At 56.9% G+C, this 230686-nt stretch carries 216 protein-coding genes, 8 tRNA genes and 3 pseudogenes (2 of these 227 only partly in view); 106 read left to right on the forward strand and 121 right to left on the reverse strand.

Annotated features, from left to right (window positions below):
* The 8 genes in view from sucD to MPAL_RS09725 are tightly spaced (at most 47 nt apart) and all read right to left on the reverse strand, a layout consistent with a single transcriptional unit that may run on beyond the window.
* Positions 1-132, reverse strand: the 5' portion of a protein-coding gene (sucD, locus tag MPAL_RS09690) for a succinate--CoA ligase subunit alpha (protein WP_012618568.1). It extends 735 nt beyond the left edge of the window; only the first 132 of its 867 coding nucleotides appear in the window; the start codon lies at positions 130-132; the stop codon falls past the left edge of the window.
* Positions 129-1211 carry a succinate--CoA ligase subunit beta gene (locus MPAL_RS09695; RefSeq protein ID WP_012618569.1) on the reverse strand — a complete coding sequence of 361 codons (1083 nt, stop codon included), beginning with the start codon at positions 1209-1211 and terminating at the stop codon, positions 129-131. Before MPAL_RS09695 ends, sucD begins: the two co-directional genes overlap by 4 nt.
* Positions 1208-1756, reverse strand: coding sequence for a 2-oxoacid:acceptor oxidoreductase family protein (locus MPAL_RS09700; protein ID WP_012618570.1), 549 nt, complete (start codon positions 1754-1756; stop codon positions 1208-1210). The genes MPAL_RS09695 and MPAL_RS09700 overlap by 4 nt, the downstream gene beginning before the upstream one ends.
* A complete protein-coding gene (locus MPAL_RS09705) occupies positions 1756-2541 on the reverse strand; it encodes a thiamine pyrophosphate-dependent enzyme (RefSeq protein WP_012618571.1) in 786 nt (261 codons plus the stop codon). Before MPAL_RS09705 ends, MPAL_RS09700 begins: the two co-directional genes overlap by 1 nt.
* Positions 2538-3647, reverse strand: a complete 1110-nt coding sequence (locus MPAL_RS09710; protein WP_012618572.1) for a 2-oxoacid:acceptor oxidoreductase subunit alpha — start codon at positions 3645-3647, stop codon at positions 2538-2540. The genes MPAL_RS09705 and MPAL_RS09710 overlap by 4 nt, the downstream gene beginning before the upstream one ends.
* Positions 3644-3916: a 4Fe-4S dicluster domain-containing protein gene (locus tag MPAL_RS09715; protein ID WP_012618573.1), complete on the reverse strand. Its 273-nt coding sequence runs from the start codon at positions 3914-3916 to the stop codon at positions 3644-3646. Before MPAL_RS09715 ends, MPAL_RS09710 begins: the two co-directional genes overlap by 4 nt.
* A gap of 47 nt (positions 3917-3963) precedes the next feature.
* Positions 3964-4536, reverse strand: coding sequence for a fumarate hydratase C-terminal domain-containing protein (locus MPAL_RS09720; protein ID WP_012618574.1), 573 nt, complete (start codon positions 4534-4536; stop codon positions 3964-3966).
* Entirely contained in the window at positions 4536-5384 is an 849-nt protein-coding gene (locus MPAL_RS09725; RefSeq protein WP_012618575.1) for a fumarate hydratase, read from the reverse strand. Before MPAL_RS09725 ends, MPAL_RS09720 begins: the two co-directional genes overlap by 1 nt.
* Positions 5385-5484: 100 nt before the next feature.
* On the opposite strand from MPAL_RS09725, the gene MPAL_RS09730 reads away from it, so the two are divergent.
* Positions 5485-5832, forward strand: coding sequence for a hypothetical protein (locus MPAL_RS09730; protein WP_012618576.1), 348 nt, complete (start codon positions 5485-5487; stop codon positions 5830-5832).
* On the opposite strand, the gene MPAL_RS09735 is transcribed toward MPAL_RS09730, so the two are convergent.
* The 12 genes and pseudogenes from MPAL_RS09735 to MPAL_RS16470 all read right to left on the reverse strand — a co-directional run bounded on the left by MPAL_RS09735 (position 5802) and on the right by MPAL_RS16470 (position 22876).
* The gene (locus tag MPAL_RS09735; RefSeq protein WP_012618577.1) at positions 5802-6788 is read right to left on the reverse strand and encodes a cation diffusion facilitator family transporter; all 987 of its coding nucleotides are present in this window, start codon (positions 6786-6788) and stop codon (positions 5802-5804) included. The genes MPAL_RS09730 and MPAL_RS09735 overlap by 31 nt on opposite strands.
* 45 nt (positions 6789-6833) lie before the next feature.
* Complete coding sequence (locus MPAL_RS09740; RefSeq protein ID WP_012618578.1) at positions 6834-8405, reverse strand: Ppx/GppA phosphatase family protein; 1572 nt, start codon at positions 8403-8405, stop codon at positions 6834-6836.
* Positions 8405-9001: an HD domain-containing protein gene (locus MPAL_RS09745; protein WP_052292244.1), complete on the reverse strand. Its 597-nt coding sequence runs from the start codon at positions 8999-9001 to the stop codon at positions 8405-8407. Before MPAL_RS09745 ends, MPAL_RS09740 begins: the two co-directional genes overlap by 1 nt.
* On the reverse strand, positions 8998-11043 hold the full coding sequence (locus MPAL_RS09750) for a YfcE family phosphodiesterase (RefSeq protein WP_012618579.1): 2046 nt from the start codon (positions 11041-11043) through the stop codon (positions 8998-9000). The genes MPAL_RS09745 and MPAL_RS09750 overlap by 4 nt, the downstream gene beginning before the upstream one ends.
* A complete protein-coding gene (ppk1, locus tag MPAL_RS09755) occupies positions 11033-13186 on the reverse strand; it encodes a polyphosphate kinase 1 (protein WP_012618580.1) in 2154 nt (717 codons plus the stop codon). Before ppk1 (MPAL_RS09755) ends, MPAL_RS09750 begins: the two co-directional genes overlap by 11 nt.
* Entirely contained in the window at positions 13183-15414 is a 2232-nt protein-coding gene (ppk1, locus tag MPAL_RS09760) for a polyphosphate kinase 1 (protein ID WP_012618581.1), read from the reverse strand. Before ppk1 (MPAL_RS09760) ends, ppk1 (MPAL_RS09755) begins: the two co-directional genes overlap by 4 nt.
* 134 nt (positions 15415-15548) lie before the next feature.
* Entirely contained in the window at positions 15549-17645 is a 2097-nt protein-coding gene (locus tag MPAL_RS14635) for a PKD domain-containing protein (protein WP_394295848.1), read from the reverse strand.
* Between the two features lie 21 nt (positions 17646-17666).
* Positions 17667-17909 (reverse strand): annotated as a pseudogene (locus tag MPAL_RS17600) (hypothetical protein); the annotation flags it as partial.
* Positions 17910-18249: 340 nt separating this feature from the next.
* Entirely contained in the window at positions 18250-20772 is a 2523-nt protein-coding gene (locus MPAL_RS14640) for a PKD domain-containing protein (protein WP_012618583.1), read from the reverse strand.
* A 396-nt stretch (positions 20773-21168) separates the two neighbouring features.
* The gene (locus MPAL_RS09775) at positions 21169-21717 is read right to left on the reverse strand and encodes a Mut7-C RNAse domain-containing protein (RefSeq protein ID WP_236610369.1); all 549 of its coding nucleotides are present in this window, start codon (positions 21715-21717) and stop codon (positions 21169-21171) included.
* Positions 21674-22693, reverse strand: coding sequence for an AmmeMemoRadiSam system radical SAM enzyme (gene amrS, locus MPAL_RS09780; RefSeq protein WP_048145322.1), 1020 nt, complete (start codon positions 22691-22693; stop codon positions 21674-21676). The genes MPAL_RS09775 and amrS overlap by 44 nt, the downstream gene beginning before the upstream one ends.
* A gap of 39 nt (positions 22694-22732) precedes the next feature.
* A complete protein-coding gene (locus MPAL_RS16470) occupies positions 22733-22876 on the reverse strand; it encodes a hypothetical protein (RefSeq protein WP_167998859.1) in 144 nt (47 codons plus the stop codon).
* A gap of 37 nt (positions 22877-22913) precedes the next feature.
* On the opposite strand from MPAL_RS16470, the gene pyrH reads away from it, so the two are divergent.
* From pyrH to nth, 3 genes are all read left to right on the forward strand, one after another.
* Complete coding sequence (gene pyrH / locus MPAL_RS09785; RefSeq protein ID WP_048145323.1) at positions 22914-23618, forward strand: UMP kinase; 705 nt, start codon at positions 22914-22916, stop codon at positions 23616-23618.
* Between the two features lie 126 nt (positions 23619-23744).
* A tRNA-Pro gene (locus MPAL_RS09790) sits at positions 23745-23819 on the forward strand.
* A 41-nt stretch (positions 23820-23860) separates the two neighbouring features.
* Positions 23861-24499, forward strand: coding sequence for an endonuclease III (gene nth / locus MPAL_RS09795; protein WP_012618587.1), 639 nt, complete (start codon positions 23861-23863; stop codon positions 24497-24499).
* 44 nt (positions 24500-24543) lie between these two features.
* On the opposite strand, the gene MPAL_RS09800 is transcribed toward nth, so the two are convergent.
* The 3 genes from MPAL_RS09800 to MPAL_RS09810 all read right to left on the reverse strand — a co-directional run bounded on the left by MPAL_RS09800 (position 24544) and on the right by MPAL_RS09810 (position 26487).
* Positions 24544-25719: an inorganic phosphate transporter gene (locus MPAL_RS09800; RefSeq protein WP_012618588.1), complete on the reverse strand. Its 1176-nt coding sequence runs from the start codon at positions 25717-25719 to the stop codon at positions 24544-24546.
* Positions 25720-25723: 4 nt separating this feature from the next.
* Positions 25724-26353 (reverse strand): DUF47 domain-containing protein, encoded by a 630-nt coding sequence (locus tag MPAL_RS09805; protein ID WP_012618589.1) that lies wholly within the window; start codon positions 26351-26353, stop codon positions 25724-25726.
* A 62-nt stretch (positions 26354-26415) separates the two neighbouring features.
* A tRNA-Ala gene (locus MPAL_RS09810) sits at positions 26416-26487 on the reverse strand.
* A gap of 164 nt (positions 26488-26651) precedes the next feature.
* Here MPAL_RS09810 and MPAL_RS09815 point away from each other — a divergent pair.
* The 3 genes from MPAL_RS09815 to MPAL_RS09825 all read left to right on the forward strand — a co-directional run bounded on the left by MPAL_RS09815 (position 26652) and on the right by MPAL_RS09825 (position 35746).
* Complete coding sequence (locus MPAL_RS09815) at positions 26652-27512, forward strand: deoxyribonuclease IV (protein WP_012618590.1); 861 nt, start codon at positions 26652-26654, stop codon at positions 27510-27512.
* Positions 27513-27668: 156 nt separating this feature from the next.
* Positions 27669-29711 (forward strand): acetate--CoA ligase family protein, encoded by a 2043-nt coding sequence (locus MPAL_RS09820; protein ID WP_012618591.1) that lies wholly within the window; start codon positions 27669-27671, stop codon positions 29709-29711.
* A gap of 239 nt (positions 29712-29950) precedes the next feature.
* Positions 29951-35746 carry a NosD domain-containing protein gene (locus tag MPAL_RS09825; protein WP_012618592.1) on the forward strand — a complete coding sequence of 1932 codons (5796 nt, stop codon included), beginning with the start codon at positions 29951-29953 and terminating at the stop codon, positions 35744-35746.
* Positions 35747-35780: 34 nt separating this feature from the next.
* Here the strand turns inward: MPAL_RS09825 and MPAL_RS17340 are convergent, their stop codons facing one another.
* Positions 35781-36164, reverse strand: coding sequence for a rubredoxin (locus tag MPAL_RS17340; RefSeq protein WP_012618593.1), 384 nt, complete (start codon positions 36162-36164; stop codon positions 35781-35783).
* Between the two features lie 105 nt (positions 36165-36269).
* Between MPAL_RS17340 and MPAL_RS09835 the strand changes: the two genes are divergently transcribed.
* The gene (locus tag MPAL_RS09835) at positions 36270-38135 is read left to right on the forward strand and encodes a YgiQ family radical SAM protein (protein WP_012618594.1); all 1866 of its coding nucleotides are present in this window, start codon (positions 36270-36272) and stop codon (positions 38133-38135) included.
* Here MPAL_RS09835 and rnz read toward each other — a convergent pair.
* From rnz to MPAL_RS09855, 4 genes are read right to left on the reverse strand one after another with little or no spacing between them, the layout of a single operon-like run.
* Positions 38122-39063, reverse strand: coding sequence for a ribonuclease Z (gene rnz, locus MPAL_RS09840; RefSeq protein ID WP_012618595.1), 942 nt, complete (start codon positions 39061-39063; stop codon positions 38122-38124). The two genes, MPAL_RS09835 and rnz, sit on opposite strands and share 14 nt — an antisense overlap.
* Positions 39060-39830, reverse strand: coding sequence for a sugar phosphate isomerase/epimerase family protein (locus MPAL_RS09845; protein WP_012618596.1), 771 nt, complete (start codon positions 39828-39830; stop codon positions 39060-39062). Before MPAL_RS09845 ends, rnz begins: the two co-directional genes overlap by 4 nt.
* Complete coding sequence (locus tag MPAL_RS09850) at positions 39830-40378, reverse strand: dephospho-CoA kinase (RefSeq protein ID WP_012618597.1); 549 nt, start codon at positions 40376-40378, stop codon at positions 39830-39832. Before MPAL_RS09850 ends, MPAL_RS09845 begins: the two co-directional genes overlap by 1 nt.
* On the reverse strand, positions 40338-41075 hold the full coding sequence (locus tag MPAL_RS09855; protein ID WP_012618598.1) for an anaerobic ribonucleoside-triphosphate reductase activating protein: 738 nt from the start codon (positions 41073-41075) through the stop codon (positions 40338-40340). Before MPAL_RS09855 ends, MPAL_RS09850 begins: the two co-directional genes overlap by 41 nt.
* A gap of 157 nt (positions 41076-41232) precedes the next feature.
* Here MPAL_RS09855 and thiC point away from each other — a divergent pair, with 157 nt between their 5' ends.
* Positions 41233-42507 (forward strand): phosphomethylpyrimidine synthase ThiC, encoded by a 1275-nt coding sequence (gene thiC, locus MPAL_RS09860; protein ID WP_012618599.1) that lies wholly within the window; start codon positions 41233-41235, stop codon positions 42505-42507.
* Positions 42508-42886: 379 nt separating this feature from the next.
* Here thiC and MPAL_RS17345 read toward each other — a convergent pair whose 3' ends face one another.
* From MPAL_RS17345 to MPAL_RS09890, 5 genes are all read right to left on the reverse strand, one after another.
* Positions 42887-45346: a PKD domain-containing protein gene (locus tag MPAL_RS17345; RefSeq protein WP_330217427.1), complete on the reverse strand. Its 2460-nt coding sequence runs from the start codon at positions 45344-45346 to the stop codon at positions 42887-42889.
* Between the two features lie 357 nt (positions 45347-45703).
* Positions 45704-46345, reverse strand: a complete 642-nt coding sequence (locus MPAL_RS09875) for a hypothetical protein (RefSeq protein ID WP_012618601.1) — start codon at positions 46343-46345, stop codon at positions 45704-45706.
* 342 nt (positions 46346-46687) lie between these two features.
* Entirely contained in the window at positions 46688-47356 is a 669-nt protein-coding gene (locus tag MPAL_RS09880; protein WP_012618602.1) for a hypothetical protein, read from the reverse strand.
* 262 nt (positions 47357-47618) lie between these two features.
* A complete protein-coding gene (locus MPAL_RS09885; RefSeq protein ID WP_012618603.1) occupies positions 47619-48287 on the reverse strand; it encodes a peptidylprolyl isomerase in 669 nt (222 codons plus the stop codon).
* Positions 48288-48375: 88 nt separating this feature from the next.
* Positions 48376-48843, reverse strand: a complete 468-nt coding sequence (locus tag MPAL_RS09890) for a peptidylprolyl isomerase (RefSeq protein WP_012618604.1) — start codon at positions 48841-48843, stop codon at positions 48376-48378.
* A gap of 212 nt (positions 48844-49055) precedes the next feature.
* Between MPAL_RS09890 and MPAL_RS09895 the strand changes: the two genes are divergently transcribed.
* The gene (locus tag MPAL_RS09895) at positions 49056-49484 is read left to right on the forward strand and encodes a tetratricopeptide repeat protein (RefSeq protein ID WP_012618605.1); all 429 of its coding nucleotides are present in this window, start codon (positions 49056-49058) and stop codon (positions 49482-49484) included.
* Between the two features lie 83 nt (positions 49485-49567).
* Here MPAL_RS09895 and MPAL_RS09900 read toward each other — a convergent pair whose 3' ends face one another.
* The 4 genes from MPAL_RS09900 to MPAL_RS09915 form a co-directional block, all read right to left on the reverse strand.
* Entirely contained in the window at positions 49568-49774 is a 207-nt protein-coding gene (locus tag MPAL_RS09900) for a hypothetical protein (protein WP_012618606.1), read from the reverse strand.
* Positions 49775-49779: 5 nt separating this feature from the next.
* Positions 49780-50208 carry a hypothetical protein gene (locus MPAL_RS09905; RefSeq protein WP_012618607.1) on the reverse strand — a complete coding sequence of 143 codons (429 nt, stop codon included), beginning with the start codon at positions 50206-50208 and terminating at the stop codon, positions 49780-49782.
* Positions 50205-50513 (reverse strand): ArsR/SmtB family transcription factor, encoded by a 309-nt coding sequence (locus MPAL_RS09910; RefSeq protein WP_012618608.1) that lies wholly within the window; start codon positions 50511-50513, stop codon positions 50205-50207. The genes MPAL_RS09905 and MPAL_RS09910 overlap by 4 nt, the downstream gene beginning before the upstream one ends.
* A 144-nt stretch (positions 50514-50657) precedes the next feature.
* Positions 50658-51254: a zinc metalloprotease gene (locus MPAL_RS09915; RefSeq protein ID WP_012618609.1), complete on the reverse strand. Its 597-nt coding sequence runs from the start codon at positions 51252-51254 to the stop codon at positions 50658-50660.
* Between the two features lie 175 nt (positions 51255-51429).
* On the opposite strand from MPAL_RS09915, the gene MPAL_RS09920 reads away from it, so the two are divergent.
* On the forward strand, positions 51430-51714 hold the full coding sequence (locus tag MPAL_RS09920; RefSeq protein ID WP_012618610.1) for a chorismate mutase: 285 nt from the start codon (positions 51430-51432) through the stop codon (positions 51712-51714).
* Here the strand turns inward: MPAL_RS09920 and pap are convergent, their stop codons facing one another.
* On the reverse strand, positions 51715-53190 hold the full coding sequence (gene pap / locus MPAL_RS09925; RefSeq protein ID WP_236610370.1) for a polyphosphate:AMP phosphotransferase: 1476 nt from the start codon (positions 53188-53190) through the stop codon (positions 51715-51717).
* 206 nt (positions 53191-53396) lie between these two features.
* Positions 53397-53702 carry a stress response translation initiation inhibitor YciH gene (gene yciH / locus MPAL_RS09930; protein WP_012618612.1) on the reverse strand — a complete coding sequence of 102 codons (306 nt, stop codon included), beginning with the start codon at positions 53700-53702 and terminating at the stop codon, positions 53397-53399.
* Between the two features lie 349 nt (positions 53703-54051).
* On the opposite strand from yciH, the gene MPAL_RS09935 reads away from it, so the two are divergent.
* The 4 genes from MPAL_RS09935 to MPAL_RS09950 are packed head-to-tail and all read left to right on the forward strand — an operon-like array spanning position 54052 to position 58136.
* The gene (locus MPAL_RS09935; RefSeq protein ID WP_012618613.1) at positions 54052-55515 is read left to right on the forward strand and encodes a cobyric acid synthase; all 1464 of its coding nucleotides are present in this window, start codon (positions 54052-54054) and stop codon (positions 55513-55515) included.
* A gap of 44 nt (positions 55516-55559) precedes the next feature.
* Complete coding sequence (locus MPAL_RS09940; protein ID WP_012618614.1) at positions 55560-56063, forward strand: amino acid-binding protein; 504 nt, start codon at positions 55560-55562, stop codon at positions 56061-56063.
* Complete coding sequence (locus MPAL_RS09945) at positions 56060-57046, forward strand: homoserine dehydrogenase (protein ID WP_012618615.1); 987 nt, start codon at positions 56060-56062, stop codon at positions 57044-57046. Before MPAL_RS09940 ends, MPAL_RS09945 begins: the two co-directional genes overlap by 4 nt.
* Positions 57030-58136 (forward strand): hypothetical protein, encoded by a 1107-nt coding sequence (locus MPAL_RS09950; RefSeq protein WP_012618616.1) that lies wholly within the window; start codon positions 57030-57032, stop codon positions 58134-58136. Before MPAL_RS09945 ends, MPAL_RS09950 begins: the two co-directional genes overlap by 17 nt.
* Positions 58137-58240: 104 nt before the next feature.
* Here the strand turns inward: MPAL_RS09950 and MPAL_RS09955 are convergent, their stop codons facing one another.
* The 4 genes from MPAL_RS09955 to MPAL_RS09970 form a co-directional block, all read right to left on the reverse strand.
* On the reverse strand, positions 58241-60466 hold the full coding sequence (locus tag MPAL_RS09955) for a DUF2206 domain-containing protein (protein ID WP_012618617.1): 2226 nt from the start codon (positions 60464-60466) through the stop codon (positions 58241-58243).
* Entirely contained in the window at positions 60457-61542 is a 1086-nt protein-coding gene (locus MPAL_RS09960; RefSeq protein WP_158303666.1) for a glycosyltransferase family 4 protein, read from the reverse strand. Before MPAL_RS09960 ends, MPAL_RS09955 begins: the two co-directional genes overlap by 10 nt.
* 15 nt (positions 61543-61557) lie before the next feature.
* Positions 61558-62664 carry a glycosyltransferase family 4 protein gene (locus MPAL_RS09965; protein ID WP_158303667.1) on the reverse strand — a complete coding sequence of 369 codons (1107 nt, stop codon included), beginning with the start codon at positions 62662-62664 and terminating at the stop codon, positions 61558-61560.
* A gap of 120 nt (positions 62665-62784) precedes the next feature.
* Positions 62785-63924: a glycosyltransferase family 4 protein gene (locus MPAL_RS09970; protein WP_012618620.1), complete on the reverse strand. Its 1140-nt coding sequence runs from the start codon at positions 63922-63924 to the stop codon at positions 62785-62787.
* A 375-nt stretch (positions 63925-64299) separates the two neighbouring features.
* Between MPAL_RS09970 and asd the strand changes: the two genes are divergently transcribed.
* The 3 genes from asd to MPAL_RS14650 all read left to right on the forward strand — a co-directional run bounded on the left by asd (position 64300) and on the right by MPAL_RS14650 (position 68790).
* Positions 64300-65316 (forward strand): aspartate-semialdehyde dehydrogenase, encoded by a 1017-nt coding sequence (asd, locus tag MPAL_RS09975; RefSeq protein WP_012618621.1) that lies wholly within the window; start codon positions 64300-64302, stop codon positions 65314-65316.
* Positions 65317-65326: 10 nt separating this feature from the next.
* Entirely contained in the window at positions 65327-65605 is a 279-nt protein-coding gene (gene albA, locus MPAL_RS09980; RefSeq protein WP_012618622.1) for a DNA-binding protein Alba, read from the forward strand.
* 1052 nt (positions 65606-66657) lie between these two features.
* Complete coding sequence (locus MPAL_RS14650; protein ID WP_052292248.1) at positions 66658-68790, forward strand: sensor histidine kinase; 2133 nt, start codon at positions 66658-66660, stop codon at positions 68788-68790.
* Between the two features lie 21 nt (positions 68791-68811).
* Here the strand turns inward: MPAL_RS14650 and MPAL_RS09995 are convergent, their stop codons facing one another.
* Positions 68812-69042 carry a hypothetical protein gene (locus MPAL_RS09995; RefSeq protein ID WP_012618625.1) on the reverse strand — a complete coding sequence of 77 codons (231 nt, stop codon included), beginning with the start codon at positions 69040-69042 and terminating at the stop codon, positions 68812-68814.
* Between the two features lie 206 nt (positions 69043-69248).
* On the opposite strand from MPAL_RS09995, the pseudogene albA (MPAL_RS10000) reads away from it, so the two are divergent.
* A pseudogene (gene albA / locus MPAL_RS10000) lies at positions 69249-69526 on the forward strand (DNA-binding protein Alba).
* 140 nt (positions 69527-69666) lie between these two features.
* Here albA (MPAL_RS10000) and MPAL_RS10005 read toward each other — a convergent pair.
* Both MPAL_RS10005 and MPAL_RS10010 read right to left on the reverse strand, forming a co-directional pair.
* Positions 69667-70221, reverse strand: coding sequence for a TATA-box-binding protein (locus tag MPAL_RS10005; protein ID WP_012618626.1), 555 nt, complete (start codon positions 70219-70221; stop codon positions 69667-69669).
* Between the two features lie 301 nt (positions 70222-70522).
* A tRNA-Leu gene (locus MPAL_RS10010) sits at positions 70523-70607 on the reverse strand.
* 153 nt (positions 70608-70760) lie between these two features.
* Between MPAL_RS10010 and MPAL_RS10015 the strand changes: the two genes are divergently transcribed.
* Positions 70761-71261, forward strand: coding sequence for a hypothetical protein (locus MPAL_RS10015; RefSeq protein WP_012618627.1), 501 nt, complete (start codon positions 70761-70763; stop codon positions 71259-71261).
* On the opposite strand, the gene MPAL_RS10020 is transcribed toward MPAL_RS10015, so the two are convergent.
* The 10 genes from MPAL_RS10020 to MPAL_RS10065 all read right to left on the reverse strand — a co-directional run bounded on the left by MPAL_RS10020 (position 71254) and on the right by MPAL_RS10065 (position 78007).
* Complete coding sequence (locus MPAL_RS10020; RefSeq protein WP_012618628.1) at positions 71254-71748, reverse strand: HDIG domain-containing metalloprotein; 495 nt, start codon at positions 71746-71748, stop codon at positions 71254-71256. The two genes, MPAL_RS10015 and MPAL_RS10020, sit on opposite strands and share 8 nt — an antisense overlap.
* On the reverse strand, positions 71741-72262 hold the full coding sequence (locus MPAL_RS10025; protein ID WP_012618629.1) for a transcription factor: 522 nt from the start codon (positions 72260-72262) through the stop codon (positions 71741-71743). Before MPAL_RS10025 ends, MPAL_RS10020 begins: the two co-directional genes overlap by 8 nt.
* Entirely contained in the window at positions 72256-73338 is a 1083-nt protein-coding gene (locus tag MPAL_RS10030; RefSeq protein WP_012618630.1) for an ATP-grasp domain-containing protein, read from the reverse strand. The genes MPAL_RS10025 and MPAL_RS10030 overlap by 7 nt, the downstream gene beginning before the upstream one ends.
* The gene (locus MPAL_RS10035) at positions 73335-73862 is read right to left on the reverse strand and encodes a tRNA (cytidine(56)-2'-O)-methyltransferase (protein WP_012618631.1); all 528 of its coding nucleotides are present in this window, start codon (positions 73860-73862) and stop codon (positions 73335-73337) included. The genes MPAL_RS10030 and MPAL_RS10035 overlap by 4 nt, the downstream gene beginning before the upstream one ends.
* Positions 73863-73866: 4 nt before the next feature.
* Positions 73867-74145 carry a hypothetical protein gene (locus MPAL_RS10040; protein WP_012618632.1) on the reverse strand — a complete coding sequence of 93 codons (279 nt, stop codon included), beginning with the start codon at positions 74143-74145 and terminating at the stop codon, positions 73867-73869.
* Between the two features lie 100 nt (positions 74146-74245).
* Positions 74246-75139: a thiamine pyrophosphate-dependent enzyme gene (locus MPAL_RS10045; RefSeq protein ID WP_012618633.1), complete on the reverse strand. Its 894-nt coding sequence runs from the start codon at positions 75137-75139 to the stop codon at positions 74246-74248.
* 1 nt (position 75140) lies between these two features.
* Positions 75141-76295: a pyruvate synthase subunit PorA gene (gene porA / locus MPAL_RS10050; RefSeq protein WP_012618634.1), complete on the reverse strand. Its 1155-nt coding sequence runs from the start codon at positions 76293-76295 to the stop codon at positions 75141-75143.
* Positions 76296-76553 (reverse strand): 4Fe-4S binding protein, encoded by a 258-nt coding sequence (locus MPAL_RS10055; RefSeq protein WP_012618635.1) that lies wholly within the window; start codon positions 76551-76553, stop codon positions 76296-76298.
* Positions 76553-77095 (reverse strand): pyruvate ferredoxin oxidoreductase subunit gamma, encoded by a 543-nt coding sequence (locus tag MPAL_RS10060; protein WP_012618636.1) that lies wholly within the window; start codon positions 77093-77095, stop codon positions 76553-76555. Before MPAL_RS10060 ends, MPAL_RS10055 begins: the two co-directional genes overlap by 1 nt.
* A 39-nt stretch (positions 77096-77134) precedes the next feature.
* A complete protein-coding gene (locus tag MPAL_RS10065; RefSeq protein ID WP_012618637.1) occupies positions 77135-78007 on the reverse strand; it encodes a methanogenesis marker 12 protein in 873 nt (290 codons plus the stop codon).
* Between the two features lie 36 nt (positions 78008-78043).
* Between MPAL_RS10065 and MPAL_RS10070 the strand changes: the two genes are divergently transcribed.
* From MPAL_RS10070 to mch, 5 genes are all read left to right on the forward strand, one after another.
* On the forward strand, positions 78044-78985 hold the full coding sequence (locus MPAL_RS10070) for an NAD-dependent epimerase/dehydratase family protein (RefSeq protein ID WP_012618638.1): 942 nt from the start codon (positions 78044-78046) through the stop codon (positions 78983-78985).
* The gene (locus MPAL_RS10075; protein WP_012618639.1) at positions 78982-80133 is read left to right on the forward strand and encodes a cofactor-independent phosphoglycerate mutase; all 1152 of its coding nucleotides are present in this window, start codon (positions 78982-78984) and stop codon (positions 80131-80133) included. The genes MPAL_RS10070 and MPAL_RS10075 overlap by 4 nt, the downstream gene beginning before the upstream one ends.
* Positions 80134-80270: 137 nt before the next feature.
* The gene (locus MPAL_RS10080) at positions 80271-80954 is read left to right on the forward strand and encodes a hypothetical protein (protein WP_012618640.1); all 684 of its coding nucleotides are present in this window, start codon (positions 80271-80273) and stop codon (positions 80952-80954) included.
* 31 nt (positions 80955-80985) lie between these two features.
* The gene (locus MPAL_RS10085) at positions 80986-82110 is read left to right on the forward strand and encodes an ORC1-type DNA replication protein (RefSeq protein WP_012618641.1); all 1125 of its coding nucleotides are present in this window, start codon (positions 80986-80988) and stop codon (positions 82108-82110) included.
* A 73-nt stretch (positions 82111-82183) separates the two neighbouring features.
* Positions 82184-83131, forward strand: coding sequence for a methenyltetrahydromethanopterin cyclohydrolase (gene mch / locus MPAL_RS10090; protein WP_012618642.1), 948 nt, complete (start codon positions 82184-82186; stop codon positions 83129-83131).
* Positions 83132-83205: 74 nt separating this feature from the next.
* Here the strand turns inward: mch and MPAL_RS14655 are convergent, their stop codons facing one another.
* Entirely contained in the window at positions 83206-83532 is a 327-nt protein-coding gene (locus tag MPAL_RS14655; RefSeq protein WP_052292249.1) for an ATP-binding cassette domain-containing protein, read from the reverse strand.
* Between the two features lie 8 nt (positions 83533-83540).
* Between MPAL_RS14655 and MPAL_RS17685 the strand changes: the two genes are divergently transcribed.
* The 6 genes from MPAL_RS17685 (at position 83541) to MPAL_RS10120 (ending at position 86907) form a co-directional block, all read left to right on the forward strand.
* Positions 83541-83957, forward strand: coding sequence for a hypothetical protein (locus MPAL_RS17685; protein WP_052292250.1), 417 nt, complete (start codon positions 83541-83543; stop codon positions 83955-83957).
* Positions 83958-84142: 185 nt separating this feature from the next.
* Positions 84143-84481, forward strand: a complete 339-nt coding sequence (locus MPAL_RS10105; protein ID WP_236610373.1) for a NifB/NifX family molybdenum-iron cluster-binding protein — start codon at positions 84143-84145, stop codon at positions 84479-84481.
* A 36-nt stretch (positions 84482-84517) separates the two neighbouring features.
* Complete coding sequence (locus MPAL_RS17020; protein ID WP_012618644.1) at positions 84518-84754, forward strand: hypothetical protein; 237 nt, start codon at positions 84518-84520, stop codon at positions 84752-84754.
* Between the two features lie 176 nt (positions 84755-84930).
* Positions 84931-85287, forward strand: coding sequence for a NifB/NifX family molybdenum-iron cluster-binding protein (locus tag MPAL_RS10110; RefSeq protein WP_012618645.1), 357 nt, complete (start codon positions 84931-84933; stop codon positions 85285-85287).
* A gap of 132 nt (positions 85288-85419) precedes the next feature.
* Complete coding sequence (locus MPAL_RS10115; RefSeq protein ID WP_148208214.1) at positions 85420-86262, forward strand: Mrp/NBP35 family ATP-binding protein; 843 nt, start codon at positions 85420-85422, stop codon at positions 86260-86262.
* Between the two features lie 234 nt (positions 86263-86496).
* Complete coding sequence (locus MPAL_RS10120) at positions 86497-86907, forward strand: hypothetical protein (protein WP_148208215.1); 411 nt, start codon at positions 86497-86499, stop codon at positions 86905-86907.
* A gap of 402 nt (positions 86908-87309) precedes the next feature.
* Here the strand turns inward: MPAL_RS10120 and MPAL_RS10125 are convergent, their stop codons facing one another.
* Both MPAL_RS10125 and MPAL_RS16315 read right to left on the reverse strand, forming a co-directional pair.
* Positions 87310-87813: a hypothetical protein gene (locus tag MPAL_RS10125; protein ID WP_012618647.1), complete on the reverse strand. Its 504-nt coding sequence runs from the start codon at positions 87811-87813 to the stop codon at positions 87310-87312.
* Positions 87814-88295: 482 nt separating this feature from the next.
* Positions 88296-88472, reverse strand: coding sequence for a hypothetical protein (locus tag MPAL_RS16315; protein ID WP_158303668.1), 177 nt, complete (start codon positions 88470-88472; stop codon positions 88296-88298).
* Here MPAL_RS16315 and MPAL_RS10135 point away from each other — a divergent pair.
* Positions 88455-88781 (forward strand): ATP-binding protein, encoded by a 327-nt coding sequence (locus tag MPAL_RS10135; RefSeq protein WP_048145329.1) that lies wholly within the window; start codon positions 88455-88457, stop codon positions 88779-88781. The genes MPAL_RS16315 and MPAL_RS10135 overlap by 18 nt on opposite strands.
* A gap of 906 nt (positions 88782-89687) precedes the next feature.
* On the opposite strand, the gene MPAL_RS15915 is transcribed toward MPAL_RS10135, so the two are convergent.
* Together MPAL_RS15915 and MPAL_RS16320 are read right to left on the reverse strand one after the other, a co-directional pair.
* A complete protein-coding gene (locus MPAL_RS15915; protein ID WP_148208216.1) occupies positions 89688-90107 on the reverse strand; it encodes a hypothetical protein in 420 nt (139 codons plus the stop codon).
* Between the two features lie 48 nt (positions 90108-90155).
* The gene (locus MPAL_RS16320) at positions 90156-90311 is read right to left on the reverse strand and encodes a hypothetical protein (protein WP_158303646.1); all 156 of its coding nucleotides are present in this window, start codon (positions 90309-90311) and stop codon (positions 90156-90158) included.
* Between MPAL_RS16320 and MPAL_RS10140 the strand changes: the two genes are divergently transcribed.
* From MPAL_RS10140 to MPAL_RS17615, 6 genes are all read left to right on the forward strand, one after another.
* Positions 90310-91296, forward strand: coding sequence for an alpha/beta hydrolase family protein (locus tag MPAL_RS10140; RefSeq protein ID WP_012618648.1), 987 nt, complete (start codon positions 90310-90312; stop codon positions 91294-91296). The genes MPAL_RS16320 and MPAL_RS10140 overlap by 2 nt on opposite strands.
* Positions 91297-91850: 554 nt before the next feature.
* Positions 91851-92078: a hypothetical protein gene (locus MPAL_RS10145; protein WP_148208217.1), complete on the forward strand. Its 228-nt coding sequence runs from the start codon at positions 91851-91853 to the stop codon at positions 92076-92078.
* 9 nt (positions 92079-92087) lie between these two features.
* The gene (locus MPAL_RS10150; protein WP_012618650.1) at positions 92088-92477 is read left to right on the forward strand and encodes a hypothetical protein; all 390 of its coding nucleotides are present in this window, start codon (positions 92088-92090) and stop codon (positions 92475-92477) included.
* The gene (locus MPAL_RS10155) at positions 92461-95562 is read left to right on the forward strand and encodes a sigma-70 RNA polymerase sigma factor region 4 domain-containing protein (RefSeq protein ID WP_012618651.1); all 3102 of its coding nucleotides are present in this window, start codon (positions 92461-92463) and stop codon (positions 95560-95562) included. The genes MPAL_RS10150 and MPAL_RS10155 overlap by 17 nt, the downstream gene beginning before the upstream one ends.
* Positions 95563-95701: 139 nt before the next feature.
* Complete coding sequence (locus tag MPAL_RS10160) at positions 95702-96049, forward strand: hypothetical protein (protein ID WP_012618652.1); 348 nt, start codon at positions 95702-95704, stop codon at positions 96047-96049.
* Entirely contained in the window at positions 96033-96527 is a 495-nt protein-coding gene (locus tag MPAL_RS17615) for a hypothetical protein (protein ID WP_048145330.1), read from the forward strand. The genes MPAL_RS10160 and MPAL_RS17615 overlap by 17 nt, the downstream gene beginning before the upstream one ends.
* Positions 96528-96992: 465 nt before the next feature.
* Here the strand turns inward: MPAL_RS17615 and MPAL_RS10170 are convergent, their stop codons facing one another.
* Entirely contained in the window at positions 96993-97232 is a 240-nt protein-coding gene (locus MPAL_RS10170) for a hypothetical protein (RefSeq protein ID WP_012618654.1), read from the reverse strand.
* A gap of 295 nt (positions 97233-97527) precedes the next feature.
* On the opposite strand from MPAL_RS10170, the gene MPAL_RS14665 reads away from it, so the two are divergent.
* The 8 genes from MPAL_RS14665 to MPAL_RS10210 all read left to right on the forward strand — a co-directional run bounded on the left by MPAL_RS14665 (position 97528) and on the right by MPAL_RS10210 (position 103045).
* Positions 97528-98103 (forward strand): PadR family transcriptional regulator, encoded by a 576-nt coding sequence (locus MPAL_RS14665; RefSeq protein ID WP_012618655.1) that lies wholly within the window; start codon positions 97528-97530, stop codon positions 98101-98103.
* A 133-nt stretch (positions 98104-98236) separates the two neighbouring features.
* Positions 98237-98836 (forward strand): class I SAM-dependent methyltransferase, encoded by a 600-nt coding sequence (locus tag MPAL_RS10180; RefSeq protein ID WP_201763843.1) that lies wholly within the window; start codon positions 98237-98239, stop codon positions 98834-98836.
* Positions 98837-99247: 411 nt separating this feature from the next.
* Entirely contained in the window at positions 99248-99466 is a 219-nt protein-coding gene (locus MPAL_RS10185; protein WP_012618657.1) for a hypothetical protein, read from the forward strand.
* 137 nt (positions 99467-99603) lie between these two features.
* Entirely contained in the window at positions 99604-99846 is a 243-nt protein-coding gene (locus MPAL_RS16605; RefSeq protein ID WP_012618658.1) for an EVE domain-containing protein, read from the forward strand.
* Between the two features lies 1 nt (position 99847).
* Complete coding sequence (locus MPAL_RS10195) at positions 99848-100912, forward strand: virulence RhuM family protein (RefSeq protein ID WP_201763844.1); 1065 nt, start codon at positions 99848-99850, stop codon at positions 100910-100912.
* Positions 100902-101129, forward strand: coding sequence for a hypothetical protein (locus MPAL_RS10200; RefSeq protein ID WP_012618660.1), 228 nt, complete (start codon positions 100902-100904; stop codon positions 101127-101129). Before MPAL_RS10195 ends, MPAL_RS10200 begins: the two co-directional genes overlap by 11 nt.
* Before the next feature lie 44 nt (positions 101130-101173).
* Positions 101174-102529, forward strand: a complete 1356-nt coding sequence (locus MPAL_RS10205; RefSeq protein ID WP_012618661.1) for a hypothetical protein — start codon at positions 101174-101176, stop codon at positions 102527-102529.
* On the forward strand, positions 102530-103045 hold the full coding sequence (locus tag MPAL_RS10210; RefSeq protein ID WP_012618662.1) for a DUF1016 N-terminal domain-containing protein: 516 nt from the start codon (positions 102530-102532) through the stop codon (positions 103043-103045).
* 59 nt (positions 103046-103104) lie between these two features.
* On the opposite strand, the gene MPAL_RS16330 is transcribed toward MPAL_RS10210, so the two are convergent.
* Positions 103105-103281, reverse strand: a complete 177-nt coding sequence (locus tag MPAL_RS16330; protein ID WP_012618663.1) for a hypothetical protein — start codon at positions 103279-103281, stop codon at positions 103105-103107.
* Here MPAL_RS16330 and MPAL_RS10215 point away from each other — a divergent pair.
* The 12 genes from MPAL_RS10215 to MPAL_RS10270 all read left to right on the forward strand — a co-directional run bounded on the left by MPAL_RS10215 (position 103276) and on the right by MPAL_RS10270 (position 111656).
* A complete protein-coding gene (locus MPAL_RS10215) occupies positions 103276-103590 on the forward strand; it encodes a hypothetical protein (RefSeq protein ID WP_148208218.1) in 315 nt (104 codons plus the stop codon). The genes MPAL_RS16330 and MPAL_RS10215 overlap by 6 nt on opposite strands.
* A gap of 135 nt (positions 103591-103725) precedes the next feature.
* Positions 103726-104052, forward strand: coding sequence for a transcriptional regulator (locus MPAL_RS10220; RefSeq protein WP_012618665.1), 327 nt, complete (start codon positions 103726-103728; stop codon positions 104050-104052).
* Positions 104053-104054: 2 nt separating this feature from the next.
* Positions 104055-104585, forward strand: coding sequence for a hypothetical protein (locus MPAL_RS10225; RefSeq protein ID WP_012618666.1), 531 nt, complete (start codon positions 104055-104057; stop codon positions 104583-104585).
* A 3-nt stretch (positions 104586-104588) separates the two neighbouring features.
* Entirely contained in the window at positions 104589-104915 is a 327-nt protein-coding gene (locus MPAL_RS10230) for a type II toxin-antitoxin system PemK/MazF family toxin (protein WP_012618667.1), read from the forward strand.
* 480 nt (positions 104916-105395) lie between these two features.
* On the forward strand, positions 105396-105839 hold the full coding sequence (locus MPAL_RS10235) for an EVE domain-containing protein (RefSeq protein WP_012618668.1): 444 nt from the start codon (positions 105396-105398) through the stop codon (positions 105837-105839).
* 136 nt (positions 105840-105975) lie between these two features.
* The gene (locus MPAL_RS10240) at positions 105976-106713 is read left to right on the forward strand and encodes a TIGR04255 family protein (RefSeq protein WP_048145332.1); all 738 of its coding nucleotides are present in this window, start codon (positions 105976-105978) and stop codon (positions 106711-106713) included.
* Positions 106714-107020: 307 nt separating this feature from the next.
* Complete coding sequence (locus MPAL_RS15925; RefSeq protein ID WP_148208220.1) at positions 107021-107260, forward strand: hypothetical protein; 240 nt, start codon at positions 107021-107023, stop codon at positions 107258-107260.
* Complete coding sequence (locus tag MPAL_RS10250; RefSeq protein ID WP_012618671.1) at positions 107260-107646, forward strand: hypothetical protein; 387 nt, start codon at positions 107260-107262, stop codon at positions 107644-107646. The genes MPAL_RS15925 and MPAL_RS10250 overlap by 1 nt, the downstream gene beginning before the upstream one ends.
* A gap of 146 nt (positions 107647-107792) precedes the next feature.
* Positions 107793-108719, forward strand: a complete 927-nt coding sequence (locus MPAL_RS10255; RefSeq protein WP_012618672.1) for a DUF6414 family protein — start codon at positions 107793-107795, stop codon at positions 108717-108719.
* Between the two features lie 668 nt (positions 108720-109387).
* Positions 109388-110344 (forward strand): daunorubicin resistance protein DrrA family ABC transporter ATP-binding protein, encoded by a 957-nt coding sequence (locus MPAL_RS10260; RefSeq protein WP_012618673.1) that lies wholly within the window; start codon positions 109388-109390, stop codon positions 110342-110344.
* A complete protein-coding gene (locus tag MPAL_RS10265) occupies positions 110341-111066 on the forward strand; it encodes an ABC transporter permease (RefSeq protein ID WP_012618674.1) in 726 nt (241 codons plus the stop codon). Before MPAL_RS10260 ends, MPAL_RS10265 begins: the two co-directional genes overlap by 4 nt.
* A gap of 233 nt (positions 111067-111299) precedes the next feature.
* Positions 111300-111656, forward strand: a complete 357-nt coding sequence (locus MPAL_RS10270) for a tetratricopeptide repeat protein (protein ID WP_158303670.1) — start codon at positions 111300-111302, stop codon at positions 111654-111656.
* Positions 111657-111890: 234 nt separating this feature from the next.
* Here MPAL_RS10270 and MPAL_RS10275 read toward each other — a convergent pair whose 3' ends face one another.
* From MPAL_RS10275 to MPAL_RS10290, 4 genes are read right to left on the reverse strand one after another with little or no spacing between them, the layout of a single operon-like run.
* Positions 111891-112298, reverse strand: coding sequence for a hypothetical protein (locus tag MPAL_RS10275; protein ID WP_012618676.1), 408 nt, complete (start codon positions 112296-112298; stop codon positions 111891-111893).
* Entirely contained in the window at positions 112288-112908 is a 621-nt protein-coding gene (locus tag MPAL_RS10280; protein ID WP_012618677.1) for an ArsR/SmtB family transcription factor, read from the reverse strand. Before MPAL_RS10280 ends, MPAL_RS10275 begins: the two co-directional genes overlap by 11 nt.
* 47 nt (positions 112909-112955) lie before the next feature.
* A complete protein-coding gene (gene guaB / locus MPAL_RS10285) occupies positions 112956-114428 on the reverse strand; it encodes an IMP dehydrogenase (RefSeq protein ID WP_012618678.1) in 1473 nt (490 codons plus the stop codon).
* Positions 114428-115114 (reverse strand): (5-formylfuran-3-yl)methyl phosphate synthase, encoded by a 687-nt coding sequence (locus MPAL_RS10290; RefSeq protein ID WP_012618679.1) that lies wholly within the window; start codon positions 115112-115114, stop codon positions 114428-114430. Before MPAL_RS10290 ends, guaB begins: the two co-directional genes overlap by 1 nt.
* 81 nt (positions 115115-115195) lie before the next feature.
* On the opposite strand from MPAL_RS10290, the gene MPAL_RS10295 reads away from it, so the two are divergent.
* Together MPAL_RS10295 and tmk are read left to right on the forward strand one after the other, a co-directional pair.
* Complete coding sequence (locus MPAL_RS10295; protein WP_012618680.1) at positions 115196-115867, forward strand: HisA/HisF-related TIM barrel protein; 672 nt, start codon at positions 115196-115198, stop codon at positions 115865-115867.
* Complete coding sequence (gene tmk / locus MPAL_RS10300) at positions 115858-116487, forward strand: dTMP kinase (RefSeq protein WP_012618681.1); 630 nt, start codon at positions 115858-115860, stop codon at positions 116485-116487. Before MPAL_RS10295 ends, tmk begins: the two co-directional genes overlap by 10 nt.
* Here the strand turns inward: tmk and MPAL_RS10305 are convergent.
* Positions 116450-119041, reverse strand: coding sequence for a valine--tRNA ligase (locus tag MPAL_RS10305; RefSeq protein WP_012618682.1), 2592 nt, complete (start codon positions 119039-119041; stop codon positions 116450-116452). The genes tmk and MPAL_RS10305 overlap by 38 nt on opposite strands.
* Before the next feature lie 137 nt (positions 119042-119178).
* On the opposite strand from MPAL_RS10305, the gene MPAL_RS10310 reads away from it, so the two are divergent.
* On the forward strand, positions 119179-120444 hold the full coding sequence (locus tag MPAL_RS10310) for a TIGR00297 family protein (protein WP_012618683.1): 1266 nt from the start codon (positions 119179-119181) through the stop codon (positions 120442-120444).
* Between the two features lie 190 nt (positions 120445-120634).
* Here the strand turns inward: MPAL_RS10310 and MPAL_RS17365 are convergent, their stop codons facing one another.
* The 6 genes from MPAL_RS17365 to MPAL_RS16475 all read right to left on the reverse strand — a co-directional run bounded on the left by MPAL_RS17365 (position 120635) and on the right by MPAL_RS16475 (position 137789).
* Positions 120635-123247, reverse strand: a complete 2613-nt coding sequence (locus tag MPAL_RS17365; protein ID WP_012618684.1) for a PKD domain-containing protein — start codon at positions 123245-123247, stop codon at positions 120635-120637.
* Between the two features lie 286 nt (positions 123248-123533).
* Entirely contained in the window at positions 123534-125888 is a 2355-nt protein-coding gene (locus MPAL_RS14675; protein ID WP_052292252.1) for a PKD domain-containing protein, read from the reverse strand.
* A gap of 287 nt (positions 125889-126175) precedes the next feature.
* Positions 126176-130153: a PKD domain-containing protein gene (locus tag MPAL_RS14680; RefSeq protein WP_052292253.1), complete on the reverse strand. Its 3978-nt coding sequence runs from the start codon at positions 130151-130153 to the stop codon at positions 126176-126178.
* A gap of 273 nt (positions 130154-130426) precedes the next feature.
* A complete protein-coding gene (locus MPAL_RS14685) occupies positions 130427-132835 on the reverse strand; it encodes a PKD domain-containing protein (RefSeq protein WP_012618688.1) in 2409 nt (802 codons plus the stop codon).
* 392 nt (positions 132836-133227) lie between these two features.
* Entirely contained in the window at positions 133228-137370 is a 4143-nt protein-coding gene (locus tag MPAL_RS10340; protein WP_012618689.1) for a PKD domain-containing protein, read from the reverse strand.
* Between the two features lie 236 nt (positions 137371-137606).
* Complete coding sequence (locus MPAL_RS16475; protein WP_048145337.1) at positions 137607-137789, reverse strand: hypothetical protein; 183 nt, start codon at positions 137787-137789, stop codon at positions 137607-137609.
* On the opposite strand from MPAL_RS16475, the gene MPAL_RS17620 reads away from it, so the two are divergent.
* Positions 137718-137996 carry a transposase gene (locus MPAL_RS17620; RefSeq protein ID WP_158303671.1) on the forward strand — a complete coding sequence of 93 codons (279 nt, stop codon included), beginning with the start codon at positions 137718-137720 and terminating at the stop codon, positions 137994-137996. The two genes, MPAL_RS16475 and MPAL_RS17620, sit on opposite strands and share 72 nt — an antisense overlap.
* Before the next feature lie 154 nt (positions 137997-138150).
* On the opposite strand, the gene MPAL_RS10350 is transcribed toward MPAL_RS17620, so the two are convergent.
* The 5 genes from MPAL_RS10350 to MPAL_RS10370 form a co-directional block, all read right to left on the reverse strand.
* Positions 138151-138363, reverse strand: coding sequence for a hypothetical protein (locus tag MPAL_RS10350; RefSeq protein WP_148208222.1), 213 nt, complete (start codon positions 138361-138363; stop codon positions 138151-138153).
* Positions 138360-139928, reverse strand: coding sequence for a dockerin type I domain-containing protein (locus MPAL_RS10355; protein WP_012618691.1), 1569 nt, complete (start codon positions 139926-139928; stop codon positions 138360-138362). The genes MPAL_RS10350 and MPAL_RS10355 overlap by 4 nt, the downstream gene beginning before the upstream one ends.
* Positions 139929-140036: 108 nt before the next feature.
* Entirely contained in the window at positions 140037-140861 is an 825-nt protein-coding gene (locus tag MPAL_RS10360) for a DUF7847 domain-containing protein (RefSeq protein WP_012618692.1), read from the reverse strand.
* 4 nt (positions 140862-140865) lie between these two features.
* Positions 140866-141456 (reverse strand): pyruvate kinase alpha/beta domain-containing protein, encoded by a 591-nt coding sequence (locus tag MPAL_RS10365; RefSeq protein ID WP_012618693.1) that lies wholly within the window; start codon positions 141454-141456, stop codon positions 140866-140868.
* Between the two features lie 96 nt (positions 141457-141552).
* Positions 141553-142659, reverse strand: coding sequence for a DUF362 domain-containing protein (locus MPAL_RS10370; protein WP_012618694.1), 1107 nt, complete (start codon positions 142657-142659; stop codon positions 141553-141555).
* Between the two features lie 111 nt (positions 142660-142770).
* Between MPAL_RS10370 and MPAL_RS10375 the strand changes: the two genes are divergently transcribed.
* The 7 genes from MPAL_RS10375 to MPAL_RS10405 all read left to right on the forward strand — a co-directional run bounded on the left by MPAL_RS10375 (position 142771) and on the right by MPAL_RS10405 (position 150313).
* Positions 142771-143460: a TIGR00266 family protein gene (locus tag MPAL_RS10375; RefSeq protein WP_012618695.1), complete on the forward strand. Its 690-nt coding sequence runs from the start codon at positions 142771-142773 to the stop codon at positions 143458-143460.
* A 206-nt stretch (positions 143461-143666) separates the two neighbouring features.
* Positions 143667-145952, forward strand: coding sequence for a phosphoenolpyruvate synthase (ppsA, locus tag MPAL_RS10380; RefSeq protein WP_012618696.1), 2286 nt, complete (start codon positions 143667-143669; stop codon positions 145950-145952).
* Positions 145942-147033 carry a tyrosine decarboxylase MfnA gene (gene mfnA, locus MPAL_RS10385; protein ID WP_012618697.1) on the forward strand — a complete coding sequence of 364 codons (1092 nt, stop codon included), beginning with the start codon at positions 145942-145944 and terminating at the stop codon, positions 147031-147033. Before ppsA ends, mfnA begins: the two co-directional genes overlap by 11 nt.
* 11 nt (positions 147034-147044) lie before the next feature.
* The gene (gene hpt / locus MPAL_RS10390) at positions 147045-147593 is read left to right on the forward strand and encodes a hypoxanthine/guanine phosphoribosyltransferase (protein ID WP_012618698.1); all 549 of its coding nucleotides are present in this window, start codon (positions 147045-147047) and stop codon (positions 147591-147593) included.
* A complete protein-coding gene (dph2, locus tag MPAL_RS10395) occupies positions 147571-148518 on the forward strand; it encodes a diphthamide biosynthesis enzyme Dph2 (RefSeq protein WP_012618699.1) in 948 nt (315 codons plus the stop codon). Before hpt ends, dph2 begins: the two co-directional genes overlap by 23 nt.
* Entirely contained in the window at positions 148515-149129 is a 615-nt protein-coding gene (locus MPAL_RS10400) for an METTL5 family protein (protein WP_012618700.1), read from the forward strand. The genes dph2 and MPAL_RS10400 overlap by 4 nt, the downstream gene beginning before the upstream one ends.
* Complete coding sequence (locus tag MPAL_RS10405; RefSeq protein WP_012618701.1) at positions 149126-150313, forward strand: MFS transporter; 1188 nt, start codon at positions 149126-149128, stop codon at positions 150311-150313. The genes MPAL_RS10400 and MPAL_RS10405 overlap by 4 nt, the downstream gene beginning before the upstream one ends.
* Here the strand turns inward: MPAL_RS10405 and corA are convergent.
* Positions 150310-151371 (reverse strand): magnesium/cobalt transporter CorA, encoded by a 1062-nt coding sequence (gene corA, locus MPAL_RS10410; RefSeq protein WP_012618702.1) that lies wholly within the window; start codon positions 151369-151371, stop codon positions 150310-150312. The two genes, MPAL_RS10405 and corA, sit on opposite strands and share 4 nt — an antisense overlap.
* A 191-nt stretch (positions 151372-151562) precedes the next feature.
* Between corA and MPAL_RS10415 the strand changes: the two genes are divergently transcribed.
* Both MPAL_RS10415 and MPAL_RS10420 read left to right on the forward strand, forming a co-directional pair.
* Positions 151563-152039, forward strand: coding sequence for a pyridoxamine 5'-phosphate oxidase family protein (locus tag MPAL_RS10415; protein WP_012618703.1), 477 nt, complete (start codon positions 151563-151565; stop codon positions 152037-152039).
* A 436-nt stretch (positions 152040-152475) separates the two neighbouring features.
* Positions 152476-153030 (forward strand): annotated as a pseudogene (locus tag MPAL_RS10420) (DUF1616 domain-containing protein); the annotation flags it as partial.
* A 316-nt stretch (positions 153031-153346) separates the two neighbouring features.
* Here MPAL_RS10420 and hisH read toward each other — a convergent pair.
* From hisH to MPAL_RS10440, 4 genes are all read right to left on the reverse strand, one after another.
* The gene (gene hisH, locus MPAL_RS10425; RefSeq protein ID WP_012618705.1) at positions 153347-153961 is read right to left on the reverse strand and encodes an imidazole glycerol phosphate synthase subunit HisH; all 615 of its coding nucleotides are present in this window, start codon (positions 153959-153961) and stop codon (positions 153347-153349) included.
* On the reverse strand, positions 153930-155339 hold the full coding sequence (locus MPAL_RS10430) for a phosphoadenosine phosphosulfate reductase domain-containing protein (protein ID WP_012618706.1): 1410 nt from the start codon (positions 155337-155339) through the stop codon (positions 153930-153932). Before MPAL_RS10430 ends, hisH begins: the two co-directional genes overlap by 32 nt.
* An 83-nt stretch (positions 155340-155422) precedes the next feature.
* Positions 155423-156586 carry a TIGR04083 family peptide-modifying radical SAM enzyme gene (locus MPAL_RS10435; RefSeq protein WP_012618707.1) on the reverse strand — a complete coding sequence of 388 codons (1164 nt, stop codon included), beginning with the start codon at positions 156584-156586 and terminating at the stop codon, positions 155423-155425.
* A gap of 89 nt (positions 156587-156675) precedes the next feature.
* Positions 156676-156987 (reverse strand): transcription factor S, encoded by a 312-nt coding sequence (locus MPAL_RS10440; RefSeq protein WP_012618708.1) that lies wholly within the window; start codon positions 156985-156987, stop codon positions 156676-156678.
* A 114-nt stretch (positions 156988-157101) separates the two neighbouring features.
* On the opposite strand from MPAL_RS10440, the gene artA reads away from it, so the two are divergent.
* Positions 157102-157935, forward strand: coding sequence for an archaeosortase A (gene artA / locus MPAL_RS10445; RefSeq protein WP_012618709.1), 834 nt, complete (start codon positions 157102-157104; stop codon positions 157933-157935).
* Here the strand turns inward: artA and MPAL_RS10450 are convergent.
* Entirely contained in the window at positions 157883-158521 is a 639-nt protein-coding gene (locus MPAL_RS10450; protein ID WP_012618710.1) for a CDP-alcohol phosphatidyltransferase family protein, read from the reverse strand. The genes artA and MPAL_RS10450 overlap by 53 nt on opposite strands.
* A 107-nt stretch (positions 158522-158628) precedes the next feature.
* On the opposite strand from MPAL_RS10450, the gene MPAL_RS10455 reads away from it, so the two are divergent.
* Together MPAL_RS10455 and sppA are read left to right on the forward strand one after the other, a co-directional pair.
* The gene (locus tag MPAL_RS10455; RefSeq protein WP_012618711.1) at positions 158629-159333 is read left to right on the forward strand and encodes a dihydrofolate reductase family protein; all 705 of its coding nucleotides are present in this window, start codon (positions 158629-158631) and stop codon (positions 159331-159333) included.
* Positions 159317-160114 carry a signal peptide peptidase SppA gene (sppA, locus tag MPAL_RS10460; RefSeq protein ID WP_012618712.1) on the forward strand — a complete coding sequence of 266 codons (798 nt, stop codon included), beginning with the start codon at positions 159317-159319 and terminating at the stop codon, positions 160112-160114. Before MPAL_RS10455 ends, sppA begins: the two co-directional genes overlap by 17 nt.
* Before the next feature lie 13 nt (positions 160115-160127).
* Here the strand turns inward: sppA and truD are convergent, their stop codons facing one another.
* The 4 genes from truD to MPAL_RS10480 all read right to left on the reverse strand — a co-directional run bounded on the left by truD (position 160128) and on the right by MPAL_RS10480 (position 162991).
* Entirely contained in the window at positions 160128-161396 is a 1269-nt protein-coding gene (gene truD / locus MPAL_RS10465; RefSeq protein WP_012618713.1) for a tRNA pseudouridine(13) synthase TruD, read from the reverse strand.
* Positions 161393-161755: a peptidyl-tRNA hydrolase Pth2 gene (pth2, locus tag MPAL_RS10470; RefSeq protein WP_012618714.1), complete on the reverse strand. Its 363-nt coding sequence runs from the start codon at positions 161753-161755 to the stop codon at positions 161393-161395. Before pth2 ends, truD begins: the two co-directional genes overlap by 4 nt.
* Positions 161756-162124: 369 nt before the next feature.
* Positions 162125-162838: a YkgJ family cysteine cluster protein gene (locus MPAL_RS10475; RefSeq protein WP_012618715.1), complete on the reverse strand. Its 714-nt coding sequence runs from the start codon at positions 162836-162838 to the stop codon at positions 162125-162127.
* A gap of 68 nt (positions 162839-162906) precedes the next feature.
* Positions 162907-162991, reverse strand: a tRNA-Leu gene (locus MPAL_RS10480).
* A 228-nt stretch (positions 162992-163219) separates the two neighbouring features.
* Here MPAL_RS10480 and MPAL_RS10485 point away from each other — a divergent pair.
* Complete coding sequence (locus MPAL_RS10485) at positions 163220-163774, forward strand: TATA-box-binding protein (protein WP_012618716.1); 555 nt, start codon at positions 163220-163222, stop codon at positions 163772-163774.
* On the opposite strand, the gene MPAL_RS10490 is transcribed toward MPAL_RS10485, so the two are convergent.
* The 3 genes from MPAL_RS10490 to MPAL_RS10500 are packed head-to-tail and all read right to left on the reverse strand — an operon-like array spanning position 163775 to position 167940.
* Positions 163775-166468, reverse strand: a complete 2694-nt coding sequence (locus MPAL_RS10490; protein WP_012618717.1) for a DEAD/DEAH box helicase — start codon at positions 166466-166468, stop codon at positions 163775-163777.
* Complete coding sequence (locus tag MPAL_RS10495; protein ID WP_012618718.1) at positions 166455-167225, reverse strand: metallophosphoesterase; 771 nt, start codon at positions 167223-167225, stop codon at positions 166455-166457. The genes MPAL_RS10490 and MPAL_RS10495 overlap by 14 nt, the downstream gene beginning before the upstream one ends.
* A gap of 1 nt (position 167226) precedes the next feature.
* Positions 167227-167940, reverse strand: coding sequence for a nucleic acid-binding protein (locus tag MPAL_RS10500; protein ID WP_012618719.1), 714 nt, complete (start codon positions 167938-167940; stop codon positions 167227-167229).
* A 202-nt stretch (positions 167941-168142) separates the two neighbouring features.
* Here MPAL_RS10500 and MPAL_RS10505 point away from each other — a divergent pair, with 202 nt between their 5' ends.
* Together MPAL_RS10505 and MPAL_RS10510 are read left to right on the forward strand one after the other, a co-directional pair.
* Positions 168143-169123, forward strand: a complete 981-nt coding sequence (locus tag MPAL_RS10505) for a replication factor C small subunit (protein ID WP_012618720.1) — start codon at positions 168143-168145, stop codon at positions 169121-169123.
* On the forward strand, positions 169123-172317 hold the full coding sequence (locus MPAL_RS10510; RefSeq protein WP_012618721.1) for an LAGLIDADG family homing endonuclease: 3195 nt from the start codon (positions 169123-169125) through the stop codon (positions 172315-172317). The genes MPAL_RS10505 and MPAL_RS10510 overlap by 1 nt, the downstream gene beginning before the upstream one ends.
* A 31-nt stretch (positions 172318-172348) precedes the next feature.
* Here the strand turns inward: MPAL_RS10510 and MPAL_RS10515 are convergent, their stop codons facing one another.
* Positions 172349-173272: an AEC family transporter gene (locus MPAL_RS10515; protein WP_012618722.1), complete on the reverse strand. Its 924-nt coding sequence runs from the start codon at positions 173270-173272 to the stop codon at positions 172349-172351.
* Positions 173273-173368: 96 nt separating this feature from the next.
* On the opposite strand from MPAL_RS10515, the gene MPAL_RS10520 reads away from it, so the two are divergent.
* Positions 173369-173650 (forward strand): peptidylprolyl isomerase, encoded by a 282-nt coding sequence (locus MPAL_RS10520; RefSeq protein ID WP_012618723.1) that lies wholly within the window; start codon positions 173369-173371, stop codon positions 173648-173650.
* A 57-nt stretch (positions 173651-173707) separates the two neighbouring features.
* Here the strand turns inward: MPAL_RS10520 and MPAL_RS10525 are convergent, their stop codons facing one another.
* Positions 173708-175570 carry a methyl-accepting chemotaxis protein gene (locus tag MPAL_RS10525; protein ID WP_012618724.1) on the reverse strand — a complete coding sequence of 621 codons (1863 nt, stop codon included), beginning with the start codon at positions 175568-175570 and terminating at the stop codon, positions 173708-173710.
* 198 nt (positions 175571-175768) lie between these two features.
* Between MPAL_RS10525 and MPAL_RS10530 the strand changes: the two genes are divergently transcribed.
* The 3 genes from MPAL_RS10530 to MPAL_RS10540 all read left to right on the forward strand — a co-directional run bounded on the left by MPAL_RS10530 (position 175769) and on the right by MPAL_RS10540 (position 177630).
* The gene (locus MPAL_RS10530; RefSeq protein WP_236610375.1) at positions 175769-176242 is read left to right on the forward strand and encodes a GNAT family N-acetyltransferase; all 474 of its coding nucleotides are present in this window, start codon (positions 175769-175771) and stop codon (positions 176240-176242) included.
* Complete coding sequence (locus tag MPAL_RS10535) at positions 176235-177131, forward strand: DUF2156 domain-containing protein (RefSeq protein ID WP_012618726.1); 897 nt, start codon at positions 176235-176237, stop codon at positions 177129-177131. The genes MPAL_RS10530 and MPAL_RS10535 overlap by 8 nt, the downstream gene beginning before the upstream one ends.
* Positions 177132-177264: 133 nt before the next feature.
* A complete protein-coding gene (locus tag MPAL_RS10540) occupies positions 177265-177630 on the forward strand; it encodes a prefoldin subunit beta (protein ID WP_012618727.1) in 366 nt (121 codons plus the stop codon).
* Between the two features lie 43 nt (positions 177631-177673).
* Here MPAL_RS10540 and MPAL_RS10545 read toward each other — a convergent pair whose 3' ends face one another.
* Positions 177674-179149, reverse strand: coding sequence for a 2-isopropylmalate synthase (locus MPAL_RS10545; protein WP_012618728.1), 1476 nt, complete (start codon positions 179147-179149; stop codon positions 177674-177676).
* A 175-nt stretch (positions 179150-179324) separates the two neighbouring features.
* Here MPAL_RS10545 and MPAL_RS10550 point away from each other — a divergent pair.
* Together MPAL_RS10550 and MPAL_RS10555 are read left to right on the forward strand one after the other, a co-directional pair.
* A tRNA-Tyr gene (locus MPAL_RS10550) sits at positions 179325-179429 on the forward strand.
* Positions 179430-179454: 25 nt separating this feature from the next.
* Positions 179455-179527: transfer RNA gene (locus MPAL_RS10555), tRNA-Asp, on the forward strand.
* Positions 179528-179811: 284 nt separating this feature from the next.
* On the opposite strand, the gene MPAL_RS10560 is transcribed toward MPAL_RS10555, so the two are convergent.
* Together MPAL_RS10560 and MPAL_RS10565 are read right to left on the reverse strand one after the other, a co-directional pair.
* On the reverse strand, positions 179812-181149 hold the full coding sequence (locus MPAL_RS10560; protein WP_012618729.1) for an erythromycin esterase family protein: 1338 nt from the start codon (positions 181147-181149) through the stop codon (positions 179812-179814).
* A gap of 167 nt (positions 181150-181316) precedes the next feature.
* Positions 181317-183611, reverse strand: a complete 2295-nt coding sequence (locus tag MPAL_RS10565) for a cation:dicarboxylate symporter family transporter (protein WP_012618730.1) — start codon at positions 183609-183611, stop codon at positions 181317-181319.
* Positions 183612-184007: 396 nt separating this feature from the next.
* Here MPAL_RS10565 and MPAL_RS10570 point away from each other — a divergent pair, with 396 nt between their 5' ends.
* Together MPAL_RS10570 and MPAL_RS10575 are read left to right on the forward strand one after the other, a co-directional pair.
* Positions 184008-184478, forward strand: a complete 471-nt coding sequence (locus MPAL_RS10570; RefSeq protein WP_236610376.1) for a ferritin-like domain-containing protein — start codon at positions 184008-184010, stop codon at positions 184476-184478.
* Positions 184479-184662: 184 nt separating this feature from the next.
* Positions 184663-185610, forward strand: a complete 948-nt coding sequence (locus MPAL_RS10575) for an SGNH/GDSL hydrolase family protein (protein ID WP_052292256.1) — start codon at positions 184663-184665, stop codon at positions 185608-185610.
* A gap of 237 nt (positions 185611-185847) precedes the next feature.
* Here the strand turns inward: MPAL_RS10575 and lysS are convergent, their stop codons facing one another.
* Complete coding sequence (gene lysS / locus MPAL_RS10580) at positions 185848-187383, reverse strand: lysine--tRNA ligase (RefSeq protein WP_012618733.1); 1536 nt, start codon at positions 187381-187383, stop codon at positions 185848-185850.
* 201 nt (positions 187384-187584) lie between these two features.
* Here lysS and MPAL_RS10585 point away from each other — a divergent pair, with 201 nt between their 5' ends.
* Entirely contained in the window at positions 187585-187935 is a 351-nt protein-coding gene (locus tag MPAL_RS10585) for a rhodanese-like domain-containing protein (protein WP_012618734.1), read from the forward strand.
* On the opposite strand, the gene MPAL_RS10590 is transcribed toward MPAL_RS10585, so the two are convergent.
* Both MPAL_RS10590 and MPAL_RS10595 read right to left on the reverse strand, forming a co-directional pair.
* Positions 187930-189141, reverse strand: coding sequence for a WD40 repeat domain-containing protein (locus MPAL_RS10590; protein WP_048145341.1), 1212 nt, complete (start codon positions 189139-189141; stop codon positions 187930-187932). The genes MPAL_RS10585 and MPAL_RS10590 overlap by 6 nt on opposite strands.
* A 250-nt stretch (positions 189142-189391) precedes the next feature.
* Positions 189392-190318, reverse strand: a complete 927-nt coding sequence (locus MPAL_RS10595) for a DUF475 domain-containing protein (protein ID WP_012618737.1) — start codon at positions 190316-190318, stop codon at positions 189392-189394.
* 107 nt (positions 190319-190425) lie between these two features.
* On the opposite strand from MPAL_RS10595, the gene MPAL_RS10600 reads away from it, so the two are divergent.
* Positions 190426-191712 carry a bifunctional hexulose-6-phosphate synthase/ribonuclease regulator gene (locus MPAL_RS10600; RefSeq protein WP_012618738.1) on the forward strand — a complete coding sequence of 429 codons (1287 nt, stop codon included), beginning with the start codon at positions 190426-190428 and terminating at the stop codon, positions 191710-191712.
* A 2-nt stretch (positions 191713-191714) separates the two neighbouring features.
* Here the strand turns inward: MPAL_RS10600 and MPAL_RS10605 are convergent, their stop codons facing one another.
* The 4 genes from MPAL_RS10605 to MPAL_RS10620 form a co-directional block, all read right to left on the reverse strand.
* Positions 191715-192149, reverse strand: a complete 435-nt coding sequence (locus MPAL_RS10605) for an ACT domain-containing protein (protein WP_012618739.1) — start codon at positions 192147-192149, stop codon at positions 191715-191717.
* Complete coding sequence (locus MPAL_RS10610) at positions 192150-193451, reverse strand: phenylacetate--CoA ligase family protein (RefSeq protein WP_012618740.1); 1302 nt, start codon at positions 193449-193451, stop codon at positions 192150-192152.
* Entirely contained in the window at positions 193448-194740 is a 1293-nt protein-coding gene (locus MPAL_RS10615; protein ID WP_012618741.1) for a phenylacetate--CoA ligase family protein, read from the reverse strand. Before MPAL_RS10615 ends, MPAL_RS10610 begins: the two co-directional genes overlap by 4 nt.
* A gap of 118 nt (positions 194741-194858) precedes the next feature.
* Positions 194859-196388 (reverse strand): AMP phosphorylase, encoded by a 1530-nt coding sequence (locus MPAL_RS10620; RefSeq protein ID WP_012618742.1) that lies wholly within the window; start codon positions 196386-196388, stop codon positions 194859-194861.
* A 155-nt stretch (positions 196389-196543) separates the two neighbouring features.
* On the opposite strand from MPAL_RS10620, the gene MPAL_RS10625 reads away from it, so the two are divergent.
* Positions 196544-197041 carry a hypothetical protein gene (locus tag MPAL_RS10625; RefSeq protein WP_012618743.1) on the forward strand — a complete coding sequence of 166 codons (498 nt, stop codon included), beginning with the start codon at positions 196544-196546 and terminating at the stop codon, positions 197039-197041.
* On the opposite strand, the gene MPAL_RS10630 is transcribed toward MPAL_RS10625, so the two are convergent.
* The 11 genes from MPAL_RS10630 to MPAL_RS10680 form a co-directional block, all read right to left on the reverse strand.
* On the reverse strand, positions 197038-197982 hold the full coding sequence (locus MPAL_RS10630; protein ID WP_012618744.1) for a GDP-L-fucose synthase family protein: 945 nt from the start codon (positions 197980-197982) through the stop codon (positions 197038-197040). The genes MPAL_RS10625 and MPAL_RS10630 overlap by 4 nt on opposite strands.
* Positions 197979-199070: a glycosyltransferase gene (locus MPAL_RS10635; RefSeq protein WP_012618745.1), complete on the reverse strand. Its 1092-nt coding sequence runs from the start codon at positions 199068-199070 to the stop codon at positions 197979-197981. Before MPAL_RS10635 ends, MPAL_RS10630 begins: the two co-directional genes overlap by 4 nt.
* A complete protein-coding gene (gene gmd / locus MPAL_RS10640; protein WP_012618746.1) occupies positions 199067-200110 on the reverse strand; it encodes a GDP-mannose 4,6-dehydratase in 1044 nt (347 codons plus the stop codon). The genes MPAL_RS10635 and gmd overlap by 4 nt, the downstream gene beginning before the upstream one ends.
* Before the next feature lie 132 nt (positions 200111-200242).
* Positions 200243-200869: a DapH/DapD/GlmU-related protein gene (locus MPAL_RS10645; protein ID WP_012618747.1), complete on the reverse strand. Its 627-nt coding sequence runs from the start codon at positions 200867-200869 to the stop codon at positions 200243-200245.
* A 106-nt stretch (positions 200870-200975) separates the two neighbouring features.
* Positions 200976-202229 (reverse strand): nucleotide sugar dehydrogenase, encoded by a 1254-nt coding sequence (locus MPAL_RS10650; protein WP_012618748.1) that lies wholly within the window; start codon positions 202227-202229, stop codon positions 200976-200978.
* The gene (locus MPAL_RS10655; RefSeq protein ID WP_012618749.1) at positions 202211-203125 is read right to left on the reverse strand and encodes an SDR family oxidoreductase; all 915 of its coding nucleotides are present in this window, start codon (positions 203123-203125) and stop codon (positions 202211-202213) included. The genes MPAL_RS10650 and MPAL_RS10655 overlap by 19 nt, the downstream gene beginning before the upstream one ends.
* 112 nt (positions 203126-203237) lie before the next feature.
* Positions 203238-203690 (reverse strand): DUF5814 domain-containing protein, encoded by a 453-nt coding sequence (locus MPAL_RS10660; protein ID WP_012618750.1) that lies wholly within the window; start codon positions 203688-203690, stop codon positions 203238-203240.
* Complete coding sequence (locus MPAL_RS10665; protein ID WP_012618751.1) at positions 203687-204325, reverse strand: DUF2150 family protein; 639 nt, start codon at positions 204323-204325, stop codon at positions 203687-203689. Before MPAL_RS10665 ends, MPAL_RS10660 begins: the two co-directional genes overlap by 4 nt.
* 157 nt (positions 204326-204482) lie before the next feature.
* Positions 204483-205028, reverse strand: coding sequence for a single stranded DNA-binding domain-containing protein (locus MPAL_RS10670; protein ID WP_012618752.1), 546 nt, complete (start codon positions 205026-205028; stop codon positions 204483-204485).
* 11 nt (positions 205029-205039) lie between these two features.
* Entirely contained in the window at positions 205040-205927 is an 888-nt protein-coding gene (locus MPAL_RS10675; protein WP_012618753.1) for a formate/nitrite transporter family protein, read from the reverse strand.
* 470 nt (positions 205928-206397) lie between these two features.
* Positions 206398-210186, reverse strand: a complete 3789-nt coding sequence (locus tag MPAL_RS10680; RefSeq protein WP_012618754.1) for a carbohydrate-binding protein — start codon at positions 210184-210186, stop codon at positions 206398-206400.
* A gap of 453 nt (positions 210187-210639) precedes the next feature.
* Between MPAL_RS10680 and MPAL_RS10685 the strand changes: the two genes are divergently transcribed.
* The 9 genes from MPAL_RS10685 to MPAL_RS10725 are packed head-to-tail and all read left to right on the forward strand — an operon-like array spanning position 210640 to position 219152.
* Positions 210640-211596 carry a hypothetical protein gene (locus tag MPAL_RS10685; RefSeq protein WP_012618755.1) on the forward strand — a complete coding sequence of 319 codons (957 nt, stop codon included), beginning with the start codon at positions 210640-210642 and terminating at the stop codon, positions 211594-211596.
* Complete coding sequence (gene mmp11 / locus MPAL_RS10690) at positions 211580-212473, forward strand: methanogenesis marker protein 11 (RefSeq protein ID WP_012618756.1); 894 nt, start codon at positions 211580-211582, stop codon at positions 212471-212473. The genes MPAL_RS10685 and mmp11 overlap by 17 nt, the downstream gene beginning before the upstream one ends.
* Positions 212455-213426 carry a radical SAM protein gene (locus MPAL_RS10695; protein WP_012618757.1) on the forward strand — a complete coding sequence of 324 codons (972 nt, stop codon included), beginning with the start codon at positions 212455-212457 and terminating at the stop codon, positions 213424-213426. The genes mmp11 and MPAL_RS10695 overlap by 19 nt, the downstream gene beginning before the upstream one ends.
* A complete protein-coding gene (locus MPAL_RS10700) occupies positions 213423-214592 on the forward strand; it encodes a thiamine pyrophosphate-dependent enzyme (RefSeq protein ID WP_012618758.1) in 1170 nt (389 codons plus the stop codon). The genes MPAL_RS10695 and MPAL_RS10700 overlap by 4 nt, the downstream gene beginning before the upstream one ends.
* A complete protein-coding gene (locus MPAL_RS10705; protein ID WP_012618759.1) occupies positions 214567-215700 on the forward strand; it encodes a homocitrate synthase family protein in 1134 nt (377 codons plus the stop codon). The genes MPAL_RS10700 and MPAL_RS10705 overlap by 26 nt, the downstream gene beginning before the upstream one ends.
* Positions 215700-216920, forward strand: a complete 1221-nt coding sequence (locus tag MPAL_RS10710; RefSeq protein WP_012618760.1) for an aconitase/3-isopropylmalate dehydratase large subunit family protein — start codon at positions 215700-215702, stop codon at positions 216918-216920. The genes MPAL_RS10705 and MPAL_RS10710 overlap by 1 nt, the downstream gene beginning before the upstream one ends.
* The gene (locus tag MPAL_RS10715) at positions 216920-217390 is read left to right on the forward strand and encodes a LeuD/DmdB family oxidoreductase small subunit (protein ID WP_012618761.1); all 471 of its coding nucleotides are present in this window, start codon (positions 216920-216922) and stop codon (positions 217388-217390) included. Before MPAL_RS10710 ends, MPAL_RS10715 begins: the two co-directional genes overlap by 1 nt.
* Positions 217387-218190: a DUF7714 family protein gene (locus MPAL_RS10720; RefSeq protein WP_012618762.1), complete on the forward strand. Its 804-nt coding sequence runs from the start codon at positions 217387-217389 to the stop codon at positions 218188-218190. Before MPAL_RS10715 ends, MPAL_RS10720 begins: the two co-directional genes overlap by 4 nt.
* The gene (locus MPAL_RS10725; RefSeq protein WP_012618763.1) at positions 218187-219152 is read left to right on the forward strand and encodes an isocitrate/isopropylmalate dehydrogenase family protein; all 966 of its coding nucleotides are present in this window, start codon (positions 218187-218189) and stop codon (positions 219150-219152) included. Before MPAL_RS10720 ends, MPAL_RS10725 begins: the two co-directional genes overlap by 4 nt.
* A 36-nt stretch (positions 219153-219188) precedes the next feature.
* Here MPAL_RS10725 and MPAL_RS10730 read toward each other — a convergent pair whose 3' ends face one another.
* Complete coding sequence (locus tag MPAL_RS10730) at positions 219189-220004, reverse strand: hypothetical protein (RefSeq protein WP_012618764.1); 816 nt, start codon at positions 220002-220004, stop codon at positions 219189-219191.
* Positions 220005-220025: 21 nt separating this feature from the next.
* Between MPAL_RS10730 and MPAL_RS10735 the strand changes: the two genes are divergently transcribed.
* Positions 220026-221012 (forward strand): archaeosine biosynthesis radical SAM protein RaSEA, encoded by a 987-nt coding sequence (locus MPAL_RS10735; protein ID WP_012618765.1) that lies wholly within the window; start codon positions 220026-220028, stop codon positions 221010-221012.
* 8 nt (positions 221013-221020) lie between these two features.
* On the opposite strand, the gene MPAL_RS10740 is transcribed toward MPAL_RS10735, so the two are convergent.
* Genes MPAL_RS10740 through MPAL_RS10750 form a run of 3 tightly spaced genes read right to left on the reverse strand, consistent with a single transcriptional unit; the run spans position 221021 to position 223961 of the window.
* Positions 221021-222295, reverse strand: a complete 1275-nt coding sequence (locus MPAL_RS10740) for an ornithine cyclodeaminase (protein ID WP_048145342.1) — start codon at positions 222293-222295, stop codon at positions 221021-221023.
* A 44-nt stretch (positions 222296-222339) separates the two neighbouring features.
* Positions 222340-222969 (reverse strand): NTP transferase domain-containing protein, encoded by a 630-nt coding sequence (locus MPAL_RS10745; protein ID WP_012618767.1) that lies wholly within the window; start codon positions 222967-222969, stop codon positions 222340-222342.
* The gene (locus MPAL_RS10750) at positions 222957-223961 is read right to left on the reverse strand and encodes a pyridoxal phosphate-dependent aminotransferase (RefSeq protein ID WP_048145992.1); all 1005 of its coding nucleotides are present in this window, start codon (positions 223959-223961) and stop codon (positions 222957-222959) included. The genes MPAL_RS10745 and MPAL_RS10750 overlap by 13 nt, the downstream gene beginning before the upstream one ends.
* A gap of 348 nt (positions 223962-224309) precedes the next feature.
* Here MPAL_RS10750 and MPAL_RS10755 point away from each other — a divergent pair, with 348 nt between their 5' ends.
* Together MPAL_RS10755 and ftsZ are read left to right on the forward strand one after the other, a co-directional pair.
* Positions 224310-224489 carry a ribbon-helix-helix domain-containing protein gene (locus tag MPAL_RS10755; RefSeq protein WP_012618769.1) on the forward strand — a complete coding sequence of 60 codons (180 nt, stop codon included), beginning with the start codon at positions 224310-224312 and terminating at the stop codon, positions 224487-224489.
* A 12-nt stretch (positions 224490-224501) separates the two neighbouring features.
* Positions 224502-225659 carry a cell division protein FtsZ gene (gene ftsZ, locus MPAL_RS10760; RefSeq protein ID WP_012618770.1) on the forward strand — a complete coding sequence of 386 codons (1158 nt, stop codon included), beginning with the start codon at positions 224502-224504 and terminating at the stop codon, positions 225657-225659.
* Between the two features lie 59 nt (positions 225660-225718).
* Here the strand turns inward: ftsZ and MPAL_RS10765 are convergent, their stop codons facing one another.
* A complete protein-coding gene (locus MPAL_RS10765; RefSeq protein WP_012618771.1) occupies positions 225719-226570 on the reverse strand; it encodes a damage-control phosphatase ARMT1 family protein in 852 nt (283 codons plus the stop codon).
* A 50-nt stretch (positions 226571-226620) separates the two neighbouring features.
* Positions 226621-226694 (reverse strand) — tRNA-Pro (locus tag MPAL_RS10770).
* A gap of 295 nt (positions 226695-226989) precedes the next feature.
* Here MPAL_RS10770 and MPAL_RS10775 point away from each other — a divergent pair.
* The 6 genes from MPAL_RS10775 to MPAL_RS10800 all read left to right on the forward strand — a co-directional run.
* Entirely contained in the window at positions 226990-227349 is a 360-nt protein-coding gene (locus MPAL_RS10775) for a roadblock/LC7 domain-containing protein (protein WP_048145994.1), read from the forward strand.
* A complete protein-coding gene (locus MPAL_RS10780) occupies positions 227349-227987 on the forward strand; it encodes a response regulator (RefSeq protein ID WP_012618773.1) in 639 nt (212 codons plus the stop codon). Before MPAL_RS10775 ends, MPAL_RS10780 begins: the two co-directional genes overlap by 1 nt.
* Positions 227988-228137: 150 nt before the next feature.
* Complete coding sequence (locus MPAL_RS10785; protein ID WP_012618774.1) at positions 228138-228560, forward strand: response regulator; 423 nt, start codon at positions 228138-228140, stop codon at positions 228558-228560.
* Between the two features lie 184 nt (positions 228561-228744).
* A tRNA-Lys gene (locus MPAL_RS10790) sits at positions 228745-228818 on the forward strand.
* Between the two features lie 76 nt (positions 228819-228894).
* Positions 228895-229146 carry a DNA-directed RNA polymerase subunit H gene (locus MPAL_RS10795; RefSeq protein WP_012618775.1) on the forward strand — a complete coding sequence of 84 codons (252 nt, stop codon included), beginning with the start codon at positions 228895-228897 and terminating at the stop codon, positions 229144-229146.
* A gap of 16 nt (positions 229147-229162) precedes the next feature.
* Positions 229163-230686: the 5' portion of a DNA-directed RNA polymerase subunit B'' gene (locus MPAL_RS10800; RefSeq protein WP_048145343.1), read on the forward strand. Its footprint extends 36 nt past the window's final position; the window shows 1524 of its 1560 coding nt (coding positions 1-1524); the start codon lies at positions 229163-229165; its stop codon lies off the right edge, out of view.

The raw sequence follows: 230686 nt of genomic DNA on the forward strand, positions 1-230686 counted from the left end.
CGTGACCCCGGCCACAACCCCCCGGCCCCCGACCGAACGAGCGTACTCGTTCATCAGGTTGATGTGAAACGCCCCCTGTTTGCCGGTCGCACCCTGCACGATCACGCCGAGGGATTTATCGCCATAGATCATCGTGTCGCCTCCACGGCGGCGGCGACCGCTTCGTCCATACTTTCATACATCTGGTATCCATGTGCTGCAAGCAATGCCTTCCCCTCAGCTTCGTTGGTCCCCGCCATTCTGACGATCACCCGCTGGGAGACCCCAGCACTGATGATCCCCCTGGCCACCTCATCACACCGGGTGATTCCCCCGAGCAGGTTCACGATGATCACCTGCACCTGGGGTGCGCCGGCGAGGAGCTGGACCGCAAACCGGACCCGTTCCTGGTCTGCACCCCCGCCGACATCGAGGAAGTTCGCGGCCTTCCCCTCATAATACTCGATCAAATCCAGCGTAGCCATCGTCAGCCCGGCGCCGTTCCCGACCACCCCGATGGAGCCGTCGAGCTCGACATAGGAGAAACCATGCTGCTCTGCTTCACGCTCCCGGGGCGTCAGGTCGCGGTTCTGGGTGATCCCCTGCCGCCAGAGGGCGTTGTCGTCGATGATCAGTTTGGCATCGGCCGCATAGACCCCCCGTGTGGTCGTGACCAGGGGATTGATCTCTGCGAGCAGGGCGTCCTTGTTGTTGAAGACATGCCAGAGGGTGTTGATGACCGTGCCCAGTTCCTTCGGAGCATCACCGAGCAGGTCGCGGATCACGAACGCCGGCAGATCGGTCATCAACCGGGGTACATTGACCCGCCGGATCGCATCTGAGGAGGCCGCTGCGGTCGCCTCGATATCAACCCCGCCGGCATCGGCAAAGAGAAGGATCGGCTGTTTTGTCGACCGGTCGATGGCGATCGAGAGGAAGTATTCATGGGTGATCGGGAGCTGCTCCTCGACCAGCACCTGGTCCACCGGCAATCCTTTGATCGTCCGTCCAAAGAGGTCGGTCGCCGTTGCAGTTGCTTCTGCTGCCGGACAGAGCAATATCCCGCCGGCCTTTCCACGGCCGCCGACATCCACCTGCGCCTTCAACACCACCTTGTCGGCGGGCATCGCAACACTCGTTATCTCTTCAGGGGACGTGATCACAACCCCACGCGGGACCTGGATCCCTGCCGCACCAAATATCCTCTTTGCTTCGTATTCACGCAGTTTCATGCATGTTCCTCTGATCGTTCCCCTGATCCATAGTCAAATCCCAGCCTCAAAGCCCGAAGGTTCGATTCCTCGGTTCCTTTCGGGACACTGTCCAGGACGGCACGTTCAATCGCGTCCCTGCTGACCACGCCGGTGGCAGCCACCAGCGCGCCGAGCATCACGATGTTGGCGAAGATCGTCTTCCCGAGGATCGTCCGTGCGGACTCTGTCGCCGGCACCTCGATGTACCGGCAGGCAGGCCGGCTGTGGACGAGCCCTGCATCCAGCAGCATTGTCGCCCCCTCGGGGGCAGTAGCACCATACTTCTCGAACCCTTCCTGTGACATGATCACAAAGAGGTCCGGGTTCGCGACCTTGGGGTACAGGATCTGCTGATCGTCGATGACGACCGCACTCATCGAGGCCCCGCCCCGTGCCTCCGGGCCATAAACCTGGGTCTGAACGGCAAAGGTGTGATCGTACATCACCGCAGCCCGTCCGACGATCACCGCTGAGAGGATGATCCCCTGGCCCCCGAAACCCGAGAACCTCACTTCGTGGCGCATCAGTGCACCCCGGTGACGGTCCGCTGCCGATGAACGATCTCGCCGACCACGAAACTGTCCGGCGGGATCGGGATTCCCTCGGCGACCATCCGGTCGTACTTCTGTTTCAGCAGGGCCTGGGACTTCATCTGATCGATCATCGCAGCCACATCCCGCAGTTTGTTCTTCCGGCCGAAGTTGGTCGGACACTGGGCACGCACCTCGATGAATGAGAAGCCCGGGGTCTCGAGCCCGACCCTGATGGCACGAGTCAGCTCCTTGACATGGTAGGTGGTCCAGCGGGCCACGTAGTTCGCCCCGGCTGCCACGGCCAGTTCGGTCAGGTCGAAGGCCGGCTCGCAGGCGCCGTACGGCGTCGTTGAAGTGAGCGCCCCGCAGGGTGTCGTCGGCGAGCCCTGCCCCCCAGTCATCCCGTAGATCTGGTTGTTCATGCAGACCACCGTCATGTCGACGTTCCGCCGGCAGGCATGGATGAAGTGGTTCCCGCCGATGGCGGCCAGATCGCCGTCGCCGGTGAAGACGATCACATGCAGCCGTGGAGCGGCCAGTTTCACCCCGGTGGCGAACGCGAGCGCCCGACCGTGGGTGGTGTGGAGCGAGTCGGTCTGGATGTACCCCGGCGCCCGGGACGAGCAGCCGATCCCGGAGACGAAGACCGTATCCTCCTTCTTCCAGCCCATCTCCTCGACGGCCCCGAGGGTGCAGTTGATGATCGTGCCGTTGCCGCAGCCGGCACAGTAGATGTGCGGAAGCCGGTCCTGCCGGTACCAGTCCATAAAGGTCATAATTCCTCCTTTGCTGCCAGGAAGGCCGCTTCCAGTTCTGCAGGCGTATGCAGTTCCCCGCCGATCTTGCCGATTGCCCTGACCGGCTGACAGACATGCCGCTCGACCTCGCGGGCGATCTGACCGAGGTTCAGTTCTGGGACCAGGAAGATCCTGGCCTCTTTGAACTCGGCGAAGGCCTCTTCCGGGAACGGCCAGACCATCTTCAACCGGAGAACACCGATCATCTCCTCAGGGTGATCCTGCACCAACTGTTGCACAGTCCGTGCCGGGGAGCCGTAACAGATGAAGACCACCTCGGCGTCGGGGTTGATCACCTCGTACTCGGCGATCCGGTGACGCTGCGACTCCACCTTCTGGCAGAGCCGGGTGACCAGCGCCGCATGGATGGCTGGGTTTGTGGTCGCCGGATATCCACGCTCATCATGGGTGAGGCCGGTCACATGGGCCCCGTGCCCTTCCCCAAACGTGGGGAAGCCGGGGACCATCTTCTCGCCGGCATGGAAGGGGAGGGCATCCGCCGCAAGTTGTGTTCTCGTCACGGTCGTGACCGAATCCGGGATCTCAATCCGCTCCCGCATATGCCCGATCACCTCGTCGGCCATCAGAAAGACCGGAACCCGGAACTCCTCGGAGAGGTTGAAGGCCAGGACGGTCAGGTCGTACATCTCCTGCACGCTCGCCGGGGAGAGGGCGATGATGCTGTAGTCCCCGTGCGAGCCGAACCTGACCTGCATCATATCCCCCTGCCCGGTCATCGTCGGCTGGCCGGTGGAGGGGCCGCCTCGCTGGATATTCACGACCACGCACGGGGTCTCGGTCATCACGGCGTAGCCGATGTTCTCCATCATCAGCGAGAAGCCCGGACCGCTCGTCGCGGTCATCGCCTTCGCCCCGGTCCAGGAAGCCCCGATGATCGAGGCCATCGAGCCGAGCTCGTCCTCCATCTGGATGAAGACCCCTCCGGTCTTCGGAAGCTTCCGGGCCATATGCTCGGCGATCTCGGTGGACGGCGTGATCGGGTAACCACCAAAGAAGCGGCACCCGGCCGCCAGCGCCCCCTCTGCACAGGCGATGTTTCCCTGCATAAACTCAATCTTCGTCAAAACTCGACCTCCACCTTATGCGGTTCGCTCGGCTTCTCGTCGACCCATGAGATCGCCTGGTCAGGGCAGGTCATCTGGCACATGCCGCAGAGTGTCCGTCCGTACATCTTCTGCAGCCGGCAGTTGGTGCACCGCTCCGGCCGATCGAGATCAGGCACCAGAACCCCCCGCCAGTTAGCCTTCTTTCCAGACGTAAAGATCCGATATGGACAGACCATCGTACAGAGATTGCATCCCTTGCAGCGGTTTTGATCGATCACCAGTTTCATGGATCAGGTCCCTTGCTCATTATTGCATCGCAGATATGAAAAAAGGTTCAGATACTTCCATCGCTCTTGCTTCCGCATCGACCCCCGATCAGCGCGGCTGCCCGCCTGGCTGCCCCTGCGGCCACCGCGGCGAAGAGGTCTCCGCCGGCAGCGTCGATCCCGACGACCAGCGGGAGGTGATCGAGTTCGATCGCCCAGACCGCCTCGGCCATCCCAAGATCTGGATAGAAGACCCCTGTGAGGTGCATATGAGTGGCGGCAAGGGCGGCACAGCCCCCGGTGAAGGCGAGGTATACTCCCCGGCCCCGCAACTGTTCGACCACCTGCGACCCCATACCTCCCTTCCCGATCAGGACCCGGACCCCTTTATCGAGGAGAAAACCGGAGAGGTCGTTCATCCGTGCCGAGGTGGTCGGCCCTGCGGCGATCACCCGGTCATGACTGATCACTGGTCCGCAGTGGTAGATCGCAGCCCCGACCGGGTCGAACGGGATCCCCTCATCCATCATCCGGAGGTGTGCCTCGTCGCGGGCTGTATAGACCATGCCCGAGAGCGTGACCCGGTCGCCGGCTACGAGGGAGAGGAACTCGTCCCCGAGCGGCGTTCTGAGATCGACCATCAGTCGACCTCCACCACGATGGTCGCCCGCCGGTTCGCCCAGCACTGGACGTTCACCGCCACCGGCAGCGAGGCCGTGTGGCAGGCACCCTTCTTCATTTTTACAGCAAGGACGGATGTTTTCCCCCCGAGCCCCATCGGCCCGATACCAAGCGTGTTCAGTGTATCGCAAAGTCCCTGCTCAAACAGGTCCATTCGGTCGATCGGCTGCAGCAACGCCTCCTTCGCGAGGGCGGCAACCTCATCAAAGGTCCCGCCGATCCCGATGCCGATCACCAGCGGCGGGCAGGGGCGGCTCCCGGCCTCCAGCACCGTCTTCACGACGAACTCCTCGATCCGGTCCTTCTGCGAGGGGAGGAGCATCGCGATCTGCGAGGTATTCTCTGCGCCGGCCCCCTTCGGAAGGACGGTGATCGAGAGGGTAGCCCCTGGTCTGACATGGATCGCCGGCATCCCCTCACCAGTGTTATCCCCGGAGTTCACCCGGGTGATTGGGTCGACCACATTCGGTCGGAGGGGAACCTCAGCAGTTGCCCTCCGGACTCCTGCCCGAACGGCATCATAGAGTTCCTCGGTCAGCGGGACGGTCGGGGGGATCGTCATATAGACCACCAGCACCCCGGTGTCCTGGCAGAGCGGCACCTGATACTTCTCCGCACAGGCGAGGTTATCAAGGATGTTCTCCAGTTCACCCAGCGCTACAGGGTCGAGTTCATTTTTTTTACGGGCCTTTTTAAGCACATGCTTCACATCCTCCGGCAGGTAAATCACGGCCTTCCGGCAGGCACTCACGGTCGCCTCGGTGACCTTGGTATACAGGGCCTGAGAGGCTGCTTTTGTACGCTGCATCTGGTACTGAAATAGGAGGCGATCGTTAATAAGGCACCGGGAAACAATGCCGACATGTACTTATCTGGGACTGGCAGAGTAGTACCCCAGGGAATAGATTATGCCACGGGAAATGAACAGTCGGGACTGGGAGATCTTAAAAGTGCTGGCACCAGAGTACGAATCACCAACCTGTGCCGGCTCTGGTCATGCCTTCCAGTCGATCCTGCCCCCGCTTTCGAACCACTTCGCAGCCGATGAACGAGACTTCGAAGAGCGGCTCAGACGATTGAACACCGAGGACCTGCAATACCTCGTCGACCATATCCTCGACGGATCTGAAAGCCTCGGGTGCGTCCAGGATGAGGACATCGAGACCCTGATCACCCTGGTAGGCGAGCGGATCTCCCACGAGGCCGCTCAGAGCGTCTTCTCCTATTACTCCTCTTCCGGGGCCTGCGAACGGTAGTCTGTCGTCCGATCATTGCAGAGGGAGTCACAGTTTCTGCACTCGCCGTCGCAGGGCTCGACATGGATCGTCACCGTCGACCGGGGCAGGGCGTTACGGAGATCCTTCTCCAGGTGATCGGCCAGGGCATGCCCTTTCTCGACGGTCTGATTCTTCGAGACACTGAGATGGAGCTCGATGAACCGGTCCGGGCCTGACCTCCTGGTTCGCAGGGCATGGAAATCTGCGTACTGGGTGCAGTGGCCGGCGATGATCCCCCGGATCTGCTCCTCTTCTCCATCGGAGAGCCGGTGATCGACGAGGTCGGAGAGCGACCGGGTGGTCAGGTCATAGGCGGCTTTTATGATGAAGCAGGCCACCACGATCGCGACCACCGAATCGAGGATCAGGATCCCGGTCAGTTTGATCAGGATCAGCCCGACAAAGACACCGAGCGATGTGTAGACGTCGGTCCGCAGGTGCATCGCATCGCTGGCCAGAGCGATGGACTCAGTCCTCTTCGCCACCTTCATCAGCCGGTTCGAGACATACAGGTTAGCGATCCCGGAGATCAACATCACCAGCATGCCGGCGCCAATCCCCTCGACCAGCAGCGTCTCCCCGCCACCCATCAGTTTGATGACGGCCTCGCGGATGATCATCGCGGCTGCGACGAAGATCAGGATCGCCTCGATGAACCCGGAGAGATCCTCGATCTTACCATGGCCGAACTGGTGGAGACTGTCAGGGGGTTCGCTCGATTTTCTGACCGCAAAGAAGGCGATCACCGCGGCCACCAGATCGATCCCCGAGTGGATCGCTTCTGATATGATACTGACCGAACCGATGGCAGTGCCGACGACGATCTTCATCAACACCAGAAAGGAGTTCGAGATGACTGAGAGCCATGCAATCCTCTGTTTCTCTCTGTCAGAGGATATCCGCTCCGGGGAGAGACCCTCTGTAACGATCGCCATAACTATAGAAGAATGGGTTCCGGGAAGAAAGGTCTTGTGGAGGCTTCAGTTATGGAAACCATCCATCTCCCTGACCACCTCGATCCGCAGCCGTTCTCCAAGCACCTTCTGAACCGTCCGCTTCTCGCGCTCCACCCCCCAGATTTCGAGATGACAGTCACCCTTGCAGGTGATCCGGAGAGTCAACCTCTTTTCGCCGGTCCTCAGAAACCTGACAGTCCTGACCAGTCCGATATGGGTTCGGTCCAGGCTCTCGGCCAGCCGAAGGAGAGCACCGAGCACCTGCACCGTCCGGAGATACTGTGGTTCGAGCCCTGAAGAAACCCGTCCCCTGGTGACCAGCACCTTCTTACGGTGAAGGCCGGCGATGGAGGCGATGATCAGAATCTCCTGCTGATCGAAGCCGAGCAGATCAGCATTGGCGATCAGATACTGGGAATGTGCCTGGTGATTCGTGAACGACACGAACGAACCGATGTCATGCAGATAAGCAGCATACCCAAGCAGTTCCTCCTCAAAGGATCCGAAGGAGTGCACCCCTACCTTCCGAGACGAAAGGAAGAGAGCGGAAGCGAGATCCCGGATATGGATGGCATGGACCTGGTTGATCCTGCAGGCATCACCTAAGGAGATGATGCTCTGCTGCCGCACCGAGTGATCGCCCGGGGTCTGCCGCTTTTCCATATAATCGACCAGCAGCCCGTCTCGCAGTCCCCGGCTCGTGATGATGATCTCCGGAAGTTCAAGCACCTGCATCAGGGTCTCAATGATCGCAGCTCCGGGAACGATGATATCGGACCGTTCAGGGTTGATCCCGGGGATCTTTCGCCGTTCCTCGACAGAGAGACCGCAGAGCCGGGTGGCCACCTTTACAAGATCCGGGCATAGAAGCACCTGGGATGCGTTCTGCTCCTGCGGATGGAACATCCGGGCGGCGATCTCGGCCAGGTTCTGAAGAGTGCCGGAACTTCCAAAGGTCCGGTTGATCGGGTAATCCTTCAACTCCAGGACCACCCGCCCCCCTTCTTCGAGGATATGCTCCCGGATCTTTCCATACTCCTTCTGCGTAATTATTCCGTGTTTATCCTTTGGGGGAAAGAGGGAGGAGAGACGGATCGAGCCGAGGTTGAGGGAGTACAGGGCCTTATATCCGGATCCGGTCCCGACCGAGAGTTCGGTCGAACCGCCCCCGATATCGATGAAGAGTGCCGTCTGATCACCAAGATCAATCCCGGATCGTATCCCCAGGTAGATCAGACGGGCCTCCTCGCGCCCGGCAATCACCCTGACGGGAAGATCGGCCTCAGTGGCGAGCCGGTTCAGAAAGACCTGCTGATTACGTGCCTCCCGGGTGGCCGAGGTGGCGACCGCCTCGAACTCGGTCGCCCGAAACGAACGGGCGAGATCGACGAAGGTGCGGCAGACCAGCACCGCACGGTCCATAGCGGCCTCGCTGAGTTGATCGCCGGGGAACTCCCCCTCCCCGAGCCTGACCACCTCCTTCTGTTCACTCAACACCGAATACCCGCCGCCGGCACCCAGCCGGACCACCAGCAGACGGATCGAGTTGGTCCCGATATCGATGAACGCGACGACCTGTTCTGAATCGTGGATCATCACCGCACCTTCCAGGTGACGCTGCACGTCTTTTCGGTGACCCGGGTCAGCAGGTCGAGTTTATGCATCCGGGAGGCCATCACCCGTTGATCGGGCACCGGGCCGGAGCACTGGATCACGATCTGGTCCCGCTCGATTCTGCATCGGACTTCTCTGACCAGCGATGCATGGGCGGTGTCCAGTTCATCGGCGACCCTGATCAGGGCGGCAAGCCAGCACACCTTCTTCTGATCCCCCCCGGAGAGTCCCCCATAGAGCGGGTGCTTCTCCGGGTCGGGCAGGGCACGCCGGTGGTATCGGGCGATCAGCGCGACCAGCAGGCGCTGGTTCTCATCGAACGAGAGCGTCCGGTCACGGAGGATCAGATCACAGCTCAGTTTATGATGCCCCTTCCTCCCTGCAGACCAGCCGATGTCATGGAGGATGCAGGCAGCCCAGAGCAGGTCCCATTCTGGCTCTGCATAGTGATGCAGCATCTGTAGTTCGTCGAAGAGGGAGGTGGCGACCGCTGCCACCTGGATGTCATGGGCACTACCCCGGTGATGGGATGCAGCAAAGGAGAGGATGCCGGCAGAAGAACCGGGCTGTTCACTCATGAGTCTGGCTCCTCATGAGAGCGATTCCCAGGGTCTGCAGGGATTACCGTATCCAGAGCTGGCTGAACAAGGAGGTGCTGGTTGGGCGCTGATCCCGGCAGACCACGTTCAATGCTGGCCCTGATTACAGGCTCGCGGTCATAAGCGATCTGGAAGTGGCAGAGGTCGTAGGGTTCGAGTTGCAGGAGGGCATAACTGGCCCGATTGTCATTTCCGGTCGGTGTCCCGACACTCCCGGGATTGATAAATCGGACCCCATCGACGATCGTCGAGAACTGCTGGTGGGAGTGGCCGACGATCACGATATCCGCCCCGGCTGCCCGGCCGAGCTCACTGAATCGGACAGCAGACGTCGATACAGTCAGCAGTTCCCTGGGGTCGAGCGGGGAGGCATGGGTCACGAGCAGACGAGTGGACCTGACCATGAACCGCAGTTCTTCAGGGAGATCGGCGAGATAGGTCCGGTTCTCCGCAGAGAGTGCCTCCCAGGTCCAGATGGCCAGATTCCGGCCCTTTCCCTTCGGGTGCTTACCAGTCTGGACCGAGAGCACCTTCCGCTCGGCATTTCCCTTGATATCGATCGATTCGGCCCTTCGGAGCCTGCTGACCACCTCGTCAGGGAATGGACCGCCACCGACCATATCGCCGGCATTGATCACCACCGAAGCCCCCCGCTGGACTGCATCGGAGAGGACCACCTCCAGCGCCGGAAGGTTGGCATGGACATCAGCGATCAACGCGATCCTGACCGGCCCCTTCCGCTCTGCTGCACGGGCCAGGGGAGCGGGCGGGGACTGGACACTCTCAAGCGCAGTACCCAGGGTATCCCGGAGTTTATCCCAGAAGAGTTCCTTCTTCAGTTCGTCCCAGTAGGTCACGAAATCGGTGTACACCAGATTCCGTCTCCCCTGTCGCTCCTCACGGAGACGGGTGATGCCAGGCTCGATGAGCGAGAAGAACTCCGCATGTCCGAAGTAAGTCTCGGTCCGCTGCCTCTCCTCGACGAGGAAGCGTGGTAAGGATTCGATCCAGACATCGCAGTCATGCATGTCGCCGAGCAGTTCCTGTAACTGCTTGACTGCTTTCAACTCCCCTTTCAGGCCTCCGGGATAGAGCAGGGCGAAGGTCTCCATCGTGTACCGCAGGTGTTTGGCAGCCTTTCGCATCTCATGATGTTCGGTGATAAGATCTGGACGAGGCACGGAGGATTCATGATCGAAGATCTCCAGGACCCGAAGCTGGATCGCGTTGTATGCCCGTTGATAGACATCGGCGGTGTGGATATCCACCTGATCCCGCTTTCCGGTGACGGCGATCATCCTGACCCGCCGCTGCATCTCCCTCACCACCCCGCGCTCTTCAAGCAGGTCGAGCGCCTCGATCACCTGCGGCTGCAGGGCCTCCCGCCGCTGCTGAAGACGAAGCAACAGGCACTCGATCCCCTGTTGACCAGCAGAAAATGATCGTTCCTCCTCTGGTGGAGGGAGGGGAGGGGCTTTCTCCACAGCAGGCTCCCCGGTGACGGTGATCGCTGTCGAAACCCGACGGAGCATCTGCCAGAGAGCACCGAGCAGCCCGGGTTGAGGAAGTGGAACCGACGGAGGAAGGGCTATCGGTTCGGGTTCTTCCGGCTTATCCGGCGGCCGCTGTTGATTGAGGGGTCGGATCATGCTGGCTGATGAACCGGAAGCCGACCCACGGATCCCCTGCAGGTACTGATCGAGGAACGCGATCTGGACGTCGGCATCCCGTGCCTCACCGAGTGCCTGGGTGATCGCCTTGATGGACGAGAGCCACCGACGGTATTCGGTCTTTGTATAACAGTCCACAAAGAGGGGGAGGGCCGCTCGAAGACGACGAGTGGCCACCCGCATTCGGTGGATGTACTCGATATCCACACCCGCTCTGACCCCACCGGCCTCTGCGGCGAAGGCCACGATCAGGTCGGCCAGGTAGGTGGCCCCAAAGACACAGTACCCTGCGTCTGCTCTGGGGATCTCGACATGCCGGCTCCTCCGGGGCTGGCGGCGTTTAGGTGGCATGGTGCCAGGCCCCCCGGTGTGCGATCAGCCACTCCTGTGAATCGATCCGTTCATCTCCGGGTTTCGGAACGACCCGCCGGTACCTGCCATCGGGCTGCAATTCCCTGGCCTTGACATTGTCCTTCAGGTGGATCGGCAGGATCAGATCGATGATCACCCGTTTTATTTCAGGATCCTCAACCGGGAAAAGCGTCTCCACACGCCGGTTCAGGTTCCTCGGCATCATATCTGCCGACCCCAGGTAGACCTCGGGATCATCACCGTTTTTAAAGTAGTAAATGCGGGCGTGCTCAAGAAACCGACTGATGATCGAGGTGACGCGGATCGTCTCGCTGACCCCAATAATCCCAGGACGGAGTGAGCAGAGTCCGCGGATATTCAGATCTATCGTCACACCGACCTGCGAGGCACGGTAGAGCGCCTGAACCACTTCCTCATCCAGCAGGCCATTCAGCTTGAACGCAATATAGCCGTCGCCATGTTGAAGGTGCCGCTCCCGTTCCCGTTCGATTCTGGCTATGATCTCCCGACGAAGCCCACACGGGGCGACCAGCAGTTTCTGGAAGTGATCCATGTCGGCGTACCCGGTCAACGCATTGAAGAGAGCAGCCATATCGGCGGCGATGATCCGGTCGCAGGTGAAGTACCCGAGGTCCCCGTAGATCCTGGTCGTAACGGCGTTGTAGTTGCCGGAACTCAGATGACAGTAGGTGACGATACCATCCCGTTCACGCTTCACGATCATGCAGAGTTTTGAATGCACTTTCAACCCAACCAGCCCATAGACCACATGCACCCCCTCCTGTTCGAGCTTGCGAGCCCAAATTATATTGTTCTTCTCATCGAACTTGGCCTTCAGTTCGACCAGCACCGCCACCTGTTTCCCGTTCTGTCGTGCCTCAAGCAGGGCGTCGATAATAGGAGAGCCCTGATCGATCCGGTAGAGGGTCATCTTGATGGCGATCACATCCGGGGATCGGGCCGCCTGGAAGAGCAGATCGATCACCGGAGCGAAACTGTCGTAGGGGTGGTAGAGGAGCACGTTCTGATGCTGTAATGATGAGAGGAGGTCCTTATCTCCGGCAAGGGAGAGCGGGATCTCTGGCAGAAACGGGCGGTCGTGCAGGTCAGGACGTGGCAGACCGGCCAGTTGCCAGAGGTCGACCAGTGCGAGCGGTCCGTCCCACCCATAGATGTGATGCGGAGTGAGATTGAGCTGCTGGGCCAGCATCTCCCTGACACTGTCAGGCATCGACGAATCCACCTCGAGGATCACCGGCGAGCCGGCACGCCTGGTCTCGACACTCTCCTCGACAGCCGTCAGCAGGTCCGGGGCCTCGTCCATCACGATCTGCACCTCTGCATCGCGGGTCACCCGGAAGAGATATGACGCCGTCACCGTGTACCCAGGGAAGAGCAGGTCCAGATTGGCGGCGACCAGGTCCTCCAACATCACCAGGTCGGTGGTCTTATGGAGAGCGATCTGCTGCAGGGTGCGTCCCTGCTCGGGCACCTCCACAAAGCGGTGGATGCCGGCACCCGGGATTTTGACCCGTGCACAGTGATGGAATCCAGCGCTGTCCCGCACCACCACGGCCAGGTTCAGACAGATATTGGAGATGAACGGGAACGGATGGCAGACGTCCACGGCGAGCGGGGTCAGCACCGGGGCGATCATCTCGCGGAAATATTTCCTGAGAACATCCTGATCTGCTTTGTTCATGTCAGCGACCCGATGTATCCGGATCCCGACCTGATGCAGGGCAGGGAGAAGTTCCTGCCAGCACCGGGAGTACGCCTCGAACAGGTGTTGAATCTCGACCCGGATCGCATCGATCTGCTCTCCAGGGCTCATCCGATCTGGCGGGGCGGCAAGTGCACCCCGATCGAGCTGACGCTCCAGACCGGAGACCCTGACCATGCAGAACTCGTCAAGGTTGGATCCACAGATCGCCAGGAACTTCACCCGTTCGAGCAGCGGCTGGGAAGGATCTTCTGCCTCTTCGAGGATCCGCCAGTTCAGGGCGAGCCAGCTCATCTCCCGGTTGATGTACAGGGAGGGGTCGTCGAGTTCGGGGGGGTGATTGATCTCCGGGACAGCATCATTCTTAACAGATGCATGTTCCCCATCACCATCCATCATCGCTTTCCCTTCCCCTTTATCCGGACAGAACCCGTCCCCGTCAGGGGCGGCACAGAGAGCGGCGAGAAGGTCTGCAGTACCTCATCCTTCTCGATCAGCGGGTACCACTGCCCGCGATGATCGATCATCCACTGCTGCGTATCAAACGGCGTATCCCCATCCTCCGGAAGCACCCGGCAGTAGGTGCCGTCCGGGAGGAGTTTCCGCGCCTTGGCGGTGTCCCTGAGGTGGACCATCAGGATATCCTCGACGATCACAGCCAGGAGGCGTTTATCCTGGATCGGAAAGAGGATCTCGACCCTCCGATCGAGGTTTCTGGGCATCAGGTCTGCAGACCCGACCAGCACCTCTTCATCACCGCCATTCCGGAAGTAATACATCCGAGCATGCTCGAGGAATCTGCCGACGATCGAGGTGACCGTGATCGTCTCGCTGATTCCAGGCAGACCCGGCCGCAGACAACAGATGCCACGGACCTGCAGGTCGATCCTGACCCCAGCCTGCGAAGCACGATAGAGCGCAAGGATGCAGGCCCGGTCGACCAGTGCGTTCATCTTGAATGCAATATATCCGTCACCATGCTCCTGATGGCGGACGATCTCCCGCTCGATCCGCTGCAGGATACCATCCCGGATCGTGACCGGCGCGACCAGTAGTTTTCGGTACGAGGTGATCCGGGCGTACCCGGTCAGGAAGTTGAAGAGATCGGAGATATCGGCACCAATCTCCGTGCTGGCGGTCATGAGACCGATATCGGTGTACACCCTGCTGGTCCCGGCATTGTAGTTGCCTGTTCCAAGGTGGATATACCGTACAATCCCCTGCTTCTCACGGCGGACCACCAGGCAGACCTTGGCATGGACCTTGATCCCGACCAGTCCGTAGACCACGTGTACCCCGGCACGTTCAAGGGCTCGTGCCCAGCCGATGTTGTTCTCTTCATCGAACCGGGCTTTCAGTTCGATCAGGGCAGTCACCTGTTTCCCGTTCTCACGGGCCTCCATCAGGGCGTCGACGATCGGGGAGTTGGAACCGACCCGGTACAGGGTCATCTTGATGGCCAGCACGTCCGGATCGGTAGCCGCCTGCTGGAGGAACGTGATCACCGGACCGAAACTGTCGTACGGGTGATAGAGCAGGAGATCCCCGCGCTGAATCACGGGAAAGATCGGCTGATCATGGGAGAGAGAAGGAGGAATTGATGGATGGAACGGCGGATCCTGCAGGTCCGGGCGGTTCAGGCCTGCCAGCATCATCATATCTGCCATCCCGATCGGTTCGTCGAGGCGGTAGATCATGTCCGGGCTGATCCCGAGATGACGGACGACCATCGAACAGATCGCTTCCGGCGTCCTCCGATCCATCTCGATCCTGACCGGGGAACCGACCCTCCGCATCTCCATGCTCTCCTCGATGGCGGTCATCAGGTCGGAGGCCTCGTCCTCCTCAATCTCAAGGTCTGCATTCCGGGTCACCCGGAACGGGTAGGCGGCGACGACCCGGAGGCCCGGGAAGAGCAGGTCCAGGTTGGCAGCGATCAGGTCCTCGAGCAGCACATAATGATGCTCACCGCCCCCCAGGCTCTGGGTGACGTTCTTCTCTGCACGGAACTCGATCAGTCGCGGGAAGAGACCGACCGGAATCTTCAACCGGGCAAAGCAGTCCCCCTCCTCTGGATCCTCCACCAGGATCGCCAGGTTCAGCGAGAGGTTGGAGATGAATGGAAACGGGTGCGAGGTATCGAAGGCGAGTGGGGTCAACACCGGGAAGATCTCCCGCTCAAACATGGCCCGTAAGGACTCCTTCCGGTCAGATGAGAGGGAACTATAGGAATGGATATGGATCCCGGATGCAGCCAGCTGCGGCTTCACCTGCTGATGCCAGCAGTCCATCTGCTCCATGAGCTGCGGCAGGAGCAACGCCCGGATCTCGTTGAGCTGGGAAAAGGCGGTCATCCCGTCGGGAGGGCGTTCGACGACCCGTTCATGAAGCAGTCGCTGCAGGCCGGCGACCCGTATCATGAAGAACTCGTCGAGGTTGGTTGCGAAGATGGCCAGGAACTTCACCCGTTCGAGGAGCGGGTGGGTCTGGTCGAGGGCTTCCTCAAGTACCCGCCGGTTGAAGGCGATCCAGCTCAGTTCCCTGTTAAAGAAGAGGGCACGTTCCTCATCACTCCCTTCAGATATGAACTCTGAACCTGTTGACTGCTGTTGAGATGGTGTGATCATAATATCGTCCACTGCCGGCATCCTATCGTTGGTTGCTGATCTATAGAGACATTGTTGGTTATATAGGATTCGGATTTCAGGATGGGCAATTCCTTTGAACGATGAAGCCAGGCGGCTAGATAAAAATAAGGGAGTTATTCGACTCCTCGTGAGGTGAAGGTGATCCAGTTGATGTTGACGTTGTCGGTCGGGAATTTCAACACCAGCCGGTGCTGGCCGGCCGGCAGGGGTATGGATACCAAAATGGTCTTAAAGATCTGCCAGTCACCGGTGTTCGGGACAGAAACATTCGCTACAGGGGTCGTACCGTTGTCGACATATACCAGAATTGACGACCCGAAGTGGGACGAGGCGACCCTGAACCTGGCATCGTAGGTACTGGTCGAATAGGTGCCGACCGTGCTGACGTTCACCGTATATCCTAGCCATTCGCCGGAACGGATCCAGCCGACATTCGGCGAGCCGTCGGTGTCGAGCTGTTCGATATCGACATCGTCATGCCGGTAGACGCCACCCTCGTTGCCGGCGGTGGTGTCGTGGTAGGCGACGCCCTCACCACCGAGGTCGTAGTCCTCGGCCTGTAAGGTCCCGGGGATGTTATGCGGGCCGTTGTACGGGCTACCGGTCACCGTCGGTACGATCGTTGTGACTGTCGGAACCAGTGTGGTGTTCGTCGGCACAGGAGTCAGGGTCATGGTCGGCACCTGCGTTGTCGGCACTGGTGTGGTGTTCACCGGCGCCGGGGTTGTGGGGGTTGGGGTGATCGGTGAGATGACATTGATGTAGTCCTCGACCGTCTTCTCCTGTGTTCCGTTCGAGCCGATCGCGTAGAGCGAAACGGTGTACCTGCCGGCTACGTTATAGACATGGATCGGTTCCCGGTCGAACGAAGTCGCACCGTCACCGAACTGCCAGTAATAATACTGGACCGAGCCAGTGATCGACTCGTTGAACTGCACGGCGAGCGGGAAGAGGCCGGCCGTCACATTCGCAGAGAACCCGACCGTCGGCGGATCGGTCACCGTGATGTACCCGGACTTCTCCGTGAAGACGCTCCCATAATCTCCACTGGTGATGGTGAGCGTTACAGAGTAGGTACCCGGGTGCGAATAGGTATGGACCGGGTTTTTGTCGGCCGAGGTCGTACCGTCGCCGAACTGCCACTGGTACCCACTCGCATCAGAGGACTGGTCGGTGAACTGCACCGTGAACGGCGTCTGACCGGCCGTCGCATTGGATGTGAAGTTAGCCACCGGCACGGTGTTGACGATGATGCACCGATATTGAATCGCGGTGTCGCTTGCCAGATCGTTCGAAGCGGTCAGCGCCACATTGTAGGCACCCGTGTTGTTGTAGATATGGGTCGGGCTCTGCTCGGTCGAGGTTGAACCATCACCGAAGTCCCAGTGCCAGGCGGTCGGCGAACCGACGGACTGATCCAGAAACCGAACAGGGTACGGGGCCTGGCCGATATGGCCGATGGCATAAAAGCCCGCGGATATGGTTGGTGTCGGCGCCCTGACCACCCCGAACCTCTGGATTCTGTTGTTACCGGTATCGGCCGCGAATACAGTGCCTGTGGAGTCCACGGCAACATCAGAAGGGCGATTGAATGCTCCCGATCCCTGGCCTGAATGGGGAGCCGTGTTCCCCAGACTCCCAAGGGGAAGACCGGCCGCGTTGAAGATCTGGATCCGGTTGTTGTCCGTATCGGCGACGTAGACGTTATCATCGCCATCCACACCGATATCAGTGGGGGCCCAAAACTCTGTTGCATTCGAACCATGAACTCCATCAGCCCTGCCCCAGGTGGCAAGCCACGTACCGTTTGAGGTAAACTTTCTGATCTGGTTAGAGTTGAAGTATGAGATATAGACATTATTATTGCTGTCTACAGCGACCCCCAGCGGGTTTTTCTTTCCACCAGGACTCCAATTGTTGATGAGATCCCCAGATGGGGCGAATTCCTGCACCTGGCCCAATCCACCTTCATAATTATAGACTTCGGCCACGAAGACATGGCCACTACGGTCCACAGCAACACCATAGGGATCCCCACCAGAGGTGTTCCATTCATCAACGAAGTCACCGTTCGACGTGAATTTCAGAATCCGGTTGCTTTCTAAATCAGACACATAGACGTTGGCACCTGTCGGGTCCACTGCAATTCCAACCGGATACCAGAAATCCCCAGTATTCCCAACAGGGTTGCTCCAATTCTTGACGAATATTCCATCAGATGTGAACTTCTGAACCTGATGGTTCGCGGAGTCGGAGACGTAAACAGAACCGGCGTCATCCACTGCAACAGAACCTGGCGCATGTAACCCACCGCCTAGACTTCCGATTTCAGTCCCGTTCCACTGCAGGGAATAAGGAAGTGGGTTTAATGCCCCGACAACTCCGACTCCTGATAACAGAAGCAGCAGGACACATATTACAAAAAATATTCGCATTCTATTGAATAATCTCATCCGAACTGCTTGAAACCTCATAATTCTAACCTCAGTGTTACCGTGGGTAAGCGTGGCATTGAATTAGAATCGGAGATGAGGTACCTTAAATTCTTCGATTTGATTCGTATGATTTGTTATTTTTGATTGTCCCCCATTCAAATCAACAATTTCCTGATCCTTACACGAAAAACGGTATAATGAGATGAGAAGTCGGACACCCAAGGAATTCATTTTTTTTAGAGAGCAAAACCAAAATATCCCTGATTCTGGAATAGTTTCCCTGCCAGAACAGCCGGCTACAGGGCCGGTGAGAGGTAACACCCGGTCAAGAGTTACCGGCAACGGCTGAGCCGGACTGGATACAGAAAAACGAGAGGAATTATACCCCGCCATTCTGGGCGAAGGTGATCCAGTTGATGTTGGCAAAGTCAGTCGGGAACTTCAACACCAGCCGGTGCTGCCCGGCCGGCAGGGTCACCGGCACCTGGACGGTCTGGAAGGTCAGCCAGTCGCCGGTGTTCGGGACGTTTACCGTCGCGACGGGGGTACTCCCACCATCGACATACACCTGGACCGTTGAGCCGCTGTGGGAGGACGCGACCCGGAACCCGGCATCATAGGTGCCGGTAGCATTTACGTTCACGGTGTACGCGAGCCATTCACCGGCACGGATCCACCCGACGTTCGGACTTCTGTCAGTGTCGAGCACCTCGATGTCGACATCGTCATGCCGGTAGACCCCACCCTCGTTGCCGGCGGTGGTGTCATGGTAGGCGATACTCTCCCCGCCGAGGTCGTAATCCTCGGCCTGCAGGGTGCCCGGAATGGTGTGCGGGCCGTTGTAGGCCGAACCGGTAACGGTTACCGTCGGTGAGACGGTCACAGTCGGGGAGACAGTCGGTGTCGTGACCGGGACCGCCGGCACGGTTACAGTGAGGATCTTTGTCGAGTATCCTGCCCCATTGGTCGCAGTCTGTTTGATCGTATAGGTGCCGGCCTGCCAGTAGGTGTATTGGAAGTTCGGATACGCGGTGGTCGTGCCGTCACCGAGGTCGAACTGCACCGAGGTTGCATTCACTGCGGTGCTGGTCACCTGAATAGCGAGCGAACCCGGGCCTCCCTGTGAGGTTATGGTGAAGTTCGCCACTGGCAGGTCCCGCTCAGTCGGGGTTGGTGTCACGGTCGTCGTGACGGTCGGTGTAGGAATCACCGGCGAGGTGACGTTGATATAATTTTCTACCGTCTTCACCTCCGTCCCGTTCGAACCGACCGCATAGAGGGAGACGGTGTACTGACCGGCCTCGCTATAGATGTGAACCGGGTTCGGCTCGTTCGAGGTTGCATGGTCGCCGAACTGCCAGAAGAAGTACCGGGCCGAGCCGTTCGTCGACTCGGTGAACTGCACGGCAAGTGGGGAGGGTCCCCTGGTCACATTCGATGAAAACCCGATCGTTGATGGGTTGCTCACCGAAATGTATCCTGGCTTCTCCACGAAGACACTGCCATACTCTCCCCGGGAGACGACCTGAGTCACGGTGTAGGTGCCCGGCTGTGTATAGGTGTGGACCGGGTTCTGTTCGGTCGACGTTGTGCCGTCACCAAACTGCCACTCGAAGGACTCCGCACCGGTTGACAGGTCCGTGAACTGCACGGTGAAGGGTGTCGACCCCGAGGTCGCATTAGCCGTGAAGTTCGCCACCGGCACGGTGTTCACAACGATGCATCGGGACTTAGTGCAGATGTCGGTCGCCCAATCGTTTGCCGTGATCAGGAAGACAGTGTACACACCGGTCCTGGTGTAGACATGGGTCGGGTTCTGCTCGGTGGAGGTGGTGCCGTCCCCGAAGTCCCATCTCCAGATAGTTGGAGAACCGGTCGACTGGTCCAGGAACCGGACCGAGAACGGGGCCTGACCGACATGGCCGGAGGCCAGGAAGTCCGCAGTGAAGATCGGGGTGAGCTCGATATTATAGAGGTAATCTTCACCCAAACTAATCAGAGATAACCCGGTAGAGTAGGGTTCATATCCATCTTTCTCTGCAGTCAGGTACAGACCGGGAATTTGAGATTCGACACCGGCGTCACGCAGTTTTTTATCTGAACCGGAGTTCGCATCTGTAATTTGAAGAACGTAATATCCCTGACTGTTCGATACCCCTGAGGCAAGGACCGGTTCCGATGAACTTATGATGAGGGAGACGTGCGCATCCGGGAGAGGTTTGCCCGTAATTTTGTCGGTTACGAAACCGGCAAAGATGGGGTAGAGTTCGATCGTTCCGATATCCTTCGACCCGCGCTGCAGATCCCCTTCCGTGACAGAGACGTCGGTGTAATTATCCCGATAGATCCCTGCCGCCCAGACGTCCAGATTCGCTTTCCCTTCGATAACCCAGGCGTCAGGGAGGGTGAAGCTCCCATCTGCCTGGGAGACAGTCGAGGGGCCGTAATCAAAATTATAGATCACCACATTCGACAGGGGAAGGCCGGTGAAGTGATCGACGACTTTACCGGTCAGATTCACCGTCGGCATCGGATCGATCGTGAACGTGCCGTTCCATTTGACCCCGGGATCGGTTCCGTTCGCAGCCCATACCTCCCAGCTGCCTGGGACTTTATTCAGAAGGTCGAAGTATCCGGTGATGGTGGTTCCATCCAGTTCTTCACTGGAGGCGGAGATGTTCGTCTGGCCGGCCATCGCAAGCCAGACCGTGGGTGTCCCGGAGAATCCGGTGCAGTTGAGGGTGAAGGAAACCCAGGTATTGTTGGCCATAGCATGGTCTGGGGTGCAGTCGATGATGGACGGGGTCACGGGATCCGCCGTCGCCGATGCGATCATCAGCAGGCATGAGACGATGACCAGCATAATCAGCGGCCAGGTCATTCTTTTGAGTAGATCTGTCATGGTTCATTCCTCGTTGTATCTATCTATGGTGAAAACAGGGTTGGACCTGATACCTGGATCAATGACAAACAACCATATATGGACATCGAAATGATTATCAATAAAATGCAGCATATGAACAGTCTTTTTTTAATTGAACCCACCCAGATCCACGATTCTGTGATATTTGAGTGAAAATCGTCTCAAAGAACACAAATACCAAAAATTAAAAATTTTAAAGAACTCGAACAGATAATCCCTCATTCGAGAACTATCCCTCTGCCAGCCGAAGGAGCCGGCCCCGGGACTCACGCATTGTCAGAAGTCACCGGGATGATCAGTCGTTCCAATTCCCTATGAGTTCCTGCAATGCAGGTATTATTACAATTGAACAGACGACGTCACCACCTCGAATCATCAATCAGAATTGCAGAACCGCACGGAGCAGATCGTGGAGAGTCGCTGCTGCAGGTCGTCGCCGTGCGACCCCTGCCAGTACAGCCGACCGCAGTGGTGACACCAGAAGAACAGGATCCCCACCTGGTCGGCGGGGGCATACGTGGCGGCGGAGGCGACCTGCTCGACGGTGGCCGGGGAGAGGAGACCATTGCAGAGCGGACAGCGGGAAGTAACGACCTGCGGGGTCACCAGCCCAAGTGCGGTCAGCTGCCTGACCTGATCGAGCACATCGTCCGAGCGGATCAGCACGGCCCTGTTCTTTCCCCGCCGGGCCAGTTCATGGTCGCGGGTCAGTAGCACCCGCCCCTCTTCTCCTGCGAGCGAGAGAAGGAATGTGTCCTCCTTCGGATCCCCGACAGGGAACGAGTTCGCACTGAGGGTATCATAGCCCATGCACCGGAGGTACCGGGTCAGCGTGCCGAGCATCCGGTCGACCAGGAACCGCGACCTCCCCGTCTCTGAATCACGGATGCCGGATCTCGCTGACGTATTCGATCGCCTCGCCACAGGCGGCACATCGGTGCCCGTCGAGTCCCCGGACCCGGACCGTATACCCGTTTCGCTCGATCAACAGGGCATGACAGGCCGGGCAGTAGGTGTTCTGGTACTGATGATCCCCCACGTTTCCCAAATACGGGTACCGCAGACCGAGCGCCCGTGCCCGCTCATAGATTCGCTCCAGCGTCTCCACCGGCGTCGGCCCACGGTCCCGCATCCGGTAGTCAGGGTGAAACCGGGTGAAGTGCATCGGGGTGTCGGCCCCCAGGTGCTCGATCACCCAGGTAATCAACCCATCCATCTCCTCGACGCTGTCATTCTCGCCTGGGATCACCAGCGTGACCGTCTCGACATGGAGGCCAAGCTCCCTGGCGAGGGCGGCGGCGTCCAGAACCGGTTGCAGTTTTGCTCCGCAGACGGTCCGGTAGAACTGGTCGGAGAACGCCTTGATGTCGACCCGGAACGCATCGAGGGACGGTGCCAGTTCTCGGAGCGCCTCCTCGGTGATGTAGCCATTGGTCACGTACACCGTCCCCAGCCCCCGGGCATGGGCGAGCTTTCCCATGTCGAGGGTGTATTCATACCACATCGTCGGCTCGTTGTAGGTCCATGACACCGAACTGCAGGCCGCCCCCAGCGCCCGTTCGACCCCCACCTCGGGGGCGAGATCCCGGAGGAGAGGACTCTTCAGCGAGGCCCGTGAGATCGCCCAGTTCTGGCAGTTCTGGCAGTGAAAATTGCACCCGATCGAACCGAGCGAGTACGACAGCGTCCCGGGAAGAAAATGGAAGAGTGGTTTCTTCTCGATCGGATCGATCGCTTCGGAGCTGACCCTGCCGTAACTGGCCGCATACAGGACCCCCCCTGCATTGACCCTGACCCCGCAGATCCCCTGCCTGGCCAGGCCGATATGACAGCGATGGCTGCAGAGCGAGCAGTCGACGGTCCGCTCCACACCCCTGGAGTACATCAGAGCCTGATGCATGGTATCAAGCACCTGATTGGTGAGTCGGGTATTTATACTTCAGTCCTGTTCTTCCTCATCAACCTCGATGATCAGCGATCCCCGGTACTTGCATTTCTTGCAGACATAGACCTGCCCGATATACCCGCCTGCGACCTGATAGATATCCGGAGAGCCACAGACCGGGCACTGAAAGCGCTTCAACAGATATATCTGGATACCTCACCACTAATAAACTGGCATGAAGAAGCTCGTGATGGCCCTCGGGGGGTCGGTGCTGGTCCCCTCCCTTGAGTCCAACAATATCGCTGCATACGTATCGATTTTAAAGAAGATCGGATCCGAGCACCAGGTCTTTGTCGTGGTCGGAGGTGGAGGAGAGGCCCGCCGGTATATCGGTGTAGCCCGTGATCTCGGCATCGACGAGGCCACCTCTGATGAACTCGGAATCCTGGTGACCCGCCTGAACGCGACACTGCTGATCGCCGCGCTCGGTGACGCGGCCTATCCAAGGGTCGCAGAGAGTCATACCGAGGCGAAAGCCTTTGCAGAGTCGAAGAAGATCGTCGTGATGGGCGGGATCACCCCCGGGCAGACCACCGACGCGGTATCGGCGGTGCTCGCCGAACGGGTGCAGGCGGACCTGCTCGTGAACGTCACCTCGGTGCCGGGAATCTACTCGGCAGACCCGAAAAAAGACGCTGCAGCCGTCAGATACAATGAACTGACCCCACAGCAACTCCTCGGGATCATTCAGAACGATCGGCTCGACGCCGGCTCGAACTCGATCATCGACATCGTGGCCGCCAAGGTGATCGAGCGATGCAGCATCCCTATGCTGGTGATCGACGGGAAATGTCCGGAGAACCTGCTCCATGCGCTCTTTGAAGGGACCTTCACCGGGACCATTGTCAGCGAAACTGCATGCAGGCCGCTCCCGCTCTGAATATCACTTAAAAAGTCATTTTTTCTTCCATCTTCCCAGATATTCAGAACGACAGGTGCAACCATTCCGGCGCCAGAGAAAGCGGCAGGTTTTTGTACTGAGCAGATGACATATATGAGAACAGGCGGGATAGTAGGGTAGCCTGGTCCATCCTAGAGCGTTTGGGACGCTTTGACGGCAGTTCGAATCTGCCCTATCCCATCGAGATCTTCTTTTGTGTTGAAATTCAAAACCGATACTGTATGGACCGCGTCACCGCAGCTTGGATCTATGATACACTCGCCGAACATTACCCTGACGCGTGTACACCGCTCCCGTTCTTTCACAGCCCGTTCCAGGTTTTGATCCTGACGATCCTCTCGGCCCAGACCACCGACCAGGCCGTGGATAAGATCCGGCCGGCCCTCTTCGCCCGCTATCCGACCCCGGCGGATCTGGCCGCCGCTGACGTACACGAGGTCGAGAAGATCATCCACAGTACCGGGTTCTATCGGGTCAAGGCCCGGCACATCATCAGCACCGCAGCCATGCTGGTCAACCGGTTCGGAGGGACCATACCCTCAACGATGGAGGAACTGCTCCTCCTTCCCGGGGTCGGCAGAAAGACCGCGAACATTCTCCTCTTCCACGCCCTCGGCATCAACGCAGGGATCGCTGTCGACACCCATGTCAAACGACTGGCAGGCCGGCTCGGTCTCACCACCCGAATCGAGCAGGATCTGATCGAGCAGGATCTGATGAATCTGTACCCACAGGAACGATGGGGAGACCTGACTGACATCATGATCGCCCACGGGCGTCGGTGCTGCACGGCTATAAATCCTCATTGTGGAGTATGCCCGGTCAGCAACGTCTGTCCGTTCTATCAGCAGACCCGGTGAACAGTACCGGAAAAGATTTTATTATTTTTAAGGATCGCTGACAATCAGCCGAAGACGATCATCAACAGGTGATAGAAGCAGAACGCAACGGTCGCTGAAGCCGGGATCGTGATGATCCAGGTTGCGACGATCTCTCTGACCACCCCCCACTTCACGGCAGAGTAGCCACGGGTGGCCCCGATCCCCATGATCGAGCCGGTGATCGAATGGGTCGACGAGACCGGGATCCCGAACAGCGTTACAAAGAAGAGGACGAAACCTCCGCCGGTTTCGGCACAGAACCCCTGGTACGGGAGCAGTTTGGTGATCTTATGCCCCATTGTCTCGATCACCCGTCGCCCCCCAAGGAAGGTGCCGAGCGAGATTGCAGCAGATGAGATGAGGATCACCCAGATCGGCACCGCAAACTCGGTGAGGATCCCATTGGCAACCAGCAGGGCTGTGATCACGCCCATCGCATGTTGAGCGTCATTGGATCCATGGTTCACCGAGTAGAAGGCGGAAGAGACGACCTGCAACTTCTTGAATATTTTATTCATCCTGGCCGCATTCTTCTTCCGGCAGAGCCGGATCAACACGGCACCAAAGCAGAACGTGACCAGGAACCCAAGCGACGGGGCGATGACCATAAAGACCAGGATCGCAAGGAGCCCGGAGAGCTTCAACACCCCGGCTGCCACCAGCAGCGGGATGGCGACCACGAACCCGAAGAACCCGCCGATCTTCAGGTACTGGTAGATGCTGTTTCCGAGCAGCTTTCCGATAATTCCAAAGATGATCGCTCCAAGGACAGCTCCCACCGCAATGGAGATGAAAAGAGACTGAAGCGTTATAATACTCGGCCAGATCACCGAACCAAGACCCTCCTTGGCCAGGGCGGCACCGATCAGGCCGCCGACCATCGCATGGGTGCTTGAGATCGGTATCCCAAAGTGAGTGGTGAAGAAGACCCAGGAGACAGCACTGATCATTGCAGCGAGGATCAGCATCGTTGAGATCAGACCCGGCTCGATCAGTCCGCTGCCGACCGTCTTCGCAACCGCCGTGGTGAATAAGAGGGGACCGACAAGGTTGAAGAACGCGGCCATCGTAACGGCCTGCAATGGGGTGAGGACCCTCGTCGCAATCACCGTGGAGATCGCATTGGCCGCATCGTTCATCCCGTTGACAAAGTTCAGAAGTAGGGCAAAGAAGATACCTGCAATGAGAAAGGAGTCCATGCCATCACGAATGCCTGATTACAATATCAGAGAGCACATTGGCCACATCCTCACAACGATCCGTGGCCTGTTCGAGATTCTCATAGACATCCTTCAATTTAATGATGGTGAGCGGGTCGCTACCCCGGAAGAGTTCGGTCAGCGCATGCCCGAGCACCTCGTCGGCGACGTTCTCAAGCCGGTTCAATTCGATACACCGGGCTTCGATCGACTGCACGTCCTTCATCGATCGTATACCCTTCACAGCAGTCTGCATCTCGGTCGCGCTGAGCTGGATCAACTTTGAGAACTGACGCATCGGAGAGTCAGTTGCCGGAATCCCATAGTTGTGGAGTTGTTGCACGGTCCCTTCGATACAGTCGATGACATCATCCATCGCCGTCGCCAGGCGGGAGATCTCCTCGGGTTCAAGCGGAGTGATAAAAGTCCGGTTCAGCCCCTCATAGATCGCATGGGTGATCCGGTCGCCCTCATGCTCGAGTTCCTTCATATGCTGACTCTTTGCACCAAGGTCAGTATAATCGTTCATCAGTTCGACCAGGGCATTGGCCGCTTCAACAACCGTCCCTACCATCTCCTCGAACAGGTCAAAGAACTCTTTATCCTGCGGAATTAACCATTGTCTGAGATCCACGGTACACCACGAAGAACCTTATTATGAGAAAAATATGAAAGCCGGCAATGCCGGCTTTATGATGGACCGAGCGGGAATTGAACCCGCGGCCTCTACCATGCCAAGGTAGCGATCTACCCCTGATCTATCGGCCCAGGAGATACACTATTAGATAACATTCCATCAGTTATAAGAATTGGCGTCCATCGCTCTCCGGAGGTGGACAGCAGAGATGACATCAGCAAGGTTCATGTGCATCAGAGACAGAGATCTCTCTGATGAGAGCGGAAGCACGATCTGCCTGGAGAAGGGTGGAATAATGGTGAAAATCGGTGTACACGTTTCGATTGCTGGATCGATCGCACGGGCGGTCGAACGGGCGATGGCGATCGACTGCGACACCTTCCAGATCTTCTCGCGCAACCCCCGCGGATGGACCTTCAAGCCGCTGGCAGAGGAGGATGCGGCCCTTTTTCAGGGGGCGCTCGGTACTTCCGGGATCGGGCCGGCGGTGGTGCATATGCCTTACCTTCCAAACCTCGCCTCCCCAAAAGAGGAGATCTGGAGAAAATCCGTTGAGGCCCTGACAGAGGAACTGCATCGATGCAGTATGCTGGACGTCCCATACCTGGTCACCCACCTCGGCCACCACATGGGTGAGGGAATCGGGGCCGGAGAAGGGCGGGTGCAACAGGCCATCGACGCCGCATTCAGCCAGAGTGATCCGGGCAGCAGCAGGGTGATGCTCCTGCTTGAGAACACGGCAGGTGAGAAGAACAGTGTCGGATCCCGGTTTGAAGAGATAGGCAGAATCAGGGAGTCCTGCAGCGACCCGGACCGCATCGGCGTCTGCATGGACACCTGCCACGCCTTTGCAGCAGGGTACGATCTCCGGAACGAGGTGGGACTCAGCCGTACTCTCGAAGCGTTCGAAGACGGGATCGGCATCGAACACCTCCACGTCATCCACCTCAACGATGCAAAAGCAGATATCGGCTCTCACCTGGACCGGCACACGCACATCGGGCTCGGGATGATCGGAGAAGAGGGGTGTTCCGGGATCCTCACTCACCCCACGCTCGCATCCCTCCCATTCATCTGCGAGACCCCGGAAGACGCCGTGCGTGACAATGCTGCCAATATCAGGGCCGTCCGAAGGCTGGCAGTACCACGAGCGTAACTTTTTAAAATATTATCCAGTACCATTATCAAAAGAGATGGCACTTGGACTCTTTCAGAGGGGAATCACTCCTCGCCATCAAAGAGATTATTAGTGTATCGACGTAACAATAAACTATAATCGACGAAATTGATCATGATTAAAGATGAGGATATCATGTCGAGAACCATGTTAAGCGAGGCCGAGGGATACGCCCTCCTCAGACAGTACGATGTGCCGGTCCCCGGTTTTCAGATCGTCACCAGTGCAAAGGATGCAGGCAAGGCAGCAACAGAGATCGGATTCCCTGTTGTGATGAAGGTGATCTCCCCAGAGATCATCCATAAGAGCGATGCCGGCGGCGTCATCACCGGGATCGGATCCAAAGAGCAGGCAGAAGCAGCTTTTGCTCAGATCCATGCCGGGGCAAAGGCCTACAACCCCGACGCGACGGTCACCGGCATCATCGTCGAAGAGCAGGCAGCCCCGGGACTGGAATTGATCATCGGTGGCAAGACAGATGCAGCGTTCGGCAAGGTGCTGACCTTCGGGATGGGCGGAACACTTGTCGAACTGATGAAAGACGTGACCCTCAGGATCCTCCCGATCAGCGAGGATGAGATCAGGTGCATGATCCGTGAGATCGAGGCCTACCCACTGATCAGCGGCTACCGCGGATCACACCCCCGTGACGAACAGGCCCTCGTGAAAGTGATCACAGACGTCGCACGGTTCTTTGGCGAGAACCTGAATGTTGTAGAGTTCGATATCAACCCGTTCAGACTCTACGAGACAGGAGGATGTGCAGTCGACGCCAGGATCATCACCGATGACACAGTGGTTGAAGAGAAGATCGAGGAACGGATACAGGTCCCGCTCGAATACTTTGCCCCGCGATCAGTGGCCGTGATCGGAGCATCGCAGGACACCTCCAAGATGGGGTACGCGGTGATGCACAACCTGCTCCACTTCCCAGGACAGCTCTATCCAGTCAACAACAAGCGGAGTGAGATCCAGGGATTGAAGGCTTACCCGACCATCACAGCCATCCCAAACCCTGTCGACATGGCCGTGATCACGGTGCCGGCCAACCATGTGCCGCAGGTGATCGAGGAGTGCGGACAGAAGGGCGTCCCGATGGCCGTGATCATCACCGCCGGTTTCAAGGAGATGGGCGACATGGGCAAGGCCCTCGAGGACCGGGTCGTTGAGATCGCCAGACGATATGGGATCCGGATCATCGGCCCGAACTGTCTCGGCCTGATCGTCCCGCCCCGCGGTCTCGACACCACCTACGTGCACGAGTCCCCGAACCCGGGGACGGTCGCGTTCATCTCTCAGAGCGGTGCCATCATCAACACGGTCGTGGACTGGTCACTCTCCCATGATATCGGCTTCTCTGCCGTCATATCAGTCGGGAACCAGGCAGACCTGAACTTCCTCGACTATCTGAAGTTCGTCCAGCACGACCCCAAGACCAAGGCTGTAATCCTGTACATCGAGGAGATCACCGATGGCAAGGCCTTCATGAAGGTGGTCAGCGAGGTTACCAAGTACAAACCGGTGGTCGCGATAAAGTCCGGATCCTCGCAGCGGGGGCAGAAGGCAGCCTCCTCTCACACCGGCTCGCTCTCAGGTTCCTACGAGGTCTACATGGAGGCATTCAGGCAGGCCGGTGTGATCCCGGTTCACACCCTGACCGGAGCCTTTCAGGTAGCTGAGATGCTCGCCTCACCCAAGGGCTATCCCCAGGGCAAGCGTGCGGTCGTGATCACCAATGCAGGAGGGTTCGCCGTTCTCTCCTCAGACTATGCTGAGCGTTACGGCATCGACCTGATTGACCTGCCGACCGAGATGGTCGACGAAATGAACGAATTTCTCCCAGAGTTCTGGAACAAGGGCAACCCAATCGATCTCCTCGGAGATGCCACCGACAAGCGGTTCGGACGGGTCTTCGACATGCTCGTCAAGTACCAGCATATCTGGGACATCGCCTTTGTGGTCGGGTTCCCGAACCTGGTGCTCTCATCCGATCAGTTGGCCAACGAGATGGTAAAGTTCTCAGGCAAGACCGACAAGATCATCATTGGGACTCTGCTCGGTGGCGATTCGATGATACGCGGCAGGGATATCCTGCGCGAACACCAGATCCCTTCGTTCGAGGAGCTGGACTTCACGTTCAGGGTCATGGGCCGGGTCATCTGGCAGCGGTGCAGGTAAGCCGGGCAGGACAGCACCGGCTCAAGGTGCAGATCCCTGGAGATATCCCTTTATTTTTGGTTTTACTGATTTTCCAGGAGAAATACAAAAGAATAAACATCATATACACGAACTGCTCAAATAATAAATGAAGAGCCGGGCAGTTCAGAGTGCCCGGTCATCATGCCGGGGCTTTGGGCACAGTGTTTCCTGATCATGCTGCAGACCTGCGACAGACGGACTGCATAGGCGAGCATCGTATGACGAAAGGAGCCGTGCTTTTCTTCCTACTTGTGCTGGTCAGCATCATCGTCACCCCGGTATCGGGTGTGGATGTGACCGGTCCGATGACCATCTCATCGCCGGGCACTTACCAGTTGACCACCGACCTGACCTCAGGAGACGCCTCGATCTCCATCACCTCCTCTGACGTGGTGCTGGAGGGGAACGGTCATTCCATCGAGGGAGCAGGCTCTGATGCAGGTACTGCCGGGGTCTATGTCTACAGTGCCGGAGGACTCCTCTCGAACGTGGTCGTCAGGAACCTGAAGGTCAGCAACCACCAGTACGGGATCTATTTTGTCGGCGCCCAGAACGGAAAGATCGAGGGGTGCACGGTCGATGGAAACGCCTTCGGGATCGGCTGCAACCAGGATGCGAACGGGAATACCATCACCAGCAACACCATCACCGGCAACACCTACGGGCTGGCGATTACCTCTTCGAGCGCCAACAGCGTCAGCGATAATACGGTGACCGGGAACAGCGCGACCGGGGTATATCTCTACTCGACCAGTGGAAACACGATCACCAACAACAACTTCAACAATATAAAGAATGTCGATTTCAAGGGGTCGGTGCTGAGCAACACCTGGAGCACTGCGATCACTGCCGGGAGTAACATCATCGGCGGACAGAACCGGGGGGGAAACTTCTGGGGGAGCCCTGATGGGAACGGGTTCTCACAGAAGACGGCGGACGCCAACAGTGACGGGATCGCAGATCAGGCCCTGACACTTGCCTCCAACAACATCGACCAGTACCCCCTCGCCTCCTCGACAGCCCCGACATCGACAACCACCGGTACAACCACTTCCACCATCTCCCCCACAATCACACCAACGGTGACGGCCACCACCGCAACCATGACGACAGTGACGCTGACACCGACCGCTACAGTGACAGGGAACGAGATCCCGGTCACCGGGCCGATGGTGATCTCGTCCCCGGGGGTCTACGGACTGACGCAGGATATCGCCACGTCCGTCTCCGGCAATGCTGCGATCACGATCACCTCCAGCGATGTGATCCTGCATGGAAACGGCCATACGATGAGTAATGGGGTCGGAGGAGATACCTGGGGTCTGATCGTCATGAACGACAATCAGACGCTCTCCAATGTGACCGTTACCGACCTGACCGTCACGGCGTACAAGTACGGGGTCAGCCTGTATATCGTCCAGGCGAGCAGGATCACCGGCTGTCATATCACCGGCAGCACGGGAGTCGGTCTCGGCATCGCCGCATCGCAGTCCAACCAGTTCGTCAACAATTACTTCAACAACACCATCAACATCGTGAACTATGACCCGGAACCGAAGACCAACACCTGGAACACCCCGATCACAGCAGGTATCAACATCATCGGTGGGCCGAACCTGGGCGGCAACTTCTGGGGGGACCCGGACGGTAAAGGTTTCTCAGACCTGAACTCAGACACCAACGGAAACGGGATCTGCAGCGCCTCCTACAAGATAGATTCCCAGAACGAAGACCAGTTCCCGCTGACAAAGAATGTCGGAAGCGGTCAGCCCACCCCGACCCCGGTGACGACAGTGACGACGGGGACCACCACGATCACACCGACCTCCACAGTGCCGGTGCCGACCCATACCTCCGAGACGACAGTCACCACACTCTCAACAGTACCGACCGGGGTTCCCGGGACAACTATAACCACCACACCCACGACTGGCCCCACCATCATCACCACTACTACTACCACCACACCCCTGAACAGTACGATTGTCATCAGCGACCTCAACCTCGTTGGCGAATGGGTCAATATCACCAACAAAGGGTCGATTCCAGTCTCGCTTGAGAACTGGAAGATCCAGGATACTACAAAACAGAACCTGAAACTCCACACCTTCACCTTTGGGATCTTCACCCTTGCACCCGGTGCAACGGTCACCGTGCATACATTCAATGGAACAAATTCATCCACTGATCTCTATTGGGGTCTCAATGAAGAGGTCTGGAACAATGATGGCGACACAGCCTCTCTGTATGACAGTGCAGGTAATCTGATCAGTACATTCCCCCCAGCCACTCCCAGTGGAAACGTCACGCCAACCGTCACCCCGCTGTTGCCGGAGACGATCGTCCCGACGATCACTGCAGTACCGCCGCCGCCGGCTGACGCGATCCCGGTGACCGGACCGATCGTCATCACCAAGCCCGGCTACTACCTGCTGATGAACGACATCCAGCACACCGACGAGGTGGTCTGTATCGATATCCGGTGCTCGGATGTGACCTTCAACGGAAACGGCCACACGATCAGCGGCAGGAATGTCTTCAACACCTACGGTGTCTCGGTGTACCAGCCGTCGACCCGGTTGGAACGGGTGGTCATCACCAACCTGGCGACCGCCGACTGGTTCTACGGGGTCTCGTTCTGGGACACCCACGACGGGCGGATCAACACGGTCACGACCACCCGGGACCAGTACGGCATCATCCTCCAGTCCTCAACCGGAGACCTGATCGACAGCAACACCGCCCAGAGGAACACCCAGGGAGGGATCCTGCTCCTCGCCGGCAGTGACGAAAACATGATCTTCAAAAACGTCGCAGACGCCGACACCTGGGGGTTCTACCTCTCATCTGCAAAGAAGAACACCGTCCTCTCCAACTACGCCACCGCCAACAAACAGAACGGGATCGGCCTGTACAGCGCCGGCAACAACACGATCGTCAACAACTTCCTCAACAACACCCAGAACGTCGAGTTCCAGAGCACAACCCTGTCGAACAACTGGTCGGTCAACCTCTCGCTCGGCACCAATATCATCGGTGGCGTCCTCTTCGGCGGCAACTACTGGGCGGCGCCGACCGGGACCGGGTACTCGGAGACTGCAGTCGATGCGGACGTGAACGGTATCTGTGACCAGCCCTATACCATCGGTACCGGCAATGTGGATCAGAATCCACTGCACGCCACCGGCAGAAACCCGTTCGCCGCGATCCCGGTCAACAACTCGACCGTGATCACGGAACCAGGGACCTATGTCCTTCAGAACGATATCACCGGAAGCGAGGTCCCGGTCTGCATCGACATCAGGTGCTCTGATGTGATCTTCGACGGAATGGGCCATACGATCAGCGGCCTTGGTACCTTCAACACCTACGGTGTCTCGGTGTACAACGCATCCAAACAGCTCGAACGGGTGACCGTGAAGAACCTGACCGCCACCCAGTGGGGGTACGGGATCTCATACATGAACACCCAGCAGGGGACGATCGATCACTGCACCCTGACCGACAACCATTACGGGGTCGTCCTCACCACCTCGAGCACCACGATGCTCCGGGACCTGACGGCCATATCCAACCTTCAGGGCGGTATCCTCTTCCTTGCGGACAGTAAAGCCAACACCCTCTACAACTGCACCGCCGAGAGCAACCAGTGGGGGGTCTTCCTCTCCTCTGCCAGCGACAGCCTGCTCTTCAACAACCATATCATCAACAATAACCTGTCAGGACTGAGCCTGATCGCCGCCAACGACAACACGATCGTCAACAACTACTTCAGCAACGTCAACAACACCGACTTTGAAGACAAGATGGGCGCAAACGTCTGGAACATGTCGCTGACACCAGGGAACAACATCGCCGGCGGCCCCCTCTATGGCGGCAACTACTGGGGCGGCCCCAACCAGACCGGCTTCTCAGATCTCACCCCTGACGACAACAACGACGGGATCTGCGACCAGCCGTACCACCTGACCGCGACGAACGTCGACCTGTACCCCCTGCGGAATGTCTCCCCTCTCGGTCTCTACTACCCGATCACCGGACCGACCGTCATCACACGACCAGGACGATACCTGGTGATGCAGGACTTTTCGGCATCGGACGCTCAGGTCGGTATCGATATCAGGTCCTCTGATGTGATCGTCGATGGCATGGGTCACACCATCACCGGCGCCAAGAAGTTCAACTCCAATGGTCTCTCGGTCTACAACGACTCGGTCCAGCTCTCGAACATCACCATCTCCAACCTCTCCATGGGAAGCTGGTTCATCGGTGCGAACTATCTGAACACCCGGGACTGCAGGACCGATAATGTGACCACCGTCGGGAACGACTACGGGATCGTGCTCTCCATCGGAGAACGAATGCTCGTGAACCATACCGACGTATCCGCCAACACCTATGACGGCCTCTCGCTCTCCTCTGTGGTGAATTCACAGCTCATCGATATCACCGCAGACAGTAGTGGGTATGGCATCTGGTCGTCGGGGTCATCAGGGAACACCTATGTGAACTGTTCGGCCAGTAATAACCAGCAGGGGATACAGATCCAGAACTCAAAGAGCAACCTCTTCCAGAACACCACGGCAGAGAGCAACACGGTCGGCCTGAGTCTGCTCGATCAGAGTTCGTTCAACCAGGTCGAGGCCGGTTCGTTCAGCAAAAATGGCAGGGGGATTGTCATCAACAGTTCAGGAAACGCCACCATCTCCAACGTGACGGCCTCGAACTGTACAGCAGGGAGTGGGATTACCATCACCGACTCAGCCGGTTCGGTGTTGACCAGTAACCTGGCAGACCATAATACCAACGGTATCTCGCTGCAGAACTCCGACAACGGCGTGATTCACGCCAACCAGGTGACCAACAACACCAACAACGGAATATTGCTGAACGATGCGGCAGCGACGTTCATCTCCGAGAACAGTGCCACACTGAACGGAGACTCGGGACTCCTGCTGACCGGTTCCAGCAAAAACAGGATCGGGCAGAACACCCTCACCAGCAATGCTGTCGGGTTCCGGGCAGAGGGCTCATCAGATAACTCTCTGGTCGAGAACCTGATCACCACGAACGGTTACGCCGGGGTGAGTCTCGCCCAGTCCAGCAACAGGAATACAATCTTCCACAACACCGTCAGGGAGAATGACAAGGGTATCGTTATCGCAGACTCTGAGATGAACGTGATCACCGACAATATCTTCTCAAACCAGGTAAATGCGCTTCTCGCCGGAAACCCCGGAATGAACGCCTGGAATATCTCGGAGGAGACCGGCCCCAACATTGCAGGCGGGCCATACCAGGGCGGGAACTTCTGGACAAGCCCCGGTAAAAAGGGCTTCTCTGATGTGGCCGTCGACAATGACCATGATGGCTTCTCCGACCAGCCACTGACGATCGGAGCGAATAATGTCGACCAGCTCCCGCTCCTGATCTATGCCCAGGTCCAGACCCCGGTGCTCCCGACGACCTCGTTCACCGTCGACAAAACCAGCGGGGCCGCCCCGATGCAGATCCAGTTCACCGACACCTCGATCGGGAACCCGAGCCAGTGGCTCTGGGACTTCGGGGACGGCACCACCTCTTCAGAGCAGAACCCGTCACACATGTACTCCTGGGCAGGGATCTTCACGGTCAAACTGACCACCACCACCGCCGCCGGCTCGACCAGTACGATCCAGCGGAAGATGATCACGATCACCACCGACCAGGCGATGAGACCGGTCGCGAACTTCATCGCATCGTCGACGGACGGGACCTCCCCGATGAATGTCCAGTTCACCGACACCTCGATCGGACATCCGGATCACTGGATCTGGACCTTCGGCGACGGTTCCACCGATACCGTGCAGAACCCGTCGCACACCTACAAAACAGATGGCACCTACGCGGTGACCATGCAGGTCTCCAACCAGTACGGCACCGATACCGAGACAAAGGACGGGTTCATCACCGTCAGACAGTATGTCCGCACCGAACGAAACGGGGCACTGGTGCAGCCGGTTGTGCAGCCGTAAAAGAGGTTGAGAGAGGGACCCTGCCCTCCCTGTTTCAATCGATATCGAGCGGCTTGAACCCCTCTTTTCTGATCTTGCCATAATCCTTTCGGATCTTATCGTCCAGCTGGCAGACCGGACAGATGTAGTCGTCAGGGAGATCCTCGAACCGGGTCCCGGCCGGGATACCGCGATGGGGCTCTCCGCGCTTCTCATCATAGATATACCCACAGATCGGGCAGATGTATTTGGTTGGGTTCCACGGTTCAAAACCCCAGGTCCCGATCGTTCCCTTCCCCTGCAGCCCGCAGAGCGGACAGGCATAGTCATCAGGAAGGTCCTCAAAGGCGGTGCCTTCCGGGATTCCATGCGCGGGTTCGCCCCGTAACGGCGAGTAGATATACCCGCAGACCTTGCACTTATACCGTTTGACGGTCATCTCAGTTCCTCCCCCCGTCGATGATTCCGGGGGTTTGATGAGCATACTGCAACGTTGGTAATATACCTTGGGATTATGCAGTCAGACCGCCCACAGGTACCTGCTATGGACCAGGTCATGAAGAGAGACGAGCGGTGCAGAGGTGCCGGCAGACCGCAACCCGAGTTTCTGCCGATGTCAATGAGGGAGGCCAGAAAACTGGGGATCTCACAGTTCGATGTGATCCTGATCAGCGGGGACGCCTACGTGGACCATCCCTCCTTCGGGACGGCCCTGATCGGGCGGGTGCTCTGGGAGGCCGGGTACACCGTCGGGGTGATCGCCCAGCCGGACTGGCACGGTCCGGACGACCTGACCGCCCTCGGGAGGCCGCGGCTCTTCTTCTCAGTCTCCTCCGGGAGCGTCGACTCGATGGTGAACCATTACACCCCGAACAAAAAGAGGCGCTCGGAGGATGTGTACTCCCCGGGCGGGAGACCCAACCGGCCCGACCGGGCGACGATCGTCTACGCCCAGCAGGTACACGCCCTCTTCCCGGAGACGCCCCTGCTGCTCGGGGGGATCGAGGCGAGCCTGCGGCGGTTCGCCCACTACGACTACTGGTCCGACTCAATCAGACAGTCGATCCTCGCCGACGCCCCGGCAGACCTGGTCGTCTACGGGATGGGCGAGCAGCAGATCGTCGCGATCGCAGACCGGCTGAACACCGGTGAATCGATCGGGGAGATCATGGATATCGCCGGGACGACTGTGAAGATGGCGCCGAAGACCTGGCGGGCCACCGACCCGGGGGATGCGGTGGTGATCCCGTCGTACACCGAGGTCGCCGGGGATAAACGAGTGTATGCCGAAGCGTTTCGACTCCATGCGCTCGAACAGAACCCGATCACCGGCAGACGCGTCGTCCAGCCGCACTCAAAGACGGTGATCATCCAGAACCCGCCGGCCCTGCCTCTCTCAACCGAAGCACTCGATCGAATCTATGCCCTCCCCTTCACAAGGAAGGCCCACCCCTCGTACACCACGAAGGTTCCGGCCCTCGAACCGGTCAGGTTCTCGGTCACCAGTCACCGGGGGTGCTTCGGGTCCTGCTCGTTCTGTGCCCTGACCCACCACCAGGGCCGGATCATCCAGAGCAGGTCGGTCAGCTCGATCGTCGACGAGGTGACGAGGATGACCCGGATGAAGGGCTGGAAGGGGATCGTGCAGGACGTCGGCGGGCCGAGCGCCAACATGTACGGACTCTCCTGTCCCCGGTGGTGGACCCTCGGCCCCTGTGCCGACAGAGCCTGTTCCCCGGACTGTCTCTCCCTCACCGTCAGCCACCAGCAGCAGGTCGAGATGCTCAGCGCTCTTCGGGCGGTGCCGGGGGTTAGGAAGGTCTTCATCAGTTCCGGAGTCCGGTACGACCTGGTCCTCGCAGACCATTCGACCTATCTCCAGGACCTGGTCAGACACCATGTCTCAGGCCACCTGAAGATCGCACCCGAGCACTTCGTCGACAGCGTCACCGCCCGGATGCATAAACCGGGGAGGGCAATCTTCGAGACGTTCCAGCGTGCCTACGATAAAACGGTCAGAGAGACCGGTCTCCGGCAGTACCTGCTCCCCTACCTGATGTCAGGCCATCCAGGGTGCACGGTCGGAGACATGATCGAGATGGCCCGATATATCGAGGATCACCACCTCTACACCGAACAGGTACAGGACTTCACCCCAACCCCGATGTCGGTCTCGACCTGCATGTATGCGACCGGGCTGGATCCGTTCACGATGAAGCCGGTGCATGTCCCGACGGGGCGTGAAAAGCAGATCCAGCGGGCTTTCCTTCGGTACCGGGACCCCGCGAACGAGACGATGGTCAGGGAAGGGCTTGCCCAGACAAAAAGAGAGGACCTGATCGGATCAGGACCGAAATGCCTGCTCCCGGATCATCGTGCCGGAAAGATGATCGGATTCAGGCGTCCCTGAACGGGATCTCGATCATCGTCAGGTCGACCGGGGCGATCACCTCGCCATCGAACCGTTGTTTGGCATCGGCGAGGTGATCGGTCGAGGCGGTATACCGGGATGAGATATGGATCAGGGCGAGGGTCCGGGCCCGGATCGCCCTGGCCACATCGGCTGCCTCACCAGCGGTGGCATGGAAGACCTCTTTGGCCCTGGCCAGATCCGTATCATTATAGGTCGCATCATGGACGAGCAGGTCCGCGTCCATCCCGATCTCGCTCACCGCAGGGATCACCGGTCGGGTATCCCCGGTATAGATCACCTTTCTGCCGGGGCGCTCCACACCGACCACCTGTTCTGGCCGGACGATCCGTTCCTGACCGTCGACCGTCACCAGCACCTCTTCACCACGCTGCAGCCGGCCGAAGAGGGGGCCGGGTTTGACCCCGAGCCGGATCGCCTCCTCGCGATCGAACCGTCCCGGGCGAGGATCCTCCTCGAGCACGTACCCGACCGAGGTGATCCCATGCCTGGTCTTGAAGGCGCGGACCGTATACCCGTCGAACGGGACCACCATGCCGGGCAGCACCTCCTCCGACTTCAGTACGAACCGCATCTGGGTCTTGCCCATGTGCCGGACGTCCTCTGCGAACTCATGCACCCACTCTGGGCCGTATATCGTCAACGGCTCGGCCCTCCCCATGAACGAGAGGGTCTGGACCAGACCGAAGACCCCAAGGAAATGATCTGCATGCCAGTGGGTGATGAAGATCGCGTCAACCGTAAACCCGGTCCGGGCCCGCATCATCTGCTGTTGAGCGCCCTCCCCGCAGTCGAAGAGGAGGGTATCGGCCCCCCGTCTGACCATCAGGCATGCCGGGTTCTTCAGCGGGGAAGGCAGAGCCCCGGCCGTCCCGAGGAAGTAGACCTGCATCGTCTCCCCGCTCATACAAACCACCGCCGGAATGCAGCGGCAGACCGCCGTGCCTCCTCCAGGGACCGTCCCTCGACGACGGCGATTCCGCTGTACCGGCGTTTGACCTGCGGACCAATGGCAGCCCAGTCGATCGAACCGTCCCCGAGGGCGAGGTGTTCGTCGGAGAGGCCGTGGTTGTCGTGCAGGTGCATATGGTTGAACAGCTCGAGGTGTTCGAGGAACGGACCCACCTGCCCGGCCGTGTTGGCATGGCCGAGGTCGCAGGTGATCCCCACCCCTTCGATCCCCTCAGTCATGCCGATGATCTCCAGCGGAAACCGGCAGAGGAACTCTGCAACCCCGATCATGTTCTCCAGGCAGGCCAGCACCCCATGCTCCACCGCCACCTTCCCGATCTCCACCAGCGCCTCCTTCTGCAGGGCCCAGGTCCGGTGCGGGTCAAGCGCTCCGATCGTCGAGATATACCCCGGGTGGATCGTGACCCGATCGGTCAGATCGGCTGCATGGGCGATGCAGGCCGAGATCTGTCGAATCGACTCCTTCCAGATCGGATAGTTCAACGAGGCCAGGTTCAGGTCGTTATAGGGGGCATGGACCGAGGCTGCGAGGCCGGTCGTCTCCAGCACAGATTTCACCTGTGCGAAAGCCTTCGGGTCATCGAGACGGTACGGCCCGTCGGCCATGATCTCCCAGCCGTCGTACCCGGCCTCCTCCAGCGAGTAGACCCATTCAGGGGTATCCATCACCTTCGACGAGGAGGCGAAGAAGAGTTTCTGCATCAGACCGCCCCCTTCAGTGCTGCGAGCAGGGCGTGCACCTCAGCCGAGTACTCTGCGATGGTGCTGTCGTTGATCAGCGTCCGATCGGCCTCTGCAAGGGCACGGTCGAGACCCCACCGGATCTCGCGTTCATCACGCCGGTGCAGTTCCCCGGCAGAGAGCACATCATCGGTCCGTCCGCGCTGGCTGAGCCGGGCAAGGCGGACAGAGAAGTCAGACCTGATCCCGATCAGGTGAAAGTCCGGGAACTCCTGGCGGAAGATCGCCACCTCGGCATCACCCCGGATCCCGTCGACCAGCACCACCGACGCTCCGGTCGCCCGGATGAACGGGATCGAACTGACCGCAATCGCTCCCATCCCGTGGAGGTCGCGCAACCGCTGCGCAACCAAGCCAAAACTCTGGTCGGTCTCCGGCATCCCTGCCTCCTTCACCGCCGCACGGATCACGTCCCCCATCACCACAACCGGGATCCCCATCGCTTCTGCTATCCGCGAGAACTCCCCTTTACCGCTCGCCGGCAAACCAACGATCCCTATTACCTTCATACCAGTATTCTCCCCCGGTTCGTGTCCGGATTCTGACCCTGCGTCCGATCTGATCGGCCACCCGCTGCAGTTCACGATCGGTGAGCGGGGCAAGTCTCCCCTGCACCCCCTGCTGCAGCACCAGGTCCACTCCACCGACGGTTGAAGCGATGTACTGTACATCACCCTCATAGCCAGGGAAGAGGGTGATCACCACCTCGAACTCTTCCAGCCTCCCCTCCAGGTGTGCGGATCTGCAGAGTTCAAGCGACTGCTGCACTTCGGCGACGAGGTCGACACCGAAGAGGTTCGGGTACCGCTCCCACCGGGCCTTGATATCCAGTGCCACCCGGTCGACCAGTTCGTTCTCGATCAGATAGGCCAGAGCGGCCGGATAGACACCATTGGTCTGCACACCGGTGGCAAGCCCGAGATCATGCGCTGCCGCTGCCAGAGCAGCCAGCGGCTCTACCTGCGCCGTCGCTTCCCCGCCTGAGAAGACCACCCCGCTGATCAGAAACCCGGAGGAACTGATCATGGATCTGACCTCGCTCACCTCACGGAGGTCGGTACCTCCGAGGATCGCACGGTTCTGGCAGTAGGGGCACCTGACCGGACAGCCACGAAAGAAGACCGTACAGACGGCCCGCCCGGGCCAGTCGACGGTGCTGAGTGGGACGAACCCACCAAAGTTGACCTTCAGTGCATCACCGTTCATCACCTATAGGAAAGCAGTTTTATTGAATCTATTGACCCGGTCAGATAAAGTAGACCTGCGTTAACGTAAACAAATTTACTTGTTATGAAAACAAGCAGAACTTAGTCCAGAAATCGGAAAAGAAGCCTTTATCTGCTTGTTCTTCACATGATCTGGTATGAGTCTGATCAAGGATGCACAGCGCGGCCTCGTCACCGAGGAGATGAAGCTGGTCGCTGCACAGGAGGGCGTAACCGAGGAGTTCGTCAGAAAAGGGGTCGCTGGAGGGCATATCGTTATTCCGGTCTCCCCCTACCGAAAGGTTAAGATCTGCGGGATCGGCGAGGGGCTCCGCACCAAGGTGAACGCCTCGATCGGAACATCCTCCGATATCAGCGACGTTTCGGTGGAGATCGAGAAGGTCAGGCAGGCAGAACTGGCAGGTGCCGATACGCTGATGGAACTCTCCACCGGCGGGGACCTGGCCGACATCAGGCGCCAGGTCATCGCAGCCACCTCCCTCTCGGTCGGTTCCGTGCCCCTGTACCAGGCTTTCATCGAGGCTGCCCATAAGAAAGGCGCAGTTGTCGATATGGAGGCGGACGACCTCTTCCGGATCACTGCCGAACAGGCAAAGGCAGGCACCAACTTCATGGCGATCCACACGGGGATCAATTACGAGACGATGAAGCGGCTGCAGAACCAGGGCAGGCACGCCGGGCTCGTCTCCCGCGGCGGTGCGTTCATGACTGCATGGATGCTCCACAACGAGAAGGAGAACCCACTCTACGCTGAGTTCGACTACCTCCTCGAGATCATGAAGGAGCATGAAGTGACCCTCTCGATGGGGAACGGCATGCGAGCCGGCGCCGTCCATGACTCTACGGACCGTGCAGCCATCCAGGAATTGCTGATCAACGCAGAACTGGCAGACAAAGCCTTCAACGAAGGGGTTCAGACGATCGTCGAGGGACCCGGGCATGTCCCGATCGATGAGATCCAGGCCAATGTGATCCTGCAGAAGCGGGTCACGAACCGCAAGCCCTTCTACATGCTCGGCCCACTGGTCACCGACATCGCACCAGGCTACGATGACCGGGTCGCCATGGTCGGTGCAGCTCTCTCCTCGTCGTACGGTGCAGACTTCATCTGCTATGTGACGCCGGCGGAGCATCTGGCCCTTCCGACACCTGAAGAGGTCTTCGAGGGAGTCATCTCCTCCCGTATCGCAGCTCACATCGGGGACATGGTCAAGCTGAACAAGCGCGACGATGATCTGGAGATGGGACATGCGAGAAAAGCCCTCGACTGGGACCGGCAGTACGCAGTTGCAATCAACCCGAAGAGGGCGAAGGAGATTCGGGACAGCCGGATGCCGGCCGATACCGACGGGTGCACGATGTGCGGCGACTACTGTGCCATCAAGATCGTCGCCAAGCACTTCAACTTCTAATCCTTTTTTTGACTGACGTTGAGCGGTCCAATCGTTTGAATCGATCAAGTCTGGATGATACTTCGGCGACAGATCAGTTCCTAGACTGCGGATTTGGGAAATAACCTGCCGATCATCAATCAGAGGTGAGGTGAACACCACACCTACCGATCTGATCATTTCTGCGCCTCTCCTGATGGTCGGGAATGCTTCAGAGCATCGATCATACTCATTCCATGAACGAATAGAGATCGATCTGGAGAAAAGAGATATTCAATCAGTTGTTCTGTTGATGTTCCGCTGTTGCCCTCATCGGCTGCACGAGCATTGGATGCATCATCGGCAGCGCTGAGATCGCCTATCAGGACAAATCCGGGAGTCGGAAAAAAAAGGGTTCGACTCAGCCCCTCAGGGCGAAGGTGATCCAGTTGATGTTGACATAGTCGGTCGGGAATACAAGTCTCAGCCGGTGCTGGCCGGCCGGCAGCGTCACTTGTGCCGAGACCGTCTGGAAGACAGGCCAGTCACCGGTATTCGGGACAGTCACGGTTGCCACAGGTGTGGTCCCTCCATCGACATACACCTGGACTGTTGAACCTGCATGGGAGGAGGCAACCCTGAACCCAGCATCATACGTGCCGGCAGTGCTGACGTTCACCGTGTACGCAAGCCATTCGCCGGCACGGATCCAGCCCACGTTCGGCGACCCGTCGGTGTCGAGCTGTTCGATATCGACGTCGTCATGCCGGTAGACCCCACCCTCGTTCCCAGGGGTTGTGTCATGGTAGGCGACACCCTCACCGCCGAGGTCGTAGTCCTCGGCCTGCAGGGTGCCGGGGAGGTTGTGCGGGCCGTTGTATGCCTGACCGGTCGGGGTCAGGTTCACGGTTATATCCACGTTCTGGTCTTTACCAGGATGGTCGGTGATGGTTCCGGAGACGGTGGTGTATCCATCTTTCTGGACCGTGTAGGTTCTGTAGGGAGTTCCGGTGGTATAGACCTGTATCTTCAGAATCCCCTGTGCGATCGTCCCCTTGGTGGTCTGATCGAAGAGGACTGTGGCTCCATCCACATTACAGTGGATCGTATACCATCCCTGATCCCCACCCTCCGAGGTCGGGGTGGTTGTGACCGGCACCGTCGGTACTGTCACCGATATGGTCTTATTTGAAGATCCAGCGGCATTGGTCGCGGTCTGTTTGATCGTATACGTGCCAGCCTGCCAGTAGGTGAACTGGAAGTTCCGATAGGCGGTGGTCGTGCCATCACCGAGGTCGTACCGAACCGAGGTCGCGTTCACGGAGGTGTCGGTCACCAGGATGCCCATTGAGCCGGCTCCACCCTGGGGGGTGACCGTGAAGTTGGCCACTGGCGGGTATCCGGTTGCGGTCGGTGCAGGTGTTACCGTTGAAGTCACGGTCACCGTCGGGGTTGGCGTCACCGGGGCGGTGACGTTGATGTAGTCATCGACCGTCTTCACCTGGGTTCCGTTCGAACCAATTGCGTAGAGGGAGACAGTGTACCTGCCGGCCGTATCATAGCGATGAACGGGGTTCTGATCGAACGAGGTTCCCCCGTCGCCGAACTGCCAGTAATAATACTGGACCGAGCCGTTGATCGATTCATTGAACTGCACGCCGAGCGGAGCAAGGCCGGCCGTTACATTTGCCGTGAACCCGACCATCGGCGGGTCGCTCACCGTGATGTACCCGGTCTTCTGCGTGTAGACACTGCCGTAGTCTGCACTGGAGATGACCAGGGTCACCGTGTAGGAACCCGGCTGTGTATAGGTATGGACCGGGTTCTGATCGGTCGAGGTCGCACCGTCACCGAACTGCCACTGGTATCCGCTCGCAGTAGAGGATTCGTCAGTGAACTGCGCGGTGAGTGGCGTCGGGCCGGAGGTCACGTTGGCCGTGAAATTCGCTGTCGGCACGGTGTTGACGATGACGCACCGGTACTGGGTGCAGGTGTCGCTCGTCTCGTCATTCGAAGCAGTCAGGACCACGTTGTAGGCGCCGGTCTGGTTGTAGATATGGGTCGGGTTCTGCTCGGTGGAGGTGGTGCCGTCACCAAAGTCCCATTTCCAGGCGGTCGGCGAGCCAACGGTCTGGTCCAGGAACCTGACCGAGTACGGGGCCTGGCCGACATGCCCGAAGGCGTAGAAGCCGGCGGTGAATATCGGGACGAGCTGGATGTTATGAGGAACTCCATCATCTGAACCTTTATAAGTTATCCTGATTTCTGAATTGGAGTATGACTGATATCCATTCTTGACTGCAGTCAGGGTATAATTAGGGGGAATATAGCCATAGGAGATAGTACTTCCATTAAAGTGATTGAGACCCTGCTCGTTCAGATTAAGGGGAAATATATAGTATCCCGTATTTTTCGATGTCGTCGAGCTGATGAGAAAATCTCCCGACGAAGGATCGGTTAGGGTGAGTTGGACGTCCGACACCGGCTGATGGGTGACTGAATTGTATACGTAACCCGCCACCCCGGGGGTGAGTTTGATGGTCCCCAGGTCTTTAGAATGATACACTTCAGCCTCGGTGACGTTGACGGTGGTGCGGTATTCATCATAACAGTTTTCATCCTGGAAATCCAGTTTCACAAAATACTGACCATCATCAAATCCAACGATGGTGTTCGGGAGGCTGAAACTCCCATCAGCCAGGGAATAGGCAGTACCTTCCTTAGTATCGATCTCAACACCGGGTATGGGAAGACCAGTGAATTGATCGACAACGGTACCTGTCAGGTTTGTCGTGGCGGCCGGACCAGCCGACACCGGCGCGATCAGCAACAGACAGGAGATGAGAGTCAGCACGATCAGCAGCCAGGTCATTCTTTTCATAAGAGTCATCATAGTACTAACCAGCCGATAACCGGTTTATACTTTTCTATTTTTTGCGTACAAATCGCTTTTTTTTGAAAATTCGGGTACAGATCCCATAGAAACAGAGCCTGAAATATTAAAAAATTGAGATCATATGGCCCTGTTGAAACCCTTCTGATCATCCTCAAATATTCCCCATCGATCCATCAACCGGGCTACACTTTTTCCATTTTTTTAAGATTTTTCAACAGAGCCGATCATACGGAAATCAGCAGGATCACGAAGTCAGACGAAAACTTCAACACCAGCCAGAGGGTGCCTGCCGACAGGGTCATCGACCCAAGGAACAGGATCAGAAAAAATAGAATGTTCTGATCATTTCAAAGCCGCAAGGCTGGCGAAGTCGATCGCATTGACGATGGAATCATAGTCCGCCTTCGTCCCGTGGTCGACCGAGACATAGATCATGAACCGGTCGTTCACCGAGATCCATGCCCCATAGGTATCCGGCTTCGTATAGACCTCCCAGGCCGGGTTCCCCTTCACCTGAGTGCTTCTGAAATACCCGTCAGTGCTCTCCATCGACTGGAACCCACTCCAACTGCTCTTGAATCCGACATCTTGATTGGCAGTGTCCTGATAGGTGATACTGGCCGTGGTATCCTTGTTCGTAGCGCTCTTATAACTCCCCGTCGCCATCGTCCAGGGGCGGCCGTTCGTGTCCGTCATCGTCAATCCGTTCGGCTTTTCATCGATTACCCAGCCTGCAGGTGCCGCCGGAATCAGGGCCACCATCTTGTCGTAGTCCACAGCCTGGACAACCGTGCCGGTGCCGGTCGTCGATGATCCGCTTGTCCCGGCTGTCGAGGTCGACTGCAATGGTGCCGTGGTCGCAACCGTGTTCGTCGTACTCTGCTGTCCAGACGTCGACGAGGTACACCCGGAGACCAGGACCAGACCGAGGATCAGCAGGACCAGGAGAGGAACGGATGCATGTTCCTTGTGAATGATCTTCATACAAACCTCCAATGGTTATAGACCCTCCATAGACATACCAAGTTAAAAATATACCGAAAAAAATCGTCATCTGACTTCAAGGTTTGCGAAATTCGTTTATAGAATGATGAAGACAGACCGTGAACTTCATAAGTAGTTCAATCTGGATTTATACGCCAGATCATCATCAGAAACGCGGATCATACCTCATCACAGAGTTCTCAGGTCAGTCCGTGTTCTTCCTCCCCCGGACAACGGGTGAGAGAACCGGGAATCACCGATACAGAGAAAATGGTACAGATCTTCATCGGGTGAACGTTTCTGAGACTCACGACAGGTGTTTGAAAAAAGGGAGAGAGCTAATCATTTCAGAGCCGCAATGCCGGCGAAATCGATCGCATTGATGATGGAGTCATAATCAGCCTTCGTCCCGTGATCGACCGAGACATAGATCATGAACCGGTCATTCACCGAGACCCATGCACCATAGGAATCGGGCTTGGTGAAGACCTCCCAGGCAGGATTCCCCTTCACCTGGGTGCTCTTGAAGGAGCCGTCCGAGTTCTCCACCGCATGGAAATTCTTCCAGTTGCTCCTGAACCCGACATCCTGATTGGCAGTGTCCTGATAGGTGATACTGGCCGTGGTATTCTTGTTCGTAGTGCTCGTATAACTCCCTTTTACCATTGTCCAGGGATGACCTTCCGTCTCTGTCATGGTAAATCCGGTCGGCTTATCAGTCATCACCCAGCCGGCAGGGGCCGCGGGAAGCAGGGCTATCATCCTGGTGGAATCCACGGACTGGTTGCCCGTGCCTGAACTGGCGCCGGAAACCGAGGTGGAACCGATCGCCTGGGCCGTCGTTCCGGCCGCCGAGGTCGACTGCGATGATGCCATGGTCGTGACCGCAGTGGTTGTCTTCTGTTGATCTGATGGTGACGAGGTGCACCCCGAGACCAGCACCAGGCCGATGATCAGCAGAACCAGCATGAGAGCCGGACGTGATACCTGATTCTTTTGAACGATTGTCATTCGAACCTCCACATACTAGCGTCAATTCGTCGATAGTTCATGATAAAAATTTACCGAAATGAAAAATCGTCATCGACCATAAAATGATGCGAAATAGGTATATACGAACGTAATTATTTGATACGAATCACCACGTGAGATCCAATCCAGGATCTTCAGACCAAACACCTGTTCCCTTTCACCCAGGACAGAAGAGGGATACGCCCGGATATGGGATCACTAAAAAAAGGGAATTAAAGGTTCTTGTACCCGACGATTCGGTTCAGACGATCTCAGCTGAGGTGATCGTCACCGGCTGCACCGGGCGATCGTTCGTGTCGGTCTTGACCTTCGCAATCGCGTCGACGACATCCATCCCACTGACAACCGTGCCGAACGCAGGGTGCTTCGTATCCAGGTAGTTGTTGTTCACCAGATTGATGAAGAACTGGCTGCCACCGGTGTTGGGACCGGCGTTGGCCATCGCGATGGTCCCGCGATCGTTCTTGTTGTGATCGGTGAACTCGTCAGGGATCGTATACCCCGGACCGCCGGTGCCGTCACCCTTCGGGTCGCCGCCCTGGATCATGAACCCGGCGATCACCCGGTGGAAGGTCAGGTTGTTGTAGAACCCTTTCTGGACAAGTTTTTCGAAGTTCCCGGTCGTGACCGGCATATCCCCGTACAGCTGGATCGTGATATCACCCATCGAGGTGTGCAGGATGGCCTTCTTCCCGGTCAGGTTGGCCGCAGAACTCGTTCCATTGGTTGTATTCTTTGCAGAGGTGGTCGCTGCGGCTGCAGTGGTGACTGCAGTGGCGACGGTGGTGGTCGCCTGACCAGAGACCGAAGAGGTCTGTTGCTGGCTCTGGGGGGTACTCGTGCATCCGGCGATGAAGAGGGATGCTGCGAGGATCAGCCCGACACAGAGCAGAATATGTGCTCGTCTCATCCATACAAGCTCACCGCCATCCCTATATGAGGATTGCGGCAACGAAATAATTCCAAAAAAAAGAAGGCTTCCCCTCGGATTGATGCGATCAGATGATCTCTGCCGTGACGATCGTCACCGGGGTCTGCGGGCGGTCGCTCCGGTCGGTCCGGACCTTTGCGATCGCGTCGATGACCTCCATCCCGCTGACGACCTTTCCAAAGACCGGGTGCTTCTGGTCCAGGAAGTTGTTGTTCACCAGGTTGATGAAGAACTGGCTGCCACCGGTGTTGGGGCCGGCATTGGCCATCGAGATGGTCCCACGGTCGTTCTTATTGTGGGCCGTGAACTCATCAGGGATCACATACCCGGGCCCGCCGGTGCCGTCACCCTTCGGGTCGCCGCCCTGGATCATGAACCCGTCGATCACCCGGTGAAAGGTCACGTTGTTATAGTAGCCTTTCTGCACGAGAGACTCGAAATTTCCTGCGGTCACCGGCATATCCGCATCCAGCTGGATGGTCACATCGCCCATCGAGGTATGCAGAACAGCCTTCTTGCCTGTCTCATTTGCCATTGGTATCAAACTCCATGAATACTTACTGTGGTGTGAGTTCCGTTCGACGCAAGGCCTCTGGGTCTGCGCTCGTCTCAGCCTTACAAACTCATCATCATCCCTATATGAGAGTTGTGGCGGTACGTGACCAGAGAAAAAAGACCCGGACAGAGAGGCGATCAGAGGAGGAAGATTGAGAAGGAACCAGAACCCACCAATCATAAGGGAGAGAGATGAGGCCTGCCAGGATAGAGATACTGCTGATCGTGATGCTCATCGGGGGCGTTGCGCTTGCCGGGTGCACTGCACAGAAGAGTTCAGACACTACCAGTGGTGCCGGTGGGGATGCGGCAACCATCTTCGCCCAGGCCGACACCCTCGGCGAACAGGGGAACTACCAGCAGGCCCTGACCGCATACGACCAGGGACTGCAGATCGATCCAAACAACATCGAAGCGTTGAACGGAAAAGGGGCGACCCTCCGGGCACTCGGACGCGATGACGAGGCGCTGGCTGCATTCACCCGGGCGACCGAGGTCGATCCATCCTCTGCGCCGTCCTGGATGAACAGGGGCGATGTACTCGAACGGCTCGGCAGAACCACCGAGGCGGATGCGGCCTACAAAAAGGCAACAGACCTGGGCGGCACCGCCCAGCAATGACTGGAGACTGATCTCCCTCATTTCATCCTGGAACGCAGCGCTGCATTTCGATCTGGTTCATGGATGAACCGATCGGTGCCAGGTCAATCCGTTACCTGTTCGAGGATGCGTTCAATGTTGTCAATTTTTTTGTGCATGATCTCAACGGTCTGTCTGAGTAAGGCGATCTCCGTTTTAATATCAGCCAGTTCTGTTCTCCGATCTGATTGAGATCCAAACTGTTTCTCAATCCATTCCTTGAGATCCCGGGTATCTCCCGGATTTATGATACCGGTCAGTTGTGTATCCATGCATCTCACTCCCCCACATTCACAAGAATACGTTCAATATGTTCGAGTTTTTTCTCCATCCCATCCACCTTTTCATTCATAGCAGCAAGTGTCGCCCCTACCTTTTCCGATTCAGGTTTTTGCGCAACCAGCAGGTCCAGTTTTGCAAGCATCGCGTCCAGGTACGTCTCGATCCACATCTTAATTCTGGTCACCACCATGTGAATCGCCATAAAAATGAGAATTAACAGGAATACCTGCATGAGAATCGACGCAAGGGTCATCACCATTGAAAGGAGTCCCTGGCTGGCATTAAATGCAGTCTGATCTTGCTGGTTTGACATCCAGTAAGAACTTGCGATTCCTCCGGCAATGAGCAACCCGAGCAGCAAGGCCGTTAACGCAATCACCATCTTCGTTATCCAGTGAAAATCCCGGATCGTTTTGAAATTCATCTTCCTCCCCCTTCCAGTTTCTCTATGAGATCCAGATTTAGTACCAGTTCGAAGGGCACTGCCCTGTAATATCGTTTGAGGTACGGTGGTTCCTGTGCAACGCGATTGGTACCAACAACAAGGCCGGCCTTTTCAAACTGTTTTAAATATATGTTCACAAGAGGCCGGGAGACCCCGATCTCTTCGGATATCTCCCTCGCAAACTTTTCTTCGTGGGAGATCGCTTTGAGAATGTTGAGTCGCTGTTCATTTCCCAAAAAACCCAGAAGTTTTGCCAGTTCGGGAATGGAATTTGGTTCAAACATCCAATGTGTTTGATTATTTTTACACATGATAAATTTTTTGTATGTACGATCTGCTCTGATGGTGATCGAAGAAGGAAGACGGGGAGAGAGGGGGTACCAGGGAGAGGTTATGCAACATTCAGTGTTACAAAAAAGGGATCGTATTCAGATCAGGTAGGTCAGGTACAGCAGCCCGAATGCCCCGGCGATCAGCACCGCAAAGATCGCCGGGTTCCAGGCCAGCACCTTCCTTCCGTCCAACACCGAGACCGGGAGCATATTGAAGGCCGCGAGCATGGCGTTCACTTTCAGCCCGAAAAGACCGATCACACCGACCAGGAACCACTGCCCGCCAAACAACGCCAGCAGGGCGAACGGTATGCAGAGGAGCAGACTCATCACCGGACCGGCGGCCGAGATGATCCCGTTCTCTCGCTTACTGACCGAGGTGCCGTAGACCACCGTGGCCCCGGGCGCCGCAAAGACCACGCCGGCCAGGGCCGCGAGGACCACGGCCACCAGCAGCATCTGGTCGTCCCGCTGGAACTCCGCCCAGTAGCCGAAGTGCATGGCCGCGAACTTGTGCGCCATCTCGTGGAGCACGAAGCCGACGCCGACCGTCAGCAGAGAGATCAGAAAATAGATCAGTGCAATCGATAGATCTACTCTGGATCGGACGAAGATCAGCGTGAATGCAGCCGATATCGCAAGCCATGCGATCAGCAGGTCGCGCCGCTCGCGGGGGGGAATCCGTTCAAACATGGTATCTCATCAGTACAGGAGGGCTCTACACCTAAATCTTTAGTGTTGAACGCACCATTCCGACAGATCATAGACGTAAAAATGGCGAAGACGAGGCAGTCTGGAATCCCCAGACCTGTTCTCCCTCGCCGGTGAACCAGACATTTTTATGTCCATCACAACACCGATATAGGATATGGATATTACTGTTCTTCGCGAGGAGATCACCAGTGTCGACGATCAGATCATCCGCCTGATCGGAACCAGGCAGCAGATCGCCGGCAGGATCGCACGAGTCAAGTACTCCAAGGAGGCTCCGATCAGGGACGAGGGACGGCGGCAGGAAGTGCTCGAGCATGCCTTCAACCGAGCCGTCGAGGAGAAGATCGATCCCAGAAGCGTCCGGCAGATCTTTGAAATCCTGATCGAGATGAGCGAGGAGCGTCAGCACGAATGCATCGGGGAGGGGGACCTCCCCTGATCAGAGCAGGGTGTCGATATAGGAGACGACCGTATTGAGTGCTTTGATCCGTGCATAGTACTTGTCATCGGACTCGATGATCGTCCAGGGCGCCTGCTTAGTGCTGGTCTTAGCCAGCATCTCGTCGACGGCCAGCGTATACTGGTCCCATTTTTCACGGTTACGCCAGTCATCGGGGGTGATCTTCCACTGCTTGGCAGGGTCGTTCTGGCGCTGCTCGAAACGACGAAGCTGTTCGTCCTTGTCGATCTCGAGCCAGAACTTGACAAGCCCGCCGCCGCTGGCGAGGAACGCCTCCTCCATCTGGTTGATCTCGTTATACGCCCGCCCCCACTCCTCGTCAGTGCAGAACCCCTCGACTCGTTCGACCAGCACCCTGCCGTACCAGGAACGGTCAAAGATCCGGATCGAGCCGGCCGACGGGGCGTGGGTGTAAAACCGCCAGAGGTAATGGTGTGCCTTTTCAATATCGTTCGGCACCGCTACCGGCACCACCGAATACCCGCGGGGATTCAGATTCTGCGTCAGTCGGAGGATGTTTCCCCCCTTACCGGCGGCATCCCAGCCTTCGTACACGATCATCAGCGGTATCCCACGTTTGAAGATCTGATACTGGCGTTCGCGGACCCGCCCCTGAACGATCGTCAACTGCTCAAGATACTCCGGCTTGGAGAGGGAGAGGGAATGGTCGACCGGAGAGAGGATCGAGCCGGACCGTTTCTGGTCGTCTTTCTTGTGATCGCTCTGCTTCTCTTCCTTCTTCGCGGTAGAGAGCCGCGCCTCGAGTGTCTTGATCAGGACCGTGTAGACCCTGATGGCTGCAAACCGGGGATCCGTCGCCTCAACGATCGTCCAGGGGGCGTCCTTGCTATCGGTATCCTTGATGACATCCTCGATCAGAGGCAGATACAGGTCATACTGGTTGTGAAAATCCCAGTCCCCACGGGTGATCATCCAGGAGGTCAGGTGATCCCTTTCACGTTCCTCAAGCCTTCGCTTCTGCTCCTCCTTGCTGATGTGCAGGAAGAACTTCAGCACAATCGTCCCGTCGTCAGCCTGTTGCTGCTCAAAGGCCCGAATTGTCCGAAGGGACTGCTTCTCATTCTCTTTCCAGCTGATCCCGCCCATCCGCTCGGCGAGCAGCCGGCTGTACCAACTCCGGGCGAAGATCGCGATCCTCCCTTTCGCCGGGGTCTTCACCCAGAACCGCCAGAGAAAGGTATGCGCCTTCTCCTCGTCATTCGGACTCCCGGTTGCATAAAAGGTGAATCCACGTGGGTCCAGGGCATGGATCAACTCGCTGACCGCATCCGAGATCCCCGAAGCATTCCACCCCTCGACGACCAGGATCAACGGGATCCCCGCCGTTCTCAGTTCCCGCTGCAGTTCACCGAACCTCACCTGCAGTGCCGGGACTGTCTTGTCGTACTCTTTCTGATCCGCCTTCTTAGAGAGATCGTATCGGTCGAACATCATACCTCTTCAAGTCTTTCTTTTGCAGATCTGCATCTGCAGAAGAGACTGTTAACAGTTCCGCTCTATCCGGCCCGACAGGGAATTCTATCAGGTATCAGATCGATCCGTATACCGACCAGACGTCGACATGAAGAACAATCATGAATAAAGGATGCAGCATGCACCACAAAAAAATAGAACAGCCATCAGTTCGGGCTGCACTCGACTCAATTGATATTATCCAAACTATACCCTTTCTTCGTGAGCAATTCCTTGACCCGGTCACGGTGATCGCCCTGAAGTTCTATTGAACTTCCTTTCACCGTACCACCACAGGCAAGTTTGCCCTTCAGAAACTTGGTGAGTTCCTGGAGATCAATATCCGAAGGATCAAGACCATCGATGACCGTGACCTCTTTTCCATATCTTCGTCTATTAACGTTGACATTGATCCGCTGCTGTTCCTTTGCAACCTCCTCACAGATGCACAGTTCTTTAGGTAGCCCACAGGTTGAGCATATCCCACCATTCATTACATCTTACTTCAAGTTCTGCTTATATATTTGTTGGCATAACAGGTCATAGATAATCCAGACCTTTGTTCTGATCCAGAGGTCACGATGGAAGGGGGGTGAAACATGGTCTGAGGGAATCCTCTGCCCTGGGCCGACATGATTAATACCAAAAAATTGAGAATACTCATCCAAATCCAGAATTAAGATGAGAATTATAGAATATTTGTTCGAAATTTTGGGACTTGATCAGGAGATCTCAAAAATAAAGGATAGAACAGGGCGCATTCCGGCTCAGATATGAGACATCATTGCACCCCCCTGCCCGATGCGGTGATTTATCTGCGGTGACCTCGAACCATAGGGTAATATGTCACTGATGATCCTCGGTACCTCATCACATGTCGGCAAGAGTGTGACGGTGGCTGCGATCTGCCGGATCATGATCAGACAGGGGATCAGTGTCGCCCCGTTCAAATCCCAGAATATGAGTTTGAATTCATATGTGACCAGGGACGGAGCAGAGATCGGGATAGCCCAGGCGATGCAGGCCTTCGCCGCCAGGGTGCTTCCCTCGGCACTGATGAACCCGGTGCTCCTCAAACCCAAAGGGGACAGCACCTCGCAGGTGGTGCTGCTCGGCCACCCGTACAAGGACGTTCAGATAAGAGACTATTACCAGGAGACCGATCACCTCCTTGAGATCGCCGTCGACGCCTACCACCAACTGGTCGAGGAGTATGGAGCAGTGATCGTCGAAGGGGCCGGCGGTGCTGCAGAGGTGAACCTCTACGACCGGGACATCGCCAACATCAGGCTGGCTGAACATCTCCGGCTCCCCATCGTCCTCGTGGCGGACATCGAACGAGGCGGCGTCTTTGCCCAGGTCTACGGCACGATCGCCCTGCTGCCCGAGCAGATTCGTCCCCTGGTGAAGGGGATCATCATCAACAAGTTTCGGGGAGACCCGACCCTCTTCGAGAGCGGGGTGAAGACCCTCGAGGATCTGACCGGCGTGCCAGTGCTCGGGGTCATCCCCTACACCCGGCTCGATCTACCGAGCGAGGACTCCCTCTCCCTGCAGGACAAGGAACGGCAGACCGGCCTGGTTCGGATCGCCGTGATCCGACTTCCGCAGATCGCAAACTTCACCGACTTTGAACTGCTCGAACGGCATGCGGCCGTCGACTATCTGCTGCCCGGAGAATCGCTGGACGGATACGACTGCATCATCATCCCCGGAACCAAGAACACGGTGAACGATCTGCTGGCACTCCAGGCGAGCGGTACGGCAGCGGCCATCAGAGATGCCCGCGGACAGGGAGTGCCGGTGATCGGGATCTGCGGTGGATACCAGATGCTGGGAAAGACTGTGATCGACGATGGGTCTGAAGCCCGCAAGGGAACCTATGAAGGGCTTGGACTGCTCGATCTGGTCACCACCTTCGAAGGATATGATAAGACGACCGTCCAGGTGCAGAGGACCGCAGCCCCGGTGCCGCCGATCCTGGATGCGATGGGGACGGTGTCCGGCTATGAGATCCACATGGGCACGACCGTACTGAAGAGCGGAAGAACGGCCTTCGCCGGGGAGGGGGCGGTGTCGGACGATGGTCTGGTCTTCGGCACCTACCTCCACGGCCTCTTTATGGTCCCGGCAGCGGCAGAGGCGCTCCTCTCCTACCTGTACTCCCAAAGAGGGCTCACCTTCACAGGGATTGAAGAGCAGAACGAGGACCCGTACGACCTGCTCGCAGACCACTTCGAGGCACACCTGCAGATGGAGAGACTGCTCACCCTCTGCAGCGATCACACCCCGGAGACCCCGGTGTAGAAGGCTTATCATTTGTCGGGTGCAAAGTACTGGATACGGTGGTAATGGTGCAGATTGCAATGAAACTGGAGATGACCGATCGGCCAGGACAGCTGGTCGCTGCACTGCAGCCGATCTCGGTGGTCGGAGGAAATATCATCGCCGTGATCCATCAGCGGGAGACCTCTGAGACCGGAACCCTGAGCGTTCAGATTGTGCTGGAGGTGCCGGAGGGTCGGGTCGACGATCTGGTCAGGGCGATCCGCGACCAGGGTGTGAACATCCTGATGCTCGATGAGGAGCGGCTGCAGTACCGGCAGTCGGTGATCATCATCGGTCACCTGCTCCACACCGACCTCGGGGATACCGTCGACCGGATCGACAGCACAGGTTTTGCCGAGGTGGCAGAATTGAACGTGATCATGCCTGCGATCACCGAACGGTCGACCGCCCTGATCACCCTGAAGTCAGGGAACCGGGAGGACATGGTACGGGCCCTCTCGATCCTGCGCGACGTCGGAAGAGAGAAGCACCTGCAGATCATTGAACCACTGGAAGAGGCAGCATGAGAATCGCACTGCTTGGCTGCGGATCGGTCGGACGGGGCGTCGCGACGGTGATCCTGGAGAAGGGACTCGACATTACGATCACCGGGATGGCAGACTCGAAGAGCGCGGTGATGGATCCGGACGGGATCGATATCCGCGCGATGCTGGCAAAGAAGCGCGATACCGGCCTCTGTGGAGACCGTGGGCTGACCGCCGCCGACGTGGTGAACCAGGGGGGGTATGACGTGCTCGTCGAGGTGACACCGACCAACGCCCTGACCGGCGAGCCGGCACTTGAGCATATCCGGGCCGCACTGAAACGGGGACGACATGTGGTCACCTCCAACAAAGGGCCGGTCGCCCTGGCATTTAGTGAACTCAGAGATATGGCACAGGCAGCCGGCGTTGAATTCCGGTACGAGGCTACCGTCGGGGGTGCGATCCCGATCCTCCACACTCTTGAGCACGGACTTGGCGGCAATACCGTAAAAGGGCTGTACGGTGTCCTGAACGGGACCTGCAACTATATCCTGACCCGGATGTCCGAGGAGGGGCTCACCTACGATCAGGCCCTCTCCGAGGCCCGGGAACTCGGATATGCCGAGGCCGATCCAACCTATGACGTGAAAGGGATCGATGCGGCGATCAAACTGGTGATCCTGGCTGATACGATCTGGGGCATGCAGGCGACCCTCGACGATGTCGAGGTGACCGGGATCGACATGCTGACCGCCGATGCACTCCGCCTGGCAGCGACGCAGGACTGTACGATACGCCTGATCGGCGAGGTGGTGCCAGAGCCGAAGATTCTCCGGGTGGCCCCGCGGATGATCCCGACAAACCATCCTCTGGTGATCGAAGGGACCCTGAACGCCGTGACCCTCAAGACCGACATGGCCGGTGAGATCACCCTGATCGGCAAAGGAGCCGGCTCGATCGAGACGGCGAGTGCCATCATCGGGGATCTGACCTATATTGCGGAGCGCTATGTCAAGGGTACTTGAACGGCGACGACAGTTCCTGAGTTTGATGCGTCAGTTCACGCTTGATCGAGGTTTTTTTCAGATCACCGATGTCGCTGAGGCCCTGCAGGTGCCCCGCTCGACAGCTCAGGACTGGGTCAAGCGGCTGATCGAGGAGGGGTGTCTGATCGTCAGAGAGAGTCCTCACGGGCGTCATGGGGGCCACTATGCAGCGGTCAGCGCGGTCCCTGCCAGCACCTGCAGGCGAATTTTCACCACTACCGATGGCGACGAGGTGGAGATCTTTCATGAATGTATCTCCGGCGCCTGCGCCGCCTTCTGCGGATTTCACCATACAAAGTCTGGTGGTGTGATCACTGCCATCGAACGGGACGGGCCCCTGCTTCGGGAGCATGGCCGGATCGGGGAGGCACACCTCAAGATCGGGCTTTACCCGGCCCCTGCGGTCGGAGTGGGTGCGATCCGGCGGGAAGGAGTGAACATCCTTCAGGAGATCACCTCGATCGGAGGGCCGGCATACTCGCTGACCGAGATGATCGGTCATGCTGAAGGGGTCTGTGAGGTCAGGATCCGGCGGGAAGGATCGCTCGTCACGGGAGAGGTGATCACACAGGACCTCACCCATCTGATCATCGGGATCGACGATACCGACGGCCCGGATGGGGGGGCTACCTTCGCGCTGGCAGTGGCCCTCCTCCAGCACCTGGGACGGATCAAAGGCGTGATCCCGATCGGCCACCGGGTCGCTATGCTGAACCCCAGTATTGAACAGAAGACCGTGGGGAATGCATGCAGTTATCTGGAACTGGCCGTCGATCCGGAACTGGTGACAGAGGTGACAGCACGATGCAAAAAATTCGTCGGTGACGAGAGTCGATCGCCGGAATGGGGGATCGCCGTGAAGGAGGGATTCCAAATAGGTCCGGCCCTTCGAGCATACGGGGAATGTGCCCGGATCGGCTACCTTTCGCGAGATATTGCGGAAGAGACGGCCGCAGCCCATGCGATCAGTCTTTATGGCGGAGATGGGGTGATCGGGGCGCTGGCAGCCGTTGCCCTGGCCGGGGTTCCGACCGAAACGCTGCTGGATCTGCGAATCCCGATCTGCTGAACAGAATCTACCTTTTTTGATCGATCAATTCAAAACCCGGCATGGACGTATCAATCTGATAAGTAAATGGATTCAAGACCGTCCATCTCAAAAAATAAGATAGATCAGGTGTAGATCCGGGTCTTGCCATTATCATAGATGATCCCTCGACTTGCGATATAGGGCAGGGCGGAGGTGCTCGTTGTATCCTTGGAGACATCAGTCACCGTCATCATGGTGAGGACATTGGTCTGAACATTGGTCTCTCCAAGGAAGATATACGAACTCTTTCTGAGCTGACTTGTTTCACTGGGAATCTTATGCGAGAGGGTCCCGGAGAAACTTTCGAGCATCGTAGCCATTGGAACATCCGAATATATCGTCCGGTTACCAACCTGATGAAGCCAGGTGGCACCTGCAACCTCCAGGGGGGTGAACCGCGGGTAGTCGACATTATCAGTCAGGGCGATTGAGGTCGGGGAGTCCTGTGCTATCGTATAGATGACACCGGTATTGAAGAGCAGGAAGATACAGAGGAAGGCCCCAAGTGCCTTGATCGCATTCTCATTGTTGAATTTGTACCAGGAGATCCGGACAAATCGATCGAAGACGCCGAACATCTCAATGACCCCTATGGCAAAAAACGGAGCCAGGTAGATCAGGGTGATCTGGTACAGTCGGGTGGTGTTCAGGGCACTTGAGAAGTACGGGAGCACAACGCCAGCCAGGGCGAGAACCAAATTCACCAGGGCAAACGAGAAGTATTCCCGGTCGACAGCGACGTACTCCCCTCCAAGCTCCATCTTCTGCGGTCGGAAGAGCAGCGAGAAGATCCCGAACATGATGAAGAACTGGGCGACAAACTGGATGTACTTCCCGATCGAATGGAGCGGAGTCGCAGCCTGGGTCACGATGACGTTCAGCCCCTGCGTGGTCTCAGGGTTCATGAATCCGACCACGATGTTGTTTGAGAACTGGATGAAGAGATCGGTGATGGAGTTGAGGGCCGAGGAACTGGAGATGAACAGGTACCACCCGAGCGCGAAGATGGTGAAGACCATCACATAATCGATCGTAACGGTCCGTTCGCCGGCATGCCGCGGCGCAAAGTTCATGGTATAACCCCGTTTCTCCCAGTCGAACTGCTTCCTGATCGTATGCCGCAGGTTTCCAAGGCTTCCGATCTCAGATATGATCAGAATCAGCAGCGCAAAGAAGAGCGTCAGCATGAACAGGTACGAGAGACCGTAATGAGAGGTGGCCAGCGCGAAGCTGAAGACGATCAGCAGCAGGTACTTCTTGATCTTGAAGAGATCCTTGTTGATGATCAGAAGAATGATCAGCACCAGGAAGAACTCTGCAATCTCCTGTCTGGAGACCTGCAGCATCTCGGTATAATAGACTAATAGGGAGATGAAGAAGAACGACGCATAGAATGCAATCTTGTTATAGGACTGCTTCTTTGCAATCGCATAGATCCCGAGTCCGACCAGCGAGAAGATCAGCGGAAAGACGATCTTAAAGATCCATACAGATCCTATCTTGGCTATGATCGAGAAGATCGGTACCAGCATCACGATCGAGAGCATCGCATTGATGTTCGAGTAGATCGAGAAGTCCCAGGCTGAGTTCTGGATGACCAGGTTGGAGATGTACAGTTCCTGGTTGATATCCCATCCCCAAATATACGCCGAGATCAGCGAGGTGTGAAGCAGCAGTGTAAGGGCCACCATGAAGATTGCATAGGGGTAATGGGTCTCGGGGATGAATGATTTGAACCCGACGATCACCGGGATCAGAGCGAGGATCAGCAGCAGCACGACCAGCAGGAGATTGATATGATAATTGTTCATCAGGAAAGTTCCGAAGATCGAGATGAACGGGAGCAGGGAGAGGAGGACGGTAGGGAGGCTGAAGATCTCATCGGTATCCAGGGTCGAGGAATCCGCAAAATCGCGGTCCTGCAGGTAGGCCAGCACCGATGCTATCAGCACAAAGACGGTCAGCGAGATCATCAGCGGCATCTCTGCGATCGGATTCAGCACATCGAGCACAGGATAGATCGTGTTCATCACAAACCCAAGGAACATCGAAGTCGCCATACTCAGACCGACCGTGAAGAGCAGGGTTTCAATACCCCCGAGCCGGTGCATCTTCAGCACCCGCATCAGCAGCAGCCCGGGCACGAAGAGCAGGTAAACAACCCCGACGATCTGCCGAAGCAGCGGGATCGTAGAACCATTCGCATCGAGTATCACCATCAGCCATAACAGGCACTGCACACCGAGTACCGTCCCCAGGAACTGGTAGATCGGCCAGTCGTTGATCGTAAAGATATTCTTTATCTGCATTGTCTGTCCTCAATCACCGATTTATATGCGATCACGGTCTTCCCCCGGACCGTCTCCCAGGAGAGATCCCGCTTCATCTTTCGAAGAGCAGCATCACCCATCGCTCTCCTCAGTGGTTCATTCCGTAATAACTTTAATATTCCGTCAGCAAGGGCGGCACTGTCATGGGATGGCACGATCAGCCCGGTCTTCCCCTGCTCGACCACCTCAGGGATGGAACCAATATCGGTCACGATCACCGGTTTGTGAAAGGCATAGGCAATTGGGACGACTCCAGTCTGGGTTCCTTCAATATAGGGCAGCACCACCATCGAGGCCTTCATGAAGAGGGATGGGATCTCACAGTCCTCGATGAACCGATTGATCAGGGTACAGTGGGATTCGTCAGGGAGGAGGAGCATGTACCGGCCCATGTCCCCGTTGCCGGCGATGACCAGCCGCGCATCAGGGTAACCGCTGACCACCTCCGGCATCGCCGCCAGCAGGTACTGAAGTCCTTTATAGTCCTCGATCCTCCCGAAGAAGAGGATCGTCCCCACCTCTTCAGCGACCTCCTCCCCCTCACAGGTCGAAAAGAACGAGTAATCGCCATGGGGAATCACATAGATAGGAGTGCTGACCGAGAGCTGCTTCTTTGCCCATTCACCATGGACGATCAGGGCATCCGAGTACCAGAAGAAGAGCCGCCTCGCGATCGTCTGGTCGAACTGACGTGAACCAGTATGTGGGTTTACATCGTGGATCGTCGTGATGATCGGGTATCGATGCAGGAACGGAAGGAGGAGCGAGAACCAGAGGGAGTAGCCGTTCACATGGATGATATCGGGATCCTCCTCTCGGACGGTCCGGAGGAAGCGGATGACTCGCGTGAAGATCAGCGTATTCTTGATGAAGTTCTTCACGATATTCCCAAGATCGAGCTCAAGCAGGCGGACATTCGGCTGAAAGGTCTCGCGTTTCACCCCCCTCGGCGCGATCACCACCACTTCATGCTCCTCGGCCAGCGTGTTCGCCAGCTGGGAGGTGTAATGGATCATACCTCCAGCGATGTTATGGGTCAGGATCAGGATCTTCATCGTCACCATCACCGCTCAGGCCAGCCGCTCGAACTGTTCGAGGTACTGAGCGGTGATCACATGCCAGTCCAGATGATCAGCGGCATAGGTCCGGGCCTTCTCTGCCTGAACACTGTTCTCCTGGCGGAGGTAGCCGATGATGGTAGCGGCAGCCTTCTGTTCATCATTAAAGTCGACAACAATCCCGCAATCCTCCTCTCCGATGAAGAGGAGCGGGGGGAGATTCGAGACGATCGAGGGGAGGCCCGAGGACATCGCTTCGAGCAGGGTCAGAGGCGACCCTTCACTCCTTGAGGTCATCAGGTAGTAATCTGCACATTTGTACAACTCCGGCACCACAGTATCGTAGTCGACGGGACCGAGGAAGATGACCGTATCGAGATGCTTCTCTGCAGCCAGCGCCTTCGTCTCCTCAAGCATTTCCCCGCCGCCGGCCACGATCAGGGTCAGGTCCGGGATCGCCGCCCGGACCTGGTCGAAGACCTCGAGCATCGTCTGGGGACGTTTGGCATCCGAGACCCGTCCAAGGCTGAGCAGTACCCGGTGCGTGGGGGGGATGGCATACTTCTTTCGAATGGTCTGCTTCTCATCGTCGTTGCTGGGTGGGACAAAAGCCACGGTGTTCACTCCGTTTGGAATAAAAATAATTTTCTCCCGATCAATCCCGATCGTTTCAAGATCGTTACAGAGCATCGGGCTGACCCCGGTAAAGACGGCCCGCTCTGCGGTCTTCTTCAGGCAGTACTTCTCAAGCGCAGCAGTGAGAGCATAGTACGGAACCGGGGCGATCCGCTGCTGATACTTGTCATAGTAGGTCGAATGGACCGTGGCGATCGAGTGCCGGAACGGGTTCGCACGAATGAACATCGGGTTGTGAAGCCAGACCACGTCATAATCGTCCCCGTTCAGACAGGTCGCCACGAGATCCCAGAACTGGAGCAGACCCCCGATCGCCCAGCGGTCGATCAGCGGTCCACTCCCGAGTTTGATGTCAGGGCCGGTCGGGGAACAGACAACACACTCATGGCCCATCCGTTTCAGGTCCTCAACGATGTTGTAGGCAACATTGGCTATCCCGGTCCCAAATGGATAGTATTCAGAGACACATACAAGGATCTTCATATTCTCACTGAATGGATAGAACAACGGGACCTGGATTGAACCCATACCCGGAATCAGACTGTAATATCATCGACTGTACTCCAACTATTACGGGAATAGATCTGAATGGATCGCCCAAGATCAGTGACGCTTCACCGGCGACTGATCTTGAGAGAGCAGTTCCTGGTACAGGGTGATCGTCCGAAGAACCGTGTTCTTCCACGAGTTCTGCGCCAATATCCGCTCTCTTCCACAGACGCCCATCCGATGAACACGCTCACGGTCCTGTTCGAGCAGCAGGATCTTTTCTGCAAGGGCCGCCACGTCTCCTTTGGGAAACATCAGCGCAGCCCCCTCGGCGAGATCCTTCAGATGATCGAACTCTGAAATAATCACCGGCTTTCCGGATGCCATCGCTTCCAGCATCGTCCGGGGTACCCCCTCCTGCAGACTCGGCAGCACCAGCACGTCAGAGCGCTGGTACAGCAGAGGGATGGCATCGTAACTCATGAACGGCAGGATCGTCACGATATTGGTCATATGATACTCATTGACCAGTTTCCAGATCTCATCCCGTTCAGGTCCCTCCCCGATCACCAGGATCCGCAGATTCGGAATCTTCTCAAGCACCCGGTGTGCGGCGTGGATCAGAAACTCAACCCCCTTGCCCTTGACGATCCTGCCCACCCAGAGCAGCGTGAAGTAGCGCTCGTCCACCTTGCTATCGTCCGGGTGAAAGACCTCGGTGTTCACCCCGTTCGGGATCACGACCACTTCTGGCTTATTGATTCCAAACTCCTCGATCAACCGTCTCCGCTCGATGTCAGTGTAACAGATAACACGGTCGGCAGAGTTCAGCGTCCACTTCCCGATCGTCGACATGTACGAGATGTTCAACCACTGCGGAGCACTGGCCGACATGATCCCATGATTGGTGATCACCAGCGGCGAGGAACCGTACCGTTTCACCAGGGCACAGACGTTGGTCGGAAAGAAGAGGTGCGAATGGGCGTGGATGATATCATAGTCGTTCCTCATCTCGAGGAGCCGAAACATCATCGTCGGGCTGATCGTGTTCCCAACCATCTTGATCGCATGGTTGAACCTGAGCACCCGATACCCATCGACGTACTCCTCCTCCGGTAGGCCATTGGGATTGGAGGTGACGACCGTTACATCATGGCCGAGTGTTGCCTGCATCTTTGACATCTCGTGCACATGGATCCCGTACCCACCCACCGTGGTAGGGTAGAGATCACTGGCAACACGCAAAATTTTCATATCCGCTCCGATCCGAGTCCACGACATCCTACAGGTATGCAATCACATCCATGGCTTTATCCAATCTGCAGCGGGCAGCACGAGGAACTGACGATCGCTGCTGAAAATGGTGGAGCAGATGACCGGCGTTCACTGACGAACCCGCACTGTCAGACCAGATACAATGCAGCAGATCTCATTCTCATAAAGAATGATCTTACTATATCTGTTTTAGATCACGCATTAATATCCTTTCTGCAGAGATCTCTGGACAGGGGTCGGGAAACCACAAATTTTTGTTTGATTTGAATTTCAAATCTTGATGACGCCGGATTATGGACAGATAAAAGGGAATCAAACCATTTAATACTAAAAGAGCCATTATTACATTTATCTATGATCAATGTCGGAGTGCTCGGAGCAACAGGCGCTGTAGGACAGCGTTTTGTGCAGCTCCTGGCGAACCATCCCTGGTTCAACCTGACCACACTGATGGCATCAGAACGGAGTGCTGGAAGGTCATATGCCGATGTGGTGAACTGGCGGCTTGATGTACCATTCCCGGAATCTGTCGGAGATATCGAGGTGTCAGCGGCCACCCCGGCCAGCTGTCGCGACCTGGACCTGGTCTTCTCTGCGATCCCTGCGGACCTTGCAACAGACCTTGAATCAGCCATCGCACAGTCTGGAGTCGGTGTCTGCACCAATGCGAGTTCCCACCGGATGGACAGCGATGTCCCGCTGGTGATCCCCGAGGTGAATCCCGATCACCTCGCGATGATCGACCTTCAGCATGATCACGGGACCGACGGGTTCATCGTCACGAACCCGAACTGCTCGACGATCATGTTCACGATGGCCCTTGCACCGCTCCGCTCGTTCACATTCAGCGATCTTCGCGTCGCCACAATGCAGGCCATATCAGGCGGGGGTTTCCAGGGCGTGGCTGCGATGTCGATCTATGACAACGTGGTCCCGTACATAGGATCTGAGGAGGAGAAGATGGAGTCAGAGACGTTGAAGATCATGGGGACCTTTGACGGGGCGGAGGTGGTCCCGGCACCATTCAAGGTCAGTGCCAGTTGTCACCGTGTCCCGGTGATCGACGGACATACCATGGCGGTCTGGGCCGATATCGATGCGCCGGTGGAGGCGGTCAAGCAGGCGTACAGGGACTATATCCCCCCAATCAGTGGCCTCCCGACCCAGCCCGAAAAGTCCGTGCTGCTCCATGAGCAGCAGGATCGACCCCAGCCCCGGCTCGACCGGAACAGGGGCAACGGCATGACCGTCTCGGTCGGCCGGATCCGGGAGGGGCTCCGCTTCATTGCACTCGGACATAACACGATACGCGGGGCAGCCGGCGCTTCAGTGCTGAACGCCGAACTGATCGCGACGAAGAAGTATCTCTAAAAGGTGAGTTATGAACAAGGACAACACAGTTTTCGTAGGAAACAAGCCAGTGATGAACTATGTACTCGCAGTGGTGACACAGTTCAGCAATGGAGCCACCGAAGTCATCATCAAAGCCAGGGGAAAAGCGATATCACGGGCCGTCGACACAGGGGAGATCGCCCTGAACAGGTTCCTTGAAGGAGTCAGAAAGAAGGAGATCATCACCTCGACCGAGGAGATCGAAACCGACAGCGGCAAGACCAATGTCTCCAGCATTGAGATCGTCCTGACCAACGTTCCACTCTAATTTTTTTTTATTGTGTTGAACGCAACATCCTTGACCAAGCGTAGACTTAAAAAGATGGAGATTGGTTTATTTTTGGATTAGAGGTGTTTTCCTGCTTCTTCCCTACGGAGGAACCGGATCGCAGAATCCTTCGGACCCTTCTTCCATCTGCTTCCCCCTACGGAGGAACCGGATCGCAGAATCCTTCGGATCCTTCTTCCATCTGCTTCCCCCTACGGAGGAACCAGATATTCAAAAAATCCTGAGTATTCGCCTCAATTAAAGTTTCCCCTTACGTGTGAACCAGAATTTGAGACAACCCGACAGTTATAAACTGTCAGATTTTCAACGATAATTCATTAATGGCCGAATCACGTTTAATACAATCGTCAGGTGAAGCAACGGTTTTCCGCGTAGAATAATTCTTCGAACCGCGATTTTATCCCGTTCATAAGTTGTTTCATCGCATGACAGTGTTTCCCGACTGAGAGGATGAATGGGATCTGAACGGTAGTCAGGAAGTCAATAACCTTTCGTGAATAGAACTCCCAATCCAGACAGAGCGCCGAGATCATCAAGCCCGCTGTCGTGATCGCATCCAGATGGCGAGCGACATGCGCGACCCAGGAGATGCCCCGGGCGATAGAACGAAGAAGAGACCGTGTTTCAGAATCGCTGTATTCACGGCTTCAAGTTCATCCCTATGGAACTTGGCAAGATGGCACCGGAGTGAGGTTTCACACGGACTCTTCTCCAGCAGTATGCTGATATCTAATGGACGGATTGTCGTATTACGGTCAATCCAATGAGCGTACTGAAGACCGCAATTTGAGTCTGGGATTTCTAAATTGGGGTACTGATGTGATGAAGGTTTAGAGCGACAGCGGCCAGGTCACAACATTCTTTCGGATGAACGTAGGATGTTTGAGTACAGATTTAATCCCTGTTTGCAGGACCATGATGGGGGTAGCCTGCAAGTATCGTATAGATCTCCCCATTCTGCTCTGATAAAAATAATCAAAAGCATATCTGGGCGTTTTACCGTATTAGTTAACTACTGGGATGAAAACAAGATGGATAAGCCATTTCGCAATACTCAGGAATATTTTCAGGCATTTATCAGGACTGCACAGTACATCCCGAACCTGACCACACGGCAGGATATCCTGAGCGAAACCGGCAGGGTACTGATCAGGTTCTTTGGTGCTGACCTTGTCGGATTCTTTGAACCAGGGAATAACGGCGGGATAGAAGGCCACCACTGGATTTTACCAGATGGTGTGCCGGGTACTGCAATACAGACGAGAGAAACAGAAATGATCATTACCGAGGTCCTGGAAACAGGGTTTCTTGCTGCCCAGCATATCGATATCCCAAAACCGTTTGCAACGGTTTTTTTACCGATCACATGGGAGAATCAGACGGCAGCGGTAATGCTGATCGGCCACAGGACATCCGATCCCATCCCAAAAGAATTACTCAATATCTATCTCGCAGTTGCCGGCCTCGTTACCAACGCAATTACCGGCGCGGACGAGGAATTCAAAAATATCGCAGCGAGAAAACATGCGGAGGAAGCGTTAAAAGAGGCTCAGGCCCAGCTCGCATTCTTAGTATCCAGTACCCCAGTTGTACTCTACCGGTGCAGCGCATCCGGTGACTTCAATGTGACCTTTATTTCTGATAATGTCCAGCTGCAACTGGGCTATGAGGCACACGAGTTCATGGATGATCCGGCGTTCTGGCCAGATCATATCCACCCGGATGACCGAGAACACGTCTTTGAGAGATTACATCGGCTGATCAAAGATGGCACCGCCACCGCTGAATACCGTCTCCTTGGAAAGGACGGGACATACCGCTGGACACATGATGAAGCAAGAGTGGGCCGTGATGCAAATGATCAGCCGGTGGAATTCCTCGGGTACTGGATCGACATCACCAAGCGGAAGCATGCAGAACTGGCTCTGATTCATTCAAACGAGGAACTCAACGGACTCAACGAGGAACTCAACGCGCTCAACGAAGAACTCACCGCCGCCCAGGAGGAGATGGAAATGAACAACGAGGAACTCATGACCACCGAAAAGATGCTCCGCGAGAGCGAGGCGCGCCTCGCCCTCGCTCTCGACATCTCCGGGATGGGGACGTTGGACTGCGACATGGTCAACCACACCTCATGGCGGTCCCTCCGACACGACCAGATCTTCGGGTACGAAACGCCACCATCCACCTGGAACCTGAAGATCTTCTTCGACCACGTTCTTCCTGAAGACCGGGAGATGGTCAGGAAGGTTTTTTGCGATGCCTTCGCAAGCCAGAGCAACTGGAGCTTCGAATGTCGGATACGACGGGCTGACGGCGAGATCCGATGGATAGAAAAGACTGGTCTGGGACAGTACGACAATGCCGGGCGGCCGCTTCGGGTACTCGGACTTCTCCTGGACATCACCGAGCGAAAACAGTTTGAGGCCACCCAGGAAGAATATGCCGAAAAACTGATGGCAAGCAACGAGGAACTGCAACGGTATGCCTATGTGGCGAGCCACGATCTCCAGGAGCCACTGCGCTCGATCGTCAGTTTCAGCGAGCTCCTCAATCGCCGATATAGGGGGAAGCTCGATAAGGACGCCGATGAGTACATCCGATTCATCGTCGATGGCGGCGTGCGGATGCAGAATCTGATCAAAGATCTGCTCCAGGTCTCCCGGATCGAGACACAGGCACAACCGTTCGCCCCGACTGATGCTCGCACGGTGGTCGCCGATTCCATTCGCTCGCTCGAAACCCCAATCCATGAGATCAGTGCCGTGGTGACCGTCGACCCGTTGCCGATCGTCATGGCTGATCCGTCGCAGCTCGAACAGGTCTTCACGAACCTGATCGGGAATGCGATCAAGTACCGGCGGCCGGAGGTGCCACCAGTGATCACTATCTCAGCCGAACGATACGGCGACTGGTGGGAGTTCTCAGTCAGGGACAATGGGATCGGGATCGAATCTGAGTTCTTCGACCGGATCTTCGAGATGTTCCGCCGGCTCCATACGATCGACGAGTACGAAGGGACCGGGATCGGGCTTGCAATCGTCAAGAGAATCGTCGAACGACACGGCGGCCGGATCCGGGTTGAGTCAAAGCCTGGTGAGGGGAGTACATTCTTCTTCACCCTTCCCAACGAAAATTTCAAATCAAGGGTGGATAAATGACGTCCGCACCCTGCGACGGGGCTATCCCTTCCTTCTCTTGATTGACAGACGATTCATTGTTTCTGGGAACCCGACCGTCGCCTGAAATGGCCCGTGTTCCGGATCGTCTCTGACTGACCAGACCCTGAATCTGATTCTGTCAAACATGAGATCTCCCCACCTCATGATCCCAATCTCACCAATAGAGAACCTGCCTTCATAGAGCATCATGACAAGAGCCAGGTCAATGGCCCAGTTGATTACCTTCATCATCGCGGGGACTCAGTTGGGATCAGCAGGTCTACGGCCACCCCAAACCACAGCTTGACCGAATCAGAGGTGGCATGACTGTCTCTGTCGACAGGATCAGAGAGAGGCTCCGCTTCATTGCACTCGGACATAACACGATACGCGGCGCAGCCGGCGCTTCAGTGCTGAACGCCAGATCGCGACGAAGAAGTATCTCTAAAAGGTGAGTTATGAACAAGGACAACACCGTTTTCGCAGGAAACAAGCCAGTGATGAACTATTTTCTTGCAGGGTGACGCAGTTCAGCAATGGAGCCACCGAAGTCATCATCACAGCCAGGGGAAAAGCGATATCGCGGGCCGTCGACACCGGGGAGATCGCCCGGGATAGGTTCCTTGAAGGAGTCAGAAAGAAGGAGATCATCACCTCGACCGAGGAGATCGAGACCGACAGCGGCAAGACCAATATCTCCAGCATCGAGATCGTCCTGACCAGCGTTCCACTCTAATTCTTTTTTGGTCCATCAGAGGTCGACCAGTCTGGACAGGTTCCAAAGACTGGTTAAAACGATCACCTGATACGATCTCACCATCGCGTGTGCTCATCTATGGCAGAGTGGACCATGCTCTGACTCACCAATTCTGGCGATTATATAATCGATTCGAGTTTCTGCTCCAAAAAGTCGACTCCGCGCTTGATGTCCGTGAGATTCGTGCCGCCAGTCAGGATGATCTTCCCTGAACTGAAGAGCAGGGCCACGATCTTTGGATCCTTGATCCGATAGACCAGACCAGGGAACTGTTCAGGCTCGTACTCGATGTTCTCAAGGTTTAAGGTGATCACGACCCGGTTCAGGTTGATATACTTACCGAGATTATAGGAACAGACAACATTGGTGACTGCAACAAGCGGCACATCGAAGGTGTTCACCCCCGCCTCTTTGAGTGCGGCCACAATGATATCCAGACCATCGACCAGAGCCTGATTGTTCCGACCCCCGGTCAGCACAATCTTACCCGAAGAAAAGATCAGAGAGGCGATCTTTGGTTTCTCAATCCTGAACACCGCTCCCGGGAAACGCTTGGTATTGAGTTCACAACCCGGTATCTTCTTTGATACCTCGACGAGATCTATTGAATCAGCGATCGCTCCTGATGCGACGATATTCTCGATCTTGAGTGAGTCATAGCTCTTCTCTTCCATCCATGTATATTGCTTTTATAAAGTATATCAGGTATAAGGTAGATGTGAGGTGTCGCATGATCTCGTATGACATCCATTCCGATCTATCCGGGCCTTCCCGTTCGCCATCATTGCCAGGAGGGGAGTGTACCTCAAAAATTCATCGGTACTTCTCGGAATATACTTTCTATTGATGATGAGCTGGCCGATTCCCCTTTTCTTCAAGCAGGATGCGTGACAAAGGCGCCGCAATTTCAATTCTTTGAGATACGAGCAGATGCAAGTTTCACTACAGATTTAGCGATGAATGAAAAACGAGCAATGCGAGGGAGGCGATTCGAACGCCCGAACACCTGCGTGACAAGGCCCTCAACCTTGCGCCTTTGACCTAGCTCGGCAACCCTCGCGCCTTTGTGCTATAACAAAAAGGATGTACTTGCTAAAATAGGTTATCCACAATTTTCCGATCTATTGCACCTTTCCATGGATCTTTTGGAGAGATCCAGCAGAAAGCGCCGGGGGTATGGTGTTTTTATAGCGGCCCTGAGTACTTTGTACGCATGTGGGCAGAGATCATGGAAGAATTCTCGGACTCACCATCCCAGGCCAGAATTATAAAATTCATGCTTGAGAACGGGTTTGGGGTCAACGAATCGGGGAAGGTGGTCTGCAATGGGATCCCAATCCCGGCCACGCAGATTGCAGCAGCCACCTCATCAGACCGGCGTGTCGTCGACGCCACGGTCCACCGGATCCTTGAACACTCAACCCTGGGGCAGATCTTCCTTTCCATGCAGGCCACACCAGACCTCTCCAAGGTAGCCGGATGTCTCGGTCTGACCGTGATCACGGTGATCCCGGTCGATGCGAGCAGAAAGGGGATTGTGGGCGCAGCCGTGAAGGTGCTGACCGACCACGACCTGACAATCCGGCAGATCTTTGTGACCGATCCCTACTTCGTCGAAGCCCCCCGGCTCGTGATCATCATCGAAGGAACATTACCGCCCGGTACGATCGAAGAGCTGCGGGCTCTACCCGAGACCAAACACCTGATCATATGAGCATCTGCAGGTACTGGTGCTGCCGGTACATCCGCATCCGAACCTTCCGACTCAGCGCGTACGCCATATCTAACCGCTCTTCGATGGTGATCACCTGTTCACCCCTGACCAGGTTGTCAGCACAGGCCACCAGCGCGCCCTCGGGGGTCGAGGGCATACAGTCGATCGGGAGGAGCCCGAGCTGGATGCACTCGTCCGCCGTCAGACCTGCACCGGTATGACATTCGACAATCCGCGCGAGGTCCTCACCGAGCCCGAGGGACCGGCAGAGGTCTGCGCCGGCCTGTGCATGCCCAATGCTGTGGGTGACCGAACGACCGATGTCATGAAGGAACGCCCCGGCTTCCACCAGATCGTGATCAAAAAAAGGGGACTCTGCTGAAAGGGCAGCTGCAGTGGCTGCGACGACCGAGCAGTGCCGGATCACCGAGCGGCTGCATCCAGCCGCCCGGAGGAGTTCGATATATCGTTCGTTCTTCTCACTCATGCCCAAGGGACTCTCCAATCGCAACTCTGCGCCGCTTCAACGCTGCGAGCAGGACCTCGTTGTCAAAGTGGCCCATTGTCCCCCCGCACTCTGAGCAGGTGAAGTCATGGTCCATCGCAAGGTTGAAGGTCAGCAAAAGGCCGCAATCGTTGCACCGGAAGAAATCGTTCTCCTCTTCATAACGCTCTTTTTTACGGAGTTTCTCCTGGATCAACTCCATATCCTCGGATATCGAGGTATAGATCATATCGAGGCGGAGCTGCCAGAGGTAGGTCAGCCAGCCGGTCTCATTGTTCTTGATCCGTCGGTACTCGGCGAGCCGCTTCTCATAGAGGGTATAGAGGGTATGCCTGACCGTATTCAGGTTGATATGGGTGACCTCGGCGAGTTCCTCGTCGCTGTGCTCACCTTCGTCGGGAAATCTCTCAATGAGCGCAATCCCCTCGTCTTTGATCAGGCGGAGCAGATATGACCTGATCGCAGGATCGTTCAGCAATTCAGCGGTGGCTACCATTGGCTCATATATGTACGCACAGTGATAATATTGTTATCCAGCGAGGCGCGTGCCTGGGCCTCAGTCGGCCCCTGCCCGTACACGCTGACGATCGCTCCGCCCTCCTCGATCACCGTCCCCGGCCAGGGGATATCCGCGACGATCGGGGCCAGACCGGTGAGGTCTCCCGTGACGACCAGTTCCTCTTCTGCAAAGAGGATCGACCGAACCGCGTACCGCCCCGCCACCCGTGGCGGGAGAACGGGCAGACGCCCTTCGCATCCAGCGACATGGAGATCGAAGAGGTTGCATCCGGTGGCCATCTCGACGGTGTCGACGGTCCCCTGGAACCGCGGATTGATCTCGATCAGGTGAAGATCATCCCCAACAATGAAGTCGACCCCGACCGACCCGACGCACCCGCTGGCTGCGACCACCTGTTCGGCAACCCTGACCATCTCTGCAGCCATCGGCGTGTCGAACGGGGTCATCGATCCCGAGAACCCGAACGCCGCCTCGTCCCCGCCGCGCATCACCTGCCGGTTCACCGCCACAGCCACCGCCCTCGACCCGTCGCCAATACAGGAGACACTCGCCGGCACCCCGTCGACGATCTCCTGGGCCAGGTATGGGGCTCCGGGGAAGAGCGCCTCCCAGGCCCGTTCCTCGTCAATGCTGTGTACGATCGCATTCCGCCAGCCGCCAGCCCCGGTCAGCGGCTTGAGAAAGACCGGGTAGGTGCCCGGTGCTGCCCTTGGTGGGATCGGCATCTCCAGTCCTTCAAAGAACTCCTGCATCATCCCCTTGTCGAGGAACGGTTCGACCTGCACTGCCGGCGTTCCCATCAGCGGGACCGGGCAGTCGACGGTCTCCGCCCCCGAGGTGACGACCATGAAGTCGAACTGGTGCCGCTGGCAGATCCCCTCGATCGCATCAGGGAGATCGTCGAGATCATCGAACCGGATCTGTTCGTCCGTATACCAGCTCAGGTCCTGATCGCAGAAGTGGTCGACGGCGGTGACCCGGTACCCGGCAGCGGCCGCAGAGCGTGCGACATGGCGTGTCGTAAACCCTGCGACAAGGACGTTTCCCTTCACCGCTCCTCAGTCCTCTTTCCAAGTGGGCAGGGATGGACGATGATGTGGGCGTCCTTGAACTCGAGGTTCAACTCCCGCCCCTCTGCAAACTGATCGAGGAAGATGGCCAGGCTTGAGATCTCGGAATGGGGCTGGTTGGTCACGGCCACATTGAAGTCCGCAAGCCCGTAGATCTCGCCGGGAACCTTCTCGGCACCGACGATCACCAGCAGATCGCCATCCACCTCCCGAATCCCTCCGATCGCATCGGGGAGGTTGATGCCGTACATGGTCAGATGGACGACCTTCCCCCCGGCCGCCTTCCAGTCGGCGATACACCGCTTCCAGGAGACCTTATCCTCGATGAAGAAGGTCCCCCCCCACCGGCTCACCACGTCGGTGATCGACTCGACAACCCCCTTATCGTCGGCAGCCAAGTACATCCCCTGTGCACCGAGCGCCCGCGCCGTCAGCCCCACATGGGTGGTCACGCGCTGGTCGCGTTCAGGCCGGTGCCCGATCCGAAGGATAACGATCCGTCCCATCATCTCACCGCCGCTCGTCCTTCACCCGAATCACGCCGTTCTCAATCGTGACCGGGAAGTCGTTGCTGTATCTGCAGATGTTCTCGAGCCGCATCTGCCCGACTGGAATCAGGTGTACGACCCCATCCACGTGCTCGATCATATGGAGGTTTATCAGTCGTTCTATCGATGGAATGACCTGTTCTGCTGCAAGGCCACTCCTGTCGATCAGCGTGGCGACCGGCAGATCGCCGGCCTGTTCAAGCAGCGCAAACAGACACCAGTCCAGATCCTCGTCTCTCACCTGTACAGATTCAGGTCGGAAGAATATAGGTATAGCAGATCAGAAGTGGATCTGGACCACGAAAAAGAGAGGATGAGAAGCCGGCCGCCCTCGGGGCGTCCTACTTCTTGAGTTTGATATCGATCCCGAACTTCGCCGCGTTCGCATCGGCGATCGCCTGGATCTTGGCGATCTCCTCTTCCTGACGAACCGGCTTGAAGAGGTGGCGGAACCGCTTCTGTTCTTTCAAGTACTCCTCGACCGGCTTCCTGACCACCTTCTTCACCCTGGTCACCTCGCCGTCGATCATCTCATAGTTCACCCAAAGACCAGTCTCGATGGCGAGCTTGCCGATGGCGAGGGTCTTTGAACCATCAAAGCCCCAGCCGGTGCAGCAGGGCGCGTGCACCTGGATATAGGTCGGCCCCTTCGTTGCGATGGCCTTCTCGACCTTCTGCATAAAGTCTGCCGGGTAGGCGATCGAAGCGGTGGCCACGTAGGGAGAACCGTGGGCCGCAAGGATTCGCGGGAAGTCCTTCTTCGGGTGCTGGTTCCCGAACGAACACTTGCCGGCCGGAGAGGTCGTGGTCGACGCATCGAACGGAGTCGCCCCCGACCGCTGGATCCCGGTGTTCATGTATGCCTCGTTGTCGTAGCAGATGTAGGTGAAATCGTGACCGCGCTCAAAGGCGCCGCTGATGCAGAGCACTCCGATATCAAGGGTCGCCCCGTCACCGGCAACGACCACAACCTTCTCGGTCCGTCCCTGCCGCTTCAGCGAGGCTTCGATCCCGGATGCGACCGCCGATGCATTCTCAAAGAGCGAATGGATCCACGGAACCTTCCAGGCCGTCTCGGGATACGGAGTCGAGAAGACCTCCATACACCCGGTCGACGCGACGACGATCGTATTCTCTCCAGCCCCTTTCATCAGCAGGCGTCCTGCAAGCGCAGCCCCACATCCACCGCAGGCCCGATGGCCGCAGTCAAAGAGTTCACAGGTCTTGTCCACCATGTTAGAGCACCTCCGTGCGGAGACCATAGAACAGGTCCCCTTTTCCGGACTCGGCAAGTTCAACGATTGCAGCGATGTCCCGCTTGCGGACATCCCGTCCACCAAGCCCGAGGATATAGTCGAAGACCCGGACCCCCGAGTTGTAGAGCGCGTCCTTCACCTCAAGGGCGACCGCGCCCTTGGCTCCGAGCGAGATGTTCTTGTCGAGGACCGCGACGGTCTGGACATGCTTGAGCGCTGCCGCAACCTCCTCGGTCGGGAACGGCCGGAACGTCCGGATCTTCAACAGCCCGACCTTCTTGCCGGCCGCCCGCATCTCGTCGATCGCATCCTTGGTGGTGCCGCAGAGCGAACCCATCGCGACCAGCGCCACCTCAGCGTCCTCAAGCCGGTACCCCTCGACCAGGGCACTGTAGTCCCTGCCGAAGAGTTCACCAAACTCGCGCCCGACCTCTGCAATGATCTTCTTGGCCCGGTGCTGGGCCTGGTCGTGCTCGTACCTGAACTCGAGATAATATTCAGGCGTCGCATACATCCCCATACTGACCGGGGCGGCAGCGTCGAGCCGGTACAGCGGATCGAACGGCTTCATGAACCGGTCGGCGTCCTCCTGGGAGAGCATATCGACCGGCTCGTAGGTGTGGGAGAGGATGAACCCGTCAAAGCAGACGAACGCCGGGAGGAGCACATCGTGGTGCTCGGCGACGCGGTATGCGATATAATGGAGATCTGTCGCCTCCTGGTTATCCTCTGCATAGAACTGAAGCCAGCCAGAATCACGCAGAGAGATCGAGTCCTGCTGATCGTTCCAGATCGAGAGCGGGGCGCCGAGCGCACGGTTCGCGATCGTCATCACGATCGGGAGCCGGAGACCGGCCACGTTGAAGCAGACCTCGAACATCAGGGCCAGCCCCTGGGAGGTGGTCGCAGAGTAGGTCCGGGAGCCGGCAGCGCTCGCACCGAGACAGGCCGAGAGCGCTGAGAACTCGCTCTCAACAGTGATGTATTCGCAGTCGAGTTCTCCGTTCGCGACGATATCTGCCAGCGCCTCGACGATATGCGTCTGCGGCGTGATCGGATAGGCGGCGATCACCTGCGGTCTGCACTGCTTGACCGCCTCTGCAACGGCAATCGATCCTTCCAGAATTTTTAACATCTACTTCTCCTCCTGCACCATCTCGATATCTTTGACCGGGCACTCCTCTGCACAGAGCCCGCAGCCCTTGCAGAACTCGTAGTCAGGAACAAACATGTCCCCTTCCTGCTTGACGCACCCCTCCGGGCAGATCAACTGGCAGAGCCCGCATTTCGTGCACTTCTCATGCTTGAACCGTGGTGAGAAGACCCGCCATGAACCGGTCTTGTTATCCCTCGCAGCCCCGGGGGGCGCTACACAACCGACATTGAGCCCCATCACTGCTCACCCTTGACCTGCAGGTATGCGCGGCGTGCTGTTTCGATGTTCTTCTCTGCAAGCGGTCCCTTGAAGCGGCCGTTCAGAGCCTTGGTCAGGGTCTCGAACCCGATGATCCCGGTGGCCGCGGCGAACGCTCCCATCAGTGCAGTGTTGGTGATCGGCAACCCGAGCACCTCCAGCGCGATCGAGGTGGCATCGATCGTGATCAGTCTGACCCCTTCGGGGACAGCGGACTGCAACGCCTTCTCGGTGTTGATGATCGCAATGCCACCCTTCTTGAGTCCTTTAAAGACATCGACGTCCTTGATCAGCGTGCTGTCCTGGACGATCACGAAGTCAGGCTCGTAGACCTGGCTTCGCAGTCGAATTGTACTGTCACTGAAACGGACAAAGGCCTGGACCGGTGCACCGCGCCGTTCAACCCCGAACGCAGGAAATGCCTGGGCAAACATTCCCCCCTCAAATGCGGCGACCGCAATGAGTTCAGCAGCAGTGACCGAGCCCTGCCCGCCTCTCCCATGAATACGAAGCTCTTGCATAGATCCTCCCATAATCTTACATGATAAATCAATATAAATCTACAGCTTGACGACCAGCCCGAGTATCTCCTTCCTCCCATGAAAGACATCCCGCGCAATCAGGGAGAGTCCCCCGGCAGCGGCCCATTCATCATAGACCACCGGCTGCATCTGCAGCAGTTCGGCGACCTCCGGGGCAACTGCCGGAGCCAGGGATCCGGCGAGCACGACCTTCGCCGACCGATTGAGCAGCAGCATGGCCGCACACTCCATCGCCGCAAACATCGCAACGGTCCGGACCTGCTCCTCTTCCGGCATCCGACACCCGACGCCGGCCGAGAGGAAGGCTTCGTTGGCGGTGCACTCGCCGCCGTCGATACGACGGATCGCGTCGACGTCCAGCGCACCATGACGGGTGCCGGGGGCGAAGATGCAGGCGTCGAAGGCGCCGGTGATCGTACCTCCGGTGACCAGCAGGGTCACGGTGTTGGAGGAGATGTCAGAGATCACCAGGTCGGGCCCCTGGTCGAGGAAGGCTTTGTAGGCGATCCCGATCTTCTCCGGGCTGGTCTGGTGCGAGTAGGCCTTGAACCGCGGATCGGTCGGGGAGTTCCGGTGCAGTCCGGGGATCACCAGGGCAGGAAGGCCGCTCTCCCGTATAGCATCATAGACCCGGGTCCCGCCACCGATATGCTCGCCGGCCCCGTCCCTGCTGACGACACCCCGGTTGTCGACCTGTTCGATCGGGGTGATCGCGCTGATCCCGTCTCCCATCGAGTAGCAGACGGCGATTCCTTCAATCTCATCGAGCGGGCAGAGTTTTTCAAGTGCAGAGACCTCAAACGTCCGCGCCTCTTCACGGGAGATCTTGAACGATGCGCCGTCGCCGGCAAACCGCATCGCCGTCGTCCCATGGTCGATCCCAATGAACATAGCAGTACTCCTATAGAGGTGGATACATAATATCCTATGATGTTCAGTGTGGTGACAGGCGGGGCCGGATTTATCGGATCCCACATTGTGGATGCACTGGTGGCGCAGGGTGACCGCGTGCTGGTGATCGATGATCTGAGTACAGGGGACCGGACGAACCTGGCGGCGGCCGAGCGGTCCGGACAGGTTGAGATCCTTACAGCCGACCTGCTCGCGGACGGATGGCAGCAGACGATCGCCGGGGCCGACCGGGTCTTCCACATCGCCGCAGACCCCGATGTTCGGGGCGGGGCATCCTCACCTGACGCAATGTTCCGGTACAGTGTCGTGATGACCGAGCGGGTGCTCGAGGCGATGCGGGAGCAGCATGTCAGCAACCTGATCTTCACCTCCACCTCCACCGTCTACGGCGAGGCGACCGTGATCCCGACCCCGGAGTCGTACACCCCGATGGAACCGATATCGGTCTATGGTGCAGGGAAACTCGCCTCTGAAGCGATCATCTCGGCCTACTGCCACTCGTTTCAGATGAAGGCCTGGGTCTTCCGGTTCGCCAACGTCATCGGGGCCCGCTCCAACCACGGGATCCTCTGGGACTTCATGCACAAGTTGAAGCAGAACCCGACAGACCTTGAGATCCTTGGGGACGGGACCCAGACCAAGTCATACATCGAGGTGCACGCCTGTGTCGAGGCGATCCTCTATGTCCTCGCCCATACAGACCAGACCGTCAACACCTACAACATCGGTTCAGAGGACTGGATCGATGTGACCGGGATCGCCGACCTGGTCGTGGCGGCGATGGAGCTCCCCGGGGTCACCTACCACTACACCGGCGGCAAGCGGGGATGGGTGGGAGATGTTCCGAAGATGCAGCTCGCCGTCGACCGGCTGAAGACACTCGGCTGGACGCCGACGATCAACTCACGGGAGAGTATGGAGGTCGCGATGCAGGCGATGCTGGAGGACCAGGCGTGAAGTACCTGCTCGTCCTCGGAGACGGAATGGCCGACGAACCGATCCCGGAGCTGGGTAACCGGACGCCGCTCGCCTATGCGAACACCCCGAACATGGATCGGATCGCACGCGAGGGGAGGTCCGGGCAGGTGCAGACGGTCCCGGACGGTTTTGAACCCGGCAGCGATGTCGCCAACCTCTCGATCCTCGGCTATCATCCGGCCCGGTTCTATACCGGCCGGGGTCCACTCGAGGCCGTGAACATGGGGGTCGACCTGACCGACGACCAGATCGCCTACCGCTGCAACCTGGTCACGATCAGAGACGGGGTGATGCAGGACTTCAGCGCCGGGCATATCACCTCAGCCGAGGGGGCGGCCCTGTTCAAATCCCTGCAGGAGTACCTGCCGGAGGTGAAGCTCGTCTCAGGGGTCAGTTACCGGAATCTGCTGGTCGTCGACAGGGGGAGGGGGGCCGAGGGAAAGGCACCCCACGACATCGTCGGCGAGGAGATCGAGCAGTACCTGCCGCACGGTGAGGATGCACCACTGCTTCGGGCCTGCATCGAGAAGAGCATCGAGGTCTTCGCCGATCACCCGGTGAACCGGGACCGCCTGGCCAGGGGATTGCCGGCTGCGACGATGATCTGGCCGTGGAGCGGTGGCAAGCGCCCGGCTCTGATCCCATTTCAGGAGAAGTACGGAAAGAAGGGCGGGATGATCTCGGCGGTCGACCTGCTGAACGGGATCGCCCGGTACGCGGATATGAAGGTGATCACCGTCCCCGGGGCGACCGGTTACCTGGACACCGACTACCAGGCCAAGGCCCGGTATGCCATCGAGGCGCTCAAAGACCTCGACTTTCTGTACCTGCATGTCGAGGCCCCGGACGAGGCCGGGCATCTCGGCTCGCTCAAGGAGAAGGTGAAGGCGATCGAACGGGTCGACGAGATGATCGGCACCATCATGGCCGGCTTCGACGGCGTGATTGCCGTGCTCCCCGACCATGCCACCCCAATCCGGCTGAAGACCCATACGCGAGGTCCGGTCCCCTGTGCAGTGCTCGGAAAGGGAAAGGATGAGACAGAAGTATTCTCAGAAGAAGCGGCGGCGAACGGGTCGCTCGGGATGATCCGGGGGGATCTGTTCCTGACGGAACTCTTCTCCTGATCAGAACGGCATCAGACCCCAGCCTCATCACCATCATCAGTGGGGGTAACTCTCATCATCTGCCCGGTCCTGGTCAGGATCATGGGGTTCCACCCCCATAGTCAGAGATAAATAAGAATCCTATCACTATTGATACTATGCCAGGGAAGAAGAGCCTCACGATCGGGATCACGGTCAATCTGGAGAATTACGAGAACCTGCGCCTCGAGGTGACCGGAGAGGTTGCCGACCAGCAGGAAGTGAAGGATCTGGTCGGATTCCTCGACCAGACGCTCACCAATTTTGGAAGAGGGAACCCTGCCACCATTGCGCTGATCGAGAAATACCGGGCCAGGGTTTTATCCACGGGGGACGGCTCAGCCTCCACTCTAGAGCCGGCCCTCTATTCCCAGGAACCTGAACCGGAGTGGCCTGAAATGGAAGTGCCCGCCCCCTTGCCCGTGCAGCAGCCCCTGACGCCACCCGCAGAAGCGGCCCCGGCACCAACTCCGACCCCGGCCACTGAGCCGGCGGTGCCAGCGAAGGAAACAACCAGATCAAAGACGTTCCCGGCGCAGAAGCCTGAAAAGCCAAAGAAAGAGGAGAAGCCTGCACCGGCGATTCAGCCTGAGCCCACACCAGTGGCTCCAACCCCGACCCAGGCCCCCCCGGCGCCGGCGCCTGTTGCGGCACCGGTGGCTGCGCCCACGGCTCCATCACAGGCTGCACCATCCGGGGCCAGTTGTGAGATCTGCGGCTGCGCGGTCAGCTCCTCTGAACAGAAGATGTCGCAGCTCTTCATGAGCAGGACGCTCTGCAAGGCCTGCATGAAGACCGCATGACGAGGGGGGGTGCAGCAGCACAGAAAGGGATATGACCGTACGACCGTTGATGTGGGACGAGACGCTCTTCAAGGACCACGAGGTCTTTGAAGTCGACTTCGTCCCCGACGAGATCCACTTCCGCGAGGAGCAGATGCGCGAGCTCGTCTACCAGCTCAGACCCGGGATCTCCGGGTCCCGGCCGCTGAACACGCTCGTCAAAGGTGTGCCGGGCACCGGAAAGACGACCAGTGTCAAGAAGGTCTTTTCTGAGATCGAGGAGAGCACCAGGAAACTGGTCCCGGTCTATGTGAACTGCCAGATCGACAACACCCAGTTCGGGATCTTCTCCCAGATCTACTACCGGCTCTCCGGCCATCTCCCCCGTTCCACCGGCCTCTCCTCGAAGCGGGTCTTCGACTCGATCGGAAAGATCCTGGAGCAGGACGGAACGGTGCTGGTGGTCGCCCTCGACGATGCGAACTACCTGCTCTATGAGAACGAGATCAACAAGGTGCTCTACACGCTCCTCCGGTCCCACGAGGTCTATCCGGATACCAGGATCGGGGTGATCACGATCATCAGCGACCTCTCGGTGGACCTGATGAGCAGGATCGATCAGCGGGTCCAGTCGGTCTTCCGACCGAACGAGATCTACTTTCCCCCCTACACCTGTGTCGAGGCCAAACAGATCCTCTCAGACCGGGCAGAACAGGGGTTCTATCCGAACGTGCTCCCTGAAGCAGTGCTGGACCTCGTGGTCGACAGGACGATGAATGCCGGCGACCTCCGGGTCGGGATCGACCTCTTAAAGCGGGCCGGACTGCATGCAGAGACCGCGGCGCGGCGGGTGATCGAGGAGGGTGATGTCTGTAAGGCCTTCGAGGCCTCCACGTCCCTGCACCTGCTCGCCACGATCCGGACGTTCAAAGAGGAGGAGAAGGTGCTCCTCCGGTTGCTCGCAGAGCAGTCACAACAGGAGAGCGAGATCTCAGTCGGGGAGTTCTCCCGCTCGGTCGGGGATAACCTCCCCTATGGCTATACCCGGATCTATGAGATGATCAGCAAGTTCGAAGCGATGCATCTGGTCGATATCAGATATCGGGGAGGGCGTGGCCGTTCACGCCTGCTGACCCTCAGGTACGACCCCCAGTTGGTGCTCGACACCCTGAAGTGACCGGTTTTTGAGATCATTTTGAAAAATCTTATCTATTCTGCAACCGTCCTTATTGGCATAAGGGGGTTTACCTGTGCTCAGTGTGAATGAATTAGCATTAGAGATTTTTGAGAATTTAGCAGAATTTGCAGAGGAGTTTAATGCCGCCTACCATGAACTTGGCAATGGGGCACGTATTGTTGACTGTGGTGTAAGCACACGCGGAGGATACTCTGCAGGGCGTGCCTTCACCGAGATCTGTATGGGTGGCCTCGGCGAGGTCAACTTCAGGATGGGCGAGATCAGCGGGATCCCGATGCCATTCATCGACGTGAACACCGATTTCCCCTCGATCTCGTGCCTGGGGGCACAGAAGGCCGGCTGGACGGTCAAGGTGGGCAACTACTTTGCGATGGGAAGCGGACCGGCACGGGCGCTCGCCCTCAAGCCGAAGCACACCTATGAGGTGATCGGCTACGAGGACGACTTCGACTCGGCCGTGATCGCCCTCGAGAGCGACCACCTGCCCAACGGCGAGGTGATGGAGAAGATCGCAGCAGAGTGCCATGTGGATGTCGGCAATGTCTGCGCGGTCGTCGCCCCGACGGCATCGCCGGTCGGTTCGATCCAGGTCTCAGGCCGCTGTGTCGAGACGGCCATCTACAAGCTGAACGAGCTCGGCTTCGACACCACCAAGATCATCTCGGCGATCGGGTCTGCACCGATTCCACCGGTGAAGAAGGACGCGACCCGTGCAATGGGCTGCACCAACGACGCGACCATCTACCACGGTAGAATCCTGCTGACGATGAAGGCACCCGAGATCAAGGATTACCTGGACAAGATCCCATCCAACAAGTCCAAGGGTTACGGCAAGCCGTTCTATGATATCTTCAAGGAGGCAGAGTTCGACTTCTACAAGATCGATACGTCGCTCTTCTCCCCGGCAGAGGTCATCATCAACGAGCTGACCGAGGGTGTGGTCTACCACGTCGGCGCAGTAAACCCAGAGGTCACCCTGAAGTCCTTCGGGCTCCTCTGATCCATTTTTTCGATACTTTTTCGTAGAATCATCCCTGTTAAGAGCGCAGGGTATCGCCGGCGGGAACCTGGTCTTCAGGAGAGAGGTACTGAGGCAGGCCCAGTGTTCGGCAGAGTCGGATCGTGATCGGCGGCTCCCATTCGAGTTCCACAAGAACAGACGATCAGGAGAAGAGATCGGACGGGGTCCCGTTGACGCTGGCCACGCGAGAGGGACAAGGGGGGGCTGCTCGCGAATGGTTCAAACCCGGCCTCCATAATTACGTTCGCAATGCGTTCTTTCAGATTGACGACACCGTAGTTCACCAGCCCAAACCCGATCTCACGGGTGACCGTGTCCATGAAGAGCTGGTTGTCCGGGTTCTGAAAGGGGTAGCCGACCGTACGGGCAAGCGAAGCCATATGGACTCATGGTGTACGTCCCGATCACCGAGGAGGACCCGCCCCTCGGTCGCCTGGAGAAATCCGATCAGGTGTCAGCCCATCGTCGACTTTCCTGCTCCGTTCCGACCGATGATCGCCACAAACTCCCCCTTCCCAATCCGACAGGAGACCTGGTCGAAAACCAGATGCCGGCCGGGAAGCACCGGCTTGTGTTGAAGTTCCCAGGCGACTATGCCAACATCACAGGGTCGTCTTCGCCTGAATGGGCGGAAGGACAATCTCTTTTTTTATTCCGGCTTATCATTCGCGGGTCTTCGCCGATCCAGCCGGTGCAGCTCCAGCATCGCTACCATCCATCGACCCGGCTTAAGAAGGATGTTGAAATCCGGATAGAACCCTCGGAAAAAATGATAGAAGAGATCGATATTACCGAGGAGACCTGACCTGGGCCAGTCATTATCGTAGGGGAACGTCTCGCAGACCTTGCAGTGGGGGGGACTGAATCTGAAGAGCGCACGTCCCGATTCCATTGCCGACGTGTCTGCCGCCGTCATCACATCCGGCTTTCGGATCCTGTATCCATAGGTTTATCCATTATGCCCATATGAGTAATAAATAACGGAGCAGGATGATGAAGATCTGTATAACCGCAAAAGGAGTGACACCAGCTGCAATGGTCGAAGAACGGTTCGGACGGGCACCGTATTTTATCATCATGGAGCGTGAGAACCGGACCTTTGAAGCTATCAAGAACCCGTTGGCGGCAGAGACAGGAGGTGTCGGCCCCAGGGTCGCACAGTTGTTGATCGCTCACAAGGTGGATGCCCTGGTCAGCGGTCTGGTCGGAGGAAATGCACAGGCCGTCCTGGCTTCAGCTGGAATTGGCATGTACACCTACAAGGCCGGCGGATCGGTCATGGATGCCTTCGAGCAGTGTAAGAAGGGAACGCTTGAAGAGACTGCGTAAGGTGATGGAGACGGTACCACAGAGGAGGGCCAGGCATTGAAGATCGCCGTCGCAAGCGGCAAAAGGGGTACCGGCCTGCAGATTGACAGGACGCTCAGGTATCTGAAAGACCGGAACCTCGCCGTTCTTCACACCTGCCACTGCACCGCCCTCGCTGCGAAGGTCGCCCCGCTTCGGGAGACCGGCGTGGGGTTACAACTAGAGTATGATGATCGAAACCGGATACCGACGTATTCCCGCTCCCCGGGGTGTTGCCCCAACAGATGTCTTTAATTATTTATGCTCATATGAGTAATTATGGCACCTGAACCGATGCCTGTAGGATTTCTGTGCCAGGATTGAACAGAACCGGACCACTGGGTAGTGGTCCGATGAGCAGTAGGGGATTTGAAATTGGTGGCGGTAGGCGCCTCCAGGAATGAGCATTCACTATTATTCGAGGTTTTTTCATGAAAGTTGCAATTGCAAAAGATGGAGATTTTGTGTCCGAGCATTTCGGGCACTGTAAGGAATATGCACTGTTCGTTGTCGAAAATTCAAAGATCACCTCGCAGGAGATCCTTGTGAGCCCCGGGCACGAGCCGGGAAAACTGCCGGCTCTGCTTGCCGAGCATAAGGTTACCCACGTCCTTGCAGGCGGGATGGGGCCAGCAGCGGTGGACCTGTTCTGTGCAACGAATATCGAGGTATTCCTTGGAGTACAGGGTAAAATCGAGACCGTCATCAGGGATTTCATAGCAGGGAAGGTTGAACAGGGTGAGAGCAGTTGCTCCCATGGCCCCGATCACGAAGGGTGCACCCATTGACCTCTGAAAACCACAGCACCTTCTAAAAGAGATGATGACCGCCTGACTGTTCCCCGGGATCAGAGATCGTGAATTCGTGCAGGAGCCCGAATACGGCCTCTCAACGGGTAAGCATGTATGATACTGACCACTATGACAACAAATACTGATGAACACCCGGAAACGAAGGGTGCATCCTATGCCCCAAAAGGGCTGCCACCAAAAGCAGCGATCGATGTCAAACACGTTATCCTCGTATTGAGCGGCAAGGGGGGGGTCGGAAAATCAACCGTATCCGTCAACCTTGCATCCGCACTATCAGCTCACGGGAGACAGGTCGGACTGCTCGATCTCGACATCCATGGTCCCAGCATTCCCAAGATGCTGGGTATCGAAGATCAGAAACCTGGCGTGCTGAACAAAATTCTGGAACCGGTTCACGTAACCGGGACGCTCGCGGTCATGTCGATGGCGTTCCTGCTACCGGATACCAGTTCCCCGGTGATCTGGCGGGGGCCGATGAAGATGTCGGTGATCCAGCAGTTTCTCACTGAAGTGAACTGGGGGGCGCTTGACTATCTGATCGTGGACCTCCCTCCAGGTACCGGGGACGAAGCACTCTCCATCATCCAGCTCGCACCAAATGTCCAGGGCGCCGTCATTGTCACCACCCCACAGGATATGGCAGTGCTCGACGCGATGAAGGCAGTGAAGTTCATCGAAAAACTGGAGGTACCGGTTCTCGGGATCATCGAGAACATGAGCGGCATGATCTGTCCCCAATGCGGGGAGACCATCGACCTGTTCGGCAGGGGGGGTGGGGAGAAGGCCGCAGAGGAACTGGGCATACCCTACCTTGGCTCCATCCCGCTCGATCCGGAGATGGTGAAGGCCGGAGACGAGGGGCGACCGTATGTCCTCCGCCATGCGGATACCCCCACATGGAAAGCAGTGGATCTGGTGATGGAAAACCTGGTAAACCTGGTTGAATCCTGAAGTATTCCTTTTTCCGGCGCTATTCTGACAGAGATCCCGAGATCCAGGGGTTCGCCTTTCAGTCTTTCATTGAATCAGTACACCCTGCGGTGTAATCCCGCCGTATCGGTCCTAACTGGAGTTGATGCTGTTCTCCGGGTCTGTATCGTGGCATCCAATCAGTATCCCGGGGTTCTGCCACTGTGGTGCATTCACTCAGATATCCTGGATCCATTTCAGTACCGGGGTAAACCGATGACCCCAGCACAAGACATTGAACATCAGAATCCAGGAATCCTCAGCCCCTTCTGTTTACCAGAGCGGACAGGCAACCAGTACATTCTGTCTGGGACCTGCCCGGCGGGGAGGGCATGCCGGCCACCAGAGCCAGACAGGGAGGGGCGTACGCAGTCGCGACCCGGTTCCGGCAGCAGGGCTACCTGGTGGTCAGGCCCTGACCCGGCACCATGCCCTCCGACCTGCTTGGTCTGGTCATCCGAGGAACTGGTGCTGGTCGTGATCAAGCGGATCCGGCAAAGACCCCTGTCACTTCATGCGATCGCAGACCAGTATCGGGAGGAGATTCTGACCCTCCGCGGTCTCCTGAATCTGGGGGGATCCCGCTGTTCGTACCAGTTCTGGCTCTCGACCTCCTGCCATGGCTAGCGGGTCTTCGAGGTGATGAAGGGCGGGATCCAGGAGATCACCCGGGATCTCTGATCATGCTCTGAAAAGAAACAAAATCGTTGAAACGATTGTACGTATAAGAAAATTGGCTCCGTAACACATTTTGGGGATGTGGTTATAATGAGCGCCCCGGAGCCACAGGCATGTACCCTATTACTGTTCCCGGTTAATCAGGTTTTCGTTTTTTAGAAAATGTACGTGATGCAATGATCCGAGTAAGGCAACGAAAAAGAACCGGGGCCGCCCCCAAAACGACCCCGATAACGAATGCCTGTGACGATTTTTCCATTATTTCTGGGTGACGTACTCAGAACGATGAAGGGTATTCCTCAACACATCTGGATGAACGGGGCGAAATGAGTGAGGTGGTTACCTCCCCACTCAGGCCAGGGCCGGCACTCCGTCCGCCCAGGTCTCGATCTTCGTCCTGATCGCGTCATCGGTGTACGATGCGATCGTGACACGGTCCTTGGAGAATGAGACCGTATAGACCTCGCCGTTCGCGTCGTGGCACTTCAGCGTGAGCGAATAGGTGTCGTCGGCCGGGTTGTGCGACGGGGTGCCACCGATCGCGGTCTGCAGCGCCGTATCTGCGGTGATGGCCGTGATCGCAGCGTTGAAGCCGGCCGTGGTGGGTGCCTTCGCCGACACCGTCCCGACGGTCTTCGCGTCGCCGTCCTGGTAGGCGATCCGGGCGGTATATGCCTCCTTGCTTGTGGTGACCGGGTTGTAGGTGGTTGAACCAACCAGGTAGACAGTACATGCCCAGGGGTTGCCTGAGACCACACCATCGATGATGGTGTTGAACGCGGAAAGATCCGCGATCGGTGCAGCGAGTTTCCTCACTGCGGTTTTGGTGATGGACGATTCAAGAAATTCTCCCATGATGATTGCTCCGTGCGGCTGGCCTCTGCCCCCTCGCAGAAGTCAGCCGACACTGAAATCATTGATGGATAGATACCTAATTATTCACGCGTTCTTTCATCGGTTGCGGCTGCTCGCCTCATTGCGCGATTGTCGGACGCCGGCACAGCGAAACAGATCAAATTTGTGCCCGCGGTTATTGAAAAAATCGGGAATGATCTGTTCAGGTTGAACCCGTCGGCCCAGGCTTCACAGTTCGTGAGGATCGAGTCATCACTGTATCATGAGATCGTGATCTGATGACCTGTAACCGGCCTTGGCCAGGGAACCAAAGCATTAATCCACCTGAATTTCTTCTTCTAAAAATAGTTCTATGGAGCGCTTCAACATATTCGAGACCCTACCAACGAAACTCGGCCGGTGGAAGGTTATCAATCTGCTAATCGTTCCATCATATCTCGTTGTCACCGCAGACCTCTTCCTCCTTGGCAGCACGGCCACCTTCACCAACCACATGGTTCTCCTGCTTTTGAACTCCGGATCCATGCGGTCGGCGGCTCTGCGGTCGTCGACCCGCTCCCGATTGTCATGGCTGACCCGTCGCAGCTCGAGCAGGTCTTCACAAACCTGATCGAGAATGCGTCAAGTACCGGCGGCCGGAGGTGTCGGCTGTTATCCATATCTCAGCCGTTCGTCACGGCGACTTGCGGGAGTTCGCTGTCGGGGATAACGGGATCGGGATCGAACACGAGTACTTCGACCAGATCTTCGAACTGTTCAGCCGGCTCAAAACCACGGACGAGCAAGAGGGGACCAGGATCGGTCTTGTGATCGTCAGGAAGATCATCGAGCGACATGGGGGAGAATATGGGTCGAGTTCACGTCAGACAGGGGATCCACGTTCCGCTTCACCCTTCCAGGAGAAATCTTTAAGGGGGGTGAGACAGATGAATGATATCCCCTCCTTCCAGGGCTCGGTAGTTCGCTGATTTTACAAAACGCCGAGATTTACCATTGAACATCTATCAGGCCGAGTGCGGGGCCTAGTATAACTGAAGGAGACTTGGAGTGTTGATGAATGAAAAAGATACAGAGGAAAATTAGTTAAGTACTGATGATTGATCCCGCCTGATTTTTTTCCGAATGCCCCACTCTATGTCGGTTCGGTGCTACTGGGTACATTCCTGCTTGCGGTGCCGCCTCTTGTCTTCATGAAATTCAAAAAGCCGGAATAGGCCACAGATACCCAATCTGAAGAGGTAAAAACGGAATAAAAGGCAATGATAGGCCGTCCCGGATCCCGCTCAACAAATTTTTCTCAGATTAACTCCCATCGTACTAATCTCCGGAATAGCCGGTAAGAAAATGTGAAAAAGATAAAATGATTCCGAAATCGTACAAATTTGTTCAAACCACATAAATCCGACCAGAATAATGCTATCAGGTTTTCGGCAGATCAGTACTCCCATGGGGGCTGTCAAAAGTATGCAGGTACAGATCCACTTTCAGGTCTGCCCAGTCTGCGGACGGCTGAAAAATTAATGTTTTGTTGAACGGTTTCTCAAAATCAATGCTACAATTAGCACAATGATTGAAAGAGTTAATATGTACCAATCATACTCGAATAAATTCTGGTGAAGAGAAGTTCTTGCAATACTGATGACGGTTATCACTGCAATACCTAACCAAAACCCAATTATCAAATTCCAGTGGATTTTCATCATAATGACGATCTCGAGTCGAATGTAGTACTCATAATATTAGTTATTTTGGCTCTGCAAACCAGTATATCGGTTTTTACGCTGCCAAGTTTCGGAATTCAGTACGTAGCTAATTTTGTGAGACGCCCAAATGTCTCATTGATCATTGATGTCAGGGCAGAATAAAAAAAATATCTAATATCCTTGCAGGCTTCCCTGATACTGGAGCCGGAGGGGGTCCGCGTCCAACCCAGGTAACCCAACCATCCGGTCTGCGTAGCGGAGCCGGGGCCGGCTGAGCGTAGGAAGCCCCGTGCTGGCGGGGGCGGGTGTGGGTGGTGGAACCAATACGACCCAGGCGAACGGCCGAGTGAGCTCCAGGACCTGCAGCGGCGGCACCTCGATCGGCACTAGCCGGCGGCCGGCTGCCAGGGAATGAGGAACGCTCGCCCATGACCGGGAGGGCAATCCCGCACGGTACCCAGACCGAAGAAGACTGACCAGATAATAGCCCGCCGACCGGAGATTGTGAGCCGGCCGAACTCCCTTTTCACGTCGCGGCCTTAAGTCCCAGACGACAGGTCGACGGACGCAGACCGTATCGCATCTGACCATCAGAAGTGAAGAAAAAATGAGCTGAGGGTCTCAGAGGGAGTTGAAGAGTTAGACGACGTCAGCGAAGCCGATCCGGCTGTTGCTGTAGTCGTCGACACGTCGAAGATGCATGTTCTCCAGATCCAGTCCTGTGAACTGTCGCTCTTCGCACTTTAGACACCCCTGAGTAGGTATTATACTATTTTCAATCCAAGAATGCTTCATGATGATCACATCTGAGGAGATCGCCTGGAACGTGGACGGAATTCCTGTACAGGGCACCCTGACACGGCCGGCGGGTGAGGGCCTTCACCCGGGGATCGTCTTTGTCGCCGGGAGCGGACCGACCGATCGGGACTGGTGTTCACCCTTAATACCGGGAACCAATGGCAGTGGTCGCCTGCTGGCTGAAGACCTCACCCGAGCAGGATTCATGACGTTGCGTTACGATAAACGGGCTTCTGGACCGCATGGACAGGAGAACGCCCGGCAGCTCGTGGGCAGGATCAGCATGCAGAGTCACCTCGACGAGCTGTCAGGTGCGGTCGACGCCCTGCTCGCCGACGGCGCAATGGATCCCGCCCGACTATTCGTGCTGACGAACAGCGAGGGGACCATCCACGCCCTGAACTATCAGGTGCAGGCGACGGAGAGGCGCTTTTCGGGCCTCGTGCTCACCGGCGCACCTGGCCGTTCCATCGGGCAGGTTGCCCGTAGCCAGATACTCGCACAGGTGAGAGACCTGCCAAACGGAGATCTGATGATGGACCAGTACGATGCGGCCATCGCTGCATTCGAGGCCGGCGAGTCGATACAGCCCGATCCATCGCTCCCCGAAGGGCTGCGGGTCCTGCTCCTCAGTCTTACGACTCCTGCAAACCTGCCGTTCGCGCGAGAACTCTGGTCGACCAATCCGTCCGACCTCATCACAAAGGTGAAGGAGCCCATCCTGGTCGTGATCGGCAAGAAAGACATCCAGGTCGACTGGAAGACCGACGATGGCCCGCTGGAGCAGGCGGCCTTTGGGAACGGCAACGTCGAGTTCGCGTACCCGGAGGAGGCCGACCACGTCCTGAAACATGAGGACCGGCTCCGGGAGATGCTCGCGGCCGCCGAGGTCGGGGCACACTACAACAGCGAAGATCGAGTGCTTGACGCTGCGGCTCTAACGGTCATCACACGCTGGATTCGTGACCGTGCCCGGCTATAATCGCATACAACTGTACCGATACGCTGCCCTACCAACTGACGCTCACGGAAGATTTCCGGCTCCAGAGTGCGGATCGTTCTGTCAGAAGTCCGCAGGTGATAGACGTTCCCAGAGCCGTCGGGCTGGTCCATCTCACCGGAGTCAATCACCGCCGCCCGAGATCGCCAGGTACTGAGCAAGGTCGGCCGCGTGGGCGTCGACGAAGTCTAGCCGTTCGGTGATACCAAGCAACACGGGCCGGCCCCCATGATTGTGACACCCGGACCAGGCCGGAGATACCGGGATCCATCAAGGGCGAAACCACCGTTACCATTAAGTGTGCCGGCCAGAATTGTCACCAACCTGTCACGTTTCGCGGCTTCAGCGGCGAGTTTTTAAAAATCGGTCTCGCCGTTCAGAACGAGATCCGCGTCTTTTTTCTTTTGGTTCGGGCAGTTCTTTGGTGAAATGATTATGGTCATAATTTACTATCATCCCCAGAATCGACAGGTATATACACTGATGTGAATAATTTTGGAATCGCGATGTTACTATCGCTTTTGGGGAAGAAAATAATGAGCACATCAGTTTTTTCATCATGCATGCGAGGAGCGATCCCGGATGCTGTAGAGGATCCGGGCAGGGCCATCGCCCTCGCCCCTGGCTTGAACGGCACGGTCCGGCTTTATCACGCCGACCGGGCGGTACACATCGATCACACCGCCCTGCGGGACACGGCAGTCATCCATGATGCCGCCCGTGGTATAACCAGGTCCCGGTTCGATCCGATACCTTCGGTGTGAGGTTACACCATGTCAACCGAACATGCGGAAGATACAGGAGCGGAGCCGATCTTTCCCTACCTCCGGCGGCACGCCATCGAATATGAAGCGGTGGCACGCCTCCGGGGCCTTGGATACGGGGTGATCCGGACCGACGGCCGCTACCCGGGCGTGAACCTGATCGCAATGAAAGGCGATCATTTCAGGTTCGTCTGTGTCAGGCGACGGAAGAAGCCGGCCGGCCCGGTCATCGAGGTTGCCGCGACATATGCCGAAGATCTGTATGAACTCCGGCGGTACATCTCGCCGATCGTCACCGCCGATCTCTGGATCTGGTCCACGGCGGACCGGTGGCGGTACTTCGCGGTCTACCCCGGTGGAATTCAGGAGACAGGGGAGGACGATGGACGCCGGCTCTGAGATCCGGCGGGGTCTTGAGATCCTGCTCGCCCCCGGCCAGGTCTTCGAGGTCCGTTCTTGGACCGGCGACCGGATATCCTCCGGCTACTTCGACGACCTGACCGCCGCCGAAAAGGCGATCGAGGCACTGGACGCCGCCGGCCCTGATGGGATCTACCTGACCCCGAATCCGGTCCTGCCCGACCTGCTGAGCAGGCGAGCGAATCGGATTAAGGGGCCGCTCGCAAAGAAGGACAGCAGCACCAGCGACGCCGACATCATCGGCCGGCGCTGGCTGCTCATCGACATCGACCCGGCCCGGCCATCTGGGGTCTCTTCATCCGAGGAAGAGCACGCCGCCGCCCTGACACGAGCCGCAGACATCGCCGCAGCCCTGGGTGAACGGGGATGGCCGGCCCCGGTGGCGGGCGACTCCGGCAATGGTGCTCACCTCCTCTATCGGCTGGACCTCCCGAACGACGATCAGGTAACAGCACTGGTTAAGGCCGCCCTGGTGGCCCTCGATGCGCTCTTCTCCGACCCGTTCGCCTCAGTGGACACGGCCGTCTTCAATGCCTCCCGTATCTGGAAGGTATACGGGACCGTGGCCCGAAAGGGTGACAATACCACGAGCAGACCGCATCGACGGAGCCGGCTGATCTCGGTGCCGAAGACGATCGAGATCGTGACCCGCGAGCAACTCGCCGCCCTGGCGATCACCGACCCCGGAGGGGACACCGTGGCGCCGGCTCCTTCAACGAAGGGCACCGGCCGCAAGGCTGGCGAGAAGATCGACCTGGCCGGCTGGCTCCGGGACCACGGCCTCGGCTTCTCCGATCGCCGGCCCTACCAGGGCGGGGACCTGTACCGGCTCGACACCTGTCCGTTCTCTTCGGCTCACACCGATGGTGCGTTCGCGATCCAGTTCGCGAGCGGGGCCGTCTATGCCGGCTGCCATCATGCCTCCTGTGGCGGCGGGTCGCAGCGGTGGCCTGAACTGCGGGAGATGTTCGAGGGACCTAAGCGGATCCCGGCCGGCCTGGCGAACCATGACGAGAAGGAAGTGGAGTGGCGGAAGAAGAAAGCCGAAGCAAGGGAAGCGGCGGCCGGCCGGGATGACTCCGAACCGGTTGAAGCCGACGCAGCTGATGAAGTGATCCTGGCAGAGGCCCGGCAGATCCTTGAGCACGGCGACCCGCTCGCCTACATGGTCGACGCGTTCAACCTGGAGCACGTCGGCGACAGGGATTTAGCGAAATGTCTGGTATTGTCTCTCGCATCCAGGTTAATCGCAAACTCAAAGGGTCTGCATGTGATGACATCAGGGGACAGTGGAAAGGGGAAGAGCTGCGGATACCAAACAATGTTGGAACAAGTGCCGGCCGCGTTCAAGCTCGAAGGATCGTTTTCTGATAAATCTCTCTACTACAGCAACGATCTCCGCCCACGGACCGTGTTTTTCATCGACGACAAAGATCTTTCAGAATCCATGCAAGAGGTATTGAAGGAATCGACTTCCTCGTTTCAAAAACCGATCACTCACCGCACGCTCTCCATCGATCGAAAACTCCAGGTTTGCACAATCCCACAGAATTGTGTCTGGTGGATCGCGAAGGTGGAAGGGACAGGAGACGACCAGGTTCTCAACCGGGTATTGATGGTCCACGTCAACAACTCAGCCGAACAGGACCAGGCCGTACAGCAGGCCGCCATAGAACGAGAATCACGGGACGACCCACCAGGCGAACCACACCAGGTCAAGGCATGCCGGGCCATGTGGATCCACCTGGACGCCGCTGCTCAAAACCCAGTGGTCGTATCTCTCTCCAGGTTCGCCAGACGGATTGTCTTTTCATCTGCCCGGGATCGGCGGAATACCGAAATTTTCTTCGATCTGATCCGGTCCGTAACCCTGATCCGATTCTTTCAACGGGATCGGGAAGAACTGCCAGACGGAACGATCAGAGTATACGCCACCCCGGACGACTTCAGAACCGCGAACGACGTTTTCAACGCAATTCAAAAAGACTCAGGATCGCAGGGTGCGAAACTCAACCCACGCGAGGCGGGATTGTTAGACGTGATCGACCGGACCGGTCGAGATGAATTTACCGTACAGGAACTCGCAAGACTCACAAACCTTCCAGACTACACAATCAGGCGAGCGTTTACAGGAATCCCTGGAAGGACAAGCGCGGGATTGTTGGAAAAATGCCCGGCCTGCGGGATCCTCGATCGTTCTGTCAGCTCGCCGGACGACACACAGGGATCAGCCCGACGCAATCAAACCGTGTTCACGTTCGACCGTGGGATCTATGCCATATGGGATCGTGGGTGTCGTGTTCACTTGAAACCGGCCGATGGGGAAGATGACGTTACACCGTTACACAGACATTACACAAACGTTACACAACCCTGTGTAAAGGTAACGCCGGCACCAGAGGCGGCGGATACACAAAACAACTCTCTCCTCTCTAGTGTACATAAGAAAGAAGAGAACGTTACACAAAAACAGGAGAGTACCCACCCCAGTAACAATAATCGAGAGATCACACCTGGAGGTGTATGTGCTCCACCAGAATGTGTAAAGGTGTCAGGTCAAAATGTTGAAAGCACACCTGTACCCCCAAATAACAAAACGAGTGACGGAAACGCCGAATCAAACCGTACACAAACAGGTGTACGGTTTGTGTCAAGCAGTGTAAATGTGCAAAACGCCCCACCCGCCCTTGATCTCGCCCAGGTCCGCGCCGGCGATTACTCCCCGATCGCCGATGGTGCGATCGCCGAGACCTGCCCGATCTGCTCCGGCCGGCTGGTGCACTATCAGGAAAAATTCACGGCGATGAAGAGCCGGGGCGGGGACCACCCGCGGCGGCTCTGCCGGTCCTGTTACACCCAGGCGAAGGAGCGAGAGCAGACCGCGGTCCAGGCCCTCCCCGGCGCCATCCCGATCGACGAGGTGAAGCCGATCGCCTCCGGCCTGCTCGGTCGGTGCACGGTCTGCGGGCTGCAGGTCGCGACCTACTCCCATGTCGACAGCGGGACCGCGCTCTGCTCGGTCTGTTATGAGAAACTGGTGAGGGAGCAGGTGGAGATCCGGTAGGGCCGGCTGTGGGTGAGGTGGAGGCGATCGCCTGGTCGGGATGTGCCGATGAGCAGGTATCAGCCGGCCCCGCGGTTCACTGTTCCGCAGGCAGGCATATCCTGATTCCCATTCGGGAGCCGGGAGAGGAGGTAAGAACATGGATTCAACAAAAACCAGCAAGTATGAGATCAGAGCCATGGAAGCAGAGCAGAGATTCACGACCGCCGCCACCGATGAGCAGGGAAAACATCTCTTCTGGCTCGGGTACTGGTCTGCACAGAAAAGTTTTGAGGCCGGAACGGGATTCACCTTGGAGGAATGCGAAACCATGCTTTTTGATCTCGGCACCATCCCTTATGAAACGCCACGGGGATGGCCGTCCACAGAGTTCTGGTTGGGGTATATCGAGGCCATTTTTGAGGATCGACGAGATGAGGAGGGGACCGGGACCTCGACCGGTATCACAGTCGAGTATGACCTGGGGGAGGATGAAGAGGCGGACTAAAATTCCCATTCCCCAGGGCGGTTCTACCCTTCCCAGGAAGATCCAACAAAGGTACGACACGTATATGAAAGCGGGTACCGGTTCAACCGACAACCCTATTTTTGTATGCGGGCTATCTGATCGATGCCAGCCTCTTCGGGCGGTGCTCGGTCTGCAGGCTCCAGGGGTCGACACACCCACCAGAGATGGAGGGTCGACGGGTGGCCGTGCTGGATTCGACTTCTCACGCATCGAAGCTTTGTTGATGTCGTCGAGCGGTAATGCAACCTCAATGAACTTCTTTGAAGCCTTGATCTCTGTCATGGTATTGTCTGTCGTTCCCTGCCTGCCGGTGGATGGAGGTCGACAGATGTGCTGGTCGAACCGGGGGGATAACGGCCGGTTTAGTGCCTGTAATGATGATGAGGTGTTGAACAAAGGAAAAGTGATCGAAGTGTTCGTGGAGAGACAGAGAATGCAGGGAGATACGATAAAATAGGAAGATACAATCGTATCTGATATTCAATTTCAGTACCTGGGCCGATAGTTGGGGAGGTTCACCTGGGATCTGATGGTAAAACCAGAATTAGTCCTAATTAGTACCTAATTAGTAACAATTAGTTACAAGCGCAAGATGGGGAAAAGTCACGAATCGCAGGCAGACTGAGAATTAAACAGAAATTTTCCATTTTCACCCCTACGACAATTGTTCAACATTTGTAGTACATACAAATTGATATTCAGGCCCTCCAAGGTATCATCGAAGCCACTTGAGTACATGTTGGTGGGCAATCCCTGCCGGCAGCGGGACGGCGATCTGCTCGGTCCGTTATGAGAAGTTGATGAGGGAACAGGTGGAGATTAGGTAGGGCCGACTGTGGTTGAATCTCCGCTGGGATACCGGTCCCGACTGGTTGTTGTACACGAACAGTCCTTCATCGAATCCAAACCACGATGAGGATTATTATCTGAGTTGAAACTCCTCCTTCATCTCCCGAATCTGCGCCGCCAGGGGGGGATAATCCCCCTTCCTCGCAAGGGAAAGCGCATCGTCGATCACGCGGGACGCCTCCATGCGCCGGCCCTGTTGCGCGAAGATGATCACCTGATTCGCGAGCGAGGGCGCCAATCCTTCGATGTTCCCGAGTTCTCGGCAGATCCAAATATTTGTTGAATCAGTCAGAGCTGCATCACGAGAAGGCATGTTCCGCGAAGTACAGATGAAATTCAGGGGATCCAATATCCTTCTGGCAATGGCTCAGTGAACGAGCAAGACAGGAGATCGGAGTGAATGGATCTCATGACGGGATTATGCAACAGAGCACCATTTTAAAAAAACTATAAATACTGTTAACCGTAAATATCAACAAGTCGATATCGATTAAACGATATCTACCACTTGATATGATTTGGACATATACAGAAGTAAAATTCGTTACAGATTCGTATCAAATCGTCGATATGATATCGATTTGACGATAAATTAAGGAGTTTGAAAAATGAACGGCAAATGGCCTCACCATGATGAGAGAATCCATGAGATGATCTGGGGATTCCGTGACAGAATGATGATGATGGAAAACTTCGGCGGCCTGAGAAGCTGGATCCTCTTTGCACTCAAGGATGGGCCAAAAAATGGAGTGGAGATCATGAACTCAATTCAGGATATACGGCGGATTCCCCACGCATTCCATGACCACCAGCCGGGATCCCCTTTTCCAGGTCGGCCCACTAATGAGGGTGAAGAATCCGGTATGTGGCGCCCGTCACCCGGTTCGATCTACCCCATGCTGAACAAAATGACCAACAAGAATCTTATCTTAAAAATGGAGGACAAACGATACGAAATGACACAGACCGGTCAAGAGACATTTTCCCGGATATTTGGATCCGTATCACCTGGTGCAAATCCGGAGAGCAGGAGATATGACGTTGACAATGTACTCACAGAGATGAACGGTTCTGCATCGTATTTAGGGGATATTGCAAAAGAGAAACTGATCCCTCAGGAAGCAATAATCGATGAAATCATCCAGAAACTGACACAAGTTAAAGAATCGCTCCACCAGCAATAAAATTCAGACGACAGGATTCTGGTGCGTTGTCGGGATGTTTACATAATGAACATTGATGATTCACGACGATATCATGTTCTTTAAGTCCCGTTAATGCACCAGCACCGAAAATCATAATTTTTATAGTGAGGATATGAAGATGTTAAACAAAAAACTAATGCCACCTTCAACAAAAAGAGATTTTGACAAAGCGTACAATTCATTCTCCCACTGGATGTGGTCGGATGTGCGCATTCCAAAAGAACTGAAAGAGCTCGCGAAAGCAACCAATTCTAAGACCTCTCTCGAATTGGGTTGTGGGCTCGGCGTATTTTCGACCTACATGGCAGAACAAGGGATAAAGGCAACCGGGGTTGATTTTTCTTCCGTTGCGATCGAAAAGGCGAAGCAACGAGCGGCTGAAAAAAAGAATAAGCCGACATTCCTGGTCGGAGATGTAACTGACTTAAAAATCATCACTGAACCGTTTGATGTTACCTTTGATGTTGGCTGCTTCCATTGTTTAAACGAGGAAGACGAGAAAAAATATGCTTCAGAAATGCACAGGCTTTTGAAGCCCGGGGGTACGCTCCTCATTTGGGCTTTGCGAAATTCACCGAGTGGCATCAAACTGAATGCTGAACATATTTCCAGGGTATTTAGCGAGGGATTTCAACTGGTTGATTCTAGGTTTAGCGGCCGGAAAATAATTATTGTTGCCTCAGATTGGTATTGGCTCACCCGTTCAAAATAAAACATTAGCTCTACTGAGTCTGCTGTATAACCACTATGCATTGACTCCCCCTTCTCCTCTAACGCGGTCAAATATAGCCGTCCGCATCCCGCCTGGCGCCGGAGCAGCGCGACAAGTCAGGGGCGTCATCCTATCACAATAGGGCAACCTCAAAAAACAGCAAGGTGATGTGAAGCGAGCCGGAATGCAGTGAGCGCAAGCGGACGGAATGAGAACGAGTGAACATGACCGAGCGTCTTTATACCAACCGGACACGATGGCTCCCACCCTCGGTATGGTGGGTGGGACTCCAGAGGGGCGGTCCGGAGGATAATTTCCCGCAGATCGCCGGCTCTTCCATCCCTCTCCCGACGGTACTTCCTCACGGTCCATGCATCCGTTGTCTCACCAATCGTCAGCCACTGGAAGGGGTTGGCGGACGGAACGGCCCGGGTCCGTGAGCAGGCCGCCGTCCAGGTCCTGCCCGGTGCGATCCCGATCGACGAGGTGAAGCCGATCGCCTCCGGCCTGCTCGGCCGGTGCTCGGTCTGCGGGCTGCAGGTCGCGACCTACTCCCATGCCGACAGCGGGACGGCGATCTGCTCCAGGTGTTATGAGAAACTGGTGCGGGAGCAGGTGGAGATCCGGTAGGGCCGGCTGTGGGTGAGGATGGGTTCACCGTGAATCCATCCATGACACAGGGCACCTCCCTGATCGAGTTCACCTGAAAGGATCCGCCCTGCATCATCTGATCGGGGTTTATATCCCGGCAGGAGATAGTCTTCATCATGACACGCTGGCTCTGCAGGGCTGATCGCACGAACGCCGCGATCGTCAAGGAACGCCTCGTCCGGGGCGTGCCGGCCCTCTCATTCATCAAGAGCATGGTCATGTGGTCGGGTTCCATCCTCTCAACGACCGGTCCGAGCGCCGTGGAACTCACCGGACCATCAGTCCGGCTTGAGAAGTCGCTTCAGACCTGCTGGGAGCAGAACCAGGGGTATCTGAAGGCGCTCGGGGACGGGGTGTGACGTGAGCGAGGAGATGAGGGAGCCGGCCGGAGGTTTGTCCGAGTTTCTTCTCTACCAGACCGAAGGGGGCGAGACCCGTGTCCAGGTCAGCCTGTTCGAGGGGACGGTCTGGCTGACGCAGCGGTTGATCGCCGAGTTGTATCAGAAATCGATCAAGACAATCAACGAGCATATCAAAAACATCTACGAGGAGCGGGAACTCGACCCCCAAGCAACTATCCGGAAATTCCGGATAGTTCAACTGGAGGGTGACCGCCAGGTCGAGCGTCTGGTGGACTTCTACAACCTCGATATGATCCTTGCCGTGGGCTACCGGGTGCGGTCGCACAGGGGGACCCAATTTCGACAGTGGGCGACGAAGCAACTGCGGGAATATGTGGTGAAGGGTTTTGTCCTGGACGATGAGCGCCTGAAGGAGGCCGGCGGGATCGGGAGGGACTACTTCGACGAACTTCTGGAGCGGATCCGTGACATCAGGGCGTCGGAGAGGCGGTTCTACCAGAAGATTACTGATATCTATGCGACGAGCGTCGACTATGATCCGAAAGACCCGATGACACTTGAGTTCTTCAAGACGGTACAGAACAAGATGCACTGGGCGATCCACGGGCATACGGCGGCTGAGACGATATTCCTCCGGGCTGATGCGAGGAAGCCGCACATGGGGCTGACGACCTGGAAACAGGGGCCGAAAGGGCGGATCCACAAGACCGATGTGGGGGTTGCGAAGAACTACCTGACCAGGGAAGAGATCTCAAACCTGAACCTGATCGTGAACCAGTATCTCGACTTCGCTGAGTTTCAGGCCCGCCAGCGCCGGGAGATGAGGATGGAGGACTGGATCAGGAAACTGGATGGTTTTATTCAGTTGAATGACCGGAACGTTCTCAAAAACGCCGGGAGTATTTCGGCAGAAAGGGCGAAGCAGAAGGCGCAGAAGGAGTTTGAGGGGTCTGAAGCGCAGCGCCGTATCAAGGAGGCGAGCGAGCCGACAAGCGACTTCGACCTGATGGTCGACGAGGTTACGTATCTCTCCAAGAAGCAGGAGGACGAAGATGAAGTCTGATGCAGGTGTTTCGGTTGCGTATGCGATGCATACCTTTCCAGAGCGGTTCATCCTGTTTCTCGGAGTCGGAGTATCGGTCGCTGCCGGCCTTCCGACGGCACGCGATACCGCCGGGTATTGGATCCCTGCCATTGCTGAGGCCTGGCCCGAGTCGTCAAGAGTGCAACAGTCTGTTGCACAAATTCCCGATGGACCCGGACGTCCGGAGTATCTGTGACATAGGACGGGGTTCGGGCGACGGTTGGTTATGGGGTGTGAGTGATGAGTTCGGTTGAGAACATACGGCGTATTGAAGAGATCCGGAAAACCAAGACAGAAAGGGATACAATCATTCAAAATGCCCTGGCATGCCGGACATTGCAAGATGGAAAAATCGTCGTGAAAGGAGAATCCAATCTGCAGCAGAAGGTGCTTAACGATGCCATCCTGTCTTTTGAGGTGATGGTGGCAGAAGGATACGAGCAACGGCTTGACAAAATTTGCTACTCGTATCCTCCATCCGGTTCCTCCCCAATAACTGATTTCTCCCTCATTGAAGTCATGAAAAATCTGAAAGGGAGGAGGGCTTCGACATTTGCGGAATGTATGGAGGAGGTGGAGATAGAATATCGCAGGCTCGAGGAGTTACCACTCATCCGGTACGACGTGTATATGGTTCTCAATGTTGTTCCGTTTGAAGACTTCCCAGCCTTGACCCTATCAATGGGGGATGCAACAGTTCAGATCAGGAGTACACAAGAACTTCGCACCGTTCTCTCCAACGAGGACGTTCTCGCGGAAAAACGGAAAATTGAACAAAAAGTTGGATTCCGCTACTCCCTTGATAATCGAATCTTCTTAACGGTGTCTCTACAGGCTAGAAACGCGTACTACGCAGGAAAAATTGCCATGGACCTCCGGGACTTCGTCCTCGCGCTTATCGATTTATCCAAGCACGAGCGCTCCATGCCGCTTCTGAGTAGCGGACCCATCGGTGCTATCGACAGCCTTAATTCGACGATTGGGTTCATCCTCGATGAGAATAATACCTACCACGATTTCTTTTATCAGTCGGAGAACCTCGATGATGTGACCATCTCAATAGATCGAGACGCCGTCATTGAGGCAACTGACAAATATTCACGTGCATCCACTGACGCCCAGCAAATTATCCAAAGAGCATTTTCGGCGTATCACCGAGGGATAACTGAGAAGAACCCATCTTTCGCGTTCATGTACTTCTGGTCAAGTCTCGAGCAGATCCTCTTGAAAGATGAAAATCTACGTCATCCAGACATGTTGAACCGGTTGTATCGTGTAGCTATAAATCCAAACTTACTTCATAAATTTGAGATTGGTCAGCTCCTCAAACTTCGAAATGCCCTCATCCATGACGCAGCATATCATAGGGTAGGACCCTATCACCGTAGCCTACTCAAACTTTTCACTGAACCAATACTTTGGTTCTTTCTGTATGACATCTCTGACTTCAATAAGGGACAACTTGATTTACTCTATAACAAATTCGGCTGCCACAAGAACGAATTCAAACGTCCGCGTGCGTCAGATGAAGAGGCAGCAGTGTATGCTCGAATAAAAAAGATCCGGGAATCTGCACCTCTGAAGGTTAGCAACTGAATGGAAAAAACCGCACTCCCATCTTCTACTGCCGAGAGTCACGATTATCAAAGCCTCCTCGCCGATCTCAAAACCCGGGTCCGCTCAGCCCAGGTCAAGGCCGCACTCTCGGTCAACCACGAACTGATCCAGCTCTACTGGGAGATCGGCCGATCGATCCTCGCCGCCCAGGACCGGGAAGGGTGGGGGACGAAGGTGATCGACCGGCTGGCCGGCGATCTCCGCCATGAGTTCCCGGAGATGAAGGGGTTCTCGCCCCGGAATCTGAAATATATGCGCCGGCTCGCCGAGGCCTGGCCCGACCCCTCAATTGTGCCACAGCCAGTGGCACAAATTCCGTGGGGCCACAACTGCATCCTGCTCGATAAGATTGGCGAGCCGGCACTGCGTGAATACTATAGTCGAAAACCTGATAATAATCAGGTTTTCTCGAAATCCGGTTCTCCCGTAAGGGAGAAACGGATCGCTGAGAGAAGGGAACTCGTAGTAAAACAAAAAGAAAAGACGGGGTTCTGAGCCGGCCACCCTATTTTTGAACTGTCAAGCATCCCTTGACAGTTCGCCGGCTCACCAGGTCAGATCCACCGGAGATGATCGATCGTGACCAGGGCGGCCAGGACGATCGCTGAGAGGATGACCACCTCGAGAGGGACGATCGGGGCCAGCCAGTCCCGCTCAAGTTCCCAGACCGCAGGACCAAGCATGACAATGTTGACCAGAACGACGATACGGATGAGGGAAACGTCTTGCATGTCGAAATGATCGCCGCCCTGAAGATGAGTATTTCGATACGATTCCGCCGGACGGCAACCTGTACGCCATCAGAGACACCCCAGCCGGCACCCCTGACTCTCCATCCCGGCCAGTTCAGCCAAGACCGACACACTCCCAATCCCGTCGTCGACCTCAAACCAGGGGGGATCACCTCGCTCGACGCAGCCGTCGCGAACCACGTCCACGTCGACCATATCGGTGGCTCCCTGGTGGTCCTCTCGAGGAACTTCAATGCAGTGAAACTCCATCCAGCGTGTCCACTCCGATGGAGCGGCGAATCCTCATGATAGATCGGGTCAGGTATCATTCCAGATCCCACACCTTCTGCCAGAACCCCCGGTTTCATTTACTTCAAACTTTAAGTAAATAAAAAAGTAAATATGTCGGGCTGCCAATCATGATGAAAAGGAGGGAACCAGAAGATGCAGGATGATATCCTCTCCATCTTAAATGAATCCGAAGCGCTCAATGCGAAAGTCTTCTCGCTCGTCCGGCTGAAACTGCTCGCGAGCCTTGCAGCCCTCGGACGCGACGGGGCGACCTACCGTGAACTCAAGGCGGCGCTCACAATTAATGACGGTGTTCTGTTTGCGAACCTCAATGTCCTCAAAGACATGGGGTATCTCACGTCAGAGAAGATCACCTCGGATGGGAAAGAACTCGAACTCTATACCATCACGCCCAACGGACAGGACGAATGGAAGCGAGTGAAAACCTGGCTGTGCAGGTTCCTCGGCTGTGGAGCATGACGATGGAAAGACGGAAAAAAGTAATTGCCTTCTTCAGGGAACTGGGCTTTGCGATCGATATCTCACAGTTCGATGACCGGCTCATCGCCCAGAAACTCGTATGCCTGCTTGAACTCAGGGGTATCGATCTCGGATATCCCTGTAACATTCACGTGCGGGGACCGTATTCCCCGCCCCTGGCGGACGATCTGTTCGACTTCACGAACGAGTTCAGGAATCTGGAAACCGATCTTCAGCTCAAGCCAGCAGAGAAAGAGGCAGCACGCGACCTCGGCAGGATCTTCGGTCTCAAGCCGGTGCCTCTCGAAATCGGGGCAACGTATGGGTATTATACCAGGTGGCAGAAGAACGATCCGCTCGAAGCCCTCCGGCGGCTCAAACGACTCAAGCCGTTCTATTCAGAGACCCAGATTGCCCTCGGCATCTCCAAAGCAAATGAGTTTCTCTTCAGGCCCACTCCCGGCGACCTGGAAGAACTGAGCGAGGAGACCGGCATCTGGCAGCGGGCTTCATTAAAAACATGGGAGTCCTGATCGATGACGAGGGGCGATATCTGGCTTGTCGATCTCACCGACGCAAAAGGGCATGAGCAGCGAGGAACCCGTCCTGCAATTGTTGTGGGAGGTGCCAATGGCCTCACCCTCGTCGTCCCGCTGACCAGCACGATGAGCAGTGCCAGGTTCTCGCATACCTGTATCATCTCCCCGACCCGGCACAACGGCCTCGATGTCGATAGTGTCGCTCTCGTATTTCAGATCGTTGCTCTGGACAGGGCCCGATTCAGGCACCGAATCGGAGCCGTCGGTGAACCGCATCGGCTGGCAATCGTGGCCCTTATCCGCGACCTTCTGGGACTGGATTAATATTTTCTGACCCAATTGGCCGCTTCCATAGCAACGACATCCACCCTCACAACACAGTCGACAAACACCGACACCTCGGCCCCGGTCTCTGTCTTCTCCACGCCAGCGTTGACGTACCATTGGAGGCATGGCAACGGCCGGTACCATCCGATCTCTGTGCTTAACGTGAGCCAGAGAGGATCCCGCTCGACGAGGTCATACCGATCGATACCGGCCTCTTCGGGCGGTGCTCGGTCTGCGGGCTTCAGGTTGCGGGGTATCTGCTTGCCGGCAGCGGGACGGCGATCTGCTCGGTCTGTTATGAGAAACTAGTGAGGGAGCAGGTGGATATTCGGTAGGGCCGGCTGTGGTTGAGGTGGAGGATTAGTTTACCGATAAGTAGTCCTGTGACATGAAGCACTTCCAAGATCGAGTTCAACGGAGGAGATTATCGGAATTATCTGATAGGGTTTGATATTCTTGCAGGAGAGAATGTTCTTCATGACACGCTGGCTCTGCATGGCCGATCGCACGAACGCCGCTATCGTAAAAGAGCGCCTCGTCTGGGGTGTGCCGGCTCGGTACCGGAATACAATCGGCAGGGTACATCCCGGCGACACGCTCCTGATCTATGCCCGGCAGGAGCACGCCGCCGGCGAGACCCTCCCCTCCATCGTCATGGCCGCCTATGATGTCGTCTCCCCGGTCTTCGAGGACACAGAGCCCATCTTCACGGCGCCGGCCTTTCTCCCTGGCGAGGTCTTCCCAATGCGAGTGAAGGTAAAACCCCTGCCGGATATCAGCGAGCCGGTCCCGTTCAAACCACTCGTGCCGGCCCTCTCATTCATCAAGAACAAGGTCATGTGGTCGGGATCCATCCGAGCCATGCGGACGATCCCGGAAGAGGATTATCAGCGGATCGTCGCCGGGGGCAAAGGAAACTGATGTGCACACGGAACCGGGAGAATGGAGTAAAGAGCCGTATCACATCGAGATCGGTGTATCCATATACTATGAATACTCATATCCGAGTGCGAGTCTTAAGAACCAAATACATCCAATAATATATGAACTTGTGATCATGACCCAGTACAGTTCTCCACCAGTCGTTGAGGTGGTCTGTGAATTTCGTTTCTCTTCGAAGACAGAGTGGAACGACACCCTCGCAGATCGTTTTCACAAGGCTGTTCAAGAGACCTTTCCCGAGCGTGACCGGATTGTAGAGCACCAATTCGAATTCGAGGTCACTCCGGATAAATCCCAATCGAAGAACGGCAAGAGGGAACGACCGGTCTTTCTGACCCAAAACCGGCGAATGTTCATACAATTCGGAGAGCGGATCGTCTCAATCCATTGTTTGAAACCGTATCCGTCCTGGGAAAAGTTCCGGCCGATCATTGAACAGGTCTACGGAGCACTTTCTAAGGTGACCGAGATCAAAGGGGTCGACCGGATCGGCTTACTCTATGTCGACAAGATCGAGATCCCGGGAACCGAGATCGATCTCACAGAATACTTTGGGTTCAGACCGGTCATTAAGGGATATAAACCAGAATCATTTGTGAACTTCCTGGTGGGTGTCGATCTTCCGTTTTCCGGGCAACGAGATCTCTGCCGACTTCAGTTGATGCGGGCTGTAGCAGAAAGAGAGGGCTATAGTGCCTTTTTGCTGACCACTGATTACTTCCTCCGAAATCAGGAGGGAATCCTTCCCGATGAGGTTCTGACCTGGCTTGAAGAGGCCCACGCCACGATAAGAAATATCTTCCTCAATTGTATCACCGGTAAACTCGAGAAGATCTTCAACGGAGAAGTCTGATATGTTAAATTCATCTATGACGCCGTTTTCGACAGTTATCCCATGCTCGCACCCGGCAAGATCTGGCTGGAATGATTCCCCTGCTTCCTTAATAGATAGGGCTATTAATTGGCTCTTTGGTGGTACTTCGATTGATAAGCATTCCATTGTCTCAGAACAATCCTATGATATACGTAACGCAACTGCAAGTGATAATTCATTAATCGAGCCCTTACTCTTCGCGCTTTTCGAGAACCAGAAGTTCAATCTGATACAGTCTGGAGATGTAGTGGGGTATTTGCAACGATATCTGGGGATGTATTGGCCCTTGATAGTAGCGTGCCATCTGATCTCCAAGGAGTTTCAGAACGAAGGAACCTTCTCACTGGAGGTCTACCACGACCCCGAGGGGCATGATGAATACCTCATGCTGACGGTGCGGCAGTACCACTACACGGACGACCTGCTTGGTCGTATCGAGAGGGTGAGCGATCTGGTTCGGCCATTTCTACAAGGAGAGTCCGGCTGGCTCCTGATTACTACCGATTTTCAATCCGTCGGGATATAATGCAGAAAATCTTCTCCTGGGAACAGTTTATTGATATCGCCCAATTCCTTGTGCAGGAAACCAAAAAACTGGACAGTGCCATTCCAGATGAGGCCGCGTACAGATGCGCCATCAGCCGGTCCTATTATGCCGCCTTCTGTTGTGCTCTTGAATTTGCAGAGGATGAGCTCGGTTACAATTCAGAAAGAGCAGGAACAGACCATACCAAATTGCGGAATTTTATGAAAGTACAAAAAGATGATACCATGGTAAAGATTGCAGGAAAACTCGATCAGTTACGAGGCTGGAGAAATACAAGCGATTACAATGCGCTGAAAAATATCCCATTAATAATGGCTGAAAATGCCATTCTTCAAGCACAAGAGATTGTAAAACTCACACGATGATCTTTTTTAGGCTTTGCTGAAACCTTCAAACACACATATATACATTCTCTCCATCAATATGAGTCGCAGAGTCGTGAATTTTGAAGGGTTTCAATAAAGACGAAACAATAATAAAGTTGAAATTCCCGAACGACATTGGTTGATTTATGCCTCCAAAAGTGCTTCGAGATTTTATCTATCTTGATGTTGAGAGATTAAAATCGATAATTGCCCAAATCGAGGGAGGTGTGATAAATACTCAGCAAGACTCTCGGCAGGAGAGTGATGAGCTCACAGCAAGTGTTGAAGGGGGGATATTGGGCTTTCTTCGAGGAGTGGTTGGAGGTAAGTATCTTCTGGAGAATCAGGAGACATCTACCAAGACATTGCATGATGATATTTTCAATAAAGTTGAGCAATTTTTAATTAATACTGAATATCTAGTAAGGATTCCCGATGATTATGATATCAAAAGTGACAATGTTAATTTGAGAGAAGACCTAACCGACAATTGGTTTGTTCTGATTAATGGAAGGGTTAATATTAATGATTATAATCGGATGAGAGATTCATTAAGTAATTATAATAATCTTGCAACTCTTATCTCGCAATTTTCAATTGACGCACAAAAACCAGCACTGACAAAAAAAGATAAAGTTAAAAAAATGGGGGAGATAAAAAGAGAACTAGCTCAAAACGAAGAATCTATTAAGGGGCTGACACTGTTTTTTGATATTTTTTATAAGAATAGAATCGTCATAAAAATATTTCCGTATGAAGGAAATAGTAAAATTAGATTTTCAGGAAATATTAATCCCGTTTATCTGAGAGAAGATATCGCGAGTATTATCTACAAGTATGGGACAGCTCCAACCTCAAATTGGCAAATATTTGCCCAAATCGCTTCAATCCCTCCTGCTGATCGCTCGAATCTATCCCCTGAAATTGATGAGGATACACTTGAGGCAAAATTACATTCAATATTCAACGTGTTTCGAGGTATCGAAGTGCTTACAGAATCTGTAGTCTACCCAGAAATTGCTATCACACCCATCGCAATCTACAGAGAAGTATCCATTAGGACAAAAAAATAATAATAATTTTCGATAATTAATGAAGTCGTTGATATCGATATTTGAATAATTGGCTCTGTTGAAACCCCTTAAATAATACACCCTGTACCCTCTTCTATATCAATACAGTCAGCAGATTTTTGTATTTTGAAGGATTTTTACAAAGCCCCATTCAACTCATTCACAACGATAAATCTCCTTTTCCTCTAATTTAGGGTATCGTTCTTGGCATATCTGTACATCCCTGATTTTTTCACCATCACAAACAAAAAGAAGCCTTGAAATCATCCTGCGAAAGAACATACCCTCCATGCGAAGTCCCTGGTTCTCCTCAGCCTCTTACTCTGTGGCCTCCTGATAGCCGGCTGCACTTCTTCAACGACGACAAAGGCGACAAACTCCGACACCTCCGCCCCGATCTCCGTCATCTCCACACCGGCAACGACCTACACCCTCGGAGGCACGACGGCTGGCACCCTCCGGGTCTCTGTCCTGAACGTTGGCCAGGAAGGATCCTGATCGAGCCATGCCCTGTCTGTGCCGGTCGGGTGGTACATACACTACACCAAACGCTACCAGGCTCGGCGACCATACCGAATGGGGAGATTCACTCGGGGAGATCGTGGCGAACGTGCATACAAACCACAGAACGTGATAACCATGACCGCCGATAGAGATAAGGGACTCCGATGAACGCGATAGAGGTTTTCGATCTCACGAAATATTACGACTCGTTGTGTGCCGTCGACCATCTCACCCTCTCGGTCGACAACGAGATCTTCGGGCTGCTGGGGCCCAACGGCTCCGGCAAGACCACCACCGTGATGATGCTCACCACGCTGCTGCGCCCGACCGAAGGGAAGGGACTGGTCTGCGGCCACGATATCGTAACAGAAGGGAGTCTGGTGAGGAAGAACCTCAGTTATGTCCCGCAGGAGATGGCCGTCGACATCAAGATGACCGGGCGGGAGAACGTCCTCTTCTTCGCAAAACTCTACGGGGTGCCGGACCCGAAAGACCGGACCGATGAAGCCCTCGCCGTGATGGAACTCTCGGACCGGGCCGACGATCTCGTCAAAACCTATTCCGGGGGGATGCGCCGCCGGCTCGAACTGGCCCAGGCGCTGGTCCACGAACCTGCCGTCCTCTTCCTGGACGAACCGACCATCGGGCTCGACGTCGCCGCGAGGAAGAAGATCTGGGAACATATCAGGGAACTTCGGGGAAGGGGGATGACGATCTTCGTCACGACCCACTACCTGGACGAGGCCGACCAGTACTGCGACCGGGTCGGGATCATCAGCAAAGGAAAGATCATGGCCCTCGGTTCGCCGGCCGACCTCAAGGCCCGGTTGATGGAGGATATCGTCACCGCGACGATCGCAGGAGCGTTCATCCCACCTGAGATCGAAGGGGTCCGGGTCGTCGGGCGGGTGGAGGACGAGGTCTCCTTCACCGTGGAGAACGGGAGGGAGGCGCTCCCGCTGATCGCCCAGGCCCTCGCTGCGAACGGAACGACCGTCACGTCGCTGTCTCTTCAGGAGCCGACCCTCGACGATGTCTTCCTCCATGCCGTGGGGGTCCAGGAGGAGCCCCACACCTTCAATGACCGCCAGTTCCGGACGATGTTGCGGAGGCGGAGATGAGCGGCATCTGGTACTACATGGAACGGGATATGATCAAGTGGTTACGCGGGAGGATCGCCGTCGTATCGCTGCTGGTGATGCCGGCCGCATGGCTGATCTTCGTCGGGCTCGCCCTGCCGGTCACCTTCACCGGCAATTACCTCGACTTCATCACCCCCGGCATCCTGGTCATGACCATCCTCGCCTCGTCGCTGCAGGGCGGGGCGCTGCTGATGTTCGATCGGATCCTCGGGTTCCTGAACAAGTTCCTCGCCCTCCCGACACCCCGCGAGGACATCCTCTTCGGGAAGATCCTCTTCATCACCCTCCGCGGGCTCATCCAGTCGACGGTGATCTTCCTGGTCTCGATCCTCATCGGTGCGACGATCCTGTCGCCCTTACAGTACGGCATGGTCTACCTGATCCTGGTCCTCTTCGGGATCCTCTTCTCTGGGCTGGCCACGACACTGGCCCTGTACGTGGAGGATCACGACTCGTATGGCGCAGTCAATACGATGATCTCCATGCCGCTCTTCTTCACCTCCAGCGCCCTGATGCCCTACCGTGTGATGCCTCCCTGGCTGCGGACGATCGCATCGGTCAACCCCCTCAGCTTCGCCATCGATGCGATCCGAGCGGTGGAAGCCGGCCAGTTCCCGCTGATGCAGATCGGACTGCTGAGCGTGCTCTGTGTCGTCATCATCGCCCTCTGCATGCAGGTCTTCCGGAGGATGACGGTGTGAGGAGAGGGGGGACAGAATGAAGTGTATGAGCGGGAGAGTGCAGTGGAGCACCCCTGCGGGAAAAATTGGCAGAGATTATTCCAGAACGTCGACGGACGACAACAATATCATCCAGTTCGGTAAAGGGATACGTTGTCTCTGACGTTTGGCATGCGAACCCGGTAACGGAATGCTTATGTACAGAAGAGGAGAGAGAAAAAAACCATATGAATTATTTTTTAAGCAGTATGTTTGTGCTATTCATCTTTCTCTTCCACTCAGGATGCATCGCCCCAAACCCTGCGATGGCGGTGAAAAATCAGTCACAATTTGCAGAGGAGAGCAACGCAAGCCAGAGGTATTACGACCAGTTAGTGACGGAAGATCCGCTGAATGCAACCGCATGGTGCATACGGGGAAATTATTACAACAATGTCTTCAACCAGTACGAAAAAGCCCTGCAGTGTTACGATCAGGGACTTGACCTCGATCCCACCTATGGGTACTGCTGGTATTCGAAAGGGATTACGCTCCAGAATATGAAGCGGTTCAATGAATCAGCGATCTGTTTTGAAAACGCGAAAAAATTTGATCCGACCCTGCCAGTGTGACGAAGAAACTGAGCCGGAAAAAACATGAACCCCAATAAGGCATATCAACAACGCGACCTTCTGAACAATTCAACCGTTGTCTCACTCTGAGAAGGACTTCGGTTTTATATCATTTCTGATACGTCAAGAGATGCACCGGTGAATCACTGCCGGCCGGTTTGGGACGGGAGGTACAGCATCGTCACGTCAGACGAGAATCCGGCATTGCCGGCAAAAAAGGGTAAGAGTGATTGTTCAGATCACGGTCTGGGCACTGTCCACCGGTTTCTTGTGGCAGATCACGTCGATGACGCCGTGCCGGACCTGGTAGAAGCTGTGCTGGACATCGATCGGCACCGGCAGGTCGACGGCGGTCACCTGATCGTCCATCACCAGTTTGACCTGTGCAGGCTGGATGTCCACATAGGGAGCGGACCTGGTCTCTGTCGGGATCGTAGCTGTGATATAGACTTTCTCCCCCGATTCGACCAGTTCATAGGGGACGCGCTCCTCACCCTGAGATTCTGTCTCCTGCTGCCTCCCACCGGCGATGATCGTGACGCCGATGATCGGCCCGTGCTCTGACTCGGGCAGACTTCTGAGCAGCTGCTCCATGATGCGAGCAATATTCTGATAGATATCGTCATTTGGATTATTCGGCATGTATACCACTCAGGTTATAGGTTGTTCCCTGGTTCTCCACCAGCCCGTTCTTCTTCAGCCGGGCGAGCGTGCTATTCAATTCTGAGGAGGACATACCGGTCAGCTCCTCGAGACTCTCGAAGGTGAGGTCGTAATGAGAGAGAGCGATCAGGAGATCGAGATCCCCTTCGTTCTGCAGTATATCCTTACCATACTTAAGCATATCATGTATTTTAAGATCGATATCGCGGTCAATCTGTTCCAGGTTCAGGATCAGGTTCTCACGGGCACTGATCAGCCGCCGCAGCATCACCAGCCCGTTTCTGAGCACCGCCTGCTGACTCCGCTCTGGCAGAGAGATCAGGTCGTCGCGCCTCTTCAGGTCGACGCTGAACGTGATGTCATTGAAGAGGAAGTAGTACTTTCGCCTCCGCTCATCCTGGTTGAACGTGATGATCTGCTCCCGCTCCATCATGGCCAGGTGTTCGATCACCACCTTCGGACTGAGCACGAGCCGGTCCGAGATCTCAGTGACAAAACAGGGCTTCTGACGGAGAAGGTCGATGATCCGCCTTCTGTTCCTGTTTCCAAGAATATCGAGGAGGCGGGATACTTCCTCTTGGTCGAGCATTATTTACTTTATGTTAGGGAGTATTGTATATAAAAATAGGTGTTGGATCACTCAAACATCCGATAGTTCGGTGCCTCGTCGGTGATCATGATATTGTGCGGGTGACTCTCCCCCATACCCGCGGCAGTGATACGGACGAATGCCCCGTTCTTCTGCAGGTCCGGGATCGTGGCCGAGCCGGTGTAGCCCATCGATGACCGCAGCCCGCCGACGAGCTGGTAGATCACATCGGAGACGCGACCCACATACGGGGTCGCTCCTTCGACACCCTCGGGAACGAACTTGGTCTTCCCAATCTCCTTCTTCTGGAAGTAACGGTCGCTGGAGACCCCGCTGCTCATCACGCCCATCGAACCCATACCGCGGTACTGCTTGTACCGTCTCCCCTTGATAGCGATCACGCGGCCAGGAGCCTCATCGGTCCCGGCGAAGAGCGAACCCATCATCACGCTGTCGGCGCCGGCGGCGATCGCCTTGGCGACATCGCCGCTGAATCGGACCCCCCCATCAGCGATCACCGGCACACCTGCCTCAGAGGCCACCCCGGCGACCTCCGCGATCGCGGTGATCTGCGGGATACCGACACCAGCGACGATCCGGGTCGTGCAGATCGAGCCCGGCCCGATCCCAACCTTCAGCCCGTCGACCGTGTCGGAGAGGGCCGTGGCAGCCTCAGCGGTCGCAATATTCCCTGCGATCACCTCGGCCGTCGCACTGGCCTTGATGTCGCGAACGGCCTGCACCACCTTCATGTTATGGCCGTGGGCGCAGTCCACGATCAGAGCGTCGGCATGGACCCCGTCGAGCGCCATCGCCCGTTCGAAGTCGAACGGACCGACCGCCGCAGCGACGCGGAGATTCCCCAGATCATCCCGGATCGCACGCGGGTACTGCCGCTTCTCCAGGATATCCTGCATCGTGATGATCCCGAGCAACCGCTTCTCGCTGTTCACCACCGGAAGCCGCTCGACCTTGTTGGTGTACATCACCTCCAGGGCATCGTCGATGTTGATGTTCTCCCCGGTGGTGATCGGCTGCTTGGTCATGATCGTCCGAATACTCTCTGCACCCCGCTTGGAGACGATCGCCCGAACGTCCCGCCTGGAGACGATCCCGATGATCCGCTGATCGTCGTCGAGCACCGGCACACCGCCGATCCCATGGATATTCATCAGCCGCTCGACATCGGCGACCGTCGACTCGGGAGTGACCGACTGGACGTCCCGCTCGATCAATTCCTCTGCCTGCTTGACGATGGTGATCTGCCGGATCTCCTCCTCGACGGACATGTTCCGGTGGAGCACCCCAATCCCTCCTTCACGGGCGATCGCGATGGCCATCGTCGACTCGGTGACCGTATCCATCGCAGACGAGACCAGGGGAATGTTCAGGGCGATCTTCTTCGAGAACCTCGACCGGACATCGGTCTCCGAGGGCTCCACGTACGACGCCGCCGGCTTGAGCAGCACATCGTCAAAGGTCAGAGCCGTCGGGATCTGCAGTTTATCGGCGTATTTCATCACCGCACCTCCGCAATCGCCCTGGCGACCAGATCCTCGCGGATGGTCGCGTTTCGATCGCCGCCGCAGACCATACCGCGGACACCGATGATCTCCGGATCGATCCTTTTCAGGACCGGGAGATCCTCGAAGACCAGCGAGCCGGCCAGGGCCGTCCCGAGGCCGGCGTCCCGGTTCATCGCGGTGAACCGGGTCAGCGCCTCTGTGTCCATGAACTCAAAGGTGGACCGCCGGTCCTTCCTGCCGGTATCGATCATCGCAAAGTCCGCGCCCGCCGCTGCTGCCAGCGGGGTCATATCGAACGGAGAGATCGTTCCGAGCCGTTCATAATCAGAATACGCCGCGATCACCACGTACTTCTCAGGGAAATCATCCTTGACCGCCCGGACGACACCCTCGATCACCTCGGCCGCGGCCGCAGGGTCGTTGAGCATCAGCCCGACCTTGATGTAATCGGCACCGGCACAGGCCGCCCCGTACGCGGCAAGAGCAGCACCGCCCGGCTTGTTGTCAAAGTCGCCGATTGCAGCGCTGACCGGTTTCTCGGTCATCGCCTTGATCGCCCTGATCACCCAGGGGAAGTTTGCACCCAGAGATCCCTCTGAGGGCTTCTTCACGTCAATGATATCAGCAGCGAGCGAACGCTGAGCCTCCTCAGGACTGCTAGGGCTGACCAGTAATTTCATAAAAAGAGAATGACGCTTATCCTAATAGTGGTTCCGCTGGAATAGAACCAGTTATCTCGATAAAGGGTCAAATCCTTTACCATGGAACTGATCCTGGCAGTTGATCTCAAGGATGGGCTGGTCGTCCACGGAAAGAGCGGCAGACGCGACCAGTACGCGCCGCTGACCTGGGGGCCGGCCCCAACAGCAGAGCCTGTCGGGTTCGTCAGGACCCTCCGCCCCGCGTATCTGTACATCGCCGACCTGGACCGGATCGAGGGGCGCGGTGATCATGACCGGGAGGTGAAGGATTGTGCCCCCCTGGTGAAGCACTGTTATCTCGACCGCGGGTGCAGGGGACCGGAGGACTACCTGCAGGTCCCGGGGGTCAGCACCATCGTCGGCACTGAGACCGGCGGAGCCGACCTCGAACGCTACCACGGCGGCTACCTGAGCCTGGACATCAGGGACGGGGGTGTCATCCCCACCGGGACCGACCCAGTCTCCTTCCTGGCCGCGGCCGGCCGGTACTCCTTCGACGGCTGTATCCTGCTGAACATCCAGGCCGTCGGGACCGAAACCGGACTGGATCGGGATCGCCTGGCCCGGCTGCGAGAGGCCTGCACCGGCCGGCTCTTCTATGGCGGCGGGGTGAAGGGGGAAGAGGATCTCGATGCCCTGCAGGAAACCGGGTTCGACGGCGCGATCGTGGCCACGGCCGTGCACAAAGGGATCATCCCCCTCGATGCGGTGCGGAGGGGACAATGGTCCTGATCACCATCGAAGGGATCGATGGCGCAGGAAAGAGTTCGCTGGTCCGCCGGCTGAAACATTCGCTCGCCGACCTGGACCCGATCTTCACCCGGGAACCGGGGTCGACCTGGATCGGGGAGTCGGTCAGGCGCGGGATCGCCGAGGAGATCGATCCGGTGGCAGAGGCGCTCCTCTTTGCAGCTGACCATGCGGCTCACATCGCCCGGGTGATCAGACCGGGGCTCGCGAAGAACAGGGTGATCATCTCCGACCGCTACGTCGACAGCCGGTACGCCTACCAGTCGGTGATGCTGAAGGGGGTGCTCCCCGACCCCGGCACCTGGCTCCGTCAGGTGCACCAGCACTGGTCGATCGCCCCGGACCTGACCTTTCTGATGGTGCTGCCGGTCGGCACGGCCCTCGCCCGGATCACCAGGGGACGGCCGAAAAAAGAGCATTTTGAGCAGACCGCCGTGCTCGAAGCCGTGCAGCAGCAGTACCTGGCCCTCGCCAGGGCCGAACCATCACGGTTCGTGGTGATCGATGCAGAACTGGATCTGGCCGAGGTCCATCATTTCATGGACCAGACCATCCGGGAAGCGGTCAGGCGGAACGCTGGATCGTCACGATCACATCCCTGACCGTGATCACATCCACCTGTTCTCCTTCGATCATGTATGAGTAGACCGGGGAGAAGGCGTTCTCCGGCACAGCCACCTCGGCGCCGTTCACCTGGATCGTGGCCGGCGGGTGCTCGATCTCCTCTTCCAGCAGGGCCTTCACGGCGTCCATGAATGCACTGGCATCCTTTCTGAAGGTCTTCCCGATCACGGCCATGTTGAACTTGATATCGGTGATCGCCTGCTCGAGGTCGGCCGGGCCGGTATGCCAGTGCAGATCCGCGTTCAGGGTCCTGGCGGCGTCTCCGCCGTCGTCGATCGGGTGGGGAACCATCACGGTCACCTTCCCGAGCGGGCCGTTCAGGGCGATGCCGTGATCGTGTTTGTACCGCCGGAGTTCACTGACCAGCGCAACCAGGAACTCCCCGTCGGTGAGGGCCTCGGGATCGGTATACGCGTAGGTGACCCAGGGCTGGGCGTGCACCGAGCCCTCGCCGATCGCTGAGAAGCACTCCTCGGCAAAGTAGGGGATGAACGGAGCCAGCAGCCGGCAGAGGGCATCGAGGGTGGTGGCCAGCGTCGAACAGGCGCTGTCCCTTCCCTCGCCCTCGGCATACAGCCTCCCCTTCACAAGTTCGATGTACTCGTCGGCCAGCACCTCCCAGGCGAACTCCCGGATGGCCCGGAGTGCACGGTCGAACTGGTAGGCGTCCATCGCAGCGGTCACCTCAGCGACCGTCGCCGCGAGCTTCGCCGAGAGCCAGCGGTCGGCGAGGACCGTCGGCTCCTGATGGCGGTACTCGGCACGGTCCAGCTGCATCACCACGAACCGGGTGATGTTCCAGAGTTTGGTCTGGAACCGTGAGGCGGCGACCACATCGTTCCAGTTGAACATGATATCGGAACCGGTGGCGGCCCCGGCCGCTGCCCACTGCCGGAGGCCGTCGGCTCCGTACTTGCAGATGATCTCCTCAGGGGCGATGATGTTGCCGCGGCTCTTGGACATCTTGAACCCGTCCTCGCCGAGCACCATCCCGTTGACCAGGATCTCCTCCCAGGGGGCGCCGCCGGTCAGGGCGACCGCACGGAGGATCGAGTAGAAGGCCCAGGTCCTGATGATGTCATGCCCCTGCGGCCGGATCTGTGCCGGGAAGTGGGCCGGCTTGCCAGTCCCGTCCCACCCGGTCACATTCATCACCGAGATGGACGAGTCCATCCAGGTATCGAGCACATCCTTCTCCCCAATAAAGGTCGTCGACCCGCACTTCGGACACGGGTGAGCAGGGGTGTCGACGGTCGGATCGATCGGGAGATCGGCCTCCTCAGGCAGGATCATCTCCCCGCAGTCCTTACAGAACCAGACCGGGATCGGCGTTGCAAAGATCCGCTGCCGGGAGATACACCAGTCCCACTCCATCTTGCCGACCCAGTCCTCCATCCGGAGGAGCATATGCTCGGGGTTCCATTTGACCTGGTGAGCCGCATCGAGGATCTCCTCCTGGTTGATCTTCACGAACCACTGCCGTTCCGAGAGGATCTCGATCGGGGTCTTGCACCGCCAGCAGGTACCGACCCGCTGCTCGAGCGGCTCCTGCCGTTTCAGAATTCCGGCCTCGCGCATGGCGTCGAGGACCGCAGCCCGGCACTCCTCGGTCGTCATCCCGCAGAACTTTCCGGCGATGGGGGTCATCTTCCCGTGCAGGTCGATGGCCGTCCGGAGATCCAGGTGGTGCTGCTTCCACCAGTGAACGTCCTGCTTGTCCCCGAACGTACAGATCATCACGGCCCCGGACCCGAACGCAGGGTCGACGGCCTCGTCCTCGATCAGCGGCACCTCATGGCCGAAGAGCGGCACCGTCATCTTCCTGCCGGCCATTCCGGTGTAGCGCTCGTCCTCGGGGTTGACCGCCACGGCCACGCAGGCCGCCAGCAGTTCAGGCCGGCTCGTCGCGATCTCAAGCCCGTCGAAGTCGAAGAAGTTCAACTTCGTAGTCCGCTCTTCGTAGGCCACCTCGGCGAAGGCGATCGCCGTCTCGCACCGGGTGCAGTAGTTCACCGGGTGCTCGCTCTGGTAGATATATCCCTTCTTGAGCATCTGCAGGAACGACATCTGCGTCTTCCGGTAATACTCGGGCTTCATCGTGATGTACTCGTTCGACCAGTCGGTGGTGAAGGCCATCCGCCGCATCGTCGCCCGCATCTTCTCGATGTTTCCAATTGTCAGCTCCCGGCACATCCGCCGGAACTCCTCGCGGGGTACATCGTTCTTCGTGATCCCGTGGGTCTCCTCGACCTTCACCTCCGTCGGAAGGCCGTGGCAGTCCCAGCCCTGCGGGAACATTACATTGTACCCGTTCATACGCCGGTACCGCGCGATAAAGTCGATATAACACCAGTTCAGCGCATTTCCGATATGGAAGTTCCCGGTCGGGTACGGCGGTGGCGTGTCGATGATGAACTGCGGCTTTGTCGAGGTCGGATCGAAGTAATTGGTCTCATCACGCCAGATACGCTGCCATCGCTCTTCCACTTCGATGGCGTCGTACTGCTTTGGGAGTTGAGGTGATGCTGACATCTACGCAGCTGTTTGTTCTTACATGACATATACTGTTCGACAGCTCCTGCCAGCGGATTTATGTCGACGTATCTTCTCTCTTCCTTCCTCGTTCGCGACGACAAAACTCTTTTTACTCCAGCGCCAATGATAACGGAATGACAGTACAGCCAGGCGTTCTGCTCGCATCCCTGCTCGGCCTCGTCTGTATTGTACTGGCCCCCGCCCTGCAGGCTCCCCAGGTCTTTTCCCTGCTGGTGATCCTGGCATTCGGGCTGATCTTTCTCGTCTATACAGAACCGTACCCCTCGCTGCCGATCATCGTGCTGACGATCCTGTACGGTGCCGGGGTGATCCCGGTCTTCGTCTACTCTGTGACGCTCGGGATCATGATCCTCGGGGAACTGGCCTACCTGATCGGAGAGGGCGAACCGCTCCTGTCGCAGCAGCGTCCGGCACGCCGGATCAGGCCGGCCGGGAACGAAAAATCGGACGGAAGCGTCCCCAGGGGGTACATCTTCTTCACCATCACGGCCCTTGCCAGCGGGCTGTTGATCATGGAGTACCTCGGACGTTCCGCCGCCCTGGCCGTGGTGATCGCGGCGATCGTCGGGGTGCTCCTCAAGGCGATCATGGAGGATCGGGAGGACGCGTTCCTCGTGGAGATGCTCGGGGTCGCAATGACCCTGTACCTCTTCGTCGACCTGAACATCATGGTCGACACCACCCGTCTGCTGGCGGTCGCGATCATCTGTCTCACGTTCGGGTACTTCGCGTACAGGCTGAAGGCCGCCGACCTGAGCGGGCTCTTCAGCGCTGCGCTGATCGGGATCATCCTGATCATCATCGCCGACTTCCGATGGTTCCTGATCATGCTGGTCTTCTTCATCATCGGATCGGTCTGCACCCGGTACAAGTTCGAGTACAAGACCAGGATCGGGGTCGAGGAGGCTCACGGGGGGGTCAGGGGATATCGGAATGTCTTCTCCAACGGGATCGTCGGTACCGCGGCCGCGGTCCTCTTCGGGGTGACCGGGCATCCGATGTTCATCGCTCTCTTCCTGGGGTCGGTCGCGACCGCGGCCGGCGACACCGTGGCCAGTGAGATCGGGGTGACCGGCAAGACGCCGTACCTGATCACCACCTTCGAACAGGTCCGGCCCGGAACCAACGGCGGGGTCACGATGGTCGGCGAGGCGGCCGCCCTGATCGCCTCGTTCTGCATCGCGCTCGTCGCCTACCTGTTAGGGGTGGCGGACCCGACGATGGTCGCGGTGGTGACGATCGCCGGGCTGGTCGGCACCAATGTCGACAGTGTCGTCGGCGCCCTCTTTGAGAATCGGGGGCTGATCGGGAACTCCGGGACCAACCTGTCCGCGACCCTCTCAGGCGGGCTCTTCGCCCTCATCTTCTTCCTCTTCTGATCTCCTCATCCTCTCCCAATCACACCCAGGGATCCTCTCCAATAATCTTCAGGAGACTGATGATCCCTCGTGCCAGAGTTTCAGCCACGAGGTACCTGAACGATTCGAGGACTGGAACCTGATTTGAGGATGGACAACCCCAGAACACGACGTGAATATACTAAAAAAAGGAGAGAACACCCTCCCCCTATCAGACAAAGGTGATCCAGTTGATGTTGACGTAGTCGGTCGGGAACGAAAGTCTCAGCCGGTGCTGCCCGGCCGGCAGGGTCACCGGCACCGAAACGGTCCTGAAGACCGGCCAGTCACCGGTGTTCGGGACGTTCACCGTCGCGACCGGGGTCGTACCATTGTCGACATAGACCTGGATCGATGAGCCGGAGTGAGAGGAAGCAACACGGAACCCGGCGTTGTAGGTGCCGGCCGTGCTGACGTTCACGGTGTACCCGAGCCATTCACCGGCACGGATCCAGCCGACGTTCGGCGACCCGTCGGTGTCAAGCTGCTCGATATCGACGTCGTCATGCCGGTAGACGCCGCCCTCGTTTCCAGGGGTGGTGTCGTGGTAGGCAACGCCTTCACCACCGAGGTCGTAATCCTCGGCCTGCAGCGTTCCTGGGATCGTATGCGGACCGTTGTACGGGTTACCCGTCACGGTCGGTGAGACCGTTGTTGTCGTCGTTGGAGTCACGGTCGGGGTCGTTGTAGGCGCCGCAGCCGGCACCGTCACCGTGAGGGTCTTATGCGAGGAGCCGACGGCATTGGTCGCGGTCTGTTCGATCGTGTACGTCCCGGCCTGCCAGTAGGTGTACCGGAATGTCGGATAGGAGGTGGTGGTGCCGTCACCGAGGTCGTAGCTGACCGAGGTCGCGTTCACCGAGGTGTCGATCACCTGGATCGCCAGCGAGCCCGGGGCACCGGCCGTGACCGTGAAGTTCGCTACAGGCAAGTTCTGTTCAGTCGGTGTCGGAATCACGGTGGTGTTCACCGGTGCCGGCGTGGTGGGAGCCGGTGTCACCGGGTTGGTGACGTTGATGTAGTCCTCGACCGTCTTTGTCTCGGTTCCATTGGAGCCGACGGTCATCAGCGAGACAGTGTACTGACCGGGCGTATCATAGACGTGGACCGGGTTGGAATCCATCGAGGTCGAACCGTCACCGAAATGCCAGAACGAATACTGGACCGATCCGTTCACCGACTCGTTGAACTGGACGGCGAGCGGTGAGAGACCGGCGGTCACGTTCGCCGAGAACCCGATCGTCGAGGGGTCGCCGACCGTGATATACCCGGGCTTCTGGACGAAGACACTCCCGTAGTCGGGCTCGGAGACTGTCAGCATCACCGAGTACGACCCGGGGGTCGTATAGGTGTGGACCGGGTTCTGCTCGGTCGAGGTCGTCCCGTCGCCGAACTGCCACTGGTACCCGTCCGCACCGCTGGTGGACTGGTCGATGAACTGCACGGTGAGGGGGGTTTTGCCGGCGGTCGTATTGGCCGTGAAGTTCGCTGCCGGCACTGCATTCACGATGACACACCGGTACTGGGTGCAGGTGTCGCTCGCCTGGTCGTTCGAGGCGGTCAGGGCAACGTTATAGGCGCCGGTCCGGTTGTAGACATGCGTCGGGTTCTGCTCGGTCGATGTCGTGTTATCCCCGAAATCCCACTTCCAGGCGGTCGGCGAGCCGGTCGACTGATCCAGGAACCGGACCGAATACGGAGCCTGGCCGACGTGGCCGAAGGCGTAGAAGTTCGCCGTGATGGCTGATGTCGGCGTCGGGGTCGGGGGAACGATACCATCAGAGAGGATAGCCAGATAACCTGGTACCAGCAGGTGATCATCCCGTGTGGCAGTGATATCCGGGGGACCAACAGGGATCGTGTTCTGCAGGTTCAGATCACTGTCATATATTCTGAGCTCAGGAATCATCAGAGGGTCATCGTCATCTGAGACTTTACGGGTCGTCCCTGCATAGAGGTAATGAGATGCGGGATCCACGGCCAGTTTCAGGAATAGATCGGAGTGATAACTGTATTGATCGAGATGCTGATATACGATACTTCTGGTGGGAAGGATGCCGTAGGGGTCCAGTCTGAGCAGGGAGTAGGTGCATTGATCTGAAGAGACCGTCTCCATATAGAGACAATGGGTCACGTCATCGACCGCAAGGGAGTATGCACCTGTATCAACCGGAAGGCTGACATTTCCCAGGAAAACTCCGGAGGCGGAGCTGTATTTTTGAATCGTACCATTATAAGTTATCACATAGAGCAGATACTCGTCCGGATCGATATCAAGTCCATTACACCCCTCCGACAGAGGGATCGACATCCCGTCGGGCGTCAGAGTCAGATTGTCTGAGTCCCACGTATACCCAACCAGATCCCCCCCATTTGTATCATAGACATACAGACGGTCATGTCCCTGGTCAAACACACACTTACCTGCACGAAATGTCGCGGAGAGTGAAAGGTTCGTGACCGGTTGCATCGTCGTAGCATTGATGACTGTGATATTATACCCTGTAGGATGATATCGATTATTCGTGACGAAGAGCGTCCGGTTGGAAGCGTCCACAGCCATCCCTTTAATGTTAAAGAATGAATTTGATCGGGAAATGGTGAGGTTCTGCTGATACTGGGCGGTAGAACCGGATACAGAGAACTCATTCACGGTGTTTGGTACATCCATGGTTGGGGAAGGAGCGCCAACAAACAGCGACGATGCAGATACCGGGGTGCAGCAGACCGCGACCAGCGCGAACACCAGCAGCACCCCTCCCATTAATCCTGTAATAACCTTCATTAAGACCAGATCGTTTTTGATTTGACAGTAAAAATTTGGGGAGATGATCCCTAAACGCTTCGATTTGCATGGCACATCACACGGCGCATCTTTTTATACAGGAATGAGGATCTGGATGACTTTTTCAATGATTCATCTGCAGAAGAGAGAGCAATACCTCGATCCTGGAGAAGAACAGAATACAGGCCAAACCAACATTTGCGCGATCTATCCATCGAGAGGGGCACCGATTCAGAAAATCATCCAATATAAAAAAAGGGAACGGACCGGAGGGTTACGCCCCGGTTCAGGTGAAACTGATCCAGTTGATGTTGACATAGTCGGTCGGGAACGAAAGTCTCAGCCGGTGCTGCCCGGCCGGCAGGGTCACCGGCACCGAGACGGTCCGGAAGACGGGCCAGTCGCCGGTGTTCGGGACGCTCACCGTCGCGACGGGCGTCGTACCATTGTCGACATAGACCTGGATCGATGAACCGGAGTGGGAGGACGCAACACGGAACCCAGCATTATAGGTGCCGGCCGTGCTGACGTTCACCGTGTACGCAAGCCATTCACCGGCACGGATCCAGCCGACGTTCGGCGACCCGTCGGTGTCGAGCTGCTCGATATCGACGTCGTCATGCCGGTAGACGCCGCCCTCATTACCTAGAGTGGTGTCGTGATAGGCGACGCCCTCACCGCCGAGGTCGTAGTCCTCGGCCTGCAGCGTTCCGGGGATCGTGTGCGGGCCGTTATAGGCCGAACCGGTGACAGTCGGAGCGACTGTCGTGACTGTAGGAACCACGGTGGTGTTCGTTGGCACCAGGGTGACGGTTGCGGTCGGAACCAGCGTCGTCGGTACCGTCGTGGTGTTCACCGGTGCCGGCGTGGTGGGGGTCGGCGTCACCGGCGAGGTGACGGTGATGTACTGATCGACCGTCTTCGCCTCTGTTCCGTTCGAACCGATCGCGTAGAGGGAGACGGTGTAACTGCCGGCGTTGGTATAGATATGAACAGGGTTCTGGTCGAACGAAGTTCCCCCGTCGCCGAACTGCCAGTAATAATACTGGACCGAACCGTTCGTCGACTCGTTGAACTGGACGGCGAGCGGGGCAAGACCAGCCGTCACGTTCGCCGAGAACCCGACCGTCGGCGGGTCGGTGACCGTGATGTACCCGGGCTTCTGCGTGTAGACACTCCCGTAGTTGGGCTCGGAGACTGTCAACATCACCGAGTACGACCCGGGGGTCGTATAGGTGTGGACCGGGTTCTGCTCGGTCGACGTCGTGCCATCACCGAACTGCCACTGATACCCGGTCGCCCCAGTCGACTGGTCGGTGAACTGAACGGTGAATGGTGTCCGGCCGGCGGTCGCGTTGGCCGTGAAGTTCGCGGCCGGCACGGTGTTGACGATGACGCACCGGTACTGGGTGCAGGTGTCGCTCGCCTGGTCGTTCGAGGCGGTCAGGGCAACGTTGAAGGCGCCGGTCTGATTGTAGATATGCGTCGGGCTCTGCTCGGTCGACGTCGTGTTATCCCCGAAATCCCACTTCCAGGCGGTCGGCGAGCCAGTCGACTGGTCAAGGAACCGAACCGGGTACGGAGCCTGGCCGACGTGGCCGAAGGCGTAGAAGCCGGCCGTGATGGCTGATGTCGGCGTAGGGGTCGGGGTCGGGGGAACGATTCCATCAGAGATGATGGCCAGATAAACTGGTTCCAGCAGGTGGTCGGACTTGGTTGCTATGAGATCCGAGGGGCCGGCGGGGATCGTGTTCTTCAGTCTCAGGGAACTGTCATACACTCTGATCTCGGGAATCATCAGAGGGTCATCGCCATCTGAGACTTTACGGGTCGTCCCAACATAGAGGTAATGAGATGCGGGATCCACAACCTGTGCTGTTACTTCAGCACCGGTAATCGTGTCTCCCTGGGTGAGAAGGTTGCTGGTGGGGTTCAGACAGACAAGGTGAATAGTGGAATCAGAAGCCATAGCCCACATATAGAGACAGTGGTTCACTTCATCGACTGTAAGGAAATTGACCTCCATGGGTTCCGGGAGGGTGAGATCTTCCAGGCGACTCCCGGATACGGTGCTGTATCTCTGTATAGTACCTGAATATGTTACCACATAGAGCACATCTTCGACCGGATCTACAGCAAATGCACTACAACCATCCGATAGGCCGATCGGGTCCCCGTCGAGGGTCAGTGTCTGAGTAGTGGAATCCCACACATACCGAAACAAACTCCCTAAATCAGACGAATAGACATACAGACGGTTATGCCCCGAGTCGAACGCACTGCCACTGACTCCCGTCATTACATCCAGCATGGGGACCGTCGTCACCTGCTGCATCGTCGTAGTATCGATGACTGTAAGATTATAAGATTCAGGATATCCTTGATGAATATATCGACCTGTCGTGACGAAGAGCGTCCGGTTGGGAGCGTCCACAGCCATCCCAGCAATGTCAAAAAATGAATCGGATCGGGGGATGGTGAGATTCCGCTGATACTGATCGGCAGAGTAGGATACTGAGAACTCACTCACCGTGTTGGGTACGCTACTGGTTGGGGAAGGGGCACCGGTAAACAGTGACGATGCATATACCGGGGTGCAGCAGACCGCGACCAGCGCGCTCATCAGCAGCACCCATCTCATTTTTTCCGTTGTAACAATCATTAAAACCAGATCGGATGTTGTATTGGTATATTGGAAATTGGGGGAAGAACCAATAAACGCATCGATTTGCATTGCATATTGCATGGCAAATCACACAGCACATATTTTTTATACAAGAACGAGGATCGGGATGAGTTTTTCAATATCAGGGAGATACGCAGGATAGAGATTAAATCAACATTCGCGCGAAAAATCCATCGAGAGGGACACGGGTTCAAAGACTCATTCAGTAAAAAAGGAAACGAACCGGAGGGTTACGCCCCGGTTCAGGCGAAACTGATCCAGTTGATGTTGACGTAGTCGGTCGGGAACGCAAGTCTCAGCCGGTGCTGCCCTGCCGGCAGGGTCACCGGCACCGAGACGGTCCGGAAGGCGGGCCAGTCACCGGTGTTCGGGACGCTCACTGTCGCGACCGGGGTCGTACCGTCGTCGACATAGACCTGGATCGATGAACCGGAGTGGGAGGAAGCAACACGGAACCCGGCCGTGTAGGTGCCGGCCGTGCTGACGTTCACGGTGTACCCAAGCCACTCGCCGGAACGGATCCAGCCGACGTTCGGCGACCCGTCGGTGTCGAGCTGTTCGATATCGACGTCGTCGTGCCGGTAGACGCCACCTTCATTGCCGGCAGTGGTGTCGTGGTAGGCGACACCCTCACCGCCGAGGTCGTAATCCTCGGCCTGCAATGTTCCTGGGATCGTGTGCGGGCCGTTGTAGGCTGAACCGGTGACGGTCACCGTCGGTGAGATCGTGGTTGGGGCCGGGGTTGTTGTCGTGGTCGGAGTCAGTACCGCGGGTATGGTCACGACCAGAGTTTTGTTGGTAGACCCGGCCGCGTTCGTCGCGGTCTGGTTGATCGTGTAGGTGCCGGGTTGCCAGTAGGTGTAGGTGAAGTTCGGATAGGCGGTGGTCGCCCCGTCGCCGAGGTTATAATGGACTGAAGTCGCGTTCACCGCAGTGTTGATGACCTGAATGCCCATCGAACCCGGGCCGCCCGGGAAGGTGACCGTGAAGTTCGCCACCGGCAGATTCGGATTGGTTGGTGTTGGTGTCGGGGTTACGGTCGACGTCACGGTCGGCGTAACTGGTAAGGTCACCGTCGTTGTCGGCGAGACAGTCATCGTTGGAGCCGGCGTTGTCACGGTTGGTACAATGGTCGTGATCGTCGGCGAACCGGCCGGCACCGTCACCGCGACGGTCTTCGTCGAAGACCCGGCGTCGTTGGTTGCGATCAGGGTGATCGTATAGGTGCCGGGCTGCCAGTAGGTATACTTGAAGTTCTTATAGGCGGTAGTCGTACCGTCGCCGAGGTCGTACTTCAAGGTGGTGGCGTTCGTCGAGGCGTCGGTGACCTGGATGCCCATCGAGCCCGAGCCGGCCTGGTAGGTGACCACGAAGTTCGCGAGCGGCAGGTCATGCCCGGACGAGGTCGGCAGCGGGGTCACGGTCGTCGTTGCGGTCGTCAACGTCACGGTTGGGGTGACGGTTGTTGTAGTGGTTGGAGCTGGCGTTGTCGCTGTCACCGTTGTCGTTACGGTTTGGGTCGGCGCCGTCGCAGTCGGTGAGACGGTCGGTGTTCCCGGTGTGGTGATGGTGATGTACTGTGGGATCGTCTTCACATCAGCCCCGGTAGAACCGATGGCGACGAGGGAGACAGTGTAGGTGCCGGCTGCCGAGTAGGTGTGGACCGGGTTCTTATCGAACGATGCCCCGCCGTCGCCGAACTGCCAGAAGTACTGTTGGACAGAACCAGAGGTCGCATCAGTGAATTGCACGGCGAGCGGAGTCTGGCCGGTCGTCACATTCGCGCTGAAATTCGCTACAAGCGGCGGCACCGTCGCGGTTGGCGTCGGGGTCACCGGTATCGTCGTGGGAATCGTCGTCGGAATCCTCGTCGGCACAGTCGTTGGTACTGTTGTTGGTGGTGTGGTCGGTGCCGTCGTCGGAACAGTTGTCGTTGGTGCGGTGGTCGGTGGCACCACGGCATGGACGGTGATGTAGTTCGTCTTTACCGAGGTGTTGGAACCGCCGGCGTTCGTCACCGTCAGGTTCACCGTGTAGTTCCCTGCCGCCGTATAGGTGTGGACCGGGTTCTGCTCGGTCGAGGTATTGTCGTCACCGAAGTTCCACGACCTGGTCGCCGGGGAACCTATCGACAGGTCAGTGAAACCGACTGAGAGCGGTGCGGTGCCGTTCGTCACGTTCGCCGTGAAGTTCGCAACCGGGGCAAACACCGGGGCATGGACCGTGATATAGTCCGTCTTGTTCTGGGAGGCATTCCCCCCGGCGTTCGTCGCCGTCAGGTTCACTGAATAGTTACCGGCCGCCATGTAGGCATGGACCGGGTTTTGCATCGTAGAGGTGGTGCCATCACCAAAGTCCCACAGCCAGGAGGTTGGAGAATTGGTCGAAAGGTCAGTGAAACCGACCGATAGCGGGGATGTCCCATTCGTAACGTTCGCCGAGAAGTTGGCCACTGGAACGGGCACCTGGGTGACCGTGATATAATCCGTCTTGGTCTGGGTGGCATTCCCCCCGGCGTTCGTCGCCGTCAGGTTGACGGTGTAGGTCCCGATATCCGAAAAGGTGTGGACCGGGTTTTGCATCGTAGAGGTGGTGCCGTCACCGAAGTCCCAGTGCCAATCCGTTGGAGAATTGGTCGAAAGGTCAGTGAAACCAACCGACAGTGGGGATGTCCCATTCGTAACGTTCGCCGAGAAGTTGGCCACTGGAACGGGTACCTGGGTGACCGTGATATAGTCGGTCCTGATCGAGGTGTTGTTCCCACCAGTATTGGCCGCCGTCAGGTTCACCGTGTAGTTCCCGATATCCGTAAAGGTGTGGACCGGGTTCTGCATCGTAGAGGTGGTACCGTCACCAAACTCCCAGAGCCAATCCGTTGGGGAATTGGTCGAAAGGTCAGTGAAACCGACGGTCAGCGGAGACGTGCCGTTCGTTACGTTCGCCGTGAAGTTCACAACCGGGGCAAATATCGGGGCATGGACCGTGATGTAGTTGGTCTTTGTCGTGGAGTTGCTCCCGCCGGGGTTCGCCACCGTCAGATTCACCGTGTAGTTCCCGGCTTCCGTGTAGGTATGGTCTGCGAACCCTAAATCGGTCGAGGTAGTGCCGTCACCAAACTCCCAGTGCCACGAATCCGGGGAACCGGTCGACTGATCGGTGAACTCGACCTCGAGCGGAGCGGTGCCGTTCGTCACGTCTGCCGTGAAGTTCGCCACAGGCGGGGCTAATGTTTCAGGGAGGACGGCCAGATAATAGTCGTCCGGCAGATTCCCTCTCCTTGAGACGCCGGGGAAATCCGACGGGCAGGCCAAGGCAGAGTCCATCTGGTTCATGGAACGGTCATAAAATTCAATCATTGGATAATACAGATTATTACCCAAATTCTGAGATTTTGTCGCTGCAATGAGGTAATGAGAGGCAGGATCCACGGCCAGTGCCATTATGGTATCACTATCCGAAACCGAAGCAATCCCGGTGTTGAAATTGGAAGTGGAGGTATTCCAGCTGAACATGCATTCGGAATCAAGGAGGGAATAATATGCTTTCATATAGAGACAGTGGTTCTCACTGTCGACGGCAAGTGAGGAGATCTGACTGAGCCCCCATACTCCGAGAGAGATATCATCCAGAGACGCTCCCGTCACCGTACTATATCGATGGATCGAGCCGATATCCGGATCAGGATCTTCTGGCAATACATAGAGAATATTAGCGACCGAATCCAGAGCCAGTCCGGAACAACGTTCGGGAAGGACAATCGTCATCCCGTCGTAGTTCAGCGTTTGATTAGTTGAATCCCATGCAAACCCGACCAGATCTTGATTTCCATTATCATAGATATACAGGCGGCTATGCTCGGGATCGTACACACTATTCAGGGGATAGTCTATACTTATACCTGAAAGCGGGATCGGCGATCCCTGCACTGCCATCGTCGTTGCATTGAGGATTGTGACGGACGTAGTCGACCTATCCGTGACGAAGAGCGTCCCGTTGGGGGCGTCCTCAGCCAGCCCCTTGAGGAGGAAATTTTCGGAAGGCCAGGAGACATTTTGCTGGTACTGGGCAGAATAACCGGACACAGAGAGTTCACTCACCAGGTTGGAGTTTGTCGACGGAACCGGTGTTGAGGCGGGAGCGACTCCAACGAACAGCGACGATGCAGATACCGGGGTGCAGCAGATCGCGACCAGCACGATCATCAGCAGCACCCATCTCATTTTTTCCGTTGTAACAATCATTAAAACCAGATCGGATTTTGTATTGGTATATTGAAAATTGGGGGAAGAACCAATAAACGCTTCGATTTGCATGGCAAATCTCTCGGCACATATTTATATACCAGAACAGAGATCGGGATGATTTTTACTTATCCAGGAGATGAACAGGATGGAACCAAAACCGATATTCGCGCGATTTATCCGTCGAAAGGGGCACTGGTTCAGAGAATCATTCAGCAAAAAAGGGAACGGACCGGAGAGTTACACCCCAGTTCAGGTGAAACTGATCCAGTTGATGTTGACGTAGTCGGTCGGGAACTTCAACATGAGTCGGTGCTGACCGGCCGGCAGGGTCACCGGCATCGAGACGGTCTGGAAGGCCGGCCAGTCGCCAGTGTTCGGGACGCTCACCGTCGCGACCGGGGTCGTACCGTCGTCAACGTAGACCTGGACGGTTGAACCACTGTGAGAAGACGCAACCCGGAATCCGGCGTTGTAAGTGCCGGCGGTGGTGACATTCACCGTGTACGCGAGCCACTCGCCGGCACGGATCCAGCCGACGTTCGGCGAGCCGTCAGTGTCGAGCTGCTCGATATCCACGTCGTCATGCCGGTACGCACCACCCTCATTGCCGGCAGTGGTGTCGTGATAGGCGACACCCTCACCGCCGAGGTTATAATCCTCGGCCTGCAGCGTTCCGGGGATCGTGTGCGGACCGTTGTACGGGGTGGAGGTCGGGGTCAGGTGCACGGTTATATCCACGTTCTGGTCCTTGCCGGGATGTTCTGTGATGACCCCTGAGACAGTGGAGTATCCGTCTTTCTGGACTGTGTAGGTTCCATAGGGTGATCCAGTAACATAGACAGGTATCTTCAGGATCCCCTGTGCGATTGTACCCATTGTGGTCTGATCGAAGATGACCGTCGCCCCGTCAACATTACAGTGGACGGTATACCATCCCTGATCCCCGCCGATAGGCGGGAACGTGATCGTCGGCGTTGGGGTGGTCGCTGGCACGATAACCTCGACCGTCTTCATCGATGATCCCGCAGCATTGGTCGCGGTCTGTTCGATCGTGTACGTCCCGGCCTGCCAGTAGGTGAACTGGAAGTTCCGATAGGCGGTAGTCGTACCGTCACCGAGATCGTAGCGGACCGAGGTTGCGTTCGTCGAGGTGTCGGTCACCTGGATCGCCAGCGAGCCGGGGGCACCGGCCATGACCGTGAAGTTCGCCACCGGCAGGGCTCCGGTCGGTGTCGGTGTTACCGTCGATGTTGGAGTTACTGTCGGGGTTACTGGGGCGGTGACGTTGATGAAGTCCTCAATCGTCTTTGTCTCAGTTCCATTGGAGCCGACGGTCATCAGCGAGACCGTGTACTGGCCGGGCGTATCATAGACGTGGACCGGGTTGGAATCCATCGAGGTCGAACCGTCACCGAAATGCCAGAACGAGTACTGGACAGATCCGTTCACCGACTCGTTGAACTGCACCGGAAGCGGTGAGAGACCGGTCGTCACGTTCGCCGAGAACCCGATCGTCGAGGGGTCGCCGACCGTGATGTACCCCGGCTTCTGGACGAAGACACTCCCATAGTTGGGCTCGGAGACCGTCAGCATCACCGTGTATGACCCGGAGGTCGTATAGGTGTGGACCGGGTTCTGTTCGGTCGAGGTCGCACCATCGCCGAACTGCCACTGGTACCCGTCCGCACCGCTGGTGGACTGGTCGGTGAACTGCACCGAGAACGGCGTCTGGCCGGAGGTCGCATTGGTCGTGAAGTTCGCCACAGGCACGTCGTTCACGATGACACATCGGTACTGGGTGCAGGTGTCGCTCGCCTGGTCGTTCGAGGCGGTCAGGGCAACGTTATAGGCGCCGGTCCGGTTGTAGACATGCGTCGGGTTCTGCTCGGTCGAGGTCGTGTTATCCCCGAAATCCCACTTCCAGGCGGTCGGCGAGCCAACGGACTGATCCATGAACCGGACTGAGTACGGAGCCTGGCCGACGTGGCCAAAGGCGTAGAAGTTCGCCGTGAAGGCCCGGGTGAGCTGGATGTTATAGAGATGAGTTCCATCCCCATCATAGATACCAAACGGAATGGAGGAAGACAGATATCCATCCTTGGTCGCAATCAAGTAATATACACCCCTGAAGGAGAGGCCATTTTGATTAAGGCCTGCATCTTGCAACCGAATATAATAATATCCATTACCATCCGAGGTACCCGACGAGGGACCCAGAGAGACATGCACACCCGATAATGGCTGCCCCGTAACAGAATCAGTGACGTACCCTGAAACCTTTCGGGTGAGTTCGATCTGCCCAAGATCCTTTGATCTGGCTGAAATTTCTGCAGCACTAAATGAATAGGTGATCTCCCTATCACGGTACTGGTAATCAGCAGCCTCAGGAGGCGTGAGGCCCAGGGTATAAGAAATCCCGCTCTGGGAATTATCCACTTCGATTGAGAAAACCCCATTAGAATCAGTATAAAAATGAGGACCGGGCACTTGTGAGGTAGTGATCTCTACATGGTTTATTGGTTGATGGGTGTAGGAATCAACTACGGTACCTGTTAGCGTCTCTGTGTGCATTGCCGTCACCGGCGGGATAAGCAAAAGACTGGAGACGAGGATCAGCACGATCAGCGGCCTGATCAGTCTTTGAAGTTGTGTTGTCATGGTTTGAACCTCTCTTTTTTGGTAAAGGATGATTGGAATTTTTAGTACATTTGAGGACGAGTCATCATAAATAATCACCATATTTGATCCCACGAACTTTCTGATATTTCGCACGGGAATATCTGCAATTCCAAGAATATCAGATTAAAAGCCGTTAAGGATCATTGATATTCAAAATCACCGGCTGGAATGGGATATTCAGGATGATAATAGAACAACCCCTCCAGGACACTCCATCACCAGGAGGGGCACACCCCATCAGGAATTGTTCGGACCTCCGACCCTCGAATCTTCCCGTGTACTATGAAATGCTTCAAACCATCCGTGCCGTCGAAAAAAACCGGCCGCACAGAAGTTTCACAGGAAAAAAAAGAGATGACACCCGGTCCCTATCAGGCGAAACTGATCCAGTTGATGTTGACGAAATCGGTCGGGAACGAAAACTTCAGTCGGTGAGTACCGGCCGGCAGGGTCACTGGAACCTGAACGGTCTGGAAGACCGGCCAGTCGCCAGTGTTCGGGACGCTCACCGTCGCGACCGGGGTCGTACCGTCGTCAACGTACATCTGGACAGATGAACCTGTGTGGGAGGAAGCAACACGGAACCCGGCCGTGTAGGTGCCGGCAGTGCTGACGTTCACGGTGTACCCAAGCCACTCGCCGGCACGGATCCAACCGACGTTCGGCGACCCGTCGGTGTCGAGCTGCTCGATATCGACGTCGTCATGCCGGTAGACGCCGCCCTCGTTTCCAGGGGTGGTATCGTGGTAGGCGACACCCTCACCGCCGAGATCATAGTCCTCGGCCTGCAGGGTGCCGGGGATCGTGTGCAGGCCGTCAAAGGCCGAACCGGTGACGGTCACCGTCGGTGAGACCGTGGTAGTTGGGATGGTCGGTGGGATTGTGGTCGGGATCGACCCAACCGGCACCGTCACCATAATGGTCTTATTGGAAGACCCAGCCGCATTGGTCGCGGTCTGGTTGATGGTATAGTTCCCAGGCTGCCAGTATGAGTAGGTGAAGTTCGGGTAGGCAGTGGTCGCCCCGTCGCCGAGGTTATAATGGACCGAGGTCGCATTCACCGCGGTGTTTGTGATCTGGATGCCCATCGAGCCAATGCCACCCGGGAAGGTGACCGTGAAGTTCGCCACCGGGAGATTCGGAATGGTTGGTGTCGGTGTCGGGGTGAAGGTTGAGGTCACAGTCGGCGTGACCGGTGTGGTCATGGTCGTTGTCGGCGAGACGGTCGTCATAGTTGGGGCCGGCGTCGTCACGGTCACCGTCGGCGATACGGTCGTGGTCGTGGGTGATCCGGCCGGCACCGTCACCGTGACAGTCTTCGTTGAGGACCCTGCATCGTTCGTCGCGATCAGTTTGACCGTGTAGGTGCCAGGCTGCCAGTAGGTGTACTTGAAGTTTTTATAGGCGGTGGTCGTGCCGTCGCCGAGATCATATTTCACCACGGTCGCATTCGTCGAGGCATCGGTGACCTGGATGCCCATCGAGCCGGCACCGCTCTGGTAGGTGACCACGAAGTTCGCGATCGGAAGCGGGGCCACGGTCGGCGTCACCGGGATGGTCTTTGTCACGATGGGAGTGATGGTTGTTGTAGTGGTTGGAGCCGGCGTTGTCGCTGTCACTGTTGTCGTCACGGTCGGCGAGACCGTCGGTGTTCCCGGTGCAGTGACGGTGATGTACTGCTCATTCGTCTTCACCTGCCATCCATTTTGATCGATCACAAAGAGAGAGATGGTGTACTTCCCGGCTGCCGAGTAGGTGTGGACCGGGTTCTTATCGAACGAGGCCCCGCCGTCGCCGAACTGCCAGAAGTACTGCCTGACCAGACCGGTGGTCGCATCAGTGAACTGCACGGCGAGCGGAGTCTGGCCAGCCGTCACATTCGCACTGAAGTTCGCTACCAGCGGCGGAACCGTCGCGGTCGGCGTCGGGGTCACCGGTATCGTCGTCGGGATCGTCGTCGGAATCCTCGTCGGTACGGTCGTTGCTGGTGCTGTTGTTGGAGCAGTTGTCGTTGGAGCGGTGGTGGGCGGCACCGGGGCACGGACAGTAATGTAGTTCGTCTTCGCCGTGGTGTTACTCCCGCCAGCATTGGTTGCCGTCAGGTTCACCGTATAGTTCCCGGCATCCGTGTAGATGTGAACCGGGCTCTGCTCCATTGAAGAGTTGCCGTCACCAAACTCCCAGAGCCAGGAGATCGGAGAACCCGTCGACAGGTCCGTGAACTGGACAGGGAGTTGTCGGTTTCCTGCTGTCGTGTTGGCGGTGAAGTTCGCGACCAGTTGCTGCAGAATCGTGAAGGTGCCAGCCCATTTTACCTCGGCCCCATCCCCATTCACAACCACAATCCCCCAATCCCCAAGGGCTGCATTCCTGAGGTTGAAGGTTCCGGTGATGGCGTTTCTATCAGGTGTCATCGCAACCGAACCGGCCGTGATGTTCGTCTGGCCGGCCTTCACAAGCCTGACCTCCTGTGGTGAGATGATACCAGAGGTGGTGAGCGTGAAAGAGACCGACGTGTTGTTGGTCTCTGCATGGTCAGGGGTGCAGTTGTTGAGTGCAATCGGGGTGAATGTGATATTATGGAGGGAGGGATTGAGAAAATCAGATGCCCCAAGTTCAGTGGAGTATGGCAGATATCCATCCTTCATCACTGTCAGGTTCACGGAGGAGATGTTAGTCAGAACGAGACCATCGGGTATCTCCAATTGAGAAAGATAGTACCCCGAATTATCCGATGTCGCCGAACCGGAGGTCACTACCAATGAATGCACGGTGAGGGTGATGTGCGCCCCCGATACCGGTTGATTAGCAGAATTGGTTACATATCCTGCCAGATACGGAGTGAGTTCGATCGTCCCGAGATCCTTTGAGCCGCGTTGAAGTTCAGCAGATGAGTAAGAGAAGAGGCTACTATGAGACCAGTAGGTGTTCGACGCCAGGACATTCAGAGCATTACCATTTATGTCGACTACGGTAGGGGTGACATTACTCAAGGTGAAACTTCCATTCCCCGTGGAAGTAACCTGGTTCCCGTTAATAAGGATCTTCGCATTGGACACCGGCAGACCGGTGAATCGATCGACGACGGTACCGTTCAGGGTCTGGGTCAGGGTGAGCTGGAAGTCTTTTGATATTACAGACCCTGATAGCGAGATCAGGTTGTTGTTGTTCTCCACATATCCATTCTTATGAATATCACAGAGCGGGACTGCGAGAGAATCAGAGGTTTGGAAATCGAGCGAATAATGTCCGTCACTGTCCGATGACGTATTGTTCGAGGTTGTCTTATAGCCGTGAATGGAGATTGTCGCATTCGACACAGGCTGACCGGATTGTGAATCAGTAACAGTACCGGTAAGGGTCCGGAGGACCGGGGTGAGTTTGTAGTCTTTTGATATAACAGACCCTGATAGCGAGATCAGGTTGTTGTTGTTCTCCACATATCCATCCTTATGAATATCGCAGAGCGGAACGGCGAGAGAACCCGATGTTTGAAAATCGACCGAATAGTGCCCATCACTATCCGATTGAGTATTGTTCGAGGTTGTCTCATAGCCGTGAACGGAGATTGTCGCATTCGATACAGGCTGACCGGTGATCGAATCAGTAACAGTACCGGTAAGGGTCCGGAGGACCGGGGTGAGTCTATAGTCTTTTGATATTACAGACCCTGATAACGAGATCAGGTTGTTGTTGTTCTCCACATATCCATCCTTATGAATATCACAGAGCGGAACGGCGAGAGAACCCGATGTTTGAAAATCGAGCGAATAATATCCGTCACTGTCCGATAGAGTATTGTTCGAGGTTGTCTCATAGCCGTGAACGGAGATTGTCGCATTCGATACAGGCTGACCGGTGATCGAATCAGTAACAGTACCGGTAAGGGTCCGGAGGACCGGGGTGAGTCTATAGTCTTTTGATATTACAGACCCTGATAGCGAGATCAGGTTGTTGTTGTTCTCCACATATCCATCCTTATGAATATCGCAGAACGGAACAGCGAGAGAACCCGATGTTTGAAAATCGACCGAATAGTGCCCATCACTATCCGATTGAGTATTGTTCGAGGTTGTCTCATAGCCGTGAACGGAGATTGTCGCATTCGATACAGGCTGACCGGTGATCGAATCAGTAACCGTACCGGTAAGGGTCCGGAGGACCGGGGCGAGTTTGTAGTCTTTTGATGTAGATGATCCTAAAAATGCAATTGGGTTGTTGTTGCTCTCCACATATCCATCCTTATGAATATCACAAAGTGCAGCATAGATATAACTTGATACAGAAAAAACAAGCGAATAATGCCCGTCACTGCCTGAGGATACACTGTTCGTTGTAACCCCTGTGCCATGGACGGTGATTGTCGCACCCGACACTGGTAAACCAGTGATTGAATCAGTAACAATGCCAGTCAGGGAGACAGATTTCGCCGCCACAGGCGTGATCATCAGCAGGCACGAAACGATGAACACCCCAATCAGCAGCCACGTCATTCTTTTGAGTAGATTTGCCATGATTCAATCCTCGTATGATTATAGAAATGCATATGAAGAATGAGAAACTTACTTATATTATCTCCGATTTTAAGCGTATTGACCGTATCATTTTAAAAATATTCAGGAGATTAGTTATTAACCTCAAGAAATAGCCCATTGATTAAAAGGAATTTATATACGTAATTGATAAAAGAAGGGAATGTACAGTCCCGAAAGTATTTCCAATGAGAATAACTATTAACCTCAGATTACTTTTATCCAATTATAGACCTCTTAACACAAGCACGTTCGGGAACTTCTTTTTCAACCTGGAATATGCTGATATCGCAACCCCTGGCGAAGATCCTCTCCATGGGATCAGCAGTATGATCGACGGGGAACGGCTTCGCCCTCTTCTGTCCCTGGCGTATCGGAGTGATACTGAATTTGGTGATCATCCTCACATCGACGTGATTGTGCTCATGAAGTTACCTGCTCTCCAGCAGTGGTCTGGCCTTTCTGATTCTGAACTCGAACGACAGGCAAGCGATCGAATCTCGTTCCGGTACTTAAATAAAAATCGGGAACTCACAGGTTCCCCTCGAAATTTTCATCTTGTATGCTTATGGACTTCGGTATCGTGTCTTTTTTCTGAGTGTTCCTGAGATTATCCCCAATCGTTCGACGATCTGGTCGTTTAAGAATCTGTTGATTGAGGTTGAGGTACTGGATGAGATCTGGAACGAACTACAGCATCAGATCGATGCACGTGGACTTCAGGTAAAACGTGGTGTCATTCAGGATTCAACATTCATCACTTCAGATCCCGGTCATGCCCCTGTATAGAGACTCAAAACGAGCCCGGTTATAAAGTATCCTCATCTGGATATCCGGTCTACAGAGGGGTCTGATATAAAAAAAGGAGGTGATCCAGGTGATGTTGACGTAGTCGATCGGGCACTTCAACGCCAGCCGGTGCTGGCCGGCCGGCAGGGTCATCAGGGAGCTGGCTCTTCCAACACCCGAGTTCACAATATATTAAACAATGTCACAATATCCCCGAAGTCGACACGCCCGTTTCGATTGAAGTCGAAGGCCACTGTCGGTTCATTATCAGAGATCCAGTCGATCTGGTTGAAGTATTGAATCACATCGTTGAAGTTAAAAACCCCATCGCCATTCACATCCTCATATAGACCATCCTGGTCCAGATCGTGGGGCGGAGTATCAGACGAAGGAAGTGACCGTATCAGTGTGCCGCTGACGGTGATGACAACAGACATGGTGATGACCGGTACCAGATTACCTGAATCATCGTCCAGTTGATACCGGGTCACATCCAGACTGGTTGTCCCAGGCAATTTCCCCTGAACCGTGAGATTGCCGAGGGGGATATTAGACATCCGTCCCTGGACCCTATTCCCAAGGTCCGCACCCCCGATTGTGACCGCAGATGAAGGAAGATCATAGTATTGTGGTGTCGAAGACCAAACGGGTGGGCTGGCTCCAACAATATCAAGGACTGAGGGATTAGCAACGGATACAATGACCTCAGACCCCGAAAGGCCGGTATCTATTCCAGAGAGGGTGAGATCAAACGATTGGTGTTCACCAAGGACCAGCGTTTTTGTACCTGGGACAAAGTCAAGGGTGGCATAGGTCTGCACAGGCGTGAACCGCTGAATGCGATTGTTACCAGTATCGGCCACATAGACGGTACCTTCACCATCAACCGTTATTCCGCATGGAGAAACAAATTGGCCTGATTCCGAACCATAAGAGCCCCAGGAGGTGATGAGGTCACCTGAAGACGTGAACTTCTGGATCCGATTATTGCCAGTGTCCGCAACATAAACACTCCCACCGGTGTCAACAGCGACACTGGTCGGTCTGTTGAACTGGCTGGCCCCAGAGTTGGATATGCTCCTTGTCGCAACGAGGTCACCGGTCAATGTGAATTTCTGAATGCGGTTGTTACCGGTATCTGCGACGTAGATATATCCTATTCCTGTGTTGTCCACAGCAACACTGGTTGGTCTGTTGAACTGCCCAACTTCCGAACCATAGGAACCCCAGGAGGTGACAATATCCCCCGAGGATGTGAATTTTTCAATGCGGTTATTACCCGTATCGGCCACATAAACATTGCCAGCACCGTCCACCGCAATCCCCTCAGGGGAGTTGAACTGATTGGTCCCCGAGCCCTTAATTCCCCATTGCGTGTTGAAGTTACCATTTACCGTGAACTTCTGAATCTGGTGGTTACCCGTATCAGCCACATAAACATTGCCAGTGCTATCCACTGCAACCCCGTGGGGATAGAAGAACTGTCCATGCCCAGAACCGATCCTCCCAATTGATGAAGGCATCTGTGGTAAGCTAGCCTTCGTGAAGAACGATATACGATCGTTGTTCATGTCGGCCACATAAACATTGCCAGTACCATCCACCGCAATCCCTTCAGGGGAGTTGAACTGATTGATCCCAAATCCAGGGGTTCCCCACAGTCTGGAAGATAGATATGTCTCTGTTGCCGTCACGGCCTGGACACTACCGCAGAGGAGGAGCAGGATGCAGAGTAATGAGAAAACCTTCAATGAGAACCACCATAAATGGATTAAAATTAGTCTGAACGATTAATACGGTTTTCTCTTTTACTTTATCAGCAGGCTCCTGTTGATAAAGACGATGATATTAAAAAAAGATCAGTACCGGTAGTACCGGCCCTTCTCATCGTACTCGCCCTGCGGCTCCGCTGAAACCTCCTCAGCAGCGACCTCCTTGAAGAGCAGCGCCTTGTAGGTGGTCATCAGGGTGAAGAAGAACAGGAAACCGACAAAGTAAAGACCCGTGGTGATCATGGCCCCATTCGACCCGATCAGTGCGAAGAGTTGATCCTGAGTGAAGGCCGCCGCCTCGACGGGAGTCATCGTTGCGATCGGTGTCAATTGCTGGTACAGGGCCGCAGTCCAGATGACCAGCAACGGGACACCGATCCCCAGCGCAACCAGAATAGCAGCGAACAGGAATCTGACCGCCGCCATTGGGACCCGGCTCACCACCGCAACGGACCGCCGGATCGCATTGAAGACGCTCTGTTCCTCAAAGACCGCAGCCGTGTCGTAGAAGAGCGTCAGCAGGGCAAAGACCGCGATCACCAGCATCATCACCAGCGCCACCAGCCCTACAGAATCGGTCTGAACCAGAGCCATCATCAGCCCGGTCGCGACGACCGCGATGGCCACCGCTCCGAACGCCACCAGCAGCCCCGGCAGCAATACACGGAAGTAGTTGCGCGAACCTTCTCGGATCAGACTTTTGAATGAGGCATCATCGGCCTTGATCGCACCGTACACCGCTGCAAACGCAAACGGCATCAGCACCAGTTCCACGGCAAGCAGCCGCGGTGCGATGAACGTCTCCCCGGTCAGCGAGAACCAGATCTGGATGGCATCCAGCACGGCGATCAACACCCCCGGGATGAAGAGACCCGGCATCCGCTTGAGCAGTCGTAACGTGTCGACGAACACCCGTTCACCTCACGCGGGGCATCGCCGCGATCTCGCGAACCTGCAGATCGAAGAAGGAGGCGGTATACGAGGGTCTGATCACACAGACCGTATCCGCACCCGACCCGGTCCCTCCGACAGCGACCACCTCGTCATCGATGGAGATAATCCCCTGATCGGCTGCGATCAGCACGCACTCCACCGCAACCTTCAGCCCGACGGCGACGGTTTTACGGAGCGCCTCGGCGATCGCTTCAGTCCTCGAACCGCCGCCGACCTTTGGTGACCGTGCGAGCGACCGCTCAAGCCCGGAGAGGACATGGGTGCCGGTCACCACGGTGGCGCCGGCCGCCTTCAGGGTTGCAGCGGCTTCGGACGAAAACTCCCAGACACCCGGTTTCGTAAACCCATAGACGTGAGTCACCACCACGAGCCGCAGACCGGCCTTCTGCACATACGGCAGAAAGGCGAGGGCCGTCGACCCGGTGGTACTGGCCAGCACGATGGTGCTGCATCCAGCCTCCTCTGCCCGTGCAACCGCACAGGCTGCTGCGTCGGCCGTGTTTGCGGGTCCCGGCGAATCGAAGTAGATCGTGGATCTGGTTGTATAAGACATAGCCTCTTCCTCGTATGGATCAGCATAGGGAGGAGGATCCCGATAAAATGCTCGTCCGAACGGGAAGCAACTAAAAATAACGCGATCTGATCGGGATCAGATCTCGATCAGATCATATGCCCCGATGCCGAGGCCGATCTCTTCGGCGTACTGGACCTGCCGGCGTCCGTCGGTGACACACCGGAGGCCGGTGAACTTGTCCTCGCCGGCGGCGAAGTGATCGGTCAGCATGGTGTCGGAGAACCCGATCTGCTGATTCACCAGATCGAAGCTGGCTGCATCGATCGCCACCGGATCGTTGGAGGCCAGGATCCCGATGTCAGGGACGATCTGTCGGTCCGACCAGGGCACGCAGTCACAGTCCGGCGTGATGTTCAGCAGGAAGTTCATATATCCGATCCTCCCCTCCTTGGTCTTCGCCGCCCCGGCAGCATACTCGACCATCCGTTCGGTGAACGTCGGGATATCGGTCTCCCAGTCCACATCGATCGCACGCTCCGGACAGACGGTCATGCATTCAAAGCAGCCGATACACCGGTCTTTACTGATCAGCGCCGCACCCTCGTCCATCCCGATCGCCTGCTGCGGACAGACCGGCAGACAGGTCTGGCAGCCGATACAGAGATCGCGAACGACCATCGGCCGGGCCGAATGCTGCTCCCGCTTGCCGGCCGGGGATGCACACCCCATTCCGAGATTCTTGATCGCCCCGCCAAACCCGGCCACCTCGTGCCCCTTGAAATGGGAGAGCACGATCATCGATCGGGCCGCCGCGATGTCGCCGGCGATCTTCACCGAGGAGAAGTGCTTCCCCTGCACCGGCACCGACGTGACATTGCCGCCGCGGAGCCCGTCGGCGATGATCACCGGGGCGTTGACCACCGCGTAGTCGAAACCATGGCCGATGGCCGTGGTGATGTGGTCGACCGCATCGGACCGCGACCCCAGGTACAGGGTGTTGGTATCGGTCAGGAACGGCCGGGAACCCGACTCCTTCACCTTGTCCACCACCTGCCTGACCAGGACCGGGTTGATATACCCGTCACCGCCGGCCTCACCGAAGTGAAGCTTGATGGCCGTTGCCTCGCTGGGTGTGAGATGCCCGGCAAACCCTGCCCGTTCGAAGAGGGCACGCACCCTGCTGATCTTGTTCTCACCAGGGGACCTGGCCCGCACACGTGCAAAATATACCGGAGACGCCATACCGGATACTATGCACTGAATCTTCTGATAAAAGATTCGACATATCCGATACCTCCATCACCGGGATCCAGTTCCACAACATTTTTTATACCGGCTGCCAGAGGAACTGGCATGCAGTACACGATAACAGGCGACAACCTGCAGATGGTCACCCTCTCCCTTGTAGAGGGTGAAGAGATCGCCGCCGAAGCCGGGGCGATGGTCAATATGAGCGGCAATATGAAGATGACCAGTGCGGTGACCGGCGGGCTCTTCAAGGGGCTGAAACGGATGGTAACCGGCGAGAGTTTCTTCCTCTCCCACTTCACCCCATCCGGGGGCGGAGGACAGGTGGCCTTCGCCGGGAACGTGCCCGGCAAGATCGTTCCGGTCTCCTTCAACGGGAACGAATTCATCGCCCAGCGGGACGCCTACCTCTGCGCAGAGATGGGGGTCGACCTGGACATCGCCTTCACCAAACGGATCCGGGCCGGCATCTTCGGCGGCGAAGGGTTCGTGATGCAGAAACTGAGCGGTCACGGAACGGCCTTCCTCCACTGCTGCGGGGATGTCGTTGAGATGACCCTCGCCCCGGACCAGGTGATGAAGGTCCAGACCGGGCTGGTCGTCGGGTTCGATTCGACGGTCAGGTACGACATCGCCCGTGCCGGCGGGGTCACCACCATCCTCTTCGGCGGGGAAGGGCTCTTTCTGACGACACTGCAGGGGCCCGGAAAGGTGGTGCTCCAGTCGATGGACGTGGCAAAACTGGCACAGGCGCTCACACCGTTCCTGCCTCATCCCGAATCCGGGTCACAATGATGAGAGGGATTATTCAGGAGCCCCTCAACCATTTATTATCATCCCTCACCCTCCCGGAACCGGGAATCATCGTTCGAGGAAAACGGACGCATAACAACCTGGTGCACATAATCTCTTCGATCGTTGCCGCTTCTCGAACGTCTGATTAAGAAAGTCTAATTAAACATAAAACCGGAGATAATAGTGAAGATTAAAGGGGTGCATGCATGAACGAAGTGCCGAATATTCTATGGCTCGAGGAGATAAGGAAAGAGGATATTCCCTCCGTAGGAGGGAAAGGTGCTTCACTCGGTGAGATGGCATCCATCGGACTTCCGGTCCCGAAAGCATTTGTGGTGACAGCTCAGGCATTCCGCAGGTTCCTGGTTGAGACAGGACTTGAGGATACACTGTTCCAGAGGATGGAGAAACTCGATGTCGAGAACAACGAATCTCTCGAGGCAACAGCTGCAGAGGCAATAGCATCAGTTATTGATGCAATGATGCCACAGAAGATCCAGGACGATATCAAAGCAGCATACCATAAAATGTCTCCAGAGGAGATGATCGTCGCGGTCAGGTCGAGTGCGACCGCAGAGGATCTCCCGGATGCCAGTTTTGCAGGGCAGCAGGAGACATACCTGAATATCAAAGGGGTCGATGACCTGATCGAAGCGGTCAAGATGTGCTGGGCCTCGCTCTATGGAGCCCGGGCCATCTACTACCGCTCAAAGCAGGGATTCGACGACCGGAGTGTGAACATCGCCGTCGTCATACAGCAGCTGGTCCACTCCGAGAAGGCCGGCGTGATGTTCTCCAGTCACCCGGTGACCGGCGAGCCGCTGACGATCATCGAAGGTTCGTGGGGGCTCGGTGAAGCCGTCGTATCAGGCACGGTCTCTCCTGACAACTATATCTTCGACCAGCGGACCGAGAAGGTCGTCGACCAGTTAATCGCCAACAAGAAGGTCGAGATCGTCCCTGACGGCAGGAAGGGGACGAAGGTCGTCGAGGTCTCACCCTCCAGGCAGGACGCCCAGGTCCTCTCGAACGATGAGGTGGCCAGGCTCGCGATGTTCGGCAAGATCGCCGAGGACCACTACGGTGTTCCTCAGGATGTTGAATGGTCGATCATCGGAAATTCGCTCTATATTCTGCAGTCCCGCCCGATCACGACGATCGGAATGGCGAACGGGAAGAACGCACCCCTGCCCACCGGGGCTATCCAGGGGAAGATCCTCGTCCAGGGCCAGGGAGCCTCTCCGGGGATTGCAACCGGCAAAGTCGTGATCCTGATGGACGCAAAGGACATCGGGATCGTCAAGGAGGGCGACATCCTGGTCACCCGGATGACCAACCCCGACATGGTCCCTGCGATGCGCAAGGTGAAGGCGATCGTGACCGACGAGGGCGGAATGACCTGCCACGCCGCGATCGTCAGCAGGGAACTCGGCACACCGGCCGTGGTCGGAACCAGAAACGGAACCGGTACCCTCAGACAGGGGCAACTGGTGACCGTCGACGGTGAGAAGGGAGTCGTCTACGAGGGGGCAGTCCAGGCTGCACCAGCAGCGGCAAACGCCGGGCAGCCGGTGGCAGCCGCGGCGCCGGTGATCACCGCCACCAGCGTGAAGGTGAACGTCTCGCTTCCAGAAGCTGCGCAGCGGGCTGCAGCCACCGGAGCGGACGGGGTCGGGCTGCTCAGGATCGAGCATCTGATCCTCGGGCTGAACAAGACGCCGAACTGGTTCATCAAGAACGGAAAGGAAGAGGAGTTCATCCTCGAACTCTACAACGGGATCAAGACCGTGCTGGACGCGTTCCCGGGGAAACCGGTCTGGGTCCGGACTCTCGACGCACCGACCGACGAGTTCCGGAACATGGAGGGCGGCGAGGACGAGCCGATCGAACACAACCCGATGCTCGGATGGCGTGGAATCAGGCGCGACCTCCGGAGCCCCGAACAGTTCAGGATGCAGGTCGAGGCATTCAAGCGGCTCTGGAACGAGGGCTACGACAACATGGGCCTGATGTTCCCGCTGGTCGGGCATCCTGACGAGTTCATCCAGGCCAAGGCGATGCTCGCCGGCTGGGGTGTCGACGTCGAGAAGGTGACGCTCGGTATCATGATCGAGATCCCGAGCAGCGCCGTCCTGATCGAGGACTTTGCCAAGTGCGGGATCAAGTTTGCCTCGTTCGGCACCAACGATCTGATCCAGTACACGCTGGCGATCGACCGGAACAACGAGCACCTGACCGATATGTACAAGCCCAAGCACCCGGCCGTGCTGAAACTGATCGACTCTGCGATCAGGGTCTGTAGAGACTACGGAATCGAATGCTCGATCTGCGGTCAGGCCGGATCTGACCCGGTGATGGCAGAGTGGCTCGTCGATCACGGCATCAGCAGTATATCAGCAAACATCGACGCAATCGCTAAGATCCGACATGCCGTGGCACGCACCGAGCAGCGGATACTTCTTGAAGCGGCGAGAAAGAACAATGCTCAATAAAGGGCTGGCTGAGGAAGAACTCTTCTCTTTCCTCTCGAAAAAGAGAGAGGAAGACCTCTGTCACTCTCATATTTTAAGTTCGATGTGCACGGTACCTCACCCAATTGCGGTGAAGGCACATCTGATGTTCATGGAGACGAACCTCGGAGATCCGGGTCTCTTTCCGGGCACCGCCTCTCTCGAACGGCTGCTGATCGAGCGGCTCGGCGACCTCTTTCACCACAGGGAGGCCGGCGGATATGCGACCTCGGGCGGGACCGAGTCGAACATCCAGGCCCTTCGGATTGCAAAAGCTCAAAAGAAGGTCGACAAACCGAACGTGGTGATCCCCGAGACCTCGCACTTCTCGTTCAAGAAGGCCTGCGACATACTCGGGATCCAGATGAAGACCGTCCCGGCGGACCGGTCCATGCGGACTGACATCAGTGAGGTCAGCGATGCGATCGATAAGAATACGATCGCCCTGGTCGGAATAGCAGGGAGCACCGAGTACGGGATGGTGGATGACATCGGTGCCCTCGCCACGATCGCAGAGGAGGAAGATCTCTACCTGCATGTCGATGCGGCATTCGGGGGGCTTGTAATACCGTTCCTCCCGAACCCCCCGGCCTTCGACTTCGCCCTCCCCGGGGTCTCCTCGATCGCCGTCGACCCGCATAAGATGGGGATGAGCACCCTGCCGGCAGGGGCGCTGCTGGTCCGCGAACCACAGATGCTCGGGCTGTTGAACATCGACACCCCGTACCTGACCGTCAAGCAGGAGTACACCCTGGCCGGCACCAGGCCGGGCGCCTCGGTGGCCGGGGCTCTTGCTGTCCTCGATTACATGGGCAGGGACGGAATGGAGGCAGTGGTGGCCGGGTGCATGAAGAATACCAGCCGGCTGATCCGGGGGATGGAGACACTCGGGTTCCCGAGGGCCGTGACCCCGGACGTGAACGTGGCCACCTTCATCACAAACCATCCGGCCCCGAAGAACTGGGTCGTATCCCAGACCCGACGGGGACACATGCGAATCATCTGCATGCCGCACGTGACCGCCGACATGATCGAACAGTTCCTCATAGACATTGGAGAATAAGTGAGACTAGAATGCTTGAAAAATTGGTGACGTCCCTAGAGACCTGTCCGATGGTGCAGCGGAATGGATACAACTATTTTATTCACCCCATCTCCGACGGGGTGCCGATCGTTGAACCCGAACTCCTGCGGGAGATCGGGTGTGCGATGGTGAAGATGCTGGACCTGGATAAGGTCGACAAGATCGTGGTCGCCGAGGCGATGGGGATCCATATCGGAACGGTCCTCTCCCTGATGACCGGCATCCCGATGAACATCGTCAGAAAGCGGGAGTATAAACTCCCCGGCGAGGTGGCGGTCCACCAGACCACCGGCTACTCCAAGGGGGAGCTGTACCTGAACGGCCTCTTCGCAGGCGATCGCGTGGTGATCATCGACGACGTGATCTCCACCGGCGGGACGGCACGGGCACTCCTCTCGGCCCTCGGGCAGATCGGTGTCGACGTGGTCGACATCTGCGTTGTGATCCAGCGCGGGAACCCGGATATCGGCAGGGATTATAAATCACTGACGAAGATCGAGGTGAACGAACGGGTCCATGTCATCGATAAACACTGCTGACCTGATCGGAGAACTCCACCGACGGGGGGCTCACCGTGTCGCACTCCAACTCCCGGAGGGGCTGAAGCGGCAGGGAGCCGGGTTGGCCGGGGACCTGAAGGCAGCCGGCTTCTCAGTGATTCTGAGCGGGGACCCCTGTTACGGGGCCTGTGACCTGGCCCTCTCCGCCCTGGCCGAGGCCGACGTGCTGGTGCATATCGGGCACACCCCGGTCGAGGATCACCCGCAGGTGATCTGCCTGCCCTTCGAGCAGGACTTCGATCTCTCCTCCCTGGACCAGGCCATCCCCCTGCTGCAGGAGAGACGGATTGGCCTCATAACCACCGTTCAGCACGCCCACCTCCTCGCTGCTGCCGCACAGTACCTGGCTGACCATGGGATCGAGGCCGTGATCAGAGATGGTGCTGGGCGGACCCCGGCAGCCGGCCAGGTACTCGGGTGCACCTACCGGGCGGCACGGATCGATGGAGTGAACGAGATCCTCTTCATCGGGACCGGTCTCTTCCATCCGATCGGGGTGCAGCTGGCCACCGGGAAACGGGTGATCGCCCTCGACCCGTTCACACGGAATGCCGGGGTGGTCGACAGTTCACGCCTCCTTCGGCGCAGGTTCGGGCTGATCGAGCAGGCAAAAGAGGCAGAATCCTATGGAATCCTGCTCAGTACCAAATCGGGCCAGCGACGGGCGGCCCTGGCAGAACGCCTGGCCTCCCTCGATGACCGAGCGATGATCGTCACCCTCCAGGAGGTGAGCCCTGACGCACTGCTGAACCTCGGATTCGGGTGCTACGTGAACACGGCCTGTCCGAGGATCGCCTACGACGACCAGGTCCGGTTCCCGGTACCGGTGATCACCCCTGAAGAGTTCGAGATCGTCTGTGGTCAGCGGAACTGGGACGACTACGCAGTCGACGAGATACGATGAAACTGAAGAACCTGGAGATGGCCCTCGAGAAACTCAATACCTTTGAGCGCCCGAGAGCAGACCTGGAACAGTACCAGACGCCGGCCCCAGTCGCGGCCAGGCTCCTCTATCATGCCCTGATGCAGGGAGACCTCGAGGACCGTTCGATCCTCGACCTCGGATGCGGCACCGGTGTCCTCACCTGCGGGGCAGCGATGATGGGAGCCGTCAGCGTCACCGGCATCGACATCGATGCCAGGGCCATTCAGGTCGCAGAAGCGAACGCAAGACGCTGTGGTATTTCGGCCACCTTCATCACCGGGGATGTGAGCGACCAGACGCTCCCCCTCGACGGTCCCTTCGATACGGTGATCATGAACCCTCCGTTCGGGGCTCAGAAGAAACATGCTGACCGGCCGTTCATCGACCGTGCCCTGCTTGCAGGGAAGGTGGTCTACGGGATCTTCAACCAGGGGTCGCTCCCATTCATCCAGAGTTATATCGAAGGCAGAGCGACGATCGAGAGCGTCGTCGCCGCAGCCTTCCCAATCAAAAAAACTTTTTCATTTCACAAAGAACGGATACGGGAGATCCCGGTCGAGATCGTTCTTTTGAGGCGAATCGAAGCGTGAAAGAAGAGACATCCACAATTCTTGGCTTATCGTCAGCTCACCTGGTCACTGACATCTATATGACCGTCATCCCGGCGGTCCTGCCGTACCTGATCGCTCATCACGATCTCTCGTATTTTCTTGCAGGGCTGCTGGTCACCATCTACAACCTCGCATCCTCGATGACCCAGCCGCTCTTCGGCTGGCTGGCAGATACCCGGGGGTTCATGATCCCGCTGGTGCTGAGCGTCACCGGCAGCGCCGTCTTCATCTCCCTGATGGGGTTCACCGATTCGTTCCCCCTGCTGGCCCTCTGTGCCGGAATCGCCGCACTCGGCCACGGCTCGTTCCACCCGATCGGCCTCTCCTGCATCAGCCGGTTCTGCACCGACCAGAATCGAGGTCGGATGCTCTCGTACTTTGTGGTCGGGGGGAACATCGGGTTCGCCCTGGGTCCGGTGCTGGCCGGCATCGCCCTCGCCGTTGCAGGGCTCCAGGGAATGGCCCTGCTCCTGCTGCCAGTCCTCGTGCTGGTACCGGTTCTCCGTCGGATCCACCCGGACCTCTCCAGCCGGCTGAATCCTGAGAATGAAATCCATACAGAAAGTCCCCATCCATCACACTGGCCGTTCCTGCTGCTGATGTTCGCCTCGACATTTCGGGCCTGGGGGCTCTTCGGCGTGGTCGCGTTCCTGCCGTCCTACATGGTCCAACTCGGCTACCCGGTGATGAGCGCGGATCTGAGCATCTCGTTCATGCTGATCGGAGGGGTGATCGGACAGATCGCCGGTGGAAGACTCTCCGATCGCTACGGACGCAAAGAGTTCGTCCTCGCCGCCCTGGGCCTCTCGATCCCCTGTTTCTACGGGTTCCTGCTCCTGCCAGGGATCTACTCGCTCGCCTCGCTCCTTCTCTTCGGGTTCTGGCTCTGGTCCACCTTCTCGGTGACCGTCGCGATGTCCCATGAACTCCTCCCGAACAACATCGGCCTCGCCTCGGGTTCGATCATGGGGGTCGTGGTCGGAGCCGGCGGCCTCGGGGTCGCCCTGAACGGGATGCTCGCTGACCAGAGTTCGCTGTTGACCGCGATGATGGTGCTGCCGGTGACCATAGCGGTCAGCGTCATTCTCTTCCTGGTCACCCCGTATCCGCTGAAGATCGGTCGGCTAGTTGCCGGCCATCTCCATCGGCATCATTCAATCTAAAGCCAGCCGCGCCGGGAGAAGTAGACCAGCATTCCAGAGGCGATGACGATCATCACCCCCCAGAGCACCGGATACCCCCACGGGAGGGAGAGCTCCGGCATGTACTGGAAGTTCATCCCGTACACCCCGACTAGGAAGGTGAGCGGGATGAAGATGGTGGCGATCAGCGTCAGAAACTTCATGATCTGGTTCAACCGGAAGCTGACGCTGGAGAGGTAGATATCGATCATCCCGGCGATGATATCCCGGAACGACTCGATCGCATCGATCATCTGGACGGTGTGATCGTAGACATCCCTGATGTAGAGGATGGTCTCCTGGTGGATGAGGGGCGAGTCCGATCGCTCCAGCGAGGAGATCACCTCGCGGAGCGGCCAGACTGACCGGCGCATGAAGATCATATCCTTCTTGAGCTGGTGGATCGCCGAGAGGGTGGCCGGGTCGGGACGGGTCAGCAGATCGTCCTCGAGGAACTCGATCTTCTCGCCGAGGTTCTCAAGGACCACGAAGTAGTTGTCGACGATCAGATCGATCAGGGCGTAGGCGAGGTAATCGCTGGGATGGGTCCGGATCCTGCCGTCCTTTCTGATCCGGTCCCTGACCGGTTCAAAGACAGCGTCCGCCGACTCCAGAAACGTGATCAGGTAGCGCTCACCAAAGATCACACTCACCTGCTCGGCCTCCATCTCAGAGTCCACACCCCTACTGGTGATCAGCTTCATCACCATGAACAGGTAGGCGTCGAACTCCTCGAACTTGGGGCGCTGCCGGGTGTGCAGGATGTCCTCGAGGATCAGGGGATGGACCTTAAAACGCACCCCAATCTGTCGTATCAGACCGATATCCGAGAGACCGGTCACGTTGATCCAGGTGACCTTCATCGCAGGGTCCAGGGGGGGAAGGTCGGCAATCGAGCCGATGGTCTCCTCCTCCCAGTGCTCGTCATTGTACCGGATTACCTGGATGGAGACCGTATCGGTCAGTTCCTTATCCAGTGGGACCAGCGACCCGGGGGGCATGCCCGGTCGAAGGGGCCGCTTTCGTTCCCGTTTCTTCATGCTCTGATCATTCGGACGATCTGCTATTTGTGTCTATACGTTCATTCGACTCAAACAAGGCGACCACCCGCAATCCGACCGGGATTGGAGTTCTTCAAGAGATCAAAAACAACCCATTTCGGATAATTGATTCCTGATAATAAATAAAAGAGTTTATTAGGCATCATTCTCCAATCAACAGATGAGAACTCATGGAGATCGTAAAGATTCCAAGGATGGAGAAGAAGGAGTATGACCTGCTGATCGAGGAGGGATATATCAGCAGGATCGCATTCCAGGGAGAGAAGTACCCGTACATCGCCCCATTTCTGTATGTGTTCGACGGCAAATTTCTGTACTTCCTCTCGACCAAGTACGGCAAGAAGATCGAATACTTCAGAAAAAGCCCTTATGTCTCAGTCGAGGTGGAACGCTACACCAGCGACCTCTCCTGCTATACCTTCGTGACGATGCAGGGGAGGCTTGAAGAGGTGGAGGATTCGATCGAGAAGAAACTCATTCGAGAGCAGTTCATCGAACTCATCACAGAGAAACACCTCTCAAAGAACATCCTCGGTGCTCTCGGCCACTCCCCAGAGGATCCACCTGAAGTGATCGCCAGAGAGGAACGGTCACTGGTCTGGCGGCTGATAGGGGTGAAGGATCTGGTAGCCTTGAAAAATCTCTGATGAGATTTTTCGCGTCCATTCAACTGTTCGCCCGTCCTTTCGGCCAGGCGAACAGTCTCATGGATTGAAAAATCTCTGATGAGTCCCTTCGTCATTTACTAAGATGGTCTCATAGATTGAAAAAACTCTGATGAGTCCCTTCGTCATTTACAAAGATGGTCTCAGGGATGAGAAAAAACTCTGATGAGTCTCTTCGTCCAGGTACAGGGAAGGTCTCATGCCCGGATGGATCTCTGAAAGATTTCCATTCCATCAGCAGGTCAAGTACTCACCAGGCCGGATCGGTGATAGCATGACCCTACCAGCCACCCATTATCAGGCCGAATGAAAAATCGGATCCCTGCCTCCCGGGACACAGTCGATACTCTTTTTTCATAGCAGATCCCATCTATGATGAGACAGGTGCGCCGTTCCGGCTGTACCTGACCGACCGGAAAGAAGCCCCGGAGAATGGGGAACAAGGTCAAGGAGCTCAATTGTGCCCGCATCTGCTGTTGAAAAGTTGTTGACGTTCATCCTTCTGATAGTACTGGTCGGTGCCGTGATTCTGGCGGGCTACCTCTCCACACTGCCGGAGAAGAAAGACCCGTATACTGAGTTCTACATGCTCGGAGAGAACGGGATCGCAGAGGATTATGTGTATGACCTGAACATAGGCCAACCCAACTCGGTGATCCTCGGAGTGACCAACCATGAAAAGCGGCCGGTCACCTATACGATCGAAGTCGCACTGGCCAACGAAGTGGTCAATCCGACGACGAACGTGACCACCATCAAGTCGGCGAAGCAGATCGATTCGTTCACGGTGAATGTACCGGACGGATCCACCTACGAGCAGCCCTACACCTTCACGGTGAACCAGCAGGGGTACAACAAACTCGAGTTCCTGCTCTTCAATGAGACGGTGCCGGCACCGACGGTCAGCGGGATGGATCGGATCAACGCGGCCTACCGGAACGTCAACCTCTGGATCAAGGTCAACCTCTTCTGATCCACACCCCCTATTTAGTGAATGTCTGGTTCACCCGTAAGGGTGAAGCAGACATGAGAAGAATTCGCGAGGATTCTTCGATTATCCGGTTTCAACACACACGAGGGTGAAGCAGACATGAGAAGAATTCGCGAGGATTTTTCGATTATCCGGTTTCAACACCCACCATGAGGAAGCAGACGGGAGAAGAATCCGCAGGGGTTCTTCGATTATCTCACCATATCGAATCCCGGAATAAACCAATCACACAAATCTGGATTGGTCAGGAATGGTGTGTTCAATAAAAAATAAAGCTCATGAGAGCCAGAAAAAGGTCTCAGAGAAGATTGATGAAGTTGCTCAGGATACGCAGCCCGGCCTGACCGCTCTTCTCAGGATGGAACTGAACCCCATAGACATTTCCCCTGCCCACCGATGAGGCGAAGTCGGTGATATAGGTGGTCGTAGTCAGAGTATGCTCCGGCTCTGTCGTCACATAGTAGGAATGGACAAAATAAACAAACTCCTGCTCGGAGAGGCCGGCGAAGAGCGGATGATCGTCCAGGTTCAGGTGGAGAGTGTTCCAGCCCATGTGCGGTACCTTCATCCCGGGCACTGCTGGAAACCGCCTGACGTCTCCAGGGACCAGGCCGAGCCCCTGATGGTGGCCATGCTCCTCACTCGTCTCCATCAGCATCTGCATCCCGAGACAGATCCCGAGCAGCGGCGTTCTGACCGAAGCCTCCTGAATAGTCCTGCAGAGTGGGCGAAGGTGTTCCATTCCCTCGTGAAATGCACCGACACCCGGGAGTATAATCCCGTCGGCCGCGAGGATCTCCTCGGAGTCTCCAGTGATCAGAGTGACGGCCCCGGCCTTCTCCAGTCCTCTCACCACAGATCGGAGATTTCCAACCCCGTAATCAACAACTACTATCTTCTTCACCAGAATCACCTGCCCTCTTCCGCCACGATCCCGACCGGAACCAGTCCTCTGGCAACCCCTTATCCTGCTGCCAGGCTGCGATCCGATGGTTCCACTGCTCCCAGAGGTCCGGATACTCCTGCTCGATCCTGAGCAGCACCGAGAGATCGCTGGACGGACACATATAACAGCCGACCCGGTCGAACCCGGCCCGATACAGTGCATTGTAGGGTGCTTCCTCGGCGAAGAGGTACAGCCAGACATGCAGGGCGGTCCAGTGCTGGATCGGAGCCGCCGAGAGCTGGATCGGCAGATTCGGGTTCCTCCAGACCCGCCCGCTCTTCATCCGCTTGAACGACTCATACTTCCGCTGTCCGATGAAGGAGAGGCACTCCCCCCAGCGCTCCCGGATCGCCCCGCCGATCGGGGTCAGCTTGCAGACCTTGCAGCACCAGCGTGCATCGACGGCCGGCGGCCCCTGCTCGGTGAGCGTCTCCCAGAACGCGGCCTCACCTGAACAGGAGACGACCTCGAGGTCATACTTCTCCTGCACATCCTTGAGATTCTGATAGGTCTCAGGGAACTCCAGCCCGGTATCGGAGAAGAGGATCGGCACCTTTCCAAGCGCCTTCTGGACGATCAGTAGCGTCACCAGGCTGTCCTTTCCGCCAGAGAACGAGACCGTCGCCGGGATGGGGTTTGCCGCGGCGACATCGCGGACGAAGGCCATCGCCATCGCCTCGTAGTTGTCGATGATCGCCTGATTGGCCCTGACCGCGTCCGCCCAGGTGGCCTCCCCGGGGATACAGGGAGCGGAGGTGTTCCTTCTGGTCCTCACGATGGCTCCCCGTTCCATGGTCCGTGCCTCGGCTGCACCGACCCGGGCACGCCCGACACCGACACACTGGTGGTCCCTGGTCATGATGAAGACCTCATCGCCGGCCTCGACCGAATCGGCGATCCAGGCGAGCCCCGGCGCCAGTACACTGGCTCCTTCATCCCGGATCGAAGGGATCGCCCCGTCATCGATCACCACGAACCGTTCGGTCGGCGTAAGCAGCGCCGCGGCAGCCGGCCGGGGAATCGGTTCCCATTCCTCCTTCTCCGGCAGGTACCGAATCTGGCCGACCACGGCCCCCCCGACCACGATCTCCTCCATCCGGTCCTTGTCAGGGACCTTGTTCAGCAGGGCGAGGTGCCCATCCGGGATCAGGGGTGTCCCGAAGTGAGCGGTATAGATCCGGTTGATCAGGTCGATATCGTATTCGAACGCCGGGCGCATGTCCCCGGGGGGGGTCAACGGAACGGAACGCGTCTCAGCGCCACACCTGCACCGTCCTCCGAGCACCGGAACATGGCAGGAATCACACCAGTGGAGCTGGATCTTTCCAAGATAGAGTGAAGGCATCTGATCAATCTTTGTGAGAAGGCAATAAAAAACAGCGGACGCTGCATATCCACGGGATCGCCGGGGAAGTGCAGGGTCAGGATTCAGAGCGATCGGGATACGATGCTGCGCATCAACGCCGTCACTCCCGGTTTCTCCTTCCTCCTCGCCGACCTCGACCCAGAGCCGGCCCCTATCATCGGGGACTCGTACATCTCCCGGTTCAGCCGGTCATTGATCTCGGTGAAGATCCGTTTATACGCGACGCAGTGGGGGTCGACCCCGCTGATCTCACCCGGCGTGGCCGCCAACGCATTATACGGGCACCCCCCCCGACAGTACTGGATATGGCTGCACCCGCCGCAGGCCGTATCGACATAATCCCGGTACTCAAACATCCTCTTCCCTGCCGGGGACCCGTTGAGGTCGTCCATCGTCGGATGATCCGAGACATGCCCAAGGATGTACTCCGGCATCCCGACAAAACGATAACAGGGATAGATACTCCCGTCCGGGCCGACGGCAAAGGTGTTCCCCATGCAGTCCACATAGGTGCAGACACTCCCCCGGCGGGTGAAGACACACCGGCAGAGATCGTTGATATTCATCACCTCGATCTCGTCCCTCTTCTCGATGGCCCGATCCAGGAGATAGACGAGCAGCTCCCCGTACTCCTCCGGGTCGAGCGCCCACTGACCGGGGTCGTCAGACTTGAGAGACGGAAGGGCCGGGTGGAGCTTCAGCGTGAACCCATGCTGCAGGAAATGATCGAAGATCTCCTCACGCAACCGGACCGACTGGTTGGTGAAGGTGCAGATGAACCTGACCAGCAGTCCGTGGGCCCGTGCGATCTCGTATCCCTTCATCGTCTTTTCATAGTAGCCCCTGCCCCGCTGGGAGTCGTTGATCTCCTCGGGACCATCGATACTGGAGCCGATCGGAACATGATAGGCAGCCAGGATCTCGGCGATCTCCGGGGTCATCAGCCAGAGGTTGGTCTGCATGGCAAACTCAGGGTTCAGGTGAGAGAGACCCTCTGAGAGGAGCGGAAGGGCCTGCCGGTAGAAGTCGGCCCCGGCCAGCAGCGGCTCTCCCCCATGGAAGGTGAATGTCACCCGGTCGTCGCGAAAGTCGTTGAGCCATGCGACGACGTCCCGAACGGTCTCGATCTTCATCACTGGAGAGGTCTCATCTGAACTCCAGCAGTAATGACACCGGGAGGGGCAGCCCAGCGTCGGGATGATCATCACATGAAAAGGATTCTTCATTGCTCTTCTGTTTCTTTCAAAACAGTTTAATATTTTTTAAAAAAGGGAGAAGTGCAGTCTGACCGTCAGATGACGGTGTGGGGAAGCGCTCAGTCGTACTCGCGCCAGGTGTATCCGCACTTGACACACTTGAAGAACCGGACCTCGCTCTCATCAGCAGACCGGAGCTGCCGCATCCACCAGAACGCAAGATTGTGCTCACATTCAGGGCACTTGATGGCGAAGGTCGGTTTGGTGGCCACCTCCTGGTCCTCATCGAAGAAGATGATCTCCTTCTCAGACCGCTTCTCTTCAATTCTCATCTGGTCAGCGCCGGTGATATCTCTGATATAACCGCAGCGTTTGCATTTTAACTGACCTGCCGATGAGATCATCAGGCTCTTACATTGCGGACAGAACATAGTTAATAATATATTTCACACAACAGATTAACTCTTGGTCAGGGGTCAGAATATGTCGGAATGAAGGTGCCTGTACAGAAACGCATATGAGACCTCCGCGTCGATTCTATGAGAATGATCGAATATCTGGTCCTCGCCTCAGCGATCTCGTTTCTGCTCTTTCTTATCCCCGGTCCCCATCAGCGGTACGCCGGGATCGCCGGCTGGACAGGGATGGTCGCCTTCCTTTTCACTCAGCTCCCCGACTTCTTTGCAGAGAACAACTTCGTCTACCCTCTGATGACGATCTGTTCGGTCCCCTTCCTGGTCATCACGGCCCGTCAGATCTGGAACAAGCGAGAACCGGTGATGCATCTGACCCGGGGAGCAGCGATTGCGTTTGTGATCTACGCACCCTTCGAGTACATCCGTCCGGTCGGAAACTGGCTGATCGGCCACGTGGTCGACGAGGTGAGCGCGATCCTGCTCTATCTGCAGTTCCCGTTCACAATGTTCGACTGGAACATCTTCATCAACCAGGGGTTCCGGGTCGAGATCATCCTGGCCTGCACCGGGATCCAGTCGATCGCGATCATGCTCGGGGTTGCCTGGGCGGTCAAGAGCACCTGGACCCAGAAAGGGCTTGCATTCCTGCTGATCGCACCGGTGATCTATATCCTGAACCTGCTTCGAAACGTCTTCGTGATCATGGCATACACCGAGCAGTGGTTCCCGTACCTGCCCGTGATCGCCAGCAACGGCGAATTCGGGTATGAGAGTTTCTTCTGGGCCCATAATGTGATCTGCGAATTGCTGGCCCTCGGAGTGCTGATCGTGATCGCCTTCGCCCTCTTCAAACTGATCCCGGCGCTCGGCGTGCTGGCCGACGACCTCTTCAAGATCTACTGGGGTGAGATCAGGCGAGTTCGCGGTAAAGATACAGAATCCTCTGGACAGCAGAGAGATTAGTGCAGACTGCGATCACCAGGATCGAGATCCAGATGAACCCGGTGAGCCCTCCAACGACCAGGACGAGGACCGTCTCCGGCCGGCCGAAGAAGCCGACTCCTTCCAGCGGATCATCGATCTTCCCGTTCTTCCGTTCAGAGAACCCGACCTCGGCGTAGACCACCGGCTTGATGAAGGTGTTCATCAGGGATCCGATGATCGCGATGGTGACGACCCCGAAGTCGGCGATCGGGGGAAGAACCACGAACTGGACCCATGAGATGATCTGGATCCCGCTGAGCCCCACCCCGAGGAGGACTAGCCCGTCGACATATTTGTCGACGATCCAGTCGAAGACCGCCCCGAAGTTGGTCTTGTTGTCGGTGCGCCGTGCCACCGAACCATCGACGAGATCGAAGACCCCTGAGAGGAGGAGGAGAATCGTCCCGGCAAAGAAGAACCTGAGAGAATAGAGCAGAGCAGCCCCCCCTCCGGAGAGGAGGGAGAGGAGGGAGAGCTGGTTCGGGGTGATCCCGAGATTGGCTGCAATTGCTGCGAGCGGCTCAAGATAATCTTTAAATCTTGGCCGTAATGCAGTAATATTCATATTTATAGAATTAGCGCCCGATCCAATTTAACAGCTTGCACCATCGGAATTCCCTCACCGAATTCTCTATAACCGATCGGCTCAAAGTAACCCATTCAAGGAATCATATGCCAGACGATAACGCCAGACCGCATGTGCTGTTGATGTCAGAGATCACCGCCGATGGAAAACTGACCCTCAAGAAAGGATCCTCGAGCAAGATCCTGATGAAGTATATGGCCCCTGAGACTGAAGTCCTGCTTCATCAGACCCGGGCAGCCTGTGACGCGATCATGGTCGGTTCGAATACGATCCGGATCGACAACTCGTTCCTGACGGTCCGGATCGTCCCGGGGGAGAGCCCGCTGCGGGTGATCCCGAGCAGCCAGGCCGATATCCCTCTCGATGCAAATGTGCTCGGTCCTGATGCCAGGACCCTGGTGGCCGTCGCTACGTCGGCACCAGAGGAGAAGATCGCAGCCATCAGGGCGAAGGGAGCAATGGTGGTGGTGGCAGGGGACGACCATGTCGACCTTTCGACCCTGATGCACCTGCTCTGGAGAGACTTTCACGTGCGCAGACTGATGATCGAGGGCGGGCCGACGCTAAACTGGCATATGCTCATTCATCAACTGGTCGACGAGATCCGGCTGATCCATCTCCCCTTCATCGTCGGAGGGGCGGACACCCCCTCGCTGGTCGGCGGGATGCATATCGATTCAGAGGACCAGATGATCAGACTCCAGTTAAAGAATCATTATCTCTGCGGCACCAATCTGGTGACCGAGTACGATGTGCTCTATCCTCGGGGGGACGATGGGATATCTGGATGACCAGGTAGCAGCCATCACCAGCCCACCCCGCCGGCCGCGTTCCCGGATCCTCTGGGTTTTACTGATCGTCGTCGTTGTGATCGCCATCGTAACCCTGACCGCCATGCAGGCTCACCTCCACACCGGCCATGTGACCGTGGTTCGGGCAGAGGGAACGCTCGTGACCGGGCTGGTCGACTCATCGGACTCCACCGGCAGCGAAGTGATCGGCAATGCCCTCCGGGCCGCCGCAGACGATCCCATGACCGACGCGATCGTCCTCCGGGTGAACAGCCCCGGCGGAACCCCGTCCGCAGCAGAGGAGATCATCGGAGATATTGAATATGCAAAGACCAAAAAACCGGTCGTGGTCTCGATGGGGGACATCGCAACCTCGGCCGCATACCTGATCAGCGTGCATGCCGACCGGATCTATGCGAACCCCGACACCTTCACCGCGAACATCGGCACCATCTGGACCTTCTCCAACGACTCTGAATGGATGAAGAAGAAGGGGTACCAGGTGGAGGTCGTCAAGTCAGGGGAGATGAAGGACATGGGCTCGTCGTCCCGTTCATTGACCACAGAGGAACGGGACTATGCCCAGCAACTGGTGAACGCCTCGTTTGAGTCCTTCATCAGCGACGTCCTCTCCCACAGGCCTGTCAACAGGACGGCAATCGAAGACGGCAGGGTGATCCGGGGCCAGGAAGCCCTGGACCTCGGCCTAGTCGACAAACTCGGCAATCTGAACGACGCCGAGGACGCAGCCACGGACCTGGCCAGGACCCGATCCTCCTGATCGGGTGTAGGGATCAGATCATCATCAGGGGGTCACTCTTCATGTACTCCCTGCAGACCGTCGTCGCATAGTGGCCGGGGGGAAGGGGGAACCTGAGGGTCAGGTCGTTCTCCTCCACCACTGCGTCGACGGTGGCGGTCAGGGCGATCGGCCGGGATGCGCCGCTGAACCTTGTTTTAACGACAGTTTCAGCCTGTTTGAAGGATACCCGATCGATCTGGTGCTCTTTTAACAGATCCTCCATCATCTGGTCCATCCTCCCCTGCGGGGTGAACGGTTCGGCGCCGGGCACAAAGAGGCCGATCCTGCACCGGCCCCGCCGGATATGCATCGTCGCCGTGGCCAGGTTCGCCTCAGTGGCGATATCGATCCTGCCATTGGTGAAGTGGAGCCGATCGCCCGGGATCGGATCCATCAGCGTTAACTCTGCCTCAAGGCGGGCTGAGAGGACCATGTTGAAGAGGTAGGACTGGAATGCACTGACCAGCATCGAGAGGAGTTTTGGGGGAAGGGCCTGCAGTGCACCCAGGTAGTCATCCGGATGGTTGGTGAGGTGGTGGAGCATGGCCCGTTCGTACCGGAGGTGAACCGGCAGGTGGTGGAGGGCCAACTGAGGATCCCGGGTCTCCAGGTACTCGTCCCGTGCCGCCGCAACAACCGGATCCTCGTCGGGCGAACTCTTTCCGACATAGGCTCCGACCGCACCGGCGTAATCTCCCTGGATCAGGTACTCGCCGGCGATATGGGTGATCGGACGGATCACCCCGAACCGCTGGACCCCGTAATAGTTCGGGATCCCCTGACTGCAGACCTGTGTCACCTCCTGCACTCTCTGATCGAGGTCCTCCGCGATGCAGTCCCGGATCACCACCGTGAACCGGTTCTCGATGAGTGAACCGAGCGAGAGCCCCCCGTTGGCCGAACCGATCACGGTCAGTGAGAGATCCCCGAGCGAGACTGAAGCTATCTCCTCAGGGGTGACCCCATACAGCGAGATCGTCTGGGTGGTGACCGCATGTTTATCCTTGGTCCCGGCCCACCCGATCCGTTTGTGGCTGATACCAAGGCTGGAGGCGATCTCCTTGACCGCCCGCTGCAGTTCCCAGTTCCGCTTGGTCAGGGTGCAGAGCAGGAATGGCCCCTCCCCACCCGGGAGGTCCGGTACCTCCTCGACTACGAAATCCTCAGCGGTGGTCCGGAGTCGCCCCCCGACCCCCTCGGTGCTGCTCGCATACCAGCACATCCCGAGCGCCTGCTCCAACGGATAGTCGGATCGCTTCATAACAGGGGCAGCCCGCCTGTGAGCCGGTCGAGGTCAGCCGATTTTGCTGGACCGAGGCCGAGCGCCGTCACGGTTCCTGGCGCCACCTCTGTCAGTCCCGCATCCTGCACCAGAGAGGTGGAGATCCCTGCCTGTTCGGCATGCACCTTCAGTTCATAGAGGGCCCGTTCACTGGGAGCCTTCAGCACCACCTTCTTCTGCCCCTCCATGAACCAGTTCTTCTTGATCCCCTTGTCTGCATGCTCTGCGGCCATCACCGCCGCATGGGCCAGTTGGGCGCACTTCTTGCCACAGCTCATCTTCAGGTCAGCACGCACGACCAGACACTGCTTGTACTTGAACTCAGGTTCCTCAGCCATCACTAGATAATGGGGCGCTGACCTATCAAAGATATCCTCCAAAGCAACCGACCAAAAAACATATCCGATTGTAGATATCTAGAAAGATGTGAGAGGTCAAGCGAGGATCGATAAAAGTCAGCCCATAACAGAGAAGATCTCCTTACGCCATCCATCTGGATTCCATCAGATGACAAACGATTCCCTTCCGAATATGAAGGGACCGATCTCCGCGGCGGCCGAGAGAGGAGGGTGATGAAACAGAGTGATAAACGATGACATGAAGACAAAATGGAGAGGACAGAGAACGTCCGATCCAACACGGGTTCTGCATAAGCGGAGTGGGAAGATCTCCCACTCCGTTGCTCTATGTCTGGGGTCTTCCAAAACTCAGTCTGCGGGATACTCCCCGATGGTGACCGTCTGCTCCTCAAATGTACCATTATAATAGACCAGAACCGAAACAGGGGCACCTCGTAAAAAGGCACGCATCTTCTGGTCATAGACTTTTCTGACATGTTTGAGTCCAAACGCTGCGAAGTGCTCCCATACGAGTCTGAGGAACCGGAGCTGCTGGTTGAGGAAGAGCGTCTCGTACTCGCGGGTTTCGCCGGCGATCCTGCTGCATTCCAGGTCTGATAAGGGGGTGTTGTACTCCCCATGCTGGTTCAGCCCGCTGATCTGCCGCCAGTCCACATGGCCGTGCTCGTCCGGTTCACGGTGGAGCATGTAGGGATAGACCCTGCAGATCGAGAAACGCCGGTCGTAGATGGTGCACCGGTTGTTGGAGAGGAAGACACAGGTCCCGTCAGGTCGGGTTTTGAGAGCATATCCCCCGACATAGAACCTGCCGTGCTGGTCGCAGAAGTCAAAATAGGGCGCCGGCACCAGGGCCAGCGGATCGATCGCCTTCACGACGGCGGTGTCGCGATCGAGCAGAAAGACATGGTCATTGAAGGCATGGGTGCAGCATCGGCCGCAGTTGTCACAGGCAAAGCCGACCTCTCTGATGATCGCCTGCAGTTCCCGGTCATCATAGCACAACAGTGCAGCCAGTTCCTCCTCAGTGGCCCTGATCCGAACAGCGATCACATCAGCAGACATTGGACTCCCCGGGGAACGAAACGAGACGCACCGCTCGGACTTCAAACAGAACAATAGAAGACAACAAATGCGAGGGAGGCGATTCGAACGCCCGAACACCTGCGTGACTAGGCCCTGAACCTAGCGCCTTTGACCTGGCTCGGCAACCCTCGCGCCTGATAATTTAACACGCGCAAATAGATAAAGGTAGTTGTTCGATTTGAATGAACCCGGGAGACGGAGCGTTAACCTCCACCCTTCCACAAGGAGAGGATCATCTGTCGTTTCAGGGCATCCATGTTTATACCCTTCCACTCCTCCCTCAGTTTACCCCAGTATATAAATGAATATAATAAAGGTTTGCATTAGTATTATACTATATAAAGCATCATAGATAGATGGATGGAAGAGAAGAGATACGACTCACTCAAGATCGAGAATATCGTCGCGTCAGGAGTGATCGCTGACTCGATAGATCTCGTCGAGGTCTCAAAGAAGATAGCGAGCTGTGAGCTCAACACCAAGCGTTTCCCTGGAGCGGTGTTCAGGATCGAGAAACCAAAGATCGCCTCTCTTATCTTTTCTTCGGGTAAGGTGGTGCTGACCGGGATTCGGAACGATCAGGCACTGGTCGATGGCCTGAAGATCATCATGGCTTCGCTCAAAGAGGCAGGGGTGGATACCTATGATGTGCCGCGTGTTGCAGTCACCAACATTGTCTGTTCATATGATATCGGCAAGTACATCAACCTGAACAAGGTCGTGATCACCTTAAACCTTGAGAACATCGAGTACGAGCCTGAACAGTTCCCGGGTCTGGTCTACCGGATCAAAGAGCCGAAGATCGTGGCCCTGCTCTTCAGTTCAGGGAAGATCATCCTGACCGGTGGCAAGACCATCGAAGACATCAAGCGCGGACTCGACTTTTTGGAGCAGAAACTCGAATCGATTATGTGATCACCAGAACTGGTGAGTCTGCACATAGTGACGCTCTGCCTTTAAAATTTCACGATAGAACGGATCGCCCTCGGTCAGGGTTGCGAGGATCCGGGACGCATGTTCCGGCCCGACCCCCCTCCCGGAGAGGGCGATGACCGCTTTTTTCCCGCTTGAGAGGACGATGTTTGCCGTCCTGATCAATTTCACCTCGACTGCCCGCTCCTCTGCGTTCTTATTCTTCTTGTTCGCTATCGCATAGAGCGGCTCGTCCCACGGTTTCAACGCAGCGATCAACTTTGCCCCGCAATTCGGGCAGACCGGCTGGTCGGGAACCCGGCTGACCTTCGTCCTGCTCTTCCACATTCTACAGTGCATGCAGCAGAGGATCACATCCTGCTCCTCGATCCGCCGTCTGATCGTGCCGAGTACCGCCGGGTCCACTGAAGCAGGGGTGATCAGGTCACGGGATGAGAAGAGGCCTGCCGCTCCGAGGATGCTGACCCTGCCGATCGTGACCTCGATCGAGCCGGCCTTCAGATCCCCAATCACCCGGGACGCCCCCTCGACGTCCATGTAGGCCGAGAAGAGTTCACGGTACGCCTCCTGCTGGATCACGGTCTTATCGAAGAGTTCGGAGAGGCGGTGGATACTGATCCGCTCGAAGTCGGCATCGGCGTCGATCGCACCGAACTTCTTGGCCACCTGCACCAGTTTCCATTTGTACAGCGCCGTTCGTTTCAGTCCTATCTCAAGGATCCCCTGGATATAGGACGGTTCCAGGGAGAAGAGCGTCTCCTTCACCTCAGCGGCCCGAACCGATCCCGGAAGGCGGAGGAGCACCCGGTAAGCGTCGATCTCGATCCCGACCGAGGTTCCGTATCGGGCAGAGAGGAGGAGGGAGAGGACCCGGCCGATCACCTCGTTGGCCCTGTGGCCGGCACAGATGTTGCAGATCACCCCCTCGTCGGTGTTCTCGAGAGTGATCAGACGGTCGGTCGGAACGACCGAGCGGTTCTTATCCATCTCCGAGAGGAACGTATCGACATAGGCGATGGACCGCCGGCTGTCGGTGTAGGACTCCACCTGCCGGGACCCCCGGAGGTGCCCGACCTCCTGAGCCACCTCGAACGGGACCGGGATCTGCTCCCCCTCCCAGGAGGGGAGCTCTCCCTTGGCCTTGGTCGCCGGCTCGACGATCAACCGGCCATCCTCGATGTCGAGCACCCGCCAGAGCTGTCCCTTGGTGATGAAGACCGCCCCCGTGGTGACCCAGCCGACCACGAACGACTCGTCGAGCGTCCCGACCGTCCTCCGCGAGACCATGTCGAAGACCGGCACCTTCCGCTCGTCCGGGATCATCGAGAGGTTCGCGGTCAGGTAGCGTCGGGCCCGGCCGGTGGTGATCACCAGATCCCCTTCGAGCCTGATCAGCCGGTGGAGGGCCATCTGTTCGCAGACCTGATCGAGCAGAGGGCCGGTGCCGGCGAATGGGGCGGTTCGTTCGAGGATCGCCCGGATCGCCGTCCGGGAGATCTCACCGTATTCGACCGCAATCGCGGCGACCTGATTGGCCAGGACGTCACCTGCACCTCGGGGAATCCTGACCTTCTCAACCTCGTTCGCCTTGGCCCGTCGGGCGATCACCAGCGACTCGAGCAGGTCGTCGAACCCGGTGGCGAGGACCGTCCCGTGCGAGACCCGGTCCATCCGGTGTCCGGCCCGGCCGACCCGCTGGATCAGCCGCGAGACCTCCCGCGGGGAACTGAACTGTACCACCTGCTCGACATACCCGATATCGATCCCGAGCTCCATCGATGAGGTGCAGATCAGGGTGGTGATCTCACCATTCCGGAACCGTTCCTCGGCGGCGATCCGGACCTCCTTTGAGAGCGAACCATGATGGACCTCGAGATCCCCCCGGTCATAGAGGAGGTGACCGAGCGCTTCGGCGGTCACCCGGGTGTTGGTGAAGACGAGATGCGAACCGGGTGTCGCAAGCGCCTGTTCCACACATCGCGCCTGCCTTGACAGTTTCTCCCCTGCATAGACCACGGTGAGGTCGAGGTACTTGGAGATCGGCACCTGGACGATCGCAGCCGAACGACCCGCCCCGGAGAGGAACGCAGCGATCTCCTCTGGATTACCGACCGTGGCCGAGAGACCGATCCGTTGAAAGTTCCCGGCATAGACCGCCAGCCGCTCCAGCGCCACAGAAAGTTGAGCTCCCCGCTTAGAGCCGGCCAGTTCATGGATCTCGTCGACGATCACGTACCGAACCTTCGCGAGGTGCTTGCGGAGCTGGCTGCCCATGAAGAGCGCCTGCAGGGTCTCCGGGGTGGTGATCAGCAGATCCGGCGGGGAGAGGGACTGTTTTCTCCGTTCGGATGTCGACGTGTCCCCATGCCGAACTCCAACCGTCAGCCCGAGCTCGCGGCACCACCACTCCATCCGCCCGAGAATGTCCCGGTTCAGGGCACGGAGCGGGGTGATGTACAGGGCCTGAAACCCTCCACCCTCCCCCGAGAGCATCCCGCCGAAGACCGGGAGCATCGCACTCTCGGTCTTGCCGGTGCCGGTCGGAGCGATCACCAGCAGGTGCTTCCCTTTGACGAGCAGCGGGATCGACTGCTCCTGGGCAGGGGAGAGGTCCTCGAAACCCCGCTTTGACAGGCAGGCGCGAACCCGGGGATGAAGCAGATCAGTGGCGGGCATCTTCCTCCAGCGAGCAGTACGGGCCGATGAAGGTCCCGTCTGCGAGAAAGACCTCTGCCTCGTCCCTGATGATCGCCCGCGAGACCGGGCTGGACGGGTCACCGACGATCTTCGTGATGTCGAAGCCGGAGAGTTCATTGAAGGCTGGCATCAGCAGCGCCCGGGTCTGATTCAGGCCGGTACTGCCGGGTTCATCGGACCTTCCAGCACCCCACAGGGCACGCTCATCGAGCGGGGCCCGCAGATAGGCCGGCATCCTCGCCGCGCACCCGACCTCGTCGATCAGGGAGACGACCGGGTGGTGATGACCGATGATGATCAGGTGGCCGGCGAGCGCCGGGTCAGGGATCGTGTGCCCGTGCAGGTAGCCGACCCCGTCGATCACCGCCCCGGTGGCAGGGAGCAGTTCCCCTTCTTCGAGGAAGCGTTCAAGCCCGGCATCGTGGTTGCCGGGGATAACCTGCAGGAATGCAGCATCACGAAACGCAGCCAGAACTGCCGGGAGTTCCCGGTACTCCTGCCGGGTCGTCAGCGGAATCGACTGCTTCACGTCCCCGAGCAGCAGCAGCCGGTCGGGTTTCAGGTCTCGAACCAGCGCGAGCACCCGCTCGGCACGCTCCTTTGACCTGCTCTGAAGATGATATCCATGGCGGGCCAGATTCGATTCGATCCCGAAGTGGAGATCGGCGATCACCAGGGTTTCCTCATTACCCTTTACGAGCAGTGCCGGCCCGCTCTCGATGAATGAGAGGTGCATCTCAGATCAGCCGGATCTTCCCTTTCACCGGGTTGTAACAGTCCCCCCCAGCAAGCATGGCCATGATCGTCTGCTCGATCACGGTGGTCGACAGGCCGGCCTCCTCAGCTGCAACAGTCAGGTCCGCGACGGCCATCCCCTTCTGATCCCCTGCCTCAAGGATCCGGGTTAACACATCTGTGGGATCCTCCTCCACCAGGGTTGCCAGGTCCGGAGGCTGCACCAGATTCAGGACGCGCCCGATCAGAGCCGCCAGTTCCCGGACCCCGTCCCGGTCCAGCGAGGAGGGGGTCTCCAGCCGTTTCGCGGTTTCATCGGCCGTACTGATCACCCAGAGATCACGGACCGCCCGGGTGACCGGGGTGATCTCGTCCGGTCTGATGAACACCTGCCTCCCATCCTGGGCCGGCAGCATCGCCTTTCCGATCACCGTCACGAAGGCCGGAAGGGAGAGATGCTCCACGGCAGCGGTCAACGCCGGATGGGGACCGTACCAGGCCAGTTCAAAGACACCGGTGCCATCGGAGAGGCGGGCCACAAAGAGCCCTTTTTCGTCGTCCTGCACCTCGGTCAGGGCGCCGGCGACGAAGAGCGTCCGACAGCAGAGCCCGGTCGGGGTCACCACCCCGCCATCCTGATTTCCTGGAGAGAGGGATGGTGCTGATGCTCGTTGGAACTCTGCTGCAAATACCCGGTGTGCCGTTTCTATCGCCATTCATACCCTCTCTTCCACATCCATCCTACTTCTCAGCAGGTCGACCAGACCTGAAGAATCTTCAGGGTTCGTCTGATCTTCACGTACAGCCTAGTTCACCTTTTGCGGTAATAGGTTCTCCTGTCAGGGACCCTGCACCACCTGCGAGAGGATGAGCACGATGAGATCATTTTCTACCCTTGAACGATAAATGGTGTGTAGCATGGATGCTGATGATCATACCATATGGATCGAACGATACAGACCCACCCGTCTGGCAGATATCGTCGGTCAGGATGAGATCACCGAACGGTTGATCTCCTATGTGAAGGGGCGGTCTCTGCCCCACCTCCTCTTCACCGGATCTGCAGGTATCGGGAAGACCACGGCCGCCGTGGCCCTCGCCAGAGAGTTCTTCGGTGAGGCCTGGCATATCAACTTCCGGGAGATGAACGCCTCGGACGAGCGCGGGATCGATGTGGTCAGAAACCAGATCAAACAGTTCGCCAGGACCTCCCCCCTCGAAGGGGCCGAGTTCAAGATCCTCTTCCTGGACGAGGCCGATGCGCTGACCACCGACGCTCAGGCCGCGCTCCGGCGAACGATGGAGACCTACTCCCGCGGGTGCAGGTTCATTCTCTCGTGCAACTACTCCTCCAAGATCATCGATCCGATACAGAGCAGGTGCGCGATCTACCGGTTCCGACCCCTGACACCGGAGGCGATCAGCGAAGAGATCGGTAAGATCGCAGGAAAGGAGGGTATCACCGTCACCCCCGATGCGATCGAAGCGATCGTATACATCGCACAGGGAGACATGCGGAAGGCGATCAATGCGCTGCAGGGGGCTTCGATCGTCTCAAAGTCGATCGACCAGGAGATGGTCTATGCGATCACCTCCAGCGCACGCCCGGATGAGATCGAGGAACTCCTCGGCCTGATCCTGGTGGGAGATTTTGAAGGGGCTGAAGCAGTCCTGCTCGCCCTGATGCACACCCGCGGGATCGCGCCGGCCGAACTGCTCGGGCAGGTCTACCGGGCCCTGAGCGGAAGGAGCATGGAGCGGGAGTTGAAGGTGGCCCTGATCGGTCACCTCGGTGAGACCGACTTCCGGCTGAGTGAAGGGGCTTCGCCCGACCTGCAGATGGAGGCGCTGCTCGCCCGGTGCGTGGAGAGCGTTATCGCCCAGCAGGAGAACAACTGATGAGTGGACCCGAGGATGAGTTCGCAGAGATCAGCGACCGGGTCGCCGAATGGTCACGATTCTTAAAGACCCGGTACAAGAAGGAACTGACAGAACTCCTTCGTGAGTACCCGCACAAACGATCCCTGGTGATCGACTATCACCAGGTCGAGTCCTTTGGAAAGCCGGGTCTCCGGATGGCCGATGAGATCCTTGAGAACCCCGGCAAGGTGATCGAGGACCTCCGGGACGCCATCAAGACCCAGCACGTGGTCAAGACCAGGAAGAACGAGCAGATCCCCAGGGAGATCAACCTCCGGTTCATCAATCTGCCGCAAAAGATCTGCGCCCGGGACATTCGGTCCGAACAGATCAACAAGATGCTCAGTGTCGAGGGGATCCTCAGAAAGACCACCGAGGTGCGTCCCCGGATCGTGGAGGCGATCTTCCGCTGCCCTGCCGGCCATATGACCAGACGGATGCAGGAGTACGGGCGGTTCATCGAGCCTGAGCAGTGCGGGACCGAGGGGTGCACCTTCCGGAAGCTGCAGCTGATGGCCAAACGCTCCCGGTTCATCGATGCCCAGAAGGTCAGGATCCAGGAGTCCCCGGAAGGGCTCCGCGGGGGGCAGCAGCCCCAGACTCTCGACGTCGACGTCACCGACGACATCACCGGGACCGTCGCCCCCGGCGACCGGGTGGTGATCAATGGGATCCTTCGCTCCCAGCAGCGGGTCACCTACGGGACGAAGAGCACCACCTTCGATATCTATCTGGAGTGCAACTCGATCGAGGTGGCCGAGAAGGAGTTCGAGGAGGTGAACATCACCGAGAAGGACGAGGAGGAGATCATCCGCCTCTCCACAGACCCGACCATCTATCGGAAGATCGTCCACTCGATCGCCCCGACGATCTATGGGAATGAGGATGTGAAGGAGGCGATCGCACTGCAGCTCTTCGGCGGGATCACCAAGGAGATGCCCGATGGGAGCCGGCTGCGTGGAGATATCCATGTGCTCCTGATCGGAGATCCAGGTATAGCAAAGAGTCAGATCCTCCGGTATGTCGTGAACCTCTCACCGCGAGGGATCTACACCAGCGGTCAGTCCTCGACCTCTGCCGGGCTGACGGCCACCGCCGTCAAGGACGAGTTTGGTGACGGCAGGTGGACCCTCGAGGCCGGTGCGCTGGTCCTCGCCGACATGGGGATCGCCGCCGTCGATGAGATGGACAAGATGCAGAAGGAGGACCGGTCGGCCCTGCACGAGGCGATGGAGCAGCAGTGTTATGATGACCAAACGGAGATCCTCACGGAAAAGGGTTGGAAATTTTTCAAAGATCTGGGGAAGAATGAACGGGTAGCATCATTAACCCAGGATGGATTCCTCACGTACGAAATCCCTTCCCAGCATGTCATATCAGATTACGACGGGCAGATGTATTATATCAAGTCCAGGCAGGTGAACCTCGCGGTAACCCCGAATCATAACATGTATGTGAACCTGAATAAACGGGCAAACGATTGGGAAGGATTCAAACTTATCCGGATGGACGAACTGCCGATTAATAAGCGGATGCGGTTTAAAAAGAACGCAAAATGGCAGGGGGATACCGTAGCAACCCATACAGTTCCCGGGATAATCAAATTCGGCAATCAGAACTGTAAGGGATATGAGACCGAACCGATCATCGTAAAAATGGATGACTGGCTGGAGTTTCTGGGATATTTCTTATCAGAAGGAAGCGTCCAGAAACACTGGGAAACGGGGGTACCGTACCGGGTTAACATATCCCAGAAGATCCCAGAATCCACGGAGATCATAAGAATATGTCTCGAAAAACTGCCGTTTAACTATTCTTATGATGGGGCAAATTTCTCAATTAACTCCAAACAGTTAGCCGGGCACCTTGTAGAATTTGGGAAATGCCACGAAAAATACGTACCGGCGTATGCAAAACAGGTACCCCCCGAACAGATCCAGATACTCCTGAATGCGTTAGTATTGGGGGATGGCTGGACGAGAAAAACAACCAGACAGACGGTATACATCACCTCTTCAAAAAGACTGGCAGATGATGTAACAGAGTTACTTCTAAAAATTGGCTGGTCTGGGAATATCTATTGTCAGCATCATGCCGGGGATACGATAAAGGATCCACGAGGTATAGAGACGAGATACACCCATGGGATCTGGGAAGTGTCTTTTATCCGTGACGGAGTGAATGAGCCAAATATCAATACCAATGGGGAAAAACACATCCAGATCAAGCCATATTCAGGAAAAATCTACTGCGTGGAAGTTCCCGAGCATCTGCTGTATGTAAGAAGAGACGGGATTCCAGTTTGGTGCGGAAACACCATCAGTGTGGCCAAAGCCGGGATCACCGCGACCTTAAAGACCCGGTGTGCCCTGCTCGGAGCGGCCAACCCCAAGCTCGGCCGGTTCGATGAGTATGCCGATATCGGAGAGCAGATCAACATGCCCCCTTCGCTCCTCTCCCGGTTCGACCTGATCTTCATCCTGACCGACAAGCCGGATCACAAACGGGACGAGGCGATCGCCGACTTCATCATCAGGTCACACGGGGTGGGCGAACTGATCGCCCAGCACAGCCGGGATCCAATCGAGGGCGTGACCGACGAGTACATCACCCAGCAACTCGCCCCGGTCACCCCGGACATCGACGCCGGCATGCTGCGGAAGTACATCGCCTATGCAAAGCGGACCTGTTTCCCGATCCTCAGCACTGAAGCGAAGGAGACCCTGATCGCCTACTACATGAAACTCCGTGACCTGGCCGACTCCAACAAGCCGGTCCCGGTGACGGCACGGCAGCTCGAGGCACTGGTCAGGCTGGCCGAGGCCAGCGCACGGGTCAGGCTGAGCAAGTCTATCGAGAACTCAGATGCCGAACGGGTCGTGAAGATCGTCGACACCTGTCTGCGGCAGGTGGCCTACGATGCCAAGACCGGCACCTTCGATATCGACAAGGTCGCGACCGGGATCTCCAAGGGGAAGCGGGACATGATCCGGATGATCAAGGATGTGATCCGGGAGAACGGCGATGTCAGTGGTAGAGCCCAGATCCAGCAGGTGATCGACCTCGTCGCCCAGCAGGGGTTCGGCAAGGACGAAGTGAAGAAACAGATCGATGCCTTCCTCCGGAGTGGCGAAGCGATGGAGCCCAAGAACGGGGTCATCAAACTGATCTGATCCCCGTACTCTGGTCGAATATTTCTTTTTTTCAGGTGACCAGCTCTGCGATCATCGGAATCGTGATGATGCAGAAGAGGGTCGAGATGAAGACCCCCTGCGAGGCGAGCTCGGCGTCTGATTTGTATTCCTCTGCCAGCAGCACCGCATTGGCCGCAGACGGCATCGCCGCCAGGATCACCGGAACGCCGAGCATCAACGGGTCGGTGATGAAGGACCGGAGGATCGCCCAGGTGAGCAGCGGCATCACCAGCAACCGCATGGCGCTGACCACGTAGATCCGCCAGTTGGAGAAGATCGACTTCAGAGCCATCTCAGCCAGCACCCCCCCGATCACGATCATCGAGAGGGGCGTCGTCAGATCCCCGAGGAGGGTGACGGCACCGCCGATCGGTCCGGGCAGGGTGAACGAGGTCAGGAAGAAGATCAACCCGATGACCACCGCCGTAACCCCGGGGTTCAGCAGAATCTTCGGATCGAGGTCGGAGAGTCCGCCCCCGGTTCGCTTCAGCATCAGAATCCCAACGGTGAAGATGAGCAGGTTGAACGGAAGCATATACATCGAAGCATAGAAGAGGGCACCCTTCCCGAAGATCGCCGAGATGACCGGGAAGCCCATGAACGCAACATTTGGAAATGCAAGCAGGAACTGGTAGGTTCCACTCCCCAGACCGGTTACGCCGAGGAGGCGGGGCAGAGGCCAGGCTACGACGAATGCGATCAGATAGAAGACGAGCGCGAGCAGCAGCACCTCCTCCCCCTGACCTAACAACTGATCGGTGAACGGCACCTGCAGGGATTCGATGATCATCGCCGGCAGGGCGAACCGGACCAGAAACGAGGTGAGCCCCTGGATCCCCTGCCGATCGAGGGCCCCCGATACCCGTGCCCAGTAGCCGACGACCAGCAGCAGAAAGAGGATCACAATCTGATCCAGCACGGTAAAGAAATCCATCTGTATCAAGAAAGAACGCAGAGACGGGATATAAGGGCATGGAATGCTGCAGCACCGGAGAACCTATTTATTCCCTTTTCCCGAATAGTACCCCCTATGGTGAAACAGGTTTCAGCAGCCCATATCCTGGTGAAGACGAAGGATCAGGCAGAGGATCTGAAGAAACAGATCAGTGCAGGCGGGAACTTCGGCGAGCTCGCAAAGAAGTATTCGGAATGCCCGTCTGGAAAAAAAGGCGGAGAACTCGGCTGGTTTGGGAAAGGAATGATGGTGCCGGAGTTTGAGAAGGTGGCCTTTGAAGGGAAGGAGGGCGACGTCGTCGGCCCGGTGAAGACCCAGTTCGGATTCCACCTCATCAAGATCCTCGGACAGAAGTAACCCTATCACTATCAGAAGACCGGGAAGAACTCCCGGCATTTCTTTTTTATCCCCGGATCAGACGATCCGAAACTTCTTATTGGCTGCCGTGGATTCCATCGCAACTCTGGAGACGTTCTCGATCATCCGGCTGATCTCATCGATCGCAGCGGTCGACTGTTCAGTCGCCGAGGCGGCGTCGGCGGCCTCCTGTTCGGTGCTCTTCACCATATTCACCATCTCCTGCACCTGCATCGTGATCTCCTCGACCGTGGCTGCCTGCTCTTCTGAAGCCCCCGCCACCTCCTCGGTATTCGCTGCGATCTTCTCGATAGCCTGCACAATCCGATTGAAGGAGACGAGGGTCTCTCCGATCACCTTCGTCCCGTCTGCGACGGTCTTTCCGGCCTCGCCCATTGCGACCGTCGCCTGACTGGACAGTTTTCGAAGCCCGTCGATCATCTCTTCGATACTCTCTGCTGAGTGCTTGGACTCAAGGGCAAGCGACTTCACCTCGGCAGCAACCACGGCAAAGCCGCGACCGGCTTCCCCTGCCCGGGCCGCTTCGATCGCCGCGTTCAATGCAAGCAGGTTGGTCTGGGTGGCGAGATCCCGGATCAGTCCGACGATCTTTCCAATCTCATTCATCTGTCCGTCAATCCGGGAAACCAGGTGAATAGACTCGTCTGATGAGGTCTTGATCCCACCCATACTCTCTTCCGCACTCGATGCAAGGCGTGCCCCCTCCTTGGAGAGGGTGTTGGTCTCCTTGGCAAGGATCGAGACCGACTCGATGCTGGAGGTAGCCTCCTCAACAGCCGCGGACATATCCTCCATCCCCTTGAGGACCACGATCATGCTGGAACTGACCCGCTCAGTATTCTCGCTGACGTGAGAGACAGAGAGGGCCACCTGCTGGGAACCGCCTGCCACCTGTTCAGCCCCAGCATTCGCCTCCTCCGCTGAGGCCGCCAGCTCATCCATAGCCTGGGTGACTGCTGCGACCATCCCCTTGATCGCTGCGACCGCTGCGTTCAGATCCTGTTTGACCTGGCCCAGCGGATCGCCAGCCCTGACTATCACCTCACAGGTCAGATCCCCTGCTGCAAGCCCAGCCAGCCCAGCCGCCAGTTCGCCTGCACTAGCCTTGAGGAGTTCATCATCAGAACGCTTCCTGGTGACATCGTTGTAGACACTGAAGATGTCGGTTACCGTTCCATCCAGGTCAAAGAGCGGGGTGTTGTAGGCTTCAAGGGTGAAGATGCCGTTTGGGTACTCGATAATGAGATCGCCACGGGTGTTCTTCTTCTCCCGCACCAGGGTCCGGAGTCCCTCACCTGAACTGGACAGGATCTTCAGGTCCTGGGCCTTCATCCGCATCGCTGCCATGGCGTCATACCCGGACAGGGCAAGAAACGCTCTATTCACCTGGCGAACCTGCATCTCTGCATCCCAGACGATGATTGGAAATGGATTCTCCTGGATCATGGCATCAGCACGCTTTCGAGCCACCATCGCCTCGTCAACAAGCCGTCTGCGTGTCGTGATGTCATGAAGATAGACATGCAACAGGGGGGTTCCTGCATCCATGACCTGCGTGAGGGTCACCTCGGCATCGACGATGCTGCGGTCCTGCCGGCGGAGCAACCACTCAAAGGTCTGAGGGGTTCCCTTTGCTGCAGCAGCCACATACGCGGCGAGCCGTTCCTCTGCCCGGACCCCATCAGCCTGCCGCTCTGCAGAGAGCATGATAAGGGGAGATCCTCTGAGTTCACTTCCGGATGAATATCCAAGCAGGGTTAAAGCCCCGGCGTTCAGGTCGACGCAGTGCCCGTTCTCGAAGAGGAGAATCCCGGCAGGGGCCGCATCGAGCAACAACCGCCTCCGCCGCAGTTCCTGTTCATCCCCTACCCCTGCCGTACCTGTTACCGATTCTCTCATCACCACGTCCAATGCTCCTTTTTTCCGATGCCAGAACCATTACCCGCTGCAGGGGCTCGGCACCAGTGATCTCGATCAGATTATTACATCAGGACGGGTTAAATCTTCTGGGCAGCGGAGATGAACCGTAACTTCTGTTCAGGTCAGAATCGAATGTTCTGGGGAGAGGGCACCGGTTTTATAGTCGGAGATTCAATAGTGCACCTTCATCAGAGAGAGGATCAGATGGAGAAGATGGCTGATGCCGGGGATGTGACCCTCAGACAGGTGCGTCAATGGGACTGCACCAATATTATCGAACTGTACATTGCAGGTGGATGGTGGAACGAGGAGCGGGACGCGTCCTCGATCCAGCCACTGATCACCGGGAGTTTCGCGTTTGTGGTGGCTGTGGAGTCCAGCTCAGGTCGGGCAGTCGGGATGGGGCGGGTGATCGCCGACGGGGTCTCGGACGCCTATCTACAGGACGTCGTCGTTCTGCCCTCATATCGGAAGCAGGGGATCGGCCGGCGGATCGTCGCAGAACTGATCCAGGTCTGCACGGCTGCAGGAATCTCATGGATAGGATTGATCGCCGAACCGGGGAGTGCTGGTCTCTACGCAGCACTCGGGTTCACACCACTCGCCGGGCACCTTCCGATGCTCTATCGGCCCGGAGGCCCTCATGCTTGATCTCGACGACTTCAAGCCGGTCACCTTAGACGATCAGGAGATCTTCCGGGAGCAGTACCGGCAGTATCCGCAGGTGCACAGTGACAACACCTTCACCAACATCGTCTGCTGGAACCATTATGCTCACTACCAGTACGCCACCCTGCGGGGATCCCTGGTCATCCTCTCCACCATCGACGGGAAGACCGCGTTTCGCGATCCGATAGGTCCCCGCGATCCGGAACTCTTCGACCGCGTGCTGGAACTCGCCGGCGAGGTGGAGCAGAAGCGGCCGTTCTATATCCTGAACCCGTCGACCATCGCCTGGCTTCGGGAATACCGACCCGACCTGACCCTTCACCCGGACAGGGATGATGCCGAATATGTCTACCTTCGATCAGACCTCGCCGACCTGCCGGGGAAGGATTATCTCTCCATCCGCCGACAGTTGAACCGGTTCAACAAGCACTGCACCTCCACCGTCGAGGCGATCACCGCGGCGAACCTCGAGGAGGTCAGGACCTTTCTGAATCGCTGGTGCCTCTGGAAGAACTGCGATGCTCAGGAGATCCTCTCCAGCGAACGGGATGCCGTCTTCTATGCGATCGCTCATTTCCAGCGCCTCGAACTCTCCGGACTGGTGGTCAAGGTCGACGGGGAGATCGGGGCGATGGCCATCTATGAACAGATGACGCCCGACACCGCCCTGGTTCACTATGAGAAAGGACTGCCTGACTGCGAGGGGATCTACAAGGCGATCAACGTCGAAACCGCCCGACACCTCCCGGAGTCCTGCACCTATGTTAACCGCGAGTCCGACATCGGGCTGCCAGGCCTCCGCGAGGCCAAGACCAGGTACCATCCGCACCACATGATCGATGCCTGGTATATCAAGCCGGAAGACTTCTGAACGCCCCAACTGGAAGTTTGAACATGAGAGAGGATACGCAATTATATGTCCTTTGAGAGAGGTATCAGTACAGAGATCCTGTTGCCAGGTGCTGGCAGTGCAGGGATACCAATCGATCACCAGAGGTAAATTCATGAGTGCAATTTCTCCAAAGATACAGAACCAGATTGCAATGCTGCAGCAGGTGCAGCAGCAGATGCAGACGATCATGTCACAGAAGACCCAGTACGAGATGGAGATCAGAGAGAACCGACGTGCAGAGGAGGAACTGAATGACGTTCCCCAGGAATCAGCGGTCTTTATGAACGTCGGAACCGTGATGATGCAGAAGCCCAAAGAGAAGGTGATCGCATCGCTGCAGGAGAAGGCAGAGTCTCTGGAACTCAGGGTCAAGTCCCTTGAGAAGCAGGAGAAGATGATGCAGGCCAAGTTCGAGCAGTTGCAGGCTCAAGTCAAGGAGGCGCTGGAAGGGGGAAACAGACCCCCGAACGCCGCCTGAATCTCTTTTTTTAAAAAATAAAAAACTGTTCAACCGCGCTAGTTCAGAGCCGGTAGAGCAGGTTGATCGCATTCACCATCGCTTCTGTCGAGGTGAGGACGATATCGTCCCCTGAAGCCCCGGCATCGACGATCCGTCCCTTCTGGTCCTCGACCGCGATCGTGACATGGCAGATCGCATCGGACCCTCCCGATATCGCTTCGATCCGGAAGTCCTTCAGCCGGACCTCGGCAGGAAGGAACGTGCCGATGGCGTTCAGAGCGGCGTCCACCGGGCCGTTGCCGACACAGCTGACCACCCGTTCCTCCCCTTGCCAGATCGCACGGACACTGGCGGTCGGGATCATATGGTTTCCGGTCATGATTGCGATATCCGCAAGGTCCATCGCCTTCGGCCCTTCCTCGATCCCGAGCACCCCTTCACCGATCGCATAGAGGTCGGAGTCGGTGACTCTCTTCCCCTTGTCCGCGATCGCCTTCACCTTCTCGACGATCAGGTTCAGCTGCTGATCGGTTGTCTCAAGGTGGGCATCGAGGAGCATCTGCCTGACGGCGTGTCTGCCCACATGCTTGCCGAGCGTCAGCCGGCGCCGGTGCCCGACCATCTCAGGGGTCATGATCCCCGGTTCGAATGTGGCCGAATTGGCGAGTACCCCCTGCGAGTGAATCCCGGATTCATGGGAGAACGCATTCTCCCCGACGACCGGCTGCATCGGCGGCATTGAAATCCCCGAGAACCGTGAGACCAGCGTCGAGGTCTCGACGATCTTCTCGGTCCTGATCCCGGTCTTGATCCCGTAGATCGATTCGAGGACCATCACAGTCTGCGCGAGATCGGCATTGCCGGCCCTTTCCCCGATGCCGTTTACCGTCACTTGAACCTGCCGTGCCCCGGCCTCGACGGCCAGGGTGGTATTGGCCACCGCAAGTCCGAAATCGTTGTGGCAGTGGACATCAATTATCGGGTCGACCTCCGATGCGATCCCGCGGACCATGGCTGCCATCGACGTCGGAGAGGCGATCCCGACGGTGTCGGGGAGGTTGATGATCGTCGCCCCTGCGGCGGCAGCGGCCTTGCAGACCTCAAGCAGATAGGCCGGCTCGGTCCTGGTCGCGTCCATCGGCGAGAACATGCACTGGTCGTGATGCTCCCGAACATACTCGATGATCGCAGAGGTGCTGGCCAGCACCTGCTCGCGGGTCTTCTTGATCGTATTGACCCGCTGGATATCGGATGTCGGAATGAAGACATGCACCAGATCGACGTCACAGTCAAGACAGGCGTCCACATCGGACTTCAGGGCACGAGCAAGGCCGCAGATCTCCGCGTCCAGATTCATGGCCGCGATAGCCCGAACCGACTCGCGCTCACCGGCAGACGAGGCAGGGAACCCGGCCTCGATCGTATGGACTCCCAGATCGGAGAGCTGCACTGCGATGCTGTGCTTCTGTGCTGTACTAAATGAGACCCCAGGGGTCTGCTCACCATCCCGAAGGGTGGTATCGAAAACAGTGATCATAGGTTGATCCACGTTTTTACCGGTGAAGAAAACAATTCCCCACAGGAGTTGTTATGCGTTGCATACAGAGAATTATAGATCTTCTTTATATTAATATTCATCAGCCCCAGCACAGGTTCCCCAAAAGGAGCGATATGTTTAATTACTCTCTATTCCAAGTTAGTTAGGGCAGTGACCCGCCTTAACTCAGACTGGTAGAGTGCGCGGCTGTAGTATGATTTACCGTTCAGGTAAACGCGCGGCTACCGCGATGTCCCCGGTTCGATTCCGGGAGGCGGGACATCTGAGAAAACTCAACAACAAGTGCCCAGGTAGTGTAGTGGCCTATCATGATGCCCTGTCACGGCATCGACTCGGATTCGAATTCCGACCTGGGCGTCACTCAATTTTCCGGTATTTTTATTTTTTAGATCTTCAAAAAAATCGATCTTCATATGTGTCTTTTTCAGATTAAATTCTCCCCAAAGACCAGCGCCGGGGAAGTATCGATCCATTATTAGAACGAGTCTCAGGTATGTGGACCAGTTCAAATTCCCGAATCAATCGATTCTCTCGTGCGCTCCTCGCAGGGGGAGAGAGGGATCACCCTACCTGCGTTATTTTCAGTTCGATTCCGATCTCCTCACACTCCCTGGAAAACCCGGGTGATAAACGTTCAAGACTCACTCTCCAGGATTCGCATCCCATTCCACCAACGGTGGTCCTCCCCGATCGTATCCCATTGTATCCAGGACAGCAAGCCAGTCAAAATCGGAGAGGCTCTCCGGTGTCAGCGGAAAGTAACTGGAGTTCTTCCTGCTCCCCGAGCGGATGGGAATGGCACCCATATCAGGGGCGGGAAGCCCCTGCCCCCGATGGGTCGGGATGAATCGCGCCGGCCCCGCCACGGCGGTCAGCCGCGCCTCAAGCGTGTTGGCTTCGGGCCGGCCGATGCCGTTGGCCTCGGAGGTGCCCACCGCCGAACCGATGACAGCATACCGCGGGCCGAACATCGTGTCGAGGTGCGCCCCCGCCGGCCACCAGGTGAGGAGGGTGGGGCCCAACTGCCACGCCGCCCGTCCCCGCCGCAGGTGGCTGTTATGTCCGAAGGCCAGTACCTTCCCCCGACCGTGCTCGCGGGAGACGAGGTATGCCAGGTTCTCCGCCATCATCGCATCGCGTATGCCGAGGAGGAAGGCGGTCCGTTCGCCCCCGCCCGGGCGTGCCACCGCCGCATGGTAGTTCAACAGCTGCCGGGCTGTCGAGGCATAGTGAACGGCTTCCAGATAGCGCCATTCGTCGCTCTTCGCCACCAGATCGGGACGGTGCACCTGCAGTTCCTCGATGAGGTCCTCGGTCTCGATCCGGAGCGAGGTCACGGCCGGCGACAGGCCGATCGATCGGGCAGGATCCATCATGGCAGCCGGGTTCTCCCAGTCGGCATCCTGTCCCAGGAGGCGGTCGATCCGTTCGCGACAATCACGGTTGCCGGCGCCATCGATCGAATCGAGGTAATCGAGAACAAACTGCAGGAGCTGGCGCGGACTGTCGCTGTGGGTCATCTCGGTCGGGCTGTCGAAGCCGTAGAACCTGAGTTTGACACGATGGGACGGATCGGCATTGTACTGGCGCATCCACTCCACGAGCTCCCGGTTCGCCTCAAACCGGCCAAAACCATGACTGAAACCGGCCTCCTGCACGGCCTCGTACGATGCCGGGCCACAACCGGCGACGTATTCGTTCACAAGGCGGGCCCGGGGGAAACTGCTCTCAAGGGCGATAGCGCTGTATCCGTGCTCCTCAACCAGACGCCGGAAGAGCCGGTTGCGGAGGAGAAGGATCTCCCTGCCGCCGTGAAGCGCTTCTCCAAAGCCGAGCAGGTCCACAGGGCTGTCAGGGGAAGCGACTGTCCTGTCGACAGCGGTCTCGAAGTTCTCGATAGAATCGAGTGAGAACGGAATCGCTTCATGACAGATCCAGTCGTCAAGGCTGACATAGGCCGGGTTGGGACGTTTTTTCATCGTTCAAATCTCCTTGTCATCAGGGCGGTTCAATATTATTCAGAGATATCCCGTTTTTCGTCGACAGCATGGAGTTCATCACCCCGTTACCGTTCATACCCTTGTAAGCGGCCGTCGGCACCCTTCTCTTTCTTTATGTCAGCACTAGCAGGACCCGAACGAGACCTTCAGGTCTCCCAGTGCAGCACGTTCCGCACCACAGACCAGCGTGGCTCGGTCAATCCGGCATCCTTCCCCAGGATCCAGTAATTGTACTTTTCGTTCAGGTTCCCGTAGTCCTTCTCCATCTTGAGCCAGTAATTGAGCGACATCAGATAGGTATCACTACTATTCTGGGCCACAGCATACCCATACATCATCTGGTACGAGTCGTTAGGCTCGATGATGGCCACGTCGTAGAACGGGTACTGCATGGTCATCGTATACCCCTCCTCAGCCGTGGTGATGAGGGCATCCGCCTTCTTCTCCACGAAGAACTCCTCCTCTGAGTCGATTGGAACGATCGTCGCTCCAGGAAGCATCTGTGCAGCCACCTTCACCAGCGCCGTGTTGTTGAAGACCGCGACCCGGAGACCCTTCATCTTCTTCACGTTCTCCAACTTCGAAAACTCCGCCTTTTGTTCGTCAGGCACCACGAACGACATGTGAACAGTGACGTACGAGTCGGTGAACTTCATCTCATCAAGCCTCTCCGGTGTGACTGCAACCGAGGACATGACGATGTCGCAGTAGCCGCTGTTGAGGGAATCAGCGAGGGTCGCCCCAGTGATAGGGACGAACTCGACCCTGGTGACATTGACGAACCGGGCCAGATCATAGGCCATCTGTACATCATATCCCACCAGATCACCCTTTCCGTTGAAGAAGACAAAGGGGATATTATTGCTGTTATACCCCACCCGAAGCACACCCCGCTCCCGGATCTGTTTGACATCCTCCCCTCCTCCACCCAAGTCATAGGGACCGAGGGGCGGAACATCCTCAACACGCGAATAGACTGTAGTATTTATACCCACATCCACCCTCGCCCCATTCAAATCGAGAGGAAGATCCATCTGAGAGATCTGATCGTTCCCATGATAGGTGTTGGCCAGCAACAAAGCGAAACCCATCTTCAGACCTCCAATCATGATAAAGGTCAGCAAGAGAATGAGCACGACTGATGGGATCATCCTTCGCCACCGCATCCGGCCCCGGTTCGTGATGAGGGCGATGCTGATGGTGGAGAACGAGAAGATCGACATACAGGAGAGGGCAGCCACAAAGCACTGACGCAAGATCCCCATGCTGATATACAGGTTGTACGCGTCTGCAGGGAGGTGCATCAGATTCAGAAGCGATACCACCGAGAGTTTGGATGAACCGAAGAAGGTGGGAATCCCCACGGCAATGAGTTGCACCTGCTGCATTAGATCCGACGGGCTCTGATAAAGCCAGGCCACGAAGAGGATGAAGAGAAAGGGGGTGATCCCGCCCAGCAGCGGAAAGGTATAAGCCACCGGTACCAGGATCTCGCTGTACGACCGGACGTCCCTCCAGTCAGGGGCCTGTTCCTGCATCTCCCCAGTCCAGTCCTCTTGGGGAAGGTCATCAGGCCGGTCCGCATTCCCACCCGCACCGCTGCTTACAGGAATCCCCGACGGCCCCTCGAAGAGTTTCCTGACACCTTCGATGATCAGCGGCAGGGTGATGAACTCACTGCCGGTCGAGAATGCAAGAACCACAGCTCTGGACGAGGCGGCGAGGATGTCCCGATAGCGGAAGGTGGTGAAACAGGTGATCAGCAGGGGCAGGACAACGAGGCCGAGCAGGACAGTGGCCGCGGCAAGGGAGACCAGGTAGACCTGAAGATCCAGAAAACCCTCAAAGGTCATGGTTCCTGCCGTGCTGGCGGTGATGACGAAGACACCGATGGGAAAGGTCCGGGACAGGATGCTCGTCATGCGTGTGAGCGCGCCCAGCAGGATCCTGAGCGAACTCAGGATAGGTCCGCTCCCATCATCCATCATCAGGGCGAAGCCCAGGAACAGGCAGAAGAGCACAGTGGCCGGGATTATCCCCTCTGACAATGACTGGAAGGGGTTGGAGGGTATGAACTGGTCGATGATGTTGAAACCGACCGTCTCGGTCAGGTCCTGTGCGCTGAAGAATGAGGCAGCCTCCCGAGGAGGGAACGCCCATTGAAATGAAAAAAATATCCCGACACCGATAGCCCAGAACAGGAGCAGGACCAATCCCGCTTTCACGGCGATCGCCCGTGCACTGTCCCTCTTCAGGCTCCCGATTCCGACGATAAGGGAGAGCACCACGGAAGGGAGGATGGTGATCTGCCAGATCTTGATGAATGCATCGCTGAATGGTTTCAGAACCGAGCAGAGATCCCCAAAGAACAGACCAGCGAGCGCTCCGAGGATAAAACCCAGCAATATCCAGATGGTCAGGTTCAGGCTGCGCAATCTCATGGTCTAATTCCCATTTTTTCCCGTTCCATGACCACTCCACACAGGTCACTGCGACAGCACCGGAAACGAGGATTATGACAGTACTGGCCACCTGCGTCTGAATTCGGCTTCCTTCAGATGTCTGGCCAGGCTGATAAATAATGCAGATATTTCATTTTTCATCATATAACCGTTCCCGCTTCGATAGGCCAGGTTTGATCGCTCCAGGCGTGTCGACACCTAAGAGCCATCTGATGGAATTGAATAGGCACAGGCCGGTCCAATGGTCTCCTTTCAGAAGTTTGCTTCCCCCCAATACCCTTCTCCATTGAAGGCCCGAGGAACTACCGATATGATGACAAAAAATTCCAAAGAACATAAATACTCAGATTTCCCAAATGTTGGATCATTACAACCATGGGGAAATACAGTATGGACGCACAGGATTATCGATCGATCATCGAATCGGCTATCACCAATGAAGTTGAGGCATACAGTTTTTACCAGCGAATCTCAGAGACCGTTCAGGATGCAAATCTGAAGACGCTCTTCAAAGAACTCGCTGATGAGGAGACGGGACACCGAAGACTGCTTCAGGGCTTCATCAACCGTGAACCAACGGCACTGCACTTCGACGCAAAGAAGAACTACAAGATTGGAGAGATGCTTGAGACCCCCGCGCTGACGGCTGACTTAAAGCCTGTCGACGGCCTGGTGATCGCAATCAAGAAGGAACTCTCAGCGATGCAGATGTACACCCAGTTCGCAAACCTGACCACCGACGAAGAGGAGAAGAAGATGTTCCTCGAACTCGCCAAGATGGAAGGGGGTCACAAGGCACGCCTTGAGGACCTGTACACGAACATGGCATTTCCTGAATCCTGGTAACAACCTTTTCAGATAAAATCAGATTCCTTTTTTATACAATCGTTCAGATGTCACCTATATGTACCTGAGGAATCAAATAGATAGAGCATATCTTCATGATACAAAAAGTCCCTAAAAACCAGGGATTCTGGGAGTAGGTTTAATGGAAACTGTAAAATTAGGCCGCCTAAAGATCTGGGCCGCAATGATTATTCTGTTCTGCGGGGTCTGTATCGGGCTGGCCACACCGATATCAGCCACCGTACAGATCTATCCACTGGGGGATTCTATCACGTATGGTGATGTCCACGACGGTCAGAACTTCCCAAGTTATCGATACTGGCTCTGGAACGATCTGAAGAGCAAAGGGTTCGATGTCGACTTTATCGGCAGCCAGCACGGCCCCGATTACGGGCTCGTCTACGACACCGACAACGACGGCCATGCCGGGTACACCTCGGCGCGTGAACTGGCAGAACTCCCCACCTGGCTGCCGGGACTGAAACCGGATATCGTGCTCCTCCATCTGGGAACTAACGATGTGCTCGAAGGGGTGCCACAGGCTACGACCATCGGAAACATCGGAGCGATCATCACTGAACTGCGGGCAGTGAACCCACAGGTGAAGATCATGCTCGCAGAGATCATCCCGACCAGTGTCAACAAGACCAATGAGCAGATCGTCTCTCTCAATACAGGGTTTGCAGGGCTGCAGCAGCAGATGAGTACTGATGCATCACCGATCATCCTGGTCGACCAGTACACCGGCTATGACGGTGAACATGACAACCAGGACGGAGGGGTGCACCCTGCAGAAACTGGAGAGATGAAGATCGCCGCCAAATGGTCTGCAGCACTTGTATCGCTCCTCTCACAGCCCACAATCCAGCCCACCATAGCGGTGACAACAGTGGCACCCGTCGTGACCACAGTAGCACCGGTGGCGACCCAGACAACCACAACGACCTCTGATGACTGGAGTGGATTCGGGAAATCGTTCGGCTCCTCAAGCGGTTTCGGATCCTTCGGGAGTTCCTCGTCCTTCCAGAGCGGAGGAAACGCTCTCGGTGTCGTGGTGTCATCCTCCCAATCCATCATCGCTTCGATCGGCTCCACATGGGGCGGCTTTGGTGGCAGGACCACCGTATTTTAACCCCTTTTTTTGAGAGCAGGAGGATATTCAATGGGTACCCGCTCAACAGAATGGTTCTGGTCAAAATCCCAACCGTTGTAGAATTTACGATTCGCCGTAAAGCAGAAATGGAATTGAGAAGAATCCGAAAGGAGTCTTCAACTGTCTCAAACGCATCTCATTGAGAATAGACCAACTGCAAATGTTTGTCTACGATAAGGAAAGGAACGTATGTTCAACACGATTAAAAAAAAAAATTCAGGCCGGAGGTGCCGGCTTTTCTTGCGATTCGTCCTCATTTGGAGGTGCATCTGCGACTGGTTTCTTCATCGACGGGAAGAGGATCACCTCCTTGATCGAGGTGTTGTTGGTCAGCAGCATTACCACCCGGTCGACACCAAACCCGACACCACCGGTTGGGGGCATCCCGTACCCAAGCGCGTTGATGAAGTCGTAGTCGACCATCTGGGCTTCGAGATCCCCGGACAACCTCTTTCTGTCCTGAGCCTCGAGCCGGTTCATCTGATCGATGGGATCGTTCAGTTCTGAGAAACCATTGGCGATCTCCATCCCGTTGATGAAGAGTTCGAACCGTTCGGTGAACCCCTCCTTGGATCTGTGCCGCTTGGCGAGCGGGGAGTTCTCAATGGGGAAGTCGTGGACGAAGGTCGGCTGGATCAGTTGCTTCTCTGCGAAGAACTCGAAGAAGAGAACCAGGAACTCCCGGGGGGAGGCGGCCTTCTCGTACTCGGGGACGGCGTGTTCGATCGCAAAAGCCTGCAGTTCTTCGAGCGAGGTGGCAAGGACATCGATCCCTGCATACTCCCTGACTGCCTCCTCCATCGTGATCCGCCGCCACGGTCCTGCAAAGGAGATGACAACCTCATCGAACGTGACCTGGTCACACCCATGGATGGCATTGACCAGTGAGGAGAGGAACTCCTCCATCAGGTCCATCATGTCGTTGTAATCCCGGTACGCCTCATAGATCTCGATCAATGTGAACTCCGGGTTATGACTGGTGTCGATGTCCTCATTCCGGAAATTCTTCCCGATCTCAAAGATCTTCTCAAACCCGCCGACCAGTAGCCGCTTCAGGTATAACTCCGTAGCGATCCGGAGGAAGAAGGTCTGATCGAGGAAGTTGTGATAGGTGGTGAACGGTCGTGCATTCGCACCACCATAGACCGGTTGGAGCGTCGGAGTCTCAAACTCGAGGAAACCCCGTTCGCCCAGGAACTGCCGGATCAGCGAAATGATCCTGGACCGAACACGAAATGTCTCCCGGGCCTTCTCATTCATGATAAGATCCACGTACCGCTGTCGGTACCGGGTCTCGGTGTCCTTGAGCCCATGGAACTTCTCCGGGAGCGGGCAGAGCGACTTGGTGAGCAGGGTCAACTGGTCTACCCAGAGGGTGATCTCCCCGAGTTTGGTCCGGAAGAGATGACCACTGACCCCGATGATATCTCCGCGGTCGATCTGCTCGGTGAAGAGAGAGAATTGTTCCTCACCTACATCGTTCTTTCTGATATAGAGTTGGATCCGGCCCTGTTCATCCCCAAGGTCGGCGAAGACGGTCTTCCCATGGTTGCGAATCGTGTAGATCCGGCCTGCGATCTTGACCGACTCCTCGCTCTTCTCATGACCGATGTCAGCGAAGCGGGACTTGATCTCGCAGATTGAGGTGGTCCGGTCAAAACTGTACGGATAGAGTTGGTGATGCCCTGCTGACAGGGCCTCGATCTTCTCAAGTCTGCCTGCATCAAAATTCAGGCTCTCATGTGGACACATATTTCCGATTTCTCCCCGGATTGTGCTATAAACAGCTGGCAGAAAGTCCGGTCTTGGCCATATAACTGTGGCTATTGCAGTAATATAATTCCCCTTACGAGGTATTAATACCTACAGCAGCCGGATTATGAAGATCCCAGTGATAATGCGGAACGTATATGCAACAGGCACGAGAACAGAGTAACATTGAGGTTGAGGTACATGGAAGAAATCGATCAGAGCGGAGAGACCGGTGGAGAACTGAGTCCAGAGAAGTGTAGAACATTGATCCAGAACAAGGGGGACCGGTGCACCATCATCGATGTCAGAACCCGTGATGAGTATGACGAGGGACATTTGCAGGGGGCGATCAACATGGACCTGTTAAACGGTGAATTGTCTGCAGGGGTCAATACCCTCAAAAAAAACATCCCCTATGTGGTTTACTGCAGACGAGGTAATCGGGGGAAGAAGGCGATGGACCTCCTCCAGTCAGCCGGGTTTTCCGAAGTCTATAACATCAGTGGTGGCTATGAACAATGGAAGGCTGCCGGACTTCCAACCATCCTATGAAGATCGTTTAACCCTGATCAGCAGCGCAGTGATTACAAGAAGACTACAGACGACTCCAGGAGATGGAGATTCTGTGGAATGGGTGGTCGGATAGGTGACGATTCCACCGGACGTGGTATTCGTCGTTGTTGTTGTCGTCTGCCCATTCGTCTGGCCTGCCTCTACTGGCCGGGCTTCTCCCGGGAAGAGGGCCACTGTCCCGGTGCTGGTCCCTGCACCCAGGTACCACCCGTCCGGAGAGAAACCCAGCGCAGTGACCGAAGACGGAAGTTTCGTCTTCCAGAAGAGATATCCACTGTTCCCAAAGAGCATCAGCGAACCATCCTCCGTGCCGGCCGCTATCAGGGCCCCATCCGCGGTGACAGACACTGATGTAATCGGAGAACCGGCCGGATAGGTCCACTGCGGCCAGGCAGCGCTGTTGAGGTAGATCAGGGTCCCTTTCTCGTCCCCGGCAATGGCGAAGGTGCCGTTGACCGGGACCGCGACCGTGGTGATGGCATTTCCTTTATAGTACCGCCCCATCTCCACCCCGGTGCGGTTGCAGATGAGCACCCCCGAAGTACCACCGGCAGCCACCATGCTGCCGTTCCAGGTCATGCCAAGTGAGACCGGGCGAATGAAACCAAGGCGCCAGAGATCATGTCCGGACCCGTCAAAGGCATAGAGACCATCTATATCAGAGACCACATTCATGCTCCCATTCTCTGACATAGCAGCGGCCCAGATCACGTTGGACCCGCTGGAGAGGGAGGTCAGTTCACCCTGGTGGATCAGGCCTCCGTTCTTATCGATGCCGGCGATCACCCCTTTTTTGGTACCCGCGACGATCTGACTCGCATTGGGAGTCATCGCCACGCAGGAGGTTGATAGGAGCGGAAGAACCCAGATATCATGCCCGCTGACATCGAGCATGTGAACACCGTCATCCATTGCAGCAGCGACCAGATCCCCGCTTCGATTAACCGCGACACCCTCGGTCTTCCAGGTCACACCCATCTGCTGGCCACTCTGGTTGAAGAGATAGAGATGTTCCCCACCAACAGCGATAGTGGTTGCATTTCCAGATATTGCCAATGATGAGACCGTTTTATCGGTTGTCTCGGTCCAGATCGGCTCCTGAGCCTGCACACTTGAGATGGATACAAGGATGAGGAGAAGCGAGACGAAAACCAGTAAAAAAGCACGTCCGATCATATTCTTCATCCAAATCTGTACAGCATATATCGTCAGAAATTGTCTGTAACTACTCTGACGGCAGGGATAAAAAGGGATATGGTCTGATTTCATAGGACAGTTGGGAGGTACGTTCAATAATCGACCTTGTGACGGTCAGGGACGGTCTGCACCAGCATTAAAAAATAGATGATGGTCAATCCCCCAGCCTGCGTACGATGAATAAGGAAACCGATACCACTGGGCGAAACCAGCGCGAGGATGCCAGAGGAGACCCCCATCAGGGGATAACCTCAGCAGCCCTATTCCACTGAATCGATCGGTACAGGAAGAACCCGACCACGATGAATGTGATCAGTGGAGAGAGCCAGGATGGGGATTTGATGCCGAACGCATCCAGTACCATGATCCCCCCGAGGAAGAGGATCGAGTACATGGCACCATTCTTTAGGAGCGGGTACCGCCTGATCCGATCGATGTTTCCAATCGTCAGTTCACGCACCACCAGCGCTCCGATCCCGTTTCCGATCATGATCAGCGGGACCAGGAGGGTGAAGGCGAAGGCCCCGACCACCCCATCGATCGAGAAGGTGGCATCGATCACCTCGAGGTAGAAGAGTTTGCTCAGATCGGTCAGGTGACCGCCACTCAGCCGCTTCTCCTGCACCTCGGCATTCTGTTTGAACCCGTTCACGATGAAGAACGCAGTCGACCCCACGACGGCACCAAAGGCCATCATCGGATCTGTTTTCAGGGCGAACCAGACGATCCCGGTGAGGAGGAGGGAGATAACCGCATAGAACCAGACCCCCTTGCTCTGGATGAACCGCTCGCCCCGGAGCCCATAGTGCTTATGCTCGACGAAGAGCCAGTTGAAGAAGAGGAAGAGCAGGAATGTCCCTCCGGCGATCAACAGGATCGGAGAGGATCGTTCGATCGCCTCGAGGACCATCGGATCGCTGCTGAACATCGCGGTGAAGGCCTGAATCGGCCCGAGCGAGGGAGTTGCCATCCAGACGATCAACCAGGGGAGCAGTCCCCTGACCACAAAGACCGCGATGAGCAGACCCCAGACCAGGAACCAGCGTCGGGCCTTCTCCCCCATCGAAGAGAGCACCTCTGCATTGATGATTGCATTATCGATACTGCTGACGGTCTCAAAGAGGACCAGCCCACCGATAACGACGAGAATACTCAGAATATCCATAACAGTACCGTGATCAATTCATCCTGGTTTCATATGAACCTTGACCCTGTGAGAATCTCTGCAGACACCCACAATCTCTAACAGGAGGGTGTACGTAACTGTACTGCATGACCAGGCCGATTCTTCAGGTGGCACTCGACCTCCTCGAACTTCCGCGAGCGCTTGCGATCGCAGATGAAGCAGTACAGGGGGGGGCAGACTGGATTGAGGCAGGGACGCCGCTGATCAAGAGCGAGGGAATGGAAGCCGTCAGGGCTTTGCGGGACCGGTTCCCAACGCATCCGATCGTGGCAGATATGAAGATCGCAGACACCGGGACGATTGAGGTCGAGATGGCGGCCAAGGCCGGGGCCAGTATCGTCTGCATCCTCGGGGATGCCGACGACGTGGTGATCAGAGAAGCGGTCAGGGCGGCCAGGCTCTATGGGATCCGACTGATGGCAGACCTGATCAATGTCGTTGACCCGGTCGGACGATCCGCCGAACTGGCCGGCCTTGGGGTCACGATCATCAATGCCCATGTCGGGATCGATCAGCAGATGATCGGACGACAGTCGATCGACCTGCTCAGGCAGATCCGGGAGACGACCACAGTCCAGATCGCAGTGGCCGGCGGACTCGATGCCGTGACTGCGGCCGAGACGGTCAGGCATGGCGCCGATATTGTGATCGTCGGTGGCGGGATCATCAGATCCGGGGACGTGACGGGGGCTGCGACCAGAGTCCGGGCGGCTATCGACAACCCGGATCTGGCCCCCAAGAAAAAGAAGAGTCTGGATGACGAGATCCGGGAGATCCTCATGACCGTCTCGGCACCGAATATCACCGATGCGATGCACCGGAAAGGGTCGATGGTGGGGCTCTTCTCCCTCTGCGGAGATGTGAAGATGGTCGGAAAGGCGGTCACCGTCCAGACGATCGCAGGGGACTGGGCCAAACCGGTCGAAGCGATCGATCATGCAGAGGCCGGCGACGTACTGGTGATCAACAACGATTCCTGCACCCATGTCGCACCCTGGGGGGAACTGGCGACCCGGAGTGCCCTGAACCGCGGGATCACCGGAGTGGTGATCGACGGCGCGGTCAGAGACGTGGACGACATCCGAAAGCTTCGTTTCCCCCTCTTTGCGAAGGCGACCCAGCCGAATGCCGGTGAACCGAAGGGGCTCGGGGAGATCAATGCCGAGATCCTCTGTGGCGGGCAGTACGTCAATCCTGGCGACTGGATCGTCGGGGATGAGAGCGGCGTCGTGGTGATCCCGGCTGAGCGGGCCTACGAGGTGGCCCGCAGGGCGCTGGAGGTGAAGAAGACCGAGGAGCGGATCAGGGCAGAGATCGAGCGGGGAGCTACGCTCTCGTCCATATCAGAACTCTTAAAATGGGAGAAGAAGTAGATTCAGGAGAAGGCTTTCGCCTGGAGTAACTCCTTTTTTCCAGCGAGAACTGCCTCGATCGCCTGCTCCACCTGATCGACCCTGAGGATCAGGACTGCTCCGTCCTTACCACTGTATGCGTAGGAGTACTCGATATTGATCCCGGCATCCCCGAGCAGGGTCGCGATATCAAAGAGACCGCCGGGCTCGTCCCGCATCGCGACCGCGATCACCTCGGTGAACGCGACATTGAAGCCGAGATCGGTCAGCCGGGTGAAGGCACGGTCAGGATGATCGACCAGCGCCCGCACCACCCCAAAGCCGTTCGCCTCGGCGATGCTGAAGGCGAAGATGTTCACCTTCTCCTCTTCAAGGGCATGGGCAATCGCTGCCAGTCTGCCCGGTCGGTTCTCTGAAAAGATCGAGATCTGCCTGATGATATACTGCTTCTGATCCATCTATAACACCCTCTTGTCGATGACCCGCTTGGCTTTTCCTTCAAACCTGGGCAGCGAGCCGGGCTCGACCAGTTCGACCTCCGCTGCCACGTTCAATGCGTTCTTCAGCCTGTACTCGACCTTCCGCCGGATCGCCATCAGGTCGTTGATCTTGTCGCTGAACGCCCCGCTCTGCAGTTCGACCTGCAGCAGCAGCGTGTCCAGGTTCTTCTTCCGGTCGACGATGATCTGGAAGTGCTCCCCCCCGACCTCGGGGATGGAGAGGAGCGTGTGCTCGATCTGCGACGGGAAGACATTGATCCCGCGGATGATCAGCATATCGTCGACCCTCCCCTGGATCCGGTCGATCCGCGGATGGGTCCGGCCGCAAGCACAGACCGAGTCGTCCATCGAGGTGATGTCCCCGATCCGATACCGAATCATCGGGAGCGCCTCCTTCTGGAGCATCGTGATCGTCAGTTCGCCCTTCTCCCCACAGGGGAGCACCTCCCCGGTATCAGGATCGAGCACCTCGATCAGGGCCAGATCGCTCCAGATATGAACCCCCTGCTGCTCGACGCAGTCGGTGAACATCGGCCCCGAGAGTTCACTGGTCCCATAGATGTTGTAGGCCTTGATCCCGAGCCACTCCTGCATGTGGTCGCGCATCCGTTCAGACCAGGGCTCGGCGCCGAGGACCCCGACCCTCAGGTCGGTATCGTTCTTGATACTGACCCCCATCTTCTCGGCGACCTCCCCCATGTGGAGCAGGTACGACGGGGTGCAGGCGATCGCCGTGGTGTGGAGATCCTGCATCAGTTCGATCTGCCGCTCGGTGTTGCCGACGCTGCTCGGAAGGACGGTCGCACCGATCCGCTCAGCCCCATAGTGGAGACCGAGGCCCCCGGTGAAGAGGCCGTAGCCGTACGAGACCTGCATGATGTCGCCGCGCCCGAGACCGCAGGAGGAGAGCCCGCGTGCCAGCGAGATGGTCCAGTGCTCGAGGTCCTGGGCGGTATAACCGACGACCGTCGGCTTACCGGTGGTCCCTGAGGAGACATGATAACGGACCAGTTCCTCCTGTGAGGCCGTGAAGAGCCGGTCGGGATAGTTATCGCGCAGGTCACGCTTGAACATGCACGGGAGTTTCTGCACGTCAGCGAGGGATCCGATATCGTCCGGGTGAACCTTCGCCTCCTTCATCCGATCATGGTAGAACGGGGAGAAGGCATACAGTCGGCAGACCAGGGTCTTGAGCAGCCGGTACTGCTGCCGCTTTTGCTCATCTATCGGCATCTCCTCGATCCGCGGATCCCACTTCATATCAGATCCCCCCGCCGATCGATCACCCGTTTCGTCTTCCCCTCGAAACGGGGAAGCGACCCGGGCTCGACCAGCCTGACCGTGGTCCTCAACTCGAGCGTATCCTTAAGGACACCCATCACCCGCTTCTGGATCCTGGCGAGGTCCTGCAGCTCCCCGCTGAAGTACTCCCGGCTCATCTCCACCTCGATTGTCATCTCATCGAGATGGTTCTTCCGGTCGACATAGACCATGAACTGATCCCCCACCTCAGGCAGTCCGAGCAGCACGTCCTCGATCTGGGACGGAAAGACATTGATCCCGCGGATGATCAGCATGTCGTCACTCCTGCCGGTGATCCGGGCGATCTTCTTCATCCGGCCGCAGACGCACCCGTCCTCCATCAGCATCGTGATATCCCCGGTCCGATATCTGAGGAGAGGCATCGCCTCCTTGACGAGTGGGGTCACCACCATCTCGCCCCGCTCCTCCGGGCCGAGCACCTCCCCTGTCTTCGGGTCGATGATCTCGACGAGGTAACTGTCATGCCAGATGTGGAGCCCATCCTTCTCCGGGCATTCAAAGGCCACTCCCGGCCCGAAGAGTTCGCTCATCCCATAGGAGTCATAGGCCGAGAGTTCGAGGCGATCCTCAAGCTCCCGGCGCATCGTCTCGGACCAGGACTCGGCCCCAAAGATCCCGGTCTTGAGCGAGTCGAGGGTGACCCCCATCTCCTCAGCCACCTCAGCGATATGCAGTGCATACCCCGGGGTGCAGTGGATCGCGGTCACGCCGAAGTCACGGATCATCTCGATCTGTCGCCGGGTATTCCCGGTGCCGGCCGGGACCACCGTCAACCCTGCCTTCTCGGCCCCGGCATGGAGACCGAGACCTCCCGTAAAGAGACCGTAGTTGACCGAGTTCTGAAAGACGTCACCCTCCCCAAGGCCGATCATCGTCAGGTTTCGTGCGATCAGGTCAGACCAGGTTTCCAGGTCGTTGCGAGTATACCCGACGACCGTCGGTTTCCCGGTGGTGCCGGAGGTGGCATGGATCCGAACAACCTTACTGAGAGGGACGGCGAGGAATCCGAACGGGTACCCCCCACGGAGGTCCTGCTTTTTCGTGAACGGGATCTTCTGCAGGTCATCAAGTGACTGGATCGCCTCCGGCCGAAGCCCGGCCTCTTCGAACCTGGCACGGTAAAATGGTATCTTCTGGACCTGCTGTACCGTCTCCTTCAACTTCTTGAGCTGATGCGAGGCGAGTTCTGCCGGCCCCATCGTCTCTACAGACTTATTCCAGAACATAGAACACTCACTGGTATGGTGCTGGTTGGAAGGCCAGGACCGACCCTCTCTGCACCAGGACTACCTGATCAATTATATGACAATTCTCTATGATAAGTCCCATCCCATGAACAGGGACTCAGACCTGCCCCCGATACTCAGACGGGATTCGATCGAGGAGCATTCCCTCGACGATCACCGGCATCAGCCGGCGCCCCTCTTCGACGGCCATCTTCAGCCTCCAGTCGCGATCGGCATAGATCGTAAAGATCGGGTCTCCAGCGTTCACCTGCTCCCCTTTCTTCGCATGGAGGAGGAGGCCGGCACCATGATCGTGCGGAGCGCCGGCGATTCGGGCGAGGCTGACCAGCGCCCGATTGTTCAACTCGATGATGTACCCAGTGTTCTGAGCGTTCACAACGAATTCGAACTCCCCGGGTTTGATGCTCTCCGACGTGACGGCCGGGTCCCCCCCCTGGATCTCGATGATCTGGCGGAGCTTCCGAAGCGCTTTTCCGCTCCGCAGAATCTCTTCTGCCATCTGGTACCCCTGCCCCTTTGCGGCCTTACCGGACATCTCCAGCGCGATCCCTGCCAGCGAGAGGCTCTTCTGGATCAACGACCTGGGCTCATCTCCGCCCTCGAGGATGGCCAGCGCCTCCCGCACCTCGAGGTTCGGCCCGATCGTCCGTCCGACCGGGGAATCTCCATAGGTCAGGGCGCACTCCACCCGGATCCCGAGCCGCTCACCGAGCTCGATGAACTCCCGGGCCATCTTCCTCCCCTCCGCCATATCAGGGACCTTGGTCGAGGATCCAACTGGTATGTCGATCACCACCAGATCGGCACCGACCGCGAACTTCTTCGCCATCACCGAGGCGAGCATCTGCCCGCGGGCGTCGATCTTGAACGGGTACTCGACGACGATGATCTTATCGTCGGCTGGAGCGATGTTGGTCGCACCCCCCCAGACGATCACCCCGCCGACCTTTTCGGTCATCTGCTGAACCTCAACCGCAGAGAACTCCACCGGCGCCAGCACCTCCATCAGATCGGCCGTCCCTGCAGCCCCGGTGATCGCCCGGGAACTGGTCTTTGGGATCTTCAGCCCGCTGGCCGCGATGATCGGGACGATCAGCAGGGAGATCTTGTTGCCCGGGACGCCACCGACCGAATGCTTGTCCACAATTGGGTGGTTACTGAACTTCAGCCGGTCCCCCGACTCGACCATCGCGTGGGTCAGGTACTCGACCTCATCCATATCGAGACCATTGATGTAACAGGCGGTCACATAGGCTGATAGTTCAGCCTGGGAGAGAGAATCGTTGACGATATCCTGGATGATCTGACGTGTATCATCCTTGGTCAATTTCTCATGGTTCATCTTCTTCTTGATCAGGTCAAGGGCGAGCGGCTTCTTCGCCTCCCAGACCTCGACCTCAGTTCCATCGACCAACAAAAGGGTCCTGTTGGTGAGTCCATAGATGCCAATCACTCCAACAGGGATCATCGTCGTGGTGATATCCACCACAGCCGGAGTTGATAGCCCACTGGCATGGTTCATGATCTGCACTCGATCGCCTTCGAGAACACCGACCATCCGCGCATCAGAGGCGTTCAAGAGAACCCCGCGGTCGGCGATATCCAGAATCTTTGCAGAATACTTCATACCTAAACCATCCTGCATATTGAATCAGACGCCATAATCATACAGTATAATCGCTGAACGTGGAACCTACTTATGTGCACCGGTTCCCGCTACCGGGCAGGAATTGAGGGTTTGAGACCATAAGCATTAATAGAACATTCAGTAATGTATTGGTAATGAGATGGGTTGCAGCGATTCTGCTGCTGATACTCTGTCTATCGCTGATCGCCCCAGTGTCGGCACTCTATGAAAACAGATACAGTTACATCTCTGTCAATACGGTGACCGTGCACCTGGAAGAGAAGAGTGCAACCATCGATGTCGACTACACGATCGATGATGAAATACAGCTGCTGGTCTCTATTCTCGGGAGAACTGATCTGAACCGCAAGGTGATGCATATCATCAACTATGATAATGCTAGGATCCAGCAAATCGATATGACGCATGCTCGCCTGATCGTGGACAATGCCTCCAATGATTATGGGGCAGGATCATTCTGGTTTCCATCCCACCAGTTCGGGGTCACCATACCAGACCTTGAGGTCACTTCCCCCCAAACAAGCAAAAATTTCACCTCAACTGCGGTCTTTCCAAAAGGGATGGGTTACTTTGGTGCCGAAGCACCACCTGTACAAACAGCGGCCGTTCTGACCACTCCTTTGAATTTTTAAATCTTTTTCGCCTGCGCCCGGTACCAGGCGATCGTCTCTCGCAGTCCCTGTTCGAACCCGACCTCGGCATGGAACCCGAACGCCTTCTCTGCACGGCTGACGTCGAGGCACCGACGCGGTTGACCGTCAGGTTTGCTGGTATCCCAGTGGATACTCCCTTTAAAGCCGGTCAGGTCTGCGATCAGGGTGACCAGATCCTTGATCGAGATCTCCTGATGGGCTCCGAGGTTAACCGGGGCCGGCTCATTGTACCGCTCAGCGGCGAGCACGATCCCACGTGCGGCGTCGTCGACGTACAAAAACTCACGCGATGCCTGACCGGTGCCCCAAACTTCAACGACATCACGATCCTCCTGTACTGCTTCGACAAATTTTTTGATCAGCGCTGGGATCACATGAGAACTTTCAGGGTTGAAGTTGTCCCCAGGACCGTACAGGTTCACCGGCAGCAGGTAGACCGAGTTGAACCCATACTGCTGCCGATAGGCCTGCGACTGGACCAGCAGCATCTTCTTGGCCAGCCCGTAGGGTGCATTCGTCTCCTCGGGATATCCGTCCCAGATCGCATCCTCAGAGAACGGAACCGGGGTGAACTTCGGATATGCGCAGACCGTGCCGATCAGCACACACTTGCCAACCCCGGCCAGTCTCGCAGCTTCGACCAGTTGCACCCCCATCATCAGGTTATCATAGAACAGTTCAGCAGGGTGACCCATGTTGTACCCAATCCCACCAACCCGTGCAGCCAGGTGGATGATCAGATCGATATCCGAGACCGCCTTGACACAGTCATCCCATCGACGGAGGTCAGCATCCCTGCTCCGGGGAATCCGGATATTCTCCTGCTGTACTCCTTTCCGCTTCAGCTGGTCGACCACATGCGAACCAAGAAAGCCTGCTCCGCCGGTCACCAGGATCCTCTTATCCTGCCAGAAACTCATGATATTACCTCAACAATACTCGACAATAACGCTGCAATTCCATCTGTTGTATAAGGTTGCCCGAGCGTATCAAAATGATCGCGATAGTCACCCAACCGGTCGAGGTCGGCGATCCAGGCCCCATCCCGGTACTCGTCCCCAGAGATCTCCTTTCCAATCCCACCGGCAACGACCGTATCGATGAAGAGATGATCCTCATAGAACCCATTCCTCTGAAAAAGAACCAGCGGAACCCGTGCCCGAACCGCCTCGGAGACAGTACTGTACCCGCCCTTGGCTACGACCAGATCGCTCATCCCGATATAATTCTGCGATTCGGTCTCGCCGGCCGGGATACGAATCAGATTCCGGACACGGGTCTCTACAGCCGTGGAGACCACACAGGTAACCCCTGCATCGGATAGATGCTGGATCACCAGGGGAGAGAGATCCGGGCAGTCCATCCCAGGACCCAGGTAGACCACGATCCGATCCTCATCGAGCCCATACTGTCTTCGAAGAACAGACCGCGACTCAGTGATCTCTCGTGCGATAAGCCCTATTCTTCGCCGCTTTGAGAAAACCTCCATCCCATCATCGAACGGAAGCACCAATCCCAGATCAGCGGCAGCATAGGCTTCCTGGATCTGATCGAGGGCCGGGTGACCAGGAAAGAGAGAAGCAAAGATGGAATGCCAGGTGAAATTGGAGACCCCGATCCCCGGGATACCGAGGGACTCGGCGACCAGGAAGGGTTGAGGGGCGATATCCGAGACGATCAGGTCGACACCGTGCTCTTCACAGAACCGTCGCTCATCGGTGAGATAGCGTTCCCAGCCACCAATCCAGGTGTTGAGGGCCTGTTCTGTCCGGGGCCGGTCCACTTCTGGAACCCGGTCCTTCAACACCACCCCGATATCGTTCGACCCGACATGGACTGCAATACCAGGGAGAGACTCTCTGACGAAACTGGCAGGTCCCCCTGTCCGTACCAGTACACGCACCCCCATCGCGGAGGTGATCGCCCGGATCATCGCGATCGAACGCGAGGCATGCCCGAACCCATAGTCGCTGATATACCAGCAGATCGTCAGGGGGGGCCTGCTCAATCCCCTCTCCACCACCGATTCGGGAACTTCTCCGCGAGAATTGCATCCCCCTCGCCGATCGGTTCGAGGCCAGCCGCCCGCATATCGGCATCGACCATGATCCTGACCAGGTCGGTGAAGGTGATCTTCGGAGCCCAGTTCAGTTCCTTCTTCGCTTTGGTCGGGTCAGCGATCAGCGACTCCACCTCGGTCGGCCGGAAGTATCGGGGATCGATCTTCACATGCTCCTCGACCTTCAACCCGGCATAGGCAAAGGATTCATCGAGGAAATCCTGTACCGAGTAGGATGTTCCGGTTCCCATTACGAAATCATCGGCACGGTCCTGCTGCAGGATCCGCCACATCGCCTCGACGTACTCTGGAGAAAAACCCCAGTCACGCCGTGCTTCGAGGTTCCCCAGGTAGAGAAACTCCTCCTTCTTCGCCCGAATCCTGGCGATGGCCCGCGTGATCTTCCGGGTCACGAAGGTGCCGCCCCGGCGGGGAGACTCGTGGTTGAAGAGGATCCCGTTGCTGGCGAAGATGTTGTACCCGTCCCGGTAGTTCCGGGTCATCCAGTAGGCATACAGTTTGGCACAGGCGTACGGGCTGCGGGGCTGGAATGGTGTCGTCTCGGACTGTGGGGGTGCAGACGAACCGAAGAGTTCACTGGACGAGGCCTGGTAGAACCGGACATTGTTGTTGGACCGCCTGACCGCCTCGAGGATTCTGGCAGTCCCAAGGCCAGTCACATTCCCGGTGTACTCAGGGGTGTCGAAGCTGACCCGGACATGGCTCTGCGCTCCGAGATGATAGACCTCGTCGGGCTTGAGATTGTACATGATGTTGTTGATCTGTTCGGAATCTGAGAGATCCCCGTAATGGAGAAAGAGTTTTGTCTCGGCGTCGTGGAGATCGGTGTAGATATGATCAATTCTACCTGTGTTGAAGGTCGAGGCCCTTCTGATGATTCCATGCACCTCGTATCCCTTGCTGAGCAGCAACTCGGCGAGGTATGACCCGTCCTGTCCTGTAATTCCCGTTATCAATGCAGTCTTCATGATAAATCACCTGTATAATCGAAAACCGGGTCTTTGAGAGATGAGATGAATGCAGAGGACTCTGATTCAGGTCTGGTCTTCTTAAAGATCCGGTTCACCCCGACGGAAGGTTTCCTACAGTACTCACTCTTATCAGACATCTTTGTTGTGATCGACCGGAGATCCCTCTTCAGGTTCCGGTGTCTGAGAGATCTCTCGGATCACCCGGGCAGGGTTGCCGGCGATCACCAGATGCCCTTCAGGAAAACTCTTGGTGACGACGCTCCCCGCACCGACGACGATATAATCCCCAAGGGTCACCCCGGGCAGAATCACCGCGTTCATACCGATCCAGCAGTGGGACCCGATCGATACATCCTTCCCTGGCAGATTCCGGTCCAGATTGGTGGGATCATGGTTCGAAGTGATCAGCCCGACATTCGAAGCGATCCATGTCCCGCTCCCAATCGTGATCGATCCCAGAAAATTCTGGAAGTATTTGCCTCCCCCCTCATTGAACATATTGATGTCATCGAGATCGAAGGTGATATTGTAGGGCACCGAGATCGTATTCAATGGTGAAACCGGCCAGGGGATGGTGCTGTTGAACCGGAGGATCTTCTGCCAGAGGATCCCGCGAAACACCCACCGCCAGCCATCGATCGAGTCATCGAAGTACCGTCCGCGGAGGTACCGTCTGTCGTAAAAGACCGATCCAAAAACTGTGAAGACCCGAACCAGGATGGAGAAGAGCCGCCGTTTCGTCTCTCGTGAAACCATAACGCTCAGTACTGTTCAGCATCAGAACTGATAAGGGTCACGATTTGATGCCAGGCCCCGCTCAATAAGGTCAGAAGAAAAAAATTGAGAAAAAAATGAGAGAGCGTTAGAGCCGGGTATAGCAAACCTTGCAGGCTGGATCGGCCCACTGCTTGCGCATTCCCTTCACATCGATGACGACCGGGGTGCCGTTGCTCATCTTTTCAACCCCTTCAAGGGTCAGCGACTTGAAGGCATCATGCGGAACATTGATGATGATACAGTCAGCCTTGAACCCGTTCAGATCCTTAAGAGGCTTCACACCAAACTGGTTGATGTCGGCCTCTGAAAGGAGTGGATCATACCCATAGACATCAGCACGGAACTCCCGAAGTTCCTTGATCATCTCATGGGACGGGCTCTCCCGGGTGTCAGGCACATTCTCCTTGTAGGTGAGCCCGAGGATCAGCACCTTCGAGTCCCGGATCACCTTGCCGGCGTCGTTCATCCCCTTGATAGCCAGTTCTGCGACATGCTTGGGCATGAAGTCGTTGATCGCACGGCCGGCGAGGATCACCTGAGGGTGGTACCCGAGCTCCTCTGCCTTGTAGACGAGGTAGTAGGGGTCGACCGGAATACAGTGACCGCCGACCAGACCTGGACGGTAATGGTGGAAGTTCCACTTGGTTCCCGCCGCCTCGAGGACAGCCTGGGTGTCGAGACCCATCTTCTGGAAGATCAGCGAGAGCTCGTTCATCAGGGCGATGTTCAGGTCACGCTGGATGTTTTCGATCACCTTGGCAGCCTCAGCCGTCCGGATGTTCTCTGCACGGTAGACCGTGGTCACGAGGCTGTACAGCGAGGCGAGTGTTTCGAGGGTCTCCTCATCCATCCCTGAGACGATCTTCGTGATCTTTGGAAGGATGTGTTCCTCGTCACCAGGGTTGATCCGCTCAGGTGAGTACCCGATCTTGAACTCCTTTCCGCAGGTAAACCCAGACATCTTCTCGATCATCGGGGCCATGAGTTCCTCAGTCACCCCAGGGTAGACCGTGGATTCGAGGACCACGATGGCACCCTTCTTGATATGTTTCCCAATAGTCTCAGCCGCTGAAATCACCGGCATCAGGTCAGGATCCTTGGCCTTGGTCACCGGTGTCGGCACGGCAATGATGATGATGTCAGCCTCCCCAATATGAGAGGGATCAGTGGTTGCCTGGACCTTGTTCCCAGGGGTCTCGTTGATGATCCCGATCTTCCGTGCGTCGATATCAAATCCAATCGTCTTCAGATGATGCGAGAAGGCTTCTGCCAGTGGATAGCCCACATACCCGAGGCCGACTACACAGACGGTCTTATCAGTTACTGATTTCTGAACCATTGTATCGTCTCTTCTAATCCCTGTAGTAAGGTGAACCCGGGTTCATAATTAAGGTGCTCTTTGGCCAGGGTGTAATCTGCCAGAGAATCCCGTACATCCCCGGATCTGGGTGCATCATAGATCAGTTCGCGGCGTTCGCCGATGATCTCCATGATCTGGTCGGCCAGCACATTCAGGCTGACCCGCCGATCACAGGCGATATTGAAGATCCCCTCACTCGAGGACTCCATCGCAAGGATATTGGCATGAACCACGTCCCGAATGAAGGTGAAATCCCGGGTCTGCTCCCCATCACCATGGATGATCGGAGATTCATGGTTCAGGATCTTCGTAATAAAGTTCGGTATCACCGCAGCGTACTGCGACTTGGGATCCTGCCTTGGACCAAAGACATTGAAGTAGCGCAGGCAGGTCATCTTCAACCCGTACAGTGACGAGAAAACATTGAAATAGTGCTCCCCGGTCAATTTGGTGACCGCGTACGGAGACATCGGCGCCGGGGTCATACTCTCGCGCTTGGGCAGCGTCGGAGTATCTCCGTACACCGACGACGAAGAGGCGAACATGATCTTCTTGACCCCCTGGTCGCGTGCGGCCATCAGCACGTTCAGAGTTCCACCGATGTTCACCTCGTTGGTCGCGACCGGATTCTCGACTGATCGCTGCACCGAAGGAAGGGCGGCCTCGTGAAAGACATAGTCAACCCCGGAAAAGACCCGGTTCACCAGGGAAAGATCGGTGATGCTCCCTTTTATAAACTCGACGTCGAGCCCCTTGAGATTTATCTCTCGTCCAGTTGAGAGATCATCGAGCACGATCACCTGATGCTTTTTGCTCAGTTCCTCAGCAAGGTTCGAGCCGATAAAACCCGCTCCACCGGTAACGACGACTTTCATTGTACAAGGTATACAATTGCGATATTAAAGGTATCGCCGTTTTTTACAGAGTATAACCAAACAGAAGAGTGGGTGACCGGTTTCACCCGTTAGCGCGACAGAGATTGGGACCCTACCGCTCGATGGCCTCGATATGGACAGCGGCCTTCTCAGCCAGTGCCTTTCGCCCTTTCAACGCGGCGATCTCGGTGACGGCCTCAAGCAGATGGACCGACTCCTCAAGATATGAGAGGATATCTGCCGGAAAGATCTCGATCCCATACTCGCCGGCGAGCGTCTGGCTGATCTGCCGGTGATCGAGCCCCTCCTCGCGGAGTTCGAGGAGCGTTCGGGCGAACCTGCGTTCAGGACAGCCGCAATGCGGAGACTTCTTGCATCCACACCGGACAAAGTCCTCGAGGAATGCGAGGATCTGGTCACGGGTGCGTCCATCCAGCAGGTCGAGGTTCACCTCACCGTTCAGGGCTTCAAGCATGTTCCCATGAAAGGCCCGATCCGAGAGCCGGCAACCTGAGACTCGCTCGATCTTCCGGGCATGAATCAATCGTGCTTTATCGGCGATCACGAACTTTCCCCGGGCTCCTCATCGAACTTCTTTAAGGACTTGAAGGCTTCTCCCATCGTCTCGATCTCGATCAGCCACTCATCGAAGAGCGTCGGGTTCTCAAGGTCATCCTTGACAAACTTACTGCAACAGGTTGCCCCATTGATCACAGAGGCCCCAATATTGGAGGCGCAGTCAAGAGCATCTTCGAGTTGATCCTCAGGAAGTGATTTTCCCTTCTTCACCAGCACCTTCAGGTCGGTCTCGAACGCCCCTTCCATGAACCGCCTGCAGGAGGCGAAGAGGACCAGCATCGTCAGCTGGATCGGCCCGACAAACTCCTCCAGTTTCCCCTCAGGCAGCGGTGACATCACGATCGCCTCTACCGCAGTGAGTTTATCCAGGGCATCCTCCTTGGAGAACCGTTCGTTCTGCCAGAGTTTTATGATCTTCAAGACAGAGAGCGTGATATCTTCGCTGAAGATGTACAGCATCGCGAGCCCTTCGGGCATCTGTTCACTCTCAGAATCCCCTTCAAAGTCTGCCTCGTTCAGCGAGGTGAGCCAGTTGGTCCACCGCTCTTCATTATAGAAGATATAGAAGAGTTTCTGTGGCTCCTGATCTTTTGTCTTCCCTTTCTCCGCTCTCCGTGCCATTCTGGTACTCTTTTCCCTGACCTTTTAAAGATTTTTTCCCCAATCTCCCTGTCAGGATGTACATCAGGTGCGCTACAAGGGGCGACGTGAACAGAAAAAATGGGAAAAAGTGAGAGGTATGAACCGACCTTCAGATCAGTGATATACCATACCGTCGTTATTTTTTCCGGGACGGAATTTGCTTTTTATACCGTTCAAGGAGTTCAGGGCTCTGGAGTCTGCGGATCTGGACCGCATTGACCACCGGATCTCCGATAGCTACATATCGCCGGATCACCTGACCGAGCACCTCGACGACATCCCCGGCCTTCACATCCTCCTGGGGAGAGGTGAACATCTTCACCGAGATCTCGCCGGTCCGGTCAGCGATCAGGTATTGAGGCCGGTTCAGGAACTTGAAGTAACATCGTTCGACAACGCCTTCGATCCTGATCGGCTTTCCATTCAGATTTTCGTTGATCGTATTGATCTTGACCGATTTCGCCTCTTCCTCATACATCGGGATCATCGAGACATAGGTGCTCTGGCTCATATAGTTGAGCACCATCGGAATGATCAACAGCAGGATCAACGTCGGGAAACCCCAGATCAACAGGTGCGTATCCCCGGTCACTCCAACGGTATACAGCAAAAGAAAAGTGAGGATCAGAAAGACAGCGATCACAAGGATCGAGACCCTCACATTGATTGTACCGATCTTCATCGGATAGACTCTTACTTTAATGCCTGAATTTCTTTTCTGAATGCAACCCAGTACAGGATCCCAACAAAGAGAAGACCGCCGACGATATTTCCGAGGGTGGCTACAATGATGTTGTTGGTCCACATCGTGACCCAGGTCAGTGATGCCGAGGCTGCAGAGGGAACGAGGCTCTGTGTGAAGAGACCTGCCGGGATGAAGTACATGTTTGCAACACAGTGCTCGAACCCGATGGAGACGAAGGCCATGATCGGGAACCAGATCCCAAAGAACTTACCGATCAGGTCGTCAGCGCATATCCCGAGCAGGACTGCCAGGTTGACGAGCCAGTTACATCCAACTGCTTTGAGGAAGAGAGACCACATGCCAGCTGCACCGACATAACTGACCTTTGTGGTCGCAATTGCAATCGCTCTGGTTCCAAACGCGGTGATGCTGGCAGTGCCTGCTGCATCCCAGGTTGTGAACGGTCCATAAGCCATGATATATGCAAATACAAGGGACCCGAGCAGGTTGCCGATATAGACCCAGAGCCAGAGGTTCAAAACATTACCCCAACTGACTTTGTGGATGAATGCAGCCATGGGAGCGAGCATTGCATCACCGGTGAAGAGTTCTGCACCGCACAGGATTGTGATGATCAGCCCGACAGGGAAGACTGCACCCAGAATCAACTGACCGATACCTGGAGCTGCAAATCCTGCGTTGACGAATCCCGCATCGGTCGCAACCTTTCCGGCTACGATGCCGGTGCTGCAGACTGTTGCAAGGGCTGCGCCCATTGCAATATACGCCCCTGACATAAAGCCACGGAGCACCATGTTCCATGCTGGCAGTCCGACCTTATACTTGCCGGCATCCCCTGCCTTCGCAACAATTGCTACTGGTGGATGAAAAACCATACTTAATACACCTCTCTGAATCGTACTCCCTATACCAGCAACATCATATGGGTGCAATGGTCATAGGTCATTCTAAAAATCCTTTGTGGAGTTATTAATATCTTTCTAATTGTCGATCAACTCAGGATCGTTCCGAAAAATTGAGATGTCCCCAATTCAGACCCAATTAACATTAACACATTAATTTTATTAAATAATCAATAATTTATAAAAGAGACGATGATCGAGGAAAATAGGCAACATCTCGGTTGAACCAGTAAAAATTGACTGTTTTTTATGACCGCGCGAAATCGATTACTCCAAGAGGAGGCATTTCTCATTGAGCACCCATATCAACAGATAACCCCATTTTCGGAGTCCTTTGATATACTCATACTTCAGGATACACCCCTCACCTAAGACCCCTCACCACGAGCCAATACCCATTTGATGAAAAACAGAAGAAGTGGTAAAAAAGAAGTTCTCCGTGATCAGGAGAACTGGAGATAGTCGAGAGTCATGGTTCCCAGAGGCTTCAGCGTCAGGGTATGAGTCCCTGCCGGGATCGCCACTGGCTTCTGTGTCTGGGTCAGGGCACAGGTCTGTGTACCCGGTACCTCAAGGGTGCAGAGGTCCGCACCATCGAGTTGAACCAGGACCCTGGTCTTCTCCTGGGAGGATGCCTGCAGAGCCACGGTGTAGTTCCCAGCAACAGGAGCATTGACCGCATAGGCGAGCCAGGTGTCCTTCGTCAGATTGTTGACCAGGTAGCCTTTCTCAACCGTTGAGTAGTGGACTGGAACGAGATCGTTCCGGTACTGCCCGCCGGTGCTGTTCAAGGTGTTCATATGATACCCAATTCCCTCTCCGCCATCCTTAAAGTTCTCGGCCTCTATCCGCCCTGGGAGGGTGTAGCCGGCCGGTTGCGGCACATAGGTGGGGGCACCTGCAGGCGCAGGTGCATCAGTCACTGTCGCAACAGGAGTAACTGTCTGGATGACCGTGGTGTTCACCGCTACTGTTGTTGGCACGGCCGTGGTTTGCACTGTCGTGATGGCAGCCGCCGTGGTGGCAGCCGTCTGGACGGTGGTAACATTCTGGACCGGAGCAGACTGAGTGATCACCGGTAGCGGCGTGCTCACCGAGATCTGAGTCTGCGTCTCCACCGGCGCAGAGGTGGTCGGCATTGCAACGGTCTGGACCATGGTGACTGACGGTGTTGTCAGGTTCGCCTGAGTTGTGGTCTCAACCTGAGCTGGCTGCCCCGTTGTCACCATCGGTACCGCTTCAGCGACCGTCGGCAGTGAGGTCGGCTCTACAACCGTCTGATTCGCTGTTACCTCCAGGAGGGCAGCACCCTGGGTCAACCCATGGGTCTTGAACTGGATCCAGTTCAGATTCTGGTATCCACCTGCCATCAGTTTCAGCACATGCGGCCCCGCAGCGAGGGACACCTGCTTAGTGACCGTCGTATAGGTGTCGTATGACCCAGTGTTGGGAACCACCACCTGACAGACTGAAGAACCATCCACCTGGAGGTTCATCGTCGTACCCGACTGCGGGCTTGAAACCCTGAACAGTACATCGTAGAGGGTCGTGCTCTGCACATTCACTGTATATTTGAGCCATTCGCCGGCCCGGATATAACTGACCACCGGGCTGTTTTCACCATTGCTGTACTCGATATCGACATCGTCGTTGCGGTACTGCCCACCGGTGTTTCCCGGGGTGGTATCGTAGTACCCGACGCCTTCGCCGCCATTGTTGTAGTCTTCGGCCTCGATCACACCCGGGATGACTCCATTACCATATGACTTGGGAATCGGCACTGGCAGCAGAGTGCTGGTGGAGATCGGAGTCGTGGTCTGCGTCGCAGTCGTGGTCGTAGTCGCCGCTCCACCCGAGGGCTGGAACCTCATGAATTCCAGGTTATCGTAACCATTGAAGTTTATCCGGATCTGGTGGAGTCCGGCCGGCAGTGAGATCTGCTGGACCACAGTCGTATACGTGTCAAACGATCCAGTGTTCGGCACATTCACCATACAGGCGTCCATGCCATCCACCTGAACCACAAACGAGGTCCCACTCTTCGGTGTGGATACCCTGAAGGAGACATCAAAGACGCCGGCTGCAGCCACGTTTGCAGTATACCGGATCCATTCGCCAGGTCTGACATACGAGAGCACATTGGTTCCCTCTGCAGCGGAGTATTCGATATCCACATCGTCACTCCGGTACTGTCCACCCTGATTGCCAGGAGTGGTGTCGTGATAGGCCACACCCTCGCCACCATCGTCATAGTTCTCCGCCAGGATAGTACCCGGGATGTTCGTCCCACCATGCGTCGACGGTGGAGAGGTCGCTGTTGTCGCAACTGTTGTCGTTGCGACGGTGGTGACTGTTGTAGTCGGCAGTGGAGTATCGGTGTGTGTGGTGAAGACCATCGTTGCTAGGTTATGATACCCAGTGGTGGTCACCTTCATCTGATGCGTACCGGCGAGCACATAGACCGGCATCTTCACAGTCGTATAGGTGTCAAAGGAACCAGTGTTCGGCACAACCACCGTGGTGATTGGGATATCATCCATCGTGACGGTGAACGAGTTCCCATCGGTCGCACTGGAGACCTTGAATGTCGCATCATAGACACCTGCAGTTCCAACGGTCACGGTATAAGCAAGCCATTCGCCAGGTCTCATATATCCAACCACTGGTCCGTCTGTACCGGTACTGTATTCAAGATCTACATCATCGGACCTGTAGGCTCCACCCTGGTTTCCAGAGGTGGTGTCATGATACCCAACACCTTCACCGCCAGTATTATAGTCAGCGGCCAGGATAGTACCCGGAATCACTGATGTCCCAAAGGCTACCGGTGTCGGTATCTGAGTCACGGTCTGACCAGGCAGTGGGATCGTAACAATCGTCGTTGTCGTCGGGTTCGATGTTGGATCTGGTGTGATCGTGGTCGTCGGATCTGTAGCGATATAGCCGTTGATCGAGATCTGGTTGTTTGCGCAGTTGTGATAGGTGATCACCTTTGCTGGATCGACACCGCTCACATAGATCTCAAAGGTACAGTCTGTAACCGGCCATGGATCGTTTGGATGATCCTCACGGAGACCTAAGGAGATACTCCCTGTCGACTGCTTCGGATTGATCAACTTGAAGTTCTTCACCACAACGCCATCTGAACCCCAAGCATAGATCCCATATGTGCGTGCATTCTTGCTGACACAATTATTCAACTGGATGTTTGTACCAGTACGGAACTGGAACGCGTAGTTCGAACCGTCATCTGAGCAGTTGTTCAGAATTACATCCTGCGCACTCTGCCAGACCCAGAACCCGTTGTTCCGGTTATTAATGGCGACGCAGTTGTTGAGAGTGACCCCGCAGCTCAGGTAATACCCTGAAAGATAGAACCGCGTTGGATCGGTATTTCGCCAGCCATTATTGACACTGACACAGTTGGTCAAGACACTGTTCTTCTGAACCGGCAGATCCATATTCGGGTCGTCGCCACTGACAAAGTTCGGCTCAAAATAGAACCCTGACTCCCAGTTGTCCTCTGCCCTGCAGTTGGTGACCTGCAGGTCATAGAGATCGGCCCCTTCGTGGAAGTCAAAGCCGACCGCCCAGATCTTGCCGGAACCAGAGTTTCCACACCGGAGTGCGAGGCAATTGACGAACCGGATATTCTTCGTCGTCCGGGGTGAGTTCATTCCGTTCACATTGAATCCAGTCGAGCCGACATCGATCGCCTGGCAGTCGACGAACTCGATATCCTCACAGACCCTGCCATTGGCCCAGACAAAGAACATCCCATTGACTGTCGGTGCGGTCTTCTTGGAGTTCTGGATCACCACATTATGGACCTTGATATGACTGGCCTGGATCATCAACCATCCGCGGGTAGTGATCTGGAGATCCTGGACCGTGGTATAGTCATGTGCAATATCAATACGAGCGTCGTAATCTCCGCTCATGCTGATAATTGTCTTGTTGGGACCCTGCCCCTTCAGCACCGAGTTGCCCGTCGTTAGGATCGTTCCATCTGTGTGAAATGTCCCTTCAGTCAACTGTACCGTCCCTCCTGAAGCAAGTGCAGCATTGATCTGCGACTGGTCACCAGAACCATCACAGACATACTGAGCCGACGCCTTCGACGACGCACTACTATCTGATGCCGCAACGATCGTTGTTGCGGCTGCTGCCTGTATCAGACAGAATAAGGAGAGGATAATGAGGAAGATTCGTTTTTTGGATCGTATATTCATCTAACACCCTCTGATTACTACAGGAACGTATCTCTATAAGTAGTTTCTTATTTATTTTACATCGTAATTTGATATCAATTGCAACAATTTAAGCCGAATATGTGTTTATATTCAAAATAATGACTTGAATTTGATTAATTTTTAAAAATAAAAGTATATATACAATAAATTTTTTTATTACAGAAAACTCGCCATAAATTCCATTAATACTCGATTAAAGAACAGATTTTGGATTATTTCTCTCCTGTAGTTACCCACACATCAAGATGACCCGAACCATCCAGGTATGCGCCCCGAGATAAGAATGAGAGATAGACGACAGTCTGGACAATAATATATAGAGGAATCTGAGGAGATGAAAGGACCAGATTGACGGGAAAAAACCGACGATATGAGGGACATCTTTATATTTTTTAGAAGATAGTTCTGTTAACGAAAATTTCGGCGATAAATATGATAACCTATACACCAGAACAGGTGAGAGAGCGTTTTGGACCGCTCTTCTCAAAGAAGTTCCTTGTGATGGTCGACGAACTGGCCGGCATGGCTGAGATCTTGGAGCAGTGTCGGTCCAGAGGTACCATCGAGTGGGATGCGATGAACAGATCCAGAGCCGGGGGTGCCGTCATCACCTGTGCCGTCGAAGGAGCGGCGATGACAATCCATGCCAGGATAGGCATCTATCCAGTGAACTTCGGTTCTGCTGGAGACGCCATCGGCGGGCAGGCCCTGGAGGGTGTGGAAGTGAACGATAATGAGGTCGTCACGATCTGGCGAGGGATCGCCGGCGCCGGCGTCGGGATCGCTGCCTGCCTCCCCCAGGCCCCGGGCGTGATTCGAGCGGAATACCCGGAAGAGGAGGACCTCCATGTCGGCGGGGCCCGGATCAACCATGTCCGGATCGTCTCCCCCCGGTACGAGAAGATCACAATCGGGATCGACGACACCGACACTAAAACTGAAGGTGCCACCTGGGTGATGGCCCTTCAGTGTGCCGAGGCCTGTTCCATCCCAGGGGTCGAATTCCTGAACATGCGGCTGATTCAGTTGAACCCGGACGTCCCGAACAAGACCACCAACTGCGTCGGTTCCGCCCTGAACTTTGCGGTCCTCCCCGGGAAGGTAGAGGCCCTCCTCGAGTTTGTCAGGGAGTATGTGCTGGCCCACACGCACAGTGATGAGGCTGGGATCGCCTGCTACTCAGGCATAATTTTGCCTGATCATGACGATCTTGCAGCCCGCGTGAAGACCGAGATCCTGACGGTCGATCAGGCGACAGCCGGGGCAGAGGTATGTGGGATCCGATTCCTCATACCCGCCCCAACAAAGGGACGCATCGGGGCCCTCGGCGCAGTTCTCTGGGCAAACAAAGGCGTGGAGGCGGCAGGGCTCTATGGCGAACATCTCTGACCCGTACACGACGACCTACGCGAAGATCGCGGCGGTCACCGATCCGACCACCAATCAGGTCGAATTGATCGAGTTCTTCGACTGCATCGGTGGGGCAATGTGGTGTGGCCACCATTATACCCAGAGCCCGCTCGTCACCTCGACCAGGGTCGTCGGGTCCACGATGCGATACCTCCTCAAAGAGGGAAAGGTCACGCTCGACCTGGTGGGATCGCGGTTCCCGGCAGGGATCTCAGAGGTCGCGGTCGCCGGCGAGGAGGTCGGGATCACCTATATCGGCATGGGTGGTGGCGGTGTCGGCGCGGCCTGTGCACGATCGAACGCAGCAGGCGTGATCAGGAGCAGGAGCGACCCGGCCGGCGGAGGAAAGGTCGCGAGTGCGACGATCTGGGTGCCGGCCCGACAGCGGGTACTGATCGGTGTCGATGACACCGATACCCCTGAGGCCGGGGCCACCTGGACCCTCGCCCATAACATCGCAAAGGAGGTCGAAGACAGAGAGTCCATATACCTCTCCCATACGATCGTCCAGCTCTTTCCGGTCCCGTTCCGGACCAAGAACTGCGTCGGGCTGGTCTGTGAGTTCGCGACCACCGACCCTGCAGGGCTGACCAGCCGGTTCAAAGCACTGGTCGAAGAGTACACTCTCTCCGACGAGACCGGGATGGCCGTCTTCACCGGATTCGATCCCGCCCCACTCAGGCCGTTTGGTGAACAGGTGAAACGCGGCCAGGTCAGTTGGGACGATCTGCAACAGATCAAGGATGAACGGTTGAAGATCGTCCTGAACGGACGGGGGGCGATCGGTGCGGTGGCGGCGATCCCATTCTCAACGAGATATGAGGAGGCGCTCGAACTATGGAATGGACACGGCTGAAGGCAGAACTCCTCACGGCCGGAGGTGTCAGGGTGGAAGGTGAGCCAATCGACCGGTTCACCTCCTCATCGGCAGCCGGCCCGGGCGCAGGAGGAAGCGGTTCAGTCTTCTTCTCAGACGGAACCCACCGGGTCAGGCTCGGTCTGAACCAGAAGAGCACGATCACCCTCATTCACCAGGGGAATGGCGAGGCACGCCTCCATAGGGGAGATGAGATTATCACAGGCAGGATCGAGGAGATCGGACTCCACTGCCCCAGACAGGCTTACATCACCGTGACCGGTTCCTGCAGTTTTCAGTGCAGGTACTGTCCGGTACCCTCCCTCAAGGGGAGACGAAAGACCGCTGGCGAGGTGGTCGCGATGATCGAAGTGGTCGCTGACCGAATCGATGCGATCTCGATCACCAGCGGAGTTCTCTCCACCTGCGAAGAGGAGGAGGATTACATCTGTACAGCAATCCTCCCCCAACTTCAGCGGTTCAACCTTCCGATAGGCGTCTCGATCTACCCGACCGAGAGAACTCCCGGCCGGCTGCACGCCCTCGGGATCGCAGAAGTGAAGTTCAACATCGAAACCGCTACCGACGAACTCTTCTCAGAGAACTGCCCCGGGCTTGAACGGAGTGCAATTAAAAAGGCACTGACCGACTCGGTTCCTCTATTTGGCAGGGGACATGTCTTCTCCAACCTGATCGTCGGGCTCGGGGAGAGCGACGAGGAGATCTATACCTGTATCGACGAGTTGACCAGAGCCGGTGTGGTTCCGTGCCTTCGCCCACTGAATCCAGTCGCCGGCCTCACCGAAGAAGGGCGGCCCTCACCCGAGCGGTTGCTCAGACTGGCAAACTACCATACCCTTGCCCTCGAACGTGAACACCTGGACCCAGACCAGGCGCTGACGATGTGCACCGCCTGCACGGGCTGCGACCTGGCACCCAGGAGGGATCTATGATCGGCACCGGTACCGAAGTACTGGCCGAAGCAATCAGAGTGGCGGCAGATCGATGCTATGCGGTACCAGGGTACCCAATCACTGACCTGGCCCGCCTTGCCAGGGCTGAACTGGTGATCAATGAGAAGGTCGGCCTCGAGAAGGCGCTCGGAGACTCGCTCTCCTCCAGGCGGGCCTGCATGATCCTCAAACATATCGGGCTGAACGCCTGCGCCGATCCACTGATCGAGGCCACCACCCAGGGGCTTAAGGCCGGTGTTGTGGTGATCGTCGGCGACGACCCGACTGCAGTCCAGTCACAAAACGGACAGGACTCCCGCCACTATCGTGACCTGGCCGGCGTCCCGGTGATCACCCTCGATATGAAGGCTGTCAGCGAAGGGATCGAAGCGGCGTTCAGAGCATCTGCATCTTTTTCTAGAATAGTGCTGGTCAGGGTCACGCCGGATCAACTTGCCGGCGAGGCATCGACTGGAACGGTTTGCCGGGGGCAGGAGACCGGGAGTCTGGCACCCACAGACCGGACCTATTTTGGCCGGATGGTGAGGGCGGCTGAACAGCACCCCCAGATAGTGGCCTGGGCCGACCGGTGCAGAACGGCAGGAACCTTCACCGACGCAGCCCTCCCGACAGCACCGATGCTACCGGAGAGGGCGGTAGAGACCCAGCAGAAGCGGGGCTCCTCCACAACCTTCTGCAGCGACTGCCCGTTTCACCTGCTCTTCTCAATGCTCCTTGCCGGGGATCGGCAGGTGATCTGTGACACCGGATGTGCACTCCTGGCCCAGAACCCCCCATACTCCCTCGGATGGGGTTCGTACGGTCTTGGCTCCTCGATCGCCGTCGCCTCGACGAGCACCGGGGTGGCCCTGACCGGCGACTATGCACTCTTCCACAGCGGGATCAACGCCCTTATCGAGGCCTATGAGAAGCGGTCACCCCTCCTCTGTATCGTGCTCCAGAATCGGTGCATGGGGATGACCGGCCGACAGCAGATCCCGGACCTGCTGAAGTATATTACGTGGGCAGATCCGATCATCATCTCAGCCGACGACCAGACCGGGCTCGAAGATGCCCTTGCAGAGACCAGACGCCCATGTACCCTGGTGGTGCAGGGGGCTTGTATAATTGGAGAGACCTATGTTTCCAGAACGATGGAATGTTGAGATCTGTGATGTAACCCTGCGGGATGGCGAACAGACCCCCGGGATATCATTCACCTGTGATGAGAAGATGAAGATCGCCGGGATGCTCGATCAGGTCGGAGTCGACGTGATTGAGGCAGGGTTCCCCACCGTCTCTCCAGAGGAGAAGCGGTGCGTGACCGCTATCAGCAGGATGGACCTGGATGCCCGGATCTGTTGCCTGGCCCGTGCCCGACCGGAGGATGTCGAGGCCGCAGCCGCCGCTGAGGTGGACATGGTCTCCCTCTTCATCGCAACCTCCGACCTGCACATAAAACATAAGTACAAAAAACCGCGTGAGGTAGTGTTGGCCGGGGCCCTCGATATGATCGACCTGGCCCGCGACCACGGTCTGGCGGTCCGATTCGCAGCAGAGGACGCTTCACGGACAGACCCGGCGTTCTTGAAGGAGGTGTACCGGGCAGGGGGAGATCATGGCGCGGACCTCGTCTCGTTCGCCGACACCGTCGGTTGCCTGACTCCGCTTGAGATGTACGCCGTGATGAGCGACCTCTGCAGCACCGTCAGTGTCCCGCTCTGCGCCCACTGCCATAACGACATGGGGTGTGCGACGGCCAACACGATCACGGCCGCCGCTGCGGGAGCATTCCAACTTCACACCACCGTCAATGGGATTGGGGAGCGGGCCGGCAATGCCTCCCTCGAGGAGGTGCTGGTGCTACTCAACCTGAAAGGGGGAGTCGTCCGGTACGACCTCTCGCACCTGGGCGAACTCTCGGCACAGGTCTCGACCTCCTCCGGGCTGCCAGTCCCAAGAAACAAACCCGTGGTCGGGGACCTGGTCTTCTCCCATGAGAGCGGGATCCATATCGCCGCGATGCTCGAGGACCCTGCAACCTATGAGTATCTGCCTCCGGCCCTGGTCGGCCGGGAGCGGCAGTTCATCCTCGGCAAACATTCAGGCACCAAAGCACTCCGATACATCACGGCCTCCCTCGGTCACCCGCTGACCGATCCGCAGATCGCACGGATGCTGACCCTGATCAAGGAGCGGAGCGAACATAAGTGCAGTATCACCCCCACGGTGCTGAAGGAACTGATTCATCTGGTTGAGGAAGGGAGGGGCTGATGTCGACGCTCGCTGAACGGATTCTGGGCGGAGCGGCCGGCACCTACCTGGACCGAAAGATCGATACCGCGTATGCCCATGACGGGACCGGAGTCCTGACCCTTCAGGCCTGGGAGGAGATGGGGGGTGGCATACCAGCCCATCCCGAGCGGTTACAGATCCTCTTCGACCACATCGTCCCTGCCAACAACAGCACCACCGCCACCCTCCAGCAGAAACTCCGGGCGTTCTCAAAGGGTGCCGGTATCCGCTTCTCCGACTGCGGGGAAGGGATCTGCCACCAGGTGCTCGCCGAAGGAGGGATCATCCCTGGAAACGTGGTGATCGGGGCCGACTCGCACACCTGCACGCTCGGGGCGTTCGGCGCCTTTGCCACAGGTGTCGGGGCGACCGACATGGCTGCAATCTGGGCATCGGGGTGCATCTGGCTGAAGGTTCCCGAGACGATCAGGGTCGACCTTCAGGGGAGGCTGACTGGCGCTGCCGAGCCCAAAGACCTGGCCCTCCGATACGTCTCGCTCCTCGGGATGGGCGGGGCCACCTACAAAGCCCTGGAGTTCACCGGGGAGGGGGCGGCCACGATCCCGATGGATGGAAGGCTGACGATGGCCAACCTCGCCGTCGAGACCGGTGCCAAGGCCGGCCTCTTCTACGCGGACCAGGAGACCAGGCGATACCTGGCGGCATCTGGAAAAGATGTCGATGATGCGATCACCCAGGTCCCTGAGGAGGGAAAATACCTGGAGACCCTGGCGATCGATCTCGCTGATATCGAGCCGCTGGTCGCCGTCCCCCACCGGGTCGACACAGTCCGACCGGTCGCCGACGTCGCCGGGCTCCATCTGGATCAGGTCTTCCTCGGCACCTGTACCAACGGTCGGTACCCCGATCTGGCCAGGTTCGCTGCGATCGTGAAGGGGAAGAAGGTCGTCGTCCGGACGGTGATCGTCCCGGCCTCGCAGAAGGTGCTCATCGAGGCTGCCTCCACCGGCGTGCTCGCAGACCTGATCGGTGCCGGCTGCATGGTCGGTCCGCCAGGATGCGGCCCCTGCCTCGGGGCTCATCTGGGGGTGATCGGAGAAGGGGAGGTCTGCCTCTCAACGGCCAACAGGAACTTCCTCAACCGGATGGGGGTCGGGGGATCGATCTACCTCTCCTCGGTCAGCACAGCTGCGGCGAGTGCCCTCACCGGCGAGATCACCAGTCCGGAGGGGATCTGATGAAGGGTGAAGGCCCGGCGGTCTGCGTCGGACGCGACATCGATACCGACCTGATCATCGCCGGCCGATACCTCCGGACCACCGAACGATCGATCTGGGCCGCCCACACCTTCGAGGACCTGGACCCGGCCATGGCCGGCCGGTTGAAAGGGGCTGTGATCGTCGCCGGAGAGAACTTCGGGTGCGGGTCGTCACGGGAGCAGGCCCCGGTGGCCCTGAAAATGGCCGGGGTCGTTGGCATCGTCGCACCCTCCTTCGCCAGGATCTTCTTCCGGAACGCCATCAACATCGGCCTGCCCCTGATCGAAGCAGACCTCAGGTGCGTCGACGGAGAGACGGTCACCTTCGACCTCGCTGAGGGGGTCGTCACCGTAGGAGAACGAACGATCAGCGTCACCCCCCTCTCCTCCCACATGCAGGCGATCCTCGATGCCGGCGGGCTGGTCGCCTTCTGGAAGGAACGGCGATGATCATTCACTGCAAAGGGGTTGGGGTCGCCTCGACCAGACCCTGCGGGGATAAGGTCTACTTTCTGAGCCAGTACCTGCTCAGGGTGGCCAGCAACCCCCCCGGCTATGACCTGGTGAAGGTGGTGCCGGACCCAAAGGGGACCGGACTGATGCGATCTATCCAGAGCGAGGAGCTGGTCGTGCCGTCAGAACAGGTCTACTGTTACCCGGAGAAGGTACAGATCCATGACCATGCCCTGCTGGTCAGGCTGGCCGCGGAGGGCGGATACCGGTGCACCGTCTTCACCGGCCTCGACGAACACCTGACCTTCGTCCTCGACCCCGACCCGGACGAACTCCTCACCATCCACGTCTATGATATCATCCCCCCCCGCCCGAGCCTCAGCGCCTGTATCATAGAACTCGAAGCTTGCGGCCTCTTCGGGGATCTATCGGTCCGGTTCGTCCACCACATCGAAGACATCAGCACCTGGGATGCCGACGTCTTTCCCTGCAGAGCCGCTGGTTTTCATCGAACCCTCGACGCCGACAGGATGGAGGGTGGCGAGAAGGTCGCCGGGTGCATAACCGGGGCTGCACTCTATCATGAATGCTGCGATCAGGAGATGACTCAGTTGAACACCTGCCCGGTGGACCAGGTCAGTGAAGAGCCCTTTATCGCCAGATGCTGCCGGATCGAACGGACAGGAATCGCCATCCATCACGGGCGGTTTGGAGCGGTGGTCCACTGGGGAGCGTCCCCAGCAGATATTGCATACTCAATCCAGGCACTCGTGAAGGAGTGGAGGGATCGCGAATGACCACCATCGCCGTCGTTGAAGGGGATGGGATCGGCAGGGAGGTGGTCCCGGCCGCCGTCACCGTCCTCTCCACGATCAATCCGGACTGGGAGTGGGTGCCGGTCGAGGTCGGATATGCCCGGTGGCAGAGGACCGGCTCATCCCTGACCTCCAGTGACCTCGCCGTGATGAAGGAGGTCGACGCCGTCCTCTTCGGCGCGATCACCACGCCGCCGGGAGGGGAGTATCCGAGCGTGATCCTGCAGATCAGAAAGGCGCTCGACCTGTACGCCAACATCCGACCGGTCAGGGCTCCGGGGGTCGACCTGGTGACGGTCCGCGAGAACACCGAGGGGCTCTACTCTGGGATCGAATGGGAGGAGGAGGACCGGGCCTGCTCGGTCAGGGTCGTCTCAAAGAAGGGGACACGCAGGATCGCGGCCCGTGCAGCCACCCTGGCCAGGGAACGAAACGGGCACCTGACGATCGGCCATAAGGCCAATGTGCTCAGGTCGGACCAGCTCTTCCTCTCTCTCTGCACGGCTGTGGCTGATGAGTACCAGATCCCGCACACGACCAGGTTGATCGATGCGCTCTGTCTCGACGTCCTCCTCCATCCCGAGGCCTACGATGTGATCGTCACCACCAACCTCTTCGGGGACATCCTCAGCGATGTGACCGGGTACCTGGCCGGCGGGCTCGGGATGCTTCCGAGTGCAAATCTCGGGGACCGGCACGCCCTCTTCGAACCGGTTCATGGGAGCGCACCGGATATCGCCGGCACCGGCAGAGCGAACCCGATCGCTGCGATAGAGAGCGGGGCGATGATGCTGAATCATCTCGGTTACCCGGAGCAGGCCGATCTGATCGAGGCTGCGATTCAGGCGGTGATGCTGGCCGGCATCAAAACCCCTGATATTGGGGGAAGTGCAGATACCAGGACCGTCACCCGGGCGATCTGTCGTGCGCTACAATCTCCCTGATCCTTTTTTGAAAAAAAGTGATGATCAGTTCGTTGATTAATGTCTGCGTAGCGCCAGCAGCCCGACCCCAAGGAGGGCGAGCGCCCAGGGAAGCGGAGATTTCTGAGTGGTCGCCGGGATGGTGGCCGCAACGGTGGACGAATTATTAACCGCGGATGTCACGGTGGTGACAGCGCTGCTGGCAGTCCCATTCACCGAAACAGTGGTCTGTACCGGTGTTGTTCCATTGGTTGCAGTGATCGCAGTCTGGGAGATCGTACCTGCGTTGTCGGCGAGGACCAGGGTGTAGGCGCCTGCGGCCGGGATCGGAACCAGCGTCTGGAAGCCGCCCTTCTCATCGGTCAGGATATATTGCGGCCCGTAGATGGTGCTGCCCTGGCTGGTCACGGTGACGATGATGGAGGCTGTCTTCAGATTCTTCGCCGTTCCGGAGACGATCAGGCTACCGTTGAAAGCCTGCGAGAGCGGTGCGGTCACGGTGGCTTCACCTGAACGATCGACGATGGTGACAATCTTCCTGACCACAGCGCTGGAACCGATCGGATAGTCGGTATTCTCAAGCACCTCGACCTTGTAGTTCCCAGTCAGGAGATCGGTGGTCTGGAAGGTGGTGTTGAACTGTCCGTTCTGCTGGACGATCACGGTGTTCTTCTGGTACTGGTTGCCTGAGTAAGGAGAGAAGAGGGCAACATCGAGCCTTATTCCGGCCGGGAAGTTACTGGTCGCGTTGGCGGTCAGAACATCGCCCTTGGTCAGCGTGGACGGTGCATCCACATTGACCAGGTATGCTGAGGCGGTCCCGATCAGAAGCAGAGAGAACAGGATCACCAGAGGGATCTTTTTCATCATCATAGGATCAATTCATAGGTGTTAATGATATCTAAATCAGATGAAAAACCTCTCGCCTGCTGGAGAGGAAAGGACCGGCTCGGCCCGGAGATCCTCGACAGCCTCACCATCATCTTCAAGACAGGGGGATGCAGTTGGAACAAGTGCAGGATGTGCTCGTACCGGCATGAACGGTTTGGGGACGGGACCCCGGAATCCCTCGCTGCACTGGTCCGTGACCAGGTGAACTGGGTGCTGGCACACCACCCGCTGGAGACCTACCAGATGGTGAAGATCTTCACCTCAGGAAGTTTCTTCGATCCGGATGAGGTTCCGCCGGCGATGGTGGATGAAGTGGCGGCCACCTTTCGAGGGAAGGTGGTTGTCGCAGAGACCAGGGCCGAATACGTCGACGGGGATCGGATCAGCCGTTTTGTTGCCGCGATCGATGACGGCACCTACACGATTCCGCTCTACATCGCGATCGGACTTGAGACGACCAGCGACCAGATCTCTGACAAGTCGATCAACAAGGGGTCGACCTTCGCCCGATTCAGGGAAGCTTCAGAGACCGCACGAAAGGCCGGGGCAGGAATCAAGGCATACCTGCTGATGAAGCCGCTGTTCCTGACCGAACAGGAGGCGATCGATGATATGGTTCGATCGATCGAGGAGGTCTCCCCCTATGCAGACCTGATCTCGATGAACCCCTGCACCGTTCAGAGCAGGACCGAGGTGGAGCAGTACTGGAAGCAGGGGGCCTACCGCCCGCCCTACCTCTGGTCGGTGCTGAAGGTGCTCAACGCCGTCGATCGGGATGTGCTCTGCGACCCGGTCGGGGGTGGCAGGAGCAGGGGGCCGCATAACTGCGGAGCCTGTGACCATGATATCATCACCGCGATCAATGAGTACGCCCTGACCGGGGATCGGGAATTGATCCGGGCAGCCGCTGCTACGGACTGTGCATGTAAAGAAGAGTGGGAGTTCGTCTGCTCGCATGAGCAGTCGCACTGTATGCCGCTCACCCGGTGAACACTTTTTTATTCGACCGTCTGAATCGGCGATTTCGTATCGGGTTTGATGACCCGGGTGCGGAAGTCCGGGATCAACTGTTCTGCGAGGAGGGGCAGGAAGGTGCCGGCATCGCTGACGATCCCAATCGCCTGCATCGTGCCGCGGTCCATCAGTTTGGTGACCGAGGAGGGGTTGATGTCCACGCAGATCGTCTTCACTGAGGAGCCGAGGCAGTTGCCGACGGCGATCGAATGGAGGAGTGTCGCGACCATCAGCACCATCCCGCAACCCCGGAGATGTTCACGTATGGCATCCTGCGCCTTCATCGAATCGGTGATCACATCCGGGAGCGGCCCATCGTCCCGGATCGAGCCGGCGAGCACGAACGGGATATCGTTGGAGATACACTCGTACATCACCCCCCCCGTGATCACCCCCTGCTCGACCGCAGCACGAATGGAGCCGGCGCGCATCACCTCGCTGATCGCATAGAGGTGATGCTTGTGACCGCCGACCACCGGTTTGCCGGTGGAGAGGTCCATCCCGAGCGAGGTGCCGTACAGGTTGTACTCGATATCATGGGTGGCCAGGGCATTACCGGCAAAGATCACATCGATGAACCCCTCCCGCACCAGGCGGGCGAGGGCGAGGTCGCCACCGGTGTGGACGATCGCCGGCCCTCCGACCAGCGCAATCTTCCCACCCTTCGCCTTCAGTTCCCTAATCTCTGCGGCGATGTTCCGAATCAGCGTCTCGCTGGGCCTTTCAGGGGATACAGTCCCGTTCATGAACTCGAATGTGCTCTGTTCACGGGGGCGCTCTGGCGGGATGATCCGAACGCCCTGCTCTCCCATCACCACGAGATCGCCCTTCTTCAGTTTGGAGAGCGGGGTGCAGAGGGCTGCCATCAGAGCCGGGTCGACCACGATCAGACAGTCCATCTCGTTGTCCACCACCTGCAGCCACTGGTCCCGGTACTTGACCGAAGTCGGGTAGTTGGTCGTCGAGTAGAACCCCTTCGGCACCACCCGGTCAGCCTCGGCTGGGACCAGGTGGACATCATCGACCTCCAGCTGGCGCGCACCGTATCGGTGCAGGTCGCTCAGGATCACTGCCAGCTGGTTTGGATCGCTGGCCACCACACGAAGCCTGGCATAACTGGGATCGGTCTTCTTCTTGCCGACGTCAAAGGTGAGAATCTCAAAGTTTCCCCCCATATCCATGATCCTGTCGAAGACAAGTGTCATGATGCCTGAGTCAATGATATGACCTTCAAGCTCAATCTCCCGCGATGCCTGCATGGAGACAATGTCGGCGACGCTGCTTAATATTGGTTCTCCAGCCGTCATCTGCGGGCAGACTTACCCGGGGGTGATGACGGCGGCCGGGATCTGCAGTCCTGCTCGGCCAGGAGCAGGTCGCCCCGTGTGTTGACATTGCAGACCAGGGCGGGATCAGTACAGATCAACTGCAGTTCCTCCTGTTCCTGATCCATCATCGACCCGTCCAGGATGTTCAACCCCGCCGGGGTGACCGGGGTCTGATCGATCAGCATCGAGGAGTGGACCGAATAGCCCCTGGCCCCCCTGAGCGATACCGGCACCCAGGTGGAGCAGGCAGGCAGGCCCGACTGCTGATGCGCCGAGGCCACCGATCGGATCACCGTCCCGGTCAGGCATGGGAGATCTGCCCCACAGGTGAAGAACGGAGTATCCAGGTCGAGAGCACCGGCGGCCTCAGCGATGTCGGCGATGTACCCTGACCCCCCAGTCAGAACAGTCTCGATCCCCTGCGCCCGGCACCAGTTGGCCGTATACGGGGTCTTCCGAGTTGTGACGACGAACACCTCCTCACCGGCTTCAAGAAAGGCCTGGACCACATACCAGAGCATCGGCTGGTCGCGAACCCTGACCAGAGGTTTCTCTCCGAGGCCAAGACGGGTCCCGGACCCGCCGGCCAGAATCAGACCAAGCATGCGTTCAGCGCTGCGAGGAGCCGTATGTTCTCATCCCGGGTGAGGACGGCGATCCGAACCGAATCAGGCAGATGAAATGAGGTGCAGTCGCGCACCAGGATGCCATGGGCAAGCAGGGACCGGGTCAGTCCGGGTGCCGGTACCCCAGGGTCGAGCAGCAGGTAGTTGACCGATGAAGGGCAATAAGCGATCCCGAGATCATCCAAACCGGAACAGAGGAACTCCCGTTCCCGCGCGATCGCCTTCCGTGACACCGCCAGGAGGTCATAGGATCCGAACGCAGCGATGGCGAACTGCTCTGCATAGGCATTGATCGACCAGGGTGGGCGGACGGCCTCCATCGCTTCGATCAGTTCGGGGTCCCCAAATCCGTACCCAAACCGGAGTCCTGGCACCGAGAAGGCCTTGGTCAGGGATCGGAGCAGAAAGAGATCGGGGCTCTGCTGATCGACGAGGCTCTGGTCCGGAGCCGCCAGATCGATGAAGGCCTCATCGAGGAAGAGCGTCGCCCCCGCACTGCTGCAGTGATCGAGATGATCGAGCATCGTACTCTTTGGGGCCAGCATCCCGGTCGGGTTGTTCGGGTTGCAGAGGAACCGAACGACAGGGTTTTTGGCGTGTTCGTCGACGATGGCGCCGGCGATTTCGGCAGAGACCGCATACTCTTCGAACGTGGACCGGTCGATCCTGACGCAATCCCCCGGACTGAGTGCCACCTGACAGAAGACCCGCATCAGTTCGGCAGAGCCGTTTCCGACGGTCACCTCTGCCGGGTCCCGGTGGAAGGTCTCTGCAATCACCGCCTTAAGGGCGGAGTACCGGTTATCAGGATACCGGTGAACAGGAACCGATGCTGGATCCCAGGCCACCTCCGGGGGAAACGGATTTATACTTGCGCTGAAGTCGATGATCGTCTCTCCCGGAAGGGACTGATCGGGAAGCACACCCCCATGGACTGCTCGCCGGTACTGCCTTCTCTTCCCCAGTTTCATCTCCACCCTGCCATTATCTCCTTGATAGATATGCAGAACCGGCATTCAACATTACCTATTGATGCCGCGCAGTTCCCAGGGACCCGCGAGGGTGTGCTCATCGCTGATCAGGTCCACCTCCATGCGTGCATCCCAGAATTGCGGGCATAGATCTGTACAAAAATACCCATTTCAACGGTTTGAAACCAGAATATTCGATAGTTTTGACATTTTCATTAAAATTGAAAAGAAAAGCCATATATAAGACCGGGTGTAATTATGAATCACCTGACTGTCAGACACTAGGACTCCAAGCGTCTGACAATTAGCAGACAATTGTCTGCTAAGAGTCAGACTCATGTGATACTGATGATGAAACGGATCACGATCAGGTTGCCCCAGCAGCAGGTGGAGATGCTCGAGCAGATGGTGGAGGCCGGGGAGTTCCCCACCACCTCGGAAGCAGTGCGCGATGCAGTCCGGGTTCTGATTGAGCGGCGGGGTAACCGGGTCCTTCGGGATAAAGACCAAGTTTCATTCAAGGTGTAAGGTGGTTAAAGAATGCAGACCATAATCAACGAAGCTCTGAAGAACTCAGAGATAGAGAGAGAGATGCTCAAAGAGGTCATCAGCGATGACGACCTGATCGGCCAGCCACGGATCGTCATCGTCGGCTGTGGCGGTGCTGGAAACAATACGATCAACCGCCTCCACCACCTGCAGGTGACCGGTGCCGAGACGATCGCCGTGAACACCGACAAGCAGCACCTGGATATGATCCAGGCCGATAAGCGGATCCTGATCGGCAAGTCGCTGACCAAGGGGCTCGGCGCAGGCGGGTACCCGGACGTCGGCAAGCGGGCCGCCGAAATGGCGCGGTCGACCCTCGAAAGTCAACTTGAGGATGTGGACCTCTGCTTTGTGACGGCAGGAATGGGCGGCGGTACCGGCACCGGGGCCGCCCCGGTTGTGGCACAGATCGCAAAGGACCAGGGAGCCATCGTCGTCGGGATGGTCAGTTACCCATTCCAGGTCGAGAAGGCGCGGCTGATCCGTGCTGAAGAGGGGCTTGAGGCACTCTCCCAGGCTGCAGATTCGGTGATCGTGCTGGACAACAACCGGCTGAAAAGTTATGTTCCAAACCTGCCACTCGGACAGGCTTTCTCAGTGATGGACCAGTTGATCGCTGAGACGGTCAAGGGGATCAGCGAGACGATCACCGAACCGTCGCTGATCAACATCGACTACGCCGATGTTCGGGCAATCATGAGCAAGGGTGGCGTCGCTGTGATGCTGGTTGGGGAGAGCAAGCAGCAGAACAAGGCAGAGACTGTTGTTCGGGAGTGCCTTTCCAATCCAATGCTCGACATCGACTACCATGGAGCAACCGGGGCCCTGATCCATATCACCGGCGGCAGCGATCTGACCTTATCTGAAGCTGAGGAGATTGCAAGCCAGTTGACCTATGAACTCGATCCGCATGCAGATGTGATCTGGGGCGCCCGGATCAAGAGCGAATTCGAAGGCAAGGTTCGTGTCATGGCAATTATGACCGGCGTTAAGAGCGCCCAGATCCTTGGTGGGCAGTACCCACTTCAGAACAGCAACAACATCAAGACATCAGCATTCGCACCACCAATTGCACAGTCCCTTACATCGCCAAAGATTCGCAGGCCCATGGACAGGCCAAGCGGCGGCGGAATCGATGTAATCCTCTAAATATTCTTTTTTAATAATTTCATTCAAAAATTACAATTCCAGGTGATTATTCTTCGGATTCAGCGTTTGAGCAGTGCGACCATCGAACCAACCGGCATCCCCACCATCTCCCCGACCGGCACGCACTTCACCGACATCAGGTATGCGACCGGTGGCAGATTCGGATACAACGAGAGAGACTCGAAATTGGCCATCCCCTTGGAGATGATCAGAGTACAGTCATGGATAGCAGCATAGAGAGCCGGCGGGATCACGTCGAGGTTCACGCCGAGTTCGCCGTCCCCCCCAGTGGTGGTCAGCACATTCACCCTGCGATCAAGACCGAGAAACAGCGCGTCATTCAGGGTGGCATCATTCAGAACAGGACCATCCCTGACAGCCAGGGTTATCCGGACGCCCTGGGCAACGAGGTGATCGATCAACAACCGATCAAAGACGATCTCACCACAATTGTCAGTGATATAGACGACCCGGTCGAGGAGCGGAATCATCAGGTCGATATCGTCGACACCGAGGCCTGCTTGAAATGCCTGATCGAAGAAGATCTGGAACCTGCTGGTCACCTGATGCTCCTGCACCCCATAATCAAAGGTGTTCCCGATGATCGAGGCAAGGACAAAATCCTTCAGCGTTTTCAGCGTGGGGTGCACCCTTCTACAGACTGCCAGCGCTTCCTCAGTAGACCGCTGCTTCACAGCCAGGAACGGATCGTCATTCGCAATCAGGGCACGAACCAACCGATGCATAGCACTGGCAATCTGGGTCTGCGGCATGGGATCGAACTGATGTGCTCTGATTAAATCCAGGCACGCAGCCTCCACCTGATCGACAGGGACCTGCCCCGGAACTTGATTACAGGCAAACCTAACCCTTGAGAGAAGACAATTTATACATCGTTCCTGAACAGGCATCAGCCAACACCAAACACAGAGATCACAGAAAAAACAAGATGTAATAATGATGGGGCCACTGCGATTTGAACGCAGGTCAGAAGACCCCCAGTCTCCTAGGATGGCCAGGCTACCCTATGGCCCCGTTTTAGTTACATTTGACCCGATCCCATATCAAATTTGTTGTTTATTCATCACTGGATCTCTCATTCAAACCAATAAATAGGGATTGATGACCTGAACGACCAGAGAGCCATCTGTTCCGCCCAATCCAACCAGTATCCATCAGGAGAGCATTTATCTCCAGATACCTGCAGATTCTTCGATGATATGTGATTAATTGGACAGATTATCCATTAGAGATTTAGGAACCATTTTATAATAGGCATATACATTGTAAGTAGGAACCTACCCAAGCACTGATGATGAAGGCCGATACCATGTTAAAAGAGAAAATATCCGGATTTATAGATGAGATCAGGTCGATCAACGGGGTTGAAGGCTGTGCGCTGGTCTCTAAAGACGGCATCATGATTGGGAAATATTTCACCAAAGAGATCTCTGATAAGTGGTTCGCTGCGATGAGCGCATCGGTGCTCGCCTCTGCTGAGTCAGCAGCCAGCATCATCAACATCAGACCCCCGATCCAGGTGGTGATCCATGCCAAAGAAGGAAAGATCATGATCACCGATGCCGGGGAGAGGCTGCTGATCACCACGATCCTCAACCCCACTATGGACGAATCGATCATCGCCCATGACGTAAACCAGATTGCAGCGCGGATCGAGGGTGAGCTCTGATGTATACCATCATGGTAGTCGATGACAGTTCATTTATCGTAGACGTCTTTGTTACAATGCTGGAACGGGGCGGTTATCGGACTATCGCGACGTACGGAGGGCAGGAATGCCTCGACCTCTTAAAGACCGAGAAGCCGGATCTGATCCTGCTCGATATCATGATGGAACCAATGGACGGCAGGGAGACGCTGGAGCGGATAAAAACCAATCCCAAAACCAGGGATATTCCGGTGATGATGTTGACCGCCAAACAACTGACCCCGGAAGAGGCCCAGGAGTATGGAATCTATATCGAGGATTATGTTTTAAAACCGATCACGCACCGCGAGTTGTATGATGTCATCGAGCATATCCTACAACGGCGCACCAGGATCCGGCTGGATGTGGAGACCGCCAAGGCTGCAGGGTTTGATCAGCGGATCATCGATGAGTATGCCCGTTTAAGTAAGAGCATCGAGGTGAACAACCGCCTTGTGAATATCCTTGAGTCAACCTACAACATCTCAGACAGCAAGGCCAGGGTCGGGGATGAGATCGCACGGGCCATCAAGAATATGACGATGAACATCTCCTTTCAGGAAGAGCGGCTCGGTCAGATCCGTGAGGAACTGCAACTCACATCAGATCCAAGCCAGTAATCCCAATACACGCCCTTTTTCCCAAGGATGAAGTCAATTCCACTACCCCGATCAACAGGGGTTTATATTTCCATATGCTACAGATTATAAGACAAACATATCGATCCAATCAGAAGAGAGGACGATATCCAGGTGAGGTCTGGCATCGAAATGAAACATACCATAATGATCGTGGACGATAACACCTACATTGTTGAAGGATTGATGGCAATCCTGAAACGTCGAGATTACCAGGTGATATCAGCAAAAGAGGGAGCAGAGTGCCTGAAACTGCTGAAGACGATCACCCCAGATGTGATCCTCCTCGACCTCACCATGGAACCGATGGACGGATGGGAGATCCTTGAACAGATCAAAGGAGACCAGGCGATCAGACACATCCCAGTGATCATCTTCTCCGGAAGGGAGATCACTGCTGTCGAAAAGCAGGAACACGGCACCCTTGTCGAGGACTTTATGCTCAAACCAATCAACCCGAAGAACCTCCTCGATAAGATAGAGCAGGTAGTCAAACGGCAGAGCCCCCTTCCGCTCGATCTCAACAGGCCCAAAGAGGCCGGCATTGGATTGTGATCGATCGATAGCGGAAGATTGGATGCGCGCCATTCAGCATTTTTATCAAAAGAACAAAACCGATCTCCCATCTGAAGTATGATAAAGCCCTGCACCATGCTATGGAGGGGAGGTCAGGCCCCGTCTTTGCCAAAATTTATATAGTTTTCTCCCATTGTAATAATGCTGAACAGCGTGAAAAGATGGGTTCGTAGCTCAGTTAGGTAGAGCGCTTGGCTTTTAACCAGGTGGTCGGGGGTTCAAATCCCTCCGGGCCCGCTTCCACCGTGTCAGTCTGTGGTTTTTGAGCGGTGATACATCTGAATGTAAACACATCCGTGTTAAAGGAGTGGGGATGAGCACCAAAATTAATGTATTAGATCATCTGATGGTCCCTGATCATCAGATCATGAGTGAAGAGGAGGTTAAAGCATTACTCTCCAGATACAAGATCACCTATGACCAGCTGCCTAGGGTGTATCATGACGATCCGGCGGTCAAACAGATCGGCGGAAAAGTCGGTGAGGTCGTCAAGATCGTGCGTATAAGCCAGACAGCAGGCACAGCTGAATCCTATCGTCTTATCATCAGAAGACCAAAAAAATAAACCGGGGCTGATATTTCTGTTAGATAGAAGCATCTTATCAAGGGCATATTTTTCCCACGAGCACGTGGCACGCCATCAACTTGACTCTTTTAACAATTTTCTCCAGTATAACCTCCAGAAAGTCGTAAATGAGCAGCGGGTGATTGAGACAGACATTGAAAACCGGGGCAAATCCAACGAACCCGTCTGGGTGGAACTCGGTACCATCGAAGTGAAGAAACCGTTGGTCCGCGAGGCCGACGGGTCTCAGAGCGAACTCTTCCCAACCGAGGCACGACTTCGGAACCTGACCTATGCGGCACCGATGCACCTGGATATGACGCTGGTCCAGGGGGATGATCGGCAAGAAGCCGTTCTGACTACGATCGGACACCTGCCGATCATGATCGGATCATCAGCCTGCAATATGTATGGGATGCCCAACAGCGAGCGGATTCTGCATGGAGAGGATCCCCTCGATCCCGGGGGCTACTTCATCGTCAATGGTACAGAACGGGTGCTGATGACTCTGGAGGATCTTGCATCCAACAAGATCATGACCGAGTTCACCGAGCGGTACAATGAAAGGATCTATGTGGCGAAGGTCTTTTCCCAGTTCCGTGGCTACCGTGCGCTGGTCGTCGTCGAGCGGAACAAGAAGAACCTGCTCGAGGTCTCGTTCCCATCGGTCGCCGGACATTTGAAGTTCGTGGACCTGATGCGTGCACTCGGCATGGACAGCGACCACGCCGTCGTGGAAGCGGTCTCGACCGACGAGGACATTCTGACCTTTATGATGCAGAACCTCGAGGAGAGCTCCTGCGACTCGATCGAGAGCGGGATCATGTATGTCGGGAAGAAACTTGCCCCTAACCAGACCAGGGACTACCAGCGCAAGCGTGCAGAGTTTGTACTCGACAACTACCTGCTCCCTCACCTCAACTACCTGATGCCAGCAAACCTGACCGAGGAAGACCCCGGATACCAGACGGCCGTCGAGGGTGTCCGGCTGGCCAAGGCCCATTTCCTCGGGCGGATGGCAGAGTCCTGTTTCGACCTGGTGCTGGACAAGCGGCGTATCGATGATAAAGATCATTACTCCAACAAGCGGCTGAAACTGGCCGGCGACCTGATGGAGGATCTCTTCCGGATCTCGCTGAACCGGTTGACCAGGGATATCAAGTACCAACTCGAGCGGGCAAGCATGCGCCATCGTGACCTCTCCATTGGAACAGCGGTCCGTGCCGATGTGTTGACCGAACGGTTGCTCCACCCCCTGGCTACAGGAAACTGGGTCGGGGGACGGACCGGGGTCTCGCAACTGCTTGACCGGATCGATCACATGGCCGTGCTCTCGCACCTCCGCCGTGTGATCTCTCCACTCTCCCGTTCCCAGCCCCACTTCGAGGCTCGTGATCTGCATCCAACCCAGTGGGGACGGATCTGCCCGAGTGAGACGCCTGAAGGACCGAATTGTGGTCTTGTGAAGAATTTTGCACAGATGGTTGAGATCAGCAAAGGAGTGCAGGACGAGGATGAGATCGTTGGTGTACTCTATAAT

Origin of the sequence: Methanosphaerula palustris E1-9c, assembly GCF_000021965.1 — an archaeon.
Taxonomy (GTDB): Archaea; Halobacteriota; Methanomicrobia; order Methanomicrobiales; family Methanospirillaceae; genus Methanosphaerula; species Methanosphaerula palustris.

Bases quoted from the DNA above. Each gene is read 5' to 3' on its own strand.
- MPAL_RS10120 (WP_148208215.1), top strand. From the start codon at position 86,497: ATGACCCCAGCACAAGACATTGAACATCAGAATCCAGGAATCCTCAGC.
- porA (WP_012618634.1), bottom strand. From the start codon at position 76,295: ATGTTAAAAATTCTGGAAGGATCGATTGCCGTTGCAGAGGCGGTCAAG.
- MPAL_RS10535 (WP_012618726.1), top strand. From the start codon at position 176,235: ATGCTTGATCTCGACGACTTCAAGCCGGTCACCTTAGACGATCAGGAG.
- MPAL_RS10045 (WP_012618633.1), bottom strand. From the start codon at position 75,139: ATGGTGGACAAGACCTGTGAACTCTTTGACTGCGGCCATCGGGCCTGC.
- MPAL_RS10365 (WP_012618693.1), bottom strand. From the start codon at position 141,456: ATGTCTTATACAACCAGATCCACGATCTACTTCGATTCGCCGGGACCC.
- MPAL_RS16605 (WP_012618658.1), top strand. From the start codon at position 99,604: ATGACACGCTGGCTCTGCAGGGCTGATCGCACGAACGCCGCGATCGTC.
- MPAL_RS09720 (WP_012618574.1), bottom strand. From the start codon at position 4,536: ATGGTCGATCTCAGAACGCCGCTCGGGGACGAGTTCCTCTCCCTCGTA.
- MPAL_RS15915 (WP_148208216.1), bottom strand. From the start codon at position 90,107: ATGGTCAGATGCGATACGGTCTGCGTCCGTCGACCTGTCGTCTGGGAC.
- MPAL_RS10435 (WP_012618707.1), bottom strand. From the start codon at position 156,586: ATGAAGAATCCTTTTCATGTGATGATCATCCCGACGCTGGGCTGCCCC.
- MPAL_RS09735 (WP_012618577.1), bottom strand. From the start codon at position 6,788: ATGGCGATCGTTACAGAGGGTCTCTCCCCGGAGCGGATATCCTCTGAC.
- rnz (WP_012618595.1), bottom strand. From the start codon at position 39,063: ATGAGCGGGGAGACGATGCAGGTCTACTTCCTCGGGACGGCCGGGGCT.
- MPAL_RS16475 (WP_048145337.1), bottom strand. From the start codon at position 137,789: ATGATCACCAAATTCAGTATCACTCCGATACGCCAGGGACAGAAGAGG.
- MPAL_RS09960 (WP_158303666.1), bottom strand. From the start codon at position 61,542: ATGAAGATCCTGATCCTGACCCATAACATCGCTGGAGGTATGATCCAT.
- MPAL_RS10290 (WP_012618679.1), bottom strand. From the start codon at position 115,114: ATGAAATTACTGGTCAGCCCTAGCAGTCCTGAGGAGGCTCAGCGTTCG.
- hpt (WP_012618698.1), top strand. From the start codon at position 147,045: ATGCTTGAAAAATTGGTGACGTCCCTAGAGACCTGTCCGATGGTGCAG.
- MPAL_RS10035 (WP_012618631.1), bottom strand. From the start codon at position 73,862: ATGGGACGGATCGTTATCCTTCGGATCGGGCACCGGCCTGAACGCGAC.
- MPAL_RS10170 (WP_012618654.1), bottom strand. From the start codon at position 97,232: ATGCCTTCTCGTGATGCAGCTCTGACTGATTCAACAAATATTTGGATC.
- MPAL_RS09955 (WP_012618617.1), bottom strand. From the start codon at position 60,466: ATGCAGATAAAGAATATCTTTACGATCAACGACTGGCCGATCTACCAG.
- MPAL_RS09825 (WP_012618592.1), top strand. From the start codon at position 29,951: ATGACGAAAGGAGCCGTGCTTTTCTTCCTACTTGTGCTGGTCAGCATC.
- MPAL_RS10235 (WP_012618668.1), top strand. From the start codon at position 105,396: ATGACACGCTGGCTCTGCATGGCCGATCGCACGAACGCCGCTATCGTA.
- MPAL_RS10220 (WP_012618665.1), top strand. From the start codon at position 103,726: ATGCAGGATGATATCCTCTCCATCTTAAATGAATCCGAAGCGCTCAAT.
- MPAL_RS10430 (WP_012618706.1), bottom strand. From the start codon at position 155,339: ATGCCTTCACTCTATCTTGGAAAGATCCAGCTCCACTGGTGTGATTCC.
- pap (WP_236610370.1), bottom strand. From the start codon at position 53,190: ATGATGTTCGACCGATACGATCTCTCTAAGAAGGCGGATCAGAAAGAG.
- MPAL_RS10645 (WP_012618747.1), bottom strand. From the start codon at position 200,869: ATGGTTTCACGAGAGACGAAACGGCGGCTCTTCTCCATCCTGGTTCGG.
- MPAL_RS10540 (WP_012618727.1), top strand. From the start codon at position 177,265: ATGAGTGCAATTTCTCCAAAGATACAGAACCAGATTGCAATGCTGCAG.
- MPAL_RS10620 (WP_012618742.1), bottom strand. From the start codon at position 196,388: ATGAAGTATTCTGCAAAGATTCTGGATATCGCCGACCGCGGGGTTCTC.
- ftsZ (WP_012618770.1), top strand. From the start codon at position 224,502: ATGCAGACCATAATCAACGAAGCTCTGAAGAACTCAGAGATAGAGAGA.
- MPAL_RS10755 (WP_012618769.1), top strand. From the start codon at position 224,310: ATGATGAAACGGATCACGATCAGGTTGCCCCAGCAGCAGGTGGAGATG.
- MPAL_RS10765 (WP_012618771.1), bottom strand. From the start codon at position 226,570: ATGCCTGTTCAGGAACGATGTATAAATTGTCTTCTCTCAAGGGTTAGG.
- MPAL_RS17615 (WP_048145330.1), top strand. From the start codon at position 96,033: ATGAAGAGGCGGACTAAAATTCCCATTCCCCAGGGCGGTTCTACCCTT.
- truD (WP_012618713.1), bottom strand. From the start codon at position 161,396: ATGAAGCGATCCGACTATCCGTTGGAGCAGGCGCTCGGGATGTGCTGG.
- MPAL_RS10180 (WP_201763843.1), top strand. From the start codon at position 98,237: ATGAAGATGTTAAACAAAAAACTAATGCCACCTTCAACAAAAAGAGAT.
- MPAL_RS10210 (WP_012618662.1), top strand. From the start codon at position 102,530: ATGGAAAAAACCGCACTCCCATCTTCTACTGCCGAGAGTCACGATTAT.
- MPAL_RS10305 (WP_012618682.1), bottom strand. From the start codon at position 119,041: ATGTCAGCATCACCTCAACTCCCAAAGCAGTACGACGCCATCGAAGTG.
- MPAL_RS09880 (WP_012618602.1), bottom strand. From the start codon at position 47,356: ATGACAATCGTTCAAAAGAATCAGGTATCACGTCCGGCTCTCATGCTG.
- MPAL_RS16330 (WP_012618663.1), bottom strand. From the start codon at position 103,281: ATGCAAGACGTTTCCCTCATCCGTATCGTCGTTCTGGTCAACATTGTC.
- MPAL_RS10440 (WP_012618708.1), bottom strand. From the start codon at position 156,987: ATGTTCTGTCCGCAATGTAAGAGCCTGATGATCTCATCGGCAGGTCAG.
- MPAL_RS10505 (WP_012618720.1), top strand. From the start codon at position 168,143: ATGGATGCTGATGATCATACCATATGGATCGAACGATACAGACCCACC.
- MPAL_RS10735 (WP_012618765.1), top strand. From the start codon at position 220,026: ATGATATCTAAATCAGATGAAAAACCTCTCGCCTGCTGGAGAGGAAAG.
- MPAL_RS09950 (WP_012618616.1), top strand. From the start codon at position 57,030: ATGTCAAGGGTACTTGAACGGCGACGACAGTTCCTGAGTTTGATGCGT.
- MPAL_RS10415 (WP_012618703.1), top strand. From the start codon at position 151,563: ATGGAGATCGTAAAGATTCCAAGGATGGAGAAGAAGGAGTATGACCTG.
- tmk (WP_012618681.1), top strand. From the start codon at position 115,858: ATGGTCCTGATCACCATCGAAGGGATCGATGGCGCAGGAAAGAGTTCG.
- pyrH (WP_048145323.1), top strand. From the start codon at position 22,914: ATGAAGAAGCTCGTGATGGCCCTCGGGGGGTCGGTGCTGGTCCCCTCC.
- MPAL_RS10490 (WP_012618717.1), bottom strand. From the start codon at position 166,468: ATGCCCGCCACTGATCTGCTTCATCCCCGGGTTCGCGCCTGCCTGTCA.
- ppk1 (WP_012618580.1), bottom strand. From the start codon at position 13,186: ATGATGGATGGTGATGGGGAACATGCATCTGTTAAGAATGATGCTGTC.
- MPAL_RS14680 (WP_052292253.1), bottom strand. From the start codon at position 130,153: ATGAGATGGGTGCTGCTGATGATCGTGCTGGTCGCGATCTGCTGCACC.
- MPAL_RS14665 (WP_012618655.1), top strand. From the start codon at position 97,528: ATGAACGGCAAATGGCCTCACCATGATGAGAGAATCCATGAGATGATC.
- MPAL_RS09800 (WP_012618588.1), bottom strand. From the start codon at position 25,719: ATGGACTCCTTTCTCATTGCAGGTATCTTCTTTGCCCTACTTCTGAAC.
- MPAL_RS09730 (WP_012618576.1), top strand. From the start codon at position 5,485: ATGCCACGGGAAATGAACAGTCGGGACTGGGAGATCTTAAAAGTGCTG.
- MPAL_RS10110 (WP_012618645.1), top strand. From the start codon at position 84,931: ATGAAAGTTGCAATTGCAAAAGATGGAGATTTTGTGTCCGAGCATTTC.
- MPAL_RS10670 (WP_012618752.1), bottom strand. From the start codon at position 205,028: ATGAAGATCGGTACAATCAATGTGAGGGTCTCGATCCTTGTGATCGCT.
- MPAL_RS17345 (WP_330217427.1), bottom strand. From the start codon at position 45,346: ATGAAAAGAATGACCTGGCTGCTGATCGTGCTGACTCTCATCTCCTGT.
- gmd (WP_012618746.1), bottom strand. From the start codon at position 200,110: ATGAAGACTGCATTGATAACGGGAATTACAGGACAGGACGGGTCATAC.
- MPAL_RS10565 (WP_012618730.1), bottom strand. From the start codon at position 183,611: ATGAGATTGCGCAGCCTGAACCTGACCATCTGGATATTGCTGGGTTTT.
- MPAL_RS10785 (WP_012618774.1), top strand. From the start codon at position 228,138: ATGAAACATACCATAATGATCGTGGACGATAACACCTACATTGTTGAA.
- MPAL_RS10205 (WP_012618661.1), top strand. From the start codon at position 101,174: ATGAGTTCGGTTGAGAACATACGGCGTATTGAAGAGATCCGGAAAACC.
- MPAL_RS14655 (WP_052292249.1), bottom strand. From the start codon at position 83,532: ATGGCTTCGCTTGCCCGTACGGTCGGCTACCCCTTTCAGAACCCGGAC.
- MPAL_RS10275 (WP_012618676.1), bottom strand. From the start codon at position 112,298: ATGCCGAATAATCCAAATGACGATATCTATCAGAATATTGCTCGCATC.
- MPAL_RS09700 (WP_012618570.1), bottom strand. From the start codon at position 1,756: ATGCGCCACGAAGTGAGGTTCTCGGGTTTCGGGGGCCAGGGGATCATC.
- MPAL_RS10150 (WP_012618650.1), top strand. From the start codon at position 92,088: ATGTCAACCGAACATGCGGAAGATACAGGAGCGGAGCCGATCTTTCCC.
- MPAL_RS10615 (WP_012618741.1), bottom strand. From the start codon at position 194,740: ATGTTCTGGAATAAGTCTGTAGAGACGATGGGGCCGGCAGAACTCGCC.
- MPAL_RS09965 (WP_158303667.1), bottom strand. From the start codon at position 62,664: ATGAAGATCCTTGTATGTGTCTCTGAATACTATCCATTTGGGACCGGG.
- MPAL_RS10695 (WP_012618757.1), top strand. From the start codon at position 212,455: ATGGAATGGACACGGCTGAAGGCAGAACTCCTCACGGCCGGAGGTGTC.
- MPAL_RS10105 (WP_236610373.1), top strand. From the start codon at position 84,143: ATGATGAAGATCTGTATAACCGCAAAAGGAGTGACACCAGCTGCAATG.
- MPAL_RS10685 (WP_012618755.1), top strand. From the start codon at position 210,640: ATGATAACCTATACACCAGAACAGGTGAGAGAGCGTTTTGGACCGCTC.
- dph2 (WP_012618699.1), top strand. From the start codon at position 147,571: ATGTCATCGATAAACACTGCTGACCTGATCGGAGAACTCCACCGACGG.
- MPAL_RS10450 (WP_012618710.1), bottom strand. From the start codon at position 158,521: ATGAATATTACTGCATTACGGCCAAGATTTAAAGATTATCTTGAGCCG.
- MPAL_RS09935 (WP_012618613.1), top strand. From the start codon at position 54,052: ATGTCACTGATGATCCTCGGTACCTCATCACATGTCGGCAAGAGTGTG.
- MPAL_RS10665 (WP_012618751.1), bottom strand. From the start codon at position 204,325: ATGGCACGGAGAGCGGAGAAAGGGAAGACAAAAGATCAGGAGCCACAG.
- MPAL_RS14650 (WP_052292248.1), top strand. From the start codon at position 66,658: ATGGATAAGCCATTTCGCAATACTCAGGAATATTTTCAGGCATTTATC.
- MPAL_RS09815 (WP_012618590.1), top strand. From the start codon at position 26,652: ATGGTGAAAATCGGTGTACACGTTTCGATTGCTGGATCGATCGCACGG.
- MPAL_RS10255 (WP_012618672.1), top strand. From the start codon at position 107,793: ATGCCTCCAAAAGTGCTTCGAGATTTTATCTATCTTGATGTTGAGAGA.
- MPAL_RS10370 (WP_012618694.1), bottom strand. From the start codon at position 142,659: ATGGCGTCTCCGGTATATTTTGCACGTGTGCGGGCCAGGTCCCCTGGT.
- MPAL_RS10475 (WP_012618715.1), bottom strand. From the start codon at position 162,838: ATGTCTGCTGATGTGATCGCTGTTCGGATCAGGGCCACTGAGGAGGAA.
- MPAL_RS10240 (WP_048145332.1), top strand. From the start codon at position 105,976: ATGACCCAGTACAGTTCTCCACCAGTCGTTGAGGTGGTCTGTGAATTT.
- MPAL_RS10060 (WP_012618636.1), bottom strand. From the start codon at position 77,095: ATGCAAGAGCTTCGTATTCATGGGAGAGGCGGGCAGGGCTCGGTCACT.
- MPAL_RS10080 (WP_012618640.1), top strand. From the start codon at position 80,271: ATGCCAGGGAAGAAGAGCCTCACGATCGGGATCACGGTCAATCTGGAG.
- MPAL_RS10005 (WP_012618626.1), bottom strand. From the start codon at position 70,221: ATGGAAGAGAAGAGCTATGACTCACTCAAGATCGAGAATATCGTCGCA.
- MPAL_RS10600 (WP_012618738.1), top strand. From the start codon at position 190,426: ATGACCAGGCCGATTCTTCAGGTGGCACTCGACCTCCTCGAACTTCCG.
- MPAL_RS16320 (WP_158303646.1), bottom strand. From the start codon at position 90,311: ATGAAGCATTCTTGGATTGAAAATAGTATAATACCTACTCAGGGGTGT.
- MPAL_RS10520 (WP_012618723.1), top strand. From the start codon at position 173,369: ATGGTGAAACAGGTTTCAGCAGCCCATATCCTGGTGAAGACGAAGGAT.
- MPAL_RS10200 (WP_012618660.1), top strand. From the start codon at position 100,902: ATGAAGTCTGATGCAGGTGTTTCGGTTGCGTATGCGATGCATACCTTT.
- MPAL_RS10375 (WP_012618695.1), top strand. From the start codon at position 142,771: ATGCAGTACACGATAACAGGCGACAACCTGCAGATGGTCACCCTCTCC.
- MPAL_RS10070 (WP_012618638.1), top strand. From the start codon at position 78,044: ATGATGTTCAGTGTGGTGACAGGCGGGGCCGGATTTATCGGATCCCAC.
- MPAL_RS09845 (WP_012618596.1), bottom strand. From the start codon at position 39,830: ATGCAGAAACTCTTCTTCGCCTCCTCGTCGAAGGTGATGGATACCCCT.
- MPAL_RS10160 (WP_012618652.1), top strand. From the start codon at position 95,702: ATGGATTCAACAAAAACCAGCAAGTATGAGATCAGAGCCATGGAAGCA.
- MPAL_RS09725 (WP_012618575.1), bottom strand. From the start codon at position 5,384: ATGCAGCGTACAAAAGCAGCCTCTCAGGCCCTGTATACCAAGGTCACC.
- MPAL_RS09920 (WP_012618610.1), top strand. From the start codon at position 51,430: ATGGATATTACTGTTCTTCGCGAGGAGATCACCAGTGTCGACGATCAG.
- MPAL_RS10585 (WP_012618734.1), top strand. From the start codon at position 187,585: ATGGAAGAAATCGATCAGAGCGGAGAGACCGGTGGAGAACTGAGTCCA.
- MPAL_RS10745 (WP_012618767.1), bottom strand. From the start codon at position 222,969: ATGCTTGGTCTGATTCTGGCCGGCGGGTCCGGGACCCGTCTTGGCCTC.
- MPAL_RS10025 (WP_012618629.1), bottom strand. From the start codon at position 72,262: ATGGTAGCCACCGCTGAATTGCTGAACGATCCTGCGATCAGGTCATAT.
- MPAL_RS10610 (WP_012618740.1), bottom strand. From the start codon at position 193,451: ATGAAGTGGGATCCGCGGATCGAGGAGATGCCGATAGATGAGCAAAAG.
- MPAL_RS10560 (WP_012618729.1), bottom strand. From the start codon at position 181,149: ATGAAAAAACGTCCCAACCCGGCCTATGTCAGCCTTGACGACTGGATC.
- MPAL_RS10595 (WP_012618737.1), bottom strand. From the start codon at position 190,318: ATGGATATTCTGAGTATTCTCGTCGTTATCGGTGGGCTGGTCCTCTTT.
- MPAL_RS10260 (WP_012618673.1), top strand. From the start codon at position 109,388: ATGAACGCGATAGAGGTTTTCGATCTCACGAAATATTACGACTCGTTG.
- MPAL_RS10625 (WP_012618743.1), top strand. From the start codon at position 196,544: ATGAGATGGGTTGCAGCGATTCTGCTGCTGATACTCTGTCTATCGCTG.
- MPAL_RS10230 (WP_012618667.1), top strand. From the start codon at position 104,589: ATGACGAGGGGCGATATCTGGCTTGTCGATCTCACCGACGCAAAAGGG.
- MPAL_RS10590 (WP_048145341.1), bottom strand. From the start codon at position 189,141: ATGAAGAATATGATCGGACGTGCTTTTTTACTGGTTTTCGTCTCGCTT.
- MPAL_RS09875 (WP_012618601.1), bottom strand. From the start codon at position 46,345: ATGAAGATCATTCACAAGGAACATGCATCCGTTCCTCTCCTGGTCCTG.
- MPAL_RS09890 (WP_012618604.1), bottom strand. From the start codon at position 48,843: ATGGCAAATGAGACAGGCAAGAAGGCTGTTCTGCATACCTCGATGGGC.
- MPAL_RS09940 (WP_012618614.1), top strand. From the start codon at position 55,560: ATGGTGCAGATTGCAATGAAACTGGAGATGACCGATCGGCCAGGACAG.
- MPAL_RS10140 (WP_012618648.1), top strand. From the start codon at position 90,310: ATGATGATCACATCTGAGGAGATCGCCTGGAACGTGGACGGAATTCCT.
- MPAL_RS17340 (WP_012618593.1), bottom strand. From the start codon at position 36,164: ATGACCGTCAAACGGTATAAGTGCAAGGTCTGCGGGTATATCTACTCG.
- MPAL_RS17365 (WP_012618684.1), bottom strand. From the start codon at position 123,247: ATGAAGGTTATTACAGGATTAATGGGAGGGGTGCTGCTGGTGTTCGCG.
- MPAL_RS10570 (WP_236610376.1), top strand. From the start codon at position 184,008: ATGGGGAAATACAGTATGGACGCACAGGATTATCGATCGATCATCGAA.
- MPAL_RS17685 (WP_052292250.1), top strand. From the start codon at position 83,541: ATGGTGTACGTCCCGATCACCGAGGAGGACCCGCCCCTCGGTCGCCTG.
- MPAL_RS10710 (WP_012618760.1), top strand. From the start codon at position 215,700: ATGTCGACGCTCGCTGAACGGATTCTGGGCGGAGCGGCCGGCACCTAC.
- amrS (WP_048145322.1), bottom strand. From the start codon at position 22,693: ATGCATCAGGCTCTGATGTACTCCAGGGGTGTGGAGCGGACCGTCGAC.
- MPAL_RS10725 (WP_012618763.1), top strand. From the start codon at position 218,187: ATGACCACCATCGCCGTCGTTGAAGGGGATGGGATCGGCAGGGAGGTG.
- MPAL_RS10265 (WP_012618674.1), top strand. From the start codon at position 110,341: ATGAGCGGCATCTGGTACTACATGGAACGGGATATGATCAAGTGGTTA.
- MPAL_RS10740 (WP_048145342.1), bottom strand. From the start codon at position 222,295: ATGCAGGCATCGCGGGAGATTGAGCTTGAAGGTCATATCATTGACTCA.
- MPAL_RS10655 (WP_012618749.1), bottom strand. From the start codon at position 203,125: ATGAAAGTCGTCGTTACCGGTGGAGCGGGTTTTATCGGCTCGAACCTT.
- MPAL_RS09715 (WP_012618573.1), bottom strand. From the start codon at position 3,916: ATGAAACTGGTGATCGATCAAAACCGCTGCAAGGGATGCAATCTCTGT.
- MPAL_RS09995 (WP_012618625.1), bottom strand. From the start codon at position 69,042: ATGATGAAGGTAATCAACTGGGCCATTGACCTGGCTCTTGTCATGATG.
- ppsA (WP_012618696.1), top strand. From the start codon at position 143,667: ATGAACGAAGTGCCGAATATTCTATGGCTCGAGGAGATAAGGAAAGAG.
- MPAL_RS09745 (WP_052292244.1), bottom strand. From the start codon at position 9,001: ATGAGTGAACAGCCCGGTTCTTCTGCCGGCATCCTCTCCTTTGCTGCA.
- MPAL_RS09885 (WP_012618603.1), bottom strand. From the start codon at position 48,287: ATGAGACGAGCACATATTCTGCTCTGTGTCGGGCTGATCCTCGCAGCA.
- yciH (WP_012618612.1), bottom strand. From the start codon at position 53,702: ATGAATGGTGGGATATGCTCAACCTGTGGGCTACCTAAAGAACTGTGC.
- MPAL_RS10250 (WP_012618671.1), top strand. From the start codon at position 107,260: ATGCAGAAAATCTTCTCCTGGGAACAGTTTATTGATATCGCCCAATTC.
- MPAL_RS10775 (WP_048145994.1), top strand. From the start codon at position 226,990: ATGTTAAAAGAGAAAATATCCGGATTTATAGATGAGATCAGGTCGATC.
- MPAL_RS17620 (WP_158303671.1), top strand. From the start codon at position 137,718: ATGATCGACGGGGAACGGCTTCGCCCTCTTCTGTCCCTGGCGTATCGG.
- MPAL_RS10675 (WP_012618753.1), bottom strand. From the start codon at position 205,927: ATGGTTTTTCATCCACCAGTAGCAATTGTTGCGAAGGCAGGGGATGCC.
- MPAL_RS10400 (WP_012618700.1), top strand. From the start codon at position 148,515: ATGAAACTGAAGAACCTGGAGATGGCCCTCGAGAAACTCAATACCTTT.
- MPAL_RS10730 (WP_012618764.1), bottom strand. From the start codon at position 220,004: ATGATGATGAAAAAGATCCCTCTGGTGATCCTGTTCTCTCTGCTTCTG.
- MPAL_RS10510 (WP_012618721.1), top strand. From the start codon at position 169,123: ATGAGTGGACCCGAGGATGAGTTCGCAGAGATCAGCGACCGGGTCGCC.
- thiC (WP_012618599.1), top strand. From the start codon at position 41,233: ATGAGTCTGATCAAGGATGCACAGCGCGGCCTCGTCACCGAGGAGATG.
- MPAL_RS10495 (WP_012618718.1), bottom strand. From the start codon at position 167,225: ATGCACCTCTCATTCATCGAGAGCGGGCCGGCACTGCTCGTAAAGGGT.
- MPAL_RS10125 (WP_012618647.1), bottom strand. From the start codon at position 87,813: ATGGGAGAATTTCTTGAATCGTCCATCACCAAAACCGCAGTGAGGAAA.
- MPAL_RS10055 (WP_012618635.1), bottom strand. From the start codon at position 76,553: ATGGGGCTCAATGTCGGTTGTGTAGCGCCCCCCGGGGCTGCGAGGGAT.
- lysS (WP_012618733.1), bottom strand. From the start codon at position 187,383: ATGTGTCCACATGAGAGCCTGAATTTTGATGCAGGCAGACTTGAGAAG.
- MPAL_RS10515 (WP_012618722.1), bottom strand. From the start codon at position 173,272: ATGGATTTCTTTACCGTGCTGGATCAGATTGTGATCCTCTTTCTGCTG.
- MPAL_RS09895 (WP_012618605.1), top strand. From the start codon at position 49,056: ATGAGGCCTGCCAGGATAGAGATACTGCTGATCGTGATGCTCATCGGG.
- MPAL_RS14685 (WP_012618688.1), bottom strand. From the start codon at position 132,835: ATGACAACACAACTTCAAAGACTGATCAGGCCGCTGATCGTGCTGATC.
- MPAL_RS09740 (WP_012618578.1), bottom strand. From the start codon at position 8,405: ATGATCCACGATTCAGAACAGGTCGTCGCGTTCATCGATATCGGGACC.
- MPAL_RS10115 (WP_148208214.1), top strand. From the start codon at position 85,420: ATGACAACAAATACTGATGAACACCCGGAAACGAAGGGTGCATCCTAT.
- MPAL_RS09910 (WP_012618608.1), bottom strand. From the start codon at position 50,513: ATGTTTGAACCAAATTCCATTCCCGAACTGGCAAAACTTCTGGGTTTT.
- MPAL_RS09750 (WP_012618579.1), bottom strand. From the start codon at position 11,043: ATGCCACCTAAACGCCGCCAGCCCCGGAGGAGCCGGCATGTCGAGATC.
- MPAL_RS14640 (WP_012618583.1), bottom strand. From the start codon at position 20,772: ATGACAGATCTACTCAAAAGAATGACCTGGCCGCTGATTATGCTGGTC.
- MPAL_RS10705 (WP_012618759.1), top strand. From the start codon at position 214,567: ATGTTTCCAGAACGATGGAATGTTGAGATCTGTGATGTAACCCTGCGG.
- MPAL_RS10295 (WP_012618680.1), top strand. From the start codon at position 115,196: ATGGAACTGATCCTGGCAGTTGATCTCAAGGATGGGCTGGTCGTCCAC.
- sppA (WP_012618712.1), top strand. From the start codon at position 159,317: ATGGGATATCTGGATGACCAGGTAGCAGCCATCACCAGCCCACCCCGC.
- MPAL_RS09695 (WP_012618569.1), bottom strand. From the start codon at position 1,211: ATGAAACTGCGTGAATACGAAGCAAAGAGGATATTTGGTGCGGCAGGG.
- nth (WP_012618587.1), top strand. From the start codon at position 23,861: ATGGACCGCGTCACCGCAGCTTGGATCTATGATACACTCGCCGAACAT.
- albA (WP_012618622.1), top strand. From the start codon at position 65,327: ATGAACAAGGACAACACAGTTTTCGTAGGAAACAAGCCAGTGATGAAC.
- corA (WP_012618702.1), bottom strand. From the start codon at position 151,371: ATGAAGAAACGGGAACGAAAGCGGCCCCTTCGACCGGGCATGCCCCCC.
- MPAL_RS16315 (WP_158303668.1), bottom strand. From the start codon at position 88,472: ATGGATAACAGCCGACACCTCCGGCCGCCGGTACTTGACGCATTCTCG.
- MPAL_RS10545 (WP_012618728.1), bottom strand. From the start codon at position 179,149: ATGATCACTGTTTTCGATACCACCCTTCGGGATGGTGAGCAGACCCCT.
- artA (WP_012618709.1), top strand. From the start codon at position 157,102: ATGATCGAATATCTGGTCCTCGCCTCAGCGATCTCGTTTCTGCTCTTT.
- MPAL_RS10145 (WP_148208217.1), top strand. From the start codon at position 91,851: ATGAGCACATCAGTTTTTTCATCATGCATGCGAGGAGCGATCCCGGAT.
- MPAL_RS10575 (WP_052292256.1), top strand. From the start codon at position 184,663: ATGATTATTCTGTTCTGCGGGGTCTGTATCGGGCTGGCCACACCGATA.
- MPAL_RS10020 (WP_012618628.1), bottom strand. From the start codon at position 71,748: ATGAGTGAGAAGAACGAACGATATATCGAACTCCTCCGGGCGGCTGGA.
- pth2 (WP_012618714.1), bottom strand. From the start codon at position 161,755: ATGGCTGAGGAACCTGAGTTCAAGTACAAGCAGTGTCTGGTCGTGCGT.
- asd (WP_012618621.1), top strand. From the start codon at position 64,300: ATGATCAATGTCGGAGTGCTCGGAGCAACAGGCGCTGTAGGACAGCGT.
- MPAL_RS09970 (WP_012618620.1), bottom strand. From the start codon at position 63,924: ATGAAAATTTTGCGTGTTGCCAGTGATCTCTACCCTACCACGGTGGGT.
- MPAL_RS10065 (WP_012618637.1), bottom strand. From the start codon at position 78,007: ATGTTCATTGGGATCGACCATGGGACGACGGCGATGCGGTTTGCCGGC.
- guaB (WP_012618678.1), bottom strand. From the start codon at position 114,428: ATGAAATACGCCGATAAACTGCAGATCCCGACGGCTCTGACCTTTGAC.
- MPAL_RS09820 (WP_012618591.1), top strand. From the start codon at position 27,669: ATGTCGAGAACCATGTTAAGCGAGGCCGAGGGATACGCCCTCCTCAGA.
- MPAL_RS10605 (WP_012618739.1), bottom strand. From the start codon at position 192,149: ATGGATCAGAAGCAGTATATCATCAGGCAGATCTCGATCTTTTCAGAG.
- ppk1 (WP_012618581.1), bottom strand. From the start codon at position 15,414: ATGATCACACCATCTCAACAGCAGTCAACAGGTTCAGAGTTCATATCT.
- MPAL_RS09905 (WP_012618607.1), bottom strand. From the start codon at position 50,208: ATGAATTTCAAAACGATCCGGGATTTTCACTGGATAACGAAGATGGTG.
- MPAL_RS09900 (WP_012618606.1), bottom strand. From the start codon at position 49,774: ATGGATACACAACTGACCGGTATCATAAATCCGGGAGATACCCGGGAT.
- MPAL_RS10310 (WP_012618683.1), top strand. From the start codon at position 119,179: ATGACAGTACAGCCAGGCGTTCTGCTCGCATCCCTGCTCGGCCTCGTC.
- MPAL_RS10015 (WP_012618627.1), top strand. From the start codon at position 70,761: ATGTGGGCAGAGATCATGGAAGAATTCTCGGACTCACCATCCCAGGCC.
- MPAL_RS09855 (WP_012618598.1), bottom strand. From the start codon at position 41,075: ATGAACGGTGATGCACTGAAGGTCAACTTTGGTGGGTTCGTCCCACTC.
- MPAL_RS10340 (WP_012618689.1), bottom strand. From the start codon at position 137,370: ATGGCAAATCTACTCAAAAGAATGACGTGGCTGCTGATTGGGGTGTTC.
- MPAL_RS10750 (WP_048145992.1), bottom strand. From the start codon at position 223,961: ATGAAACTGGGGAAGAGAAGGCAGTACCGGCGAGCAGTCCATGGGGGT.
- MPAL_RS10630 (WP_012618744.1), bottom strand. From the start codon at position 197,982: ATGAGTTTCTGGCAGGATAAGAGGATCCTGGTGACCGGCGGAGCAGGC.
- MPAL_RS09945 (WP_012618615.1), top strand. From the start codon at position 56,060: ATGAGAATCGCACTGCTTGGCTGCGGATCGGTCGGACGGGGCGTCGCG.
- MPAL_RS10280 (WP_012618677.1), bottom strand. From the start codon at position 112,908: ATGCTCGACCAAGAGGAAGTATCCCGCCTCCTCGATATTCTTGGAAAC.
- MPAL_RS10525 (WP_012618724.1), bottom strand. From the start codon at position 175,570: ATGAGAGAATCGGTAACAGGTACGGCAGGGGTAGGGGATGAACAGGAA.
- MPAL_RS09850 (WP_012618597.1), bottom strand. From the start codon at position 40,378: ATGAAGGTAATAGGGATCGTTGGTTTGCCGGCGAGCGGTAAAGGGGAG.
- MPAL_RS09705 (WP_012618571.1), bottom strand. From the start codon at position 2,541: ATGACCTTTATGGACTGGTACCGGCAGGACCGGCTTCCGCACATCTAC.
- MPAL_RS10795 (WP_012618775.1), top strand. From the start codon at position 228,895: ATGAGCACCAAAATTAATGTATTAGATCATCTGATGGTCCCTGATCAT.
- MPAL_RS10500 (WP_012618719.1), bottom strand. From the start codon at position 167,940: ATGGCGATAGAAACGGCACACCGGGTATTTGCAGCAGAGTTCCAACGA.
- MPAL_RS14675 (WP_052292252.1), bottom strand. From the start codon at position 125,888: ATGAGATGGGTGCTGCTGATGAGCGCGCTGGTCGCGGTCTGCTGCACC.
- MPAL_RS10155 (WP_012618651.1), top strand. From the start codon at position 92,461: ATGGACGCCGGCTCTGAGATCCGGCGGGGTCTTGAGATCCTGCTCGCC.
- MPAL_RS10650 (WP_012618748.1), bottom strand. From the start codon at position 202,229: ATGGTTCAGAAATCAGTAACTGATAAGACCGTCTGTGTAGTCGGCCTC.
- MPAL_RS10680 (WP_012618754.1), bottom strand. From the start codon at position 210,186: ATGAATATACGATCCAAAAAACGAATCTTCCTCATTATCCTCTCCTTA.
- MPAL_RS10700 (WP_012618758.1), top strand. From the start codon at position 213,423: ATGATCGGCACCGGTACCGAAGTACTGGCCGAAGCAATCAGAGTGGCG.
- mfnA (WP_012618697.1), top strand. From the start codon at position 145,942: ATGCTCAATAAAGGGCTGGCTGAGGAAGAACTCTTCTCTTTCCTCTCG.
- MPAL_RS09835 (WP_012618594.1), top strand. From the start codon at position 36,270: ATGGACCAGGTCATGAAGAGAGACGAGCGGTGCAGAGGTGCCGGCAGA.
- MPAL_RS10485 (WP_012618716.1), top strand. From the start codon at position 163,220: ATGGAAGAGAAGAGATACGACTCACTCAAGATCGAGAATATCGTCGCG.
- MPAL_RS10085 (WP_012618641.1), top strand. From the start codon at position 80,986: ATGACCGTACGACCGTTGATGTGGGACGAGACGCTCTTCAAGGACCAC.
- MPAL_RS10455 (WP_012618711.1), top strand. From the start codon at position 158,629: ATGCCAGACGATAACGCCAGACCGCATGTGCTGTTGATGTCAGAGATC.
- MPAL_RS09915 (WP_012618609.1), bottom strand. From the start codon at position 51,254: ATGTTTGAACGGATTCCCCCCCGCGAGCGGCGCGACCTGCTGATCGCA.
- MPAL_RS10780 (WP_012618773.1), top strand. From the start codon at position 227,349: ATGTATACCATCATGGTAGTCGATGACAGTTCATTTATCGTAGACGTC.
- MPAL_RS10720 (WP_012618762.1), top strand. From the start codon at position 217,387: ATGATCATTCACTGCAAAGGGGTTGGGGTCGCCTCGACCAGACCCTGC.
- MPAL_RS10225 (WP_012618666.1), top strand. From the start codon at position 104,055: ATGGAAAGACGGAAAAAAGTAATTGCCTTCTTCAGGGAACTGGGCTTT.
- MPAL_RS10715 (WP_012618761.1), top strand. From the start codon at position 216,920: ATGAAGGGTGAAGGCCCGGCGGTCTGCGTCGGACGCGACATCGATACC.
- mmp11 (WP_012618756.1), top strand. From the start codon at position 211,580: ATGGCGAACATCTCTGACCCGTACACGACGACCTACGCGAAGATCGCG.